Here is a 230686-nt window from a genome sequence, read left to right as displayed (position 1 = left end):
TATTTGTCAACACAGAAGGCTGTTGTTGACCATTATTGACATTGCTTACCATAATTTTTGACCTATACATTACCCAACTTATGCCTTTATATCGGCGGGCACAGCGGATACTTTAGCATAAATAGTTAAAATTAAATATTTACCTGTACAGACTCGACTCCATCCACACGCGCATTTAATACTTTACCTGATTTTTTATTTTTTACACGTACTAATTCGTCTAACGTGCCATCTTCTAGCGCAATTCCGGTTGTTTTGATCCTTAAGCCCCGTAACGAAGCATAGATAGTTACGTTATCGCCTTTGCAAACCATGCAAACTTGGCTCATAACAATAGGTGTACCACCGCGTAAATTTCGCTTACTGCGACTGCCAATAAGTATAGACTCATCTTGTACGTATTGCGTTCTAACAAATTGCTTAGGTTTCATTTCTAGGCGTAAATGTTCGGCACGAATAACTTCACCTCGAGTAAGACTCGTTGTAACAACAACGACTGGCTCAAGTTCTATAATTCTAACGTGAACGTATTGGGTCCAACTATTTATGTCTTGGCACTTAAGTTGTACCGTGACCTGCCGATTAAAAGGAGGCTCTGTTGGTAACTCTTTGTTTAATGGCGACTCACATAACCTATCAGGAATGCGACTATCCAGAGGCAAAGCGCTTATCTGTGGTGTTGTGTTCAAGTCAGGCATGTGTTCACTCACAAAATCAACAGCGATCTGTTGAAGTTGCTCGTTGTTATAGACTTCTGCTTGTAGTTGTGTTGCAAACAACAGGCTAGAAAGAAAATAAAAAACACTGTATCTTCGGCTTTTTTTTAACAAACTCATATTGTTTCGACTATGCTTATTGTTGAAAACAAGGTATAAATATTTTGCGTCAAAAAACAGACGCTTCGTAACCTTATGTAGCTTTAACACAAAGAAGGCAATTATTGTTCCAGCTCTGATTGTTTATCTTTAGGAGATTGAAATGGCAGGCATTTTAGACTCAGTTAACCAGCGAACTCAGTTGGTTGGGCAAAACCGCCTTGAATTACTATTATTCAAACTCAGAGGGCGTCAGCGCTTTGGTATTAACGTGTTTAAAGTAAGAGAGGTTTTGCAATGCCCGCCACTTACGAACATGCCAAAATCAAATGCCTATATTCGCGGTGTTGCGCATATTCGTGGACAAACTATTTCTGTTATTGACTTATCAATGGCTGTCGGTGGTCCTGCAATTGAAAACATAAAAGACAGCTTTATCATCATTGCCGAATACAACCGTTCAGTACAAGGGTTTTTGGTTGGTGGTGTAGAACGTATCGTAAATATGAACTGGGAAAAAATAATGCCACCACCTTCGGGAGCTGGACGTTATTCTTACCTAACAGCAGTCACAGAAATAGAAAACGAACTGGTTGAGATTTTGGATGTTGAAAAGATCCTAAATGAAATCTGCCCAGTGAACACTGAAGTTAGCGCAGATGTTGTTGGTGAAGGTGAGTTCCAGAAAGATTTAGGTGAAAGAATCGTCTTTATTGCTGATGACTCTGCTGTCGCGAGAAATCAAGTAAAACGAGCGCTTGAGCCACTTGGTGTACAAACTGAGCTTGCTAAAAATGGCAAAGAGGCCTTACTAAGACTAAGAGAAATAGCTCAACTTGATTGCCAGAACGATATTACTGAGCGAGTTGGCTTATTAATTTCAGATGTTGAAATGCCAGAAATGGATGGCTATACCTTAACCGCCGAGATAAAGGCCGATCCAAAATTATCACCTTTGCATGTGATCTTACATACTTCTTTAAGTGGTGTATTCAACCAAGCAATGATTGAGAAAGTGGGAGCTGACGATTTTATTGCTAAATTTAACCCAGATGAACTAGCGACTGCTGTAAAAAAATGGGTTCATTGTGATTAATAGTTTATAGGTGGTATTACTTTGGAAAATAAGCATTTACAACAAAGCGAATACGATCAATTTCGCTCTTTTTTAGAGCAACAATGCGGCATTGTGCTTGGCGATAATAAACTTTATTTAGTTAAAAGCCGTCTCGCTCCACTTATGGCGCGTTTTAATGTCGAGTCTTTATCGCAGTTGGTAAGTAAAACACTGAGTCCTCATGAGAGGCAGCTTCGTGCCGCTGTGGTTGATGCAATGACAACCAATGAAACGCTTTGGTTTCGTGACCAGTATCCGTTTGAGTTATTGAAAACGAAATTATTTCCTGAGCTTAAAGATGTGCGTAGACCATTAAAAATATGGTCAGCGGCAAGTTCATCAGGACAAGAGCCGTATTCAATTGCCATGTCGGTTGCCGAGTTTCAGTCAAAAAACCCAGGTGTATTAAAGATGGGGGCGCAAATAATCGGCACTGATATCTCTAATACCATGCTTGATATGTGCAAAAACGCTGAGTATGACTCGCTAGCGCTTGCGCGTGGTTTGTCGATGGAACGCCGTCAAAAGTTCTTTAAAGACAGCGGCAATGGAATGGCTCAAGTCATTGACCCTATACGTAAAATGGTCAGCTTTAGACACCTTAACTTACTGGATTCATACGCTTTAATGGGCAAGTTTGACATTATATTTTGCCGTAACGTGCTCATTTACTTCTCACCAGAGGTAAAAGCTAAAATTATCTCGCAATTTGCTCAAGCCCTAAACCCTAAAGGTTACCTCTTTTTAGGTGCGTCAGAATCAATGGCGGGCTTAAGTGATAGCTTTGAGATGGTTCGTTGTAATCCAGGCATCATCTACCAGAAAAAGTAAACCTTTCTTAGCAACCTAGTTCTTAGGTTGCTAAATTTATCTATTATTCAATATCTTACGCAAATAAAATATCCCCTTCATTATTGGCTTAGCTTTTGCATTAATCACTCTAGAGTCAATTTTTTGGAGATGGTTATGGCTATCAGTTTTGATAAAGCATTTGGTGTTCACCCCCATGCAATGTTGATCCGTTCACAACGCGCTGAGTTATTAGCGACCAATATCGCTAATGCTGATACGCCGGGCTATAAAGCGAAAGACATTGATTTTGCCTCGGCATTAAAAGCGGCAAAAAGCAACCAACAAGGCGGCAATAGCATGGTAAGAACCGATGCTAAACATATTGCCGGAGGCAGTCGTTTTGTTGGCGGTGCAGAAATGTTTCGTACGCCAAATCAATCAGATACAGGCGATGGTAACTCTGTAGATATACAAGTGGAACGAAACTTGTATGTACAGAACTCATTAGAGTATCAGGCAAGCCTGCAATTTATGAGTAGTAAAATTAAAGGCCTTAAAAAAGCCCTCGGTAGTCAAGGAGCTTAATCATGAGTTTATATAATGTTTTTGATATTTCAGGCACGGGTATGAGTGCACAAAATGTGCGCTTAAATACCACAGCAAGTAATATTTCGAATGCAAACACGATTAGCTCTAGCCAAGACCAGACATACCGAGCGCGCCATCCTGTTTTTGCTGCAGAGTTGACCAAAGCGTCAGCATCGCAAAGCAACCCTCAGGGCTCTTCTGTAGGCGTTAAAGTTTTAGGTATTGTAGAGAGCGATAAGCCGCTACAAATTGAATATAACCCGAATCACCCAAGTGCGGATGAAAATGGTTATATCTACAAACCTAACGTTAATGTTGTAGAAGAAATGGCAAATATGATTTCTGCCTCTCGCTCTTACCAAACAAATGTGCAAGTTGCTGATGCAGCTAAGCAAATGTTAAGTAAAACACTGTTGTTAGGACAACGGTAATCGAGGATAAGTTATGAGTAACGACATCAGCTCTGCATCATCATCCTATATGGATAGCTTGCGTTGGAATCAAAGCAATACGCAAACAACTGAGGAAGACAACAACACACTTTCTCAGGAAGATTTCTTTTCGTTGTTAACACAGCAGTTGTCGTTCCAGGATCCGAGTAACCCTGCTGATAACGATCAAATGATCGCGCAGATGACGAACTTTACTATGGCTGAAGGTATTTCAAACTTAAACGAGAAGTTTGACTCACTGACTGCATCAATGACATCAAATTCTGCGTTACAGGCTTCCACTTTGGTTGGTAAGCAAGCGTTATTAGAGTCTGACACCATTGACTTTGACGGTGAAAACCTTGCTAAAGGGTCGGTGGTTGCTGAGACAGCCGTTGAATCTTTAACGCTAAGAATAACAGATTCTTCAGGTCAATTAGTACGAACCATTGAACTAGGTTCTCAGTCTGCGGGCGCACTGCGTTTTGAGTGGGATGGTAAAGATAACGATGGCAATGTGCTCCCTGAAGGCGAGTATGACATCAGTGCTGAAGGCTTTGTAAATGGAGACTACAGCAGTATGCCTATGGCGACCTTTAAGAATATTGAAAGTGTCAATATTAATGGCGCAAGCGGCATTATCGTAAATACAAAAGAGGGTGCGGTTAGGCTAACTGATATAGCTGAAATCGCATAAGTATAAAAGGTTTGGGTTAGCTTAGGCTAAGAGATAGGTTAGAGGTGAGTTATGAGCTTCAATATTGCATTAACAGGCTTAGCAGCCGCACAAAAAGATTTAGACGTAACAGCAAATAATATTGCTAACGTTAACACTACGGGCTTTAAAGAGTCTCGTGCAGAGTTCGCTGATGTATACGCATCATCAGTATTTAGTTCTGGTAAAACAAAAAATGGTGACGGTGTAAGGACAACAATGGTGGCACAACAATTCCACCAAGGTTCACTCTCTTTCACAAATAACTCACTTGATTTAGCAATTACTGGTGAAGGTTATTTCGCAATGGCGAATGACTTAGGTGCACAAGATTTTACTTACACGCGTGCTGGTGCGTTCAAACTTAATAAAGATAACTTTATTGTGGATGCGAGCGGTAATTACTTACAAGGTTTCCCTGTTGATGAAGCAACCGGTGACACAACCTCTGTAAGCTTAAGTACATCTTCTGCGCTACAAATTCCAGATGCATCAGGTTCACCACGTGCAACCACGAATGTCTATTCGTCATTTAACCTTGATTCACGTGCCTCTGCGCCAACTGTGACACCATTCGATCCAGAAACAAGTGCAACTTATAACAGCTCTACATCAACAACGGTGTATGACTCATTAGGTGAACCGCATATTCTACAGTTCTTCTTTGTGAAAACTGATTCTACAGTGACTGGTAATGAAAATGAGTGGGAAGTATACGCTACATTAGATGAAAAGCCATTTGATGCAACAGGTGTTGAGCAAACCACAACACCTTATACACCATTATCAACTTTTCAGTTTGATGCCAGTGGCTTACCACAAAGTACAGATGGTACAGCGAATACTGATACAACATTTAATCCATTAACGTTACCGAGTGGTTTAGGTGCTGCGACAGGCCTTTCTGATTTACTTTCGAATGGTGCAAGTTTCCCTGATGATGTGACTATTAACTGGCGTGATGAAGCGGCAACAGCAAATAAAGTTCCAACTCAATACGCAAGTAACTTTGAAGTAAAAGCATTAGAGCAAGATGGTGCGACTGTAGGTCGTCTATCAGGAATTGATATCGGTTCTGACGGTAAAATTGTTGCGTCATACAGTAATGGAGATACGTCGTTCCTAGGTCAAGTTGCTATGGTGCGCTTCTCTAATTCACAGGGCTTGCAACAAGTTGGTGATACATCTTGGAAGAAGAGTTTAACGTCAGGTGAGCCGATTGCGGGTGAACCAGGTTCAGGTACTCTAGGTTCAATTAACTCATCAGCGCTTGAGCAATCAAACGTTAACTTAACCAATGAACTTGTTGACTTAATTAGTGCTCAGCGTAACTTCCAAGCAAATTCACGTGCGCTTGAGGTTAACTCAACACTACAACAAAACATCCTACAGATCCGTTAATCTTAACGGTTCTAAGCTTAATCCGACACGAAGGCTGCTTCCTCTATTGGCAGCCTTTTTTCATTCTTACTATTCATTTTTCTCTTCTATTTTAGCGTCAATTTTACTTTGGCACTTTTATTGCATTTCCTAATTATCGTATTTTTAGTGAGTCAATGTTATGGACAAAATGGTCTACATTGCCATGTCGGGTGCTAAGCAAAGTTTGCGAGGTCTTGAGCTCAAGGCCAACAATCTTGCTAATGCTAACACCACTGGCTTTAAAGCTGATTTTGCACAAGCTCGCTCTATGCAAGCCTTCGGTGAAGGTCTGCCATCTAGGGTGTTTGCAATGCAAGAACGCCCAGGATCTAATATGGAATCGGGTGGTTTTGTTGAAACTGGCCGTGAGCTTGATATCGCGATGAGCGACCGTGGTTGGTTGAGCGTACAAGATGCATCCGGCAATGAGGCGTACACCAAAACTGGTACATTAAACATTACTCCAGATGGCGCATTGATCACGAGCCATGGCCGTCAAGTAATTGGCGAAGGTGGTCCAATCATTTTGCCATTGCCTATTGAAAAAGTTGAGTTTAGTGAAGATGGCGCTATTCAGGTTCGCCCGCAAGGTGCGCCTGCTAACTTTTTGGAAGTGGTTGATCGCTTAAAAGTGATTGAGGCTGATAACACTCAGCTTGAAAAAGGCAATGACGGTTTATTTCGACCAAAAGAAGACATGTTGGTCAATGACCTTTGTGGTTTTTGTGACATTTCACCAAACGTAAAAGTATTGTCGGGAACGCTTGAAATGTCGAACGTAAACCCAGTGCATGAAATGGTCGATATGATCAGCAATCAACGCCAATTTGAATTACAAGTTAAATTGATGAAAACAGCCGAAGAGCTCGATGAGCGTCAAGATCAGCTGTTACGCATTGTTTAAGATGACTGAGAGGGTAGAGTTATGAATCCTGCATTATGGATCAGTAAAACCGGGCTTGACGCCCAGCAAACCGATATTTCGGTGATCTCAAATAATCTCGCGAATGCCAGCACGGTAGGCTACAAAAAAAGCCGCGCCGTATTTGAAGATTTACTATATCAAAACATTAACCAGCCAGGTGGCCGCTCGTCGCAAGACACTGAAATGCCGTCAGGCTTAATGCTTGGTGCCGGTGCCAAAGTGGTTGCTAACCAAAAGAACTTTTCACAAGGTAATATGCTTACCACTGAAAATTCATTGGACTGGATGATCTCAGGCCCAGGTTTTTTTGAAGTGCAATTACCAGATGGCAATATTGCCTATTCACGTAATGGTCAATTCACGACTGACGAAGATGGTCGCATTGTAACTTCCGGCGCGGGTTTTCCATTACAGCCAGAAATGAACGTACCAGACGATGCACAATCAATTACTGTTTCACAAGACGGTGAAGTATCAGTGCGTATTTCAGGTCAAGCAGAGAACGTGGTCATCGGTCAGCTCACCATTAGTGATTTTATTAATCCATCGGGTCTTGAGCCTATGGGGCAAAACTTATACACAGAAACCGCTGTGAGTGGCGCACCTGTGCAAGGTAATCCTGGTATCGATGGTTTAGGCACTGTGGTTCAAGGTTCCCTTGAAACCTCTAACGTGAATGTAACGGAAGAGCTTGTTAACTTGATTGAAACGCAACGAATTTATGAAATGAATTCAAAAGTGATTTCAGCTGTTGATGAAATGCTTAGTTACATCAATCAGCAACTTTAATGGGTAGGAGGCAGCATGCGTAATATTATCTTAGTCACATCAGCAGCATTGATGCTGGGTGGTTGTATGACAACGCAAAATCATCATGTGGTTCAGGATGACCCTTACTATGCGCCTATGTATCCGGAACCAAGTACTGAACAAGTGGTACCAACAGGTTCGTTGTTTGATAGTTATTCGGCAAATGACTTGTACTCAGATAAAAAGGCATTACGCGCCGGCGATATCATCACTGTTAAATTGCAAGAGTCTACCCAAGCAACTAAAGCGGCAAAAACTGAAACCGACAAAGAAACAGATGCTAGTTTAGACCCTGTTATTGGGCTTGGCGGAAACCCGGTTAACATTGGTGGCGACAGCATTCAGTTTGGTATTGGCTCAGGGGCATCGTTTAAAGGCGATTCAAAGTCTAACCAATCAAATAGCTTATTTGGTGATATTTCTGTCAATGTGATGCGTGTTTTACCGAATGGGAACTTGGTTATTCGTGGTGAAAAATGGCTCACTTTGAATACTGGTGAAGAATTTATTCGCCTAGAAGGTTTAGTTCGTCCTGAAGATGTGCAAGCAGATAACACGGTAACTTCCAATCGTATTGCTAATGCGCGAATTCAATACTCAGGTAAAGGGCAAATTCAAGAAACGCAAAGTGCAGGTTGGCTGTCTCGTTTCTTTAGTAGTTCGCTTTTCCCATTTTAGAGGAATAAAGTCATGAATGGGTTTAAATACATCATCGCTCTTTGCTTAATTAGCCTGCAGTTTTCTGCACAGGCTGAGCGAGTCAAAGATGTATCTATGGTTGAGGGCGTACGCTCTAACCAATTAGTGGGGTATGGTTTGGTTGTCGGTTTGCCTGGCACAGGTGAACAAAGCCGATTTACTCAACAAAGCTTTAAAGCCATGTTGAATGGCTTTGGTATCACCTTACCAGATAGCTTAAAACCTAAAATCAAAAATGTTGCCGCTGTGGCTGTGCATGCAGAGTTACCGGCATTTAGAAAACCGGGTCAAACCATTGATATTACGGTTTCGTCTATTGGTAGTGCGGGTAGTTTACGTGGTGGTACCTTATTACAAACCTTTTTAAAAGGGGTTGATGGCAATACCTATGCGATTGCACAAGGCAGCTTAGTTGTAGGTGGTTTAGGTGCTGAAGGGGCTGATGGTAGCCGTGTAATTATTAACACACCCACAGTGGGTCGTATTCCAAACGGTGCCATTGTAGAGCGTGCTATTAAGAGCCCGTTTATGCAAGGTGACTATATTACCTTTAATTTAAATCGCCCAGATTTCACAACAGCAAAACGCCTAGAGCAAACGATTAATGATTTAGTGGGGCCTGACAGTGCTCAGGCAATTGATGCAGCGTCAGTGCGAGTGTTAGCACCGCGTGATGCATCTCAACGTGTTGCGTATTTATCTACCCTTGAAAACTTAGAGTTTAAGCCTGCAGACACAGCAGCAAAAATTATTGTTAACTCCCGCACAGGTACAATTGTGATTGGCAAAAACGTGAAGCTACAGCCTGCGGCAATAACTCATGGTGGTTTAACGGTTACGATTGCTGAGCAGCAAAACGTGTCACAGCCAAACGCTTTAAGTGATGGTGAAACTACCGTTACCAATCAAAGTATTATTGATGTGAACGAAGATGATTCACGTGCTTTTGTATTTAATCCAGGTGTTAATCTTGATGATCTCGTACGCGCAATCAATGAGGTGGGGGCCGCACCGGGTGATTTAATGGCAATCCTTGAAGCTTTAAAAGAAGCGGGGGCGATAAACGGGCAACTGGTTATCATTTAAATTAAAACGCGCTGTCGAGCGCGTTTTTTGTTTTAGTCATTCTTAAATCGTTCAGCATATAAACATCAGTCAAAATCTTGGCCCTGAAGTTACTCCATTCCTGTATCAGTTATTAGCTACTCATTTATAAAGCTTTTTATTGGCGCAATTTTTGCATTTTAATTTTCATTATTAACTATTGTGTCAAAAAGCTGATGGATACTAATCATCTCGACAAGCAAAACTTTTTTGATTTAGGCAACTTAGACTCGTTACGTCAAAGTGCTCTAAAAAGTGATGCCTCTAGCGATGCGTCAAAAGAGGCGCTGAAAAAAGCGGCGGCACAATTTGAATCTATCTTCACTCAAATGCTGCTGAAAAGCATGCGTAAAGCAAATGAAGCGTTTGAAGATAAAGATAGCCCATTTAATTCAAGCGGCGTTAAGTTTTTTGAAGAGATGCATGACCAACAGTTATCGGTTGAGCTTTCATCAAACGGCTCGCTGGGTCTAGCTGACTTAATTGTTCAACAACTCTCGCCAGATGGTAAACAGTTTACTCCAGGTTCTGTGCTTAGAACGACGGCTGAGTTCGATAGTGATAAGCGCGCAACCGGTGCAACGAGCGACAGTCACAAGATTAAAGCTGAGCCAAACGCTGTTGCAGATACCGCTGCGAACGAGCAAACAGAAAACCGCTTTGAAGATGCTGAGTCTTTCATTAGCTCTGTTTGGGAACATGCTAAAAATGCGGCTGAAAAAATTGGTTTAAATCCAGCTGTGATGGTTGCTCAAGCAGCACTTGAAACGGGCTGGGGTAAACACATCATCAGTAAAGCTGATGGCACAAGTAGTAACAACTTATTCAATATTAAATCGGATAGGAGCTGGCAAGGTGATAAAGCAAGCAAAGTCACGCTTGAGTTTGAACAAGGTGTGCCAGTTAAAAAGCAAGCTAGTTTCCGTTCTTATCAATCGATTAAAGACAGTGTTAATGATTTTGTGGATTTCTTAAATGAAAATCCACGTTATCAAGAAGCACTCAATAATACCGCAGAGCCTGCAGCCTTTTTAGATTCGTTACAAAAAGCAGGCTATGCAACTGATCCAAATTATGCCGATAAAATTAAGCAGGTATTGAAGCGCGTTGAGCTTCAAAGCGTCGCTGCTTCATTGGTACGTTAAGGAGTAGACCCTCATGTCATTTAGCTTATATGACATAGCAAATGCCGGTGTAAGAGCTAACTCTGAGCTTTTACAAACCACCAGTAAAAACATCGCCAACGTTAATACCGAGGGCTATGTGCGTGAGCGTACTGAGTTCACAACCATGATCGATAACCAAGTCGGCCGTGGTGAAACGTATCGCTTACTAAATGAATTTGCACAAAAGCAATTAAATAGAGATACCTCTAATAAGGCATTCTTTGATCAGTTTGTAACTGAAGCAAGCCGTGTCGATAGCTTGTTTTCTGAAGAGTCAAACAGCTTATCAACCAGTATCAACTCGTTTTTTAACAACGTACAAGAAAGCTTAAATCAACCGTCGTCAACAGTAGCTCGTTCACTGGTCATGACGGATGCACAAAACTTAATTGATCAAATGGACAGATTGTCGAGCATTGTGGTTGACCAAAAAGCCGTGGTAAATGAGCAGCTAGAAATCTTCTCTGATGAAGCAAATAACTTAATTCAAAGCATCAGCGAACTAAATACCAAGATTGCATCTGTTCATGGCACTGATCGTGAGTCAGTATCAAGTGGTTTATATAATGAACGTGATAAAGCAATTCGTGACTTATCTGAGCTGATTGATATTGAAACACTCGATGGCAACAACGGCGAAAAACAAGTTTATTTAGGCTCAGGTCAAGCACTTGTCATGCAAAGCGGCACATTTAACCTGTTTTCATTCAGTGGCGACCCTGATCCGAACTTTAAAGAATTAAAACTTGATGTAAACGGTGGCAAAGCCGTGCCGCTTGATGTTGATGTAAGTAAATTGAAAGGCAAAATTGGTGGCTTACTGGCATTTCGTGACGATATTTTAGTGCCAGCGCAAAATCAACTTGGTCAAATGGGCTTAGCGTTAGCCGATGCCTTTAACCAACAAAATAGCTTAGGTATGGACGCTAATGGTGAAATTGGTGGTGATATCTTTGCCATTCCAACGGTAGATGCGTTTGGCTATCAAGCTAATACGGGCACATCAACGATGACGGCAACGGTTGAGCCCGGACTCGGCAGTGAATTGCCTGCTAGTGACTTTGTTGTAACTTATACGAGTGCTTCAACAGTTGAAATCCAGCCTATTGATAATAAAGGTGAGCCGCTAGGTAGTCCTGCTACAGCAAATATCGTGGGGGGGATCATTGATTCTTCAACAATTACACCTGCAGGAAGTGACTCATTTGGTTTACAGCTTAATGTATCGGGTGCTGCGAATACGGGTGACCAATTTATGGTGAAGCTAAATTCACAAGCTGCAACGACCCTCGAGCTTGCAACTGAACGCCCTGAAGATTTAGCGTTAGCATCACCTATTCGAACTGCTACTGATATTAATAACACCAGTGATGCAAGTATTTCTGCTGGTACAGTTTCAGATATTGATAACTCAACGGGTATTACCGTGGGGCCACCTCCTAGCTTGGCGAATGGCGATATCACACTCGTGAAAACGGCAAATGCTAACGAATATCAAATTACGGACGGGAACGGTACATCGACCTTTACCATTACACCACCTGCTGAAAATATTCTTGCCCAAGCTGGCGCGCCTTATGATACCTATGGGTTTGACTTTAACATTGAAGGATCACCTGCAACAGGTGACACCTTCACAGTAGAGTTTAACACTGGTGGTTTTGATGATAACCGTAATGGTTTGCTATTGGCCGATTTACAAAATGGTGAGCTAGTGCGTCAAAATGTTGAAGCAAGTAGTACTGCTGATAATCATAAAACGTTTAATCAAGCCTATTCAGGCATTGTCACTGATATTGGTGTAGTGACTAGTCAAGCCCAAACGAATGGTGCGGCCTTTACAGCATTGGCTGATCAGTCTGAAGCTTGGTATGAATCACTATCAGGTGTAAACCTTGATGAAGAAGCGGCAAACTTACTGCGCTTTCAACAATCGTATGCAGCATCAGCACAGGTCCTTTCAACAGCACGTACTATTTTTGACACCTTATTAAGTGCGGCGAGGTAATTATGCGTATTTCAAATAACATGATGTATAAGAATAACCTTAATTCTATTCTTAACTCACAACAAAATGTAAACAAAGCGCAAGAGCAGGTTAATACCCAAAAGCGTGTATTAACTGCTGCTGACGATCCTTCCGCAACGGCTCGCGCATTACTTTATAACGATCGCATTCAGGGTAATGAACAGTTCACAAAAAACATTACTATGCTGAATAGCCGCCTAACGACAGAAGAAAGTGTGCTGCAAAATATTAAAGGCGCACTTGAGTCTGCGTATACTTTATCTATTCAAGCTGGTAACGGTGCCTATAGTGATATCGACCGTGAAGGTATTGCTGAAGAAGTTAAAGCATTGCAAAGTACGGTACTTGATTTGATGAATGCAAAGACCGAAGACGGTAAATTTATCTTTTCGGGTTACCAAGATAATACTCCGTCATACACCTTTAATAGTACGTCTGGACGCTATGAATATGGTGGCGATCAGGGGCAACACAAAATCAAAGTAGCTGAAGGTGTAGAAATTAAATCAAGTGACAATGGTTTTGATACGTTCGAAAAAGTAAATGCTCGATTAAATGTGGCCTCAAACGACGGCACTGTGTCAAGCGGTATTACAAGCTCAAAAATATATGTTACTGAGCAAGCTGATTTTGATAAGTTTCATCAGGCAAATTACAACGCTGATCCTGCTGCAGCGGCAAATGCCAATACATTAAGCTTTATTACTACCACAGGCACACCTAATACATTTGTTGTGCAGCAAGCTGGTGTAACGATTGATAGTGGCAGCTTTGAAGACGGAAAAATTATTTATAAGGGGATGGAGGTTACCATTGAGCCTGTTGCAAATGGCCAAGTTGATGTTGACCTTGAAGCACCACAAAAAGAGAATGCGTTAAATACTTTGGAAGATCTGATTGCAGGACTAACCAATCCTGATTTAACTCAAGAAGAGTTTGATCAAGTTTTAGCGGATGCCATCGTACAACTCGATAATGCCAAAAATCAGGTTTCACTTGTACAGGCAGGTTTGGGTGGTCGCTTAAATACAGCCAAGAAAATTGAACAATCAAACGGTGACTTAGATATTAGCAATAAAGCAGCCAAAGCTGAGCTTGTTGAGCTTGATATGGCTGAAGCGATTACTGAACTCACCAAACAAGAAACATCACTGCAAGCTGCACAGGCAACATTTGGCCGATTGGCTAACCTCTCATTATTTGATTACTTATAATTTATATAGGTTAAGCTTATTTAATGAGCTTAACCTACAAAACCTTCCTTAAGATTCACACTTTAAAAGTGCTTTTAGTGCTTTCTTTTTAGTATTTATATCTTTAGCAAAACATCGTGATAGCGCCTTTTAAAGTAACAAGAAGCGATGTTTAGTTAAAAAAATAAGATATTTCTCTTTTAAATACAGTGTATTAAATAAAATTTTAAAATTTGTTTAAAAATTTGCTAAAGGATTTTTTTACCGGACCGATAACTTAATTAACCAAGCAACGTAGCAAATAACCGCTACGGCTTAATTAGAGTAAGTTTGAGAGTAAATGATAAGTTTACTTCGGGAGAAATATCATGGCACTTTATGTAAATACAAATGTTAGTTCATTAAACGCTCAAAGACAATTAATGAATTCTGGTAACTCACTTGACACTTCATTCAAGCGTTTATCATCAGGTTTTCGTATCAACAGCGCAGCTGACGATGCGGCTGGTCTACAAATTTCAGACCGTTTAACGTCACAAATTAACGGCCTTAACCAAGGTAACCGTAACGCAAATGATGGTATCTCTTTAGCACAAACAGCTGAGGGTGCTCTTGATGAAGTAACATCAATGTTCCAACGTATTCGTACTCTTTCTCAGCAAGCGTCAAATGGTTCAAACACTGATGAAGACCGTTTAGCGATTCAAGAAGAGATTCGTTCTCTTTCATCAGAAGTTAACCGTGTTGCTGCGGATACAACGTTTGGTGGTCAAAACCTTCTTGATGGTACTTATTCAGCAAGCTTCCAAGTGGGTGCTGATGCAGTACAAACGATTGGTTTTAGCATGCAGTCTGTGGGTAGTTCTTCAAACTCACTAGAAGCAAATGGCGGTTTTACTTTATCTGGTATTGCTAATGTTGCATCTGCGGTAACCTCTAGCAACCTTGAAAGTTCACTAAACGGCTTAAGTGATGTAAATGGTGCAGGTACTGCAGCTGCTGCTGATTATACATTTGCAAGTACATTTACCGCTACTGGTATCTCTGTATCATCACAAGCAAATGCACAAGCAGTATTAGCAGGTATGGATGCACTAATCGCTGTAGTTGATAAAAAGCGTGCAGAGTTAGGTGCGGTACAAAATCGTTTCCAATCTACGATTCGTAACCAATCAAATATCTCTGAAAATCTAAGTGCAGCACAATCTCGAATCAAAGATACAGATTTTGCTCAAGAAACAGCTAACTTAACTAAGATGCAAATCTTACAACAAGCTAGCCAAACAATCTTAAGTCAAGCTAACCAACGTCCTCAAGCAGCATTAAGCTTATTAGGTTAATAGTTGGGGATTTGAGTTAAAGTGAAGCCAAAAATTTGACTCAAAAGAAAAGCGCCTTTGTCTAATGGGGTATTAACAAAGGCGCTAAGATAGGATTATAAAGCGGAGGCGCTCAAAATCCTGACAGTAGTGTTCTAACATTTGTAAGAACATAAAATATAAAGCACAGATTATGCCATAATTTGTGTAATTAAACCCACTCTTAAACTTATCTCTCTTAAGGCTCCTACATGGAGCCTTTTTTCATTCCTTTTTTAACAAAATTAATAGTTGGCCTATTAATTGCTCTATTTACTGCAAGTTAATTAACTAACCAGCAAAGTGGCAGTTTTTTGCCCCAGGCGACTTAGATTTGCCGCTGTAAGGGTCACTTTGTCAAATTCACTTTTAAATAAGTGACTTTACTTTGACAGATAAGAAGAGAGTTTATTATGGCTTTATATGTAAATACTAATGTTAGTGCATTAAACGCACAAAGACAGTTGGATAGAACCGGTGGCGATTTAGATACCTCGTTTAAACGCCTTTCATCAGGTCTACGTATTAACAGTGCGGCTGATGATGCGGCTGGTTTGCAAATTTCTGACCGTTTGCAATCGCAAATCCTAGGTTTAAACCAAGGTAATAGAAACGCTAATGATGGCATTTCACTTGCGCAAACTGCTGAAGGTGCATTAGAAGAAATTACCAACTCATTTCAAAGAATTAGGACTCTATCTCAACAAGCCGCTAATGGTTCAAATACTGATGAAGACCGCTTAGCGATCCAAGAAGAGATCCGTCAGTTGTCTTCAGAGGTTAACCGTATTGCCGCAGATACAACCTTTGGTGGCCAAAACTTATTAGATGGCAGCTATTCTGCTAGTTTCCAAGTGGGTGCTGATGCAGTGCAAACAATTGGCTTTAGTATGCAGTTTGTTGGTGCCAGTACTAATGATATTTCACTTAATGGTGGCTTTACATTATCAGGTATTGCCAATATTGCTTCAGGCGTAACCGGTGCTAACTTAGAGAGTACGCTAGCAGGTTTAAGTGATGTAAATGGTGCAGGAACTGCAACTGCTGCTGATTACACTTATGCTAATGCATTTATTGCGTCAGGTATTTCGGTATCAACACAAGCTAATGCGCAAGCAGTTTTAGCGGGTATGGATGCAATGATCGCAATTGTTGATAAAAAACGTGCTGAGTTAGGTGCAGTGCAAAACCGTTTTCAATCAACAATCCGTAACCAAGCGAATATTTCTGAAAATTTATCAGCTGCAAAATCACGTATTAAAGATGCAGATTTCGCAGCAGAAACAGCAAATCTGACTAAAAATCAGATTCTTCAACAAGCAAGTCAAACAATTTTAGGTCAAGCAAATCAACGACCTCAAGCGGCTTTAAGCTTACTACAAGGTTAAAATTTAATAATTAGTTAAAAAATTTACAAATAAAGCTAAAGCTTTCGCTTTATCGGACGATATATGATTTAGAGAACTATCAATCTAGGACTCTAAGTCGGTTAAGTAGCAGGGTAGGGGTATCCCGCTGTTTAGCTATAAAATGATAAAGCGGAGGCTAATATGGCTTTATATGTAAACACAAATGTGAGTTCTTTGAACGCACAACGCCAGTTAATGAATTCTGGTAATTCACTTGACACTTCATTCAAGCGTTTATCATCAGGTTTTCGTATTAATAGTGCGAAAGATGATGCTGCAGGTATGCAGATTTCAAACCGTTTGACCGGTCAAATCAATGGTTTAAATCAAGGTGTTCGAAATGCTAATGATGGTATTTCACTTGCTCAAACTGCTGAAGGTGCTCTTGACGAAGTAACTTCAATGTTCCAACGTATGCGAACCCTTGCAAGCCAAGCATCTAATGGTTCGAATACTGATGAAGACCGTTTAGCACTTCAAGAAGAGATTCGCTCTCTTTCTGAGGAAGTAAACCGTATTGCTGAAGATACAACATTTGGTGGTCAAAATCTTCTAGATGGTAGTTATGAATCTAGCTTTCAGGTAGGTGCTGATGCGGTTCAAACTATTGGCTTTAGTATGAAATCTGTTGGCGTTACAACCAATTCTCTTGAAGACAACGGTGGCTTCACTCTTTCTGGTATCGCAAACATTGCTTCAGCAGTAACCTCTAGTAATTTAGAAAGCTCACTAAATGGCTTAAGTGATGTTAATGGCGCAGGTACTGCAGCTGCTGCAGATTACACGTTTGCAAGTACATTTACAGCAACGGGTATTTCTGTGTCTACACAAGCTAACGCGCAAGCGGTTATGGCTGGAATGGATGCATTAATCGCTGTTGTTGATAAAAAGCGTGCTGAGCTTGGTGCTGTTCAAAACCGTTTCCAATCAACAATTCGAAACCAATCGAATGTTTCTGAAAACTTATCAGCTGCTCAATCACGTATTAGAGACACTGACTTCGCGGCAGAAACTGCAAACTTAACTAAGATGCAGATCTTACAACAAGCAAGTCAATCAATCTTAAGCCAAGCTAATCAGCGTCCTCAAGTTGCGCTATCTCTTCTTGGTTAATAGATAGGTCTAGTTGTCCACTACACTGAGGAATTTTTTAGTGTAGTGGCTTATACTGTATAGAAGTGATTGTGAGGTGAATGTGATGATAGATATTAATTCTACACAGCGAGCTTCGGATAGCGTAAACCCTGTCAATATGGTTTCAGTAAAGTCAGTTAATGCTGATGAGAAAGAAGCCAAAGGCACAGAACTTGCTAGCAGAAGCCCAGTAAATATCGAAAAGGTTCAAGATACTGAAGGTAAAGACAAGAAGGATATTATCGCCGAGGTAAAAGAAAATCTCGCTAAGGTGAATGAATATATTCCTGTTACTGCACCAAACATGGTTTTTGAATTTGACGAGTTAGGTGATCCACCAATTATCAAAGTAATTGATAAAGAAAGTGAAGAAGTGATCCGTGAAATTCCAACTGAAGAATTTCGTGAGGTCGCTAAAGCTTTAGAGGAGTTTGCCGATAAATTAACTAGTAAAGGTTTATTGTTAAATCGTTCTGCATAACCGTAAGTTTTTGGGAGTACTATTATGCCACTTATCACATCAGCAGGTGTAGGTTCAGGCCTAGACTTAGAAAGTATTATTTCAGCATCTGTATCAGCAGAAAATACTCCGAAAATGGCTGCATTTACTGAGAAAGAAGAGGCTCTTCAAGTTGAATTGTCTTCTCTTGGTGAAGTTAAGTCTGCAATGTCGAAACTGCAAGATACAATTGAGAAACTTGCTGATGAAGACAACTTCAATAAACGTACAGCAAATATCAAACAACCGACAAGTGATGATGGTGATCTCATTTCGGTTACTCCTACTTCAGATATCACCCCAGGTAATTTTAATATTGAGGTAGTCGAACTTGCTCAAGGTAGTCGAGCAACTTCAAATGCTGGTCTATTTACTTCGACAGATGATGTTGTATCTGCCTCAGGTGGAACTTTATCATTTGCTGCTGGTGATAAAAGCTTTGATCTTACCTTAGATGCAGGTGCTACGTTGGCAGATTTACGCGATGCAATTAATGATTCTGATGATAACTTTGGTGTCACTGCGAATATTATAAATACTGGAACTGAGTCTAAACTAGTTTTAACCTCTTCTGTTAGTGGAACGGGGAATGATTTAGTAATAACGAACGATAATGCAGAACTAGATAATGTTTCAACAACTGCAAATGGTGGTGGTGCAGGTGGACTAGCTATTGCGACTGATGACCAAGCAAAAGATGCGGTTATTAAAGTTGATGGTATTGAAATCACTAATGATACGAATACCTTTAAAGATGCTGTGCAAGATATGACAATTGTTGCGAAGCGACAAAGTGTTGACGGTGAAGCAGCCAAGCTATCTGTTGAATTTGATAGAAGTAGTGTTACTAAGTTGGTTGATGAACTAATAACAAACTATAACAACTTGATTGGTCAAATCGGGCTTCAGACACGAATAGGCAAACCTTTAAACGGTGACGCAACTATTCGTTCTTTTGACTCACAGTTAGTAAACACGTTATCTACGCAATTAACTGATGCTGGGCCTTTCTCAAGTATATTTGATATTGGTTTAGGTGTAGACAAAGATGGGTATCTAGAAAAATCTAGCCTAGTTCGCAGTTTGAATGAAGCAATGGACGAGAATTTCGATGATATTGGCAAGGCTTTTGCAGGTGAAAATGGTATTGCAACAAAATTTGAAGAGCTGCTAAGTAATTACGTTGATAAAAACGGAATTATGAAGCAAAGAGAAAATAGTTTAAACCAGCAGCTCGACGAATTAGAAGATGATGTAGCAAACCATGAGTATAGAATGGAGTCTTTAGAAGCTAGATTAAGAGAGCAATATGCAGGTTTAGATGTGTTGTTAGCACAAATGCAATCAACACAAACTTATTTAAGTGCTCAATTATCAAGTCTACCAGGCTTCACTAAGTCTTCTTAATTCACTCCCCTCATAGATTAATAGGTGATATATGTACAACGCCAAAGTTAAAAATTATCAAAAAGAAGCACTTAAAACGCGAGTTGCAGGTGCTGACCGTTACGAAATTATCCAAATGTTGATGGCTGGAGCTGTAGAAAAAATGGTGTTTGCCAAAGTAGCCATAGAAAAGAAGCACATGGAAGCAAAGAGTGAGCATATCTCAAAGGCATCTGCGATCATTGAAGCTCTTCGTGGCTGTTTAGATTTTAATGTTGGTGGTGAGGTGACTGAGAATTTATATTCACTTTATTCTTATATGATCGAACGTTTGGTTGATGCTACCATGAAAAATGACCCTGAAATAATCGACGAAGTCTCAGGACTATTAAAAGAAATAAAATCTGCTTGGGACGCAATTCCATTTGAAGTTAGACAACAAACTCTCTCTGAAGGTGATATGAATGCAACTGCAGGCTAGTAAGCTTCACGATCTTGAGTTGTATATTAAAGAGTTGTCAGATACAGATAATATCGAACGGCAAGTTGAAGCTGCAAAAAAATTAGATGCAGTGCTAAAGCAGTTATTCACAAGTGAGTTAGGTGACTCTGATATTGAAGCTTTATCAGTAATATATGAGCAAATAAATGCTTTAATTACTAAAGTGAGTGAACAAAAGGAACTTACTCGCAATAAGTTGATCGAATTGAAAGCTGGCAATAAACAAGCAAAACTTTACAAGTTGAACAAAGGTTATGAATAATAAAAATGAGTCGCTAAAAGCTCTGTCTGAATTAGAAGAACAATTACTAACGGCTCAAAAAAAAATCGCTCTAGAAACAGACTTTCAGCAGGAAGCAAATTTCAGGTTCAAAAAGAACTTAGATAAATTTGAATCACATTTCCCTAAAATAGCTAAAGCGATTAAAGAATATACTCCACCAGAAAATTTCCATATAAAGGTGACAGAATCCGGCCATGGAAACTTTAAGCCACATAACAGCGATGTATATCTTTATTCAGAAAATCCGCTAGAACAGGCTGAGTCTCAGGTAGATGGGGCTATAAATAAGCCATCGTTTACATTATCTGACTATTCTCGATATAACCCTAAAAGTACAGATGAGCGTATTCACATTCGATATATGAACTATTTGGGTAAACTTCTTTCAGAAAAGAAGGAGCAGAAGGATGATAGAAAGCACTGGTTAAAAGCATTGCCATCACGTTTTCCAAGTGCCATGGTGTTTGGTGTTGGCTTAGGTTATCACCTCCCTATTTTGTTCGAACGCTGTGAGTTTGACTATACGTTTATTCTTGAGCCTGATTTTGAGGTGTTTTTCGCTAGTTTATTTTGTACTGACTGGGCAGAGTTAATTACTACGATAGATGAACAAGGTGGCTGTTTATTTTTATTAGTTGGTGTCGAAAAAGAGTTACTTGTTACTGAGCTTCGCAAAATTACAGAAAGTGTTGGTGCTTTTTCATTGGTAAGAAGCTTTTGCTTCCAGCACACTCCTATGCCAGAAATCAACAAATTGATTAATGAGTTCTTTAGGGAATATTTTCAATTTCAATTTGGTCATGGTTTTTATAATGATGCAGTAACTGGATTAGCGCATTCATATTTTCATGAGTTAAATAAGCAGCTTTATTTTGATGCAAAGAACCTGATTTTTGATAAACATTTTCAGGTACCAGCCATCATAGTAGGGAATGGACCTTCATTGGATGAAGCAAAAGATTTTATTATTGAAAATCAAAATAACTGTATTATTTTTGCCTGCGGGACAGCACTTACTTCATTGCTCAAAATGGGGGTTAAACCGGATTTTCATGTGCTCGTAGAAAGGCCCTATCGGAACTACCAAGTATTGTTTGATATGGCGACTGAAGCTGAATTTAAAGAGCTAAATTTACTCTCAATTAATACAGTTTACCCCGATACTCCAGGCCTTTACGGATGGTCAGGGTTAGCGCTTAAAGGTAATGAAGCTGGTACAGATTTACTACAAACAAATCGCATCCTAAGCGGTTTAAAGCCACTTAGGGAAATAACCTTCTGTAACCCTTTAGTTGCAAATACGGGGCTATCTTATGCCTTACATTTTGGTTTTAATGAAATTTACCTCGCAGGCGTTGATAATGGCATGTCAGAATGCGGTAAGCATCACTCTGAGCTAAGTGTATACGGTGATAATCATAAAGGTAAGCTTAAATTTGTTCCGCAAAAATCTGATGGTGCACATTTAAAAGGTAATTTAGGTGGTGTTGTAAAAACAAATCAGACGTATCGAGTTTCAAATAAGCAACTTGAAGAGATTGTAAGGATTAAGCCAAAAACTGTTTATAATATCGGTCAAGGTGCCTTCATTAAAGGCACTATACCATGTGAGTCTGATATGCTTCTGCCAGTGCCGACGCTAAAAGAGCCAAAAAAAGAGATAGTTGATAAAATCAAAGGTGCCTTCACCACCTTGGGTTTAAAGTCTTTTTCGGAAGAGTCTATTCTAAAAGAGAAAATTTTAAGCATTTTTGAAGAAGTCATAACAATGGCCGAAGAGCCTTGCTGTTCAACAAGTGAGGCTGCGAATGCACTGCGTCGCCAGGAGCGTTATGTTTTTTCATTTAAAGGTACAATGCTTAGTCATGCATTTCATATTTTCAAAGGTTCATTACTTTATTATCACTGCCCGATGGTAACGAACTTGTTTAAATATGAGGAGCAAAAAGGACTGGAAATCTATAATGAAATTAATGAGCTTTGGATCAATTACTTAAAAGAAATGCGCGATCACTTTGCTCTTTATGCGACAAAGAAATGCGATTGGGAGTTTTACTAGTAATAGCACTAAGGTTGAAATTCAACCGGTATTTTTTACCGGTTGATTGTTTTTAAAATGATATCAGTTGCTTTTATAACTACTTTCAAATCCAATGTTGGGAATATAGGTAAGCACATTATACGGCGGCTAATATCGTCAGAATGCTCAAGAGCTGGCTTATTATAGATAGTATTGAGTGTCGGGTAGAAATAGCGTCTTGGAACAATAGATTCTTTTTCTAATGCAGAAATAATATTAAGTAACTCTTTTTCAGTCTGACATAATATTGGGAAATACGAAAAGTTTTGCGTTGTATTCGGTGACCATTCTTGAAAATCAAAAAAACTCTTTAACCTATCATAATATGCTTGCCAAAGAGTGCGTCTTAAGTTGATAATTTCATTAATCTTAGGAAATAAAGCCAGACCCATAGCAGCCTCAAATTCATTCATTTTTGCATTTGTTCCAGGTCCTTTAATTGTGCCATTTGACTGAATCCCAAAATTTATAATTTTTCTGATTTTTGATGCAAGCTCATCATCGTTAGTAAAAAGGGCCCCACCTTCAATTGTATGAAATAACTTAGTAGCATGCAGGCTCGTTACAGAAATGCTCCCAAAATTGAACACAGATTGATTTTGTGTCTTTATACCGAAACAGTGGGCAGCATCATAAATGATAGGAATATTGAAAAGTTCTGATAAATCAGCAAATTTGTTTAGATCACATGGATTTCCATACACATGTACAGGTAAAATTGCTGCTGTATTTTCATTAATCTTCTGCTCAATTAATTGAGGATCTAAATTAAATGTTTTTCGGCAAATATCAGAGAATACTGGCTTTCTTCCTGTGAATTCAATTGCTTGTGATGTCGCAGCAAATGAGAAAGGGGATGTGATTATTTCACCTTCCTTCGCCACCGCTTGAATAGCAACTTCAAGAGCCGATGTTCCACTAGAAACCAAAATAACATTTTTACATCCCAAAAAGGCAGATAACTTTTGTTCTAATTCTTGAACAAGCGGCCCATTATTTGTTAACCAATTTGAATCGTATATTCGATCAATGTATTGATCTAGAATAGCTCTATCTGGAAGAATGGGTTTGTGAACATTGATCATTTTGCGCCTTAATTCTTAAAAAGTTCTGTGAGGTAGTGTATATAATCGTCAGGTAAATGGTGGGCTTTTTCGAGAACTTCATCCGGTGTTAACCAGTTGTTACGCCAAGCAATTTCTTCTAAACAAGCAACTTTAAATCCTTGCATCTTTTCAACTGTTGCAACGAATTGAGATGCTTGCAATAAGCTATCATGCGTGCCTGTATCTAGCCAAGTAAACCCTCGGCCTAGAATTTCTACTTTAAGTTGGTCTTTTTCGAGGAAAGCTTGATTGATTGATGTTATTTCTAACTCTCCTCGAGGCGAAGGCGTTACATTTTTTGCAATATCGACAACTGAATTCGGGTAGAAGTATAAGCCAGTTACAGCATAGTTTGATAACGCGTTTTTAGGCTTTTCAATGATAGAAATAGCTTTATAGTCCTGATCGAATTCGACAACACCAAATCGAGAAGGATCATTAACTTGGTATGCAAACACTGTAGCTTGTTGCTTATTCTCGAGGGCTCTCGCAAGCTTTGGGCTTAATCCTTGTCCCCAGAAAACATTATCTCCTAAAATAAGCGCTACGTTATCATCTCCTATAAAGTCAGCGCCTATTATAAAAGCTTCAGCAACACCTGTTGGTTGTTTTTGTATTTCATATTGAATAGAAATACCATATTGATTGCCATTACCTAATAGTCGCTGAAATAAGGGAAGATCATTTGCTGTTGTTATAATGAGAATATCTCTAATCTTTGCAAGCATTAATACTGAAAGAGGATAATAAATCATAGGCTTATCATATATAGGGATAAGTTGCTTAGATACAGCAAGTGTGCTCGGAAACAACCGAGAACCAGTACCCCCAGCTAAAATTATTCCTTTCATATCTTATTCCTTACAAATCAAATAACTTACCGTCAAGTTTTACATTTTCCAAAAGAGTATTCCAAGTAATCAGTTTTTTGTACCACTCTAGTGTGATGCTTTGATCCGTTTTATAAAGCGACTTATTGTTTAAACGTGTAACTAAATCGATCACTGCTTTTTTGGCATCCCATTTAGGTTGCCAATTTAGTGTCTGAGCCAGTTTTTCGAAGTTAACTTGATAACTTCGGTGGTCAGGGTCTCCATACATTTCAATATCAATAGCCTCTTCGCTATGTTCTAAAAATGTTTGTTGGATGATTAAAGCAAGCTCTTTTAATTGATAATTTTGAGTGTTTGAACCGGCGTTAAATATTTGCCCATTAATTTTCTTTGGATCTGCTTCAAGTAATTTACACATAATATCTGCGGTGTCTTCAACATGAAGCATTGGGCGGAATTGATCTCCATCACGCATTAATGGCAAAACTTTGTTATCAAAGGCACCAAGCACCATACCATTGATTGCTAGATCAAAGCGCATCCTCGGGCTATAGCCATATATGGTTGCCTGACGAATAACTGTAACGCAAAAATGTTCATCGGCGAGAGGGATAATGCGCTGCTCAGCCAGTTCATTTGCTTTTGCATAAGTTGTTAGAGCATTTGTATCTGAGCTCTCATCAACAATATCATTTTGAAATCCGTATATACTGCAACTCGAAGGAAGTATGTATCTTTTTACTCCCATTTCTTTAGCTAAACTGGCACAGCGCACTCTGCTATTACAGTTTATATCTATAGTTGTTTCTTGAAATAACTCCCCACTCGGGTCATTAGAAATAGCCACTAAATCAATAACAGCGTAGACATTTTCTAAGAGATCCTTAGTTATTTTTCGTGCATCTAATTTTAGCTTAACAAGATTAGGATGGTCTTTTAAATGATCACCAAAGAAAAAGCGATCTACAGCGATAACATGATAATTTTCATTGAGTAAAGTGGGCACTAAGGTGCTGCCAATATAGCCTGAGGCGCCTGTAACTAGAATTGATTTCATTTTAGTGCTCCTTGAGCGTTATTCGAAAAAGCGGCTGAGTTAATATAACTTAATGCAGCTTCAAAGCTTTGTTTTGCTAACTTAAATAGAGTTTCATGTCTGTTATCAAAGAACTTATCGCCATTTGAAGATTGCTTGATAAGATTTGTAAAAAGTTCCGGCTCATTTTTTTTCGCAAAATAAATGGCTGCAGCAAAATAAAAATGCATTTTCCCACGGTTGACGATTTCAATATCGCAACCTAAAGAATGTGCATAATCACAAGCCATTAATATATTTTGCAGGCACTCTAATCTACGCTCATTTGATTTAGCGTTTTGGCCAGAGTAACTTTGTTCGTGTTGTCGATAAGCACCCAATGTTTTCATTATTCTGCCGAAGTTACCTTTAGATGCAGTATGAACATGGTAATAAAAATCTTGGATGTAGTTTAAGTTTGTTGGTAACAAGTTCTCCTTAAAAGCAGATGCAATAAACATCTGGCTTGAAGCAACTAAAAACGTACCATATTGAACTAAGTGTGCCATTTCAGCTTTATCAGGAATATATTGTTGATTGTAAAACTGCTCAAAGTAGCTTAAACCTAAATTTGTTGAGTCTTTATCAATCATTGCCATATCGTGATAGCAACAGCTACAATCTGGATTGTTCTCTAGATAATCATATTGGGTTTGTAATTTATTGGCATAAGCAACATCATCGCCATCTAAAAATGCGATATATTTTCCTTGTGCGAGAGTACAAGCCAACTGTTTTGTTGCATCAGAGCCTTTGTTAGTCTGTTGTTGAATAAACTTAACCCTTGGGTTGTTGCTTATAAGCGAATGTATAATATTGGCTGAATTATCAGTAGATGCATCATCAACAATGATCACTTCGAAATTAAAATCAGTATTTTGAGATAAGATACTTATAATACACTCACCGATATAGTCTTCAAAGTTATAGCAACTTATCGCAACAGAAACAGCAATATCGTCCATTATGATTGCTCCCAATTAAACAATTCAGTTTGTTGGTTCGCAACTTCCAAGTCAGTCAGAGAGTCAATTTCAAACCAATTATGGCTGACTTTATGTGCTATAACTGGAAAACCTGTTTCAATTAAAGCTTGAAGTAGACTTGTCATATCAAACTTTGCTATTTCAGAATCATTATATTTAGCTAAATATGCTTTTATGCTTTGCCAACCCTTAGGTGTGATTTTGATTAAACCTAAAAACTGCCCTTCAATATCTGATAATGATAATGGTCGCTTTCCAATTTCTGTAATGTGATTTTTCTCAGATAGCTTAAATGTTTCAGCGTCAGTTAGAGGGTTTTCAAATCGTTGGGACCATTGAGACAACCAGTTGCTATCATATGCTACGACAATATCGCCTGGTACTTGAGACAAACTTATAAGATCGTTTGGGTGATACACGATATCCGAGTATGAAAGGATAACAGGTTCACTTTGAAAATAATCATTAGCTTGTAATAACGAGCTAACCATATTTGTATTTTGCCAATTCTCATTGGTAAATGTCTGCTGAAAAAAGGCTGCTATTTTATCAGCATTGTAACCAAGTACTGCGGCTTGAATTGACACTCCAGCTAGCTTTTGAGCTTGTTGTTGCCAAAATAGAATTGGCTTGTTCTGAACAATTGTCATACATTTTGGTTTTGATTCTGTTTGGTGCTCTAAACGAGAGCCTCTTCCGGCAGCTAAAGTCAGAATTTTCATTGTAGAACCTTAAAAAATAGATTTTTCATGAGGTTTATATTAAATGTGTGGTCGTTATTAGATCTTTCTGGGTGCCACATTATCCCAAGCCATTGATATTTCTTATGTTGCATTGCTTTTATAACACCATCCTCTGCCGAGCTAAGTGTAATATAGTCATCCGTACAATGGTCAAAACCTAAATTATGGTAACTGTTTTGAGAAGTCACTTTATCTGCAAACATAACAGGGTAATGCTTTGCTACATGGCCATTTACCTTTTTTAGCTCTCCGCCTGCTAGCAAGTGCATTGCTTGCATTCCTCTACATACGGCTAATATTGGTAAATGTGTATATTTGGATAAAATGAATGCTTCTAATTGACTACGAGGATCGGTGTCAAAATCTAAAGAGAATTCCCCTCCACCAGTTAAGATAATTCCATCAGGCTTAACTGTTTCGAGTAATTTTTTTGAACTATCTAAGTGATTTGGCAAAATGTGGATGGAGCAGTCAAGCTCTGCTAATAACTCAAACCAAGCGTTATCTAAGCTTGTATGCATTTCATCATATTTAGCCTGATTTAGTTGAGCGACAACTGCGATTTTTATACTCACTGTATCGTCCTCAACTGTTCACTTGCACAAGATATTTCAATCTTATTAGCTTTGCAAAGCTCCTTGAATTTTTCTTCGCCAATACCTATGACTGCGGGAATTCCCATCTCATTTGCCCTGATAGCCATATGGGAGTTACAACCTCCATAAGCAGTGATAAAACCAGCAACACTATGCGAAAAAATCCAGTCATATCCAGGATCCGCGCTTTTTATCATAACTATTTTTCCGGTCAAATCGTGTTCAGTCAAATCACCACTGACAACATCTGATAGGATAGTCTTTTGTGTTATATAGTTAGGTTTAAGCTCAGGAGATTTGAAAAAATCAAAGTCACTTAAACTTGTAATTAATGGAGGTAGGTGGATTTGCTGAGCAAGATTGTACCTCTTTTTTCCTTCTTTTATTGAATTACGTAATAAAGTTTCAAAATCATCAGCGCTAGAGTAAGCATTGTAAATAATATTTATGTTAGCAAAAGATAACTCTTCTCTAGAATAACCGTATTGTGCACCTAAGCTTGCAAAAAGTTCCAAAGCATCACTTAATGACTTTGAAAAGATAAATTTAGCGTACTCTCTACCTTCGATAGCTGAGCGTATAAAGTGAAATAGAGAATCAACACTGTGTGATAAGTTATGTTCTTGAATCGCCTCATTTAGTTGCACATAGCTTTCTTTATCAATATCAAACTCTTCATGCGCGCTCTTTGATTTAACAGTTTGTGTGGAATTAGAAAAGTACTGTGCATCTTGGCTGTCATATCGAGGTGACGTAATTTCGTAAGTACCTGGTCTTAAATGCCCATAATGAGTTAAAAAGCTGTCTAATGGCATCCGATTAAAATCTTCACTCATTTGACCACTTACTGTTGTTAGTGAATTCAAAAAAGTATCAACTTGTTTTTGGCATAAAAGAGACTTATTCACCATAGAGTTAAGTAGTTGCACAGCTATAAATCCAGCCCTTGCAAGACCTGCAAAAGGTAAGGTACCGTAACGCTTGCAGTCTTCTAACAGCCAGTAAATTTGTGCTTCTTTGGAGTCGATACCAGACAATATTTTTTTCTGTCTTTCTTTTAGCTTTTCTATTTTGTGTAGATCTTGTATCCAAAGACCCGATCTTGGATTTATTATTTGATTAGTAAGCGCGAGCAAATGCTCTTTTAAAGTAGATAACTCTTCGTCGGTAAACCCTTTGCTTTTCATACTTAAAAGTCTTTCATGAATGTCAAAGGTATAGCAACTTTGTACAATTTCGAATTCGACTTTATCGTGATTATTTGGTTGTGTTTCAAGTTGCTCTATATAGTGTTCAACGAGTTTATCACATAAGCTATTCGGCAAATTTTTAGGTAGAAATGAATTAAAGCTAACTCTTACATCTATATAAGGTAATCCAAAAAAGTCTATTAGTAGAGGGAAACTACGCAGATTTTTGTAACCATAATTATCTCGTTGATATGCCCACGTTGAATCAGTAACCAGTTCTTTATATAGGCTCAATGATAAAGGTTTAGGTTTTACGCCTATGATCTCTGCAGGGTTCCAATCAGGCATGATCCCAAAAATAGATTTCTTCCCATGAATAATCGGAGAAGGAATTGATAGATTTGTAAAGTGACTTTTAGCTTTCTCTATGACATGCGAGATGTTTATATTATTACTCGTGTTAGGCTTTACAATTAAAGGCCTGACTTGCAGTAACCATAATTGATCGTTTGTATCTATCGCATATTCTAAATCTAAATTTTCGTTTTCAAAAATATTCTCTAGTTCGATAGCTAGTTTAATAATCGGTGAATAGAAAACATCATCATGTATCGTTTCTAGCTTTCTTCTTATATAGTAGGTATCTACAATTTTATTTCCAGATGTAACACTGTCAGTTGCTCCACTTGAATCATTTTCTACAACATAGTAAGGAGCCCCAGAGTCAGCAACTTTACTAAATAATACGCCGCAGTGTTTTATTTTAGGCAAGCTTGGTTGAATTAAAACAATTTCGTGCTCATTTAGGTACGTTTTATAACTTAAAAATACATCAAGAATAGATGATTTTAAGTTGTCTGAAATATTAGTAAAAACACTTAAAAATGCGCCTGCATTCGATTGAGCGTGACTATCTTCAAATGTACATGAACTTCGAATGATCAACTCATTTCCAAGGTGAGCTAAACGAGCCTTCAGTTTAGCATCATCCATATCATTGAATTCAGACCAACTTATCGTTTCTAAAGGTAAAACTCGTGCACTATCAAGTTTATCGCTTAGTGATCGCAAGGTTAGAGCTTTATTTTGGAAATATAACTTAGGCATTTTGTATTCTTTGTATTATTTCATTAAATATAACTTGAGTGTTTAACTTCAAGTCATCTTTAGTTCTATTATCGATTGAAAAGTTGGGTGTTATTGGAAATTGAGCAGCAATATCTTTGCCAACAAGCCCACCATGCTTCTTCTTTGATTGTGTATACAGGCCCTTTTGATCTCTTGTTAGTAAAGTGTCAAAACAAGGCTTTATAAATACTTCAATGTAATTTTCATTATTTTGCTTGTTCCAGTTATGAACATCATGAAAAAGAGAAACTGTTGCAACAATAACTATATGACCTTGATCACTGAGTAATTTAGCTAATTTAGCATATGTTTTTGCAAGTGTGATTCGGTCAGATTCTTCATATGAAAAGTTATCAAATACTTGGCGAAGTGCATCTCCATCCAAAATGATTGGATTTATCTCATTGCTCTCAAGTACTTCTTTCAGTGCAAGAGAAAGAGTTGTTTTGCCTGAACCTGGTAATCCCGTGATCCATATGATCATTCGCCTTTTTCCTTTAAGTAATCTTGTAAATACCACCAATCTGGGTGCTTTTTGCCTGATAAAATATAATCTAGGTTTTCTAATAAGTACTGTTCAGAATGCCCCTCATTGAAGATAATTCCATCTTTACTAGGAGGGACATGTTTGTTGTTTAACAAGATTTTTTCTAGGGTCTCAATTAAGCCATTAATATTATCGACACAATAACCAATTTTTTCTCTGTCTTGGATGTATCGAATATGACCTAAATTATCCTTTAAGGCTTTTTGGTCCGGTGAAAAGAAAATAACGGGTTTACCAGTGGTCAAGAAATAAGAAAATGCAATTGCCGAAGTATCAGAAATCATAACTGCTGATTTAGCAAAGCTCTCAATATAATTTGTTTTGTTATTATCTAAAACACATTTAGGATGATTTTCACACAGTGTTAAGAGTTCTCTAAAGGCTTGAGCCCTCTGGGTTTGAATACCTGATGCAATCAAGTCTAAATCTTCAGGGTGAGGCCTGAAAATTAAGGTCCGCTCAGGAAATGCCTTTAAGATCATAGGAATAAACGTAACAGCTTGGATGATTGAGTATGTGTACTTTGTATCGTTAGCAGTTAGTAATGAAGATAATGTCGGTGCATAAATTATTGCTTCTGATTGGGTTATATTCTTAATTTTTTCGTACTTCAATAAATTTTGATCATGCCTTGGGTACCCACCTGGAATAAGTACAACATTATTTGTTAACTTCTCTTCTAAACAGATCCTTTTATGGAGTTCTAAACTAGGTTGAGATGCAAGGAATATATAATGATTTTCGGCTTGTTTAATACCTTTTGCAGTCTCTTTAGAGAAAAGTAAAAAATCATATGCCATGTGCATCATGGTTAGCTTGGTCGTAGCTTTTGGGCTGCAAGGGTAGAAGTTTGTTGTAATTGCAAGTTTGGGAAAATCACACTGAAGCATAGTCTCTTGACTCATGTATATATAGCGCTCAGCGTTTTCATTAGGGTAGGGGAGCTCATCACTAAATGTGATAACATTATACTGACTTTCAAGTAGTGCTGGTAGATTACCTGTATGTTTTCTAAACCCCCCACCTCTTCCAAGGTAATAAAAACCAATATTATCTTTATCTCCTTGGATAAGGTGAGAAATTCTTTGCTCTCTTTCTGAAAAGAAATCGCTTTCAAGAGCTGAAAACGATTGGTAATCATTTTTCAGAAGCGAAACTGTTAACGATTTGTTCTTTTTTAGCATAGTGTCAAGCAAAACAGCCGCAGAATCATAGACTAGGGGGATTATTTGATTAGCCTTAAAGCCAAGCTCTAATAACTCATCTTTGATTTCACTAATGTATGGCTCAACAGAGACCGCTAATAAGACCTTTGACGTATTTTGTGGGCTCAAATTTTCAAGCGGATAAACGTTAATACCTTTGAATGGTGCTTTAACTTGACGGTCATAAAGTTGAAATGGGAGCTTATGTTCTAAAAATGAGTTCGCCACTTTTTGACCAAATGAGCCTGCGCCAACAATCGCTAAATTCAGTTGCATATTAAATTACCCTTTTCTTGCTACCCAAGCTCGGGTTTTGTATTGTGCTTCAATCACTTCAATAGACGATAATTTGTCTTTTATAAAATTAATAAACTGTGAAAATTTACTTTCGCCAAGCTGAACTCTGATATCATTTACAGATTCCCATACACCAATGTATTCTTCTTTGGTGAAAGTTTTAGTATGGCGACCTTCAAGGTATATTACTTCTTTGAAAAATGGTGAATTCTCAAGTTGTTGAAAAAGAGTATTAGTTATGCCAGAAGCCCCAGACGAAACACGTTTCATATCTGGTCTTAATTCGTTTAAATAGTTTTCTATTTCAACTAAAAGTGGAGAGTTGTCAATGAAACGAGGGTTCCAAAGGGCTACAAATAATCCGTTATCCTTTAATATTCTATTAAACTCAGAAGTTCCTTTCTCAAAATCGACCCAGTGAAAAGATGATGCCATTGTAACTAAGTCAACAGAATTTGAATCTAAAGTAGTATTTTCACCATCGCCACAGATCCATTTTATGCTTTCAATATTATGAGACTCTGCTTGCTCTCTCATTGCATCATTTGGCTCAACTCCGTAAATACTATTAGGCTTTTTAGAGTTTAGCATTCTTGTCCAAATACCTGTTCCTGCACCTACGTCAACTGCGTCAACTTCTGAAGCTGGCTTCATTAATAAGCCAAAAATTGCGTCAAGAACTGTCGTTGAATAGTCAGGTCTTGTTGCATTATATTTTTCTGCTAGATGAGTAAAGTCACCATGTTTCATTTTTTTCTCCTAAAAAGTTACCCAGTTATTAGGTATATTATTCTGTTTTATGGAATTAATAGTTTTAATCACGCAAGCTTTAGAGTTACTTAAGTTAAAAACTTGTAAGTGTTTTAGTTGTTCAATTTGATTAATAATATCTTCACTATTAAGCAGTAACGTTGAAATTGCACTATCTAAGTCATTTAAACTTGCACAAATTACGCCAACTTTATCCCTATCTTTTACATACGAAAGGTGAGCCCATTTTTCTTTTAATTCCTTTTCTTGAGGGGATAAGAAGAGAACTGGTTTTGATGTTGTAAAAGCGTATGTGTAGGCAGTTGATGATGTATCCGAGATCAAAAACTGGCTTTTCGAAAATAACTCTATTTGAGAGATGTTCGGATCTACAAGGGAAACTCTTGGGTGTGATCCTGCTAGTTTTATTAATTTCTTTAATGCAGTTTTCTCGTCGGAATTACTCCCTTCTTTTAGAAGAACTAAATCATCAGGGTGTGGTTGTAAAATTAATTGATGGCTGGGAAGTATTTCTAAAATTCGCATTAGATATTCTTGTGCATCAAGTAGACTAAAACCTTCAGAGGCCTCAAAATTAGGGGTTAGTGACTGTGTTGGAGCATAAATAATTAGTTTTTCTTCTGCTGATATAAGTTTATATTCTTTGAAGCTTTTAATGTTTTGGTCTAGTTTTGGATACCCAAAAGGCAATAGTGTTACCTTATTGCGAAGCTTTCGATTTGACAGTTTCTCTTTAAAAAATGTCATACAGGCTTCAGTCGGAATTGCGATAAAGTGATGTTTAGGGCTGTCAATTTCATCAAAAATAGATTCCCTAAACATCATTGAATCATAAATAGCATGTAGCAATGTTAGGCGCTTTGTAGTCGCTGGGGCGACATTAAAAAATTGCGTCGTGATAACCAGTTCACTTTCAGCCGACAGCATACCTTCTTGACTTGCGATCTTATGTTTTCCTAGTTTAGGGTACTCCCGATCAGTTACTAATTCATAATTGATTGAGTTTATGTCTAAAATTTTTCTAATCGGATTTAGGTGCGATAAAAATAGTGAGCCTCTACTGAGTAAGCGGATACTAATTGAATTGTTATTAAGTGTGCTCACCCTAGTTTGTAATTCATATTGCGAAAACTGGCCGTTGCATTGGGTAAGTTTTTTTATATTTTCAGTAAAGTTTTTTTGTAATGTGGACTCTAAATAGACACAACAGGAATCATAGTAAAGGGGGATAATGTTTGATCTCGCTACACTTACATTGACCAACCTTTCAATGGCGTTTTTTGTGTATACTTGGTTGGAAATTGCTGTAATAAAAAGGGCGCTTGGGTCAAACACTAATTCGCTTGCTTTAGTTACAGGTAATTCCATTAAGTCTTCAGTACGAAATTCGTCTATAAAGCCAACAACTTGAAGCGGAAATTTTTTTAAGCTAATAGCCAGCTTTTCAGCAAAGCTACCTGCGCCAACTATATAGATGAGGTTTTTCATGAGAGGGTGTAGTTCGTTTTCATTTTTAGTTGGCTATTCGCATTTATCGATTGAGTAATTATACAACCAGATGCTATCGAACTATTTTGACCAATATGAACATAGGGCTCAATCACGATACCTGAACCTAAAATGCATCCTGATTCTACGCTGACACTGCCAGAAAGTGATACTGAGGGGCCTGTACTTATGCAGTTTTCAATCTGGCAATCATGTTCAATAACAGTATTTGAGCTAATAAAACTGCCAAACCCGATAGTTGTGTTAGTGCCAACAAAGCAATTTGGCCCAATATAATTACCAGTACCAATATTAACGTTTTCGTCAAAAATTACACTTGGGTGTATGGCGTTAGCTAGAGGAATAGCTAATTCGCATGCGAGTTCAACTACTTTTTTCCGTGCATTAAGGTTTCCGATACTGCAAATAATTGCATTTGCACCATGTTTTCTTAACACACTTTTAATGTCTGCTATTTTACCGAGAACAGGGTAACCCATGTGAAAGCTATCCTGTTTTTCTTCTGTGTCATCAACAAAGCCAACTATGCTGCAATTGTCTTTAGTGTGAAATACACTTAATAATTGGCCTGCTGCTTTTCCCGCACCAACGATAAGTATTTTTTGTTCTTTGCTTTTCTTTATTAAAATATCTTTATGATTAGTAATGAGTTCATTTAATTTTTTGATCTGAAATGACTGTATTACTTCTGTGGTCACAAGTTCATAATCAGAAAAGTCATTAACGTTTAAGTTTAATGACTTTAGCATTTCAAATGCAGGTGATGTGAAATGCTCAGGTTTATCAAGTGACTTTGTTGAAGCTGGAGTATTCTTTCTAAGTTTATAGTCTTCAATATTATCAGATACTTCAGCAAAAGTTGTTCCAACCTCCACATAGTCATTTTCAGAAAATAATAAATTAATATATCCAGCTCCAGATGAAGTAAGCTCGAATATAGCTTTTGAGCCTTCAATTAAAGCGATGGGTTGTCGTGACGAGACAAATTCATCCTGGCTTACAAGTAGCTCTATAACTTTGACGCGTTCATCATTAGCTGCGCTGCGCTCTACTTTTATTTCTGAATTTGCCATTCTTAATGATTCCAATTTAATACCGTGTAAATTATTTTATCTCTATTAGGTAATTGATCTAATTCGATATTCAGTGCACTTGATATGACACTGTCATCAGCGGAAATTGCATTACTTGTAAACTCAATTCCTTTACTGTGCAATTGCGCAATGCACTGAGAAGAAAAGTTAGCAAAATCTGTGCCTTCTTCTACACAAAGAAGTTTTGATGTTTGGTTTAGAGATTTGGCTAATAGTACATCATCAAAAGGGTATAATTGACTTGGGCAAATTATTTCAGCTGCAATTTCATGTTCGAATAATAAATGACTTGCTGCTTTTTCAGCATGGGAAAGCATTCCTCCGTAGCAGAGTAATGTTATTTTTGCAGTACACTTGGGTTTGATTATTATCGTTTTTGAATGACGACAATAAAACCTTTCAAAACCAATTAAAGGTTCTACAGGCTTTGCGTAATCTGATTTATTTTCCAGTATTAAGGTTGGCTTGTTTACTGAGTAAATTCCTTTTAGTGCATCTTCACTCAATAGATAATTTATAGCAAATACATTCAGGTTTGGGATACCTAAAAAGTGTTTTTCAGGGCTTTGACTATGAGTTGCTCCATAGCCTCTTCGACCACCCGTTGGTGTTCTAATTACTAAAGGTAAAGAACCATTCAATTTGAATAACGCGCTAAATTTGCTTGCACTATTTAGTAGTTGGTCAAATGTAAGTGTCAAAAAGTCGGCGAACATAATTTCAACTATAGGTGAAAAGCCCGACATTGCCATACCAATAGCCTTGCCAGTAATTGCTGATTCACTTATAGGTGTATTCCATACTTGTTCAGGGTAACGAGTTGATAGTCCTTCTGTTATTTTAAAAGCCCCACCGTAAGGAGACTCTATATCCTCACCAAAAATAACGCAATTTATATTACTTTTTAGAAGATTATCTAATGTTTTATTGATACGTTTTTTAAGTAGCTCTTGGGGATTAGTAATAGGATGAATCGATGGCTTTTTTAAATGAATGTCATTAGTAAAATAGCTAATAGATGCAACGGGCAGTTGCTCAGAGTGCTCGAAGCTAGCTTTTATTTGATTGGTTATTTCTTCTTCTATTCGTTGCTTGTTTTTCGGTGTCAAAGAGTTTAACCAATTATTTAAAGGGTCTTTTCGCCAGAGGGCTTTTAGTTCTTTTTCGCTTCGAGTGTCGTCACCTTTAGAATGGGAATGGAGCCTTTGAGTATGTACCAGGTGGAAGACTGGAGTATTTGTTCTGACTAAACTTGCTGCTTCTTTTGTTGTTTCTATATGCTTTTCGAGCTCATTTGTTGAGCTCTCAAATATCGCTAAACCAAAACCCTCAGCTCTACGAGTTAGGCTGCCAGTTTGTACTGTGGAAGTAACAGTTGATTGCGAGATATTATTTGATTCACATATTATGTACAAGGGTAACTTGTATACTTGGGCAAGGTTCATTGCTTCATAAATAACACCCTCGCCAAAGGCTCCGTCACCTAAAAAGAGTGTAACAATATTATTATGCTTTTTTTGTTTTTTTGCGTAGGCGATTCCACAAGCTATTGGAGCTGTGCTTCCTAATATACCATTACTAAGAAAGCCATCGATATACAAGTGTTGACTTCCTCCATGGCCACCACAAATCGCAGATTGCTTGCTTGTTAATTCAGCGAAAAATTCACTTAATAGGTTTGGGAAGCAACTTAAAAAATGACCGTGCCCTCTATGGTTTGAAACAATAAAGTCGCCTTTTAAATAGGCATATTCCGCAATGGTCGCACCCACTAACTCTTGGCCAATACATGTATGGATGGTGCCGTTTATTTTCCCTTGATCGAATAATTTCAGAAGATGTTGTTCAGCACTTCTTACTAATAAAGCTGTTGACCACAATGTCTCAGGGATTGAAAATGTGTTTTTCATAATAAAAATTAAGATTATGGTATGCTTATAGCATAGTAAAACATTTATGAATTAGTGCCAAGTTATTGAATATTCTATGGCGAACTCCCAAGGTTTCTAAATTTGATTTTCTATATTTATGCAAACTCAAGCTCAAAAATCGGTTTAGGGCATGTTGTCCGGCAGGATGTATTAGCTCGTGAACTAATAAAAAGGGGGCATTTAGTCAATTTTGTTTATTCAGCCAGAGTTAGTGAAGGCAATAATTCATTTAAAACTTCTGAAGTAAACTATCAAAAAATTGATAGTATCTTTGCGCTTCAAAACATGCCCTTGAATAGTGTATTAATAATAGATGACTATGAACTAACCGAGTCGCAATGGCAGCACTGTTATAAGGTAGCCCCCTCATTAGTATTTTTTGATGATGGTGTCGGTAGACCTCCTAAACCAGTAGATTTGGTAGTCAATATGAGTGAAGAGGCTAACATACAAGCCATAGGTAAAGTTAACCTTAATGGTGCAAAGTTTCGTCTAATAAGAGATGAAATAAAGCAATATAATAGATTACCGTTTTGCCATGATGAAGGTTTAAGCGAGTTAACAGTAACTGTTATGCTTGGAGCAAATGATGTGATGGGCCTTTTACCTGATGTTTGCAACTTATTGAACGAATGTGATCAAATTAAAAATATTAAAATTATAACAGTGCTGAGTAAATCAATAGTTCATGAAAGTTTTTCTCAAAGCAAAGTTAATTTGGATAAAATTCAAGTACTATCAAACTCAAGGTCGTTAGGTAAAGAAATGAAGTCATGTCATTTTGCTATTAGTGCTGCGGGTGGTGCTTTGTACGAGTACTTGTGTCTGGGAGTACCTACCATCGCGTTAATAGTCGCAGATAACCAAGCTAGTGCTCTAAGCAGCAAAAATATGAACGATAGTTGTATCTTGGTCGATGTGCGGAAGACTCTCAACAAATCAATATTAAACGCCGCAGTAAATAGGTTGGTAAAGAATAAGACTGATCGTAAAAACTTTTCTAAATCATCACAACTCTTGTTTGATGGTTTGGGCGCGAAACGAATAGTTAATCATATAGAATTAAATATCTCCTAAATAGAATAGTTCTTTGGACGATATTAATAAGTAACAAATAATCAGAGTAAAGGTGCTAAGTGGCAATAAGTCATAAATTTAAACAAGCAATTGAAATTGATGGTCGCATTATCGGTGCGGACATGTCTCCTTATATTATTGCTGAGTTGTCAGGTAATCATGGAGGTAGTCTAGAGCACGCGCTTAAATTAATTGATATTGCGGCAAAGACAGGGGTTGATGCACTTAAAATCCAGACTTATAAACCAGATACGATCACGTTAAATCATGATGGCCCTGAGTTCATCGTTAAAGAAAAGCTTTGGCAAGGTCGAACGTTATATGATTTGTATCAAGAAGCTCATACGCCTTGGGAGTGGCACGAAGCTCTATTTAATCGCGCCAAAGAAAATAATATAACCCTTTTCTCTTCACCATTTGATAAGACAGCTATTGATTTGCTTGAAGATTTAAATTGTCCAGCCTATAAAATAGCATCCTTCGAATTGACTGATATTGGTTTGATACAATATGCAGCGAGTACGGGGAAGCCTATTATAATGTCCACTGGCATGGCGACCCTTGATGAAATCAAAGAGGCTGTTACTGCTGTTACTGACGCTGGTGGAAACCAGCTGGTTGTATTGCACTGCATAAGCGGTTATCCAACCCCAATCAGCGATTGTAATTTAATGACTTTGTTGGACTTAAAAACACAGCTCGGTGTACCTGTTGGGTTGAGCGATCATAGCTTGGCTGATACTGCAGCAATAACCGCCACAGCTTTGGGGGCATGTGTTATTGAGAAACATTTTAAATTACAGGGTGATACAACTAGTGTTGATGCTGCTTTTTCTTTGGATGAGAAGCAGTTTTCATTATTAGTTCATACAGTAAGAGATACACATTTGTGCTTAGGCAGTCCAAATTATCGTTTAGCAAAAAGCGAACAAGACAACGCGCCTTTCAGACGTTCACTTTATGTTGCTGAAAATGTTCAAAAAGGTGAGTTATTTACAGAGAAAAATGTTCGTTCAGTTCGCCCTGGGTTAGGTTTACATCCTCGTCATCTGCAAGAGCTTATAGGTAAGCCTGCTAACCAAACGTTAACGAAAGGAACACCGATGAAACTAGAGTACATAACACAATGAAAATTGTAGCCTGCTCACAAGCGCGACTTGATTCAACACGGTTACCCGGAAAAGTATTGCTACAAGTTGAGGGGAGGGCGTTACTTGACTACCACATTGGCCGTGTTGCTAAAGCTACAAAATTGGTTGAGCATGTTGTTGCGACCAGCGAGAGTGAAAATGACAATAAGATTGTCGCTTTTTGCGAGCAACGAGGTGTTAAGGTTCTTAGAGGCAGCAAAGATAATGTACTGCTTCGTTTCAACGCAGTGGCAGACGAATTAGCATTAGATAATGAGGACCGTATTATTCGTTTGACGGCTGACTGCCCATTAGTTGATGGCAAATTGATTGATGAGTTAGTTAGTAGTCACTTGGCGCAAGGTGATGACTATACAAGTCTTAATACGGGTAATCTTATTCGTGGATTTGACGCAGAAATTATGTCAGTTGCAGCACTTAGGTATGCAGCTAAACAGGCTACTAAAGACTATGAGCGTGAGCACGTTACACCTTACATCTATCAGCATCCTGAATTATTCAAATGTGGTCACTTTAAAGTGTTGACTAATATCAGTAGTGCTGCGAGGTTATGTATTGATGAACCTGCCGATTTTACAATGTTTGAAGCGCTAGTTGCTGCCTACCCTGATGATCTTCTGTTTGCAAGCAGTCAAGATTTAATGGCTTTTTTTACACAGCACCCAGCTATTGCGCAGCTTAATTTACATGTACATCAAAAGCGCTTAGGTGAATAATATGCACATCGCAAATTATGCTGTTACATTAAAGCAGGTAACCGAACAAGATTGTGAGCGTGTCTGGCAGTGGCGCAACATGCCACATGTGCGTCAGCAAATGACTAACCAACAATCTATCCCATGGGATGATCACCAAATTTGGTTTAAGAATATGTTGGTTGATAATTGCCAACGTCATTTTGTTATTTATTATAAAGAGCAGCCAATTGGCGTGATTAATGTTAAGTCAGAACAGCCGATTGAAAACGCCAACCGCGCTGAAATTGGTATTTATATTAGTGACACTCATTTTTTGAGTAATTTAATTGCCTTTGCGCCTTCGCTTGCATTGATTGATTATCTTTTTAATAAGTTAAATGTTAAAGGATTATATTCAGAAGTAAGGCGAGAAAATACAGCGGCAATCCGCTATAATCAACAACTTGGCTACCAATTGGCAGACCACCCAACAAACCAGGCGTTAGTCAGTATTTCGTTAACTCATGACGACTATTTTCATGCAACGCCTAAACTTAAGTCATTTTTAAACCGAGGTTAATGTGTCACTTAATAAACTGACAGATGCGTTTGTTAGCGTATTAGAAATCGAACAAGACGAAGTATGTGACCAGTTAAGCTATTCAGAGCATCCCAAATGGGACTCTATGAGCCATATGATGCTGGTGGCAGAATTAGAAGCGCAATTTGATATAATGCTTGATACGGATGATATTATTGATATGAGCTCGTTTTTAAAAGCTAAACAAATTCTATCAAAATATGGGGTGTCATTTGACGAATAATAGCAGCCGAGTATTGATCACTGGTGGTAGCAGCGGTATTGGCTTTGCGGTGGCAATGCGACTGCTAGAGGATGGCTCAAAACTATTATTGGTAGCGCGGGACGAACAACGTTTACAAGCAGCGCAGCAAGCGCTTAAAGCGGATTATCCAGATGCAGATGTTGTTGTTTTTGTTGCCGACACGTCTGTTCCTGCTGAAATAAAGAAAATATTTGCTTATTTGCAGCAACAAAAATGCTCATTATCAGGGCTTGTCCATTGCGCGGGAAGTATGCTTGAAGCGCCACTGATGATGGTGCGAGAAGAGCAAATTGATGACCAATACGCTGTCCATTTAAAATCTGCACTAATACTTTGTCAAAGCGCCAGTAAAATGATGCTTAGAGCGAAACAGGGCAGTTTAGTCCTGGTAAGCTCTGTTGTGGCTGAACAAGGAAGCAGTGGGCAAGTTGTTTATGCAAGTATGAAATCAGCGATGAGCGGACTGGTTAAAAGTCTTGCTCAAGAGCTTGGTGCATTTAATATTCGCGTTAACAGTGTAAGCCCTGGAGTAATAGGCACTCCTTTGCTTGCTCACTACGATGATGAAAAAAAGCAGCAACTTGCTGAAAAGTCAGCACTAAAACGCTTAGGAACGGCAAGCGAAGTCGCCAACTTAGTTGGCTTTTTATTAGCTGATGAAAGTCGTTATATTACAGCACAAAATATCGCTGTTGATGGTGGTTTAAGGTTGTAATATGCATGGTGAGTTTTGGCAATTAGATAATAAAAACCCTGATGCAAAGCTTTATTACAAAGACCATTGTATAGATTACAATGAGCTAGAAGCTCAAATTCAGCAGGCCTTAAACTCACTGCCATCTGAGCGATGTTTAATTGCTTTAGTCGCTCAATCAACTCTCGATTTTGTCATTTTTTACTTAGCAGCTCTTAGACAATCTCATGTTGTGTTATTAATTGATGCTGCTCTTGCTGAAAACGACAGAAATGAGCTACTAGAGCACTATCAAGTTAATCTGCTTATTGAAGGAGAAAAGATTCACTCATTAAGTGATTACACACATCAATTAGCTGATGAACTATGTCTGTTACTATCTACCAGTGGTTCAACGGGCTCCCCTAAGTTGGTCAAGTTAAGTAAAGCTAACTTGGCGGCAAACTGCGCTTCAATAAATCAGTTCTTACCGATAATCAAAGATGATGTGGTAATGACCTTTTTACCGTTATCCTATTCGTTTGGTTTGTCTATTTTGCATACCCATTTAGCAGTGGGGGCGAGTATTGTGCTGCAATCAGATAGCCCTATGTCGGCTTACTTTTGGCATAATTTTGAGCACTACGAGGTGACCAGCTTTTATGGTGTGCCATTGAGTTATCAATTACTTAATAGATTGGGCCTTGAAAAAATGCCGCTTGGCAATGTTCGTTACATGGCACAAGCTGGTGGTAAGTTACTTGTACGTGATTGGCAATTATTAAGTGATTACACGCACAACAATGACATTGATTTTTTTGTTATGTATGGTCAAACCGAAGCAACAGCGCGCATAGCCTATTTACCCGCAGAGTATTTTAGTCGTCAAATTGGTTTTATTGGTAAAGAGATCCCCGGTGTTGAGCTACAGCTTCTTGACTCAGAAGGTGAACGAGTTAAGCAGTTTGATAGCCAAGGTGAGCTGTGTGTTCGTGGTGGTAATATATTTGGCGGTTATAGTGAAACACTGGCAGAGCTGAGCTATTTCGAAAATATTTCTTTGCTCCATACCGGCGATATTGCAATACAATCGCCATCTGGTTTATATCAAATCGTCGGGCGCTCTAAGCGCATCTGTAAAATAGCTGGGCGTCGTATTAATCTTGATGAATTGCAATCGTGGCTCGACGCTTTGTGCCAATTTGAAGTGGTCTGTGTTGGTAGTGAAGATGAAATAGTTGTTTATTCAGAGCAACCTATCGAAGCGGAAGTAATAAAACAATTAGCCACTAAGCTTAAGTGCCATAGTCGTTTAATACACACAGTCGTGCTCAAAGCGATCCCAAGACTAAGTAACTCTAAGGTGGATTATCATGCACTTAAGCAATGAGCAACTCCTCGAGTTGCCAATTTATGGCTTAAACAAAACGCAAAAGCAGGCGTTTCTTGCATCGCAATTAAGCTTTTTAGATAACCACCATCTTCAGCACTGTGCCTTGTATCAGCGATTGCAACAAGGCTGTGAGTCAATATCGCCTTTGACAGTACCATTATTTAAAGAGTTTTTGTTAACTAGTATTACAGCCGAGGATCAGCATCGTTTGCTAACCTCGTCAGGCACGCAAGGACTTACCTCTAAAATAACGTTAGATTCTGAAACTGCGCAGTTACAAAGCCGGATTTTAACGAAAACCTTACAGCACTGGCTAGGGAAGCAACGGCTTCCAATGCTTGTGATTGATGCAAAGGCAACCATACAAAAGAAAGCTGGTATGTCCGCTCGTGCAGCTGGTATTCAAGGCATGTTGTTTTTTGGCCGCGATCCACATTTTGCGTTGAACGATGACATGACATTAAATATTGAAGTCATTGAGCAATTTTTTGAGAAGTATAAAGACACCCCGGTTTTTATGTTTGGCTTTACTTTTATTGTTTGGCAGCAGTTTATTCAACAGCTGGTGCGAATGGGGAAACGTTATTCGTTTACAAAAGGCATGCTACTCCATGGTGGTGGCTGGAAAAAAATGCAGCAATCAGCGGTAAGCAATGATGTTTTTAAGCAGCAAATAGCGCAATCTCTTGGTGCTATTAGCGTACATGATTATTACGGTATGGTTGAACAAACTGGCACCATTTATATTGAGTGTGAACATGGTCATTTACACGCACCTGTTTGGTCAGATATAACTGTTGTTGATTCAGCCACAGCTGAGCCTCTTGGTAATAATCAAGCGGGCGTGATCCTTCTTAATTCGGTTTTGCCAAAGAGTTACCCTGGTCATCGATTGTTGACCGAGGATTTAGGAGTGATTCATGGTGAAGATGATTGTGCTTGTGGTCGCTTAGGTAAATATTTTTCAGTGCTTGGCCGTTTGGCGAAGTCACAGGTGAGGGGTTGCAGTGATACCTTTAGTTGATGATCCTCAAGTAGAGTTTTTATTTAGTAACCCGGCTAACTTGAGCTGTTTAGACACCGCATTTAGTGATGATGTCATAAATGAAATAACAGCTTTTTCAACTTTTCTTTTAAAAGCACAGCACTCTAATGCTCATTCGGCGTTGGGCTTTTGGTGCCGTAAAAGTAACATATTGGCAATGAAAAGTGATTTTAAAAGCTTTGCTCACTCATCACCGAAAGGGCTTATCTTTCATATTACCCCAGCAAATGTTGATACCGTTTATTTTTACAGCTTAATCCTTAGTATTCTGTGTGGTAACAGCAACATAGTGCGCATTAGTGATCGAAGTGGGGATGAAGCGTATCAGCTAATTGATTCTCTAAAGCGCTTTTTAAGTCAGCGTCCTCAATCAGTATTACATGCTTTAATTTGTATTGTTTCTTACCCAAGTTCAGCTGAAGAGCTAACACGGTATTTTAGTGAACTATGTGATATGCGGGTAATTTGGGGCGGTGATGACGCAATTGCTAAAATTAACCAGCAATCACCCGTAACAAACCAGATTTGCTTTCCAGATCGCTTCTCCATTGCTGTGTTACATCTTGAAAGTGAAGCTGAAATAGAAGATGCTGCCATACGCTTTACACGTGATTATGTACCTTTCTCACAACAAGCTTGCTCCTCTATAAAAGCGGTTTTGTGGCATAAAACAAGCAAATCTTTACAAGCGTTATTCTGGCAGTCTCTAAAGGATAAAGTGCAGCACACTGATGAAGCATTTTCACAGACAGCTCAATATAATCGTTTCTATAACTTTCAGCGATTATTACTGATGCATCAATTTAGTGTCGACAACACTTATAAATCTGTTGCGGGTTTAATTTGTGAAGCTGCCCCTTTTGATTTAGCTATTTTAGCTGATCACAAAGGCGATGGACTCTTACTAAGCTTTGAACTGGAAAATTTTGATTTTGCGACACATGCAAAATTACAAACTGTTTCTTGTTTTGGTTTAACCACTTCAGAGCTTGAGAAGTTATCTTCCCAAGCGCTTAGAATAACACCTCTCGGTTCAGCGTTAACGTTCAATTACCTGTGGGATGGTGAAAATCTATTAATGGCGTTTTCAAATTAATTGATTATGGGTTTTGAGCACTGTCTGCTTAATATATTCAATGTCTTGTGATGACAAAGATGGATGCAATGGAATTGTCATTGCTTGTTGGTAATACTGCATGCTTTGCGAGAAGTCACACTTATTAAACCCTAGTTCTTGGTAGTAAGGCTGTAAAAAAATAGGTATGTAGTGAAGGTGAGCTTGAACACCTTGCTCTCTTAGCCGTGTTACCATCTGAGCTTGTTGTTGCTGGGTCGTAAAGTTGATTTTCAAGATATATAAGTGATAACTGCTGTAACTCTCTGACTTTTGTTTTAACGGCTCAAGCCCCTGACGAGTAAAGTACTTATCAAAATCTTCAGCTATTTTGTTCCGAACAGAAATAAAGTTATCTAATTGTTTTAACTGGCTAAGCCCTAATGCAGCTTGCAATTCGGTCATTCTATAGTTAAAACCAAGTTCAATTTGTTGATAATACCAAGGGCCGTGACTTGGCTCCGTCATTTCATCAGGGTGGTTTGTAATGCCATGACTACGTAAGCGTTTCATCTTTTTGTCTAGCGCTTCACAGTTGGTAACCGCCATACCCCCTTCAGCAGATGTGATTATCTTGACTGGATGAAAGCTAAACACAGTAATATCTGAATAAACACAGCTGCCAACGGGCTTGTCTTTATACTTGGCGCCAATAGCGTGTGAGGCATCTTCAATAACCTTAAAACCATACTCTTTGGCAAGTGCATTTATTGTTGCCATATCACAAGACTGACCTGCTAAATGAACTGGGATCACGACTTTAGGGAGTCGCTGATTTTGTTTGGCTAATGTTAGTTTTTCTTGAAGCGCTGCAACAGACATATTGCCTGTTTCAAGGTCGATATCAACAAAGTCTACTTCTGCCCCACAATACAGCGCGCAGTTACTCGATGCGACAAAGGAAATTGGTGATGTCCATACGATGTCACCAATACCTACACCCAAAGCTAGGCAAGCAATATGTAAGGCAGAAGTCGCACTGTTGGTTGCACAGGCATAGTTAGCACCGCAATATTCAGCAATGGCACTCTCAAACGCGGGTAATTTAGGGCCTTGTGTTAACCAGTCAGAATTTAAAACATCAATTACGGCATTGATGTCGTCTTGCGAAATACTTTGCTTACCGTAGGGAATTAGCTTATTTGTCATAGTGATTTTTAAAGTAAAGCCTGAACATTGAAGTTTTTAATTTCTTCAATGCTCATATAATCAGGGTTATCGAGTGAGTTATACTCGAAACCTTGGGCAACTTGTTCACCTTTTTCACCAAGTGCATTAACAGTGAAGTCATTACTTCGGCTACTGAATTTAATACCCGGAGCGATAACAAAATGATCGCTATATTCGTACGTTTCAAAGCACAAGTCGGCCGGGCACATGACTTCGTGTAACTTTTCACCAGGGCGAATTCCGATAATCTTAATTGGTAAATCGGGTGCCATGGCTTTGGCAAGATCAGTAATACGAATTGAAGGTATTTTTGGAACGAAAATCTCACCACCCAGCATTCGCTCGAAATTAGTTAGAACAAAGTCAACACCTTGCTGCAGGCTGATCCAAAAGCGAGTCATTTCTTCATGAGTAATTGGTATATGGTCGCGACCTTGGTCGATAAACTTTTGGAAAATAGGCACAACAGAACCACGCGAACATACTACGTTACCGTATCTTACTACTGAAAAGGTAGTGCGATTACCGCCAGCTATATTGTTAGCAGCAACAAATAACTTATCTGATGCAAGTTTAGTCGCACCATACAGGTTGATTGGGTTGGCCGCTTTATCGGTCGATAAAGCAATGACTTTTTCTACGTTATTATCAAGAGCCGCATCAATGACGTTCTCGGCCCCATTAATATTGGTTTTAATACATTCCATTGGGTTATATTCAGCGGCAGGCACTTGCTTTAATGCTGCAGCGTGTATCACATAGTTCACGCCGCGCATTGCTCTGCGCAGTCTGTCTTTATCTCGTACATCTCCGATGAAATAACGCATACACGGTTGGTCAAACTCTTGCTGCATTTCAAATTGTTTTAGCTCGTCTCGCGAAAAAATAATAATTTTCTTAGGTTTATAGCGTTCTAGTAGCGTTTTGACGTATTTTTTACCAAATGAACCGGTACCACCGGTGATTAAAATCGTTTTATTGTCGAACATAGCGTTACCTAAGTTATTTATCATTGGCGTAGTTATTTATAAAAGTGAAATACGCAAAGTGAGAATTTTGACACAATTCTCAGTAATTTAACTATTAAATAATACTCTAGCAAGTCAGATGCCAAGTTAATTTATCTAAACCATGGTACAAAGTGCAAATTTTGGCAAATTAAGCTATAATTTAAGCAATCGGTTTGTCGGAGGCCGCCATGAAAATTCAATCACCCAATACCGGGTTTTTAAACCAAACTAAGCAAACGGGTAATAAGCTTGCTGAGCAATTAGCGTCAGGTAAAAAAGTAAACTCAGCAGCAGATGATGCCGCTGCATTGCAAATTATTGATAGACTAACATCGCAACAAGATGGCTACAGTCAAGCAATTAACAATGCGTACGATGGTATTTCTTACTCGCAAGTAACAGAGTCAAATCTATCTGGTGTAAATGATGCCGTTTCTCGCATTCGAGAGCTGTCTATTCAAGCGGGTAATGGTGCGCTCACAGATAGTGATAGGGCTGCACTCCAAGAAGAAGTGTCGCAATTACAAACGCAAATATCAGAAACATTTGAAAATGCCACATTCGGTGGTAAACCTTTATTTGATGGTGAGCAAGTGTCGTTTCAGGTTGGCCCAGATGCCAATACTACACAATCAGTGACGCCATCTGATGGCAGTATTGCAACAGTTATTGCGGGAATCGATATTTCAACCCAAGCAGGAGCTCAAGCTGCGATTGATATTAGCGACCAAGTAGCTGAAGAAATTAACACGCAAAGAGCTGAGCTAGGCGCTTTTCAAAACACCTTGGCGAGTACGATAAAAGGTTTAGGCAACCAGCGAGAGAGCATTGCTGCGAGCCAAAGCCGAATAGAAGATACTGACTATGCAAAAGCCGTGTCTGATCAAGTAGCTAATGATATTTTATCGCAAGCATCGGTTGCCTTACGTGGTCAGGCTAATCGTTCAGCCGAATCTATATTAGGCTTACTTTAATTCTTTAGTATTAAATTTTAGTGCTAAGTGACTATTTTTTGGCGTTGATGTCAATAAATTGCCGCTTAGCGCTTGCATCCCTCTTAAACTCGCTTACAATTTAGAAATTAACTAACCTCGTGGTAACTGTGGTTCGCCAATAATGATCTTAATTTTAGACAATAATAATAATCGTGCGATAGGTTTACATGCAGCACTTACCTTCATTGGTGAAACTGCACAATTAGTTGATGAGACTTCATTACAGTCTTTTTGTGAAAAACATCAACAGCAAGAATGCATGGTCATTCTTGGTGCTTTACAGCAGCTAAATCACGAGGCTGTGATCAAACAGTTTCCTGCCATTCCGTTTTTATTAATTGGTGAAACACTCAAACCGCTGCTAAGTATTGCTAATGTAGTAGGTTTAATTTGTGAGCCATTTAATCATGATGTAACTACTCAGCTATTGCATGATTGTCAGCAATATCAGCGCATGCTACCGGGTGACCATAAACAAGCGAAATCTAACAAATCATTTGATGGTTTAGTCGGTGAAACAGAAGTTGTAAAAGATGTGCGCTTTTTAATTGAGCAAGTAGCAAAAACCGATGCCAACGTGCTGATCTTAGGTGAGTCAGGCACAGGTAAAGAAGTTGTTGCACGTAACGTTCATTTACTCTCTAAACGCAATACCGGGCCATTTGTGCCGGTAAACTGTGGTGCTATCCCTGGTGAACTACTTGAGAGTGAGCTATTTGGCCATGAAAAGGGCGCGTTTACGGGCGCTATTTCTGCGCGAAAGGGGCGTTTTGAATTAGCGCAAGGCGGTACACTGTTTCTAGATGAAATTGGTGATATGCCTTTGCAAATGCAGGTTAAACTACTGCGTGTGTTGCAAGAACGTAGCTATGAGCGAGTAGGGGGTACAAAGCCTATTCAAGCTGATGTACGCATTATTGCTGCGACTCACCGTAATCTTGAAGAGATGATTGAAAAGGGCGACTTCCGTGAAGACCTTTTTTATCGTTTAAACGTGTTTCCAATTGAAAACCCTTCGCTAAGTGAGCGTGCCGACGACATTCCTCTACTTTTAAAAGAGTTAATGCGTCGTGTGAACGAGCAAAGTGGTACAACGGCAAAATTTACTGAGCGTGCGATTCAAAGCTTAAAAGAGCATGCGTGGCCGGGGAATATTCGTGAGCTTGCTAACTTAGTTGAGCGCATGGTGATCATGTTCCCAGACAAAGTGGTTGATGTACCAGACCTACCAGCTAAATATCGTTATATTGAAGTTGAGGCTTATGAGCCTGAGTACCCTGAAGAGTTGATGGAGCGAGATGCTTTCAACGATATTTTCAGTACCGGCTTTAGTGATTATGATGAGGAAGAGCTTGATACCCCAGCAACAACGGCTGACTCAGGTTTATTACCAGATGAAGGAATTGAGCTCAAAGAATACCTAGCTGAGCTAGAAATCAGCTTAATCAGCCAAGCATTAGAGCGCTACGATTATGTTGTTGCACGTGCAGCAGAAATTTTAGGTGTTCGCCGCACCACACTGGTCGAAAAAATGAAGAAATATAACCTAACGCGCGATTAAGCCGCGTTAGGTTTCTTCCTCGGTTTTATCTCTTTAATATTCACTAATTATCTCAGCTTTTCTAAAACAATCATTACTGTGGTCGTTAACCATGCCACAGGCTTGCATATGCGCATACACAGTGGTTGGCCCTAAAAACTTAAAGCCGCGCTTTTTTAAATCTTTGGCGAATGCTGTAGAGGCTTCAGTAATAGCCGGGTAATCCTCTAATTTATCAAGATTGTTTACCAATGGTTTGCCACCAACAAACTGCCATTGGTAATTTGAGAAACTACCAAACTCTTTTTGAATCTCAATAAACCGTTGCGCGTTATTGATAGTGGCGGTGATTTTAGCGCGATTACGAATAATACCTTCAAACTGCATTAATCGTTCGACGTCGTCTTCGGTCATTTTGGCAACCTCTTCGACAACAAAGTTTTTGAAGGCACTGCGATAGCCATCACGCTTTTTAAGTATGGTATACCAACTCAGTCCCGCTTGTGCTGACTCTAAGGTTATAAATTCAAATAAGCGGTGATCATCATATAGTGGCACCCCCCATTCTTGGTCATGATAGGCCACATAATCTTCTTTGCTGGTATCGAGCCATGGGCAACGACAATGGTGTTCTTTTTGCATTATTCCCTCGCGATTGTCATTTTTTTGTCAGTGTTGTTTTGTCTTTAATTTATTGAAATAAAACAAAAATAAATTTGGTACGGATTGTGCATTTAGCTAGGTAGACACGATTTTTTGAGTATCGATTATGGCCTTAGCAAATGTCCTAAAACCACAATTTATCACAGCCAAACAATATAACCCATGCTTACAACAAGAAGAGTATGTGGGTGAATTGAGTGAGCTGCGCCAACAAGCCAGTTGGTTAGGTCATTTGGTTGATACCATGCCTGCGGGTGTGGTGGTTTTGGATGGCCGAGGTATGATCGCAAAAGCCAATCAAATCGCCATTGATATGCTAGGAGAACCCCTTGAAGGTGAAAAGTGGTTTAGCGTAATTCAACGCTCATTTCGACCACAGCAAGACGATGGACATGAAGTATCACTTAGAGATGGGCGTTTAATAAAGCTTGATATTACTGCGCTTGCTCCAGAGCCTGGGCAGTTAATTTTAATGACAGATTTAACTGAAACCAGGCGCTTACAAAAGCGAGTTGCACATATGCAGCGCTTAAGTGCGCTTGGCAAAATGGTCGCTTCGCTTGCTCACCAAGTCAGAACACCGTTATCAGCGGCCATGCTGTATGCCGCAAATTTAGGCTCAAAGCGATTGCCAGAAAGCTCGCGTGGCAACTTTCATACGAAGCTAATGTCGCGTTTAAAAGATTTAGAAACCCAAGTGAACGATATGCTGTTATTTGCCAAAAGTGGTGAGCAACAAGTGGTCGAAAGCGTTTCAATGCAACAGTTACTTAATGAAGTAAAAGCCGGTGCTGATGCTATGGTTGCACAAAATAACAGTGAACTTAGCGTGAACTTGCCTGAGCCAGATATTGAAATTATGGGTAATAAAACTGCTCTGGCGAGTGCTATTCAAAACCTGATCCACAATAGTATTCAAATTATTGGCTCTGAGGCTGTGGTAACCCTGAGTGCCGAACGTGACGAAACTAGCGAAAACTGTGTTCGTATCAGTGTCAGTGATAATGGCCCAGGTGTTGATTTACGTCATGCCAACAAATTATTCGAACCTTTTTACACTACCAAAAGCCAAGGCACGGGGCTTGGACTTGCAGTTGTAAGTTCAGTCGCCAATGCGCACCAAGGACGGGTTGAAGTGACTAATAATGCTCATGGGGGAGCATGTTTTAGTTTGATCTTGCCAATTAGTGCAGAACCAATCTCAGCGGAGGCAAAATGAATACTAACTCTATTTTAGTCGTTGAAGACGACGCAGGCTTACGAGAAGCACTGATCGATACCCTTGAAATGTCGGGTATTGATTGCGTTGCTGCAGATAGCGCTGAACAAGCGATGATCTTGCTTAAGCAAAATAGCTATTCATTGGTTGTTAGTGATGTGCAAATGGGCGCCATGAGTGGCCTTGACCTATTACGTAGCATTAAACTTAATTATCCTGAGCTGCCGGTATTAATGATGACAGCCTATGCCACCATTGATGATGCTGTAGAAGCAATGCGTTTAGGTGCGATTGATTACATGGCAAAGCCGTTTGCTCCAGAAGTGCTCCTTAATATGGTGAGTCGTTATTTGCCTGAAAAGGAAAAAGAAACCGATGGCCCAATCGTTGCCGATCCATCGAGTATTAAGCTATTAGAGCTCGCGAGCAAAGTTGCCCGCTCAGATGCCAGTGTCATGGTACTCGGCCCAAGTGGCTCAGGTAAAGAAGTGTTGGCTCGTTTTATCCATGATAAATCAAATCGTAGCGATGCCCCCTTTGTGGCTATTAACTGCGCTGCTATTCCTGAAAACATGCTTGAAGCAACCTTATTCGGTTACGAAAAAGGGGCGTTTACCGGCGCTATTCAAGCATGTCCGGGTAAGTTTGAACAAGCTCAAGGTGGCACCATCTTACTTGATGAAATCACTGAGATGGATTTAGGCTTACAAGCAAAATTACTGCGTGTACTTCAAGAGCGCGAAGTAGAGCGCTTAGGCGGTCGTAAAACCATAGAGCTTGATGTTCGCGTACTTGCTACAAGTAACCGAGATTTGAAAGAAGCGGTGAGCGAAAATCTATTTAGGGAAGATTTATATTATCGCTTAAATGTATTCCCGCTAATGTGGAAACCATTAGCCGAGCGTCCTGGTGACATTGTTGTGTTGGCTGAGCATCTAATTGAGCGTCATTGCCTGAAAAGTAAAGAGCCTATAGCTCAACTAAGTGAGGGTGCGAAACAAAAGCTGCTATCGCATGCTTGGCCAGGTAACGTACGAGAACTTGATAACGTTATTCAACGGGCATTGATATTATGCGATGGGAATAGTATTCATCAAGATGATGTCTTTATTGAAGAGTTGCTTACGGCGGATATCAAGCCAGTCGCTACGCCACCACACAACGCTCCGGTATATCAAGAACAGCCTGTTGAAGTTAATCTAGATACCGTACCGCAAGTGAGTGAGCAGGGTAATTATAAAGACGAGCTGAAAGACAAAGAGCATCGTATTATTTTAGAAACCTTAGCGCGCTGTAATGGTAAGCGTAAAGAGGTTGCAGAAACCTTAGGTATCAGTCCGCGCACGTTACGTTATAAACTGGCGCAAATGCGAGACTTGGGTATCGCCTTACCTGCATAAACTCCTTCCAAAAAGTTAGTCAAACAAGCTCGCATTTTTGTGAGCTTGTTTGCTGTCAAAACTCTGACAAGTAAATTTATTCTGTTAAGTTGTTGAAAATGTTGATTTTATTTTGTGGCACGGTTTGTGCTTTATCAGTGCATAAGTAAACTGCATTGTCAGAGAGTATTATGAAAGTTCAAAACAGCGCATTATTTCAAGAAATGCAATCTATGGCTTCAGAAGTTGGTCGTAGTAACTCAATTAATAATTTACCAACACAAACTCAGCCAACTTCATCGGCACAGTTTGGTGATTTACTTACCAATGCACTTGATACAGTGAATGGCTTACAACAAGAAGCAAAACAAAAAGTAACCGCGCTTGAAATGGGCGATCGCAGTGTTTCACTTGCGGACGTAATGATTGCTTCGCAAAAGTCATCAGTTGCCTTTGAAGCGACGGTACAGGTTCGCAATAAACTTGTTGAAGCTTATAAAGAAATCATGAACATGCCTGTGTAACTAGGTAGTGGAGAATTATTGTGGCGCAATCTAATCAATCAACTGATCTAGCCTTAGCAGGCGGCGGTATCGATGCAACCGATACTGACGATCAACAAGAGCAAAAGTCAGGCTACCTAAGTGCCTTAAATGGTGTAGACGTTTTACGCCAGGCTACTTTAGTGATTGCTTTAGCAATCTGTTTGGCTATCGCAATTTTTATTATTATTTGGGCTCGTCAGCCAGATATGCGTCCGCTTGGCAAAATGCCAACGGAAGAGCTTATTCAAACGCTGGACTTTTTAGACGCTCAAAAGATTGATTACGAACTTGATGGTAACGTCATCTCTGTTGAAGAAGGTGAATACCAAAACATCAAATTATTGATGGCTCGTGAAGGCCTAGAGCAAGCGCCAAGCTCAGGTACTGACATCATCATGCAAGACATGGGGTTTGGTGTAAGCCAACGCCTTGAACGTGAACGTTTAAAGCATGGTCGTGAGCAACAGCTTGCACGTACCATCGAAGAGCTAAAAAATGTTACTCGCGCCAAAGTACTTTTAGCTATTCCAAAAGAAAACGTATTTGCTCGTCGTGAAAAACAACCTTCAGCGACGGTAGTACTAACCTTAAAACGCGGCCGTACGCTTGATGGTGAAGAAGTTGACTCAGTAGTTGATATTGTTGCCTCAGCAGTCCAAGGTTTATCGCCAGAGCGTGTTACTGTTACCGATCAAAATGGTCGTTTACTGAATTCAGGTTCACAAAACTCACTTGCTGCTCGCTCTCGTAAAGAGTATGAAATTGAGCGTAAGCGTGAAGAAGAATACTTAAATAAAATCGATAGCATCCTTATTCCAGTTGTAGGTTTAGGTAACTACACAGCGCAAGTCGACTTAAATATGGATTTTAGTGCAGTCGAAGAAACACAAAAACGTTATAACCCAGACTTACCCGCTGTGCGCAGTGAAACCACTTTCGAAGAAAACAACATTGGTGGTCTTGCGGTGGGCATTCCAGGTGCGCTAACGAATCAGCCGCCAGTTAACTCTAATATTCCTGAGGTCGCTGGCCAAGGTAGTGCGGGTTCAGCAACGAACCCAAGTCGTTCGCATAAAGAAGCAACACGTAACTACGAACTTGATACCACAATTTCGCATAAGCGCCAGCAAACCGGTGTTATCCGCCGCATCAGTGTGTCAGTTGCCGTTGATTATGTACCACAAGTAGGTGAAAACGGTGAGACAACTATGGTTCCTCGCTCTGTCGAAGCATTGTCAAATATTCGTCGCTTACTACAAGGTGGTGTTGGGTTTGATATGCAACGCGGTGATGCACTTGAAGTCGTCACAGTGCCATTTGTAAGACAAGATACAGGTGAAGCGATTGAAGTTCCACTTTGGGAGCAAGATTGGTTCATGAAGATGCTACGCTTAGCATTAGGTGCACTGGTTATCATCGTACTTATTGTCTTTGTTGTAAGACCTATGCTGAAACGTCTAATTTACCCAGACGATACACTAGAAGAATATGATGAAGATGCATTAAGTGCAGGTGTAGATATTGGTGATAGCACGCTAGATATGCTAAATAAAGACTTTGACTCTGCTGCTGTAGGATTCTCAAGTGATGGTACACTACAGCTGCCAGACTTACATGGCGATGAAGATTTACTCAAAGCAGTTCGTGCATTGGTTGCAAATGAACCAGAACTGTCTTCTCAAGTAGTGAAAGCGTGGTTAACAGAAGATGACTGATCAAGAACAAAAACAATTACCACCGGCGTTTGATGTTGATAAATTAGACGGTGTTGATAAGGCGGCAATCTTATTGCTGAGCTTATCAGAAGAAGATGCTGCGCAAATCCTTAAGCACTTAGAGCCAAAGCAAGTGCAAAAAGTGGGTATGGCAATGGCTGCGCTAGATGATTTATCGCAAGCGAAAATTAGCGCAGTCCATAATTTGTTTATTGAGCAAATTCAAAGCTTCAGTACCATTGGCTTCCAGTCTGAAGACTTTATCAAAAAAGCCCTTACAGCAGCGCTTGGTGAAGACAAGGCAGCCAGCCTTATTGACCAAATTGTTATGGGCTCAGGGGCGAAAGGTCTTGATTCATTGAAGTGGATGGACTCAAAGCAAGTGGCGAATATCATTCGCAACGAGCACCCGCAAATTCAAACCATTGTTTTATCTTATTTAGAGCCAGAACAATCAGCGGAAATCTTGTCGCAATTCCCAGAAAAAGTGCGTTTAGATTTAACCATGCGTATTGCAAACCTTGAAGAAGTTCAACCAGCAGCATTGCAAGAGTTGAATGAAATCATGGAGAAACAGTTCGCAGGTCAAGCTGGTGCGCAAGCTGCGAAAATGGGTGGCTTGAAAGCAGCCGCTGATATCATGAACTACCTAGATACCAATGTTGAAGGTCAGTTAATGGATTCAATCCGTGAACACGATGAAGAGATGTCACAGCAAATCCAAGACCTTATGTTTGTCTTTGAGAACTTAATGGATGTTGAAGACCGTGGTATTCAAGCAATTCTTCGTGAAGTACAGCAAGATGTATTAATGAAAGCAATTAAAGGTACTGACGAAGCATTAAAAGAGAAGATTTTGGGCAATATGTCAAAACGTGCCGCTGAATTACTCGCTGATGATCTTGAGGCAATGGGCCCTGTTCGTATTAGCGAAGTAGAAGCGGCACAGAAAGAAATTCTTTCTACGGCACGACGTTTAGCTGACTCAGGCGAAATTATGCTTGGTGGCGGTGGTGGTGAGGAGTTCCTGTAAGCCATGAGTAAGTCTTCATTTCATACAGGACGCCCAGTACATGCCAGTGAAGCAGCCGATGAACTATTGGAAAACTGGCCAATTCCTGAGGTTACGCAAGATACAACAAAACTCGCTGGACGCTCAACGGCGTATGGCACGCCTTTAGCTGACTTATATCGTAAAGAGCAGCAAAAGCAGCAGGCCGAAGAGCAGCCAGAAGAGCCTGAAATTCCGTCATTGACCATGGCTGAACTTGAAAAAATCCGTCAAGATGCCTATGAAGAAGGGCTAAAGCAAGGTCATGAACAAGGCTATATAGATGGTTTTGAAAAAGGCGCGCATGAGGGGAAAGAAGCTGGTTTTAAAGAAGGTGTTGAGCTTGGTAAGGAGCAAGGCCAAGAAGAAATTAAGCCTATTTTAGAAGAGCAGCTGACCAACTTAAGAAGCTTACTTGATAGTCTTTCTCAACCATTATCTAAAGTCGATGAAAGTGCCGAAAAGCAGTTAGTGCAATTAGCTGTTATGTTAACTGAAGTCTTAGTTTACCAAGAAATCAAAACCTCACCAGAAGTCATTTTACATGCTTTGAAGCAAGCCATTGATGCGTTAGGTGAAGAGCAAGTGAAAGTACGTATTCACTTACATCCTGATGATATTGCTTTAATTACCGAAAGTTATGGCGAACAAACTATCGCAGATAACCATTGGCAGTTAGTGGCAGAGCCGACTTTAGAGCGCGGTGGCTGCGAAATTAAAACCCCGCAATCATCCCTCGATATGACGATAAAAACTCGCGTCAAAGAAACGTTGGAAAACTTTTTGCATAGCAGTGGTATCTAACACTTTTTAGGCTCATCATGAGTGCTCAATCAATGACTCTTAGCGAACGCTTACAGCGCTATGAAAAACATATCAAGGCTCCAAAACCGGCTGTTGCCGGTATTCTGACGCGTGTTGTTGGTTTAACGCTAGAAGCAAAAGGGCTTAGAGCACCTGTTGGTAGTCAATGTAAAATTGAAACCATTAACGGCTTTGTTGATGCTGAAGTTGTTGGCTTTAATGACCAAACACTGTACTTAATGCCAAATGATCACATCTCTGGCGTACTACCAGGTGCGCGAGTTATCCCAAAAGTAAACGAAACAGGATTGCCTGTAGGCATGAGTTTACTTGGCCGCGTAGTGGATGGCCTTGGTCGGCCACTTGATGGCTTAGGTGCAATTAATGCTGAGCATCACTTAAAGTTTGCGCAAAACGCAATTAACCCGCTGGCAAGACGACCAATCAGTCAACCTATGGATGTAGGTGTACGAGCCATCAACTCCGTTATTACCGTGGGTCAAGGCCAGCGCATGGGTCTGTTTGCAGGCTCTGGTGTTGGTAAATCAGTGCTACTAGGTATGATGACTCGTGGTTCTGAAGCAGATGTAATCGTGGTTGGCCTTGTGGGTGAACGTGGTCGTGAGGTAAAAGAGTTTATTGAAGAAATTTTAGGAGTCGAAGGGCGTAAGCGCTCAGTGGTGGTTGCAGCCCCTGCGGATGCGTCACCATTAATGCGTTTAAAAGGCTGTGAAAGTGCAGTGACCATTGCGGAATACTTTCGCGATCAAGGTCTTAACGTGTTGTTATTACTTGACTCTGTTACCCGTTATGCCATGGCACAACGTGAAATTGCCTTAGCGGTTGGTGAGCCTCCGGCTACGAAAGGTTATCCGCCTTCAGTATTTGCTAAATTACCTGCGCTGGTGGAGCGTGCCGGTAATGGTGGTGAAGGGCAAGGTGCCATTACAGCGTTTTTTACTGTACTTAGTGAGGGCGATGATATGCAAGATCCAATTGCTGACTCTGCCCGTGCTATTTTAGATGGCCACATTGTTTTATCTCGAGATTTAGCCGACAGTGGTCACTATCCGGCTATTGATATTGAAAAGTCGATTTCTCGTGTAATGCCGCAGGTTGTATCTGAAGCGCATATGCAACAAGCGCGTGTGCTCAAGCAAGTGTATTCAATGTATCAACAAAACAAAGATATGATCACCTTAGGGGCGTACCAAAAAGGCACCGATCCTATGCTCGACCAAGCAATTAATATGATGCCGCGAGTCAATCAATTCCTTCAACAAGGTATGAAAGATGTGATCAGTTATGATGAAGGTCTGCAAGGTCTCGCGCAGTTATTAGGGCAAGGTTAATGGCTAAAAGTAAACTTGATTTATTGTTAAAGCTTGAGAGCGATAAAGAAGAGTCTTTACGCATGGATTATTTAAAAGCACAGCAGCACTTACAAAGTAATCAACAAAAACTGCAAGGGCTTAATAACTTTCGTTTAGAGTATTCTCAGCAGTTACATTTGAAAGGACGCTCTGGTTTGTCTAGTGCTGGCTTCAGCCAATATCATGCTTTTATTGCAAAAATTGAAGAAGCGATACGCCAGCAAGCAAGTACAGTGAATACCGCAAAACAAGTTGTGACACAGCGAAAAGCACTGTGGTTAAAGCAACAAGTAAAAGCAAAAGCAGTAGCGAAGTTAATCGAAAAGCAAGCTGAAAAACAAGCGATGCAAGTGGCAAAAGCAGAACAAAAAATGCTGGATGAATTTGCTGCAAATCAGTTTTATCAGCGTCAACTTAAAAATGCACTTCTTTAAAATACTTCTTTTTTAGGCATGTTAATTGCATTTACCTAACCAGTAGCATTAATTTTGGCACTTGCGGCGGCAAATTGCCTCATTACTTTAGATGACTAGGTTTAGGTGAATTATGGCGATCAGTGATATCAATTTGCAGGTTAAAACTGAGCAAGGTACTGGTTTTTCAGGCAAAGACTCAGAGTCTAACAACAAAGCATCGGGCTTAAGTTTTTTAACTTCACTGACAGAAGCAAGTGAAGCGGCAAACGCGCAAGCAAAAAGTGATGCAGATGCTGACTCAGTTGATGAACCTAAAGCTATCAGTACTTCTGAAGAACCTAAATCAGATGCAAAACCAGGCGATGAGAATACAGCGACTGATGCTAAAGCTGCAACTACTCCCACATCTACAGATCAGCAGCCTAAAATAAATCCAGATGTTCGTAATGAAGCTGTAACTAAAGAGCAAAGCGATGAGCTTGCACTTGTAGAAGGTGAAGATAACTCACTGCTTTCGCAAATTAATGCGGCTCAAGCTATGAGTACACGTGTTAATAAATTGATTGAAAATAATGACTTTAGCTCGGTAGTTGTTGATAAAAAACCAACCCCAATCGATACCATTACACCTGTAATACCTTCACCTATGACAGACGTTGCGCAAACCGATGATTCAAAAGTCGCAGAAGAAGATGACAACTCAATCGCAAGTTTATTACATAAGTCTAAAGTTGCGACAGCGGTAGATAGTCAACTAAAAGCGATTGGTGATTTACCGCCAAAAGATAGCGTGACTCCTATTGTTGATGGCCCATTAACAGACAAAGAAAAGCAGGGGGTTTCAGCTGTTAATACACCGGATACAAAACCTCAGGTAGCTAACTTTGCCAGTGCAATACAAGCAACGGACAGTAAAGAAACCACTGTTGATTTAGACGCTGTAAAAACAGCTGATGGAAATGAACTCAGCGCGAATGATAAAAGCAAAGCTGTTTTAAACAAGATGCTCAGCGATGCAAATAATAGCGTTCAAACTGATGCAAAAGCGGCAGAAGTGACGACAAAGCAAGCGCATGGCAACGTTGATAAGCCAGCAGTAAATCTAGCTACTGAGCAGTTAGCTCCGAAGAGCGTTGAAGCAAGCGCGGCAAAAGCATCAGATAAACCAGTAACTGATAAGTCAATCGTTAACCTGCTTGCCAAACTACAAAGTGGCGACGGGCAGGCTTTAAGTGAGTTCGTTAAAGGTTTGTCGCTAACCTCTGATCAACAAAAGCAACTTGAACAACAAATCAATCAACTAAAAGTTGACAATAAACTCGGCGCTGATGAGCTGGCAACAATCAAGTCGCTATTGACTGATGTGATGAGTAGTAAGCCTGCACAGAGCCCTGTATCACAATTTGCTGTAGAGCAAGGCATTGCTGATGAAAGTCTGACAAAACAAGATGCTAAATTAGCTGATAATAAAGCGCTTGATACTAAACTGCCGACTAGCATCGAAAAGCAAATCACTGCACTGACGAAAGATGAGCAGCAAGCACTGTTAAATAAAGTGAATACTCAACTGCAAACGTTAACGCCGGGTACTGCTCAGTACGAAAAACTTTCTGCGGCACAAACTGTGCTCAAAGAGGCTATTAATGCTCCTGCAATAGTCAACACAGCGATGCCGATAACCGCCGCCACAGTCAATGCTGAAAATAATAATACAAAACAAAACAATACTGCGCAGGTTACAGCCGATGTTACAAAGGCTGCAACTAGTGAAGAAGTAACTTTAGAGCTTGATACAAAAATTAATACCGAACGTACACAAGAAGCTGTGTCTTCGCGTGTAGCTCAGTTATTTACTCAGTTAACGACTCAAGCCAATGCAGCAACACAACCGGGTGCCTATGAGGTGGCTCATCAGCAATATGAGCAAGCAATTGATGCACAAACAATGCAGACTCAAGCAACGACACAAACTCAGGCTCATTCTAAATCGGTGAGCATTGACCCTGGTGTAATGCAAGCGATCAATATTATAAAGAGTGACGCCGCAAAGATGCTTCAAGAGCGAGTTAGTGCGTTACTCAATATAAATAACAAAGAAGCGGAAATTCGCTTAGATCCACCAGAAATGGGCAGTATGCAAATTCGTATACGTAGCGATGCTGAACAAGCGCAAATTAATTTTGTTGTTCAAAATCAGCAGGCTAAAGAAGCTTTAGAGCAATCAATGCCACGTTTGCGAGAAATGCTTGCGCAGCAAGGTATTGAACTTGGTGAAAGTAGTATTCAGCAAGGTAACCCTGAGCAACAACAAGAGCAGTCTGGGCAAGGGCAGCTTGCAGGAAATCAACAAGCTGAGGAGCAACAACCAGAAGTAACAGCGCAAAGCGCAGAAACTTCTCGACAACAATCTTCATCATCAATAGATTACTATGCATAAGTCCTGCTATTATAAGAAATAAAATAGTTACAGTGTGATAAACAACTTGCTGTAACTTTGAGGGAAGTAACAATGGCCGAAGAAGCAAATTTAGAAATAGAAGATACGGGTAAAGGCAAAAAGAAGCTGATTATCATTATTGCAGCTGTAGTGTTGATTGTTGGCGCCGCCGCAGGTTACTTTTTATTTATGGGTGATGATGCCCCTGAAGAGAGCCTAGCAGATGAAACCACAGTGACTGAGGCTGCTGCACCATCGAGCTCCGCACAGATTGGTTCGGCTCTATATGTCGCAATGCCACGCCCATTTGTATTTAATGTACCCGGTGCGAGTCGCGACCGTATTGTACAAATAAAAGTTCAGCTACTTGTTCGCGGTGAAGTGAACGAAGAAACTGCCAAAAAGCATATTCCACTTATCGAAAGTACCTTACTTGGCGTTCTTTCAACAACGACCGCAGATGAATTAGGTACCAGTGAAGGTAAAGAGTCAGTGCGTGTTGCTGCACTTGAAAAAGTACAATCAGCATTAAGTGATGTTGAAGGTAGCAAAGTGATAGAGCGGGTATTATTCACCGGCTTTGTGATGCAATAAGGGGTCAGCGTGAGCGATTTATTATCTCAAGACGAAATTGATGCGCTTTTACACGGCGTTGATGAAGTCGAAGAGGAAGATATTCACGAAGGTGATGACTTAGACAGTAATACCTTACAGTATGACTTCTCATCACAAGATCGTATTGTCCGTGGTCGTATGCCGACCTTGGAGATCGTGAATGAACGTTTTGCCCGTCATATGCGAATTAGCCTATTTAACATGATGCGCCGCACAGCTGAGGTGTCAATCAACGGCGTGCAAATGATTAAATTTGGCGAATATATCCATACCTTATTCGTGCCAACTAGTTTGAACATGGTACGTTTTCGTCCGTTGAAGGGCACTGGCTTAATTACCATGGAGGCCCGATTAGTATTCATTTTAGTGGATAACTTTTTTGGTGGTGATGGCCGCTATCATGCAAAAATAGAAGGCCGTGAATTTACGCCAACAGAACGCCGTATTGTTCAAATGCTCCTTAAAATTATCTTCGAAGATTATAAAGAAGCATGGGCGCCGGTAATGGATGTATCTTTTGAGTACCTTGACTCAGAAGTTAACCCAGCAATGGCGAACATCGTAAGTCCAACTGAAGTGGTTGTTATTAGCTCCTTCCATATTGAGCTAGATGGTGGTGGTGGTGATTTCCATATCGCATTACCGTATTCAATGCTTGAGCCTATTCGCGAATTGCTCGATGCCGGTGTGCAATCAGACACCGAAGACACCGACTTACGTTGGAGTAAAGCATTACGTGATGAGATCATGGATGTAGAAGTCGACCTATCGACTCAATTGCTTGAGGTTGATTTAACGCTACAACAGATCATGGAGCTTAAAGCTGGCGATATTATCCCGGTTGAAATGCCAGAGCATATCACCGTATTTGTAGAAGAACTGCCGACCTTTAGAGCGAAAATGGGCCGCTCACGTGACAATGTGGCACTACAAATTAGCGAAAAAATTAAACGCCCTGAATCAGTTAAGTCAGAACTACATGTGTTCACAAAAGGTGGCAAAAAACTGGATTCAGATGCAGAATTAGCAGAACTAGAAGAAGATCTACATCTATCTGAAGGTGTAGATTTAGACTGGTAGTCGATTTATAAGGTTAAACATAATGAGTGATGATCAAGATACAATGGACGAATGGGCCGCGGCACTAGCCGAAGCTGAAGAGGCTGAGGGTGGCTCAGGCGATGCTGCTGTGGCAGAGCTTGATGAATTAAAAGATGAAAGACATGAGCTATCGGGCGACGAAAAACGAAAACTTGATACCATCTTGGACATTCCGGTTACCATTTCTATGGAAGTGGGCCGTTCAAAAATCAACATTCGTAACTTATTACAACTTAACCAAGGTTCGGTGGTAGAACTAGACCGAGTCGCTGGTGAGCCGCTTGATGTATTGGTTAACGGCACGCTGATTGCCCATGGTGAGGTGGTCGTTGTAAACGATAAGTTCGGTATTCGTTTAACTGACGTTATTAGCCAAGTTGAGCGTATTAAAAAGTTACGATGAGTGCTTTAGTTGCTTTAACAAGTGCGTCGAGCACTGCATTTCCTACGGCATCACCGACGGCAGATTTACTGTCTATGGTGATGTCTTTGCTTTTAGTGCTGGTGGTTATTATTGCTTTGGCTTTTTTGGTTAAAAAACTAAATCCAAATCTTGCTAATAGTGATGAATTTAAAGTAGTGCGCAGTTTGCCTTTAGGTTCTCGTGAGCGTTTGATGGTCATTGAAATTGATAACGCACAGCACTTAATTGGTGTGACTCCGCACAGTATTAACTACCTGCATAAACTAGAAACACCATTACAAGAAAAAGAACTGCCAGAACTAGCCAAGAAATTTGGAAAGTTACTGAACCCACAATCACCTTCAAATAAAAAGAATTAACGCTATGATCAAGTGGATACTTATTTTAGCAAGTGTGTTGTTTTTGCCGTCGGTTAACGCTGAAGGCATAGAAGCACTGACCATTACCACCAACCCTGATGGCTCTCAAGATTACTCAGTGACGCTACAAGTATTAGCGATCATGACGGCACTGAGTTTTATTCCAGCAGCGGTCATTATGATGACTTCATTTACACGGATTATTGTGGTTCTGGCGATATTACGCCAAGCAATAGGCTTACAACAAACACCATCGAATCAAATTTTGTTAGGCATGTCGCTGTTTTTAAGTATTTTTATTATGGCGCCAATTTATCAGCAAGTGAATGAGCGCGCTATTGAGCCGTACTTGAATGAACAAGTTACCTCAGTTCAAGCATTAGAACTTGCCAAAGAGCCAATGAAAGCGTTTATGCTCTCGCAAGTTCGTATAAAAGATTTAGAGACCTTTGCGAAAATAGCTGGTTATGAGCAATTAGATTCGCCAGAAGACACGCCGCTGATTGTATTGATCCCAGCGTTTGTTACCAGCGAATTGCAAACGGCCTTTATCATTGGTTTTATGTTCTTTATCCCATTTTTGATAGTTGATTTAGTGGTGGCCTCCGTATTAATGGCCATGGGTATGATGATGCTTTCGCCGATGATTGTATCTTTGCCGTTTAAGATCATGCTGTTTGTGTTGGTGGATGGCTGGAGCCTTGTGATGGGCACGCTGGCGAAGAGCTTTGGGCTCGGGGTGTAACAATGCAATTCAAGGCACATAATTAGGTAGGAGAGACAAAATGGAACCCGAAATTTTTGTCGATATACTCAGTGACGCGCTATTTTTAGTTATAAAGTTAGTGTCTGCAATCGTAGTACCTGGCTTATTAGTCGGTCTAGTCGTGGCAGTTTTCCAAGCGGCAACATCAATCAATGAGCAAACCTTAAGCTTTTTACCTCGTTTGCTAATTACCATAAGCGCACTTATTATAGGTGGTCACTGGTTCACGCAAGAGCTTATGGACTATTTTACCCGTTTAGTGATGTCGATACCGGAGATAGCAGGTTAAATGGAATTTCCATTTGCGGTCATTATTCAATGGCTCAGCGACTTTTTGCTGCCATTAGTGCGTATTAGCTCAATGATAATGATTATGGCAGGCCTTGGTGCGAAGAATGTACCAAGCCGAATTAAGCTTGGTTTAGCTGTAGTTGTAACCTTTGTTGCTGTGCCTATGCTGCCCCCTGCGACTTTCAACAATCTTTTTTCGTTTGAGATGATTCTTGTGGTCATTCAGCAAATGCTTATTGGTGTGGCGATTGGGTTTGCATCTGTTTTATTGCTAAATACTTTTGTTCTTGCAGGGCAAATACTCGCGATGCAAACAGGTCTTGGTTTTGCGTCCGTAGTTGATCCATCGAATGGTCTGAGTGTACCCGCTGTGGGACAATTTTATCTAATCTTGGCGACCTTGCTTTTCTTTGTGTTCAATGGCCACTTAATGATGATTCAAATGGTCATTCATAGCTTTGAAGTGCTACCAATTGATGGCAATTGGTGGGCGGTTGATCATTACTGGGATATCGTTACTTGGGGTGGTTGGATGTTCACCACAGCCTTGGTGCTTGCTTTAGCTCCACTGACAGCCATGCTTGTTATTAACATGTCGTTTGGTGTAATGACCCGAGCGGCACCGCAGTTAAATATTTTCTCAATTGGCTTTCCGTTTACCTTAGTAGCTGGTCTTGTGATTATTTGGGCAACATTAGGCAACTTTATGACTCAATTTGAGTTTCAGTGGTTAAAAATGGTTGAGTTAATGTGCAGCCTTGTTGGTTGTACACCTTAGGAGCGCGCCATGGCTGAAGATTCTGGTCAAGAAAAAACCGAAGAACCCACGCAGAAAAAAATTGATGATGCCAAGAAGAAAGGTCAGGTTGCCCGCTCAAAAGAGCTAGGTACCATGTTTGTGCTTATTTTTTCTGCAGTTTCACTCTTGTTGTATGGCCCTGAAATTGGTAAAGGTCTTTATAATATAATGGGACGTTTATTAAGCCTTAACCGTAATGAAACCTACGACACCACTAAGATGTTTTCAGTGTGGGGAATTGTTGCGGATGCATTGTTATTCCCTATGGCAATGTTTGTGTTGATCATCGTCATAGCCGCTTTTGTTGGCAATACTTTACTGGGAGGTTATAACTTTAGTTGGCAAGCGGCAGCCCCAAAAGCAAGTAAGATGTCGCCAGCTAAAGGTATTAAGCGTATGCTTGGCCCTCAAGCAGGAGTAGAGCTAGTTAAGTCTATTTTAAAATTTGTAGTGGTTGCAGGCTTTGCTGTGTTCTTAATTAATACTTTCTTTGATGAAATACTGCACCTAAGCATTGAAAGCGCGCCCGGAAATTTTATCCATGCACTCGAAATACTATCTTGGATGTTCTTGGGGTTAACTTGTACGTTAATCATTATTGCTGCAATAGATTCTCCTTATCAAAGTCACAAACACCATAAACAGTTAAAAATGACCTTACAAGAGGTAAAAGACGAATTTAAAAACTCTGAGGGTGATCCGCAAATAAAAGCGCGTATTCGCCGTACTCAGCGTGAAATGTCGCAAAGGCGTATGATGCAAGACGTGCCTGATGCAGATGTGATCGTAACTAACCCGACCCATTATTCTGTAGCACTAAAATACGATACAGCTAAAGCGGGTGCGCCTATTGTTCTTGCCAAAGGCGTGGACGAGCTTGCTATGCAAATTCGTAAAGTGGGCAAGGGGAATGACGTGCCAATTGTTGAATCACCCATGCTTACTCGTGCGCTGTATCACACCACCGATGTTGGTCATCAAATACCTGATCAGCTATTCACTGCCGTTGCACAAGTGTTAGCTTATGTCTTCCAGTTAAAACGCTTCCAAAAAGGGCGCGGTAAACGTCCTGTACCACTCAATAAAAAGCTCCCAATACCCGATGCCTACAAATACTAAACAGTAAATTTATAACTTGGAATAGTTATTGCAAATTCCGTGTAGTGTCAATTTTTTGAAATTGTTGAATTATGGAATTTAAAGCGGTATTACAACAACTTAACAGAGATAAAAAAGAATATGCGAAGGGTATCGGCACGCCGTTAATGGTACTTGCTGCGCTGGGTATGGTGATTTTACCCCTGCCGCCATTTCTTTTAGATATTCTATTTTCGTTTAATATCGCGTTAGCACTGGTGGTGTTACTGGTTACAGTTTACACCATGAAACCCCTTGAATTTGGTATGTTCCCTGCGGTTCTACTGATTGCAACCATCATGCGCTTAGCGCTGAATGTCGCCAGTACCCGTGTAGTATTACTCGAAGGTCATAACGGCGGTGATGCAGCCGGTAAAGTTATCGAGGCCTTTGGTTCGGTGGTTATCGGCGGTAACTATGCAGTTGGTTTAGTGGTCTTCCTGATTTTAATCATTATTAACTTTGTGGTTATCACCAAAGGTGCAGGTCGTATTTCTGAAGTATCAGCTCGCTTTACTCTTGATGCAATGCCGGGTAAACAAATGGCGATTGATGCTGATTTAAACGCTGGTTTTATCAGTGCAGAGCAAGCCCGTGAACGCCGTGAAGAGGTTACCCGCGAAGCCGATTTCTATGGTTCAATGGATGGTGCGAGTAAGTTCGTAAAAGGTGATGCAATAGCGGGTATCGTTATTCTAGTGATTAACATCGTTGGTGGTTTATTTGTTGGTATGATCCAACATGATTTATCGTTCAGCCGTGCGATGGAAGTGTACACCTTGCTAACCATTGGTGATGGTCTAGTTGCACAACTGCCTTCATTGTTACTGTCAATCGGTACTGCAATCGTTGTTACCCGTCAAAATGAATCGCACAACATGGGCGACCAAGTTAAGACTCAGCTAGGTAACGAAAAGTCTTTGTATATCGCATCAGGTATTTTGATCATCATGGGTCTAGTGCCAGGTATGCCGCATATTGCATTTTTAAGCTTAGGTGGATTACTGGGTTACCTTGCTTACTTCACGCAACAACAAAAAGCCAAAGCAGAAGCCGAAAAAGCAGAGCAAGAAGCAAATGGAGGTGCACCAGGAACAGGTGTTGCTAATAAACAAGAGCAAAAAGAACTGGGTTGGGATGATGTTCAACAGGTTGACGTTATTGGTTTAGAAGTGGGTTATCGCTTAATTCCACTTGTTGACCAATCTCAAGGTGGTGAACTATTAAATCGTATCAAAGGTGTGCGTAAGAAATTGTCTCAGGAACTTGGTTTCTTGGTACCTCCTGTGCATATCCGCGATAACTTAGAGCTTGACCCAAATGCTTATAGAATCACTATGATGGGGGTTTCAAGCGGTGAGGGTGAGCTTAAGCATGGTGATGAGTTAGCGATTAATCCAGGCCAAGTATTTGGTCCAATCAAAGGGGTTGCCACAAAAGACCCTGCATTCGGATTAGATGCGGTTTGGATCAAACCAGATCAAAAAGATGAAGCACAATCACTTGGCTACACAGTCGTTGATTCAGCAACTGTGGTTGCAACTCATATTAGTCAGTTACTTACTAATAGCGCAGCTTTACTGCTTGGTCATGAAGAAGTGCAAAACTTATTAGATATGTTAGCGAAGAGTCATCCACGTTTAGTTGAAGGACTGGTTCCTGACGTATTACCACTCACTACTATCGTAAAAGTGCTACAAAACCTACTCAATGAAGGGGTGGCAATTCGCGATATGCGCTCGATTGTTCAAACTCTTGTTGAGTATGGCCCACGTAGCCAAGACCCAGATGTACTAACGGCTGCAGTGAGAATTTCACTACGCAGACTGATTGTTCAAGACGCTGTTGGTATGTCTTCTGAGATCCCTGTCATAACCTTGGCGCCTGAGTTGGAACAGATGTTGCATCAGTCACTTCAGAATGCAGGTGACGAAGGTGCCGGAATAGAGCCAGGCCTTGCAGAGCGACTTCAACAATCATTGAATGAAGCGCACCAAAACCAAGAAATGGCCGGCGAACCTTCGATACTGTTAACGTCAGGAATGTTACGGACTGTGCTATCTCGCTTCGTTAAGTACACCATCCCAGGTTTAAGGGTGATGTCTTACCAAGAGGTACCAGACGAAAGACAGATTAAGATTGTCAGCTCAGTAGGCCAACAATAGGATAGTAAAGGGGTTGAACCATGAAAATTAAACGTTTTTTTGCTAAAGATATGCGCACTGCACTGAAAGAAGTGAAAGATGAGTTAGGTGTTGATGCGGTTATTATGTCGAACAAAAAGCTTGCTAACGGCGTTGAAATCGTTGCAGCTGTTGATTACGACAAAGCAGCCCCGAAAGCCGAAGCTAAACCAGCAGTGGCACAATCAGCACCTGCACCACAGCATAACTTTGTTAAACCTGAGCCAATGCGTGCTAAACCTGAGCCGCAAGCGAAAGTTGCTGATAGCCTACAAGCGTTACTTGAGCGTCAAGCCCCACGCCCTCGTTCGCCAGAGCTTGCGTCAATGTTTAGTCAATCTGGTATTGATACGAGTGAACACTATCAACCAAAAGAGCCAAGCTTTGAGCAGCAACAGCCTGAATATAAGCAAGCTCCTCGTTATCAATCGCAGGCAGCACCTCGTGTACAAACTCAAGCACATAGCTTAGGTTTTGATGACGATTTAGATTCTGGTTTTGATGATTTAGATTCACCAGCCGAGCACAAAAACTCAGCACCTGCGAATCAATCAGAAATGACGACCATGCGGGAAGAAATGAATGCGATTCGTCAATTACTTGAACACCAAGTATCTGGCTTAATGCAACAAGATATGGCTCGCCGCGATCCGACTCGTGCATGTATGATTGACCGCTTAGCGGGTATGGGCATTGAACGTGATGTTGCTGAGCAAATGGCCTGTTTCATTCCTGACGACGTATCACGTCAACAAGCGTGGCAAGCATTACTGCAAATGGTTGAAAACCAAATGCATACAACGAATAACGAAATCCTACGTCAAGGTGGTGTATTCGCATTAGTGGGCCCAACGGGTGTTGGTAAAACAACGACTGTTGCGAAATTAGCTGCACTGGGTGCACAAAAATATGGTGCTGATAAAGTGGCGTTGATCACCACTGATACATATAGAATTGGTGCCTACGAACAATTGGCTACTTATGGTCGTATTATTGGCTGTGGTGTTAAGCAGGTAAAAGATGCGAATGAATTAGCTGAAGTGCTATACCATTTACGTAATAAGCGTCTAGTATTAATAGATACAGCGGGTATGAGCCAACGTGATTTACGTTTAACTGAGCAATTAAACACCCTAATGCGTAATCAGCGTGTTGATATTCGTAGTTATTTAGTATTAAGTGCGACAGCACAGATAAATGTGTTGCAAGAAACCGTAAGACACTTTAAAAAGGTTCATCTAAGTGGCTGTATCTTCACTAAATTGGATGAATCTTTAAGTTTAGGTGAGATTATTAGTATAGCGATTCAAAATCGCCTGCCAATAGGGTATCTTACTAACGGTCAGCGTGTTCCTGAAGATATTCGCGTAGCGAATGCTGAAAAACTAGTGAAAAAAGCTGAACAATTGTATTTAAAACGAGCAAAAGCACAACATTCACGACGTCAAGCAGTAGCGTCGAACACAGTAGGGATGTATGATTAACACAGTATTAGATCAAGCAAGCGGCCTGCGCAAAATGAATCAAAATAATAATAGTGGCGTTAAAGTTATCGCTGTGACTGGCGGTAAAGGTGGAGTGGGTAAAACCAATGTTTCACTCAACACCGCAATCGCATTAGGGCAGCAAGGAAATCGTGTATTAGTACTAGATGCCGATTTAGGTTTGGCAAACTGTGACGTGATGCTTGGCCTTCGTGTTGAACGTAACTTATCTCATGTTTTGTCAGGCGAGTGTGAGCTTGACGAAATTCTCGTTGAAGGTCCTGCAGGTATAAAAATTGTACCAGCGACGTCTGGTTCGCAAAGCATGGTGGAATTAACACCATCTGAGCATGCAGGTCTTATTCGCGCTTTTAGCGAGTTAAACACCGAGTTTGATATTTTAATTGTCGATACCGCCGCAGGTATTTCTGACATGGTATTAAGCTTTTCTCGTGCAGCCCAAGATGTTGTTGTGGTTGTATGTGATGAACCTACCTCAATTACCGATGCTTATGCGCTTATTAAAGTGCTTAGCCGTGAGCATGGCGTATATAAATTTAAAATTGTTGCTAATATGGTGCGCAGTTTGCGTGAAGGGCAAGAATTATTTGCTAAACTTTCAAAAGTAACGGATCGCTTTTTAGACGTTTCAATGGAGTTGGTAGCTACCATTCCTTATGACGAGAACATGCGTAAATCTACGCGACGCCAAAAGGTGATTGTTGAATTATTTCCAAACTCACCAGCTGCGGTGGCGTTTAAAACATTAGCAACAAAAGCAGTTAAGTGGCCGATCCCTAATCAACCTTCTGGCCATTTAGAATTTTTCATTGAAAAACTAGTAAACGGCTAACTATGACAACATCGGTGAATAAAGCGATGGGATATCAATCAGCACAAAACTTAAATGCGATTGTTGAAAAACATGCCTCTTTAGTTAAAAAAGTGGCGTGCCATCTAATTGCTCGTTTACCTGCCAGTGTCCAACTCGATGATTTAATTCAATCAGGCATGATAGGCCTAATTGAAGCATCAAAAAACTTTGATGCTAGCAAAGGGGCTAGTTTCGAAACTTTCGCTGGAATTCGTATTCGTGGTGCGATGTTAGACGAAATTCGTAGAGGTGACTGGGCACCACGCTCAGTTCACCGAAATGCTCGCCTTGTGGCTGAAACCATTTCCGAATTAGAAAGCACGCTAAATCGTGAACCTAAAGATACAGAAGTCGCTGAAAAACTTGATATAACGCTCGATGAGTACCATCATATTCTACATGATGTAAATTCTAGTAAAGTATTAGGTATAGAGGACTTAGGCGTTGATGAAGACGTGATTACACCTGTAGGTCAGGATTTAGGACTAGACAAACCGTTTAATAACGTTAAAAATGAGCGGTTTAACCAGTCTCTATTAACGGCTATCCAATCGTTACCAGAAAGAGATGCACTTGTTTTGTCTTTGTACTACAACGACGAAATGAACTTAAAAGAAATAGGACACATACTCGATGTTAGTGAATCGCGTGTGAGTCAGATACATGGTCAGGCGATGATTAAGCTCAAAGCAAAAATCAATGACTGGATTAATTAGTAGTAAGTAAATATAGGTTCAAACCTCACCGGAGGATGTTTTGGATAAAAACATGAAAATTCTTGTTGTTGATGATTTTTCTACAATGAGACGTATCATTAAAAATCTATTAAGGGATTTAGGTTTTACCAATGTGCAGGAAGCTGACGATGGGTCAACAGCATTGCCAATGCTACAAAATCAAGAATTTGATTTTGTTGTAACAGATTGGAACATGCCAGGTATGCAAGGCATTGATTTGTTAAGAGCAATTCGTGCTGATGATAGCCTTAAGCATATTCCTGTATTAATGGTGACAGCTGAAGCGAAAAAAGAACAAATTGTTGCTGCTGCTCAAGCGGGTGTTAATGGCTATATCGTTAAACCATTCACTGCTGCGACACTTAAAACCAAATTGGAAAAAGTGTTTGAACGTTTAGGTTAATCTAAGGGGAGAGGCTTATGTCAGCACTAGCTGCGCCTCAAATAAGTTTAGAGCAAGCTCGTCAACTTGTTGAGTTTCTTGAAAATGGTGAACAAGAAAAAGCTGATCAGCTGATACTTGAAACAGCATCAAAAGAACAATCAGAGCTGTTTGCTGAAATCGGTAAACTGACGCGACAATTACATGAAGCGCTAAAAAACTTTGATCTAGATACTCGTCTTTCAGATTTAACTACCGATGCGATCCCAGACGCTAAGCAGCGCTTAAATTATGTTATGGAAATGACAGAAAGCGCCGCTAACAAAACCATGGATGCAGTTGAAGCTAGTTTACCTATAGCGCAACAACTTGCAGATGAAATAGCGACGATTAAACCAACGTGGGATCGTTTAATGAGCCGAGAAATAGAGCTCGGTGAGTTTAAAAAGCTATGTCATAGCTTAGATAATTTTATGAATAACTCGCATACTAAAACCGATGAGCTACAGGGCTTGATGACCAATGTGCTGATGGCACAGGACTATCAAGATTTGACGGGGCAAGTAATCCGTCGCGTCATTGAGTTAGTGCGAGAAGTAGAAGACAGTTTAATTAATCTCTTAACTGTGTTTGGCAGTCAAGAAGATGGTCATCAACAACAAGAAAAACAGGCCATAGAAAAAGCACCTGCGACAAGTGATACACTAGCAGGTCCTGAAGGGCCGATTATTGATAAAGACTCTCGTGATGATGTTGTCTCAGGACAAGATGAAGTCGATGATCTATTATCAAGTCTGGGCTTCTAAGAGGAGAGTAGCTGCATGAGCTTTGAAGTCGATGAAGATATTTTACAGGATTTCCTTGTTGAGGCAGGAGAAATCTTAGAGCTTTTGTCAGAGCAATTAGTTGAGCTTGAGAACAATCCCGAAGACAAAGATCTCTTAAACGCCATTTTTAGAGGCTTCCACACTGTCAAAGGCGGTGCAGGCTTTTTAAGCATGACTGAACTTGTTGATGCGTGTCACGGTGCAGAGAATGTTTTCGATTTATTACGCCAAGGTGTTCGCAGTGTCACTCCTGAGCTTATGGATGTTATTTTACAAGCTCTGGATACCATCAACGAAATGTTCGCAACGATTCAAAATCGTGAGCAACCAGAGCCTGCAGATCCTGCGCTTCTAGACGTTCTTCATAAATTAAGCCAACCACCTACAGCGGAAGAGCTTGCAGGTGAAGATGTATCAGTAGCAGACGATGTAGCAGTTGCACCTGAAGAACCTGCTGTTGAAGAGGCTGTTGTTGATGCACCTGAAGTAACAGCTAACACGGCAGCAGACAATATTGATGAAGATGATCCATTTGCGTTTGATATGTTGTTTGATGGCGGCGGTCTTGCTGATAGTAAGGCAGAACCACAGAATATTGATGAAATTACTGAAGATGAGTTTGAAAGCCTCCTCGATGAATTACATGGTAAAGGTCAAGGGCCAGCAGCGGCTGCTCCTGAAGCTATTAGCAGTGATAGTGATGATATCACCGATGATGAATTCGACAGTTTATTAGACGAATTACATGGTGTTGGTAATTTTGGTGAAGTAAAACAAGAAAATATAGCCAAACCTGAAACAGTAAAACCTGCACAACCAACTCCTCAAGCACCAGCAGTAGATACTACAAGCAGTGACTCAGACGATGAAATTAGCGATGACGAGTTTGAGGCGTTGCTTGATGAATTACATGGTAAAGGTACAGCTCCACAGTCTTTAGAAACGGCTGCGCCAGAAAAAGCGCCTGAACCACCTAAAGCTGAACCTGCAAAACCGGCACAGCCTGCAGCATCAAAACCGGCACCTACTCCTAAGCCTGCCGCAGCTGCACCTAAACCGGCTCCAGCTCCTGCAAAAGCACCAGCTGCTTCTGCTGCACCGAAAAAAGCGCCACCACCACAAGCTGAAACAACGGTTCGTGTTGATACCAAGCGCTTGGACGAAATCATGAACATGGTGGGTGAGCTGGTATTAGTACGCAACCGTTTGGTTAGCCTTGCAAATAACAGTAACAGCGAATCAATGGGTAAAGCCATCTCTAATTTAGATGTGGTAACTGCAGACCTGCAAGGTGCGGTGATGAAAACCCGCATGCAGCCAATTAAGAAAGTATTTGGCCGCTTCCCACGCGTTGTGCGTGACTTAGCTCGCAGCTTGAAAAAAGACATTAACCTGCAGCTGGTTGGTGAAGAAACCGATTTAGATAAAAACTTAGTAGAAGCGCTTGCCGATCCGCTCGTGCATTTAGTTCGTAACTCGGTTGACCATGGTATTGAAATGCCAGATGTGCGTGAAGCCGCGGGTAAACCACGTACCGGTACAGTCACTCTTTCTGCTTCGCAAGAAGGCGATCATATCTTATTGACCATTCGTGATGATGGTGCAGGTATGGATGCTGAGAAGTTGAAAAAAATTGCTATCAGCAAAGGTGTGATTGATCACGACCAAGCAAGCCGCTTGTCGGATACCGAAGCTTACAACTTAATTTTTGCGCCTGGTTTCTCAACCAAAGAAGAGATATCTGATATTTCAGGCCGCGGCGTCGGCATGGATGTAGTAAAAACAAAAATCACCCAGTTAAATGGCTCTGTCAATATTCAGTCAGAGCTGGGTGTAGGTACTGTATTAGAAATCAAGGTGCCATTAACACTGGCTATTTTACCGACTCTTATGGTTATTGTTGGCGAGCAAACATTTGCTTTACCACTTGCTGGTGTGAGTGAAATTTTCCATCTTGATTTAACTAAAACTAATGTCGTTGATGGTCAACTGACAATAATTGTGCGTGAAAAAGCGATCCCGCTTTTCTATTTACAACATTGGTTAGTAAAAGGTGCCAACCGCCAAGAGCGTAAAGCTGAAGGTCACGTAGTTATTGTGCAAATCGGTACTAAACAAGTGGGCTTTGTGGTTGACTCGTTAATTGGCCAGGAAGAAGTTGTTATCAAACCTTTAGATGCCTTATTGCAAGGTACGCCAGGCATGGCTGGTGCGACAATTACTTCTGATGGTGGGATTGCATTGATCCTCGACGTACCTAGCATGCTTAAACACTACGTTGGCTAATAATAAATAATAAAGTGCAGCGTTTAACTGCACTTTAAGTGATATAAAACAAGAGAGTGCCAATGGCAGTCAAAGTATTAGTTGTTGATGATTCAAGCTTTTTTCGCCGCAGAGTCAGCGAAATTTTAGAGCAAGACAGCAATATTCAAGTAATTGGTTTTGCCGTAAACGGTCGTGAAGCGGTCGATAAAGCCCGTGAATTAAAACCTGATGTAATTACTATGGATGTTGAAATGCCGGTTCTTGATGGCATTAGTGCCGTGAAAGAAATAATGGCAGCAACACCGACTCCTATTTTAATGTTCTCATCACTCACCCGTGATGGCGCAACAGCAACCCTAGATGCATTGGATGCTGGGGCCCTTGATTTTTTACCGAAAAAGTTCGAAGACATTGCACGCAATAATGAAGATGCAATCGCGCTTTTACAAAATAAAGTAAAAGAAATTGGTCGCCGTCGCATTTCTCGTTTCTCGCGCCCAGCACCTATTTCGAGATCAACTCCGACTCCTACACTAAGAAGTAGTGGCGCTACAAGCAGTAACGGTATTGTCCAGCCTGATCGCAGTTTTAGCCGTCCTGCTGCTGCAAGTTCGCCGGCTGCATCGTCATCGAATACGAGTAATATTCGCGCTTCGGGCAAGAAATATCAATTGGTTGCTATCGGTACATCAACCGGTGGACCTGTGGCACTGCAAACAATTTTGACTCAGCTGCCAGCTAATTTCCCACATCCTATTTTGCTTATTCAGCATATGCCAGCTGCGTTTACGCCAGCTTTTGCTGCAAGGCTAAATGGCTTATGCAAAATCAATGTTAAAGAAGCGCAAAATGGTGACCGTTTAGTGCCTGGCACCGCTTACTTAGCGCCAGGTGGCCAACAAATGCTAATAGAGGGGCGTGGTGGTTCTCGCACTCTGCGAGTATTTGAAGACGATAGTCCGCGTATTACTTACAAGCCGAGTGTTGATGTGACTTTTGCAAGTGCTGCAAAAACCTTCGGCGGTGATGTGCTAGCTGTAGTATTAACGGGCATGGGCGCAGATGGCCGTGATGGTGCGCGTATGCTTAAGCAAGTCGGTGCGACTATTTGGGCGCAAGATGAAAAAACCAGTGTGGTGTATGGTATGCCACAAGCTGTTGCTAATGCCGGCTTGGCGAGTGAAAGCTTAGCGCTTGCAGATGTTGCGAATCGTTTAACGCGTGAGACTGGTTGTGGATAAACTGTCTTTCCTTGGCTTAATTGTCGCAGTAAGTGCCATCGCCTTTGGTTATGCATTAGAGGGCGGGGTTGTTTCTGCACTGTTTAATGGTCCTGCGCTTATCATCGTGCTTGGTGGTACGCTTGGGGCTGTCATGCTTCAGACCCCAGCAAGTGTTTTTACTAAAACACTTAAGATCAGTCATTGGGTGTTTTTTCCGCCGTATCACGATATTGATGCAGCCATCGAGCAAGTAAAGCGTTGGTCACATAAAGCACGTCAAGAAGGTTACTTAGCCCTTGAGTCGGAAGCGCTGTCGCACTCAGACCCGTATGCGGCAAAGGGCTTGAGTCTACTTGTTGATGGGATTGATGAGCAAAAGCTTAGAGATACGCTTGAAATTGATTTAATGCTTGAACGCGAACGCTTACTCGAGGTAAGTCGAGTTTATGAAGCTATGGGCGGTTATAGCCCTACAATCGGTATTTTAGGTGCAGTACTCGGTTTGATTCAGGCTATGCAATTTATAACGGATCCTGAAAAACTGGGTGCCGGTGTTGCTACAGCGTTTATTGCCACGATTTATGGTGTTGGCCTAGCGAACTTATTATTCTTGCCAATGGCGAATAAACTTAAGCAGCAAGTGGAACAAAAAATGCTGTATCATGAACTACTTGCTGAAGGCATTATTGCTATTTCGCAAGGTGAAAGCCCACTAAATATCGAACTAAAACTTGAGGCGTACCGTGTAGAGCGCCCAAGCTTAGTTGACGAGTAATTTATTATGATGCGCCGTCGTCTGCGTCATAACACGTCAAAAAACCAACATACTGAACGCTGGCTTGTCTCTTATGCCGATTATATGACCATCATGTTTGCTTTTTTTGTGGTCATGTATGCGATCGCAATTAGTAAAAATGAAGATTTTCAAATTCTCTCAGATTCACTAGAGCAGGTGTTTGAAAAGTCTGCTCGTCAGCAACAACAGGTTGGCACTGGGGTTAACGGCACAGGCATACTAACTGACAGAGTCAGCCCTGAGAACGACATTCTATACGGTGAGAGCATTCGTAAAGATGAGCAAGGCCCTGAATTACTCGATGGGCAAAGCGAAACCAGCAATATTGAGAAAAAACATCTCGGCAAGCCTCTCGACAGCTTACTTACTAAATTACAGTCTGCGCTCATTGATGAAATTCGTGATGGCGAAGCAAGTTTAGAGCTTCATCAAGATTGGCTCATCATTGAATTAAGCTCTGGTATGTTGTTTTCATCGGGCAGTGCTGTTGCACAGCAGCGTGCAAAACAAGTTGTTAGTTTAGTGAAAGATATTATTGCACCAGTTGATAATTACATTCGTGTGCGTGGTTATACCGATAACGAAGGTATTCGTAACGAGATGTTTCGCTCTAACTGGGAGCTATCTGTAGCGAGGGCGACATCTGTCCTAGTTGAGCTTGAGAGTTTAGGTATTAACCCTGCGCGTATGGCTATTGAAGGTTACGGGCAATATTCACCTTTCGCAAGTAATGACACTGAGCAAGGACGCGCAGAAAACCGCAAAGTGGTTGTTGCGTTGTCTAAATATGGTTTACCACCACAAGAGCCAGAAAACGCAGAACAAGAGTCACAAAACCAACCGCAACAGACGACAGAAATTGAGTTGCCAAGCGATGATAACAGCATTAAAGTGATTCAATTACCACATGGTGGAATTAGGATTACCACGCGCAATGAACAATAATAAGGTGTGATGTGAAAGTTTGGACCGTAGCGAATCAAAAAGGTGGGGTAGGGAAAACAACAACAGCCGTTAGCCTTGCTGGTATTCTCGCTTTACAAGGAAAACGCGTGTTACTTATTGACACCGATCCGCATGCATCATTGACTTATTATTTTGGTATAGATTCAGAAGACTTAGAAGTCAGCGTGTATGATATTTTCGCGCGTGGTAACAGCATGGCCAGTGAAGAAATTTTGCAGGCTCTATGTCCATCAACACTTGAAAACCTAGATATCTTACCTGCGACGATGGCAATCGCGACGCTTGATAGAAGCATGGGCAATAAAAATGGCATGGGCTTAATACTAAAAAAAGCGCTTGCCAAAATTAGCGACCATTATGACTATGCAATTATTGATTGCCCGCCTGTTTTAGGTGTTTTGATGGTCAATGCTCTTGCAGCTAGTGAGCGAATTTTAGTACCAGTACAAACAGAATTTTTGGCCTTAAAAGGGCTTGATCGTATGATGCGCACCATGGAGCTGATGCAAACATCGCAAGCAAAACAGTACCAATATACAATTATTCCTACAATGTACGATAAACGTACTAAAGCATCACTTGAAGCTTACAAGACTCTGCAGGATAATTACAAAGATAAAGTATGGTCAGGCGTGGTTCCTGTCGATACAAAGTTTAGAGATGCTAGTTTAGCACAGCAAGTGCCGATTCAATTTTGCCCGCGTTCGCGTGGCGTTTTTGCCTATCGCGCCCTGCTTGATTACTTAGTTGCACAAGGTTAAAGATGAGTAAGCATTTATTTGCCAATGAAAAAGTGATGACCCAATATTTGGGCGCTTTGTTGTGTGAAGATGAGCCTACAGACCAAAATCTTGAGCCAGTCGCAAAGCTGCTGGAGCAGGTTAAAGAGCCTGAAACTAAGACAGAAGAAAAGCTGACAGACGTTCAGCCTACTCCAGAACCTGTTTTACCACCCCCAGAACCGACTAAAGAGCTTGAGAAAACCGAGAACCAAGCTAATATCAAAGATATAGTCGCAGAACCTAAAGCTGAACTGGTTGCAAAAACCTCGTCTGATCGTCAAGAAGACTATTTTGATGGTGAATTTCAGGCATTATTCTTTGAGGTTGCAGGGTTAACCCTTGCTGTACCGTTAAAAGCATTAGGGGGAATTCATCAGCTGGCAGAGGTTAACCAATTATTTGGTAAACCAAAATGGTTTAAAGGTGTCATGCTAAACCGTGAAGAAAAACTAAATGTTGTTGATACTGCACGTTGGGTTATGCCAGAAAAGTATGATGAAAAATTAGAACAATCATTAGATTATCAGTATTTAATCACCTTAGGTGACAGTCAATGGGGATTATTGGCTGAAAAGCTCGTAAATAATATTACGCTTCGTAAAGAAGATGTAAAATGGCGAGCAAAATCAGGTAAGCGGCCTTGGCTTGCAGGTGTTATCAAAGAGAAAATGTGCGCCTTGATTGACGTTGAAAATTTAAATCAATTGCTAGAGCAGGGCTTAGACAGCCGTGAGCAGTAACTATTTTTACGGAGTAATAGCATGAGTGAAGAAAGACTACTGTCAGCAAATAAAAACGCTGATAGCAACGATGAAGTGTTACAGTGGGTAACCTTTAAACTTGAAGAAGAAACGTACGGCATTAACGTAATGCAAGTACAAGAAGTACTTCGCTATACCGAAATTGCTCCTGTGCCAGGTGCGCCTTCTTATGTGTTAGGTATTATTAACTTACGTGGTAATGTTGTTACTGTTATCGACACGCGTGCACGTTTTGGTTTAATGGGTGCTGAGGTCACTGATAACTCTCGTATCGTTATCATTGAAGCTGAAAAGCAAGTGATTGGTATTTTAGTCGATAGTGTTGCTGAAGTGGTTTACCTACGTAGCTCTGAAATTGACAGTGCGCCAAATATTGGCACAGAAGAAAGTGCTAAGTTTATCCAAGGTGTATCTAACCGTGATGGTGAGTTACTGATCTTGGTTGATCTTAATAAGTTATTAAATGACGATGAGTGGGACGAGCTAAGCGCACTATAAGCGTTTGGAAATTATATGCTGTTATACTCTTTGTTTGGTGCCTCAATCTTACTTGTATTAGTGTGTTTGGGGCTTATTTTTGTCAATAACAATAAGCAAGCGGCGGCGATTCAAGCTAAGCAAAAACAGTTACAAGAAGCTCAACAGCAATTGAGTATTTTACGTAGCGAAGTGGCTGAAATGCGAGCTGGCATGCTAAGTATTGGCAAACGTGTTGTTGCTGTTGAAGAAAAAAGTAAAGAGCTTGAACAGCTACAAGATGCACAAAAATATGATGATCCGAATGCGAAAATTTATTCGCGAGCGGTTAAAATGGTTGAGCTAGGCGCTGATTTAGAAGAAATAATTCGTGAATGCGAATTACCCAGAGCCGAAGCTGAGCTACTCATGTCACTTCATAAACAAAAAGGCGCCGAATAGGCGCTTTTTTATTTGAGCTAAGCTTTGATGTTGAGCTTACCTTGAAAGTCTTGCCATCCCGGTGGAAACTTACCACGTAATACGTACGAAAAAGCAATTAATTCGGCAATAACATAATAGAGCTCTTTCGGGATTTCTTCACCTAACTCAAGATGCGATAAGGTTTGAGCTAAGTCCGCATCTTGATGTATCAAAATGCCTTTTTGCTCAGCAAGTTTGACGATTTCTTCAGCCAATTCACCAAAGCCTTTACTGGTTACTCGTGGCGAGCTACCCGCTTCGTAGAGTAAGCCAATTGCTGATTTATGCACCGCTTGTTCACTCATAAAAATTACACCTTAATGTTAATAATCGCATGGGATTTATAAAAAGCTTGGTGGTTTGATGTCCCTTGTTGCAAGTTTAACTCACCTACATTTAAACCATGGCCTGCTAATTTATGACGCAGTGTTTCTAAATGCGGATGAGCAAGTGCTGTCACTTCTTGTGAAGAAGCGAGCAATTGGCAATCAACTGCTTTATCCATCACCTCTGCGGTAATTTGTAACTTGCCAAGCTGTGCATAATCAAAATTCAATCGCACAAACCAGACATTCTTAGCTTCGAGTTTATTTTTACTTGGCTTTTTATATTGTCCTAAGCTGATTTCTGTTTGCCCTGTTTCAGGAGGTAACTTCATAGGTAAGAAAAACTGCGCGAAAGCACTGTTATCTTGTTGCTGATTGATGGGCGTTGTTTGCACCTGAGCTAGAGTGTTTTTCAGTTGCGAGGCTTCAGCCGCCATGGCTTGCATCGCAGGCTGCTGTAGTTGCTCGAGTAATTTATTGCCGTTAACGGCTTTAAAGTTGGGCACTAACACTTGCAGTAAGGCATCAAGACCAGTTTGATTATTAAAACTAAGGTTGGTTGGTGCTTGATTAATAATTGGCGCGGCAAGTGAAGCCACTGCTAATTGTTCTAACCCTTGGCTGAAGCTTGCCTGCTGAGTTTGACTAGGCAGTGCTGTTGGCCTGAGGATACTTAAAAGCTCTCGTTCAATCGTTGTAGGGTGCATGTTTTGACTCGAGATCATGCGATTAAATGCTTGATTAACGAGCCTGTTTAAATCTACCGAAGGCGATGTGTTTTGCTCACTCAGGGCTACAAGTTTCTCTGTTAATTGCACTGGCAGAGGCATACTTGCTAACGGTTTACTTTCCGGGAGCGGTAATAGCTTAGCAATCAGCGTGGCTTCGATTGGCCTTATCGGCAATAATGGCTGACTCAAGTTCGGCTCTTTTGTTGCTAAGAAGGGGGCGTGTAATTGAGTTTGCTGTTGAACAACTTTTTGTAACCCTACGGTTTGCTCATTGGGTGCTCGAGTCACGAAGTTATGCTGTTTAGTTTGCTCACTCATCTTTTTCAGTACTGAATTAGCGAGGCTACTTTTAACTGGGGCAAGCTGTTCAGATGCTGCTTTGTCAGAGTTTAGTGTATTAACAGAACTGTTAATTGACTTGTTGTCTGCAGGTGCTTTTTGCATAGCATTGTCTATGCTCAATACAGGGTGTTGTGCTTTGCTATGGTTTGTAGCCAACTGAGTCGCTTGATTTTGTGCGCTAACAAGCGGCTCTAAACTGACTTTTATCCGTTGTAGTAACTGTATTAAAGGTGGAGCCTTGTTATAACTCACGGGTAAGCTAACTTGCTTTGCAGGCTGACTTTCGGTTAATGGCTCTGTGTGTTTAGTCGCAGGTAATGGCGTATTTGCTGAAACTGGCCTACTTTCTTTTTGCAGCACTTGAGACGAAGCAAGTTTTGGCGTGCTTTGTTGAGCAGCGGCAAACTTTACTATATTGATTTTATTAGCATTAAAACCTAATTGGCTAATCGTATTTTTGCTTTCAATCAGCTGATGGGTTGACTGGTTAACAGCCGCTTTAGTGGTAGCAGGAAGCTTTTCAAAATAGCGCACTGCATCACTAATACGCGTTTTTAAATCAGCAAAACTGTCTTTTAGCCAAGAGCTAATGGGTGAATGTGAGCTGCTCGATGGTGCTAACAACGTTTTCTTAGGTTCAACTGCTTGGCTTTTTAATGCTTGATTGAATGTCTCTGACAGCGAGTTCTTTAACAGTATTTGTTGCACAGGCGCTTTATTTATAAGTTCAACAGTATTTTTAACTTGCTGGGGGGTTAGTTTTAATGCATGAGGATGAAATTGCCACTGGGCTTGAATTTGCTTAGCTTGTTTTGGCGATATTGTAGGTAGCGGTAAAGTTAATTCATTACTTTGCTTGTTTGCAACGCTTAACTGTACTTGTTGCCCTGCTAATTTCAAATTCATTTCAGGGGTTAGCTTAGCCACCAACTCAGCTACTTTTTGTTGGCTAACACTTTGCTGATGGAGTGAATCCCCAAAGCGATTAATAATGTTTAAATTAAAGCTATTTTGTTGGTTGGTAGCAGGCAGCAAAATGGCTTTAAGCGGTGCTTCAGCTTTTAAAAGAGCAACCAGGCTATTATTAAGAGCAAACTCAGCTTTTAATGCCGGTAGTTGTAGTAAAGGTTTACTTGGCGCAATCTGAGCTGGGTGCGGCATATTTGTATTTGCACTCCCTTGCGTTAGCAAGTTCAGTAGTGCTTGTAATTGCTGGCTTTTGCCAAGAGTAATCGTCAGCGGTGCTGGTGTGATAGTCAGCTGTTTACCATCACTACTTAATTGAATATTGGCCGCTAAAAAGCGCTCAGTTTTGAGGTTTTCTTGCTCTGTTGATAAGCGCAGTGTTTGCCATGAGTTATTGATTAGCACGTCCATTTGCACACTGTGTTTACCAACCACAATATTACGAGCAGTTAGGCTCTGCTCAGCCAGCATTTTCAAGGCATCATTAGGTGATTGCTGTAGTGCACTGCTGATTGCTTTTGGGTCTAGATTAAGCTGAGTGCTGAGAGTCAACTGGCTTTGTTTATTCATTATTTTAGATCAAATATAAGTTAATCGTTTTAAAGCAATATTCGTATTACCCTATCATTATGGTAGACTAACGCCTAATTTTGGGTATAGAGAATCGTCATCTTGTTACACATTAAGGCCGTCACCTGCATCAAGCAAGATCGTTGTTTGTTTGCGGATCTTAATTTCAGCTTGAAATCGGGACAAATTATGCAATTAGCTGGTCCGAATGGGGCTGGTAAAACATCATTATTGCGTATTATCGCGGGTTTCGCTATGGCGGATGAAGGCGATGTTTTGTTCCAAGATCGCTCAATTACAAAATACTATGATGAATATGCACAAGAGTTATTATTCATCGGCCATAAAACTGGGGTAAATACACAGCTTACCGCCCTTGAGAATGTCGCATTTTGGCTAAAAATAAATGGCTACGATAGCAAACAAGACTTGTATCCGATCTTAGCAAAAATAGGCTTGGTAGGTCTTGAAGATGTACCTGTTCGTATGTTGTCAGCAGGGCAACAACGCCGTGTCGCTCTAGTAAGACTGTGGTTAAACAGTGCCAAACTATGGATCCTTGATGAGCCATTTACAGCCCTTGATAAAAGCGGTGTTGCATTTTTACAAGAACGCTTTGTTGAGCACCTAAATGCTGGCGGCGCGATTCTATTAACCACCCACCAAGATTTAACGACACATTTTAGTGACCTTCAAACAGTGACTTTGGAGTATCGCCACTGATGGTAAAACAGCATTCGTATTGGCAATTATTCTCTGCGGTTTTTTCTAAAGATCTTAAATTAGCGTTTCGTCAGCGTGCTGAAATCGTTAACCCTATCTTGTTTTTTCTTATCGTTATTACACTTTTTCCGTTAGCAATTGGCCCTGAACCCGGTCTACTTGCTCGTATGGCGCCGGGCATTATTTGGGTCGCTGCGTTACTCTCGACCATGTTAGGCCTAGATAAGCTATTTCGTGATGATTATCACGACGGAACACTAGAGCAATTAATTGCTTCATCATACCCTTTACCGTTAACTGTCCTTGCAAAAGTGGCAGCGCATTGGGTGATAACGGGGTTGCCTTTAGTGTTAATGACTCCGGTATTTGCTTTGTTATTGAATTTAGAAAGTTCAGCGCTTTTAGCAACCGTTCTGACCTTATTGTTAGGTACGCCATTGCTTAGCTTCATTGGCGCAATTGGCGCTGGACTTACTGTGGGACTACAAAAAGGCGGCATTTTAATGAGTTTGCTTGTTTTGCCTTTGTACATCCCTGTACTAATTTTTGCAACCTCGGCTATTGATACCAGCTCTATGGAGCTTGCCTATAGCGGACAGCTTGCAATCCTTGGTGCCATGCTAATCGTAGCGATTATAGCGGCACCAATTGCCATATCGTCAGCATTGAAAGTGAGTGTAAGTTAATATGTGGAAGTGGTTACATCCCTACGCAAAAGCAGATCGTGCTTACCAATTGTGTAACACCTTACTGCCTTATTTCGCCGTCGTTACGGTGGTTTGTATGATTGTTGGATGGGTCTGGGGGCTTGCTTATGCCCCAGCCGATTACCAACAAAAAGACAGCTACCGAATTATTTTTATCCATGTGCCTTCAGCTATTTTATCTATGGGCGCTTACTCTTCTATGGCGATTGCAGCAGTGATCGCACTAGTATGGCAATTACGTAATGCAGAACTTGCAGTGATTGCAATTGCACCTGTCGGGGCATGTGTGACAGCGATAGCATTAATTACCGGTGCAGCATGGGGTAAACCTATGTGGGGCGCATGGTGGGTGTGGGATGCACGTCTTACCTCTGAGTTAATCCTGTTATTTTTATACCTTGGTGTGTTATCGCTTTATCATGCTTTTGAAGATAAAAAAGCAGCGGGGCGTGCTGCTTGTATCTTAGCCATTGTTGGGGTTATCAACTTACCGATTATTCACTTCTCGGTGGAATGGTGGAATACCTTGCATCAAGGTGCAACCATTACAAAGTTTGATACTAAAGCCATTGATCCAAGCATGTTTTGGCCATTAATGGTTAACATTGTTGCGTTTGCAGGTTTTGTTGGTGTGGTGACGTTAATCCGCCTTAAAAACGAAATTCTACAACGTGAAAAGCATCGCCCTTGGGTGCGTGATATGGTTGAGCGAGGTTAATCATGCAGTTTGATTCTTTTGCAGATTTTATTGCCATGGGTGGCTATGGCTTTTATGTATGGTTGTCTTTTGGTAGCTGTGCATTAATTTTACTCGGTATTTTATTTAGTTCGTTAAACGATACAAAACGTATTTTCTCTTCAGTAAAGCAGCAAGCACAACGTGAAGAGCGCATTAAGAAAGCGAAGCAAGAGGCAGGGCAATGAATCCAAGACGTAAAAAACGTTTATTAGCAGTTGTAGCCATTATTTTTGGTGTGGGTGCAACCATTGGTTTAGTGCTGTATGCACTGCAAGAAAACATCAATTTATTCTATACCCCAAGTGAACTTGTTGATGGTAAAGGACCAAATAAAGAAAAACCGCATATTGGTCAAAAGTTACGTATTGGTGGCATGGTTGTACCTGGCTCAGTTGTTCGTGACGAATCAAGCTTAAAGGTAAGCTTTAAGCTGATTGATAAAGGCCCTATGGTGACAATTAATTATCAAGGGATTTTGCCGGACTTATTCCGTGAAGGCCAAGGGATTGTGGCGCAGGGCGTGTTAGTTAAAGCCAATGAAATTGATGCCTTTGAAGTACTTGCAAAGCATGATGAAGAATACATGCCTGCAGAAGTTGCTGAAGCAGTGAAGGGTATCAAGCACGAAAAACCGACGTATAACTTAGATAACGGCAATTAATATGATCCCAGAACTCGGTTATTTTTCTTTAACACTGGCCATGGTGCTCAGTGTTCTATTGTGTATTTTTCCTATGTGGGGGGCGCATACCGGCAATTTACGTTTAATGCGTGCCGCCCCATCACTGGCAATTGGACAGTTCGTATTTGTGCTTTTGTCTTTTGCGGCACTTGTTTATGCTAGTTTAACCGACGACTTTACTGTTTCGTATGTTGCTTATCATTCAAGTAGCACCTTACCTTGGTACTACAAAATAACCTCGACATGGGGGGGTCATGAAGGGGCGATATTACTTTGGTTAGTGATGCAAGCGGGTTGGACAGCCGTAGTAGCTATACGCTCGCAATCATTACCTTGGGTATTACGTGCTCGTGTACTTGGTGTACTAGGCTTTTTAGGTGTTGGCTTTATGTTATACACCTTGTTAATGTCGAGCCCATTTGAGCGCTTATTACCGTATTTCCCTGTTGAAGGTCGCGATTTAAATCCGTTATTGCAAGACCCAGGTATGATTATTCACCCGCCATTGCTTTATATGGGCTATGTAGGTTTATCTGTGTCATTCTCATTCGCTATTGCAGCGTTACTTACTGGTAAGCTTGATAATACTTGGGCTAAGTGGTCTCGTCCTTGGACTATGACAGCATGGGGCTTTTTAACACTTGGTATTACCATTGGTAGTTGGTGGGCATACTCAGAACTTGGCTGGGGCGGCTGGTGGTTCTGGGATCCCGTTGAAAACGCATCATTAATGCCATGGCTTGTGGCAACCGCATTGCTGCACTCATTATCAACCACCGAAAAGCGTGGTGTATTTAAGTCGTGGACCGTATTACTGGCTATTGCAGCATTCTCGTTAAGCTTACTGGGTACCTTTATTGTTCGCTCGGGTATCATTGTATCTGTGCATGCTTTTGCCTCAGATCCTAACCGCGGTATGTTTATTTTAGCATTCTTAGCCATTGTAGTTGGTGGTGGTTTATCGCTTTATGCACTGCGTGTTTCGCAGGTGAAAAGTGAAGGCCGTTATAAGTTTGCCTCACGTGAAGTTGCGCTTTGGTTAAATAATATTTTCTTAGTTGTGGCAACGCTGATTGTATTATTAGGCACATTATTACCTATGGTCCATAAAGAGCTTGGCTTAGGCAGCATTTCGATTGGTGAGCCGTTCTTCAATAAGATGTTTGCTATTTTACTGGTACCGTTTGCCATTTTAATGGGTATGGGTCCGCTGTTACGCTGGAAACAAAATAAATGGTCAATGTTGCAAAACAAATTTGCACTATCGGCTGTTGTCAGTCTCGTGGCTACGGCAGCGTGGTTATATTCAAGTTACGATGTAATTGCGCCAATTACCTTTATTGCAACTGCGCTAGCGGTATGGATTGTTGTTACTACTCTGGTTGATTTAACGGCAAAAGTAACTATTCACAAAACCTTAGGCGAAGGCTTTAAACGTTTAGGACTAAGCTATTGGGCGATGGTATTAGGTCACGTTGGTTTAGCGTTCGTGATTGCAGGTGTAACGTTAACCTCTGCTTATTCAGTAGAGCGTGATGTATCAATGAAGCCGGGTGACACTGTGGCTTTAAATGAATACCAGTACCGTTTTGATGGTGTTAAGTCTATTCGCGGCGCTAACTATAGCGGCCATGCTGGGGTTGTCACTGTGCTGAAAAATGATAAACAAGTAACCGTTTTACATGCTGAAAAACGCCGTTATGACATTGGCATGCAGTTTATGACAGAAGCAGCTGTTGATGCTGGCTTTACGCGTGACTTATACCTAGCACTGGGTGAGCAATTAAGCCAAGGTGCGTGGTCGTTACGTATTTACCATAAGCCTTATGTTCGTTGGATGTGGCTCGGTGGTATCTTGATTTCACTGGCAGGCTTTTTAGTGCTTGGTGATAAACGCTATCGCCAAAAATCGACTAAGCAGGAGGCATCAGCATGAACCGTAAACTACTCGCACTAGCACCTTTACTGGTTTTCGTTTTACTGTGTGTGTTTTTATATCAAGGCTTGTTTGCTAACCCGCGTGAGCTGCAAACTGGGCGTATTGGGCAGGCTATGCCAGCTTTCAACTTGCCAGACTTGATGGATGAGTCAACGCGTTGGACAGATAGTGATTTAAAAGGTGAAGTTTACTTACTCAATGTGTGGGGCACATGGTGCCCGACCTGTTTAGCTGAGTTGGGCTATTTAACTGAGCTTAGAGAGCAGGGCGTTAAGATTGTTGGCTTATACTACGAGCAAGGCTACGACCCTGACTTTGATGGCCAGTTTGATATTAACGCACTACGCGAAGACGTTACCAGTATGCTTAATCGTGCTGGCGACCCATATCAATTCAATATCTTAGATTTAAAGCGCACATTAGCCCTTGATTTAGGGGTGTCTGGCGCGCCAGAGACCTTCTTAGTTGATAAGCAAGGCACCATTTTGCTGCACCATACCGGCGATATTAATCCGCGTGTGTGGCGAGCCAAATTCGCACCGTTAATGCAGGAGTTACAGTAATGAGACTCGTGATTTTTTTAGCAAGTTTGCTTATCACGTTTAGTGCATTTGCAGAGCAAGACAAATATCAATTTGATGACAAAGAGCAAGCTGTACGCTTCAGTGAGCTTACCAAAGAGCTGCGTTGCCCTAAATGTCAAAACCAAAACATTGCCGACTCAGACGCGGTTGTAGCCAAAGACTTGCGCGACAAAGTGTTAGCGCTGGTAAAAGATGGCAAAACTAAAGATGAAGTCATCGAATATATGATTGACCGTTATGGCTACTTCGTACATTACGATCCACCCGTAACACCCGCAACCTTAGTATTATGGGTATTGCCAGTATTGATTGTGGTACTTGGCTTTGGGTTTATTGTTTTACGCCAACGTAAGGCATCGGTAAAACAAACATGGACAGAGCAAGACGAGGCACTACTTGCAAAGTTAATTGAACAAAATCAACGTCAGGAGCAAAGCTAGATGGCATTAATGTGGGCTTCTTTTGTTTTACTCACGCTGGTTGCATTGCTATTTGTTGTCGTTCCTTTTTTTAAACGCGAACGTATTCAACGCCTTGATCACAATGCAAACTCGGAGTTAATCCGAATTTATCATCAACGTTTAGATGAGCTTAAAACAGACTTAGATAACCAACGTATTGATGCACAAATGCACGACGAATCAGTTATCGAACAAAAACGTCGTTTGCTCAATGAGCTGTCTCCAGAAAAAGCGCTAAATAGTAAAGGTAACAACCGTATTTTTGCCCTTACTGGCGCTGGCTTTTTAATTGTTTTAACGGCTATCTTTTACGGTTACACGGGTAGTCAGCAGCAAATAAAAGGCTGGCATGACGCGATGGCAAACCTTAAGTCGTATGGTGAACGTGCCGTAATGCAAGATGGTGAGCCATTGACACCGAATGAGTTGCAAGCATTTGCTTTAGCATTGCGTACCAAGCTTGATCAAAGTGGTGATGATGAAGTGGCGTGGATGCTGCTAGGTCGTGTTGCGATGTCATTAAATGAATTTGATATGGCGATGCAGTCATTTGATAAAGTGCTAAAAATGAACCCGGATAACAAGCAAGTGCTGATCAGCTACTCGCAAGTTCTGCTAATGGAAGGCAGTGATGCGAATATGTCACGTGCAGCAACGATGTTATCGAGAGTGTTAAAAGCAGAGCCGACTAATATTGATGCAATCTCATTGTTAGCTCTGATTGCTTATGAGCGCAAGGATTGGCTGCAAGCTAAAACTGCGTTTGAAGTACTGCTTGCAAGTATGCAGCAAAATGATCCGCGTTATAGCATGATTGCAGAGCGTATTGCTGAAATTGATGCTCACTTAAATAATCAGCAGCAAGTTACAAATACAGAAATTGCAGAGGCTTCACACAGTGAAATTCGCATCACAGTTGATTTAGACTCAGCTCTAGCAGATTCGCAGCCACAAAACGGCACCTTGTTTGTTTTTGCAAAAGCAGCCAGTGGCCCACAGATGCCATTAGCTGTGGTAAAAATGACGGAATACAGCTTTCCGCTAACAGTGACATTGAGTGATTCGAATGCAATGGTTGAAGGTCTGAATTTATCAAGTGTCGATAAAATTATTTTAACTGCGCGTTTATCAAAAGATGCAACTGTGGTAACTTCTAGCGGCGAGTTGGAAGGCAAGTCGGGTATTTTAGAACGTGCGAACGTTAAAGAGTACGCGTTGCTAATTAATGAGTTAATACCGTAAGGATAGCCGATGTTTAGGCACAGTATATTTTTTATCTTTTTTGTAGTGCTTGCAGGATGCGCACAAATACCCGAAGAAAAAGCGGATGAGCGAGATCCGTTACAGTCGTTTAACCGTCCTATGTATGATTTTAATATGGACGTGCTTGACGCCTATATTCTTCGCCCAGCAGCTGTTGGCTACGTTACAGTAACGCCAACACCGGTAAGACGCAGTGTTGTTAATTTTACCGATAACATCACCGCACCAACGGATATGGTCAATGCTGGTCTGCAGGGTAAGCCTGGTAATATGGGTATTAGCTTAGCGCGCTTTTTAGTGAACTCTACAGTAGGTCTACTCGGTTTTTTTGATGTTGCTTCATCGCTGGGCTTAGAAATTGTCGATGAAGATTTTGGCCAAACTCTTGGTGTATGGGGAGTGGGTGATGGTGCTTACTTGATGATCCCTGGTATGGGACCAAGTACCGCACGAAACCTAACTGGTGATGTTGTTGATAATTTCGTATTACCTGAAATAACACTAACAACACCTCAAACAATATTAGTGTTTGCACTTAAAGCGGTTGAAGCCCGTGCTTCATTAATGCCACAAGAGAGCCTATTAAATGAGTCGCTAGACCCTTATATCTTCATGAAGGATATCTACTTCCAGCGTCAATTATATGAGCTACATGATGGTAATCCGCCACTAGAAAAAGAACCAGATGACTTTGACGAAGACTTCTTAGAGAATCTTTAAAAGTGTTAAATAAAAATGCCAGCAATTGCTGGCATTTTTATATCGTTAAGGGATGGGTATTCATCAGTCCCCAAACACACTCATTTGGTCATTAGACCAACTTAATGCATCATGGTAAGCGTCCGGTACTTCTTCAGGTTTAAGTCCAAGTTGTTGTTGGATTTCTTTCGCTTTTTCCCAATTTGCTTGCTCATAAAATTTTACCAGCTTTAAATACGTTGCTAATAAGCCTTCATCTTTGAGTAGCGCATCTTTAATTTCAATAGTCAGCGGTAACTTGTTCATTACACTTGGCATATCTTCGTCGAGGATTGCATCCATTAACGACATCATACCCGTTAAAAATGCCATACCAGTATCTCGCATTTTGCCGTGGCTGATTGCCAATAATTCAGCAAACCGAGCACGGGTCAATGAAAGGCGAATTAGTTCGGCTGGCTTATCTGCTGCGACTTGCGCTGCAAATAAAAGTGATAAGAAACGTTTAATTTCTTCACTTCCTAATACAATAAGCGCTTGTTTAATTGTGCTGATTTCAGCGCGACGTTTAAAGGCCGCTGAGTTTGAGTAGCGTAGCAACTTATAAGATAAGTTAACGTCACGTTCAAACACTTCAGTGATTTTTCTGAGGTTTAGATCAATACTCGATGTTTCGTATAGAAGCTCGGCAAGAGCCATCTCTGATGGCGGCAAAGTTTTGCTTTGTACCATCTCAGGTTTTGAAAAGAAAAACCCTTGGAAGTAGCTAAAGCCCATTTCTAGGGCAAGCTGATACTTTTCGTATGTTTCAACTTTCTCAGCAAGCAACTTTATGTGTGGATACGGCTTAATAGCCTCGATGATCGCTTTTATTGAGTCTAAATCACAAGTTAGAAAGTCAATCTTAATAATATCGATGTAAGGATAAAAGTGTCGCCATACAGGTTGGTGAATGTAATCATCAAGTGCAAGTATATAGCCTTTTTCTTTTAGATCTTTAACTAATGCCAGTAGGCGTTTACCTGGTTGGATTGTTTCTAATATCTCTACTACCACCTGCTCTTTACCAAGTAAAAGTGGATAACCCTTTTGCAAGGTTTCTAGAGTAAAGTTGATATAAGCAGGTTTGTTATCCGTTAAATCCTCTAAACCAAAATTAAATTGGCTGCCTTCAATAAGTCGTGACGTTGCTTCATCGCCATCAATATCAGGAAAAACGTTGTCTACGCCATCTCGAAATAAAAGCTCGTAGCCAATTAGTTTTTTATCCCTGTCTAAAATAGGTTGGCGTGCAGCGTAAAAATACATAGTCCAAACATGTCCACATCTGTTAATTCATTTACTTCTCGCAATATATTGCATTGTGCCTGAAATAGCATTAGCTAAATGTTCATTTGCGAGGAAAAGTTATTATTTTATTAAGAATTAAAGACTAGGATAATTTGCAGATAAATTCTATAACTTGCGATTAAATATAAGAAAAATGTTAGATAAAAGTTGAAAAATTGAGCTTTGTCATTTATCTGCTTGATTGGAGTTAAGGGGGGTAAGCATGATATAGTCGTGGGTGATATAGGTTTTTACCCCAATAATGTCTTTAAATTAAATAACTTGCGAGTCATTATTCGGATTAAAAGCCAACATTAAACAACTTTTGGAGGCTAATTTGGAAACAGGAATGATAATTTCGTTAGCATTGTACTTCATCGTCATGTTGGGGATTGGGCTATATGCTTATAAGCAATCTACCGACGATGTATCAGGCTATATGCTAGGTGGTCGTAATTTATCACCAAGTGTTGCTGCGCTTTCAGCTGGCGCATCTGACATGAGTGGTTGGCTGCTAATGGGCCTACCAGGTGCAATGTACTTGTTTGGTTTAAGTAAGGTTTGGATTGCCATTGGTCTAGTACTCGGTGCTTGGGCTAACTACTTCTTAGTCGCGCCTCGCTTGCGTGTTTACACAGAAAAGGCGAATGACTCAATCACCATTCCTGATTACTTCGCAAACCGATTTGATGATAATAAGAATATTCTGCGTGTTATTTCTGCGATTGTAATCATTGTTTTCTTTACTTTATATACCTCATCAGGTGTTGTTGCAGGTGGTAAGTTGTTCGAAAACTCATTTAATATGAGCTACGAAATGGGTCTATACATCACAACAGGTGTCGTCGTGTTATATACCTTGTTTGGTGGCTTCTTAGCCGTGAGCCTGACTGACTTTGTACAAGGTTGTATCATGTTTATCTCACTGCTGGCTGTGCCAATTGCGACGTTTATCATGCTTGATCAGCCAGTTATGGATACACTTGCCAATGCACGCTATGACTTATTATTAAGCTCACCAAAAGAATCAGAAATTCATGCACTTAATATGATGGATTGGTTTGCAGGTGGTTCGACTATAGCGATTATTTCAGCAATGGCATGGGGCCTTGGTTATTTTGGTCAGCCACATATTATTGTGCGTTTTATGTCTGTACGTTCAGTGAAAGATATGCCAACCATGCGTCGTGTGGGTATGTCGTGGATGACGCTATCAGCAATAGGTGCTGTGCTAACTGGTCTATTTGGTGCTGCTTATATGCTTGAAAACCAAATGCCTATTGATGATAAAGAAACTATTTTCTTAGTGTTGTCTGAGCTTATCTTCCATCCTTTAATTGCCGGTTTCTTATTGGCAGCAATTTTAGCGGCAATTATGAGTACTATCTCTTCACAGTTGTTAGTGTGTTCAAGCTCTCTAACTGAGGATTTCTACAAAATTTACTTAAACCGTAGTGCATCTCAAAAAGAGCTGGTTTTAGTTGGTCGTATTAGTGTTATCTTAGTTGCCTTATTTGCTATTTACCTAGCTTATGACCGTAATAGCTCTATTTTAGACTTAGTAAGTAATGCATGGGCTGGTTTCGGTGCAGCATTTGGTCCACTGGTGTTACTGAGCCTTTACTGGAAACGCATGAACTTACAAGGGGCTATTAGTGGCATGGTTGTTGGTGCAGCAACAGTGCTGTTTTGGATATACGCGCCAATTACTATTGATGGCCAAGCACTAAGTGCAATCATTTATGAGATTGTCCCTGGCTTTATTTTATCAACAATAGCCATTGTTGTTGTTAGCCTTATGACGGCTGAGCCGAAAAAAGAAATTACAGACTTATTTGATGAAGTTGAATCGTCATTGTAGTTTTTGATTAAACACAAAAAAGGGCAACGGATGTTGCCCTTTTTTTATGATCTAAATTTGCGTTTAGCTTGCCGCTTTTTCTTTTATATCAGCAACGTTATCGTCTGACTTTGCTTTTTTAGGTTTAGCTGGCGCGTCTTTTGCACCTTTAAGTACCGCCATAAATTGGTCTTTTTGTTTTGCCATTTCAAGCGCCAGTGACTCAATTTGTTGCTCGCTTAATGGTACATCAACTTTTTCAAGCATAAGTTCTAATGACTCAGCAATGTCGAGCATTTTGTCATACGCATCAGCTTCTTTCTTAGTAGTAAACGTCATGCGCTCGACTCCGTTTCTTTCTACAACATATTTAACAACAACAGCCATGATTTCTCCTGCATTTAAGCCTGGCATTGCAGCGTAAAATCGCTGCCAAGATTACTGTTTTTATATACAGTAATGCTTCGAGCCTTACTTTGCAAGTAACTTGAGAAAATTTTTATTTAGTAAATTTGACAATACTTTGTGTATTAGCTTTATTTAAAATGTTACCCAAAGTTAAACACAAGCGATGGAGTGAGTGTTGGGTAATCGCTAACTATCAGTCCAAACAAGGGCGTCATGGAGGAAATTATGAAATTACTATCAAGTATTTTACTTGCCGCTACTCTTGCATTACTACCTGCTACACAGGTATCAGCCGAAACACCAACCAAAGCAACACAAGTTAAAATGCAAAAGCTCAGTATAAACAAAGCCAGCATTGAGCAGCTAACTCAATTACCGGGTATTGGTGAATCAAAAGCGAAAGCGATTGTCGAGCATCGCACCAAGCAAGGCTCGTTTAAGTCGCTAGAACAATTAAAAGAAGTAAAAGGAATTGGTGATAAGCTATTCGCTAAACTTGAGGGGAAAATTACACTATAAATAGCAGGTTATCACCTATACAGGGCGTTATTCGCCCTGTTTAAATTCATTGATAGCCTTGTCTAAATGCGCTAACGCGAACATGTTTTCGATAGGTGTTGTGATAAGAGGGTAACTTAAACCTGCTAACAGCAACCAAGGAATAAGCATCCACCCTTCAAAGTAAGCTAAACCTAAAAATAATGGCGCTAAAAAGGCAAGTTTACATACCGATAAAATGATCTTTTTGCTCGGGCTTAAATGAGCTAAAGCAAGAGCAATAATCTGTTGGCGTTGCCTTACTTTAAAGTTTTTTAAAGTAGGGATTTGGCTAGTAAAAAAATAAATCATTATAGCGACTTTTTGCTCACTAATCGGCTAACTAAAACAGCCACAAATACCACTGAAAATGCTGCAAAAATCACTTCCATCCATGCCGGCATGCTCATTGAAGCAAACTGCCAATCGATATTGCCACAATCACCAGTGGCAGCAAAGAAGCTAGGGATCCATTCATGCAAAGGCATAAAACTTGGGAAGTTAGGTTCAAATGCACAGCTAAATGCAAACGGGTCGGTATTGTTTTGCATTGCAATGTGTTCTTTAGCAATAAAGTAACCCCAAATTGCTGAGATACCCCAAGTGGCAAATGCGACTAAGCGAACAACCATACTTTTTGGGTTAATCGCACCAATCACACCCGCTGCAAGTAAGCCTAAAACAGCGGTGCGCTGATAAATACACATGATGCATGGCTCAAGTCCCATGTTGTATTGAAAAAACAATGCTGTGACTTCAAATGCGAGTGAAATAAACGCTAGTAATAACCAAGGTGTTCTTTTAGTTGCTAATTCTGCTAACCAATTCATGAAAGATCCAATTTCAAATTGTTTTCAAGATTATGCTTAGACAGGGCTATGGGTGCAAGTATCTAAGATGAAATTATACGAAAAAGGAGTCGACAGACTCCTTTTCATTAGTCATATCTAGGCAGGCTATTACACACTAACAGCCTGCAAAGACTCACTTTGGTAACAGCCTAATACACGTGTGTACTGAGTGTGTTCTTTCAGCTCTTCAAGCGCTTGCTTAACATGTAAGTCATCAAGGTTTGCTTCGAGGTCAACATAAAACACTTCTTCCCACGGATTTCCTGGTACGGGGCGAGATTCTAGTTTTACTAGGTTAATTTGGTGATGTTTAAAAATCATTAAAGCATCAGCCAATGAACCTGCTTGTTGTTTAGTCGCCATGATTAAACTGGTTTTGGTCGGAATTTGTTTCGATACTTGTAGCGGCTTACGGGCGACAACAATAAAGCGGCTGTGGTTTTCGCTTTGGTTTGCAAGGCCTGACTTAATTACTTCTAAACCAACATTTTTGCCAGCTTGAGCTGAGCCGATAGCGGCGCTATTTGCTGTTTCAACCGCAGATTGCAATGCGTGGAAGGTTGAATCACAGGTTTCATGTTGAATGTCACCTAGGCCTTGAATGAAACGGCTACATTGAGCAAAAGGTTGTGGATGAGCAAAAATTTTATTGATATGAGATAGCTCAGTACCTGGCATTGCTAATAAACAGTGCTCAACGCTATGGGTTACTTCACCTACAATTGATACTTGTGCGTGTTGTAATAAGTCGAATACTTCATTGATGCTTCCTGAGCTGGTGTTTTCAATTGGCAGTAAGCCAAAATCAGCCTGTCCACTTTCAACTTTACCAGTGATCTGTTCAAAGCTAGAGCAACCCATTTCAATCACTTTGCCAGGGCGGCGGCTAAAATATTTATGGCAGGCTAGTTGGCTATATGAGCCTTGCCCACCCAAATACGCAACACGATGGCTTTCGCTCATAGCTTCTGGGTTGAGGTTCTTTTGCAGCATGGCTTGCTGGTTTAAAACTGAGTCTTCAAGAATAGTTTGAAACACATTATTAATGTAGTAAGCGTCAAGACCTAATGACTTACCATAACTGATTAGTTTTTCCAGTAGTGCTTGTTCGCGAGCTTCATCACGAATTGGTTTGTTATTGGCTATTTTATATTCGACTACGCTGTGGCTTATACGGCGTCTTTTAGCCAGTAACACAAGTAAGTCGGAGTCGATTTCATTTATATCGTGTCGTAACGCATTTAATGTATCAATGCTCATGTTGGTTTCCTCATTCCAAAACAGTGCACAAACAAAAAAGCCTCCCAAGAGGGAGGCTTTAGCTATTCGGTGAAATTATCTCGCAAACAGTTAAGCCTCCTCTATCTAAAGAAGCTAAAAAAAGAAAAATAAGTGCGAGAGATAATTTGTTTCATTGGACTAATGTAAAAATACTTCTATGTAAAGTCAACTGCATAAACATGCTATTTTGGACAAAGCAAAAGATTCCTCAGAAATTTCATTAATCTTCATAAAAAATTTATAAATCTAAAAATGAATCTGGTATATTTGTTTTTGCATAATAAATAATAACAATTATTAATAAGGTAGTCCTGTGGTGTATCGACGACCGCCATCCCGGTTTGGGGTGAATTCATTAAGTATGAAATTGTCGCTGTTAATCTCTGCTATTTGTTTAATTGCAGGTATTTGCGCTGCAGCTTTAATGCTTAAATCAGAAGAAAAACAGCTTGTTTTTGAAGAGCACGAACTTTTAAAGCATTCGAGTGAACGCTTGAGTCGTCAATTCAATCGCTTAATTAACACCAAAATAAATATTGCAGAGCAAGCTAACAATGTCGTTAGTAGTCAGCTACTGCATAATGAGTCACATCTACAAAATAACCGCAGCGCAGATATAAAGTTTGCAGTTGATGGCAGTATTCGCAGCACTTCTGAGGATGGTTTATCAGCTTCATTTATTCCACAAGACCAGTACTCTAATTTTTATAAGCAGCTGATTAACGATTCTGAGTCGCTATGGAAAATTGTCTCACCAACGCTTATCCAAGACTTTTTTAATTTTTATTTAATCACTAAAGATAACTTTATACGTATTGCTCCACCTAATTGGGCGCTCAATGTACCGGGCGATTTTGACTTTACCAAAGGCGAGACATTTAATTACGCACAAGCTGCAACAAACCCGAGCCGAGAAGCTGTATGGTCAAAGGTGTATTACGATACTATTTGGCATAAGTGGGTAGTAAGCGTGCTTGTGCCAATCTATCTTGATAACGAATTTTTTGGTGTCACTGGTAGTGATATTGCTCTTGAAACCTTATTGGCACAGCTGCCTATTGGCGATCGTGAGCAACATTTATTAGTGTTTGATGCGAAAGGTCAGCTTTTAGCTCATCCTGATTTAGATAAAACAACGCTTGAGCAATATGGCCGTGAAGGTAAAAAGTTACTGACTGAAGATTTTGTTAATCCTGATCTACAAAAATTAGTGTCTGAAACCATTCGCTTAAAATTACCAGAGTCTGCAAATTCATTTGTACAAGATGGTGAAACCCATATTATCAATATCCGCAAAGTCGAGAACCTTAATTGGTATATTGGTATTTATAAAAAGCGCTCGTCGGCACTTTCTGCGCTTGAAGAGCTAAAAGTAAAGTTCTTTGGCTTGTTTATCCTGTACGCTATTTTAGTTGCTTTGTTATTGCATCAAGCACTTTATCAATTAGTACTGCGTCGTATTCACTCTTTGGTAAATGCGGTTGTTAGTTTTGGCAAAGGGCAATTTCAAACTGAATTTCCTAAAGTGAACAAAGACGAAATAGGCACGCTTAATGGCTCTTTTAGAGACATGGCAATAGAAATTCGTAAATTAATCGATGGTTTAAATCAGCGCATTAGCGAAAAAGAAATAGCTGAAAAAGCAGCGAACCGATTATCCAAAGCAGTTGCCTTCTCAGGTACAGGCGTTGTGATCACTAATCAAGACTTTGAAATCAAATACGTGAACCCGAAAATGGTTGAGATGACGGGTTTCGAGGAACGCCACTTTATTGGCTCACCATTGATGAATATTATCTCTCAAGAAATGGCGATTTTAGTTGACGATATTGATATCGACCTACGTAGCCGTAACTATTGGCGAGGAGATACTTTATTACAGGGTAATGAGCGTCAATCTGTATGGGTTTCATTGAGTATTTCTCCAATCCGCGAAGAAGGGGGGGAAATCACCAGTTACGTGGCTTCAGCTCAAGATATTTCGTTTGTGAAAGAAAGTCAGCGAAAAATGGAACAGCTTGCCTATTTTGATACATTAACAGGGCTTGCAAACCGAACTTTCTTTAGAATGCAGCTACGCAAGTCTATGGCACTTGCTGAACGTGGTCATTATGCATTTGCTTTATTTTACTTTGACTTAGATGAATTTAAACGTATCAACGATACGCTAGGTCACGATGCGGGCGATCAGTTATTGGTTGAAGTTGCTAATCGTTTGAAAAAGCGTTTACGCACCGAAGATACCATTGCACGTTTAGGTGGTGATGAGTTCGCAGTCCTGTTAAGTGGTATTGAGCATCAAACTCACGCCATGGAAGTGGCGAATACCATTCAACGTACTCTTAATGAGCCTATCAAACTAGGTAACAATGAAGTGATAATTAGTGCCAGTATTGGTATCACGATGGCACCATTTGATAGCCAAGAGGAAGATCAGCTACTGAAGCATGCTGACCTTGCTATGTATGAAGCAAAAGCGAAAGGGCGTAATACTTACCACTTTTATAGCCAAGAGCTTAATGCTGCTGCCAATGAACGCTTGTTTATTGAAAATGAGTTACGTACAGGTATTCGTGAGGGGCAGTTCCAGGTTTACTATCAGCCACAAGTAGATTGTCGCAGGAATCAAGTTGTTGGCTATGAAGCACTCATACGGTGGTTCCATCCAAATGAAGGCATGATACCGCCAACTAAATTCATTCCTATTGCTGAAGCTACAGGTTTGATTGTTGAGCTTGGAGCGTGGATATTGCAAGAAGCGTGTGAGTTTGCTGCACGTTTAGCAAGCCAAGACTTAAAAAATAATATTTCAATCAACTTATCAGCACGTCAATTTAAAGATGCTAATTTGGTGTCGACGCTTGATAAAATCATCAAGCAAACAGGTGTTGAACCAAAACGCATTCACTTAGAATTGACTGAAAGTATGTTAATGGGACATGTTGAGGCGGCGATCTTACAACTGCATCAACTAAAAGCACTTGGCGTTTCAATTTCAATTGATGATTTTGGTACCGGATACTCGTCACTGAGTTATTTGAAACGCTTCCCAGTCGATATTTTAAAAGTTGACCGCTCTTTTGTGAAAGATATCCCTGAAGACAGTAATGATATGGAGATCACTGCTGCGATTATCGCAATGGCACAAAAACTTAAGCTTAACGTTGTTGCTGAAGGGGTCGAAACTAAAGAGCAAATTGAGTTTTTACAAAATAATAACTGCTTTGTTGTGCAAGGGTATTACTTCAGTCCGCCTGTGAGTGAGGCTGAATTACCTAAGTTATATGAGCATTTACAGTCACTAGATTTAATCAAGAATGATTAATAAAGTAGGGGGGATGTTAACCCCCTGCTATTTTTACTTTGAATTTCAGCGCTTCGAGAATCGCTTTTAGCTTATCTCTGTCATCACCTTGAACTTCGATGATACCCTCTTTTACTGCACCGCCTTGACCCATCTTACTTTTAATGGTTTTGGCTAATTTTTTTAAGTCATGTTGTTGGCTATCAATACCAACCACTAACATCACACCTTTACCTTTGCGTCCTTTTGTTTGGCGTTCGATTCGTAAAAAACCATCTTTAAACATTTTACTTTGTGCAGGTTTGCTTTCTTTGGGTTGTTCAATGCGCCCTGTAGAAGTTGAGTAAACTAGATTATTTTCGCTCATAGTGGATCTCGTTGTAGAAGCTTAGATAAATGATAACAAATTTAATCCTAAGTGTTTTATTTTTTGGCTTATTTGTTCTAAGCAGTTATATTTAGATAAGTCTTCGGAAAGATTTGTTAAATAGGAGTTTATTATGAGTTTGACGCGCAGTACATCTGCTGATGGCGCTATTTTAACCGTACAGATAAAAGGAAAGTTTGATTTTAATTTGGTGCAATCTTTTCGTCAGGCATACGCCGACTTAAACAGCAATATCAATAAAGTCGTTATTGACCTTAGAGAAACTGATTATATGGACAGTTCAGCATTAGGTATGTTGCTCAATATGAAAAAAAACCTAACGGGCAAAGTTGATACAATACAAATAAGTAACTGTCAGCCTCAATTAAAGAAAATCTTACAAATATCTCGTTTTGATAAAAAATTTGATATCGATTGATGCTTAATATATTGGTAGTCGATGATTTAGAGCTAAATCGTCGTTTATTAACTGTGATGTTAGAGCAACAAGGCTACCGAGTTTTCACTGCCGAAAATGGACTTGTTGCTTTAAGTCTTCTTGATGAACAAAAGATAGACATCGTACTGCTTGATGTCATTATGCCAGTAATGGACGGCTTTGAAACAGCTGCAATTATAAAAGAGCGCTACAGCCAAGTTTACTTACCTATTATTTTTATAACCTCTTTAGAAGACGAAGCAAGTTTTGAACGCTGCTTAGCGGTCGGTGGGGATGACTTTTTACACAAGCCATTCCAAGAGGTAATCTTAAATGCGAAAATTAAAGCACACAGCCGCATTCGCAACCTAAGTCAAAAAGCAAGAGAGCAGAATTTACAACTTGAGTACCATCAAAATCAAGTTGAACGTGAGCATGAAATTGTCGAGCACATTTTTAATAACGCGCTTGAAAACCAACAGTCATTCCCTACCCATTTAGATTTTCATTTATCGCCTGCCGCTATGTTTAATGGCGACATGTTCTTGGTTGGGCAAAGTCCAATTGGCAGCTTGTATTGTATGCTAGGAGACTTTACTGGTCATGGCTTAGCTGCTGCTGTTGGTGCATTACCGGCATCTAGAGTCTTTTATACGATGGTAAGTAAGGGCATGTCGGTAAGTGACATTGCAGCTGAGATTAACTCAGTATTGGCGAAGTTATTACCTGGGCATATGTTTTGTGCGGCAACTATTCTAGAGCTTAGCAATACAGGTAAAAGTGTTTCTGCATGGTTAGGTGGTCTGCCAGACACCTATATCATCGATCAGCAGGGAAATATAATTCGTACATTAGAATCTCAACATATGGCGTTGGGAATTTTAGAGGATGATGAATTTGAACGCGCTTTGATCCATACAGAGGTTGAAACTACATCACGAATCGTTATGGCGACTGACGGAATTATTGAAACGATTAATCCAAGAGAAGTTTATTTTGGAGAAAAACGGTTTAAAGATGTGCTTGCCTCTAGAGATAACATTTCCTGTCATCAAGTGCTCGAAAGAGTTAAGCGTTTTGCACAAGGTAACGAGCAGCAAGACGATTTAAGTTTAGTGTTGTTAAATTGTTTGCCGGTGCCTGAACCTGAACAAATGGTAGAACCTTATTCTGAATTGCCATTTAACTTCTCTTTAAGCTTAAATTCAAAGCAGATTAAAAGCACTGATCCTGTTTTAGAGGTTGTTAATGTAATCAGTCGGGTACCAGGTTTAAACGCTCACCGAGCCAATATTTTTCTTATCTTATCTGAGGCTTATAATAATGCGCTTGATCATGGTGTTTTAGGACTAGACTCTGATGTGAAAAATCATGACGATGGTTTTTTAATTTATTATCAACAACGAGAAAAAGCATTAGCTAATTTAACCGATGCATTAATTATCATTGATATCCGCTATAGCCCTGAAGAGTATGCTTTGTATTTTACAATTTGTGACTCGGGACATGGATTTAACAAACAAGATTCTGAGCAACAAAACTTAGTGCGAGAGCATGGCAGAGGTTTATGTTTGCTGAGCGAAATTGCGACTGGCGTCACATTTAATAGTGCTGGCAATCAGGTCGAAATTTATTATCAATTAACAGCAAGCAGTACTAGCTCACAGTAAAATCGCATGTTATCATCTCGGCATTATAGATGTTTGGATGGCTAAATGATTTCTAACTACTTATCGACTGCTCAACTTGATTTACCAGAAAGCTTGGTTGTTGATCAATTATCAAACCTTGAACATTACCTTGCACAGTCAGCTTTACCTGCAGTGCGCTGGGAATACCAAATTCCTGAGCTAGGCGAGGGGGGTGCGTGTAGTTTATTTGGTTACTTACAAGATGAACCATTCAAATTAAACGACTATGTTGCAGAGGATGCTACCAATACTGAAAAGCTGGCCAAGCTTCAGCAAATCATCGATTTTGTCGTTGCCCAGACTCACGTTGATTGGTTTGGTATTTACCAAGCGACCAATACTGAAGAAGGTTCTCAGTTATTAAAGCTGGTTTATCATGGTGCACCGAGCCGTCCATTATTCCCGCTAACTGAAGCGTTTGCTAAAGGCAGTAACAATGTTCAAGTTGCGCTTTCTAAGCAAGGGCGTGTGATCAATAACGTAGCCGATTACCTTGCACAAGGTGGAGAGTATTATACTTGCGACCCTAAAGTGAAAGCAGAGACCTGTCTACCGCTGTTATCAGACAAAAATGAATGCTTAGGTATTATAGATGCGGAAGCATTTAATAATGATTTCTTTGATCAGCAAACCCTTGCATTACTTGTGGCTTGTTGTATTAAAATTCCTCAACTCTTGGTCTAATTTAACTAGTAATCAGGCTGGGTTTTTATGTTAAGCTAGTGGCAACGCTAACCCCTATAAAAAGAGATAGTCAATGTTCTCAGAATTAAAACCATTACCAACAGATCCTATTCTTGGCCTAATGGCGGCCTTTAAACAAGATACAAACCCAAAGAAAATCGATTTGGGTGTAGGTGTTTATAAGGATGAGCAAGGCAATACGCCTGTATTAAAAGCGGTTAAAAAAGCGGAAGCGTTTCGTTTAGAAAACGAAACCAGTAAATCGTACATTGGCTTGGCAGGTAACCTAGATTACTGCCAAAAAATGGAAAACTTATTACTGGGTGAGCATCCAGCACTTTTAGCTAATCGTGTTCGCACTGCACAAGCACCAGGTGGTACAGGTGCATTGCGTGTTGCAGCTGAATTCATCAAGCGTTGCAACAAAGATGCGACTGTATGGGTAACTACGCCAACGTGGGCAAACCACATCAGCTTATTTGAAGCGGCGGGCTTAACAGTAAAAGAATACCCTTACTATGATTACGAAAATAAAGACCTTTTATTTGATGACATGATTAATACCCTTAAGCAAGTGCCTAAAGGTGATGTTGTGTTATTCCACGCATGTTGTCACAACCCAAGCGGTATGGATTTAAATGCTGAGCAATGGAGCACAGTTGCTGATCTTGCTGTTGAAGTTGGTTTCACGCCACTGGTTGATATTGCTTACCAAGGTTTTGGTTCAAGCCTTGAAGAAGACGCAGCGGGTCTTCGTAAATTAGCAGCAGCGGTAGATGAGCTAATCATCTGTTCTTCTTGTTCGAAAAACTTCGGTCTATACCGCGAGCGTATCGGTGCATGTTCAATCATCGCTAAAGATGCAGCAACTGCTGATATCTCAAACTCTGTATTATTAAGCGTTGTACGTAGTATCTATTCAATGCCACCTGCCCATGGTGCTGATATTGTTAGCACGATTTTAGGTAGCACTGAGCTGACGCAAATGTGGCATGACGAGCTTGATGAAATGCGTAATCGCATTAATGGTTTGCGTACTTTAATCAAAGAAAGCTTAGCTGCGAAAGGCATTGAGCAAGACTTCTCATTTATTGACCGTCAAAATGGTATGTTCTCATTCCTAGGTATTAATAAAGAGCAAATCGAGCGCTTACAAAAAGAGTACTCAATCTACATTGTTGGTTCTAGCCGTGTAAACGTTGCTGGTATCAGTGATGCAAACATTGATTACTTTGCAAATGCAGTAGCAGACGTTTGTAAGTAACCTGCTTTATAGCGATAAAAAAACCGCAGTAGCTGCGGTTTTTTTATGCCTGTAACATGTGTTACTACGAGTAGGTATTAATGCAGCCAGCGAATGGCGTCATTGATCATACTGTTGTAGCTATCAAGTGGCGCACCAATACTCGCGATTAAGATGGTATCAGCCCGATCGCCTCGGTTGATGTGGCCAGCGAAACGCTCATCATTGAAATCGTCAGAGCCAGTGCCAAATGGTTGCTCGTCAGAAGGCACAATGAATACCGTCATCGGGCCAAAATCAGACTCAAATACCAAGTGCAGACCTTTTTTGCCTTGAAAGTCACAAAACATTAAATAGGTTACTTTACCTGGTAGCTCATCTAAATGTCCGCCAATGGTGGCAAACTTTTCGTTTACCGAAGCAAGATCTATTGCCTCATGTTTATCTAGCGAGCCAATTTCATGGTAAAGGTGCGCAAAGGCATGCTCACCCACACTGTATAACGTATGTTGTTTGTTACTGACAAAGAACACACTAATTGCCACTAAAAATGACGCTGCAGCGGCTAAATACAGTCGATTAAAGGCAAAGCGTGACTTAGCCTCAACAATGGTGTCTAGCGGTTGCTCAGCGCTTTCTGCTTCAGAACTATATGTATTATCAATAATTCGCTGTGCTAAATTTTCAGGCACGGGGATGTTAAGTGCTTTGCTTAGTTCATCGTCAAAGGCACGTACATCATCAATAAACGCCTGTTTATCTGTGTCCTGCTCGGCAAACGCTTTAAGTTCCTTATCAATAGTGCTTGGCTCGGCGAGGATGCGGCGGCGAAACTCGAGTTCATCCATTAATTTGATGCTCCTCTAAGTTGGTCATCATCACTGCTTAAAGCCTCTTTAAGCTGGTTTCTGGCACGAAAAAGTCGTGTCATGACAGTATTTTTATTTAAATCGAGGATCTCGGCGATTTCATCGCCAGAGCAACCCATTACCACTTGCAGCAGCAATGGTTCTCGATATTCTTGTGATAACTTTCCTATTTGTCGTTGAATCACTGTTTGTTCCATTTCAGCATCAAGGGTTGAACTTTGTTCATCTACAAGGGTGTCGTTTTCAACATCGGCGTAATCAAATTGTTTACGTTCAAAACGGCGTGCATTCTCGCGGCGCAAAATAGTCAACAGCCAAGGTTTAACTGCTTGTTGGTCTTGCAGTGAATCCAAGGCACGCCAAGCCCTCAGGAAGGTTTCCTGCACTAAGTCCTCAGCAATGTTCTGATCACGACACAACCAATACGCAAAGCGAAAAAGCTCACTGTGGTAGACATGAACCAGCGCTTCATATCGCTTTTGTTTTTCTGTCATAGTAACTAAGACCTGCCTATCAGAAAAAAACTTTCTGAGATTATTATTTTTTTCTTAAAAAAACGGCTAACTCAAGATTAGCCGTTTATTTTCAACTATTTAGGTTAATAGTTAATCATAAAGATTCTTTAATTCAGTGTCATTACTTGTTGATTTAGTTTGCTTTGCGGCTTGGCTTAGCAAGCTGACGATTAAACTTAAATCAACCTGTTCATCTGCTGAACTATAAAGTTTAGTGCGTAATTTAGCAATTTCATCATTAAGTTGTGTGTTTTTCAGTGATGCTAGTAAACACTCGATGGCCGCAGCATTTTTACCAGTCTGTTGTTTTGCGTAGTGGTTCAATGCGTTATAAAACCCAGAGTTATTGTTTTGTTTTGCAAACTGCTTAAGCTCATTTAACGATGCTGATGAACCACTGGTAGGTAATGGCTCAGCTGTCGGTTGCTGAGGACGCTTTTTAAAGTAAAGCACTAAGGTGATTAGCCAAAGTCCATAGCCGACCACTGCCACGATAATAAGCCACACAGGGGTCGTTACTTTTGTGACCGTTTGCATATTAGTTGGCGTATCACCCAGCTCATTAGAGCTTGCGGTTTGCGGCTCTGCGATAGCAGGAGCTGTTGGTGTGAGTGGGTTTGTACTTGGCACAACTGTTAATGTACGAGCAGGTATGGTTGCGTAGCTAATACGATTGATTTTAGTATTAAACCAAGGCAGCTTTATTTCAGGCAATGTGTAAGTGCCCGGTGTTTGCGGTAATAAAGCATAAGAAGCTGTTTGCTGAGAAATAACACGGCCATCACGTACCAGATGGTTACTCTCTTTTTCATCAGGGTAGCTTCTAAAGCCTTGCACCTGTGGCATATCGATATCAGGAAGTTGCTCTTTAGTAACCCCCAATGCAGTTAAAGTAATGGTGCGAGTGATAGGGGTGCCAACTTCAACGGTGTCGTCTTTTGGTTGCCATTGCTCATCAAGGTTAACCAGTTCGCTTGGTAGCCATGCACCTGTGTAGTTATCTGGGATTGGCTTGATTTCAACATCAACATCTTCGCCCATCGCTGAGACAGCCATTTGGCGATAGTTTTGACGAATACGGCCATTGAACACAGGTGCCGTAATAGTATTTACGCCACTTTTTTGTGGCTGCACTAAGTACTCACGGGTGATCACTAAATAGCGTTTGCCATCAATTAACTCATAGTCTTCAGATTGTTTGTTAATTGGGGTTAGCTCAGCGTTTTCCATTTCTGGCGTAGTTAAGTTGCCATCCAGCAATTCTTTGTTGTTGTCTAAATACAATTTAACCGTATAAACACCGGCTTCTTGCACGTATAAGCTAGTTGGCTTGATGCTTGTTTTAATGAAGGCTTCTTTATTTTGTTCTGAGGTTTGACTGCGCTTAGCTACCGTAAGCTCAATCGGTTTTGAACTGACACCGGCAACAGTAAAGGCAGGGATGGTATAAGTGCCTTCTTTGCGGGTCATCAGCTTTACAGACCAGTTAGTTTGCTTACTGATTTCACCATTAATAATATTAGTACGTGAGCTGACACTGGTTGGCCCAACAACAAAGTCTTTTAATAGCACCGAAGTGTCTGGTTGTTCGCTGTTAATAGAGTCGTCTGCTGAGATGGTTAAAACAAAAAACTCACCAGCAAGGACAGGGTTTTTATCAACACTTGCCTGTAGCTGGGTGGCAGCCCAAAGCGGCGCTGCCGCGATTAGCAATAAACAACATAATAATCGCATTACCATGATTTTTCGGCTCCTCGTGGACGACGTTGGTAGTTTCGTTTTTGTGCTTCTAATTGCATTTTATTTCTTAATAAGATCGCTGGATCATCGGGAACTTTACGCAGCAGCTGGTTAAGTTGCTGGGCTTTTTCTTTCTCTTCATTGGTCAGTTCAGCAGCTTGTGCTTGCATAGCCTGTTGCTCTGCTTGCTGTTTAGCTTGTTCATCGCTTTGCGATGGCTGTGGCTGGGCCTCTTGTTGCTCGGGAGCTTGCTCTGGCTGTTGTTCTCCTGATTGTGACGACGTGTCTGCTTGTGATTCCATTTCAGGTTTGTTTTGCTGGTCACTATTAGACTCGCTTTGCTCACCTTTTTGATCTGATTGCTCACCTTGCTCTGACGGTTGTTGACCATCTTGCTGCTCACTCTGCTCTGAGTTTTCACCTTGCTGTGAATTTTCACCCTGTTGCTTTTGCTGGTTATCTTGCTGGCCATCAGAGTTTTGTTGATCGTTGTTTTGCTGTTGATCTTGTTGCTGTTGTTGCTCTTGCTGCTGCAATAGCTGTTCAACGAGGGCTTGGTTTTCTTTTGCCTCAGTGAAGTCATTTTTAAGCTGTTGGGCTTGCTTATACGCTTCTATGGCTTGTTCTAGCTCTCCCGCCTTAGCAAGGGCATTTCCGTAGTTGTAAAAACCCGTCGCAGATTTATCTTCACTAAACACATCCATGGCCGCTTGGTAATTACCTTGCTGATAAAGAGCTGCGCCTTTAAGTTGTGTGTTTTGTGCTTGGGCGGCTTGTTCAAATTGATTTTGCTGATAGGCATCAAGAGCACGTTGGTCTTGGTTTTTAAATACATCTGGTAACTCAGCAGCGTAAACCTGTTGCTGAGGTAGAAGCATAACAAACAAAAAGCCAAACACTAAGCTGCTATGGCGAATTAAAAAGAGCGCTAACGGCAATAAAATAATCAGGCCGTAAATACCGGCATCAACTCGCCATAATGCTTGGCTTTGTTTCTCATCTTTGAGTATTTCTGCATTGGCGGTGGGGGCAAATGTTTGAATATCCTGATTACTGGTTTGATACAGTGCAAATTTGCCACCGCTGTTGCGCGCAAGCGAGCTTAAACGGCTAACATTAAGCGTCGGAATCACAATCTGTCCTTGCATATCTTTTAAAAAGCCACCTTCTGGTAGCTTAATCGGCGCACCTTGCTCTGTGCCGACGCCATAGACATTTAAACGATAACTAGACTGAGCGGTAAAGCGGCTAATATCTTCTTGATCTAGGCTATCAACCCCATCGGTGACTAAAATAATATCACCATCTAAATAGCCAGCTTGTTTAAGTAAATCGTCTGCTTTTTCTAGGCCTTCAATAACATTCGAACCTTTGCTAGGCATGATATCAGGGCTTAGGCTTGGGATAAGGTTAGCCAACGTGCTAGCGTCATTAGTTAGCGGTGAAATAGTAAATGCAGAGCCTGCATAAGCCACTAATGCCGTATCACCTTCTTTGAAAAGCTCAATCATATCAAGTGCTTTAAATCTAGCCTGCACTAATCGGCTTGGTGCGATGTCGGTACTGAACATGGAGTACGACATATCCATCACAATGACCCGCGCATTCTTTGCTTGAAACACCGGAACTTGTTTCTTTTCAAAGCTTGGACCTGCTGCAAAAACGATGGCTAAAAGAGTAAATACAGCAACTAGCCAAAGCGGTTGGCTTTGTTTTTTATGATTGTCGCTCATTACAAACTGCGCCAAATGGGGCGCAATTAAATCAGCAGGGGCGCTTTTTTTGTTGCGTACCAACAGCACACTAAAAATAATCAGCGCGGGAATTAATAACCAAAGTAGGGCAGGGCGAATAAATTCAAAATCCATACTAGCTCTCCTGCTTAAATTGGCGAATAAAACTGACGAGCATTGCTAAGCTTATTAAGCCCAGCGCCACAAGCAGTGGAATATAAAACAATGAAATTTGTGGGCGGAACGTTTGCTCATCGCTACTGATAGGCTCAAGTTTATCGAGCTCTTGGTAAATTTGCTGTAAACCAGCCACATCTTTTGCTCTAAAGTATAAGCCGCCAGTTTGCTCGGCAATGCGTTTTAGTAGGTTTTCATCTAAGTTACCACCACTCATACCACCCATATTAAACAGGCTAAAGCCACGTTTACTATCTGAGCCAACACCTATGGTATACACTTTAATGCCTTCTTCGCGGGCTAACAGTAGCGCATCTTCAGGATCAAGGTTACCGGCAGTGTTTTGACCATCGGTTAATAGCACTACGATACGGTTACTTTCATCTTTATTAGCAAAACGTTTTACGGATAAACCTAACGCATCACCAATGGCGGTTGCTCTACCTACTAGGCCAATTTGCGCTTCGCTGAGCATTTGGCTCACCGTTTTAACATCACGGGTAAGGGGGGTTTGTAAAAATGCGGTATCCCCAAATAAGATAAGACCAAGGCGGTCACCTTGACGCTGCTCGATAAAATCACTGAGTACAGCTTTTACCATAGTGAGCCTATCTACATATTGATTATTTCGATACTCCATATCTTGCTCTGTCATTGAGCCAGATAAGTCCACCGCAAGCATAATATCGCGTCCTTCATTAGGCAGCGTGATTGGTTCATCAAGCCAAGTTGGGTTTGCAATAGCGACAACCAAAGAGACCCAAATAGCCCATTCGAGAAACGAAACTTTGCGGCTATGTTGTTGTACTGCTTGATTATTTAAGCCGAGCTTAGCAAAGCCAGGAATACGTAAACGTAACTGCCCTTGTTGTTTTAAGGGCATGAAGCGGCTCAATAACCAAGGCAGTGGTAAAAGTAGAAAACACCATGGCCAACTAAACTCAAACATTAATTGGCTCCTTGAGTTTAAAGTTGCTGATAGCACTGCGCAATTTAGCCCCAAGCTCAGCATTATTACTATGCTGTTGATAAAGCGGCATAAGTTCATCGTAACTAAAGTTGTCGCCACTGAGTTTAGATAAACTTTCTGACCACTTAGCCAAAGGCTGAGAGGCAAGTTGGCTGTTGTAATAATGGCGAGTTAAGCGTTTTAAAATAATGTGCAGCTCTTGTGTATCCTCATCGCTGAGGGTTTTGCTTAATTTAATAGCTTGTTTTTTGGCTTTTTTAAACTGCTGGTTTTTATATAAAAGCACTAAGCCGATAATTAATAACGAACCAACTAAGGCGATGATCAGCCACCAAATTGGAGCAAGTGGCCACCATGCAACCTCGGTCGGTGCAATGACCTCATGTAAGCCATCTAGCGGATTTTTTTGCATTGTTACTTTCTCACTAATTGCAGCTCAAGTGGAGTGGCTGCACTGAATGAAATTAAACTAAGCCCAGATTTTTGTAAGCGCTTTAATCTATTAGAAAACGACTCTTCGGCAGACTTAGCAAAGCGCTCGCGAAATTGCTTATCCATTAACGGTAACGCAAGCTCTTGGCCATTCGCCGACACGGTCACAGTTTGTTTAAAAGCAGGTAGCTGGTGCTCGAACGGATCGCTTATATGACAGCCAATCAATTCACAGTGCCTGCTCAGCATTTCAAGTTGTTTGAAGCTGGCTTCATCAAGGGCACTAAAATCCGAGACGATATAAACCAAGCTCCCTGGTTTTGCTAAATGATTAAGGCGTTTAAGGTTTTCGCTAAATAAGCTGGTGGCTGTTTGGTCGATATTAGTCAGAGCTTGGCTGTGAATATCACATAAGTTGTGACACAGCTTTAACACGGCTTTTTCTCGAGAGGTCGGTTTTAATTCGTGATGACCTTGCTGATTAAACACCAAACCACCGATGCGATCACCTCGTTGACACGCCGACCAAGCAACCAGTGCGCTGATGTGCGCTGCTTGCACTGACTTCAACAGTAACTTTGAGCCAAACAGCATCGAGTTAGAAAAGTCGGTAAAGACAAAAACAGGGCGTTCTTTTTCTTCTTGAAACAGCTTAGTGTGGGTTTCGCCAGTCCGTGCAGTAACACGCCAGTCGATAGAACGTATGTCATCACCGGCTTGGTAATGACGCACCTCGGCAAACTCCATTCCGCGGCCTTTATGGGGCGCAAGGTATTGCCCAGCTAAGCTGTTTTTGATTTTTACTTTGGGCGCAAGTTCTAGCAAACGAGCTTTGGCTTTGTAATACATCAACTCTTTGAGTGATAAATTGACGCCTTGACTATGACTCGCTGCTAACCACGCCGCTGTATCAAATTGGCTCGACATAGCTTATGGCACTGCCACCAATTCTAAAATACGGCTGATCACATCGTCTTTACTGATGCCATCGGCCTGTGCTTCGTAACTTAAGATAATACGGTGACGCAATACATTATGCAGCACTGCTTGAATATCATCTGGGGCAACAAAGTCACGGCCTTCTAGCCAAGCATGCGCGCGGGCACACTTATCAAGGGCAATGGTTGCACGTGGGCTTGCGCCATATTCAATCCAGCGGCCAAGTTGTTCATCAAGCTCTGCTGCTTCACGAGTGGCAACAATTAACTGTACTAGGTATTTCTCAAGCGGCTCAGCTAAATACAAACCTAATATCGCTTTACGGGCAGCAAATAGCTCACTTTGACTAATTTGCTGTGTCGTTGCTTGCTTGTCAGAAATAGCCTCGCCACGGGTTAGGCGTAGGATATCTAATTCGTGTTCAGCACCCGGGTAATCAATGCTCAAATGCAATAAGAAGCGGTCAAGCTGAGCTTCTGGTAGTGGGTAAGTGCCTTCTTGTTCTAGCGGGTTTTGGGTTGCCATAACCATAAATAGATCAGACAGTGGATAGGTGTTTTTACCTACTGTTACTTGGCGTTCAGCCATGGCTTCTAGTAGGGCTGATTGCACTTTAGCAGGAGCACGGTTTATTTCATCTGCCAAGATTAGGTTATGAAATAAAGGGCCTTTTTCAAATACGAACTCACTGGTTTGCTGGCGATAAATATCGGTACCAGTTACATCTGCAGGTAATAAGTCTGGGGTAAATTGTACACGTTGGAAACTGCCTTCAACGCCTTTTGCTAAGGCATTGACAGCACGCGTTTTCGCAAGACCCGGAGGGCCTTCAACTAATAAGTGGCCATCTGCCAAAATTACGATTAACAGTGCTTGAGTTAATTGTGGTTGGCCGATAATTTGCGTGTCTAGATATGATTTTAATTGTGAAAATGCGTTAACTGCCATAATAAAAAGACTGTCCTAAAAGCGTGAGTCAAAAATTGTTTTTGTTATGCGCCAATGCGTTATATTCAGTACCGATAAATTATTTGCGCGGTACCGTGGTGGGGCGCTATTAACAAGTTATAAGGATTCAAAAGTTATAACACAAGTGTTAGACACAAAATCCCCAAATAGTTCGTTATTTTTTAAGGATTTTTAGCCTACCATATAAATACGGTGTTTTTTTGTAAATAGGCCGAAAAAAGCCTATGGTTGAAAACTTACTATTGGCATTCGTACACGGGTTGTTTTAGAATCAGGAAAAACAAACAGGTCAGACCTGTCAGCGGGAGAGCATAAATGTCTGAGCAAAATATACTTAAAACAGCAAAAGGCGATCGTATCGCTATCGTTAGCGGCCTGCGAACGCCATTCGCAAAGCAAGCCACAGCATTCCATCATGTACCAGCCCTTGATATGGGTAAGTTAGTTGTCAACGAAATGCTTGAACGACTTAACTTTGATAAATCTGAAATTGACCAACTTGTATTTGGACAAGTAGTGCAAATGCCAGAAGCGCCAAATATTGCCCGTGAAATCGTATTAGGTACGGGTATGCCTGTTTCTGTTGATGCTTATTCTGTTTCGCGTGCGTGTGCAACAAGTTTCCAAGCCATTGCTAACGTAGCCGAGTCAATTATGGCAGGCTCAGTGCAAGTAGGTATCGCTGGTGGTGCTGACTCATCGTCTGTATTACCTATTGGTGTTAGTAAAAAATTAGCGGGCAGCCTTGTTGATTTAAACAAAGCACGTACGCTTGGTCAGCGATTAAAGATTTTCTCTAAATTACGTTTAAAAGATTTACTTCCGGTTCCGCCTGCGGTCGCTGAGTACTCTACTGGTTTATCTATGGGTCAAACAGCAGAGCAAATGGCGAAAACGCACAACATCAGCCGTGAAGATCAAGATGCCTTAGCACATCGTTCGCACACCCTTGCAAGTCAGGCGTGGGCTGATGGTAAACTGAAAGATGAAGTAATGACTGCCCATGTTGCACCTTATAAGAGCTTTATTGAGCAAGACAATAACATTCGTCATAACTCAACCGTTGAAGGCTACGCGAAGTTAAAACCAGTGTTTGACCGCCAACATGGTTCAGTGACTGCAGCTAACGCAACGCCATTAACTGATGGGGCGGCTGCGGTATTAATGATGAGTGAGAGTAAAGCCAAAGCATTGGGTTACGACATTCTAGGTTATGTACGCAGTTTTGCTTTCTCAGCAATTGGTGTACATGAAGATATGCTAATGGGTCCGGCGCACTCAACGCCAATTGCCTTAGATAGAGCAGGTATCACATTAGCTGATTTAGATTTAATCGAAATGCATGAAGCATTTGCAGCGCAAACACTGGCTAATATGAAGATGTTTGCGTCAGATAAATTTGCACAAGAAAAGCTAGGTCGCAGCAAAGCGATCGGCGAAATTAACATGGACAAGTTCAATGTATTAGGTGGCTCACTTGCATACGGTCACCCATTTGCGGCAACAGGTGCGCGCCTGATCACGCAAAGCTTACATGAACTTAATCGTCGCGGTGGCGGCTTAGCGCTTACGACTGCGTGTGCAGCGGGTGGCTTAGGCGCAGCCTTTGTATTGGAGAGTGCGTAATGACAGATTCAGTATTTAGTTTATCAGTGGCTGATGACGGCGTAGCCGTTGTAACCATTGATGTGCCGGGTGAAAAAATGAACACCCTGCGCAGCAGTTTTGCAGAAGATTTAAAAACCTTACTCAAAGACGCACAAGCGCAAGCAGTAAAAGGCATGGTATTTATCAGTGGTAAAAGCGATAACTTTATCGCCGGTGCTGATATTAAAATGCTTGATAGCGCCAATAGCCGTGAAGATGCATTAGCGTTAAGCGAAATGTGTCAGCAAGCATTTTTTGATATGAAAAAGCTGCCTTTCCCAACAGTAAGTGCTATTCATGGTGCTGCATTGGGCGGCGGTTTAGAGTTTGCTTTAGCGTGTGATTATCGCGTGTGTTCAGATAGCGATATCACTAAGCTTGGTTTGCCAGAAGTACAGTTAGGCTTATTACCTGGTGGTGGCGGTACTCAACGTTTACCAAAATTAGTTGGCCTGCAAAAAGCACTTGAGTGGATGCTTACAGGTAAGCAAGTGCGTGCTAAGCAAGCGAAGAAAACAGGCTTAGTAAATGACTGTGTACCACATAGCGTATTGCTAGATGTTGCTAAAGAGTTTGCTCTGAAAGGTAAGGCGAAGGTTACTAAACCTAAGTTAGATCGTTTAAGCCAATTACTTGAGTCGAACCCATTTGGCCGCAATATTATTTTCAAAAAAGCACAAGAAAACGTGCTGAAGAAAACAGGTGGTCATTACCCAGCACCTTTAGCCATTATTAAAGCGGTTCGTGCAAGTGTTGAACTTGATCAGTTAAAAGCATACAAAACTGAAGCTGAAGGTTTTGCCACGCTGGTAATGAGTGATGAGTCAAAAGCATTACGCGGTATTTTCTTTGCAACCACTGAAATGAAAAAAGAGTGGCGTAATGATGATGCACCAGCGATCGCTAAAGCGGCAGTATTAGGTGGCGGTCTCATGGGCGCGGGTATCGCTCATGTTAGTGCCGTGAAAGCGGGTGTTCCAGTGCGCATTAAAGATGTGGCTGAAAAGGGCATCAGCAATGCAATGAACTACAGCTATAAGATTTTAGATAAAAAGCAAAAGCGTCGTATTTTATCTAAAGCTGATCTACAGCAAACCATGAACCGCATTACCGGTACTACCGATTACAGCGGCTTTAAACACATTGATATCGTTATTGAAGCGGTGTTTGAAGATCTTGCTTTAAAGCAAGGTATGGTGGCTGATGTAGAACGTGAATGCCAAGACAACACGATTTTTGCAAGTAATACCTCATCATTACCAATTGCACAAATTGCTGCTGATGCAGCACGCCCAGAAAATGTAATTGGTCTGCATTACTTCTCACCTGTTGAGAAAATGCCACTTGTTGAGATCATTCCACACGCTGGTACCTCTGAAGAAACCATCGCTCGTGTCGTTAACTTTGCCCGTAAACAAGGTAAAACACCAATTGTGGTTAAAGATATGGCTGGTTTCTATGTAAACCGTATCTTAGCGCCTTATGTCAATGAAGCGGCTAATTTACTGCTTGCAGGTGAGCCAATTGAAAAGATTGATCAAGCATTGGTTGAGTTTGGTTTCCCTGTTGGGCCTTTAGCGTTACTTGATGAAGTCGGGATTGATATCGGTTCTAAAATTGCGCCAATCCTTGAAAAAGAATTGGGCGAGCGCTTTAAAGCACCTGACGCCTTTAATCGCTTAATCGACTCTAAGCGTTTAGGTCGTAAGACTGGCCGTGGTTTTTATCTTTACGACAAGAAAGATAAAAAAGTGGATGAGTCAGTTTATGAGCTACTTGGTGTTACGCCATCACCTCGTTTAAACAAGAGCGAAATTGCTAAACGTTGTGTTGCGCAAATGCTTAACGAAGCGGTGCGCTGTTTAGATGATGGCATTATTGCAAGCCCGCGTGACGGTGATATTGGTGCTATTTTTGGTATCGGTTTCCCACCATTCTTAGGCGGTCCATTTAGCTATATGGATAAACTGGGTGCAGCACAAGTGAGCTCAGAAATGGCGACTTTTGCTAACTACAACCCAATTTTCACACCTTGCGATACGTTAAAAGCAATGGCTGAAAAGGGTGGTCGTTTTTACCAAGCAGAAAGCGAAGAGCCGGCTGTAGCTGAAGCTAAGCCTGTCGATCCGGTTGAAGTAACCAAAGAAGTGGTTGAAGACGAGCAAGCGTCAGAAGATGCTGATACAGAAACGACTAAAAGCTAATTCTTTAAATTAGTTAATTTTAAAAGCCCTGCTCATTGAGCGGGGCTTTTTTATTGGTTCGAACTTGGTTAGAAGTTGAGCGGATTAAATCTTGACTATAGGTTATTATCTATATAGATTTAAATCTATGATCAAGGAAGACTCATATGTGGTTAGTTGAAACAACCGACAGGTTCGATAATTGGTTTGACGCCTTAGATGACACAGACCGAACTAATGTACTTGCGTGTTTATTGGTTCTTCAGGAGCGAGGTCCTATGCTAGCAAGACCTTATGCAGATACAGTGTATGGTTCTTGTTTTAGTAATATGAAGGAGTTAAGGATTCAAAGTAAAGGGATTCCGATACGTGCTTTTTTTGCTTTTGATCCTAACCGAAAAGCGATTGTTCTCTGTGCGGGTAATAAAAACTCAAATGAAAAAAGGTTTATGAGCAAATGATCCCGATAGCTGATAGTGAATATTCGGCTCACCTAGATAAGTTAGAAAAGAGGTAAATATAATGGCTAGAACACTGGAAAAGTTATTGGCGAATGAAAAACCAGAAGTGGTAGCCAAAGCTAAGAAAGCGGCGTCAGATATGCTTCTTAATATTCATTTAGCAGAGCTTCGTGAACATATGAAACTAACACAAGGTGAGATGGCAAAAGAGCTTGGCGTCAAGCAGCCAACGATATCTGACATGGAGAAACCAGGTCGTGACGTTAGATTATCATCATTAAAGCGCTATGTTGAAGCTGCTGGGGGTACCTTAAGACTTGATGTTGAGCTCCCGGACGGGAGTCATTTTGGCTTTGAAGTATAACTAAGTTAAGTCTAAAAAATGTGGGCTTTTCTTCTATATTGGCCATAAGTGGTATTTAACTCACGAAATCAGTTTGTTATAACTAGGTTTATTTACAAAGCGATTAATCACCATGACTCTCACCACTGCGCGATTAACATTAAGGCTGTTAAATGCCGATGACTGGCCGCTGTTTTATACTTTGCATAATGATGCTCAAGTGATAGAGAAGTGCTTCGATAAGCCCTCAGAGGCGCAACTACGAGCAAAGTTTAATGAGCGTTTAAAGCCTTGGCAGCCAAATTCGAATTCACCACTTTGTTTAGTTATTGTTGAAACCAGTACGGGTAAAGAGGTGGGTGTGACGGGGTTTACTTCATCAACAGTGCCAGATAGTCAAGAAGTTGGTTATTTGCTACTGCCTAACTTTCATGGTCGTGGCTATGCCACAGAGTCTTTGCAAGCGGTGCTTGATTACGCCAAATCAGAGCATGCTGTGCGTGAATTTAAAGCGGTTGTCACCGAGGGTAATATCGGTTCAGAAAAAGTACTTGAGAAATGTGGTTTTCAGTTAGTCGATAAGCAACTAGATGCGTATGCTATTGGCGGTGTTTTGTATACCGATCATCATTTTCATTTAAGTTGCACTGATCACAGAGCGTGATCAGTGCGCAATTTTACAGATGAAGCTCAATTGCTTTTCTGTCTTTTTCTGGCATATTCGCAACCACTAAATCAAACGAATTATCAATCATTCGTTCAATCTCTCCCTGTGGTACGGTGCCATCTAAAATAACCGTATTCCATAAACGTTTGTTCATGTGATAACCCGGGATCACCGACGGGAAAATATCACGCAGTGCTTGGGCTTCATCTGGATCGCATTTCAGATTTAGCCACCATACAAGGTTTCCCTCATCGTCAGTTTGACCTTCTTTGCCCTCGGCAAGGGTAGCAAACATTTTATGATTCACCTTGTAAACGTCGACATCTTGGCCAAATGGTTGGGTGATCATCACCAATGGCTTTTTCATTAAATACTCGTGTACTGTGTGTTGATTCATGATCCAATCCTTGAAGTCATTTTTCGTAGTTATAAACATAGCAGCTTTTTCGTAGTTTGGAGACAACTATCGTTATAATTTGCTGAAAAATAATATAAATAAAGGCTCTGAGATTAAACTGTAAATTTTTATTGAACAAAAGCTATTACGTGGTAAATTTCTGTCATCAAAAAACGATAGGAATACACCCATGCCTAAGGCAAGTGAAGTTAAAAAAGGCGCCGCTATCGAGCATAACGGCCGTGTTTTAGTAGTTAAAGATATTCAACGTTCTGTACCACAAGGTCGTGCTGGTGGCAGTTTATACCGCATGCGTTTATACGATGTGGTAACAGGCGGTAAAGTTGATGAAACATTTAAAGACAGCGATATGTTAAAGCTTGCTGATCTCATTCGTCGCGAAGCAATGTTCTCTTACATTGATGGTGAAGAGTATGTTTTCATGGATAATGAAGACTACACGCCATATAACCTTAATAAAGAAGCGATCAGCGAAGAGATTTTATTCGTTAATGAAGAAACTCAAGGCCTTCACGTGATTGTGATTGATGGCTCACCAGTTGGCTTAGATTTACCATCAAGTGTTGAGCTTGTTGTTGAAGAAACAGACCCTTCAATCAAAGGCGCTTCAGCAAGTGCACGTTCAAAGCCAGCACGTTTAACAACGGGTTTAACGATTCAAGTTCCTGAGCATATTTCAACAGGTGACCGTATTCGTATCAACACCGTTGAACAAAAATTTATGGGACGCGCAGAAAAATAACTCTGTGGTCCATTAGAGAACCGGCTTTTTGCCGGTTTTTTGCTTTATTAGTAACTCGCTCATTACAAAATTCATTGAAAAAGGAACGAAAAACGCGCATTATTATTGGCTTACGAAAACAATAATAATTATCAGTAGTAGATTAATGTTGAACCACGGATTGGAAAACAGAGAATACATCAAACTCCCTGAAGGCGTTGATATCGCCATTACTCCCGCTGGCGTTGTTGCCAGAAGCTATGCCTACATTATCGATTTTATTATCCGTAGTTTGGTTCTACTTGCTGTTGGTACTGTATTGGCCTTCTTTGGTGATGCAGGGCAGGGGCTTATCTTAATTGCTTACTTTTTAATTTCATGGGGATATAACATCCTGTTTGAAATGGAAAATGGCCAAACGCCGGGTAAAAAACGCCTTAAAATCCGTGTTGTGCAAGACAATGGCTTACCAGCGAGCTTTTCGCAAATTGTAGTGCGTAACTTACTACGTCCAGCCGATATGCTACCTATAGGCTATTTCTTAGGCCTTGTGGTTATGTTGTTTAACAACCGTTTTAAACGCATTGGTGATTGGGCTGCAGGCACTATGGTTATTTACGACGATGAGTTAGCTATGCGCCCAGAATTATCACAAGGAGAAGTGCATATTCCTACCATTAGCTTAACCACCGAAGAGCAATTAGCGGTGCTTGCTTTTGCAGAGCGTCATGATGAACTATCTGATGCAAGGCGCCGTGAGTTGGCAGCTATTTTAGCTACTCCTTTTTCTGCCGCAGAGCATGAGATTGAGGCGCAGCTTGTTAGTTACGCACGCCATTTTGCAGGTCAAGTTCAACACGATAACGATTACCCGCAGCAGGAGGGTAAGCAATGAAGCAAACTCAATTTGTAAAATCAAATAGTGTCAGTTGGGATGAGTTTGAAGCGCTTTGCGAGCAAAATAGTGCAAAGTCTTTACCTGTTAATTTCCCTAACTTGTATCGCAAAGTCTGTAATGATTTAGCCATTGCGCAAAGTCGTCAATACAGCCCAGTGTTGATTGAGCAAATAAACAGGCTGGTGCAATTAGGACAAAAGCGCCTTTATTTATCTCGAAGCAATCAATTTTCTGAAATATGGCATGTGGCCCGCACGGCATTTCCACGTGCACTGTATGAAAATCGTTTAATGCTTGGCATTAACTTATTGGCATTTTGGGGATTGGCCTTAATTGCTTTTATTTGGGTGACAATTGACCCTGATGCCGCGTATACATTTTTAGGGCAAGGCACCGTCCTTAATATCGAACAAATGTATAACCCCAGTGGTAGCGTTCAAACGGCTGAGCGCGGCGCATCACAAGATCTGATGATGTTCGGGGTCTATATTTACAATAATATTGGCATTGCATTTCAGATGTTTGCAGGTGGTGTTCTGTTCTGTGTTGGCGCTGCTTTTTTCTTGTTGTTCAATAGTTTTTATTTTGGTGCCGTTGCAGCTCACATTGTCAATGTTGGATTTGAAGGGCCGTTCTTTTCGTTTGTAATAACCCATGGCTCGTTTGAGTTAACCGCTATCATCATTGCCTCAGCGGCCGGGTGTCAAATAGGTTATGGCTTGTTAAACCCTGGACAGTATACCCGCGCATATGCGATGAAACAGGCTGCACAAAAAGCACTTCCACTGATTGTTGGCGCATTTTTAATGTTAGTCATTGCCGCTTTTATCGAAGCATTTTGGTCACCCCGTGATATTGCTAACGAAATTAAATATTTAGTTGGCAGCGGTTGTTGGGCTTATGTCATTTTTCGCTTGTACAGGGGAATGCGCTATGGAGCTTAATCGTCTTAGCTTCAATCCTCGCAAGCGCAGTGCTTACGAAACCTTTGATTTAACAGTGTTGCTAGTTAAGCAGCATGCTGTCGCATTGGTCTCTTTGTATTTGATGATGGCCGTGCCCGTATTTTTAATTGTTGGTTTTCTAGTAAACTGGGGCATAGGCGGCTTTGTTGTTTGGTGGCTTAAACCTGTATTTGAGCGACCATTACTTGATTACATGTCAAAAGCGGTTTTCAATCAGCCAGCCAGCATAATGAGTAGCTTAAAGTTACTCAAGCAGTTAAAAATGACTGATATGCTTGCGCATTTAACCGTTTTTAGGCTCAGCCCTAATAGAGCATTTTTAGCCCCCGTAGAGCAACTTGAACGACTATCAGGTGAACGCAAAACCAAACGTAAGCAGGTGTTGTTTGCTTCAACTAAGCCTAAGCAGACATTGTGGATGCTGTTTTGTGTACATTTTGAGTTTATCTTATTGATGGGAATATCTGCACTGACAATTGCACTTGTGCCCCATTCATTCTCTGCACAAGAAGCCATGTACCAAATTTTTGAAGCGCCAATCTGGGTTGAGATAGCGTTTAACTTTATTTATATCTTCAGTATTTCATTAGTGGCGCCGCTTTTTGTTACTGGCGGTTTCCTTGCTTATTTACACCGCCGAGTTGAACTAGAGGGCTGGGATATCGAGCTGGCATTTAAAAATATTCGCACCCGTCTTGCAGGCGTAGTCAGTGCTGTAGCACTTCTTCTGCTGACAACATTTACGCTGCAACCATCAACAAGCTATGCAGAGCAAATCGATAAGCAAGCGGTAAAAGAGCAAGTTACTGCTCTTTATAATGAGCCTAATGTCATCGAAACCGAGACTACGTGGGTGCCAAATATCGAAGCAAAAGCGAGTTCATCAGATAGTGACTGGTCTTGGCTTATCGATGTATTTACTGCCATTGGTGAAGTGTTTGGCGTGTTAGTTTGGGTATTGGTCGGCTTATTAGTTATTTGGCTAGTGTATTACCTGATGCAAAAACGTGGCTTTTTTGCCAACTTAAGCTTGCCTGAGCGCAGTAAAGTGAATGAACAGCCAGTGATCCCAACCTTATTTGCAGAAATTAAAAGTAAGGATTTACCTACTGATTTAATTGCTGCTGCAAAGCAGTGTTTTGAGCAAGGGCAGCACCGCTTGGCGCTGGCGTATTTGCTTCATCATGCGCTGAGTTGGGCGCAGCAACGACATGAAGTGCGCTTACACCGCTCGATGACTGAGCGCGAATGTAAACGTGCAATTGATGCTAGGGTGCCAAATCAAGGGCAAGCAATTTTTGCTCGCTTATTTTCTGCGTGGGTCACGGTCGCTTGGGGCCATAAAACCCCTGATATCGACTTTATCGAGCTGATTGAGCAAATTACAGCTATGACAGCAGAGACTAAGGAACAAGCCCATGAAGCTTAAGGTTGTGCTTATTGCGGCGCTCGTATTGTTTAGCCTATTTGCTATTGCGGGTATTGCCTCTTTAGATTGGCAGAAAAAAGAAATAGAGATTGGCTTTCATAGTGATGTCGCAAAAGATAACTTTACGATGGCTCAACGGCTACTTAAAGCCAATGGTATCGATTGGAATAAAAACAAGCGCTTGGCAGAGCAAGCTCAAAGTGATGAGTTAAACATAGACCCACAAAGTATCTTAATTTTAGATGAGGCAGTGCTTGCTGATTCTTACCTGTTAGATGTACAGCTGGCTGATTGGGTCGCTGAAGGCGGACGCTTGATTTATGTATTAAACAGGCAACGTGATGAGCTGGCAATTGATAGCACCGTATTTTTTAGTCAGCTTAGTATTAATATAGAAAGCCAAGAAGATGTGTTTGAATATGATTTTGCAATGCTCAAAGAGGGGCATAAAAATAGTACGCTCTCAATTGATGAAAACACTCAGCTTGACCTTGAGCTAAGCCGTGCCTTTTTTATTGAAAACTGCCCCGGTGTGAATACCAATAATGATAACGGCGACACCCTAATGTGTGACTTTGCGTTTGGTCAAGGTCGGGTCATTGTGATGCCATCGCTGTTACCTTTTACTAATTACCGACTTCGCCACCTTGATCATGGCAGCTTATTACTTTGGTTAAGTAAAGGGGCTAAAAAAGTAACCTATGTCCCTTACCTGACTTACCCAAATTGGTTTGCCAAATTATGGCACTGGAGCTGGCAATGTGTGGTGACGTTGCTGTTATTAATTGTGCTTGCAGTATGGCACATCAGTAGTCGCATCGGCCGCTCTTATGCTCCTGACTTCGATGTAAAAACCAGCTTTAATCAGCATATTCGAGCAGTAGCAAACTTTTATTCTGAGCATGGTCACGAAGCCGTGTTATTTACTGCTCTAGAAAAAGATTTTTACGCCAAAGTTGAGTCGCGAGTACCTAATTTTAAAATGCTCAGTGCTGAAAAACAGGCGCAGATCATCGCTAATTTAACTCATTTTGAAAAACAACAGGTGGCTGAGTTGCTTGCTAGCAAGTTGCCTGAGTCCAAAGAACAACGAACAGAATATATAAAACGATTTAAACAATTAAGGAATGCCTTATGAGCACGGAATTAGACACTAATCGCATGAGCTTAGTTGAGGCAGCTGATGCAGTAAAACAAGTAAAGCATAACATTTCGCGTGTGTTAGTTGGTCAAGATGCCATTGTTGAAGATGTGCTTACGGTGCTCTTTGCGGGTGGTCATGTGTTACTTGAAGGGGTTCCAGGGCTTGGTAAAACGCTACTGGTTAGAGCCTTAGCAAAAAGCTTAAATGTAGACTTTTCGCGAGTGCAGTTTACACCGGATTTAATGCCTTCAGATGTTGTTGGCCATAGTTTGTATGATATGAAATCAGGTGAATTTAATATCAAAAAAGGCCCAGCATTTACTAATATTTTACTGGCTGATGAAATCAACCGTGCACCCGCAAAAACGCAATCAGCCCTTCTTGAGGTGATGCAAGAGCAACAAATCACCATTGATGGGGAGTCATTATCTATTGATTCACCGTTTATGGTATTAGCCACTCAAAACCCATTAGATCAAGAGGGGACGTATCCGCTGCCAGAGGCTGAATTAGACCGCTTTATGATGAAAGTTGAGCTTGGTTTTCCTTCTCATGAATCGGAAGTTGAGCTTTTAAAACTGAATACACAAATTGTGTCTAATGAAACCAAAGTAGAGCAGCTGCCAGCAGTATTAGATGCTAAGCGTATTGCGGAAATTAAACAGCTTTGTGCAGATATCTTAGTCGACGAACAAATACTTAATTATGCCGTTGATATCGTGCGTAGTTCACGAACTTGGCAGGGCGTGTTGCACGGTGCAGGGTTACGTGCCTCAATTAATATTATTAAAGCCGCAAAAGTAATGGCATTAATGAATGGTCGTGACTTTGTAACCCCAGATGACGTGAAGTCAGTGTCAGTGAATATTTTAAGGCACCGATTAATTTTATCGGCTGATCTGGAGCTGGAAGGGGTGTCATTTGATGAAGTGATCAATGCCATTTTAGCCAGTGTTGAAGCGCCGCGCTCATGAATCGCATCAAGCATAGACCTGCAAAACGCTTAGTACAATTAACAGCCTTGTTGCTGTTATTGTTGTTTGTCTGTGCCATTGCATCGGTTGACAGCTTAGTGTTAACGGCCTTGCTCCTAGTGCCTTTATTGCTCGCATTTTTCGATTATATGGCGGCAAAGTCAGAGCCTTTACTTGAAGTAAGCGCACAAACGAACCTCAACATGGCTTTGTATCGACGCCAACCCTTGCAGATAGTGATTAAAAACAAAGCGAAGCATGCGACCATGCTAGATGTCAGTGTTCATTTGAGCAATGCAATTGAGCTGCAAAAGCCACAGCAAACGGTGTTTATTGATGCAATGCAACAAGCAAAGCAGAGCTTTACATTACGCGCTCACAAGCGAGGCGATGCGCAGATCAGTGCCATTGAACTTAGGGTTGGGTCGCCATTTGGGCTTTGGCAAACAAACTGGCTAGCTGCGCAAGCGATTCAACTAAAAGTGTATCCCGATTTTAGCCGTGTGACTTCAAAGCAGCATTTAAATGGCGTAGTGAATAAGCCTATTTCAGGCTTAAAGCTCACTAAAAAGCGCGGTGATGGTATCGAATTTCAGCAATTACGCGAATATCGCCAAGGTGATAGTGTTAGACAAATAGACTGGCAGGCGACTAGTAAGCGTCGAAAACTCATTTCTCGAGAGTATCAAGAAGAGCAAAACCAACATGTTATAGTGATGCTCGATGCCTCTAAAAAAATGGCCATCGAAGCCAATGAAGGTAGCCACTTTGATCATGCTTTAAATGCATTGTTACTGCTGTCGCACACAGTTTTAAAGCAAGGTGATTGGTTTAGCATGCAAAGCTTTAACCAAAATCTGCGTTGGTTACCTGATGTAAAAGGTGCACAGAATGTATCACGGGTAATGAATCACTTTTATGATCTATACCCAGATCAGAGCAGCAGTGACTATTTAGTGGCTGTGAACCAATTAATTGCTAAACGCAGTAAACGTTCTTTAGTGTTATTAGTTACCACCCTTGATGAGCAAAGCATTGATGAGTTAATGCCTGCAATTAAGCTATTACAAAAACACCACTTAGTGGCACTTATTAATATTAATAACCGTGCTATAAATGAAGTACTCGATGAGCCTATAGAAAAGTACGAAGATGCAACCAGCTATTGTGCAGCTTTAGCACTGTTAAATTCACATAAAGCCAATATGGCAAAGCTGAAAAAACAAGGGGTGATAGCCATAGACTGTAACCCTGAGCAGCTACTACCGCATGTGCTTAACACCTATTTAAATGTGAAGCACTCCGGGGCATTGTAATACTAGCTAGCAATAAAAAAGGCATTGAACTCAATGCCTTTTTCAATAAATAACGAAACGATTATTTTTGATTATCAATAGCTTCGTTGATTTTGTATTGGAAATAAATAGCATAAAAGAAAAATGTCAGTATGCCACTTAAATGCACTGGTTCGTTACTGCCTTCATTGATTAGCTCTTTAAGTGAGGCACGTAACGAGAAAATGAATACCAGACCAACAATTAAAGAAATAATAGAAGCAATAGCAGACAAGACTTCAGAAATATCGGTGAATGCCAAAACAAAGTTGATTGCGTAAATAGCAATATAGCCATAAATTAAGTTTTGGTTAACTTGATGTTTAGCAAGCGCGTTTGCTTTGTTTGCGCGGCTTACTAGCCAGTAAATTGAGTAAATACCCAATGTAAAAAGGCTCAAAAAGAACACGCCCCAAGCAGAGAAGCGGTCAAAGTTTAAAATAGGTTTATTACCACCATTATTTTGCTGAGTAAGCTCAGCTTCTGGTGCTTCATAGATGTTAGCTGATTCTTCAGACATAACGATTCCTCATAATTATTTTTTATATTCCTTTGTGCTGATAGCACGCATCGATAATAACAGTGAGGTTGCTTTTTGTACATCATTTCAACAGCCTAGAAAGTAAAGCTTTGTAACATAAAGGCCAGTATAAATAAGCCTTATAGAGGTTATAGCATGAGTGAAGTTTTAAAGCTTGCGGAAATTATGTACACTGCCGCTGATTTTTATGAGGTGCTGTGTGTTATTTATCTTTTTGAGTTGTGTATTTATTTTGGTGATGTATTTAGAGTCTCTGTCTAAAGGAATGCCGGTAAAGCGCTGGATGCTGTTAGGCGGTGTGCTTGGGCCTGTTGCTTGGTGTTTATTTAACATGCACTACCGCCGCGCATTTGTGCGTCACGTTGGCCATCAATCGTGTGGCTGGCGACCTTAAGCTTTTGCTGTTTTTAGTAGGCTAGGCGCAGATTTATCGAGTTGCTTTTGTAAGAAGGCGGTAAATTCTGGCTGTGATAGTGGCTTTGAGTAATAGTAACCTTGTACCGTCTGACATTTTAACTGCTCTAACATCATGACTTGTTCGGCTTGTTCAACGCCTTCTGCAACCACATGTAAATCAAGGTTATGAGCAATGGTTACAATCGAGTCGACCATATTCCGGCCACGTTCTGTTTGCATGTCGTCAATAAAGGCTTTATCAACTTTCAAAGTATTAAGCGGGAACTGTTTTAGATAAGCTAACGATGAGTAGCCTGTACCAAAGTCATCCATTGCAAGGTGAATACCTCGGGCACTGAGTGAGCGCATGACAGAAATAGCTTCGTTTGGGTCGTCCATAACCGTACCTTCGGTGATCTCAAGTTCAAGGAAGTAAGAGGGCAGTTCATTCTTTTGCAAAATCACATCAATACGGGTGGTTAAATCGGGCAAGCTGAACTGTTTAGCGGATAAATTCACTGCAACACGACCGTTGAATAACCCTTGGTCAATCCACGCCTTTACATCGCGGCATGCTTTGTTTAAAACAACTTCACCAATTTCGATAATTTGCCCAGTTTCTTCAGCAATAGGAATAAACACACCTGGACTAATTACACCTTTTTTCGGGGTAATGAAGCGTACCAAGGCTTCCATACCATCTAGTTTACCTGTACGAATATTCATTTTTGGCTGGTAGTACACTTCAAAGTGGTCTTCTTTTAGACCGTAACGCATTAAGTTTTCGATTTGTAAGCGTTTAACCGCTTCACGGTTCATTGTGTCGTTGAAAAACAGATAGCTATTACCTTTTTTCTTAGCGTGATACATGGCTGTATCCGCATTTTTAAGTAATAACTCGGGGGTATTACCATCTTCAGGAAACAGCACAATACCGACACTTGAGGTGATCACCAGTTCATGGCCTGCCATATTAAAAGGTGTAGCAATTGCGGCTAAAAAGAGTTTAGCCATGCGAGTGATAGTATGAATATCGTTGGTGCCCGACATTACGAGCGCAAACTCATCCCCGCCAAGACGGTAAAACACATCTTTTTCGCGGGTTAACTTATTCAAGCGCATCGCAAGCTTAGACAATAAGCTATCACCAAGTTGGTGACCTAGAGAGTCGTTAATCTTCTTAAAGTTATCTAGGTCAAACACTAACAAAGCGTGATGATTATCTTGCTTAGCGAGCTTTTTCAGGTTGGTGAAAAACAAGTTTCGGTTAGGTAAGCCCGTTGTACGGTCACGGTTTGATAAGTTATGTAATTGTGACTCTGCTTTTTTACGCTCAGTTTCATCTGAAAAAACAACTACGTAGTTACATATTTGGTTGTGCTCATTTTTGATTTCATCAATTGAAATTTCAATTGGTAACAGCTGTCTTTTCGCATTGCGAAGTTTTACCTCTTGCTGCCAGTGTTCTGTCGCTTTTACAGTGGCTTTAATTTCATCTACATAGCTTTGGTCATAGCCATTTAAGGTAAAATCTTTCTTTAAGTATTGCTCTCGTGTACCACCAAATAGTGTTAAAAAACTTGGGTTTAAGTCAACCAATTTGAAGTTTTTATCGTAAATAGCAATGGCGTCAGTTAGCGACTCAACGCATTTAGCGAATAGGTTTAAACGTGCTTCTGTTGATTTCAGCTGAGAAATATCTCTTACAGTGCCAGTCATACGCAAAGGGTTGAGGTTTGCGTCTTTTTCGATGATCTTGCCGCGATCTAGTACCCAGTGCCAACGACCAAAGCTGTCTTTAATGCGGTAACTCGCTTCAAAAAAAGCGGTATGCTCGGCGAAGTGTTTTTTAAGAGCTGTTTCGACGTGTTGTAAGTCGTGTGGGTGAATTAATTCGCGATTAGGGGGAAAGCCGCTGCTACTATTTGTATCTGAAGTGTATTTATCATTAATTCGTAGCACCTCGCCGGTTTTAATATTCCAGTCCCAGAGGGTGTCACCACTACCTTCTACGGTACTTTTTAAACGATGTTCTGAGATACGAAGTTGCTGTCGAGAGCGTTTTAGTTTAAAAATTATGAATAATAAGTATGGCAATAACAGCATCATGATAGCACTTGGAATAAGCAACAATGTGCTCTGTTCAAGCTCTATGGGGCTGGCGGATGCAGAAAAAATCCCAGCCATACTTATTGTTAAAAAAGCAGAAATCATTTTTATTATTTTTGTCATTAATGCATTACTTTAATTCGCAACAATTAATCTAATCTAAGCTCACGTTCGAGTCAAAGAGAATGCGAAGAAAGGGTTGTTTTTGGCTGTTTTTTGGCCTTTGGCTCACTTAAAAGTTCTATTCTTGGCCTGTTTTCACTAAAGGTTTCGGTAATATACTGCTGCATTTGAGCAAGGCTTAACTTATCAAGTGCCTCTAAAAGCTGCCGTTGCATATTAAATTCAGTATCGCGATTACCGATTGCCAACCATAAACGTTGCGAGCGTAAGCGTAAATTTTTATCTTTTTCAGCAATATGTGTGACAAGACCCGCTTTGGTATCTAACCATTGCTGTTCAGAAATGCTGTTTACTTGTGATACATAATTATTAATAAATTGCTGGTGACGCTGAAGTATCTCATCAGCACTGTGCTTAGGTGACTGCACATAAAATGCGATACCCGCACGGGTATTAAACGGAGCATAGCCTGCACCAACTAAATAGCCGAGTTGTTGCTTTGTTCTTAGCTCATTAAAGTAATCTTGATTTATTAAATGGTTAAGTACCATCATTTGCACTTTTTCGCTGGTGTCATCCGTTTGTGCTTGATAGTACAGTACCATTGCATGATCGCTGCAATTTAACATGAAGCGCTGTTGATCTACTTCGGTTATATCGTTTAGTGGTCGCGTTAAATCAATAATTGTGGTGCTGCCAGCTAAGTGCTCAGTCACTTGTTTTTGGAACTTAAGCGCATCAGAGCGTTGCCAGTTACCATGTAAAAAAGACTCAACGTGCAAGGCTTTAAAAAACTCATTTCTAAAGCAATTAAACTGATGGAAACTCGTATCCTTTAAAGCCTGCGCTAAGGCATTCGGCTCTGGGTTCCATGGCATAATTTGCGCACCCAAAATACTAAATAGCTCGCTAACAGGTTTGTTTTGATTGCTGTTTCGCCAATGTCTAACTAGCTGCTTTTTGTACTCAGCAAAGCGTTTTGCGCAGATTTCAACATTAAAGAGTGCTTCAAGTAACTCATTAACTAGCTCCAACTGACTCGATGAAAGACCGGCAGTGTGTAGAGTTAACCCGCCTTGGTGAGAGGTTAAGTGATAACTAAGGCCAGCAAGCTCAGCCGGATAAAACTGCTCAGCTACACTGTCCATAAACAAGTCTGCAAATAAGCGGGTAAGGGCCATGTGCTTAACATCTTTAATCGCAAAGGTTGAGTCCATCGCTAAGTAAAAATGCCCTTTTGCCACTCTGAAAGTCGCATCTTGTTTAAACCAAAAATCAAAGCCCTCTCTTTTGACTAAAAGCTCTGGTGATTTAGTTGGCTTTTCTAAAGGCAATAACTCAACTTCTTTGGTGAGGTATGGGTTAGCACTTGGTAAGCACATCTGTGGTAATGGCGTGTTTATTTCGCTTAGCGCTTCTAACCAACTTGTTGAAATGTCCTCTACTTTATAAGGGGTGTTGTACCAAGCTGTAGTGTGCTCAGGCTCAACACCTGGATGAATGAGTACCAAGCGCATGTTATCAGGTGTTAGCCATTGCATGGCAATTTCATGAGCGCAGCGGTTAAAGCCTTCCATTAAATAATCGCCTTGCACATAATTGGCTTCATCGTAATGCTGCATATTAATGCTTAAGTTACTCACCCAATCAATTAAACGTGCTTTTTCTTGGTTATCAAAGGCAATTTGCAAGAGGTTCTTTTTGTCTTGATAAAGACGCGGCAATTTATCGCAGTTTTGGTTAATTAAGCAGATATACTCAAACACCATTTCGACGATATCTTCATAGTATTCAATACCTTCATCAGTCAACGCCATACTGATATTAAAATCTTTGAAGTTACTGCCATTAATGCCACCACCTGCTGAGAGGGCATTGATCCAGCCTTGCTCTTTTAGAATAGAGTACAGCGATCCTTTGCCTTCGTAGCCAAGTAAGTGAGCGATAAAACTAACGGTTTTGTGACGATAAAAGTCATCTATATTTGGCATCGCAAAGCTAATAATGAGCTTTTGCATATGTTTATGTGGCTCAATGTGTAACACCTTACCTAAGTCTTGTTTACGGTAAAGTGGCTGCTCTATAATCTCTTTACTTTTTGGCTGACCTTTTATTTCGCTAAATAACTGTTTTACCCAGGTGGTCATGGTCGCAATATCTTCATTGCTGCAGACCACCAGTGTCATCCACTGAGCCTGATAATGACTATCGAAGAAAGCACGAAGCTCATCACTGATGCAGCCCTCACGATCCGCGAGGGTTTGCTGGTTACCAACCGAAAACTTTGCAAAAGGGTGTGCTGGGTTCACCGTTTCTTTGTGAGCCTGATAAATTCGTCGGCCATCATCTTTTATTTTTAGTTTGAATTCTGCGTCTATGGCATTGCGTTCTTTTGTAGTCTCTTTAGGATTTAGTAGTGGTGCGATAAAAAAACGACTGAACTGTGCTAGTGCTTCAGCAAACTGCTGGCTGTTTATATCAAAGAAGTAGCAAGTGTGCTCAGTGCCAGTCCAGGCGTTGGTGTTGCCACCAGATTGTGATACAAAATTAGAAAAACCGCCCGATTCTGGGTACAAATCAGTGCCTAAAAAAAGCATGTGCTCTAAAAAGTGCGCAAGGCCTTGTCTGTCAAGAGGATCGTCGAAATGGCCTGCGTTAATTGCCATAGAAGCCGCTGATTTTGTTGACTCTAAGTCTTGCACTAAAAGTACTTTTAGACCATTGTCCAGTGTTAGGGGTTGATATGTTCTGTTATCATTGCGGCTGATATTCAAAAGATGCTCCTGAAAGAGTGCGTTAATGTCCTAACAACAGATGATATTTTCAGGAAAGCTAAAAAAGACAGAGCTACGAAAATCTACCTGAATATCATAAGCGGATGTTTAATGTATCTAGTGATGATATTCTAATATAGCGAACAATCAAGCAAACTGGCTACTGTTTTATATTCTTTAATCGGTTGATTTTTTATGAAAACAATCTTAATCATGCGCCATGGCGAAGCAACGCCAATGCAAGCAGATGATGCAGCAAGACAACTGACCGAGACCGGTCACCAAGAAGCTAGTCGAATGGGGCAATGGTTAGCAACACATCATAAACCGGATGCTCTGTTGGTAAGTCCTTACATTCGTGCTCAACAAACAGCTGCCGATGCTACGCAACATATTTCGTTACAATTTAATGAAACCTGTAACGACATTACCCCTGATGGTGTGCCGCAAGTTGCTGCTGATTACCTCGAAACCTTGATTGCTATGCATCCAGACTGCAATACTTGGTTGGTCGTTGCTCATATGCCTATTGTTAGCTATTTAGTTGATCAGTTAAGTCCAGGCCATATGCCTATTTTCAATACCGGGGCGATTGCTGTTATCGAATATGATGAACACAAACAGCGCAGTCACTACCTTAGTATTCACTCGCCAAATAACGTCGAAATCTAACAGTGGATTTGCTAAATTAGCGCCACTGTTAATTTTTTAAGCTATTACTATGACAATCGAACGTTTACAAACCGGTGCGCGTATGAGCCGCATCGTTAAGCATCACGGCACAGTATACCTATGCGGCCAAGTTTGTGCTGATGCCGAAAAAGATATCACCGAACAAACTCAAACCATGCTAGATAAGGTCGAAGCGCTACTTATTGAAGCAGGTAGTAGCAAAGAGCACATGCTAAGCGCCACAATTTACCTGAAGAGCATGGAGTACTTTGCACAGATGAATGCAGTTTGGGATGCTTGGGTACCACAAGGTCATGCGCCTGCTCGCGCTTGTGTTGAGGCAAAAATGGCGCGTGACGCACTACTTGTAGAGATTTCTGTCGTTGCAGCAGTTAAGTAACGAGCAGCGTATCGCGCAGCTGATTGCTCGCTTTAATGAGCAATCAGGCCGCGCAGTGACTGAACTACCAAGTTGGCATTTTTGTGACAATGAGCAAGATGCTAATGAATGCGCATTACTGGTTTTAAATGGCGTAAAACAAGCCACAACCCCTTCACTTTATTGGTTTAAAGCCAATAATGAAACCCTTCCTGAAGTTGGTGATTTAGCTATTTTTACCAATTGGCAGGGACAGCCCCTCGGCATTATTGAAACCGTCTCTGTAACTATTACCCCATATAATCAAATAAGCGCCGATTACGCCGCATTAGAAGGTGAGGGCGACAAAAGCCTTGAGTACTGGCAGCATGTGCATTGGGATTATTATCAGCGAGAGCTCGCAGGTACAGGCTATCAATGTCACCCTGAGATGCCGTTGGTGTGTGAGCAGTTTAGGTTAGTTTTCAAGGAGTCAGAATGAATACGAATCCAGTGGTTCTTATTACCGGAGGCGGCCGCGGTATAGGGGCAGCGACAGCAAAACTGTTTGCGAGACATGGTTATGATGTGTGTATTAACTATAAGTCAGATCACGCAAGTGCAGAGCCGGTCGCTGATGAGATAAAAGCGCTTGGCGTGAATGCCTATTTGTTGCAAGCTGATATAGCCGATGAGCAGCAAGTACTCGCCATGTTCGCTAAATTAGATACTCAGGTTTCTCGGTTAGATGTGTTAGTTAATAACGCAGCGATGATGATGCCACAAATGCCGTTATTAGAGATGGATGCTAAGCGTATCAACGCTATTTTAAGCTGTAATGTTACTGGCGCCTTTCTGTGCGCGCGCGAAGCAATAAAGCGTATGGACAAAGGCAGTATTGTGAATGTTTCATCGGGTGCTTCACGCACAGGTTCACCAAATGAATATTTAGATTATGCCGCATCAAAAGGAGCGCTTGATACCTTCACGATAGGCCTTGCTAAAGAAGTCGCGAGTAAAGGTATTCGGGTTAATGGGGTAAGACCAGGCCTTATTTATACCGATATGCACCGCGATGGCGGTGAAGCAAACCGAGTTGATAGGTTAAAATCTAAGTTGCCGCTAGGGCGTGGTGGTGAAGCAGAAGAGGTCGCCTCAGCGATTTACTTTTTGGCAAGTGAGCAAGCCTCATTCACAACAGGCAGTTTTATCGATGTATCGGGTGGGCTTTAAGTTAAAAAGCTTTACGCACACGATTGCGGCCTTGCTGCTTTGCTTCATACAACGCTCTATCAGCATCAGCTACAATGCTCTCAAGTTTTTCAGCTCTTTGTGCTTGAGTAACTCCGAAACTTGCCGTCACCTCTAATGATTGACTATTTACGGTAAATAAATTTAACTCAATGTCTTTTCTAATTTTTTCAGCTAACTGGCTCGCAACCGATAGACTTGTGTTAGGCATAAAAATAATAAATTCTTCACCTCCCCAACGGCTAGCAACATCTTGCTCTCCTAAGTTGCTTCTGAGTATTTTTGCTACCTCTTTAATAACCTTATCTCCGGTATTATGGCCATACAGATCATTAATGTTCTTAAAATGATCAATATCAACCATGATTAAAGCGAGGCTATTCTCTTTTTCGGTATGTTCTTCAAACCAGTGGTTTATTTTGTCTCTATTCGCTAGTTTTGTGAGTGGATCTATGTTTATTCTTGCCTCAATACTTTTACGTTGATAAGCAAATGCAGCATAAATAAACAATAATAAGAAAAACAAAATTGCAGCCAATTGAGCGCTGTGACTGAAAAATGCATAGTTAATTTCTGCTTGCCTTTTAGCCATAGGCGATATTAAAAAAACTCGCCAATCTAGCTGGGGCAAGTTGAATTGCGTAACAACATGATCATCCTGTTCTATTTGGATAATGATACTGCTCAAATTCTCCATGTTGGCCAGCTCTTGTGCCGCATTTTTGAACCAACTAAGTTCATTTAAGTTAACAATATCAGTAAACTGTGCTTGAAAGTCTCGATGAGAAGAAAGCACCACCTCGTCAACATTATTGACAAAAAGTAAGTCGTAGCCATGTGTAGCTTTATATTGTTGAAAAGCTTCCCAAAATGACTGAAGACTTTTACCTACACCTATAAAGCCTAAAAAGTCGCCTTGCTCAGAATAAACTTTGATATCTACGTATAAATGTACGTTCTCGCGGTTTCCTAAGATAGCAACGGTATCGCCTTGCATTGCTTTTACTTTTGGATACCACTCGATATTCTCTTTTTGTAAATCAATCGTTGTGCCATCAGAATTAAATTGCATTTGTTGTTGCTCACTTGCTAAAAAAACGAGCATATTTAAATTTTCCTGAAGCTGTTCTAAGTGGTTTAGAATGACGGCTTGGTCTAGTTCACTATCAGTAAGTAAGTTACTTAAGCTTCCTGTGCTCGCTAAGGCTTGAGCAGTATGAACAGGCTTGTAGAGTTCTTCGACAACCAATGAAAAAACAGGGGCAATAGACTGTTGTTGTAAGCGACTTTGTTCAGCCACTATATTACTTATAGTGAGATAAGATGCGTAACCTATGACGAAAATGATGCAAATTAAAATGCTATATAAGTTTCGTTGATGCCGTAAAATCGTTTTCACTGAAAGCCTTTCTAAAGTGGTGCTTATAAATTTGTGATTAGTTAAAAGACGATGTTGTGCAATTATAAGTCAAGTTCATTATAGCGAATATATTAAATACTGCTTTTTCAATATTTTTAGTAATGACTTCTAGCTAGAGTAATATGTTTAACCAAGCACTAAAGCTCACTACACTCAATACAGTTGAAAGCACGACGCTACTTGCCAGTGTCGCTTGGTGTTGCTTAATTTGATTGGCGATTAGATAAGCGTTGACCCCTAAAGGAGAGGCGCTTAAAAGTACTAACACGTTCAGTAATGATTGCTCTAGGTTGAATACGCTGCCTGCAAAAAAGTAGACCCCGCACGGTAACACTAAAAGCTTGATGATGGTTGCAATGAGTGATGCTTGTAAGTTGTCGGCCACTTTATAAAACGCAAGGTTCGCCCCTAATACAAATAACGCACAGGCAATGGCAGGTTTCGCAAGTAGACTCAGGCCATTTGCAAAATCATCAAAAAGTGTAAAGCCAAGTAGGTTAACAGCCAAGCCGCTACTGATGCTTAACACGACTGGATTGAGCAGCATGTTTTTAGCAAATGCTCGCCAAGAGAATGTTTGCTGCGATTTAGCGCTGAGCAAAAAGGTGAGGGTAAACAAAAGTGCGCTATGAAAAGTGATGATCATAAATACAATACCGACCATCTGTTGCCCAAGTGCTGCAATAATAATAGGCAAACCTACCAGTACCGTATTTGAGTAACTACTGCCAAGGGCAAATACAGCATGACGTGACGGCGCAGATTGCTTGCTAATGAGGTAGCGGTCAATAACATAGCCGAGGGCGTAAATGGCCAATACCGGGATGTAAAAACTCAAAAAGCCTGCAATAGATACACTATTTTGTAAATCGGCTTGGGCCATATTTAAAAATAGAAAAGCAGGCACGCTAATGTAAAAAGTAAACTTACTTAACCCTGCAATATGCTCTTTCGATAAAAACGTGCTTCGCGAGCTGATGTAACCACTTAACACGATAAAAATCAGTGGAAAGATAATCGAAAAAATATGCACTTTAGGCCTTATGACAAGAAGACGTTAGCGTCTGAACTCATCACTTTGTGGAAGATTAATTAAAATAAGTACAGCACCTTTACCACCAAATTCAAGAGGCGCTTGGTGCATAGCAATCACATCAGGGTGTTGAACTAAATATTGCGGTACCTTGTGTTTAAGTATGCGCTCACCAATGCCATGCACAACACAAGCGCAATAGTAATGCTGTTTTTTACACTCATGAATTAAACCCGCCAACTCATCTTTGGCTAATTCTTTATTTAAGCCATGTAAATCAAGGGTTAACTCAGGTGGGTAATCTCCACGGCGAAGTTGCTTTGCTAAAAAGCTATCGTGACCTGGTTTGACATAACTTACGGTGCCATGAGTGTCGATGTCTGGTACATATTCATCAGAAAAGAAAAATTCTGCCTGATGTTGCTTTTTTTGCTGGGAAAATTGCTTCGCTTGTGACACTTTAGGCTTATTGGTGAATCGAATAGTGTCTTGTTTAAATGCTTTGGCACCACTGATACTCTGACGAAATAAGTCAATATCGTCAGTGCTAATGTGGTTGTTGGCGTGGGGATCTTTTTTCATGGCGGCAGTCTAAACAAAAAAACGCTAAAAATCGAGTAAAAACCAACTGAAAAGACGGTACAATACGCGTCAGAACAGACTTTGAAAGTTAAGGAACATACATGAACCATTTCCAGATAGAAGACGCAATTTTAGACGAGGCAATTGCAGAACTTTCAACGTTGCATGATTGGTTACGTTGGACAACCAGTCAATTTGCCAGCAGTGGTATTTTCTTTGGGCACGGCACAGATAATGCGTGGGATGAAGCAGTTAGCTTACTATTACCTGCATTAAGTTTGCCAATCGATGCGCCAAAAGAGCTAATGCATGCGCGTTTAACCAGCACCGAGAAAAACCGCTTAGCTGAACTAATTGCAGAGCGTATTAATGATTGTACGCCAGTACCGTACCTAACCAACACTGCGTGGTTTGCAGGTATGCCGTTTTATGTTGATGAGCGCGTGTTAATTCCACGTTCGCCATTTGCTGAGCTAATTAACAATCGCTTTGCACCTTGGTTAGAAGAGCCAAGCTCAGTAACGCGCATTCTTGATTTATGCACCGGCTCTGCATGTATTGCTATTGCACTTGCGCAAGCATTTGAAGATGCACAGGTTGATGCGGTTGATATTTCATATGAAGCGCTCGAAGTTGCTGATATTAATATTAGCGATTACATGCTAAATGACCGTGTACTGCCAATTCAGTCAGACGTGTTTAGCGGTGTCCCGGGTCAAAAATATGACCTGATCGTAGCTAATCCACCGTATGTTGATGCTGAAGATATGGCTGATTTACCTCGTGAATTCCATCACGAGCCAGAGCTTGGTTTAGCATCGGGTCATGATGGTCTTGATGTTACTCGCACCATCCTAGCTGAAGCCGCAGAGCATCTAACTGATAACGGTTTGTTATTTGTCGAAGTTGGTAACTCTATGGTACATATGGAAGAGCTGTACCCGGGCGCTCCGTTTGAGTGGGTTGAATTTGAACAAGGTGGTCTTGGCGTGTTTGTGATCAGCAAACAACAGCTTGTTAACTATTTCGCAGATTAACAGCAGGTTTTAAAAGCCGAGCCTGAGGGCTCGGTCTCAGTAGTCATTAGGAATGAGGAAAATTAATGGCAGGTAATAGCATCGGGCAACTATTTAAAGTGTCCACCTTTGGTGAGAGCCACGGCGTTGCATTAGGCGGCGTTGTTGATGGCACACCAGCAGGTCTTGAAATTAGCGAGGCCGATTTACAAATAGATTTAGACCGTCGCAAGCCGGGGCAAAGTCGTTATACAACACAGCGCCGCGAAAGTGACGAAGTAAAAATTCTTTCAGGTGTGTTCGAAGGTAAAACCACTGGTACTAGCATTGGTTTACTGATTGAAAACACCGATCAACGTTCAAAAGATTACGGCAAAATTGCCGATGTATTTCGCCCAGGTCATGGTGATTATACCTATTGGCATAAGTACGGTATCCGTGATTACCGAGGTGGTGGTCGCTCTTCTGCCCGTGAAACGGCGATTCGTGTAGCGGCGGGTGCAATTGCAAAAAAATACCTAAAACAATTTCACGATATTGAAGTGCGTGCTTGTTTGAGCCAGCTTGGGCCAATTAAAGCTGAAGATTACAACTGGGATGAAGTGGAAAACAATGCATTTTTCTTTCCAGACACCAGCAAGCTAGAAGCGCTTGATGAGTACATGCGCGACCTAAAAAAACAAGGTGATTCGGTAGGCGCTAAAGTTAAAGTGGTTGCTAAAAATGTACCTGTTGGTCTTGGTGAGCCAGTATTTGATCGCCTAGATGCAGAGCTTGCACACTCATTAATGAGCATTAATGCAGTAAAAGGCGTTGAGATTGGTGATGGCTTTGATGTGGTAGAGCAAAAGGGCTCTGAACACCGTGATGAGTTAACTCCTGATGGTTTTACATCAAATCATGCGGGTGGTGTACTTGCAGGTATCTCGACAGGGCAAGACATCATTGCCTCTATCGCACTTAAGCCAACTTCAAGCATTACCATACCGGGTAATAGCATTAATACCAGCAACGAAGCGGTAGAGATGATCACTAAAGGACGTCATGATCCATGTGTAGGTATTCGTGCAATTCCTATTGCTGAGGCGATGATGGCGATTACTTTAATGGATCACTTATTGCGCCAACGTGGTCAAAATCCACATGTAAACCACGAACATGGACCAATAAAAGGTTCGATTTAAGCGCAGTCTTAAATAAAGAAAACGCAGTTAATGAGCGCGATGATTATCATCGCGCTTTTTTATGCCTGTTAGAATTTTAATAAGGGGAGTAGGCTGTGTTTGCTATCCGTCCACATTGCCAGCTCGCTATGTGGGTAGCGTTTAATAGGCGACAAATCACTGATAGATACACGATTTAAAAAAGCCTGATTATCAGTTAGCACCACCCAGTCTGAGCCTATGTCTGATGGGCTATGGCCTTGATAGCTAAACTTTAACATAGCCTTATTAAAGTGTTGGCTATGTGCCTGTAATACAGGCAGTAAGTCGATATGATTATTTGAAATATGCACAATCAATACGCCATTTTCATTGAGCCTTTGCCAATAAAGTGACATTGCTTCTTGGGTTAGTAAATGCGCAGGAATTACATCACTTGAAAATGCATCAATAATCAAGACATCAAATACTTCGTCCGCATTATTTTTTAGCGCAATACGACCATCCCCTAAGCTGACTGTGAGCTTAGCTTCACTGTTTTCTAAATATGAGAAATAGCGCTTTGCCATCTCGACCACAGCTGGGTTTAACTCAAAAAAGTGAATACTATCCTGTTGGTCTGCAAACCGCGCTAAAACGCCTGCACCCAAACCAATGACGCCAATGTTTAGTGCGCTGTGTTGCTTTAATATGGCAAGTGATTTAGCGACACCAGTATGCTGATGGTAATAACTTTGCTCAAACTGTTGGTTTGGATTTAGTGGCTCTGAGCCATGAATCGTGGTGCCGTCAATTAAGCGCCTTTCTTTTATTAATTGTGTGTTTATATCTTTTACCGCTAAATAACCATAAAAGTTGCGGCTAGTAGCAACGTTATATTGGTTAAAGTTTACCGCTAAAAAACAATAGCATGCTAACCAAGTAACTGAGCTGGTTGCGAGAGTGAATTTGAGCTGGTTTGTCTTTGTTTTAGCTTTTATTTGGAAGTAAGACACAAAACTAAAAATAACCGCTAAAGTAAGTACATACTCGTCAATCTGAACAAATAGCAATGGGGCAATGAGCGTACTGAAAAGCGACCCTAACACACCGCCAAGGGCGATATAAAAATAAAAAACGGTAAATTGCTCGTTTTCAGGGGCTTTGTTTCTAAGCTCTCCATGACAAATCATGCAGCTTGTTATTAGAATCAGACTGTAAATTAAAAGCTGGGCTAGGGCATTGAATAAGCTGCCAAAATAAAACATCAGCAGACCTGCAAAAGCCGAAAATATAAACGCATATGCCCACACATTACGCTGATAATTTGCTTTGTTAGCAAACGTATAACTAAAAGTGAGCAAGTAAATTACAAGAGGTAACGACCAAAGTAATGGCATGGGTGGAATATTAGTGCTGATCATATGCGTGGTAGATACCAACATGGCTGAGCTTAAGGCACTTAATAACAGCCATTGACCTTTACCTTTTAAGAGCGTGATAGGCCTAGTTTGAATCGACGCTCTTGATAAATCGGGTGCTTTTTTTAGTAAAAATATTACTAGAAGTGCTAATAACAAGCAGTAGCTGATGAGTCCAAATAGCCAGTAAGTAGTTTGCTGCTCTAAAGAAAATAGTAATTCATAAACGAGTGGGTAGCTTATTAACGCCAGTAAAGAACCCAAGTTTGAGATGGAATACCAATGGTAAGGCACCTGTGCTGAAGCAGTTTGCACATACCATCTTTGTAAAAGAACGCTGGTAGCGCTCAGTAGAATAAATATTGGACCAATTTCTATAAATAAATTAACAAACACCGCAAGCGCAGGTGGCCAATTTGTGAGATTTGGGACTGCAAATTCTGTCACAACAATGAGTGTGGCAAAGGTGACTAAAACTATATGGGAGACTACCTGCAACTTAATATGAAAGCGAACCATGTTATGCGCATAGAAATAGCCAATAAGTAACATGACTTGATAAAACACTAAACTCGCTGACCAGATAGAGGCACCACCCCCAAATTGCGGTAGAAGTTGCTTTGAAAGCATCGGCTGAATTTGAAAAATTAAAAAAGCACTGATGAAAATAGTAAGCGTTGATAAATATTTATACATTATTTTTATTACCTATATTGAGATAGCAAAAACAATCTAATAGCCAGAGTAAAGTGACAATGGAGTAACCCTTGAGTTTCTCTTAAGAAAACCTTAATCTTTGATTCGTAAATATTTATTGGAGAAGTAAGTGGCGCGTTATCGAATCGGTAAATTTGCAATTGATGAGAGTCGATGTTTAATTTCATCGCAAGATTATGAGCAAATAGTCGAGCCAAAGGTCATGGATGTATTACATACTCTTTATTTAAATAAAGGTGAAGTTGTAAGCCAAGAAGTAATCTTTGCAAAAGTGTGGCCTAATGCTACCTACAACCCAAGTTCGGTTCAGCGCTGTATCGCATTGCTACGAAAAGCACTCCAAGAAGATGCTAAAAATCCACAGTTTATAATCACACACCCTAAGCGTGGTTATAGCCTTGAAAAAGCAACACAGGGGCAAAGCAAAAAACTAAAAGCGCAACATCTTAGGTTGCTGTTTGTTTTACTAGCAAGCCTTATCGCTATTGCGTGGCAACTAGTGCCTAAGCAACAAGATAATGCTCACTTTACTCAGTTGATGCCACTCACTTCGAGTGAACTAAATGAAGCAAATTTGTCACTTTCACATAGTGGTAAGTACCTCGCTTTTGTTAGAGGTAAGAAAGGAAGTCAGCAGATTTGGATTAAAGAGCTTGCGACAGAGCGAGAAGTGAGGCTGACTAAGGACGCAGCAAGCTATTATGCTTTGGGGTGGTCGACCTCAGATAATGCGATTGCGTTTGCGAAAAGCACAGAGCAGAAACAATATCTAAACACGATAAGCATTGATTTATCAAATTTTCAGCCATTAGAACAAGCGACGGTGAGTGTTCTTAATGACACCGTTGTAACCAGTCACCACATCGATTGGCATGCTGATAAGCTGCTCTATTACATAGAAAAAGATAAACTAAACAACGATACTCGACTCGTTTCACTTAACTTAGAATCTAAACAAAAGACACACTTATTAGTCGCTACACAGCAAGATTGGTTACTCGTTAATGCGTTATCGAAAGATGGCCGTAAAGTCGCAATGGGTATTGAAGCGGGGCAAAACAAATACCGTATTGATGTACTCGACCTTGCCAGTAAAAAAATACAAACTATTGCCATCATAGAAAACGGTATTCAAGGGTTAAGTTGGCACCCGAACAATCAAGCGCTATTGATTAGCCAACGAAATCAGCTTGTTAATCTAGAGCTTGATGGTGAGCTTCAGTTAATTTCATTTAATAATTATCAAATAATTCGTGATGCCCAGTACACGCCAGACTCTGAAGCTATTTTGATGGAGCTAGTGAATGTTGATGTAGATATTGTTAGCCAAACACGTGCTAACCCTGACACTCTAACCAAACTCGTTGATACCTCATCAATCGACTTTTTACCTGTATTTTCGCCAGACTCAACGAAATTTGTTTTTGAGTCTCATCGTTTTGGATTAAAACAATTGTTTTTATACGATAATGGCAAGCAAACGCGCATTTTTGCTAACCCTGATAATCATGAGTTATTTGGCATTGTTTGGAGCCTGGACGCACGGCAGGTTTACACCGCAAGTAAAGATACATTGTTCAAAATTGATTTAAGCAGTGGTACTTATGAAACAATTCCTCACGGCAATCATTCTTTCTATTTGAGAGAAATGTATCACAATGAAGACGCGATTTTAGTTTCATATCGAGCAGAGGATGGACAGACATTTCACCCTGCAAAATTCGATTTAACAAGCCTAACTTTGACACCATTTACAGGCTCAGGGAAACGTTTAAGCTGCTATGGCATGGATTTAGATGAGCAAGACCAAATCTATTTTTCAAATAGCAACGAAGTGTTTCGAGTTAATAGCCGAGGAGATATTGAGACTGTTTGGCAGGCAGCTAACAATGATATTATTGGTATATCTGTAAGTAATCAGCAATTAGCGGTCACAATGGAGCATGCTGATACTATTAATTTCCAGCGTATTGATTTGGCAACCTCTGCAACAGAAAGTTGGCAATTAACTCAACCTAAGCAACATATGCTGATCAATAGTGCCCATGATTTAACAGAGTTTTTATACCTTACTGAGCCTAATAGAACTCGTAAGTTAGTAAAACTTCTATAGCTTGATATGTTTTTATGTCTTAATCAAATCTACAAGCTGCTTAAGCTGTTCATGACTGAGAGGGTTGTGGGCATGATTACCGTAAAGTAGGACGATATCAATAACAGGCAGTGTCGGAAGGGAGTTGTCGCTCAGCTCTTCCACACCTGATTGCATGCTTATTCGTGCCATACTGCCGATTGCTAGTCCCTGTTCAATCAAGCCATGTAACGCTCCCGCTGAGCCACAACAGGCAATAATATTAAAACGACGCTCGGTTTTTAATAGACCCTCAATACTGGCTTGGTGAAACTTACAGTCTCGTTGAAACAAGGCGATTGGAAGTGGGGTTGAATCGTTAATCTCAAAAGCAGGGCTTTTCACCCAGACACCTTGGCTTGATTGCAATAAGTAGCCTTCTTCGCTGTCTGGCGAGCGAGTGGCAATCACCAAATCGAGCATACCTTGGTCTAGTTTGGCTCTAAGCTCAGTGCTTGGGGCGCAGCTTATTTGTAAATCCAATGCATTAAACTGTTGGTGTAAGGCATCAACAAGCTCTGGTAGTAAAGAGTGGGCATAGTCGTCAGGACAACCAATGCGCACACGTAAATTGCCAGTGCCTGCTTTTAATTGCTTAAAGGCTTCATCATGAAGCGCTATCAATTGCTTTGCATAACTTGCTAGCTGGTGGCCTTGATGGGTTAGCACCAGTTGACGGCCTTGCTTTTCAAATAGCGGACTTGCGAGGTCTTGTTCCAGCTTTTTCATTTGCATACTTACTGCAGATTGGGTTCTGCAAATTTGTGCTGCAGCGCGGGTGAAACTACCTGTATCAACAAAGGCGCAAAAAGTCCTGAGGGCATCAATATCCATAATGTATCAGCATTTCTTATAGTTAACATAAAAACAATTGGCGAGTAATTACCCAATTGCTGTTTTATAGTGGGTCTAATCTAAACGTTAAAGGAAGCACAATGCAATTATTTATTGGCAATAAAAACTACTCAACTTGGTCATTGCGGGCGTGGTATTTACTAAGTAAATTCAATATCTCTTTTACAGAACAACAATTAGTTTTAGATACGCCTGAGTTTTATGAAGCATTAAAAAGTAAGTTTCCCGTGCAAAAAGTGCCGGCCCTTATTGATGCTGAGTTAATCGTGTGGGATTCACTCGCTATTTGTGAATACATCAATGATGCTTATCTAAATGGTGCTGCTTGGCCTAGTGAAATAGCCCAAAGAGCAAAAGCACGCAGTTTAGCTGCCGAGATGCACTCTGGTTTTGCTGCACTTCGTAATGAAATGCCAATGAATATTCGCGCTAAAAGGCATGTTGAATTATCAGAACAAGCTAAAAAAGATATTGCCCGTATCGATGAGATATTTTCTACTCAGCAGCAAAGGTATCCTAATGCGTGGTTATTTGGTGAGTTCTCTATTGTTGATGCGATGTTTGCACCTGTGGTACTGCGCTTTAAAACGTATCAGGTTACGCTTTCGCGTGCTGCACAAGCTTATTGTCAGCATGTATTTGCGTGTCCAGTCATGCAAACCTGGATTCGAGAAGCGTTAAAAGAAACCGATATAGTCAAGTCTGATGAGGCCGGCGAGAATGCTTGGTAAAAAAATAAAGAGTATTTTATTAATACTTTGTAACCAATCCCTGCTTTTTAATGGCTAATTTGAGGTATTTCTATACAAAATGACTAGTTTAATTAATGAACTATCATTCTATAATAGGGGAATAGCTCTTTATTTGAACATTCCTCTGTTACTCATTTCATTAGGCACGTATTTATGGGCGCATTTGCTGCAAAGTTATTAAACAAAGATCTGACAATAAAGCGCTTTGCTTGCCAGTTTAATTCATTGCAGGTCGAGCAAATATTTTTACAAAGCAAATTTAAACAGGATAAAAAAATTGCCCAATTCTTGTGTTGCACCATCGCGCTTCTCACTATTTTTATAACCTTTTTTGATAAAATGATCATCCAATCATTTTTTTGGCCAAATATTGCTTTGACTGGTCGTAGCATTATTGTCTCAGTTTGTATCTTTAGTGCTGTTGTTCTTGCTTACATTCAAACTCTAAGGCAGTTTAAGCTTGCAATTTCTTTGTTTATGGTTTTTTTATCAATCAGCATGCAATCAATGGCTTATACTTTTGACCGCGCCTATGTTTTACATCTGTTTTTTGACGTCATTATTCTTATTACGTTTTACTTTTCGGCGTTACTGCCTTTCAAATTGTCGGCATTTTTCGGGTGGGCTTACAGCTTAATAGCTTTATCTGTGATCTTTTTTACAAAAGAAATTAATAGCCATACCTCGTATATGGTTATTTTGGCACATGTTGCAGCGAACTTAACGGGTATGATTATGTCAGCCCATCAGCACCTAATGCGCCGCGAACTTTTTGTTCGAAATACGCAACTAGGTCAATTAGCGCAAGAAATGCAGAGCCAAGCATTTAAAGATGCACTGACTCAATTACCGAATAGAAGAGCCTTTGATAATAGTTATGAAGACTATCAACGGATAACTAAGCAACAGCAGCAAAAAATGAAGCAAGTGTGCGTTATTTTGGCTGATATAGATTATTTTAAACAGGTCAATGATAACCATGGTCATGAAGTTGGCGATGGCATACTTGAGCTTTTTTCTACTTTCTTAACTCAGTCATTACGCACTTCCGATGATGTTTATCGTTTTGGTGGTGAAGAATTTGTTATTGTTTTACCGCTTTGCTCGGTGTCTGATGCTGCAAAAATAATCGAAAATATGATCACCAAGCTTAATACTGAACCATTTGAAGTTGGAGAGCTTTCATTATTAATTAGAGCTAGCTTTGGTTTAACAGTAATGCGAGAGGAGCAGCAAAAATCAGTGATAGCTAGAGCTGATGCTGCACTCTACGAAGCAAAAGGTAGTGGTAGAAATCAGTTAGTAGTAAAAATTTAACGAGTCTAGATTATTTGGTTTATGTGTAAGTTTAGCAAAATGTATTAGATTTATTTATATCTGGATAATTATTTAGAGCTAGCAGGGAGTCGCACATTGTTTTCACAGAATGAAAGAAGATTTAAAATTTCAATACGCGTAAGTGTGTTATTAATATTTGCACTAGCGAGCTTGCTAACTGGAATCGTGGCGATCAGTCTGCACTATTATTTCAGTGAAAAATTAGTCCTTCAAACCAAAACCGAACAATTCAAATCAACCAGCCAACAAATAGCTGACCACATCACTCGAATTAATCAGCGGGTAGATAATACATTAAGTGTTATGATCCACGATAACAGACTGTTTTCAGGGAACTTTGATGAAAATAATTCTTTGCGAAATATTCTAATAGAAGTATTAAACAAACACCCAGACTTTCATTCATTATTGTTAGGGTATGCTAATGGTGACTTCATCGAAGTTGTGAATTTACGTGGTCATGCTCAATTACCTAAACCTAACGATCTTAGAGCTGAAGATAGATGGCTTATTTTTAAGGTGTTAGGGCAGGGTGAGTCTCGTCATCAAACTACATATTATTTAGATGAAAACCTATCATTAAATAGGAAATACAAACAAACTCCAGATTACGACCCTCGAAAGCGGTTATGGTTTAACGATGCAAAAGTTGGCACAGTTACCAAAACTCGACAGTATATTTTTAATCTACTAAAGATACCTGGTTATACGTACACAATAAAATCTGAACAAACGGGAGGAGTGCTTGCTATTGATGTTGCAAGTTCTAGCTTGAGTGCATTTTTAATTAAACAACAGCAAAAAATGCAGTTTCTAGTTTCTTCCGAAATGTACGTTTATCGTGGAGATGGTGAAATAATCGCTAAAAGTAAAACACAAGGTCATCATCACTCGTTTGATGACTTATCCAAGATAATCAAAACAAATGAGCAAACCATAGGACTCGCTAATGGACAACATCAATTTGGCAAAATGCTAAGTGTGAATGAGGATGGTGTTGAGAAATATATGTTTGTATTGCAGCTGCCACTCAGTAGTGAAATGCAATCTGATGAAATTGATTATTTTGCGGTTCTTGTGGCTAAAAACGATGTACTAGCAATTATTAAAGAAAAGATTCAGATCTCAATATTAGTTACAGGGTTATGTTTGCTTTTGCTGCTGCCTGTCTCTTGGTTTTTTGCCTCTTCAATCGTTAACCCAATACTTAAATTAGTGGGTGAGAATAAAAAAATTCAACAGCGTGACTACAATGAGGTTTCAACGCTTTCGAGTCATATTTTAGAAATTCATTATTTAGCTAGTTCGATGGTTGATATGAGTCGCTCGATTGAGCAACATGAAAACTCACAAAAAGCGTTGATGGAGTCGTTTGTAGAGCTTATAGCGCAAGCCATTGATGATAAATCGCCATATACGGCAGGGCATTGTGAGCGTGTGCCTGAGTTGGGTATTTGGCTTGCTGATGCAGCATCAGGTTCAACAGATGAGGCGTTTTCTGAGTTCAGTTTTAAAACCCCGGATGAGCGACGAGAGTTTCGCTTAGCGGCGTGGCTACATGACTGCGGTAAAATCACTACACCAGAGCATATTGTTGATAAAGGCACTAAGCTCGAAACCATTTATAACCGTATTCATGAGGTACGCACCCGATTTGAAGTGCTACTACGTGATGCAAAAATTACCTACTATGAGCAACTATTAGCGCATCCAGAGCAGCAATCTGTGCTTAAACAAAAGCTTGAGCAACAAACAGAGAAGTTACACGCAGACTTTAGCTTCATTGCCGCTTGTAATGTTGGTGGTGAGTTTATGGATGAAGCGCAGTTGTCTCGTTTACATGAGGTTGCTAGCATCAAGTGGCAGCGTCATTTTGACGCAAGTTTAGGTTTATCGCCCCTTGAAGAAATGCGTATGGCTGATTTGAAAAATCAGCATTTACCTGTTGAAGAGTCACTCCTGAGCGATAAGCCAAGTGATTTAATTCCACACGAAAAAGCCGTTGAGTACCCAGAAAGTTTAGGCATTAACATGGCAATTCCTGAGTATAAATATAACCTTGGTGAAGTGTATAACTTATCTGTGGCACGAGGCACGTTAACAGCGGAGGACCGATTTAAGATCAATGAGCATGTGATCAGCACAATTCGTATGCTAGGTAGTGTGCCATTCCCGAAAGAATTAGCGAAAGTTCCGCGCTATGCTTCTACTCATCACGAAACTTTAAAAGGGACAGGCTATCCGCGAAAATTAACCGCTGAGCAGTTATCAATACCCGAACGTGTGTTAGTACTTGCTGATATCTTCGAGGCATTAACCGCAGCCGATAGACCTTATAAAAAAGCCAAGCCACTGAGTGTTGCCATTGATATTTTAGCCAAGATGGTAGCCGATCAGCATGTTGATGAAGATGTGTTCAAATTGTTTTTAACTTCTGGTATTTACCTAAAGTATGCAAAACGCTATTTAAACCCAGAGCAAATCGATGATGTTGATATCGCAAAATACCTGTAACTGAGGGCGGTTGCTTTTACTTTGGAGTGAAAAGTCCGTACAATTCGCCTCGTTTTTAGTGACGCTTTTAACGAGATGAATTCAAGCCGTATGCATCAGATTGCTGACTTAATCGCTATTTTTGAAAGCACCTTTTATCAAAGCCATAACACGCGTTTGATAAAGGGTGATGATGAGCCTATTTACCTACCTGCTGATGAGCAAACGCCTTATCACCAAATTGTGTTTGCCCACGGTTTTTATGCCAGTGCTTTGCACGAAATAGCCCATTGGCTGGTGGCTGGTGAGGCGCGTCGGTTAAAAGAAGATTATGGCTATTGGTATTGCCCAGATGGTCGTGATAAGCAGCAGCAAGCTGAATTTGAAGCAGTTGAAGTAAAGCCCCAAGCTATAGAGTGGGCGCTCAGTACTGCAGCAGGTTTTGATTTTAATGTATCGGTTGATAATTTAAATGGTGAGCAAACCTGTCGATTCGATTTTCAAGCGCGAGTTCACCAGCAAGTGTTGAGCTTTTTAGCATCTGGCTTTAATCAGCGCACAACAGCACTTCTTAAAGCATTGAGTGATTTCTATAAAACCCCATGGCCACTAACGGCTGCTCAGTTTACGTGGCAGCGCGATTTTCATGGCAACCCAGGAGCTTTATCTGATGCAGTTTAAATTAGGTTTAATTGTAAACCCGGTTGCCGGCTTAGGTGGCAGTGTCGCACTAAAGGGCAGTGATGGCGCAGATACCGCAGCAAAAGCAATGCAACTTGGTGCTGAGCCAAAAGCAAACCTACGCACCCGAGCGGCACTTGAAGTGCTGCTTGCCCATCAAGATGACTTAATCATTTACACTGTAAACGGTGAAATGGGCGAGCAAACGGCAAAGCAACTAGGCTTTCAAAGCCACGTTATTTACCACACAAACGATATCACCACCCCAGATGACACAGAGCAGGCTGCCAAGCTATTAGTTGAGCAAGGTGTCGACCTTATTTTATTTGCGGGTGGCGATGGTACTGCCCGCAATATTTGCCATGCTGTTGGCGATAGCACTCCTGTATTAGGTATTCCTGCAGGCTGCAAAATTCATTCTGGGGTTTATGCTATTACCCCAAAAGCAGCAGGGCGTGTTGTTGAGATGCTAGTTAAAGGTGAACTTGTAAGCCTTGGTGATGCTGATGTGATGGATATCGACGAAGAAGCATTTCGCGAAGGCACGGTAAAAGCTAAGCGCTATGGTGAAATGCAAGTGCCTAGTGAAGTACGTTATGTACAGGCCGTTAAAAATGGCGGTAAAGAAACCGATGAATTAGTGCTTGCCGATATAGCTGCCTATGTTGTTAGTGAAATGGATGAAGACTGCTTATATGTGATGGGCAGTGGTTCTACAGTCGCGGCAATTATGGAAGAAATGGGTCTTGAAAATACCTTGCTAGGTGTAGACTTAGTGGCAGACCAAGAGCTTATTGCGCAGGATTTAACTGCTCAGCAATTACTTGAGCTCACAGAAGGTAAAGAAACCAAATTGGTGATCACCTTAATTGGTGGCCAAGGCCATATCTTTGGCCGAGGTAATCAGCAATTAAGCCCTGCACTTATTCGTGCTATTGGCCGCGACAACATTATTGTGGTGGCCACTAAAACTAAATTACAGGCCTTGAATGGCCGACCACTGATTGCCGATACGGGTGATAGTGAGTTAGACGATGAATTAAGTGGTTATATTCGCGTAACCACCGGTTTCAATGACCATATTATGTATGCAGTGGGTCATCAAGATGGGCTGCACCCAGAGGAGAAGTAACAATGAGTTTAGTAAGTTATATTGATGCAGCGCAGCAATATTTTGATGATTTAGTCGATAAAGCAACTGACGACGAGCTATTTGCTGGTGGCTATTTACGTGGTCACTTTGACTTAGCAGTAGGCTATGCACAAGTAGAAGAATTAAACTTATCGATTGATGAGTTAAACAATCAAGTTGAATCTAGCCTCGTTAAAGCTTACCGCAACGGTGAGCTAAACGAAGAAGATAAAGAGCTTGTTGTGCGCCTATGGGATGAAGTGAAAGCACTTGCAGCTTAATCTAATTAAATAAAACTCTGTAAAGCGACCTGTGTCGCTTTTTTTACATTATCACTTTACCTTTATCAGGTAATTTCATTAACTTAAAATTTACCTTAGTAGTTAGATACGTTAAGGTTAACGAGATATTTTTCCAGGGAATTTGAAAATGAATAACAATAATGATGTGCAGGCACCAAGTGGTGCAATCGCACGTTTTCTAAATACCATAGAAAGGGTGGGTAATAAGCTGCCTGATCCGGCGATTATATTCTTAGTCGCCATGCTACTTATTTGGTTTTTATCTTGGCTTTTCTCGGGCACTACATTTGATGCAATCGACCCGCGTACTGGCGAAGCCATCGTTGTAAATAACCTATTAGCAGGGGACTCCCTTGCCACCTTCTTCTCTTCGATGGTTAAAACCTTCACTGGCTTTGCGCCGCTTGGTGTGGTGCTGGTTGCTATGTTAGGTGTTGGTGTTGCTGAGCATTCTGGCTTTATCAATACCGGCCTTAAATTAATGTTAAAAGTAACGCCTAAGCAGCTTTTAACACCGTCTATTATTTTAGTGGCGATTGTCAGCCATACCGCAACTGATGCCGGTTATGTGTTAGTGATCCCACTTGCTGGGGTTATTTTCTATGCGATGGGGCGTCACCCGCTAGCTGGTATTGCAGCTGCCTTTGCTGGGGTAAGTGGTGGCTTTAGCGCAAACTTTATTCCATCAGGTATTGACCCGTTACTGCAAAGCTTTACCCAAAGTGCCGCGCAAATTATTGACCCAGATATGGCGATTAACCCGCTCAACAACTGGTTTTTCACCTCAGCTTCGAGCCTGTTTATTATCTTATTAGGCTGGTATATCACAGATAAAATCATCGAGCCACGTTTACAAAATACGCCACTTGATGGAGATACTGAAGACTTACCTGCCTTTGATGAAGCACGCAGTGATGAAAAACGTGCGTTCTATATTGCAAGCACAGTGATGATTGCAGGCCTTGCTCTACTTTGGTTTGTCTCAGCGCCAGCCGACTCTGCAATGCGAAGCAGTGATGGCTCATTAACTAATTTCCGTTCACCGTTAATGCAATCAATTGTGCCACTTATCTTCTTACTGTTTTGGATCCCTGGTGCCGTCTACGGTTTTGCCGTGGGTACCTTCAAAAGCTCTAAAGATATGATCGATGCAATGAGCAAAGCGATGAGCGGTATGGCTTACTATATTGTTATGGCGTTCTTCTGTGCGTTATTTATTGCTGCATTTAGTAAATCAAACCTAGGTGCATTACTTGCAATTGAAGGGGCGCAATTATTAAAAGCAATGGCTCTGCCAAGTTCAGTCACGGTGGTCGGTATTATCTTCTTAACGGCGTTCGTGAACCTATTTGTTGGCTCAAGCTCGGCAAAATGGGCGCTATTAGGGCCAATCTTTGTACCCATGCTGATGCAACTGGGTATTTCACCTGATTTAACACAAGCTGCGTACCGTGTAGGTGACTCAAGCTCGAATATCATCACGCCACTAATGCCATACTTCCCACTGGTTGTTGTGTACTGCCAAAAGTATGTTAAAGGCACCGGTATCGGCACCTTAATCGCGATGATGTTACCGTACTCAATCGCCTTCTTAATCGGTTGGAGTATCTTCTTACTCGCGTACTGGGGCTTAGGCATACCACTAGGTCTTCAATCAAGCTACGCATACCCAGCCATTGGCTCATAATGACAAAGCCTCAGCAATCCAGCGTGAGGCTTTAAAAACTGAAGTCTGACGGCTGACAGCTTTACTACAGACACAAAAAAACCTTGTCACTCTCATGACAAGGTTTTTTATTGCTTAAAGCTTAAGCTTCAATTAGTTCGCAGTGAAGCTCACTGGACGACGCTCTTTACGAGGGCCACCACGTTTTTCACCACGGTCTTTGAAGTTACGCTTCTTATCACCACGATCACCACTTGGGCGCTCAGAGCGAGGAGCCGCAGGACCTTGGTCTTGCGTTAGCGTCATATTCATCGGACGTTTACAGATAAATACCTTTTGGAAGTGATCAAGCACATCTTTTGGCATGTTCTGTGGTAACTGTACCGTACTGTGATTGTCATGTAAGCGAATATCACCAATGAACTTGCTTGAGATATCAGCTTCGTTAGCAATCGCACCAACGATATTTTTAACTTGTACACCGTGCTCACGACCTACTTCGATACGGTAAGTATCCATAGGACCCATGTTACGGCTGTTGCGCTCACGCGGCTCACGAGGTTTACGCTCGCGTCCTTGGCGGTCGCCACGATCACCACGGTCATTGCGACGACGCTCGTTGCGCTCGCCACGCGGTTGAACTTTAACTTCTTCAACCTTGATTGGTGATTGTTGCTGCGCTAAACAAAGTAATGCACCTGCTAAGTCTTCAGCACTTAATTCAAGTTTTTCTGCCATATCAGCAGCAACTTGATTAAAGAAAGTGATGTCTTTGTTTTCAAGCGCAATTGTAAGCTTGTCTTGAAGCGCTTTAATGCGCTTTTCTTCAACAACTTTAGCTGTTGGTAAATCAACTTGTGCGATATCAGATTTCGTATGACGAATGATATTTTTAAGTAAATAACGCTCGTTATGTTTTACGAAAAGAATCGCTTTACCTTGACGACCCGCACGACCAGTACGGCCAATACGGTGAACGTAGGCTTCTGAATCTTGTGGAATATCGTAGTTAATTACTAAGCTTAAACGGTCTACATCAAGACCACGTGCAGCAACGTCTGTTGCGATAACGATATCAACTAGGCCGTTTTTCAAACGATCTACTGTACGTTCACGTGCTTGTTGGTTCATGTCACCATTAAGTGGTGCCGCAGAGAAACCTTCGCGCTCAAGTAATTCAGCTAACTGTACCGTGTCGTTACGTGTACGTACGAAAACAATTGCACCATCGTATTGTTCTGCTTCTAAGAAGCGAACGATAGCTTTGTTTTTGTGTACGTGTGCATTCCAAAATACTTGCTCAACCGTTGATACAGTTGAGTTACGCGCAGAGATATGAACTTGCTCAGGCTCATTCATGTACTTGCTGCTGATATTTTGAATTTGCTTAGGCATGGTCGCAGAGAAAAGACATGTTTGCTTTTCACGTGGCGTTTTCTCCATGATGCTTTCTACATCATCAATGAAGCCCATGCGTAACATTTCGTCTGCTTCATCAAGAACAAGGGCTTGTAAGCTCTCAAACTTGATTGTGCCACGGTTAATGTGGTCAATTAAGCGACCTGGCGTTGCAACAATGATTTGCGCGCCACGACGAAGTGCACTTAGTTGGATGCTATAGCTTTGGCCACCATAAAGGGCTAAAACTTCAACACCACGAGTATGCTTAGCATATTGTTCGAATGCCTCAGCTACTTGGATCGCAAGTTCACGCGTAGGCGTTAAAACAAGGATCTGTGGCTGCTTCACAGACGGGTCAATATTATTTAGTAACGGCAGTGCAAATGCTGCTGTTTTACCTGTACCCGTTTGCGCTAGTCCCAGTACGTCCTTTCTTTCTAGCAATAACGGTATACATTGAGCTTGGATTTCAGATGGAGTCTTGTAACCCAACTCTTCAACTGCTTTAAGGATTGCAGGAGAAAGATTTAGAGATTCAAACGTGACTGGTTCTGACATTAATACGCCTCAACGAATTTAAAGAGGCGCGCATTGTATAGGAAATACAAGGCAATTGCTTGTATAAATTACAACTAATTTGTATGTGGTTGATGTTGGTCATAATTTAATCAGTTTAAAATTACCAAAATCAACCACGTTTACAATTTATTGATATAACCCTAAATTTTCTTTAGCGTATGCTTCGAATTCAGTAAAGCCACCAATGTGGGCTTGGTCAATAAAAATCTGTGGTACGGTTGGGCAAGGTTTGCCTGCAGACTGTTCTAAATCTGCTTTGCTGATGCCTTCTTTAATGATGTCGATATAACGGTATTTAAAATCGTCACGCTCATTTGCTAGTTTTTCAGCAACGTCTTTTGCACGAACACAGTATGGGCAGCCTTCGCGGCCAAAAATTACAGTTAACATATCGCTCTCCTCGATGGTTTATCTGGTTATAATCTTAACGGATTAAATGAATAAAAACAGCGCATAAAATCGATTGCACTATTCTGTTTTTTCTCACTAAAAGCGATTGAGCTAATCAAGTGTGCGCATCCTAAGGCCAAGTTCTGTTGAGTAACCCATAGAATGCGCAGTAATTGCCAACTGCTCATTAATAACATAATAAGTTGGGTAGGCACTGATTTTATAATCTTGACCTGTACTTTTACTGCCAAGTAACACCGGCATTGTTAATTCGAGTGAATCAGTAAACTGTTTAACTTCAGCAATGTTTTGGTAATCGAGGGCAATTGCTATGGCATTTAACTTACCTTGCTGATGAGCCTTTTCTAAATTTGGCATACTGTAACGACAAATTGAGCACCAAGGCGCAAAGAAATACACCACTGTTTGCTTTCCTTGTAATTGTGCAATGGTCATCCGCTCTGTTGGGTCTTTTAGCGTGGCTAAATTAAAATAGGGGGCAGGAGTTTTATCAGTTGAGAGTAAATTACGTTGCTGAAATGCGGTCACGGCATACACAACGACTGCCATTAACACGACATTTTTTAGCACACGGATAAATTTTTTTAAAAAAGTTGGATTTTTTTTCATTGTTATTTTGTACGTTGTTAGCCCTTTAAAATCAACTTATTCAGACCAGTTTGAGAGCACTTAACTTTCATTTAATTTTAAAAAATTACAATTTTTTTTGCTAAAAATCTTGAAAAGATTTTACCCGCCCATAAATAGTTTAGTGAGGACGCCTGATGGGTCCCAAACAAACTAAAGTAATTGAAATATATAGTATTAATTTAACGTTGTTAGCACTGGTTCAATAGAAGAGTACTAACAAAATATCGCTTAAATATGAGGATATAATTATGCGTACAGTAGACTTATCACCACTTTATCGTTCATTCATCGGTTTCGATCATTTAGCATCATTAATGGATGCGGCAGCTCGCACAGACAAGCAGCCAAGTTTTCCTCCGTACAACATCGAAGCACTCGATAAAGACAAATATCGTATCACTATGGCTGTAGCAGGTTTTAGTGACAGTGAATTGACCATTGAGTCAGAAAACAACACATTGAAAGTCAGCGGTACTAAAGCTGATAAACAAGATAATGCTGAGCGTAAGTTTATCCATCAAGGCATTGCAGAGCGTAACTTTGAACGTAAGTTCCAATTAGGTGACCACGTTAAAGTACTTGGTGCAGACCTTGAAAACGGCTTACTAAGTATCGATTTAGAGCGTGAAATTCCAGAAGCTCTGAAACCACGTAAAATCGAAATCGGTAACGGTAAATTACTCGAAAACAAGTAATTTCCAACAGCATTGTTTCCCCTAGTTAGTTTTGCCGCCTCATTTGAGGCGGCTTTTTTCGTTATGTTTAGCAACTAATTCCGCTTGCAGCGTCTTTAAAGCCGCAATTTTATCTTCGGCTTCATTAAGCTTATCTTCTGACAATCCCGCTTGCTTACCACGTTCTAAAAGGGATTCGAGAGTAGCAATTTTACTTTCTGCGGCATCAATAAAGCGAAGTTCTAATTCAGTTTGTTGTGTTTGATGGTATGCCTGATACGCTTTATGGTCATTAAGATCACCTGTAAACCGCTTCGTCTGCTGGGGCTGCTTTGCAATGGGTGGAAAGTAATCGGGGGTTGTGATTGCCGCATTTGTATCGGCCTCATCGATTGTTTCACTGGCAATTAAAGTTGGCTTTACGTGCATACTGGTCATTGCTTGTTGATTACGAACATCTTTTTTCTCAACCTCAACGGGCAGCAGTGCTTTTTCAGCAGGCACTAAAGCAATATGTTTTGATTGCAAATGCATAATAACCGCAGCACTAAAAAGCACACAAAGTGCTAAAGCTAGCCATTTCATAACTTAATCCCATGCGCTTTTTGCCACGCTAACCAACTCTGTTGGTAGTTAATTATGGCTTTTTCAACCGCGATGGCCTTTTTGGCTTGATAGCGGACCGTTTCGTCATTTGCGTCAAAGTAGCCAAACGCATGATCATAGCTCATTACTACCACCCAAAAACCATTCGGTGAGCGTATTACCTCACTTAACTGTTGAGGCTTTTGTGTGAATGCTAATTGTACTGCCCAATTTCGTTTATGCTCTCGGGTTAAGTAGTTATTATATTGAGCGTAAATATCGGGCTGATTTAATTGCTTTAGTGCGTGTTGTATTGAGCTTGTTTCAGCTTGCTTTTTAAATGCTAAAGCCGCTTCTCTATCGGTAAATTCGCCGCCATGGGCCTTAACCGATTTTAGATAATGAAATCTTTCTTTGTGTTGTTGGTAATATTGCTGGATTTCAGCGTCAGTAACCTTGTTCTCTAAGCGAGTTAACACAGGGCTCTCTACATGCATAATACCTTTTACCCCTAACCAGCTTTGAATCGAAGGCCTTAGGATATCGCCCTTGGCTATAGAATAAAGATGGGGTAGCGAAATTTGCTGTGTTTGTATGACCGCATCAGCTTGCTTTAAATGCAAAAGAAATTGTCGATGTTTTAAAACTTCGGTTTTGAACAGTTCGCTATCTCCTTGATGCAAACGAAAGCGAGTCTGCATAGAAAGAGGTGCAATAAATTCGTACAGCGTCATTGGGTTTTCAAACAAATCGAGTTTAATAGCATTGAACTGTTTGATTTGGGCATCACTGTACTGACCATCCAGAGGATATAGCCCTAAGTTGGTTTTCAGCCAGTGTTTATCAAATGGTTCAAGCCCAGTTGTAGCTGGTTTACCGGTGAGATTTAACTGATGAATAAACAGATTATCTAAGTAGCGCATTACATGGTAATGAGTTGAAAAGCCAACACTCGCTTGGCGCTCTACAAGCTCAGGCATGTTTTTCTGTGCGTACTTAAGTAAAAATTGATTTTCGTAAAGGCGTTCACGTGTTTGCTGTTTGCTAATATCAGGGCTTTGTTCTTTGTAGACCTGCCACATGAGATCAATTTCAGATTCTGTGTATTGATTAAACGCAGCAACTGCTAGGTTGCTAAAAAGCAAACCTAGCAGTGCTGTCAAAATGTAAAGCCCACGCATTATCGAGCAACCATGGCATGATTAAGTAGGTGAACCACCATTGCAATTGCATGGGGAACCACTTGTTTTGCAGTATCGAGTCGGTCGTAATGATCTTTTGAATTTAACACGATCCCACCTTGTGCATACGAAAATGCACCGCCTTGGGTTAACAAAGGGCGTACATCAGTTGATTGTGTATCTAATGCAGCAAAGGTTGCCATGGCTTGTGAAACGAGTGCTGGATCGTTGAGGTTTTCTTGGTCGTAGTAGTCATTCACCCAGCTTTCCCAGCTTGAGTGATTTAGATCGGAGGTTGTCCAAGTATGATGAGGTTGGAGTAAATCGGTGGTGTGAAATACAAAACCTAAAATCTGTGGATTACCGCTTTGTAAGTAACTTTGATACCAGTATTGCCCTAAGTTATCGATAGGTTGGAATGGCATTTCCTCAAAGTCATCATACATGCTGTAACTTGATTGACTATCTATACGGTAATGGGCTTCAGTAACGCCATAGCTATTATATTTTGAAGAGTCAGCATTGAACCAGCCTGTTTCACCACCTTTACCATCATCAAGGTAATCACCTTTGAGCCACGTTGCGGCAAGATTATCAACAGCTCCCCATACTGTTAGTTTTTGATAGTTGTAGCCGCCAAAGTCGTTGCCATGTTGATCAGCACCTTGGGTGTGATTTTGAAAGTGCCAATAACTGGTGTATTTCACAATACTTTCTGCAGCACCCCAAACTGGTGCTTGTACGCAAGAACCTGTAATAGCACCACAAAAAAACGTGTCCTCAAAATCATCGACGTCATAGGCTGCTTGCCCAAGTAGCTCGCCAAGCTGAGCGACAGTCATATTATTTTGCTGAGCATAGCTGACTAACGCAGCGTATTGTGTTGTGCTTGGGTGTTGTTGCATGTAGTTAACGGCATCAATCACGATACGTTTGTGGGTTTCTTGACTAAACGCATGTACGTTACTGCTGCATGCAACTAAAAACGCTGCGCTAATAAGTGTTTTTTTCATTGTGTCCTCAAAGTGTTATTTAATATGCAGCGCTATTAAAAAAGAGCGTGATTACACTAGAGTGACAAAATAATTAAACATTTAATTAACAAGTTTACCCAATATGGTACTTTGTCATTACAGTTTTTCTAAATTATCCAAGCACCAATTAGCACGTTTAAGAGTTGCTTGCTGAACAGATTCATCTTGCTTATACCAGTTGTTATAAATCATACCGATACGAGGGTTTTGTGATAGCTGCTGTTCATGTTCTAACATAAAATGCCAATATAGGCTGTTGAATGGGCAAGCATCCTCAGTGGTTTTTTCTTTAATGTTGTAGCTACAGTGTTTGCAATAATCACTCATTTTGTTGATGTAATTTCCACTGGCAGCATAAGGTTTAGTGGCAATTAATCCCCCGTCAGCAAATTGGCTCATTCCCCGAGTGTTGGGCATTTCTACCCATTCTATGGCATCGATATAAATACCTAAATACCATTCATCTACTTCACTAGGCTTAATAGCGGTTAATAAGCAAAAGTTACCCGTGATCATCAAACGTTGTATGTGGTGTGCATAAGCCGTTTGCAGGCTTTGTGTAATGGCATGGTGCATACAATTCATGTTTGTTTTGCCGTGCCAAAAATAGTCGGGTAGGGCACGCTTTGCATTTAAGGCATTTTTGCTGGCGTAATCAGGCATATTTTGCCAATAAATACCACGTACATACTCGCGCCAACCGAGAATTTGCCGAATAAAACCTTCAACTTGAGCAATATCAATAGGTTGCTTATCAAAGCTAGTTAACACTTGTTCGATGACCTGCATCGGGTGCAGCATTTTCGTATTAAGAGCAAACGATAAACGGCTGTGATACAAAGACCATTGGTACTGGGACTGGCATGTCATGGCATCTTGAAACTGACCAAAATGCACCAGTAAATGGTCGCAAAAAAAATCAAGTAACTGCTTTGCTTCAGCGCGCGTGGTTGGCCAAATTAAGGTATCGCTGCACTCACCAAAGGTATTTATTTTGTGCTTTTCTATCCGTTTAAGGATGTGGCTAACATCGTGACCGAAGCACAAAGGTTCGGGAATTTCTTTAAGATCGCTTGGTTTTAACTTGTTTCTATTTTGCTGATCAAAATTCCATTTGCCTCCACGAGGTTGGTTATCATCGTCCATTAAAATATTAAAACGTTTGCGCATAGCACGATAAAAAAACTCCATTTTTACCGGTTTATTTGGCTTAAAGTGCTGGTCAATATCGTTAAAAGGTAACAAGAAGTGTTCCGAATCAACTGCATTGACATTAAATTCGCTCTGCTGTGAAAAATCTGCAAGTTGCTTTTTAAGGCGGTATTCGTCTGGATATTGATACTCAATATTTTGGCATTGATACTGCTTCGCTAAGCGGGTGAGCAATTCAGGTAGCGTGGCATCATCTTCTGTATTATCAAGTGTTAAATGCAGGCAGTTCAAGTTGGCATTTTTGAGTGCTGTAGCAAAGTTTTCCATTGCAGCAAAAAAAGCGGTCACTTTTTGCAAATGATGCTTTACATAGTCTGTTTCTTGTTTCAATTCGGCAATCACGTACAGCGTGTCTGGTTGTGATTTATTTTTAAACCAGCTATGACTTGCATTGAGTTGATCGCCAAAGATAAATCTCAGGGTGGCATATTGCACTTCTAAAAACCTTAGTGGATCATAATTGAATTAACTACGAAACAAACTAGGAGATAGATCGATAAAGTTAGTGTATAAATAAGGTATAACTATGGAAGGCAAAAAATGAAATCTAACACTATTAATACTCATATTATTTGGGCTACATGTTTATTTATAAGCACTGCGGCGAGTGCATCAGTGTATCAGTGCGAAAAAAATGGTGTGGTTGAGTTTAGTCAGTTGCCATGTGGGGAAGATGCTAAATTAATAACAATAAAAGAGCAAAACCCTTTCCTATCCAATGCTGTACAAGGAGAAAGTACTGAGTCAGTATATTCTCAAACGACTGGTCAAGTTGATAGCTATATCAGGACCAAACAAATAGCAGCAGAAATAGCTGAGCATAATAATAAAATAGATACCTTTAAGCTTCGTATGAATAATGAAATTGCAGCATTAAATAATCAGTCCGATGCGCAGTTACAAAACTTAGTTGGTGCAAAAAAACAAGCCGCTATTGCAAAGCAAATGAGTGCTGTATCTGAGCGTTATGCTGTTCTTATTGACAATGAACAGCGTAGTATTGACAGACTAATCGCCGAAAATAACAGAATAAACAATAGTTTCAATGAACTATCAAATAACGATGAGGTTGATAGCTTTATTCGTAGCAAACAAATCATGCAACAAATCTCTGAGCATGAAAATAAGATCGATACTTATAACGAACAACTAAACCAACAGATTAGCCTACTAGAAAAGCAAGTTAGTCATAGACCAAATAACTTAGCTGACGCAAATAGTGATCAAGCTTTAGTTGATAAAATGAGTGCGTTGACAAGCCGCTTCAATACACTTATCTCTGTTGAGCAAAGGCAAATTGATAGACTTCGAAATGAACTGAGTCAATTGTGAGCTTTATAAACCAAGCGTCTTGTTTTAATAGAAACCACGGTAGAGTGTGAAAATAAGTAACTTTTCACAATATTAGAAAAAATACGAATAGCCAGCTCCCAAGCTTGTTGCTGATGGCTATTGTAGGTCTTGATAAAGAGTAGACGAGTCTCAATAAAAGCCTCACAAAGAATATCAATATCTTTTGACGCTACGTTTAAAAAGCTCAGGTTATTCGCTAAATAATGAATAAACGGCGTGACTTGCTGTAAGTCATCAAGGTGACTTACTACTTTGTTGAGCGCACAGTAAAGAATATAGCTACGCTTAGTTATGCTGTCTTGCTCAGGCACTGTCATGGTTAACTGACGAGCATTAAGACTGCGATGATATGCGCTTGTAAACTGATGGAAATCTGGTTTTAGCAATTCAATATCTTGTAGTAACAGTCTTTTTTGAAATGAAGATAGACTCATAGTAAATCGCTTAATAGCCAAGGCTATAGGTTATTCTTATTATATGACTAAATATAGACGAGAATTTTCAGTTATGGGAAATTTTATGACAAGGTTGTCATAAAATTTTTAGGCAAAAAATAGTCTAACTAATTCATGTAGGAAGGTTGCTAATTGAGCGCTACATGCTTATAATAGCCGCCATTGAATTGAGGTGTTTAGCACTCGATTAAACGATATTAAGTTACTTTTAATATCTATTGGCGCGGGATGGAGCAGCCTGGTAGCTCGTCGGGCTCATAACCCGAAGGTCGTCGGTTCAAATCCGGCTCCCGCAACCAAATACATGCTAAGGCATTGTAAGTGTACTTAGTATGCACAGTAATTTTTACTGTATGAAGTCGCGCATTCTGGTAATGCGCGTTTTGCGTTTAGGCTATCTAGTTTAATTTAGTCAGGTGACTGACTCGCAACCAAGCTTGGCCCTAGGCCACACAGTTTTATGCTTTAGGTGTGACGCCCCGCTTGGTTCGGGGCGTTGTTGTATCTGCTTGGCGGTGATTTTAAATCATTATTAAACTCAGTATTTCAGGGCTATATGCCCTTTTTTTGTTTGTATGGAGGATTTTCGTGACAAAACTTGAGCAAGATTTAGTAGCCATGCTCTCACCGGCCGTTGAAATGTTAGGCTTTGAGTTACATGGTCTTGAGTTTGTGCAAGCTGGTCGCCACTCTACATTACGTGTTTATATCGATCACGATGCAGGGATTACGGTTGACAATTGTGCCGACGTTAGTCGTCAAGTTAGCGCAATTTTAGACGTCGAAGACCCAATTACAAATGAATATGATTTGGAAGTTTCGTCTCCTGGTGTTGATCGTCCATTATTCAAACAAGATCACTACGAGAAGGCGCAAGGAGAAGAAGTACGCGTGCGTACTAAGCTTCCGCAAGATGGTCGTCGTAACTTTAAAGGCGATTTAGTATCAGTTAGCAGTGATATGATCACACTTTCAGCAGATGGCACTGAGCATATGATTATGATCAGTAACATTGAACGTGCGAACATCATCGCAAAGTTTTAATTCGAGTGCGAAGGAATAGGGCAAGCGAGGCATAACCCATGGCAAAAGAAATATTATTGGTTGCTGAAGCCGTCTCCAATGAGAAAGCGGTTCCAAAAGAAAAGATTTTTGAAGCGTTAGAGTTCGCATTAGCGACTGCGACAAAGAAAAAACACGATGGCGAAATTGAAGTTCGCGTATCAATCGATCGTAAAACAGGTGATTACGACACATTCCGTCGTTGGAAGATTGCTGAAGTTCTTGAAGATGGTTCTTTAGAAAACCCTTACAGCGAAATCACACTTGAAGCGGCACAGGTTGAAGACGAAAGCCTACAATTAGGCGATTACGTTGAAGAACAAATTGAGTCAATCAAGTTTGACCGTATTACAACACAAATGGCTAAGCAAGTTATCGTACAAAAAGTACGTGAAGCTGAGCGTGCATTAGTGGTTGAAGAATACAAAGATCAACAAGGCGAATTAGTAACAGGTGTTGTTAAAAAAGCAACCCGTGATGCTATCGTACTTGACCTAGGTAACAATGCTGAAGCGGTTATCTACCGTGATGATATGTTACCGCGTGAAAACTTCCGCCCGGGTGACCGTATCCGTGGTCTTCTTTATGAAGTTAAGCCTGAAGCTCGTGGCGCGCAGTTATTTGTAACGCGTTCTAAGCCAGAAATGCTAATGGAACTTTTCCGCATTGAGGTGCCAGAGATTGGCGAAGAGATGATTGAACTACGTGCAGCTGCACGTGATCCAGGCTCTCGTGCAAAAATCGCGGTAAAATCTAACGACAAACGTATCGACCCAGTAGGTGCGTGTGTTGGTATGCGTGGTGCACGTGTACAAGCAGTTTCAACTGAGCTTGGTGGTGAGCGTGTTGATATCGTTCTTTACGATGACAACCCAGCGCAATTCGTTATCAATGCAATGGCGCCAGCAGAAGTTGCGTCAATCGTAATGGACGAAGATACACACTCAATGGATATCGCTGTTGAAGCCGATAACCTAGCACAAGCAATCGGTCGTAATGGTCAAAACGTTCGTCTTGCTAGCCAGTTAACTGGTTGGGAATTAAACGTAATGACCGTTGATGACATGCGTGCGAAGAACGAAGCTGAATCAGATAAGCTAATCAACTTATTCACTGAATACCTAGATATTGATGATGAGTTTGCAACTTTACTTATCAACGAAGGTTTCTCAACACTTGAAGAAGTGGCTTACGTACCAGCATCAGAATTCTTAGAAATTGACGGTTTAGATGAAGAAACAGTTGATATCTTACGTTCACGTGCAAAAGACGCATTAACAACGAAAGCGCTTAAAACAGAAGAAAGCCTAGAAGGTGCAGAACCTGCAGAAGACCTACTAGCACTTGAAGGTTTAGAGCGTCACCTTGCATTTGTTATGGCAAGTAAAGGTGTAGTAACACTTGAAGACTTAGCTGAGCAAGGCATTGATGAGTTAGTAGACATCACTGAACTTTCAGAAGAAGAAGCTGGCAAACTAATTATGGCTGCGCGTAACATTTGTTGGTTCGCAGACGAGTAATTTATTAACGGAGGTATTACACACTATGGCAGAAGTAAATGTTGAAAAACTAGCCGGAGATATTGGTACAACTGTTGATAAATTACTACAGCAGCTAGAACAAGCCGGTATTTCTAAAAAAGCAGGTGATATGGTAACTGAGTCTGAAAAGTCGACGTTATTAGATCACTTGAGCAAGCAGCACGGCGGCACGGGCTCAGAAGGCCCAGCTCGCATGACTTTGCAACGTAAAAGCAAAAGTACGCTAAGCGTAACTGGCTCTACAGGTAAAGCGAAGTCTGTGCAAGTTGAAGTACGTAAAACACGTACTTACGTTAAGAAAAGCGCCATTGAGCAACAGCAAGAAGAAGAGCGTTTAGCTGCAGAAGAAGCTGCACGTAAAGCAGCAGAGCTTAAAGCCCAGCAAGAAGCTGAAGAGCTTAAAGCGAAACAAGAGGCAGAGCGCAAAGCGAAAGAAGAAGCTGAGCGTAAAGCCAAAGAAGAGGCTAAACGTAAAGCTGAAGCTGAGCGTAAAGCGAAACAGAAGCAGATGACCCCAGAGCAAAGTGCTAAGTCTGAACAAGATCGCGCCGAAGCTGAGCGTCTGCAAAAAGAAGCAGAAGAGGCCGCATTGAGAAAAGCTGAAGAAGAAGCGAAACGTCAAGCAGAAGAGGCAAGAAAGCTAGCTGAAGAAAATGAAGCTCGCTGGAAAAAGGAAGAAGAAGAGCGTAAGCAGCGTGAAGAAAACGCTGATCACCACCTTACGACTTCTACTTACGCACGTGAAGCAGAAGATGAATCTGATGCACGTGAAGAGCAAAGCGCTCGTCGTAAGAAAAAGAAAAAAGGACCTCAAAAAGAGAAACAGCCTACTGGTCCTAAAGGCAAGAAAGGTAAGCTGAAAGCACCAACGTCTTTACAACATGGTTTCCAAAAACCAACAGCAGACGTGAAAAACGAAGTTCGTATCAGTGAAACAATCACTGTTGCTGAGCTTGCATCACGTATGGCTGTAAAAGGTGCTGAAGTTGTTAAAACGATGATGAAGATGGGTGACATGGTTACCATCAACCAAGTGATCGACCAAGAAACAGCACAACTTGTAGCTGAAGAAATGGGTCACAAGGTTATCATCGTTAAAGAAAACGAATTAGAAGAGAAAGTACTAAGCGACCGTAGCGAAGAAGGTAAAGCAATTCCTCGTGCACCGGTTGTAACAGTAATGGGTCACGTTGACCACGGTAAAACGTCAACACTTGACTACATTCGTTCAGCAAAAGTTGCTTCAGGTGAGGCAGGTGGTATTACACAGCACATTGGTGCATACCACGTTGAAACAAATGGTCACATGATCACGTTCTTAGATACTCCGGGCCACGCCGCGTTTACATCAATGCGTGCACGTGGTGCTAAAGCAACGGATATCGTAATCCTAGTCGTTGCTGCGGATGATGGTGTAATGCCACAAACTAAAGAAGCGGTTCAGCACGCCCGTGCTGCAGGCGTTCCTTTAATCATCGCAGTAAACAAGATGGATAAAGAAGGCATCGACCCAGATCGCGTTAAGAACGAACTAGCACAATTAGACGTTATCCCAGAAGAGTGGGGTGGTGACACGCAATTCGTTCATATCTCAGCAAAAACAGGTTTAGGTATTGATGACCTACTTGAAGCAGTACTAATGCAAGCTGAAATCCTAGAGCTAACTGCACCAGCTGAAGGTATGGCTGCAGGTGTTGTAATTGAATCACGTCTTGATAAAGGCCGTGGTCCAGTTGCGTCAATCCTAGTTCAGTCTGGTACGCTTAACCAAGGTGATATCGTACTGTGTGGTCTTGAATATGGCCGTGTTCGTGCGATGAAAGATGAGAACGGTAAAGACATCAAGTCTGCGGGTCCGTCTATCCCCGTTGAGATTTTAGGTCTATCTGGTATCCCAGCTGCTGGTGATGAAGCAACAGTAGTTAAAGATGAGCGTAAAGCGCGTGAAGTTGCACTTTACCGTCAAGGTAAGTTCCGTGAAGTGAAGCTTGCTCGTCAACAAAAAGCGAAGCTTGAAAACATGTTTACGAACATGGCTGAAGGCGATGTATCAGAAGTTAACATCGTTCTTAAAGCTGACGTACAAGGTTCAATTGAAGCAATCGCTGATTCATTAACTAAGCTTTCTACTGATGAAGTTAAAGTGAAGATTGTTGGTTCAGGTGTAGGTGGTATCACTGAAACTGATGCAACGCTTGCAGCGGCGTCAAACGCAATCGTTGTTGGCTTTAACGTACGTGCTGATGCATCAGCTCGTAAAGTAATTGAGTCAGAAAACCTAGACTTACGTTACTACAGCGTAATCTATAGCCTGATTGAAGAAGTTAAACAAGCGATGTCAGGTATGCTTGCACCAGAATTCAAGCAAGAGATCATTGGTCTTGCTGAAGTTCGTGACGTGTTCAAGTCACCGAAGATTGGTGCAATCGCAGGCTGTATGGTTACTGAAGGTATCGTTAAGCGTAGCGCGCCTATCCGTGTACTTCGTGATAACGTGGTTATCTATGAAGGTGAACTTGAGTCACTACGTCGCTTTAAAGATGACGTTCAAGAAGTTCGTAACGGTATGGAATGTGGTATCGGCGTTAAGAACTACAACGATGTTAAAGTTGGCGACCAAATCGAGGTATTCGAGACGGTTGAAGTACAACGTTCACTTTAATTTCGTTTAAGTCACTATTTTAAATGGGGGCCTAGCCCCCATTTGTGTATTCGTAATTAAATTAACTTATTCTTTAACATCAATAAGTTATTATTTTAGAGTGAAATGAAATGAGAGAATTTTCTCGCACTGATCGTGTTGCACAGCAAATTCAAAAAGAGATTGCTGTTATTCTTCAACGCGAAATCAAAGATCCACGCTTAGGCATGGTGACAGTGTCTGCGGTTGAGGTATCTCGCGATTTATCTTACGCAAAAGTATTTATCACAGTGTTTAATACTGACGATGAAGATAAAGCCAAGCAAAGCGCTAAAATCTTAAATGAAGCAACGGGTTATATTCGTTCTTTATTAGGTAAACGCATTCGTGCGCGCATCATGCCTGAGTTACGTTTTGTGATCGATAACTCGCTTATGGAAGGTATGCGTATTTCAAACTTGGTTGACTCAGTTATTCGTGAAGACAATGCCAAGCATGTAGACGAAGATGACAGCGAAGAAGGCACTAAAGACTAATGGCTAGACGCAGTAAAGGTCGTGCTATTGACGGCATCTTATTACTTAATAAGCCGCAAGGTATTTCATCAAACAAAGCATTGCAGCAAGCAAAGGGAATTTACTTTGCACAAAAAGCAGGCCACACCGGTGCGCTTGATCCGCTCGCGACGGGTATGCTGCCTATTTGTTTTGGTGAAGCGACTAAGTTTACCCAGTTCTTGCTTGATACTGACAAAACCTATGTTGTACGCGCCAAACTTGGTGAGCGAACCACGACCTCTGATTCAGATGGTGAAGTGGTTGAAACGCGTGACGTATCGGTCACCCGTGAACAATTAGCTGAGCAAATTGCCAGTTTCTTAGGTGAGTCGGATCAATACCCTTCGATGTACTCTGCGCTAAAATACCAAGGCCAGCCTTTGTATAAATATGCTCGCGAAGGTATCGAAGTGCCGCGTAAGTGTCGAAAAATTAATGTATTTAGTTTAACGCTTGATGAGTTTGATGAAGCTAATAACGAAGTACAAATGACGGCACACGTGTCTAAAGGCACTTATATTCGTACTATTGTTGACGACTTAGGTGAAAAGCTTGGCTGTGGTGCGCATGTCATCATGTTACATCGCAGTGCTGTTGGCCACTATCCAAGTGAAAAAATGGTTACTCTTGAGCAACTTGAAGAAAAGCTACAGCAGGCAAAAGCAGACGATGTTGCGCCTTCAAGCTACCTCGATGAGCTACTACTGCCAATGGATACTGCTTTGGTTGATTTACCTGTGATTGAGATCACTCAAGAGCAGGGAGTGGCATTTAGTCATGGTCAAACAGTGGTGATTGGTAAGCCTGTACCAGATGGTGTGGTAAAGGTAATGGCTGATGGGGTGTTCATTGGTACTGGTGAGCGTCATAAAGACGGTCATTTAAAATCAAAGCGCGGCTTATCAAATCAACTGCCTGAGTAAAGATTACCTTGTAGTTATGAGCAAAGCTGGGTAGAATACGCCCCGCTCAATCGTTTTGGCTGAATTAGTGATCGGCTAAAACACAATTTAAATTAATTTTTGGAGTTACTATGTCACTAAGCAATCAAGAAAAAGTTGAAATCATCGCTAAATTTGCACGCGCTGAAGGCGACACTGGTTCACCTGAAGTACAAGTTGCACTTCTAACTTTCGATATCAACAAGCTTCAAGGTCACTTTGCTAGCCACAAGCACGACTTCCACTCACGTCGTGGTCTTCTTCGCAAAGTAAGCCAACGCCGTAAACTGCTTGACTACCTTAAAGGTAAAGACATTGCACGTTACACTGCGTTAATCCAAGAGCTTGGCCTACGTCGCTAAGAACTAGATTACGAGAAAAGGGGCTATTTAGCCCCTTTTTTTGTGCGCGCATGAAAGGTATACTAGCGCACACCTAGGTAGTGGATACTGCTTAGATATTAAAAAACATCATTGCCAATTGTAGTACTTAATCGTGTTTTCATAAGCACAATTAAGTACTGTAATTGGTACTTTGATGGACTATTTTTTACCAATTCGGAGCATAGCTCTGAGTTGCTTTTACATTTAAAGGACATTTTTAAGTGCAAGCAATTATTAAAGAATTTCAACTAGGTCAACACACTGTGACCCTAGAAACAGGTGCTATCGCTCGTCAAGCTGACGGCGCAGTACTAGCAAGCATTGGCGATACTTCAGTATTAGTTACTGTTGTTGGTAAGCGTGATGCACAACCAGGCCAAGACTTCTTCCCACTAACAGTTAACTACCAAGAGCGTATGTACGCTGCGGGTCGTATCCCTGGTGGTTTCCTTAAGCGTGAAGGTCGTCCTAACGATGGCGAAACACTTATCGCTCGTCTAATCGACCGTCCAATCCGTCCACTTTTCCCAGACGGCTTCGTAAACGAAGTACAAGTAATCGCGACAGTTGTTTCTGTTAACCCAGAAATCCAACCTGACATGGTTGCTATGATCGGTACTTCAGCAGCACTTGCTATCTCTGGTATCCCATTCAATGGTCCTATCGGTGCATCACGTGTTGGTTTCATCAACGGTGAATACGTACTTAACCCAACACTCGCTGAGCTTGAAGAAAGCCAATTAGACCTAGTTGTTGCTGGTACTGATAACGCAGTACTTATGGTTGAATCAGAAGCTGAAACACTATCTGAAGACGTAATGTTAGGTGCGGTTGTTTATGGTCATGAGCAATCTCAAGCTATCATCAACGCAATCAACGAGTTCAAAGCTGAAGCGGGTAAACCAGCTTGGGATTGGACTGCACCAGAGAAAAACGTAACACTTGCTGAGAAAATCTCTGCAATTGCTGCTGATAAAGTAGGTGAAGCATACCGCATCACTGACAAAGTAGCGCGTAAAGAAGCACTAGGTGCAGCGAAAGAAGAAGTGGTTGCTACATTAACAGCTGAACTTGCTGAAGGCGAAGAGCTAGATACGCAAGAAGTTGGTAAACTATTTGGTTCTTTAGAAAAAGAAATCGTTCGTGGCCGTATCATCGCTGGTGAAAAACGTATCGATGGTCGTGAACCAGATATGGTTCGTGCACTAGACGTAATGACGGGTGTTTTACCACGTACTCACGGTTCTGCAATCTTCACGCGTGGTGAGACGCAAGCACTTGTAACTGCAACGCTTGGTACTGAGCGTGATTCACAGTTAATCGACGACTTAACAGGTACTAACAAGCATCACTTCATGCTTCACTACAACTTCCCTCCGTTCTGCGTAGGTGAAACAGGTTTTGTAGGCTCTCCTAAGCGTCGTGAAATTGGTCACGGTAACCTAGCTAAGCGTGGTATCGCTGCGGTACTACCTACACTTACTGACTTCCCATACTCAATCCGTGTTGTTTCAGAAATCACTGAATCAAACGGTTCATCGTCTATGGCATCAGTATGTGGTACATCACTAGCACTTATGAATGCAGGTGTACCAATCAAAGCATCTGTTGCTGGTATCGCGATGGGTCTAGTTAAAGAAGGCGACGATTTCGTTGTTCTTTCAGATATCTTAGGTGATGAAGATCACTTAGGTGACATGGACTTTAAAGTAGCAGGTACTTCAAACGGTATCACTGCACTACAAATGGATATCAAGATCGAAGGTATCACTAAAGAAATCATGCAAATCGCCCTTAAACAAGCGAAAGCAGCACGTCTACACATCTTAGGTGTTATGGACGAAGCGATTGCAGCACCTTCTGAAGAGCTATCTCAATTCGCACCACGCATCTACACTATGCAAATCCCTGCGAAGAAAATTGCTGAAGTTATCGGTAAAGGTGGCGCAACTATCCGTCAACTTACTGAAGAAACGGGCACAACGATTGAAATCGAAGATGACGGTACAATCAAGATCGCTGCAACTGACGGCATCAGCGCAAACGATGCAATCAAGCGTATCGAGCAATTAACTGCTGAACTAGAAGTAGGTACTATCTACACTGGTAAAGTTGTACGTATCGTTGATTTTGGTGCGTTCGTTAATATCCTTCCGGGTAAAGATGGTCTAGTGCACATTTCACAAATCAGCACAGAGCGTGTTAACAACGTAACTGACCACCTAAGCGAAGGCCAAGAAGTTAAAGTTAAAGTTCTTGAAGTAGATCGCCAAGGTCGTGTACGTCTAAGCATCAAAGAAGCAATGGAACCAGCTGCTGAAGAAAAAGCAGAAGAGTCTAAAGACGCTTAATGATGATTACATAACCAGTTATTTACTGGATATAAGAAAAAGGGGCTGTTTAGCCTCTTTTTTTATGCTTTAATGAAACCTATCCGCTTCGCCTTTGTCTACAGAGAATTCAGGTATTAAGGAATTTAATGATTTTTAAACACTTAGCATTGACCGCTGTGGCTATTTTTTCTTTAAGTGCATGTCAAACAACTTCACAACCTGAGTCAGTCCCTATTGTTAATGTGCCTTTTACCGCACCATTAGCGCCTGATTTTCGTAACGAAATTACGATTGCTCGCTATTCTGAATTACTAAACCGTGCTGATTTAAGTGCCGAGCAACAAGCCAAACTTTATTATGATCGCGGTGTATTATTTGACAGCTTAGGTATGTCGACCTTGGCGCGTATTGACTTTAACCGTGCGATTAAGCTCAAACCAGACCTAGCTGAGGTGTATAACTTCTTAGGCATTCATCACACACTAATGCAGCAGTATGAACAAGCTTATGAGTTTTTTGATTCGGCACTTGAGCTTAACGAGCAGCATGAGTATGCCTATTTAAATCGTGGTATTGCCCTTTACTATGGTGACCGCCCATCACTTGCACAAGATGATTTACAGCAGTTTTTAAATCGTTCACCAAGCAATCCTTATCGTGTGCTATGGCTTTATTTAGCTCAATCAGAAGCTGATAAAGCGCAGGCCTTAGTTGATTTAAAAGCTAACTCGCAGGGTGTTGATGAGTCGCAATGGGGTTACCAACTATTGGCACTTTATTTAGGTGACATTAGTGAGTTTGAGTTTTTATCTGGCATTATTGAAGGTGTGACTTCAGAGCAAGAGTATGCGCACCGCTTATGCGAAGCTTATTTCTACCTAGCTAAAATGCATCAAGCGGCGGGTGATAACTACCTTGCTGCCGATTACTTTAGACTTGCACTTGCCACCAATGTGCATGAGTTTGTTGAATACAAATATGCCCGTTTAGAGCTTGAGTTAATGGCTGGTGAAAACGCAAGCTAAGGTTTCTTTTACTGTTATTCTATTACTGAGCTTGGGTTTTGTTTCAAGCTCAATATCTCGTTTTATTCCTGCTTACGCTTTTTACGCAAATACTACTCCTTCACAAGCAACAGCTATCTATTATTTGGCACCCAGTGCCATTAATTTGCAGCATTTAGTGCTGAGTAACTCACAGCTTCGCCAGTTAGCTACGTTTAATGATAGTAATGCTGCGTATCAGCTTGCGCTCAGATTTTTGCAGCAACATGATTACACCGCAGCAAAATTATGGTGGCAGCCTTACTTTGCTGAATTCACTTCAGCTCAGCAACAAACCTTAGCGGAGCAGCTAGTCAGAGCAAACCAGTGGCTCGATATAAGTTACCTAGGTAAAGCTGGCAAGTTACCTGACGGAGATGCCAAGCAAGCGTGGCTGTTGCAGCAACAAATGCCGCCAGCTCAAATTGACCCAGCTTATGCGCAGCAACAGCAATTAGCCTTATCAACATCAAGTGTACAGGCAAGCAGTCAGTGCCAATTTAATGTTTTAATGATGACAGATCATTACAAAGGCATTGATACTTTAAAGCAGTATAAGCAGCAATATAGTAAAGCGCCTGAGCCTGCAAAAGGCAGCTTTTGTTTTACTGAGGTTGTTTATGTTGCCGATAAGTTTAGCTGTGATGGCAACGATGGGGCGCTTGAATGTAACTGGCAAAATGCGGCTGAGTATTCATGGCCTGAAGGTTTTGACTTTATTGTGATGATGTCAAAGCAAGGGGCTGCTAATGTGCTTGGCGGGATTATGCATATTAATTCATCGCAATCTTACGCGGTATTTCTACATGAGCTAATGCATTTTAATGGTTTTGAAGATGAATATGTTTTAGCAGAGCAAAAACAACAGTGGCTGTGTAATCAACAGGGGCTAGTTGCGCCAAATCTATTTATTGCAAATGAGGTTTCTCCGCCAAAAGGGTGGCAAAAAAGTATCGCTTGTAGCAACAAAAAAGCCTATAAACCAAGCCCTAATTGGTCAATAATGCAATACCAAACTATGAGCCTGTCTGAGCAATACCGAGAGCTTTGGCAAAAACAAATTAACCAGCCCTTAACAAAGCCGATTCGGTTTTCTGAATATTTTGCCTTTTTAGGCTTAAAGCCAGTGTTTACAACAGCTTCCAAAGAGCATAAATTTTCTGACTAATCGTCTATTTATTGCTATTTTAGTATGCAAAGTGGTTAAATGTTGTGCGAATAGGTGTGTCTCCTATAGACAAAATAGCACCTGATCAGTATAACTATACGCATTGTAAGCTTTTTTTAAGCCAACTTTTAACCATCCAAATGAACAGTACGCAACTAATTAAAACTAGAGCGGTATTGATATTCTTATGACACTAAAAGGCTCCTAATTATGACTTTGCTCTGGATACCCCTGTTATCCTTAATCGGCAGTGTTATTTCATCCTGCACTTCAAAACTAACACGTAACCAAAGCACTGCTTTGACCATGTTAGCGCCTTTGATTGCCCTTGGAATTGTATTTTCGTATACCCCTGCAGTCTTTTCTGGCGAAACAATTCGCTACACTGCTGAGTGGATCCCTCTTTTAAACATGCAAGTCTCGTTTCGACTTGATGGTTTAACGTTACTCTTTCTATATATGATCTTGGGTATCGGTACCCTGGTGATTTTTTATGCGCGTTATTACTTGAGTAGTAGCGACTCAATGCCAAAGCTATACTGCTATTTAATGCTATTTATGACCGCAATGGTCGGCATCGTGATGTCGAATAATGTGATCCAGCTGTGGTTTTTCTGGGAGCTCACCAGTATTAGCTCGTTCTTATTGATTAGCTATTGGTGGCATAAGTCAGAAGCTCGCAAAGGCGCACGCATGGCACTTGCTATTACCGGTGCCGGTGGTCTTGCGTTACTAGCAGGTTTATTACTGATTGGTGATATTGTTGGTAGCTATAATCTTGATGTGATTTTAGCAAGCAAAGCACTTATTCAATCTCATGCACTTTATGAAGCTGCGCTGGTATTAGTGCTTTTAGGTGCATTTACTAAATCTGCACAATTTCCATTTCATTTTTGGTTACCCCATGCGATGGCGGCACCGACACCAGTCAGTGCCTACTTGCACTCTGCAACCATGGTTAAAGCAGGTATCTTTTTATTAGCGCGTTTTTATCCAGCGCTATCAGGCACAGATACTTGGTTTATCTTAGTGGCAATGACGGGTCTGGCGACTTTATTGGTTGGCGCTTACATCGCGTTATTTAAGCATGATTTAAAAGGCTTGCTGGCTTATTCAACAATCAGCCATCTAGGTTTAATTACATTACTCTTAGGCTTAGATACTGAGCTTGCTACAGTGGCTGCTATCTTCCACATCATTAACCACGCAACCTTTAAAGCGTCGTTATTTATGGCAACGGGTATCATTGACCATGAAACTGGCACCCGTGATATGCGTAAACTTAATGGTATGTGGCGCTTTATGCCGTATACCGCCACACTTGCTATGGTGGCAGCGGCAGCCATGGCGGGCGTGCCACTGTTAAATGGTTTCTTGTCGAAAGAAATGTTCTTTGCCGAAACTCTACATCAACAAGTGCTTGGCTCTATGTCGTGGTTAATACCAGTGTTAGCGACGATTGCTGGTGCACTCTCTGTTGCGTATTCAGCACGCTTTATTCACGACGTGTTTTTCAATGGCGACCCAATCGATTTGCCAAAACAGCCTCATGAGCCACCGCGCTATATGCGTGTACCAATCGAAATTTTGGTTGTGCTATGTTTACTCGTTGGTATGTTCCCGCACTTTGCAGTAAGCGATATTTTAGCTGCGGCGTCTTATGCTGTGCTTGGTGATGCTGCCCCTGATTATAAGTTATCAGTATGGCATGGCTTTAACTTACCACTGTTGATGAGCTTTATTGCAACAAGCGTGGGTGTGATGATTTATGTGCAGCGTAAGCATCTGTTCCATTTCCAAGCGTCATTACCAACTCTTAATGCTAAAAAAGGCTTTGAGCGTGGCTTATATAGCTTAATTAAGTGGTCACAAGAAAAGATTAAACGTATCGAAAATGGCTCGTTACAGCGCTATGCCTTTGTAATGATTGCGGTGGTGCTCATGTGTGCGGGCTGGCCTTTATTTGAAATGCGCCAGTTAGCAGGAGCAAGCGAGTTAACGCCAATCGATTTCCACAATGCTATTGGTGCTGGCTTACTAATAATAGGTGCGTTGGCAACGGTTATTTGGCACCGCTCACGAATGATATCTTTGATTATGATTTCAATCGTAGGCCTGATGGTGTCTGTTGCATTTACTCGATTCTCTGCGCCAGATTTAGCGCTAACCCAGTTAACGGTTGAAGTTGTTACCGTAATGCTACTAATGCTTGCACTGTTCTTTTTACCGCAGCGTACTCCGAAAGAATCAAGCTCACTGCGTATTCTGCGTGATTTAGGTATTTCATCGGCAATTGGTGTGGTCGTGGCGAGTATTTGTTATGCACTGCTGACAAGACCACTTGAGTCAATTTCTGACTTCTTTGTTGCTAATGCAAAAACTGGCGGTGGTGGTACTAACGTTGTAAACGTTATCCTCGTTGACTTCAGGGGTTTTGATACCCTAGGTGAGATTACCGTATTGGGTATTGCTGCGTTAGGTATTTATAAGCTTCTTATTAACTTGCCGCTGTTTATGCCAGCAAGTGATAGTGAAGGGCGCCCATGGGCAAGAGAGCGTTACCCAATTCTACTGTCGAGTATTTCACAAAGCTTGTTACCACTTGCATTACTTGTGTCTGCGTATATTTTCTTACGTGGTCATAACTTACCAGGTGGAGGCTTTATTGCCGGACTGGTTACCGCGATTGCATTTATTTTGCAATATATGGCTAATGGTTCGCATTGGATTGCAGACAGATTTGACGTGAATTATCGTAAGATTATTGCGTCAGGTATTGCTATTGCATTATTTACAGGTATTGGAAGTTGGTTCTTTGAACGTCCATTCCTAACAACCTGGTTTGATTATTTTGATATTCCGCTAGTCGGCAAGACAGAACTTGCTAGTGCTATCGTATTTGATTTAGGTGTGTATTTAACTGTTGTAGGTGCAACGCTGATGATTTTAGCAAGTTTAGGTAAATTAACTGCTGATACACCCAAGCAAGAGGTAAATATTTAATGGAAGTATTGTACGCATCATGCGTCGGCGTGCTGGTTGCATGCGGAATTTACTTAATATTGCGGGCTCGTACCTTCCCAGTGGTACTCGGCCTTACTATGTTGTCGTATGCAGTTAACCTGTTTTTATTCTCTTCAGGTCGTTTAACTATTAACAAAGCCGCTGTACTTGGTACAGGTAGTGAGTATGCCGATCCACTCCCTCAAGCATTGGTTTTAACCGCCATTGTAATTGGCTTTGCGATGACCGCTTTTGTGGTTATTTTAGCGATTCGTGGCCGTGCTGACTTGGGTAATGACCATGTTGATGGCCATCTTGTTAAATCATCGAAGGAGCAAAAATGATTCAGCATTTAGCTTCTTTACCGATTTTAATTCCGATGTTGGCAGGCGTTATTTTACTCATGCCGCCATGTGGAAAAAACTTACATATCCGCCGTGTTTCGTCGGTTATTTTGTCGATTGTTACACTCTTGGTCAGTGCTTATTTATTATTTCACGTAAATAGTACTGCACCGCTTGTTTACGCAATTGGTGATTGGTCTGCACCATTTGGTATTGTGCTGGTTGCCGATAGGCTAGCAACGCTACTAGTGCTACTTACCAGTTTCCTTGGTGCGGTCGTAGTGCTTTATAGCTGTGCAGGTGATGATAAAAAAGGGAGCTTTTTCCATCCGTTAGTGCACTTTTTAGTGTTAGGTGTAAATGGTGCCTTTTTAACGGGCGATGTATTTAACCTGTTCGTATTTTTTGAAGTGCTGTTGATTGCTTCGTATTCATTATTGATGCATGCCGGCAATAAACATAGCACCCGAGCTGCACTGCAATACGTCATTTTAAACCTGATTGGTTCAAGCGTATTTTTGATTGCGCTGGGTGTACTTTATGGTGTGCTAGGCACATTGAACATTGCTGATTTAGCGCAAAAAGTACCACAGCTGACGGGTGATGATGTTTACCTTGCTAAAATTGGTGGCTTGCTGTTAATCGTGGTATTTGCGTTAAAAGGCGCGTTATTACCGTTACATTTATGGCTACCGAATACCTACGCCAGTGCAATGCCATTAGTTGCTGCATTATTCGCGATTATGACCAAGGTCGGTGTGTATGCCATGTTGCGCGTGTATACCGTAATATTTGGTGATAATGCTGGTGAGCTTGCTCATATGGCACAGCCTTGGTTATGGGGCTTAGCACTAGCGACCATCGTAATGGGTGGTATTGGTGTATTAGCGAGTCAAGATTTTAGAAAGCTTATTGCGAATCTGGTGGTTGTATCTGTCGGTACTTTAGTGGCACTGGTTGCGATTCAAAATGTTGCTGCAACCGCGGCATTACTATACTACTTAGTGCATTCAACCATTATTTGCGCAGCACTATTCTTAATTGCTGATTTAATTGCTCAACAGCGCGGTAAAGTTGCTGACCGGTTAGTCGCAGGGCGCGCCGTTGCACAGCCATATTTACTTGGTACTTGTTTTGTCGTGGCTGCGCTTGCTGTTGTTGGTATGCCACCGTTATCTGGCTTTGTAGGCAAGGTATGGATTTTAAAGAGCACGCTAGATAGCGAAAAAGCCATGTTGTTTTGGCCAATCTACCTAGTGTCTAGTTTAGCGTTATTAGTGGCGGTTTCACGAGCCGGTACCAGCTTATTTTGGGATCACACCCATAAAGACAGTGAAGCAATTGAAGGCACCAAAGCACACCCTGTTAAAGTGATAGCTGTAGTTGCATTACTTGCGTGTTCACCATTAATGGTTGTATTTGCAGGACCGATTTCAGACTATATGTTAGCAACATCAGAGCAGTTGTTTGATATCAACACTAGCATCAACGCTGTATTACAAGGAGGCCAATAATGCGTTTAGAAGCTCGCTTTCGTTGGTTGCCAACACCATTTCGCAGTGTTTTATTATTCATTGTATGGTTGTTGTTAAATAATAGTGTGTCGCCAGGACACCTGTTTTTAGCTGCATTTTTTGCTATTACTATTCCGTGGATCACATTCCCATTTCGCGATCCACAGCCGCTTATTGTAAGGCCAGGTCTTGCGTTTAGGCACTTATTGTTAGTGCTGTACGATATTGTTACTGCTAACTTACAAGTTGCTCTGTTGATCCTTGGACCAACGAAAAAGTTACGCCCAGGTTTTATCAAAGTACCATTGGATTTAAGCCATGAAATGCCAATCACTATTTTGGCCAGCACAGTATCTTTAACACCAGGTACAGTGAGCGCAGAGGTTTATCCTATTCCTGAGTCACTCGAAGAGGGCGAAGAAATTCAGCAGCGCTACTTATTGATCCATGTACTCGATTTAGCTGATGAACAAGCGTTAATTAATACTATTAAGCAGCGCTACGAAGCACCGCTTAAGGAGATTTTTCGATGCTAGATACCGTTTTTCTAATTGTTTTTGCAATGATAGCCATATCTTTATTGTTAAACCTATGGCGTTTAATTGTTGGGCCGTCGGTACCTGATCGTATATTGGCTTTAGATACTATGTTCATAAATACCATTGCTTTAATTATTCTGTATGGCATGAGCATGGGCACCGATTTATATTTTGAAGCCGCATTATTAATCGCCATGCTTGGCTTTGTGAGCACTGTAGCGGTATGTAAATACCTGCTGCGTGGCGATATTATTGAATAAGGTAGCAAATGATGAGTGAATGGATTGTATCAATCTTATTATTAATTGGTGGTTGCTTTATTCTTATAGGTTCAATCGGACTTGTGAAAATGCCTGACTTTTTTATGCGTTTGCACGGTCCAACTAAAGCGACAACGCTTGGCATGGCATCACTGCTAATTGCTGCCATGGTGTATTTTAGCTACACCCACGATGGCATCAGTGTGAAAGAAATTTTGATTTCAATTTTCTTACTGATCACCGCACCTATTAGCGGCTATATGCTGATCAAATCAGCCATCCACCACAAGCTTCGTGCTAAAGATGGCACCAAGGGCCTCGATAACATCGAAGAAGATTAATACTAGCTCGCAACAATAGTTAAGCGAGTTGGTGTGATATCTGAGTAACCAGAACAATGTGATCTACGACAGTGGCTTTTATTGCGCTCGTAGATCGCATAAAATGCCCCGTCATTTAGTACAGTAGGTAAATAGAGCATTATGCGAGTAGCACTTGGAGTAGAGTACAACGGCGCGCGTTACAGTGGTTGGCAACGTCAATCACACGTCAATAGCGTACAACAAGAAGTAGAAACGGCGTTGTCGCGTATTTGTAATCATCCAGTCGAAATTGTTTGTGCAGGCCGCACCGATGCGGGTGTACATGGCACTGGGCAGGTGATCCATTTTGATACTCACGCTGAGCGTGAAATGGTCGCGTTTACGATGGGTATGAATACCTTACTGCCAAAAGATATTGCTATTCGCTTTGCCAAGCCTGTAAGCGAAGACTTTCACGCTCGTTTTAGTGCCACAGCGCGTCGTTATCGCTATGTGATTTATAATTACACCTATCGCGGCGCTATCATGAGTGAAGGGGTGACCCATTTTCATCACCCATTAGACGAAACTAAAATGCAAGAAGCCTGTCAGTATTTAATAGGTGAGCATGACTTTACTTCGTTTAGAGCACTACACTGCCAAGCAAATACAGCAAATCGTACTATTCACCATTTATCGGTAAAACGCCAAGGTGATTATGTGATCATTGATATCAAAGCCAATGCGTTTTTACATCACATGGTACGAAACATTACCGGGTGTTTGATGGACATAGGTTTACATAAGCATGAACCTGTGTGGTTAAAAGAATTACTTGATTTAAAAGAGCGCGCTAAGGCAAGTGCAACAGCAAAAGCCGCTGGCCTTTACTTAGTTGACGTGGATTACCCTGAACATTTTGGCATTCCTAAAACACCATTAGGGCCTTTGTTTTTACCTGATTCAGACAGTTAGACTTTAGTAGACTACTACTAAGACCAGTTTTTTATATCGTCTGCGGGTAATTCATGTTTTAATTGAAAAAATCTGTCTGTTTATTTGTTATCAGAAACACAAGCGAGTGTTTTCAATTAAACAGACTGCGACACAGAACAGCATTAAGAGAGTTGCAAATGAGTTGGTTAGAAAAAATCTTACCTAAAACGACTAAATCATCAGGTCGTAAAGAAATCCCAGAAGGGGTTTGGGCTAAGTGTACAGACTGTGATTCAATTTTATATAAAGCAGAATTAGAAAAAGCACTCAACGTGTGTCCTAAGTGTGATCACCACATGCGTTTAAGTGGCCGTAAACGTCTTGAAAACTTTTTAGATGATGCTGATCGCCAAGAAATTGGTGCAGAGCACGAACCAAAAGACGTATTAAAGTTTAAAGATTCTAAAAAATATTCTGACCGTATTACCCAAGCACAAAAAGCAAGCGGCGAAAAAGACGCACTTGTAGCAATGAAAGGCCGCCTAAAAGGTATTCCTGTTGCTGCTGTTGCTTTTGAGTTCTCGTTTATGGGTGGTTCAATGGCGTCAGTAGTAGGTGCTCGTTTTGTTGAAGCTGTAGATCAATGTTTAGAGCACGACATGCCACTTATTTGTTTCTCTGCATCAGGCGGCGCACGTATGCAAGAAGCTCTTATGTCATTAATGCAAATGGCTAAAACAAGTGCTGCACTTGCAAAAATGAGCGAAAAAGGCTTACCGTTTATTTCAGTATTAACTGATCCAACAATGGGTGGTGTATCTGCATCACTGGCAATGCTTGGTGATGTAAACGTTGCTGAACCTAAAGCGCTTATCGGTTTTGCGGGTCCTCGCGTAATTGAGCAAACAGTTCGTGAAACGCTTCCTGAAGGTTTCCAACGCAGTGAATTCTTGCTAGAGCATGGTGCAATCGACATGATTGTAGACCGCCGTGAAATGCGTGACACCCTTGCACGTATCTTAGCGAAATTTATGAACTTGCCTTCTACTGAACAAGAGCATAGAGTAGCGTAAATTTCAGCTTAACTGATTAAACGCTATGACAGAAATCCTTCCTAGCCAATCATCAAGCCTTGATGATTGGCTTTGTTATTTAGAAAGTGTCCATCCTGCTAATATCGAAATGGGTTTAGAGCGCGTAGAGCGCGTGGCAAACCAAGTTGGCTTACTCGATACATCAAGCAAAATAATCCTCATTGCAGGCACCAACGGTAAAGGGACTACAGCCCGTTGCCTAGAAAGTTTATTACTTGCACAGGGTTACAGTGTGGGTACTTATGCTTCGCCGCATCTTATTCGTTATAACGAGCGCGTACGCATTAATGGCCAAGAGCTTGACGATCAATTCCATGTTGATGCTTTCGATATGCTTGAAAAAGGCCGTAGTGACACGCAGCTTACTTATTTTGAGTACGGTACCTTAGGTGCACTGGCTATTTTCAAACGTCACGCCGTTGATTATGTGCTGCTAGAAGTGGGGCTGGGTGGCCGTTTTGATGCGACTAATATCGTGAATCCGCATGCTTGTGTGATCACCACCATAGATTTAGACCATAAAGAATACCTAGGTGATACTCGAGAACTTGTTGGTTACGATAAAGCCGGTATTTTCCGTACCAACACACCAGCTATTGTTGGCGATTTAGCGATTCCGCATACAGTGACTGATTATGGTAATGAAATTAACGCTGATATGGTGTTATCAGGCCGTGACTTCATATTCACAGAAGACAGTGAAGGCTTTAACTGGCAGTACCAAGGTAAAGATTGGCGCTTAGCTAAGCCTGCTATCCCTTGTCAAAATGCAGCAACCGCGTTGACCTTACTTGCAAAGCTTGAGCTACTACCAAGCGAGCAACAAGTGCGTGATTGCTTAGCGAATCTGACTGTAGAAGGGCGCTTTCAGCAGTTAAGTGAGCAGCCGCTTATTTTTACCGATGTTGCGCATAACCCTGAGTCAGCTCGATATTTGGCACGCAAATTAAGCGTGTATAAAGATCAAGGGTTTAAAATTCATGCATTAGTCGCTATGCTTGCAGATAAAGATAAGGTGGCTGCTATGTCAGCCGTGGCAAATGTTGTTGACCAGTGGTCGTTAGCAAGTTTAGATTGTTTTCGCGGCGATAAAGTTGAGAATCTTGCTAAAGCACTAGCCGAAACCACATCAACAGCGCCTAGTACGCACTATGAGAGTGTTGAAACTGCGCTAGATACGTTATTACCAAATGTTGATGAAAACACGTTAGTGATTGTGTTCGGTTCGTTTATAACTGTGGCTGCAGCCATCAATTACTTTAAAAAATAGAGAGGAAATCGGTGAACGCAGGGTTTATTAATCGCTTAGTAGGCACCACGATTGTGGTTGTGGCGGCTATTGTCTTCATTCCAAACATTTTGGATGGTGAGAAGGTTCATTATAAAGAAGGCTTTAAAGCTATTCCTGAACGCCCTGAGTTCACTACGATAGACTTGCAAGAGGTGATTGATAATAAAGTCGCCTCTGCTGAGCAACCTTCGCAAATCCCGGTTGAAGATACGCAAGCAAACGACGCTGATCTTGTCGCAAATGAAACCCAGCAAATTGATACTGCGCCGCAAATGGTTGAAGCTTCTATCGATGAGCCGGTAATTAACAAAGCTGAGCCAAAAGTTGCAGTGCAAGAGCCTGCCAAGCCAGTCGCTAAAACCCCTGAGCCAACCCGTAAGCCAGAAGAAAACCTCACACAAATGGCTTATGTTATTCAACTGGGTAGTTTTTCTCACGCACCTAATGTGAAATCACTGCAAGAAAAATTAAAAGCGAATGGTTTCAAAACCTTTACGCGTCCAATCAAAACCCCGAACGGCACACTGACAAAAGTCTTTGTAGGTCCTTCACTTAGCAAGAAAGAGTTAGAAAGTAAGCTTCCTGAGTTAAAGCAGTTAACCAAGTTAAACGGCAAAGTTACTCAGTTTGAAATTACAAAATGATCTGGTATTTTGAGTATACCTCTTATAGAATGCGCCCCAAATTAACGACTAGTTGGTTCTTATGATCTGGGTTGATTACGCCATACTTGGCATTATTGCACTATCCACTATCATCGGCTTAATACGTGGCTTTGTAAAAGAAGCAATGTCATTAGCTGTATGGGCTGGCGCATTTATCATCTCTAGTTTGTTTTACCAATATTTAGCATCCTTCCTAACAAGTATTTCAGAACCCCTTTTAAGAAATGCAGCCGCAATAGCCATATTATTCTTTGCGACACTCCTGTTGGGTGGGTTACTAAACTATATTTTAGGTGAACTTGTACAACGTACTGGTTTATCTGGCACAGACCGTGTTTTCGGCATAGTGTTTGGTGCTCTTCGTGGCGTGTTGGTCGTAAGCGCGTTACTCTTCTTTCTTGATGCTTTTACCGGTGCACCTAATACGCATTGGTGGGGCAACTCTATTTTGATTCCAGAATTTGGCTTTGTTGTTGAGTGGTTCTTCTCGTACCTCGAAAACAACTCGAGCTTTTTAAATTCTGTAAACCGTTAATCGGCGAGGATAAATTTAATGTGTGGTATCGTTGGCATAGTCGGAACTTCTCCTGTTAATCAGGCGTTATATGACGGCTTAACTGTTTTGCAACACCGCGGTCAAGATGCAGCTGGCATCATTACCATTGAAAACAACACGTTTAGCTTACGTAAAGCCAATGGCCTTGTAAAAGATGTATTTCATACCCGTCATATGAAACGTCTGCAAGGTACAATTGGTATTGGCCATGTTCGCTACCCGACAGCTGGTTCTTCTAGCTCGTCTGAAGCGCAACCTTTCTATGTTAACTCGCCATTTGGTATCGCACTTGCGCACAATGGTAACTTAACAAACGCAGAAGCATTAAAGCAGCAATTATTTTCAGAAGCTCGCCGTCATGTTAATACAACATCTGACTCTGAAATTTTACTTAACATCGTGGCACATGAGTTAAGCAAATCAAATAAGCTAAAACTTGATGCTGAAGATATCTTCACTGCGATTACTGAAGTGAATAATAAAGTAACCGGTGGTTACGCAACGATTGCAATGATCATTGGTCACGGTATTGTTGCGTTTCGTGATCCGAACGGTATTCGCCCATTAGTATTTGGTAAGCGTGAAACTGCAAATGGTACTGAGTACATGTTTGCATCAGAAAGCGTTGCTTTAAAAACAGATGGCTTTGAGTTTGTACGTGACGTTGCACCAGGTGAAGCAATTTACGTAACTGAAGATGGTCAACTTTTCTCACAAGCGTGTGCTGAAAAAGCAACTTACTCGCCGTGTATCTTTGAGTTTGTTTACTTTGCACGCCCAGATTCAACAATTGACCGTATGTCTGTTTATGCAACACGTGTAAACATGGGTACTAAGTTAGGTGAGAAAATCGCACGTGAATGGGCTGACAAAGACATCGACGTGGTTATTCCAATTCCAGAAACATCATGTGACGTAGCACTTGAGATTGCATCAGCGCTTAACCTGCCATACCGCCAAGGTTTTGTTAAAAACCGCTACATTGGCCGCACGTTTATCATGCCAGGTCAAGAAATGCGTAAGAAGTCAGTTCGTCAAAAACTGAATGCCATTGACCGTGAGTTCAAAGGTAAAAACGTATTACTTGTTGATGACTCAATTGTTCGTGGTACAACGTCAGCGCAAATCGTTGAGATGGCTCGTGAGTCAGGTGCGAAGAACGTTTACTTCGCATCAGCAGCGCCAGAGATTCGTTTTCCGAACGTTTACGGTATTGATATGCCATCGGCAGCTGAGCTAATTGCTCATGGCCGTGAAGTTGAAGATATCAACGCCAGCATTGGTGCAGATGGTCTTATCTATCAATCGCTAGATGACTTAATCTCAGCAGTAAGCCAAGAAAACCCAGAAATCACCCGTTTTGAAACATCAGTATTCGATGGTCAATACATCACCGGTGATATCGACCAAGATTACCTAAACCACATTGACCGTTTACGTAATGATTCAGCGAAATCAACCCGTGAAAACGCCATGTCAGCGAGTTTAGAGTTGCACAATCAAGAAGAGAACAGTGCTGATTAATCAGCCTTGATTTGATTGGTATAAAAAAGGAGCTTCACAGCTCCTTTTTTGTTTATGGAAAGAAAGGAAAATAACAATGAACTCAAGTAAACATAGGGTGGACAATTCCGTTAGTCCATAAAATAGCTGTGGCAGCTAAAATAATTACCAATAAAATCAGCCCGCACGTGACTACTGAACTGGCATAGATAAAACCTCGTTCTTCAGGAATGTGCATTAAAATTGGCACCCCTGTGTAGAGTAAGTAAACTGAGTAGGCTAGTGCTACAAGACCTACACACACCACAAACCATAGCTCAGGTAAGAATGCCGCAAATGAAGACATAAATACTGGCGTGGCTGTATACGCAGCAAGTTCTAGGGTTTGTGTAAAGGTGGGTTTTGCACCAAAGGTCACTGCCATCCAATGAGCTAAGTATGCAAGTGCAAACACGCCCGCAATTAGTGCAAAGTACATCGCAACCGCGATAAGTAATGCACTATCATGGGTTAAATATACTGCTTCACCTGCGCCAATACTCCAGCCCAAATAAACTGATGAATAGTAGCCCATGAGTGAAGGGATACAAGCAATTAATAAAATGTGCGATAAGCTATAGCGCAAGCTTTCGTGACGGTTATCAATTGTCTGCCATTCTTCGAGTGGGTGAGCGTATAAGCCCCATAAGTGGTTTAGAATCATAATTATTGCCCCTGTAAAAAAGGAATATGAGCTGCTTTATTTTTGTACAGCTTTGATTAAGTTATGGTTCAGTAATTAAATCTTGTCAAGAAGCTGAAATAATCGATATAGCCGATTAAATGTAACTCTTTAGTGCATATAGAAAATTACTTTGCACTGATGTGGGTCATGGAATGCGGGCTAATTTATGTGATAAAATCGAATTAAGATTTTTGATGAGAAGTTATTCAGTGCCTTATTCTGATTTATTAGCGCCCATTCATTCTTTTTTAAAGTGCGAAACGCCTGATGAGTGGATTGCTGCGGCAACCAAAAAAGAAAACTTAGATGTGGTTTTAATTGATCACCTAATTTGTGAATTAAAAGCAGCTCAGTCTGCGATGTTTTTAATTCGTAAGTATGCAGTTGATAAAGAAAGTAGTGATGCGTTGCTTGAGTGGTTAAAACCCTTTGAAACGCTTGTTTATAAGCGTGAAGGGGATTGGCGAGAGCTTGCAGATAAAAACAAGCTGACTAAATCAATGATCCCAAAATCGAATTCACCTTATGGGCAAGACCTTATCGATAAAATGGTGATGCTTATAAAAGAAGAGCTCCATCACTTTTATCAAGTGCTTGAGATCATGGATGAATACGGCATTGAATATAAAAGCATTACCCCATGTCGTTATGCCAAAGGAATGCTGCGCCATGTAAAAACTTACGAGCCTGATGCTTTGGTAGATAAATTAATTATCGGTGCTTACATCGAAGCCCGCTCATGCGAGCGTTTTGCTAAATTAGCCCCGCATGTTGATAAGCGATTAGGTGACTTTTATATTTCACTACTGCGCTCTGAAGCGCGTCATTACCAAGACTATTTAACTCTTGCACAAGAAATCAGTGAGTTTGATATCACTGAGCGTGTGGAATTTTTTGGTCAGCTTGAAGCTGAGCTTATATCAACTCCTGACGAAGACTTTAAATTTCATAGTGGTGTGCCAGCTTAGGTAAGCTTTTTTGAGTACCTATGTATTACAAGTAAGCTCAGTTCCTTAAAATTTGAATTCTTATTACCGCAACTAGCGCAGGTTTCTGCTTAATAATTGAGTTAATTGACGAGTTTGCTCGTCAGTAAACTCATAGCTTTGAAGAATTTCTTCTAGTTCACCTGAAGCAACAATCGCTTTTAGACCTAAATGTAAGCTACGTTGAAATTGCTTTGCTTGGGGATGATGTTTGTCGCTGATCACGTGTAAATTTTGCGTAGCTAAAGCCGGGGTAATATATTCAACTTCTACTTGCTTTGCTTGTTGTAACCGCTCGCTGTTGCTGAGCCAATACAAAGCGACTTCTTTTGTGCCTGCAACTAAATCAACGCGGCCATGTTTTAGTAGTAATAAGCTATCAATTAAGCTATCAGTGGTTGTTACAGTAAGCTCTGGGTGTTGTTCAAACTCTGGGCTAACTGCATAGTCTTCTCCTTTACTAATCGTATAGGGTTTTAGTGAATATAGTGAGCCAGTAAAAGTTATCTCGCTGCCTGCGCGTTTAAAAAGTACTGTGTGAGCTGTCGCAAGAGGTTGTGAATAAATAAAGCTTCGCGTTCTTAACTCAGTATAATAAGCTCCGAGTACTGCCACACGTCTATGTCGTTTTGCCAGTTTTAATGCTCGAGCCCATTGAGTATATTCGATAGAGGCTTTTTGATTTTGTGTTTTCAGTGCTGCGATGATCACTTCATGAAGCCAGCCAGGCTTGTGTTGTTCACCAATAAAATAGGGTGGGAATGGTTCAGTGACCAATTGCCAAGTTTGGCAGTGGACTGAAAAGCTGAACAGTAAACAGCAACAGAAAAGGCTTAATCGGTTCATAAACAGAGAAGGTATTTAACATTACTGTTTACAGCATAGTTAAAAATACGCTTATTTAAAGGGCGTATGGACTAGTTTTTGTTTTTCAGGAGTAGCTCTTAAGTATGAACCTTGTTCATACCAGTCACCCAGTACAGTGCGGGTTAGCGTTTTACCATTTATATTATAGTGATGTACATTGGGGCGGTGGGTATGACCGTGGATCATATTAGCAACCTGATGCTTTTCAAACATGGCTAGTACTGCATCTTCAGTTACATCTAAAATCTCTAACGCTTTGCCAGCTTGGCTTTGTTTTGATTTTTCGCGGGCGTTACGGGCAATCCTTTTGCGATACCAAAGCGGCATAGCAAGCATTAATTTTGGCCACCACCAACCACGGCTTTTTTTACGAAACTTCTGATATTCAATATCTTGAGTGCACATTTCATCACCGTGCAAGATAACTGTTGGAGTACCGTATAAATCAATAACAACTTGTTCAGGTAGTAAAGTCATACTTGCGCTTTTTGCATAGTCTTCTCGCATAATGAAATCGCGATTACCATGGATAAAAAACACCTCAGTACCACTTTCACTGACTTGGCTTAAACGTGCGGCAACACTCTTTGAAAGGTCAGTTTGATAGTCATCACCGACCCATACTTCAAAAAAATCACCCAAAATATACAGCGCATCAACGTCATCATTAATAATCTTGTTATCAAGAAAATCAAAAAATGCCGCAGTGATGTCTGGGCGGTTTTCTGTTAAATGGAGATCGGCAATAAAATAACTTTGTTTCATGGTTACTCGCAAAAAAGCGGGCAACAGGCCCGCTCAAAAAGACTAAACGATTAAATTAGCTAACCGTTACTTTTTCGATGATAACATCTTCAAGAGGTACGTCTTGGTGGAAACCAGCGCTGCCAGTAGCAACACCTTTGATTTTGTTTACCACGTCCATACCTTCAACAACTTCTGCGAACACGCAGTAGCCCCAGCCTTGTGATGTTTCACTGCTGAAGTTTAAGAAGTCATTGTCGTTAACGTTAATGAAGAACTGCGCAGTTGCTGAATGTGGATCCGGCGTACGTGCCATTGCTAATGTGCCCACTTTATTTGCAAGGCCGTTGTTTGCTTCATTTTCGATAGGGTTGTTTACTTCTTTTTGAACTATACCCGGCTCAAAACCACCGCCTTGTACCATAAAACCATCGATTACACGGTGGAAGATAGTACCGTTGTAAAAGCCAGCGCTGGCATACTCTAAGAAGTTTTTAACTGTGTTTGGTGCATCGCTTTCGTGCATCTTGATAGTGATGTCACCAAAGTTTGTGTGTAGTACAACCATGAGGTTTCCTATATCAGGTTTAATAATGGGGCTATTTTATAGTAGTTGTGTTTGATTAACAAAGAGCTTGTTTAAAACGATTAACAAACTGCTTATTCAATTGATAAAGCGCTAGAGCAGCGGCTTTGCAAGTGTTACCATAGAGAATCTCGAAACACCGTTAAGGACATTTTATAAATGGTACAAATTTACAACACACTTACGCGACAAAAAGAGCAGTTTAAACCCCTTGTTGATGGCAAAATCGACATGTACGTGTGTGGTATCACCATTTATGATTACTGTCACATTGGTCACGCTCGTACTTTCGTTGGTTTTGACGTGATTGTGCGTTACCTACGCCACATAGGTTACGATTTAAAATACGTTCGTAACATCACTGATGTTGATGACAAAATCATTAAGCGTGCTAACGAAAATGGTGAGTCAATTAATGACTTAACGACTCGTATGACTAAAGCCATGCATGAAGATTTCGACAGCTTAAATATGCTGCGTCCGGATGTTGAGCCTACAGTAACAAACCATATGGATGAAATCATCGCGATGGTTGAGCGTCTAATTGCTAAAGGCCATGCGTATGTTGCTGCAGATGGTGATGTATTGTTTGACGTATCAACCTTTGAGCAATACGGTGCTTTATCACAACAAGACCTAACCATGCTACAGGCTGGTTCACGTGTTGAAGTTGCACAAGATAAGCAAGATCCACTTGATTTCGTGCTTTGGAAAAAAGCCAAGCCAGAAGAGCCGTCATGGTCTTCACCATGGGGTGAGGGTCGTCCTGGTTGGCATATCGAATGTTCAGCAATGAGCTCTAAGCACTTAGGCGAACATTTTGATATTCACGGTGGTGGTTCAGATTTACAGTTCCCGCACCATGAAAACGAAATTGCTCAGTCATGCTGTGCAAATAACGGCAAGTACGTGAATACGTGGATCCACACAGGGATGGTACAGGTTAATAAAGAGAAGATGTCTAAGTCATTAAACAACTTCTTTACCGTACGTGACGTATTAAAAGAGTACGATGCTGAATCAGTTCGTTATTTCTTAATATCAGGTCATTACCGTAGCCAGCTTAACTATTCGCAAGAAAACCTTGAGCAAGCACGTTCGTCACTTGAACGTATTTACACTGCACTGCGCGGGGTAACGCCAATCGAATGCGATTTAGCTAGCAATGAATATGTGGCTAAATTCAGAAAAGCGATGGATGATGACTTCAACACACCAGAAGCACTACCCGTGTTGTTTGAACTAGCAAAAGAGCTAAACCGTGTTAAAGACAGCGATGCAGAGCAAGCTGGTAAGCTCGCTTATGTACTACGCAGTGTTGCAGAGGTATTAGGGGTAGCACAACAAGATCCAGAAGCCTTTTTACAAGGTGGCCAAGCTGATGATGAAGTAGCACACATCGAAGCGTTAATAGCAAAACGTAATGAAGCCCGCGCAAACAAAGATTGGGCGGCAGCTGATGAAGCCCGCGATGCATTGAATGCACTTGGTGTGGTACTCGAAGATTCTGCTGGTAAAACAACGTGGCGTAAAGCCTAAGTATCCATCGAAAGATAACTCATTAAAAAAGGTTGCCAACGAGGCAACCTTTTTTGTTTTTAACTCGATACAGCTATTGACCTCAACTTTACTTGAGGTTTTACCTTGTCATCTCTTCGTATTAACAAGGACAGACATTGAATATTTTATTTGCCATGATCCCCGCCTTTTTATGGGGCACCACCTATGCCGTGACCAAATATGCCACACCTGATTGGCCGCCACTTTTATTAGGCGCATTGCGTGCACTACCTGCAGGGTTGTTACTTTTATTACTTAAACCTAGTTTGCCAACCCGTTCGCAGTGGCCAAGTTTGTTAACGCTAGGTGCTGTGAATATCGCGTTGTTTTTTGCCTTTATTTTTATCATGGCAGTAAACCTTCCTGCTGCCATTGCAGGGGTAGGGATGGTGTCTGTGCCGGTTGTAGCTTTGTTATATGTTTGGCTTACTAAAGGGCAGCGACCTGCAAAAATTCAAGCATTCTGCGCTATGGCGCTGGTGGTATTGGCTTGGCTGTTGTTTGATCCAGCACACGTGGCATTAAATGTATTGGGAGTGGCCGCTTTATTTGGGGCATTACTGACTATTGTGATTGGTAGCACCTTAGTACAGAGTTTGTCGGTGCATATTCATTGGTGGGTTGTGCTTACCTGGCAGTTAATCATTGGCGGCACTATTTTATTATTGGCTGCGTTTATTGATGGCAGTTTACTTCATCCAGAGCAATACCAAGTGATATTTGAGCCTATCTCAGCGCTGCAATATTCGGCATTATTTTGGTTAATCGTGCCCAATACTGCCATCGCTTATATTCTGTATGTTTGGTTATTAGGACGCATGACTGTAGCTGAGTTTTCATTCGGAACGATAGCTAACCCAATTGCGGGAATCGTATGCGCTGTTTTACTCATAAACGAACAATATCAAGACTGGCAATACCTATTAATGTTTTTGATGATTGTGTTTTCAGTGCTCCCCCAGATGTTAAAGCTCAGGCTGTTCAAACTACAAAAAACTTAAAATCAAAAAAGGCTGCCAATTGGCAGCCTTTTGCAATAATTTAGCTCTTCTTAGCTGTGGTACTTTTCACACGCTTCAAGGGTGTTTTCGATTAAGCTTGCCACAGTCATTGGACCAACACCACCTGGTACTGGTGTAATGAAATGTGCTTTTTGTTCAGCGATATCGTATTCAACATCACCAACAAGCTTGCCAGATTCAAGGCGGTTAATACCTACATCGATTACAATAGCACCTTCTTTAACCCAATCACCCGGAATAAACTCAGGTTTACCCACCGCTACAACTAACAAATCAGCGCGGCGAACATGCGTTTCTAAATCTTGAGTAAACTTATGACAAACCGTTGTTGTACAGCCTGCAAGTAAAAGCTCAAGTGACATAGGACGACCAACAATGTTTGATGCACCAACAACAACTGCGTGCATACCTTTGTAGCGAACACCGGTAGAGTCGAGTAGGGTGATAATCCCCTTCGGCGTACAAGGACGAAGTGCCGGCATACGCTGAGCTAAACGACCAATGTTATAAGGGTGGAAACCATCAACATCTTTATGTGGTGTGATGCGTTCAAGAATTTTTTCAGCATCAAGACCTTGTGGTAAAGGTAACTGTACTAAGATACCGTCTACTTCTTTGTCTTCGTTTAGTTGATCTATTAATGCAAGTAAGTCTTGCTCAGTTGTGTCGCCAGGTAAATCGTAAGACTTAGATACAAAGCCGACTTCTTCACATGCTTTACGTTTAGAACCAACATACACTTGGCTAGCTGGATCTTGACCAACTAACACAACTGCTAGTCCTGGAGCGCGTAATCCATTCGCTACACGCTCTGCAACTCGCTCTGCTACATTGCTGCGTACTTGTTTAGCTATTGCCTTACCATCGATGATGTTTGCCGTCATGGGTGACCTTTAATTGGGGTTAGTTAACTTGATACTGATACATCTAAATATGATTATCCAATAAAGGGGGCGTGGATACACAAATCATGTTTGTTTGATCATATTTATTTATGCTGCGTATTTTCGCAGAAAAGCATCATAGCGCCAAGATGCAATCTTATATAAAGCGCTACTTTATAAAAAAGAGTTCAAATTTTAGCTTATATTTGCAATATTTAACCATTATGAACTAAAAGTGACCGATTGAATTATTTTCTTAAAAAAATGTTTGACCTGACTCGGTCAAATCACTATTATGCACCCCGTTGTTAACGAGGTCACTCGCAAACAACAGTAAGCATCGGCGATTAGCGCAGTTTGGTAGCGCACTTGGTTTGGGTCCAAGGGGTCGCAGGTTCAAATCCTGCATCGCCGACCACTTCTTCTTTAAGAAGCGGCGCTTACAGGCAAACTTATGAAGTTTTCGATGCGCCCGTAGCTCAGCTGGATAGAGCAACGCCCTTCTAAGGCGTTGGTCGAAGGTTCGAATCCTTCCGGGTGCGCCATTTGAAAATATGTAAATGCCGTGGTGATTGTAGCTCAGTTGGTAGAGCCCCGGATTGTGATTCCGGTTGTCGTGGGTTCGAGCCCCATCAGTCACCCCAATTTACTCTAAGATATCGGCGATTAGCGCAGTTTGGTAGCGCACTTGGTTTGGGTCCAAGGGGTCGCAGGTTCAAATCCTGCATCGCCGACCACTTTTAGAAAGTTCAAGGTCAAAAAACGATTGGTTTGGGTATATCCAATTCAGTCGAAGGTGCAAATTTTGCATCGCCGACCACTTTTAATAAGCGGTATTTATTTTCAAAACTTCTCTCAGTATCGGCGATTAGCGCAGTTTGGTAGCGCACTTGGTTTGGGTCCAAGGGGTCGCAGGTTCAAATCCTGCATCGCCGACCACTTTTAAAGAATTATGGTCAAAGAACGATTGGTTTGGGTATATCCAATTCAGTCTCAGGTTCAAATCCTGCATCGCCGACCACTTCTAAATTTCTAAATACATCCTTTAATTCAGCTTAATTCTCCTTTGTTATTTTGTTGCGTTCGTTTTTTACGCATTTAAACGCTGATTGCTGCTATATACGCCAAATAATTGCCCCCCAGACTCGACTATCATAAATATTAGGTTATAATGCCGCGTCTATTGTTTAACATAGTGCCCATAGGGGCAAAGCAGCAATGGTATCTCATGGTTACAATGCGCCGTTTTAAGTTGAAATTTTCAGCGTTAAAACTTGCTATCACTCATGGAGATCACCTTGTTTGTAAGGAAGGCGAACAGTCGCCAAAATTGAAGATTGAGGTAAATCATGCAAGTTTCTGTTGAGACGACTCAAGGCCTTGAGCGCCGTCTGACCATCACCGTTCCTGCAGAGAACGTTGAGACTGAAGTAAAAAAACGCTTACAACAACTGTCTAAAACCCAGCGTATCGATGGTTTCCGTCCTGGTAAAGTACCAGCGTCTATCATCAACAAGCGTTACGGTGCTGCAGTACGTCAAGAAGTTGCTGGCGAATTAATGCAACGCAACTACATCGAAGCAATCGTTTCTGAAAAAATTAACCCAGCTGGTTCACCTACTTTCGCTCCTAAAGCGTTAGAAGCTGGTAAAGATTTAGAATTCGATGCAACTTTCGAAGTTTACCCAGAAGTTGAAATCCAAGGTTTAGATAAAATCGCTGTTGAAAAGCCAGCTGTATCTGTAACTGACGAAGACCTAGCTAACATGCTAGAAACTCTACGTAAGCAACACGCTTCTTGGGCTGAAGTTGACGCAGCTGCTGGCGAGAACGATCGTGTAACTATCGACTTCGTTGGTTCTATCGAAGGCGAAGAGTTCGAAGGCGGTAAAGCTGAAGACTTCCCACTAGAACTTGGTCAAGGTCGTATGATCCCAGGTTTCGAAGACAACATCGTTGGCAAAAAAGCGGGCGAAGAAGTTGTTGCTGAAGTAACTTTCCCTGAAGAGTACCACGCTGAAAACCTTAAAGGTAAAGCAGCTACTTTCGCAATCACTGTTAAGAAAGTTGAAACTCAAGAGCTTCCTGAGCTTAACGACGAGTTCGCAACTAAATTCGGTGTAGCTGAAGGCGGTGTTGACGCTCTTAAAGAAGAAGTTAAAAAGAACATGACACGTGAGCTTGACCAAGCAGTTAAAGCTAACGTTAAAGATCAAGCTATCAAAGGTCTTTTAGCTAACAACGAAATCGAAGTGCCAAAAGCGCTAGTAGATCAAGAAATTGATGCACTACGTCAGCAAGCTGCACAACGTTTCGGTGGCGACGCTAAAAACATGCCTGAGCTTCCAGCTGAATTATTCCACGAGCAAGCTGTAACTCGCGTTAAGACTGGCCTATTACTAGGTGAAGTAATTAAAGCGAACGAGCTTAAAGTTGACGACGCTAAAGTTGAAGAGTTAATCGCAACTGTAGCTTCTGCATACGAAGATCCAACTGAAGTAGTAGAGTACTACAAAGCAAACGATCAGCTTATGCAGCAAATGCGCAACGTAGCGATGGAAGAGCAAGCAGTTGAAGCTATCCTAGCTAAAGCAAACGTGACTGACGTTGAAAAAGCATTCGACGACATCATGAATCCACAGCAAGGTGCTTAATAAGTCATTGACTTAAGCTCTCGCTAGCGATTAAATGGCTCGTGTTACCCTGTATTTATACAGCGTACTCGGGCCATTTTAGTTTGTGGTATCAGTTTCAAAAAAACCAACAATACTGATGTTATTTCAGAACTTTTTTCGACGAGGATTGAATTTGTTCTGATAAGTTCCTATATAGTTATAAAGATTGAATAGACAGCTTAATTTACATTAGTATAAATGTGCTTTCCTTATAGTAAGGATGAGTCGCAGCGGATAAGGAATTAAATAAGAATGAATAGCGGTATGATAGACCCTCTAAACGCACTAGTCCCTATGGTTGTCGAACAAACAGCTAAAGGTGAGCGCTCATATGATATTTACTCACGTCTTTTAAAAGAGCGCATTATTTTCTTAACTGGCCAAGTAGAAGATAACATGGCTAATTTGATTCTTGCGCAAATGCTGTTTTTAGAATCAGAAAACCCAGAAAAAGATATTTATCTTTATATCAATTCGCCAGGCGGTTCTGTGACTGCGGGTATGGCAATTTACGATACAATGAATTTTATCAAACCTGATGTAAGCACAATTTGTGTTGGCCAAGCGGCAAGCATGGGTGCATTTTTGCTATCAGGTGGTGCTAAAGGTAAGCGTTTTTGTTTACCTAACTCACGTGTAATGATCCACCAACCATTAGGTGGTTTCCAAGGTCAGGCATCTGACTTTGAAATTCATGCCCGTGAAATCTTATCAATTAAAGATAAGCTAAACCGTTTAATGGCTGAACATACTGGCCAGCCACTCGATGTGGTTTCTCGTGATACCGATCGCGACAACTTCATGAGCGCAAGCGAAGCGGTTGAATACGGCCTAGTTGATTCAGTATTTTCAAGCCGCGAATCGAAGTAATCTGAATAGCTAATAATAACGTATTGTTAGCTATCACCCTTTACTATGCGAAAACTAATATTCTTTGATATAGTTAAACATAGTGAATTAGCAGTGGCCTAGTGCTACTGCCAACGTAATAAATGAGGTAGCTGAATGTCTGACACTCCTACAGACGGCGACAAAAGTAATAAATTGTTATACTGCTCTTTCTGCGGCAAAAGCCAGCACGAAGTTCGCAAACTAATTGCTGGCCCTTCAGTATATATTTGTGATGAATGTGTTGAGCTGTGTAACGATATTATCAGGGAAGAAATCAAAGACATTGCGCCGAAGCATAATGCGTCTGATAAACTGCCTGTGCCGAAAGAAATTCGTGATCACTTAGATGATTACGTGATTGGCCAAGACCACGCGAAAAAAGTGCTGTCGGTTGCGGTATACAATCACTATAAACGTTTACGCAATCAAACAATCAATGCAGATATTGAGCTTGGTAAGAGTAATATTCTATTAATCGGTCCTACAGGTAGTGGTAAAACATTACTTGCTGAAACAATGGCTCGTTTACTTGATGTACCATTCACGATGGCCGATGCAACGACGCTAACTGAAGCAGGTTATGTAGGTGAAGACGTTGAAAACATCATTCAAAAGCTGCTGCAAAAATGTGATTACGACGTAGAAAAAGCACAACGTGGTATTGTTTACATCGATGAAATCGACAAGATTTCTCGTAAGTCTGACAATCCATCGATCACCCGTGACGTATCGGGCGAAGGTGTACAACAAGCCTTACTTAAGCTAATTGAAGGGACGGTTGCATCTGTGCCACCACAAGGCGGCCGTAAGCATCCACAGCAAGAATTCTTGCAAGTTGATACATCTAAGATCCTATTTATCTGTGGCGGTGCGTTTGCTGGCCTAGATAAAGTGATTGAACAACGCAGCCATAAAAATACCGGTATTGGTTTTGGTGCTGAAGTTAAGCAATCATCAGGTAGCCGTAGCTTAAGTGAAACATTTAAAGATGTTGAACCAGAAGATTTAGTGAAATACGGTTTAATCCCTGAGTTCATCGGTCGTCTTCCGGTTGTTGCGACACTTACAGAGCTAGATGAAGCAGCGCTTATTCAAATTCTTAGCGAACCAAAAAATGCATTAACTAAACAGTTCTCTGCATTGTTTGCGATGGAAGATGTTGAGCTTGAGTTCCGCGAAGATGCACTTAGCGCAATTGCTCATAAAGCAATGGAGCGTAAGACTGGTGCTCGTGGCTTACGTTCAATCGTTGAAGGCGTATTACTTGATACTATGTATGAATTACCTTCGATGGATGATGTTAGCAAAGTGGTTATTGATGAAACCGTTATTAAAGGTGAGTCAGACCCAATTTTGATTTACCAAAGCGGTAACCAAGACAAAGCTGCATCAGAATAAAGCTGTAATAGTTTAAAAGTTAAGCAGTTGAACACGAAAAAGGAGCCAAAGGCTCCTTTTTTTATAAATATGTTGAACTTTCCCTTACATATCCCCATATACTTGAGTAATCTTTAAAATAAATGAAGTGCGAAGAGAATATAATGACGCTTGAGAGAACAGATCGAGTCGAAATCCCCGTGTTGGCACTGCGCGATGTAGTGGTTTATCCACACATGGTGATCCCGCTATTTGTTGGTCGTGAAAAATCAATAAAATGCCTAGAAGCGGCGATGGACAAGGACAAACAAATTTTCCTAGTGGCGCAAAAAGACGCCTCTGTTGATGATCCGCAGCAAGATGATATCTACCGTGTTGGCACCATTGCCACAGTACTTCAGTTATTAAAGTTACCTGATGGCACTGTTAAAGTGCTTGTTGAAGGCACACAACGTGCGAGCGTTGAAACGTTTTTAGATAACGATGATTTCTTTGTGGCTGAAGCACAGTTCATCGAATCAGGCCATATCGACGAGCAAGAACAAGATATCTTTATTCGCAGCGCAATTAGCCAATTTGAAGGCTATGTAAAGCTTAATAAGAAGATCCCACCTGAAGTACTTACTTCTGTGTCTGGCATCGATGAAGCTGCACGCCTTGCTGATACCATGGCAGCACACATGCCGCTTAAGGTACCTGAAAAGCAAAAAGTACTTGAGATTGCCGATGTGACTGAGCGTCTTGAATACTTAATGGCACTAATGGAAGGCGAGATTGACTTACTGCAAGTTGAGAAAAAAATCCGTACCCGCGTGAAAAAGCAGATGGAAAAGTCGCAGCGTGAGTATTACCTCAACGAGCAAATGAAAGCGATTCAAAAAGAGCTTGGCGAACTTGATGATGTACCCGATGAATTCGAAGCAATTAAAAAACGCATCGAAGAATCAGGTATGCCTAAAGAAGCGCAAGAGAAAGCAAACGCTGAGTTATCTAAATTAAAAATGATGTCGCCGATGTCGGCGGAAGCAACCGTCGTGCGCTCGTACATTGATACGTTAATCAATGTACCTTGGAAAAAACGCTCTAAGGTGAAAAAAGACTTAGCTGGCGCACAAAAGATTTTAGATAGTGATCATTACGGCTTAGATAAAGTTAAAGAGCGTATTATTGAGTATCTAGCGGTGCAGCAGCGCACTAATAAGCTTAAAGGCCCAATTTTATGCTTAGTTGGTCCTCCTGGTGTAGGTAAGACTTCACTTGGTCAGTCAATCGCACGTTCTACAGGTCGTAAATATGTGCGTATGGCATTAGGTGGCGTTCGTGATGAAGCGGAAATCCGTGGTCACCGCCGTACTTACATTGGTTCTATGCCTGGTAAGTTAATCCAGAATATGACTAAAGTTGGTGTAAAGAACCCACTATTCTTACTTGATGAAATCGATAAGATGTCATCAGATATGCGTGGCGACCCAGCATCAGCACTACTTGAAGTACTTGATCCTGAGCAAAACAGCCATTTTGCCGATCACTACTTAGAAGTTGATTACGACTTATCAGATGTGATGTTCGTGGCAACATCAAATAGCTTTAATATCCCAGGTCCGTTATTAGACCGTATGGAAGTGATTCGTTTATCGGGTTACACCGAAGATGAGAAGCTAAACATTGCTAAACAACACTTGATTCCAAAACAAGTAAAGCGCAATGGTTTAAAAGAGCATGAAGTTGAAATTGCTGACAGCGCAATTATTGGCATTATCCGCTACTACACACGTGAAGCGGGCGTTCGTAACTTAGAACGTGAAGTGTCAAAACTATGCCGTAAAGCAGTTAAAAACATCCTGCTTGATAAAGACACTAAAAAGGTCCTTATCGACGATAACAACCTTGAAGAGTTCTTAGGCGTACAACGCTTTGATTATGGTAAAGCTGAAGACGGTGACCGTATTGGCCAAGTAACGGGTCTTGCGTGGACCGAAGTAGGTGGTGATCTACTGACTATTGAATCTGCAGCTGTACCAGGTAAAGGCAAGCTAACTTACACAGGTTCGCTTGGTGATGTAATGCAAGAGTCAATTCAGGCAGCGATGACGGTTGTTCGTAATCGTGCTGAAAAACTTCGCATTAATAGCGACTTCTATGAGAAACGTGACATTCATGTTCACGTACCAGAAGGTGCAACACCAAAAGATGGCCCAAGTGCTGGTATTGCCATGGTAACTGGTTTGGTATCGAGCTTGACGGGTAATCCAGTGCGCTCAGATGTAGCAATGACAGGTGAAATCACATTACGTGGTGAAGTATTACCAATTGGTGGCTTAAAAGAAAAGCTACTGGCAGCGCATCGTGGTGGAATTAAAACCGTTATTATTCCAAAAATTAACGAACGTGACTTAAAAGAGATCCCAGACAACGTATTAGAGGGCCTTGAAATTCACCCAGTTACATGGATTGATGACGTTTTAAAACTGGCTTTGAAGCACCCAGTAGAGAGTTTTTCTGTCGAAACTGAAAAAAACCAGTAAAAAACCGCAAAAAAGTGCATTTAGGGGCTTTTCAAATACAAAGGGTATGATAAGTTAAGCACTAGTTTTCAAGCCTAGGCCTTATGTGGCCTAGGGTTGAGAAAAATATAATAAACTGAGCATAAACTTAATTTGCTCATAAATTTTCAAAACAGTGATGTTATTTTTTATAAAAACAATCGCTCTTGATAATAACAATGAAAGAGGATGATATTGTGAATAAATCTCAATTAATCGATCAAATCGCAGCTGACGCTGACATTTCTAAAGCGGCTGCAGGTCGTGCACTAGATTCATTCATCGAGGCTGTTTCAGGTGCTCTTAAAGATGGCGATTCAGTAGCGCTAGTTGGCTTTGGTACTTTCTCTGTACGTGAGCGTGCAGCGCGTTCAGGTCGTAATCCGCAAACTGGTGAGACTATCCAGATTGCAGCAGCAAACATTCCTTCTTTCAAAGCAGGTAAAGCGCTGAAAGACGCAGTAAACTAATCATTAAAGATTAGTTGGTGAGAGATACCTAATCACACTTAAATTGAATTTAGGTAACTTATCACCAGTTACTTCAAGTGAAAAAGCGTATCTGGTAAGATACGCTTTTTTTACATGAGCAGGGTTAATTTGTACCTGATCAGAATAGAGATAGATAAATGCTTGAGAAAATCAGAGAAGGTTCGCAGGGACCTGCAGCCAAAATTATATTAGGCGCGGTGATTTTATCTTTTGCTTTAGCTGGGATCGGTGGTTATTTAGGACAAACCACAGAGCAACCCGTTGCAGAAGTAAATGGAGTTAAAATTAGCCAAACCGAATTCAGCCGTGCATACCAAAACGAACGTAACCGTTTAGAACAACAATTTGGCGAATACTTCGCACAAATCGCTGCTGATCCAAATTACATGGCACAAATTCGCCAAGGCGTAATCGACCGTTTAGTACAACAAGAATTGCAAACTCAACTAGCGGCAGAATTAGGTCTTCGTGTAAGCGACGAAAGTGTTCGTAAAGCAATTTTAGAAATGCCTTACTTCCAAGTAGGCGGCCAGTTTAGCAACGACCGCTACTTACAAGTTATTCGTCAAATGAATTTCCAACCAGATGCTTTCCGTGAATATTTACGTGAAGACATGACACGCAGCCAATTAGTGGGTGCAGTAGCTGGTACTGATTTCATCTTAGAAAATGAATTAAACAAAAGCGTTGCTCTACAACAGCAAACGCGCAGTATTGATTACTTAGTTGTTGCTAAAGAATCATTACAAGCTGGTATCGAAGTAACAGAGCAAGAAATTGCTGATTACTATGAGTTGAATCAACCGCAATTCTTAGCACCAGAGCAAGTGTCTGTAAGCTACATTGACTTAAATGCAGCGAGCTTAACGCTTGATTCAAGTGTTTCAGAAGAAGATATCAAAGCTTACTATGATCAAAACAGTGCCCAATATGTTGAGCCTGAAAAACGTCGTGTATCGCACATCTTAATTGATAACAGCGAAGACGATGATGCAGCAAAAGCGAAAGCTGAAGAGCTACTAACGCAGTTACAAAACGGTGCTGATTTTGCTGAGCTAGCTGAGTCATCTTCTGCTGATGTAGTGAGTGCAGAAATGGGCGGTGATCTAGACTGGATTGAACGTGACATGATGGACCCTGCGTTTGAAGATGCAACTTATGCTCTTGAAAACAAAGGCGACATTTCTGACGTTGTAGAATCAGAGTTTGGTTATCACATCATCAAACTTACTGATATTCAAACACAGCAAGTTAAACCATATGCTGACGTAAAAGATGAGCTTCGTGCTGAACTTGAGCGTACTAAGAAAATTAATGCGTTCTATGAAAAGCAAACTCAAATGGGTGAGCTTGCGTTCGAAATTTCAGATACTTTAATTGATGCAGCAGAAGCAGCAGGCGTTGAAGTGCAGAAAACAGAACTTGTGACTCGCAATGCATTACCTGAGCCGCTAAACAACCCACAAGTTGTTACTGCTATTTTCTCACCTGAAGTGTTAGAAGATCGCATGAACTCAGAAGTAATTGAAGTAGGTGATGAACATGCTGTTGTTGTTCGTGTAAACGATCACAAAGCTGCGACTACGAAAGCACTAGCAGATGTGTCTGAGCAAATTAAGGCGACGTTAGTTTCACAAAAAGCATCGGAGCTTGCTAAAGAAAAAGCACGCACTCTATACGCTGAGATCGAAGCTGGTAAGAGCCTAAACGAAGTTGCACAAGCTGAAGGCCTAACAGTACGCCAAGAAGCTGCACTTGCTCGTCAAGCTTACACAGTGTCACCAGCTATTGTTCAACAAGCTTTCAAAATGGCTCACCCACAAGGTGCACCAGAGGTTGAAGTTGTTGACCTAAACAATGGCGATGCGGCAATTGTTGCGCTAAAAGCAGTTAATCCAGCGACTGAAGTTGAGATTAATGAGCAACAAAAGCAAAACATCACGATGGCTCAAGTGAATAAAAACTACATGGTATTTATTGCAGCACTAAAAGCACAAGCTGAAGTGCAAGTACCAAAAGCGACTCAAGCTGCTGAATAATTAGCAAACTGAGTTAAATAAAAGGCGCCTACTGGCGCCTTTTTTGTTAACGTTAAAGGTAATGCAAGTTATAAGGAGCTTTTATGGAGTACAGTCTAATAGAGCAGCTACCAAGCGCAGAAGAATACTGTGATATGCGCCTTAAAGCTGGCTTATCAGCACGTTCATTAGCGGCTGCAAAGGCGGGGTTACCAAACTCTCTTTATGCTATTTGTATTCGTAAAAACGATGAGTTGATTGGCATGGGCCGCGTTATTGGTGATGGCGGCTGTAATTTTGAAGTGGTTGATATTGCTGTATCACCTGAATATCAAGGGCAAGGGTTAGGGCGTGTCATTATGGAACATGTTGACCGCTACATCGAATCTGCCGCTTATGAAGGTAGTTACGTCACTATGGTCGCTGACAAACCTGGCTTTTACGAAAAGCTTGGCTACAAGTTTGTCGCACCACAAAGCCAAGGGATGTATAAAAAGTTTTGATATGAGTAAAGCTGCAAGGGGAGTGATCGAATCACTCAGTAGGAGGCGTTTTAACGCCGAATCAAACTGACAGCTTACGGCTGATAGCTGACAGCTCACTATCAGCAGTTCAACAACTTCTGCGTTACCACCGATTGGGGGTCTTGGAAAATCGCTTCGGTTTGGCCGTATTCAACAATCTCACCGTGATCAAGTACCACAAGTTGGTCGCTAATATGACGCACCAAACTTAGGTGATGCGTAATAAGTACATAGCTAAGGCCTGTGTCTTTTTGTAGACGTAGCAATAAGTTTACCGTTTGTGCGCGTACAGACGGGTCAAGGGACGATAACGCTTCATCGAGCACGACAACCTTAGGGTCTAAAATTAAAGCCCGTGCAAGCGCTATACGTTGTAATTGACCACTACTAAACATATGCGGGTAATAGTGCTGGTGATCTAAAAGCAAGCCCACTTTTGCGAGGGTTTGCTTTATTTTATCTTCACGCTCTTCTTTGTTTAAATCAGTGTTGTACTGTAAACAGTCATTGAGCATATCGCCAATGGTTAAACCTGGATTCAAAGACGCTTCAGAGTCTTGGAAAATCAACCTAATATGGCGACAGTCGTTATCACGCAAGCCATCATTTTCGATGATATTGCCATCAAGTAGAATTTGCCCTTTATCTGCGTTATCAGCCCCAGCAAGCAATTTGGCGAGAGTACTTTTACCTGAGCCAGTTTCGCCAATAATGGCGATCGTCTCGCCTTGCCCTAAGCAAAACGAAATATCTTTTAATACAGTAAAGCTTCTACGTGAAAATAAACCGGCACGTAAATTAAAACTCTTTGATAATGCTTGAACTTTGAGTAGGGGCTGCATTATTTCATCGCCTTAATTAATGGGAAATGACAGGCGTAACTCTGGCTATGATGCTTGGTCAATTTCGGGGTAACGACACACTCTTTTTGTGCTTGTGGGCAACGTGGGCCTAAGCGGCAGCCAATAGGTAAATGTTGTAAAGTTGGAATGGTGCCTTTTAAAGCATAAAACGGCTCTTTGTGAGCAAGCCCTTGCTCATAATCAGGCAAACTTTTTAACAGTGCTTGGGTATAAGGATGTCGCGGCTGGCTAAAAATTTTGTTAGTCGGCCCAGCTTCAACCATCTGACCGCAGTATAAAACATGCATGCCATGAGACCACTCTACAATTTCCTCAAGCTCGTGAGAGATCATCAAAATCGACATGTTCTTTAGCTGGTTTAAGCTTTTTAGCAGTCTAAATACCTGCGCACGCGTGGTGCTCTCAAGAGCGGTAGTTGGCTCATCGGCAATCAATAGTTTTGGGGTACGCGCAATGGCCATGGCAATCATCACTTTTTGACAAATACCTTCAGAGAGCTCATGAGGGTAGCTGTCGAGCACCTTCTTATGGTCTTTAATACCAACCTTGTGGATTAACGCTTTTACTCTGTCTTTTCGTTGTCTGTTTCGTTTTAAGAAAAAACCACTGGTTGCTTGTTCAGGTAAGGTCTCGGCAATTTGGTCGAATATCTTGGCAGTTGGATCTAGGCAGCGGCTTGGATCTTGGTAGATCATAGCAATGTCTTGACCTACGAGTTTACGGCGTTGCTCGTTAGATAAGCGCATTAAATCCACGCCACGCCAATGCATGCGGTCTGCAGTGATATGCCAACGTTTGTTTAAAACTCCAACAATGGCTTTTGCAATTAAGCTTTTACCTGAGCCAGACTCACCAACCAAAGCATGTACTTCGCCTTCTTTTAAGGTCATGCTGACTCTATCCACCGCACGAATCACGGTATCTGAAGTGCGTAACTCTATAGTGAGGTTACGAATATCGAGTAATTGCATAATTAGTCGGCCTTACGTTCTTTAAGCACTTGGCGTAAACCGTCACCTACTAAATTGGTAGACAGCACTGCTAAAAATAATAATACGCCTGGTAAGCCAACAGTCCAAGGGGCAAGGTAAATTAAACCTAGATTTTCAGCCAAAATAGCGCCCCATTCTGTGGTGGGGGGCTGGGCGCCCAATTTTAAAAAGCCAAGTGCCGAGATATCTAAAATCGCAGTAGAAAGCGCCATGGTAAAAATAACCACAATATGCTCGTAAATGTTCGGAAAAATACCACGAGCAAGAATATGCCAATTGGATGCGCCATCAAGCTTGAATGCTGTAATGTAATCTTTGTTCAGCTCTTCGACAATTAAGTTACGCACCGAGTGAATAAACTGAGGCAATAAGGCTAATATAATCGCCCAAACTGTATTCATTAGACCAGGGCCAAGAATCGCAATAATAATGATGGCCAGTAATAATGATGGAATTGATAAGGTAATATCAAGCAAGTGATTTAAAAAGCTTGAGCGAATACCTTTGCTAATTCCTGCAAAGGTGCCCACTAACACACCTATCACTGTGGTGATCAAAGCTGCGACAACCGATAAACCAAAGGTGTAAGTTGCACCATTCATTAAACGTGACAATACATCTCGGCCTAAATCGTCGGTGCCTAATAAAAAGCGTACGTCACCTGCATCATGCCACGATGGCGGTAATAGCAGTGCATCGCTGTGTTGCTGGTTCACGCCATAAGGTGCAAGGAGTGGTGCAGACACTGCCAGTAACACTAAAGCAATAAACAACCATAAGCCTACAAGGGCAGGGTGATTGGTTTTAAATTTCTTCCAAAATCGCGCTAACGGCGATTTATTCGACTCTTCAGAGAATAAATTAAACTTTGCCATGTGCTTGGTTCCGCGATAATGGGTCGAATAAGGTATAAGTGAGCTCAGCAATAATGGTAGCTAAAATAACGAACATAGAAACAGCGAGTAAGCCACCTTGAATTGCAGGGTAGTCACGCTGATAAATACTATCGATAAGCCAACGACCAATGCCCGGCCATGAGAAAATAACCTCGGTGATCATCGCAAGGGTGATCAAGGTACTAAACTGTAGACCTATTTGTTTAATCACCGGTAGCAGCGCATTACGCAGAGCGTGGTGAATAATCAGCTGCGCACGGTTTAAGCCCTTTGCGCGCGCTGTTTTAATATAACTTTGATCGAGTACTTTCAGCATTGAATCACGGGTAAAGCGAACTAGTACTGTGGTCGGATACATAGCAAGTACTATGGTAGGTAGTGTTAAATGATGGATTGCATCTAAAAATGCCATGCCATCATAGGGGAAATCAGCTAAAAAGATATCAATGAGTATAAAGCCGGTAACTGGTTCTATTTCGTAAAGAAGGCCCATGCGGCCCGACATAGGAAACCAGCCTAGTTGCAGTGAAAACACCATAATTAGTAACAATGCTAACCAAAAAACGGGCATTGAATAGCCAAAAAGTGTGCCGGAATTTATCAGTTTATCAGGCCAACGTTTGTAGTAGGCAGCGGCCAAAATACCACTTGGTACGCCAACTATGACGGATACAATGAGCGCATAAAGACTCAATTCGAGTGTTGCTGGAAATAAGTCTTTTATATGTTGAAATACACTCTCACCAGATGCAAAAGAAATTCCCCAATCCCCCTGAATAATGCGTTCTAAAAAGGCAAAGTATTGCACCACGTAGTTGTCGGTAAAGTGAAACTTTTCCTCTAACACACTGGTTTGCGAGAACGTACTATTAGTAATACCGCTTAAGTTAGTTAGCGCATCACCCGGGAACATAAAGCTCAATGAAAAGGTAAAAATACTCAGCGTCAGCATCATAAACATTAACAACGCTAGACGACGAAGAATATAATCAAGGATCATTATTCTTTCCTCGCGTTAGCTAGTGAAATGCCGCCGAATGGGCTTAAATTTATACCTTTTACGTCACTACTTGCTGCTTGAAAGCGCATACCATGGGCTATCGGCAAAATAGGCAGCTCTTGCACTATGATCCGCTGTGCCTGATTGTAGTATTGTTTTCGTTTTTCAAGATCTGTGGTGTCGAGGGCTTGAGTAAGTAATAAATCAAATTCAGGATGACACCAATTGGCAGGGTTTTTACCACTAAATGTTGCGGTGCAACTTAACAATGGGCTCATAAAATTATCAGGATCTGGCGTATCAGCAGCCCAACCAAGTAACACACTATCGTGTCTATGCTCACCAACGCGTTGTAAAAAGGTGTTCCACTCATACTCGACGATATTAACGTTTACACCAATCTTGCGTAAATCACTTTGCATCAGCTCAGCCATTTTACGGGCGTTTGGATTATAAATACGGCTTACCGGCATAGCCCAAATATTCATATCAAAGCCATTTTTGTAGCCAGCTTCTGCGAGCAAGGTTTTGGCAAGAGCTGGGTTAAATTCAGGCATGGCTTTTTGCACTTCAAATGCCCACGAAGCCGGAGGCAGTAATGACTGCGCTTTAATGCCGTTACCGTAATACACCGCTTGCATGATTTTATCGACATCAATGGCGCTTGCGAGTGCTTGGCGTACACGTACATCATCAAAAGGCGGTCGCTCAGTATTAAAGGCCCAGTAACCAATATTTAAGTTTTGCTCTTTTTGAACTTTTATGTCTTCACGTTGCGATAAAATACTTAGCTGCGCGCTGCTTGGGTGTGCAGTCACATCACACTCTTTGGTGAGCATTTTCGCAACGCGTGTGGTGCCGTTTGGCGTAATGTCATATACCAATTGCTCAAGTACTACAGGGTGTTTCCAGTAGTCAGGGTTACGGTAATAGCGAATTAAACGGTCGCGACGATATTCTTTATATACATAAGGGCCAGTACCCACAGGGTATTGGTCAAATAAGTTTTCTTGGTTTCGCGCTTTAAGCTGCATGGCGTATTCTTCCGATAACACCACGGCAAAATCGGTTGCAAGGTTTGCTAAAAAGCTGCTTTCAGCATTATAAAGCTCAAACCGTACTTGGTAATCAGAAACACGCACAATGCGACGAATAAGCTGATCAATACCCACACTTTGAAAATAAGGGTAACTGGCATCACCGACAAAGTGATAAGGGTTATAAACGTCGAATAAGCGGCTGAAAGTAAAAATTACATCATCAGCGTTAAAATCACGGCTTGGGGTAAAGTATTTTGTGGTATGAAATTTAACCCCTTTACGCAGGGTAAAGGTAATTGCTTTGCCGTCTGGGCTAATTTTCCAATCAGTTGCCAGCTCTGCTTTAAACTCGGCAGACACCGGATCAATACTTAACAGGCGATCATAAAGCTGATTGGCGATAATATCGATAGTCGAACCTGTCGTTGTCACTTGTGGATTAAACGACACAGGGTTTGCTTCAGCGCAATAGACTAAGCCCTGGTTTTTTTGTTCTGTGGTTTTTTCTTCGTTATCTAGGCAGCCTACTAAGCACACCAAAGACAAAGCAAGTAACGGTTTAAACACCTGATTAGCCTCTAACTATTGCTGCTGATCTAATAAATTGTATTTTTTCAAATAGCCACGTAATTGATGATACGTTAATTCTAAATGTTCTGCAGTTTTCTTTTGGTTAAATTGGCTATGTTCAAGTGCTTTTTTAATGACATCAATTTCAAAGTCGTTAGACAGCTGCTTTAAATTACAAGGAAATTGAATGTCGGGCTTATTGAGTGTCACAACGTCTTGATTTTGTGTTGTGGCGATAGGCGCAGCTTCGACATTTGCAACTGGGGCACTGCTAACGGCAGCTTTTACGCGCTGTTTAGGTCTAAATTTACTCGCAAATGGGTCTAAAATAATCTGGTGAACGGGAATATGTTCGTTACCATGACGATAGAGGCTACGTTCAACCACATTCTTTAACTCACGAATATTACCTGGCCACTCATAAGATTGTAGCGTTTCGATGGCGCTACGCGTAAAGCCACTAAATAGCTCCCACTCAAGGTCGCGGGCCATGTTAATTGCAAATTGTTCTGCCAGTAACATGATATCTTCTTGGCGTTCACGCAGTGGGGGTAGGGTAATCACATCAAAAGCGAGGCGGTCGAGTAAGTCGCTTCTAAATTCGCCTTGCTCAGCAAGGGTTGGTAAGTCTTCATTAGTCGCACAGACTAAACGGGTATCGACTTTAACGGTTTGCTTACCACCAACGCGTTCAAACTCGCCGTATTCAATAACGCGTAGTAGTTTTTCTTGTACCATCGCCGAGGTGTTGGCTAATTCATCAAGGAATAGCGTACCGCCATTAGCACGCTCAAAGCGGCCTTCGTGGCGTTTACTGGCACCAGTGAATGCGCCACTTTCATGACCAAATAATTCACTTTCGAGCAGGTTTTCGTTAAGCGCTGCACAGTTAAGCTTTATATAGTTTTGATCCCAACGCTTAGATAAGAAGTGCAAACGGGCAGCAATGAGTTCTTTACCCGTACCGCGCTCACCAATAATAAGGACCGGCTTTTCTAAACTAGCTAGTTGCGAAACTTGATCAAGTACACTTAAAAAACTGTCAGATTGGCCGAGTAAATTATCCTGTTGGCGAAATTGGCTCATATTCCCTAACTCTTAGTCATTTTTACTAAGATCTAGTGTATTTCATTATCTATTAGAACTAAAGAAATTTATAAATTTAGTTTAACTGTTTGAATATATTAAGTTATTCTAAGTTTATAAAAGTTGGCAAGCATATTGATACTAGATATACCAACTGATTAAGTTAAAACACCAAAGAGGTAAATGTTATGGGAATTTTTTCACGTTTTGCAGACATCGTTAATTCTAATATCAATGCCATCTTAGATAAAGCAGAAGACCCAGAAAAAATGGTTCGCCTGATCATCCAAGAGATGGAAGATACATTAGTAGAAGTTCGCTCTACATCAGCGAAAACACTTGCTGAGAAAAAAGAGCTAGTACGTCGCGTTGAAACTTTAAAAGTTCAAGTTGCAGACTGGCAAGAAAAAGCTGAATTAGCACTAAGTAAAGACCGTGATGATTTAGCGCGTGCAGCACTGATTGAAAAGCAAAAGTCAGCAGATGCAGTCGCAGCGGTTGAAACTGAGCTTGAGCATGTAGAGTCTCACATCGAGAAACTACAGCAAGAAGTGAGCACGTTACAAGAGAAGCTAGCTGATGCAAAAGCGCGTCAAAAAGCAATCATCTTACGTCAACGCTCTGCTGAGTCACGTCTTGAAGTTAAAAAAGCACTCGACAGCTCTAAAGTTGAAGACGCTTTAAACCGCTTCGAACGTTACGAAACTAAGATCGATGGTCTAGAATCACAAATAGAGTCTTATGATCTTGGTAAAAAATCATTAGCTGACGAAATTGCTGGTCTTCAGCAAGACGAAAAGATTGATGATGAGCTCGCTGAGCTTAAGAAAAAACTAGCAGATAAAAAATAATAAATGGGGGCATGTCCCCCAATGCTTAAACACATAACGGATTGACAGGAGAGTACCATGTTCGACGCAGAAGTTTTGATGGCACCGATTATTGTTTTTATGGTGGTTGTTGCCCCACTTTGGCTAATTTTACATTACCGTAGTAAAAAACAAGTGAGCCAAGGTTTAAGTGAACACGAGCACCGCCAATTATTAGAGCTTGCACAAAAAGCAGATAAAATGGCAGAGCGTGTTGAAACATTAGAAGCCTTACTTGATCAAGAGGCTCCGCAGTGGAGACGTAAAGTATGAGTATCAAACGCGAACTATATAAAGATCCTGAACGTGGCAAGTTAGGTGGTGTATGTGCAGGTATCAGTGATTACTTTAACATGGAGCTTTGGCTGGTACGTATCTTAGTTGTTTCGGCAGCGTTATTATCAGGTGGTCAATTTATTGTTGTTGCTTACATTGCTGCTTGGTTTATTTTAGATAAAAAACCGACAGAAAAAACAGAGAAAAGCACAGACAGCATTCACCAAGACCCGCTTGAAGTAAAATTTAAAGTATGGCAAAAAGGGGAACCACCTCGCCGTGCATTGCAAGACTTAAAAGATCGTCTTGCTCGAGTTGATGGTCGTTTACAAGAGATGGAACGCTATGTCACATCAACAGAATTTACGGTTAGCCGTGAAATCAACAAACTTTAAAGGATATATACGCACCTTGTTTGCATCGTGATACCCAGCGCAAATAAGGTGCTAGACACTTTATGAGCCAATCATTTGCAAAGAACACCTTTAATTCGTTAAAAAATAAAGCGGAAAAAGCCCTTCACCGTAGTTTAGATCAACACGTGAAGTTAGCCGTTACAGGCTTAAGTGGCAGCGGCAAAACCGCTTTTATTACCGCCTTGGTTAAACATTTAACCAGTCAAGCTGACGAAAAAAACTTACCTTTTTTTGATGTGATGCGCGAAAAGCGTCATATCGCTACAAAAATTGTGCCGCAGCAAGCACTGACAATACCGACATTTGAATACACAAATGCATTATCAGCGTTATTACCTGTTGAAGGTGAGCCAGCTTGGCCTGCCTCTACCGAGCGTATAAATACGCTACGTTTAGCTATTAAGTACCAAAGTAATTCGGGGCTACGCGGTCACTTTGCACCGCAATCAACACTCTATTTAGACATTATTGATTACCCAGGTGAATGGCTACTTGATTTGCCAATGCTAGAGCAATCATTTGCTGATTGGTGTGAGTCACAATACTCACTCTTGCAGCAAACCGCACGCAACGAAAAAGCGAAGCCATTTTTAACCGCCCTTGCTGAACTTGATCTATCAGCCAGTGTTGATGAGAGCAAACTTGCTGATGTCGCTGCGCTTTATCAGCAGTTATTAGTGGGCCTTAAAAAAGACACCAAACTTGCCATGCTGCAACCTGGTCGCATGCTGATGCCAGGCGAGCTTAAAGGAGCGCCGCTACTGCAGTTTTTTCCGGTTGCGAATGTGCCTGACGACATAATCGAAGGGTCGAATCTAGCGCATCTTAAAAAGCGCTATAAAGCCTATGTAAAAGAGGTTGTAAAACCTTTTTACGAGCAGCATTTTCGTCATTTTGACCGACAAATTGTGCTAGTGGATGTGCTCAGTGCTTTGAATGAAGGCAGCGAAACCCTGCATGAGCAAAGCCGTGTTATTAACCAATTGTTGGCCCATTTTAATTATGGTGAAGCAAGCTTCTTTAAACGTTTGTTTAAACCAAACATCGACAAGCTACTGTTTGCGGCCAATAAGTCAGATCATATTAGTGCGCAATATCATAAAGATTTAGCGCTATTGCTTGATTCAATCGTGCATGACCAAACGAATCATTTAAAGTTCGAAGGCGTGCAAATCGAAACCATGGCAATGTCATCTATCTGCGCTACAGAGCCGCGCCAAGTGGCTGAAAAAGGCCAACAGTTAGCTTGTATTTATGGCAAGCCTTTAGGCGAACAAGAATGGCTAACGTATTTACCACCGCAACCACCGTCACGCCTGCTCAACAAACAAGAGTGGCCAAAACAGGGCTTTGAGTTCTTATCGTTTTCGCCACTGCCATGCCCTGATAAACGGTTAAAACATATTCGTTTAGATCATGTCATGCAGTACCTGATAGGAGATAAACTAACATGAGTGAGCAACCAAAGGAGATTAACTTTCAGGCAGGTCGCCGTATTTCAACCTCTGCAAGTAATGAAGCGCCAGCGAAGGAGTTAACTGTTGCTAAAGTGATAGAAAACGCCGAATTTATCGACACTGAAGAAGATCAGCAAGATAGCATTGAGCTTGAGCCTGTGTATAAAAAGTCGAAATGGCAAACCCTAAAAGGAGTGTTTGTTGTTAGCTTTTTAGTTTTAGTGTTACTTGAGTTTGCAATGTCATTGTTTGTGACTTTTCAGCAATCAATTATTTTAGGTTCGGTGTATTTAACGGCTGTTCTCAGTGGTGTGCTACTGATTGCCCGTGTTATTTGGCGCGAGTACCGCATGCTAAGAAGTTTAAAGCGTAATCAATTGCATCGTACCGAGGCCGACCGCTTACTCAATAGCGAGCAAGTAGGAGAAGCACTGCCGTGGCTTGAAAAGCTTAATAAACATCAAACGCTTACAGGGTTTGAAGAGTTTAAGCAACAAATAGCAAGTCACCATACCGATAAAGAAATCATGACCTTATACGCCGATAGCTTATTGGTCAGCCAAGATCAGCAAGCGAAAAAACTGATTAACCGTTTTGCCACTGAGTCTGGCTTATTGGTTGCGCTAAGCCCGTTGGCTTTAGTCGATATGATGGCGGTGCTATGGCGTGGCACTAAGCTCATTGAGCAAATTGGCCGTATTTACGGTATTGGTTTTGGTTATGCAAGCCGTATTAAATTGTACCGCTTATTAGTGAAGCAAGTGTTGTTTGTTGGTAGTGCAGAGTTAGTTTCAGATTTAGCTGCAACGGCACTAAGCGCTGAATTACTGGGAAAATTGTCGGGCCGTGCAGCGCAAGGGCTAAGTGCCGGTATTTTTACCGCGCGTATAGGGTATAAAGCGATGGAGCTTAGTCGCCCATTACCTCGCTTAGAGCATAAGCGCAGCTTGCTAAAAGAAACCGCCAATAGTATTGCCCGTAAAATTGCCTCACGTACGAGCGACAAAGAGACCGAAAATACAAAATGACAACTTTTGTGTACAGTTAATAAAAACAGCTGAGTGATATTTAGCCATCTGAGCATCCGGCATGCTTGTGCATTGTGGGTATCTACGTTTTATTTATGAGTATGAAGTACTGATAATAAAAACGAGAACACACAATGACTAAGCATCACTTACATACACAATGTATTCATGGTCCAGAAAAACCAAATGACCCACATGGCGCACTGAGTGCGCCACTTTATCAAACCTCTACCTTCTCTTTTGCTAATGCAGCCCAAGGTGCAGCCCGATTTGCCGGTGAAGAGCAGGGCTTTATTTATACCCGTTTGGGTAATCCGACAACCCAAGAGCTAGAACAAAAAGTGGCTCAATTAGAAAACTGTGAAGCAGCGGCTGCTACAGCAACGGGTATGGGTGCGGTGTCTGCGTCTGTGCTTAGCTTTTTACAACAAGGTGACCACCTAGTCGCATCAAGCGCGTTATACGGCTGTACTTTTGCATTTTTTGCTCACATGTTGCCGCGCTTTGGTATCGAAGTTACTTTTGTTGATATGACCAACGAGGCTGAACTTCGCGGCGCGGTTAAAGCCAATTCAAAAATGATTTTTGCTGAAACGCCAATTAATCCGACCATGGCGGTGCTTGATCTAAGTTTAATTGCTGATGTTGCCAAGCAGCATCAACTGATAAGCGTTATCGACAATACTTTCTTAACCCCTCTGCTCCAGCAACCTACCTCGTTTGGCATTGATATTGTGGTACATAGCGCAACTAAATACCTAAATGGCCATGGTGATGTGGTGGCAGGACTTGTGTGCGGCACAGAGGAGCATATCAACCTGATAAAAATGACGGTGCTAAAAGATATTGGTGCAACGATTAGTCCTCATGATGCATGGTTAATTAATCGCGGTTTAAAAACCCTTGCTGTACGCATGGAGCGCCACTGTGCAAGTGCCCAAGTAGTTGCTGAATATTTAGAGCAGCATCCTTTAGTTAGCAAAGTTTATTACCCAGGGCTTAAATCACATCCGGGTCATCAATTTATTGGTTCACAAATGAAAGGCGCTGGTGGTGTTATTGCCTTTGAAATAAAAGGCAGCCTTGAAGATGGCGAAACATTTATAAATAACACCCAACTTTGTACCCTTGCTGTGAGTTTAGGGGATGCTGAAACCCTCATTCAGCATCCTGCATCGATGACACATTCGCCTTATACACCTGAAGAAAGAGCAGCAGCAGGGATCAGTGATGGCTTAATTCGATTATCAGTTGGTCTTGAGGATGTTAACGATATTATTAACGATCTTAAAACTGCATTTACATTCATTGGTTAGGTTGTAATTTTAAGTTTACGTTTGTGGTTGCTTTTATCCCTTTAAAAATGTGGTGTGTAAACTTTTCGATCTTCAGTGTAATTTTAACTTTACGTTAGGGCTGTTTCTGCAAACCTTAGAAACAGCCTTAACTATTAAAATTTCGCTTACTTTTACATAGTATCGGCTTAACAAGTTAATGAGATTCTGATCAATGCTGATCAAGATTTAACGAAGAAGGTTATTATGGCTAAAGCAAGTAATTACACCTCCAAGCAACCTGATGAAAATGGGGTTATCCATTGGAGCGAAGAAGAAAATAAAATATGGTCTGAGCTAGTTGCTCGCCAACTCGCTTGCATAGAAGGTAAAGCCTGTGATGAATATTTAGCAGGTCTTAAGAAAATTAATTTACCAACAGATCGTATTCCACAACTCAGTGAACTTAACGAAGTGCTACTCGAAACAACGGGCTGGCAAGTTGCGCCTGTTCCGGCACTGATCGATTTTGATGAGTTCTTTCGATTATTAGCAAATAAGCAGTTCCCAGTTGCGACCTTTATTCGCAGCCGTGAAGAGTTTGACTACTTACAAGAGCCTGATATCTTCCACGAGATTTTTGGCCATTGTGCCATGCTTACCAACCCAGCATTTGCTGAGTTTACACACAAATATGGTCAGTTAGGTTATGCCGCTGAAAAGAAAGATCGTGTTTATTTAGCTCGCCTTTACTGGTTTACCGTTGAGTTTGGTTTAATGCAAACCGAACAAGGTCTGCGTATTTATGGTGGTGGTATTTTATCAAGCCCAGGCGAAACACAGTATGTGTACTCAGATAAGCCAGAAATCAATGCGATGAACGTGCTTGATGTATTACGTACACCTTATCGTATTGATATTATGCAGCCTGTGTACTACACCATTAACTCAATCAATGACTTATTTGATATTTCACAAATGGATATCATGTCGCTGGTGAGTAAAGCAAAAGAATTAGGGCTACATGAGCCAAAGTTTCCTCCTAAAGAAAAATTAGCAAGTTAAGGATTTATAATGTCTTCATTAAGCACACAAAAGTGTGAAGCGTGTCGTGCGGATGCGCCTAAAGTATCTGATGCTGAATTAGCAGAATTGATCAAAATGATCCCAGATTGGGTTCCTGAAGTGCGCGACGGCATTATGCAATTAGAGCGTGTTTACAAGTTTAAAAACTTCAAGCAAGCACTTGAGTTCACTAATAAAGTGGGCGATATGGCTGAAGAAGAAGGTCACCACCCAGGTCTGTTAACCGAGTGGGGTAAAGTAACTGTTACTTGGTGGAGCCACTCTATCAAAGGGTTACACAAAAATGATTTTATCTGTGCTGCTAAAACAGACGATGTATTCGCTGCACTGTAAATTTTAAGTTCTGCCCAGAACGATAAAAGGCGTAACCTCAGGTTGCGCCTTTTTGCTTTTTTTAGTTCTGATCTCAGCACCCTACTTGAAGGGACTTCATAAAAAGGCTAGCATGAACCTCATATAGGTAAATACTAGGGAAGGTGGTTTATCGTTTATTCCTCTAAGGTTATAGAAAGCACTCAAACCCAGAGCTTTTATTTTTTACGCCATATCATATTATCAGCTTATATTTGCCTTTATCTTTTACTTTTATTAAAGCCACTTGAGGTACAAGCTATGTTTGGTCGATTTAAATTGCATACTGTAGAAATGTCGCCGGAGGTATCAGGTCGAATAACTGATGGGGGTAAGCCATTATCAGGTGTGCAAGTAGCAAGAAGCCTAGCATATGATGGGTACAAAGATGGTAAAGAACAACTAGAGCATACATTTACAAATGAAAATGGTGAGTTTTCGTTTACAAAAATGGTAATCAAATCTCGTAAGCCAGGCAGTATCTTTGGACAGAACATGCCAGTTTTACAAGCGATTTATATTGAGCGCGACGATAAGTTATATCAACTATGGTATACGAGTAAGGTGTGGGAACCAATTAAGCCGTTAAGTGATTTGTTATTAAGATTAAATGCAGATCTACAAAATAAAGAAATACACCATGAAGTTGATACAAGAAGTTTTGGCGGTATGCGCTCTCAAGTCGTTTTATCTATATGCTATTTCCAAGATAGCCTCATAACATCTTTTTATAATAATCAAGAGATATCTACTTATGCAGATATTGATTAATTTTTAATATTAATTTTAATGTAAGGAAACATTATGCACGCAATTTCACCCAGGATGGCATCTAGCTTAGCACTAGCCTCATACTCTATTAAAAATGGCTTATCAAAAGGGGCTCGATTAGCAGTTAACCAAGATATCGATAAACACTTTAGCTTTGACCTATCAAACGGAGTACACAAGGGGACTTCTGGGGGATTTTTCTGGCGTAAAGAAACAGGCTTCGCACTTATTGGTCAAGGAAAGGCTAGTAGTATGATACATAAAAATGATTATGTAGTTGCTTTTAGAGGAACTGATGCCTTAGCTGACTGGGTTACTGATGCAACAGCCCATAGTACGAATAGTGATAATGGGAATGCTGTTCACACTGGTTTTCAGCGTAGTTTTGCTTCTATAAGACCTAGTCTTTTTGATTTTTTTAACCAACCTGGTGTAAGAGACAAAAAAGGTGGGGTTGTTCATTGTGTTGGACATAGCTTGGGTGGAGCCTTAGCGACATTAGCTGCTGACTGGATAAGTACAGAATTTGATAAAACAGTTTACGTATATACCTTTGGTGCTCCGCGAGTTGGCAAAAAAGATTTTGTAATAAATAATCATTCAAGAATTGAAAAGACTTACCGTTGTGTTCATGGAAATGACCCTGTTCCTAAGGTACCTGTTTGGCCTTTTTACCATGCTCCGTTAAATGGACGAGAATATATATTATCACGAGCTCAAGGAATTAGTTTCGCAGCACATGGAATGCCGAATGGGCCTGGATATATAAATACAGCAGATCATAATCGTTGGGAGAATTTAGATGTGCAATCATCAACCTCTATAAGCCAGCGTGTAATACTCAATTATAACCATCGCCTTCAGACTACATACTCAACACATTGGGCTGATAAAATAGCAGCTGCATTAATGACAATATTGGTTGATGGCGGAGCGTCAGGTATCGTCGCTAGTTTACAAGCTACATTAGTTCCTGTTGCCACTGTTTATGATGTTATGGCTCGTACTCTGGCTGATATAGCTAAGATAAAAACAGAGCAAACAGAACCCCTTAGAGGTTTGTTAGCATGTATGCTGGCTTTTGCAGGTAAAGGCGTAAGTATCCCAATAAAATTCACAGAGAGCTTTATTCGTTGGGTATTCAGTGTAACTATTGGGCGTTTGTATAAAGCTGCTAGGCAAGCAATGAAGCAAAACTAGCAACCATTACATAAATAAATATTTATGAAGTTGCTAAAGTAAAAACAGACGATATATTCGCTGCACTGTAAATTTTAAGTTCTGCCCAGAACGATAAAAGGCGTAACCTCAGGTTGCGCCTTTTTGCTTTTTTAGAGTCCAAGAATTAACATTAGGCTCTTATCTATGCGAGAACACTAGAAAAGTAAATAATGAAAAACAAAGCGCTTATTCTGCCATTCCTACTCATTTTACTGCCCTTAATTGATAGCTTGTTTATCCCGCAAACATTTGGCATTCAATGGCACAGCCCTAAGCTGATGTATCAAATAGGTGTAGTACTGATGATTGTAAAGCTCACTATGGTTGCCATTGGGCTTTGGTTATTATTAAAAGCAAAGCGCCTTTATATGGAAGCCAGTAAATCGACCCGTATTGTTAAATTTTCAGTCTTTTTACTCGGCGGCTTACAAGTGGTGATAATGACTGCAATATGCTTTTGGTATTTAGTAGCGGGCACGCAAGCGAAACATTTTATGCTGCAAGACAACATTGCTGTATTTACCGCTGATTATGGCGTATTTGCACCGGTACATCATGAGTTCTCATTTATATGCTTTGATGCCAATGGTTTTTACCACATGCAACCTATAGCCCAGCTACCTTGGCTCGGAGCCTTTACCTTTACTAGCCAAGATTCACGTTTGATCATTCAACATAAAAACCAAAGCGGCGCGAATACTCAAGAAATTTTATTAAAAGGGTTTGGCTGTTTGCAGTGAGAGGTGTTGGCTTTGTGGAAGGTGGTGCAATTATAAGTGGTTTTCAGGAAGCTGAGATTGGCTTAGTACGGCAACAATCATTATAAAACCATCTTCTTTAATAAAATAAGCAGTGTGTTTACCAATAGGAAAGTAAAAACCATTTGGATAAATGTCATTACAGCTACGCCCAATTTCTGGATTTTTTGTAACTTATCTTTTGCAAAGTGTTTTATAAAGTACCCAAGAAGTCTTTACCATCAACTACATTACCTTGAGCTAAGTCTCTTGTTGCGTTTTCAAAGCAATGCTTAATATAGTCGACTTTCATAGCTTCTAATTCTTCATAATCCCTTATAGACATGACCACTACGACGTCCTCGTTGTTTTTACTAATTTTAATAGGCTCACGTTGAGCGTTTAAATGTAGTTCACCAAAATTACGTTTTGCATCATTTGCTGTTAGTGTATTCATGGCTGAGCTCTAAAATAAAGTGATAGGGGAATTCTATTAAAAAGCATTAAATGGTCGAAATAATTAAATCGCGCGATTAGTTTGGGTTCTGTAGTTTTACTAACAAGGCACTGATTATAAGGCACGTAACATATATAAAAGAATTATGAAATTTATATTAGATGACATAGTAATCGAGCATATTGAAAACTCTGATCCTATTTCGATAAAAGTAGGAAAGGTTGGCTGTAGCCATGGTTATATTGACTTAGAAGTAAATATGCTATCTATCTCTCAAGCAAATGAAGCACTTACAACAGGTGGAAGGCCAAAAAGTTTAAAATTTGGTTCAGCCCTCAAAGGATGTAAGTTTAAATTTAGTAAGCAAGAGACAAAATTTTACACAGGTTCAATGCTTTGGTGGTGTTTGCCACTAAGCTTTCGCTGGGAACCTCTTTATTGCTATAAAATAAAAGAGGTTATTAGAATGATTTACTATTTTAAAGCATTATAAGGCGAGTATTTTAAACGCGAATCGTAGCTGTAAACTTAGTTCTGCGTTAGTGTATCTAGTTGGTCATTTCTAAATCATAATTGTGACATAACATATGGAGACAAATTGAACAGTTTAAGGATAGTAAAATACACTTTAGTCATGCTGGTTTTGAATACCGTATTAAGTACCTTTATCACTCTAATAATTGGAAGTGATAACTTAGCTTCACTCTCATTCGGTAAATATTTTACATACCAGTTATTACCATCTTATTTATTGAGCGCAGCTATTTATACCGTTATGGCTAAGCGCAATGTTGTAAAAGCTTGGAATTATGCCCTAAGTGTATATTTACTGAGCTTTATAGTGGAAACAGTAATTGTATCGATACTATTACAAACGTTATTTATCCCACCTTTATGGTTTGTAGAAGTGCCTTTGAGTATAGCCTTTGCGATTGTTGGTACTGTCATCGGAATTAAGGTAGGTACTCTGGATAGCAAGGAAGCCAAAGGGCCCTGAACTTGTTTTTTCTTCTAAAAAGTCAAAAAATTAAGAACTTAATTTAAAGGTGGAATAAAGATGATTAAGAAACTGATAGTTATATTTTTCTTTTTGTTTCTTCCCATAATCGGTATTTTGCTACATGTGTTTACGCAGTTTCTACATCTTTCTCAATGGGAGATTATAAACATCATCGTTTCTGTAATTTTTTCAGTGCTTTTTGTTATGAAGCAGTATTTGTTATCGAAAACGTTAGGAGCATTACTGGTTACTTCAATAGTCTCTAAAAATGCATACTTACTACTTGAATCTTCAGATGAAATTACAACAGCTATTATGCAAGTAGGTTTCGTTATAGTTTATCAAGCTGCACTGGGCTTACTCGCTTTGTACTTTCTTCATAAGAAAACTAATTTGTAAAGTTGTCAGGTCTTGCTTTCTGCTTTATAAGGCAAAAAACAAGACTTGACCCTCATAACAGTAATTTCAATAAAAAAGGAGCTAGGAAAAAGCACCATATTGATGGTTCAACGACATTTACTAGAAAAGATGGAGAATTCAAAATAGAGTTGAACGGGAAAACTTTAACATACGGAAAAAATTAGAGTTATGAATTTAAGCGATTCAGAACAACAAGTTCAAAATTTGTTGAACTTAGGTTCTAAGCAATTTGAAAAGGCAAAGAAAGATATTAAAGCTATCGGGGTTGAGTGTTTGGAATTAGAAGAAGATCAATTTTCAATATATGACGAAGTCCTATTCTATTCTGAAGTTATCGAAGGTGTAGCCTATAAATACTCTAAACAGACTATTTCCGGACGCTCTGAAAAGTTACTTAAACTACAAAAGTTAACACTATTTGAAAATACTGATTTTAAATCTTGGTTTTCAAAATATCATCTAAAGTACCATGAGTACGCCATGTATTTGCTGGTATTAGAGAGCTTAAGAAAGCTAATAGTATCTGACCTTGAGCTCGAAAGTGACTATAAATAATCTTGGTTCGTTTGCCGCTCAAAAGGGTCACCCATCAGAAAACTCCGGCCAAGCAGGCAGCTGTGTTTTTTTGATCTTTAGTTCAAAATCAGATGAACCTGTATGCTTATGTGGGGAATGACCCTATTAATCTGACTGATCCGACAGGAGAGTATGCAGTATGGGGAGCTGCAATCGCAGCGGCTTTAGATGTAGTTACCCAAGGAGTTATGATAGCCGCAGGTCAGCAAGAAAGCTTTGATGGAGGCTCCGTATTAGTCTCTGCTGCTGGTTTTGCTGGAGTTGGGATAGCAAACCAAGTATCTAAGCTTGGTAAAGCTGGACAGGTGCTTGGTAACATAGCTGCTGATGCGTCTATTAGCGCTGGTAGTACAGCGCTTAAAGGTGGAGACGTAACATTGACAGGTGTTGCTATTGATGTTGTTGCGGGGCAAACCGCTGGCAAAGCGGCTGGGAACTATGCTTCAAATAAGGTGGCAAACTCTGCTGGGCAAAAATTAAATGCTTAATCTGCGAATAGACTTCAAAGAATTGCAAATAAACCCGGAGCTAGAAATGCTCAAATAAATAGAGCAAATGCAGCGCAACAAGCTGTCCAAAATGCTCCAATCGAAGCTGGGGCGGCAGCTAGTGTTGCTGGTTCTAATGCTGCATCATCAACAGCGAAGACAATATGCAATTCAAACGGAGGTAAGTGTTAATTTGGAAAAGAAGCTATTAACTTTTGAGCGTCTAATATTGTCGCTCAAGTCTGACAAATTGCAGTTATGCGTATATATCGGATTATATGTAGGGTTGTTTGTTATTTTATATTTAGAAAATGGCATCAGAATAGCCATATTGGGTTCTTTAGTTCCCCTAACTATTGGTGTAAATAGTTTACTAGTGATGGATCTGAAACATATTGCTAGTGATTTTTCATTTAAGAAGTTTTCTAATATAACTTTAGTCACCTTGGTTCTAGTAACAAATGGGCTTATTTTGTGGTTCGCGTGGCCTAACTGGATTTTGGTTTTAATGCCTTGGCTGATACCGCTAGTATTAAAGATTGGAATTGACGGTTATCTTAAATTTAAATCGTAAATTATAATTTTTGAATCCAAAGCCTCGCTAGTCGGAGCTAGGATTCAACCAAACTAGCAATACTTGCTCTCAATCCAAAGCCAGCAGAATCTGGTTTTGTTTTTTTGGTTCAATGAAAACGGTCGTTTGGTGTCAAATTCAATTGGGTGATTTGCTCAGGCGAAAATCCGTGCCGAAGAAGTTGGAAATCTCTCATCTGAAAAAATGAAGGGGTCAAGTCTTGCTTTTTGCCCTTGGTAAGTCTTGCTTTATCACTACAAAGCACGGGTTTACCACCCTGAATTAGGGCGTTTTATGCAGACTGTTCCCATTGGATATAAAGATGAGATGAATATGTATGTGTATGTAGGTAATTGGTGAGGTAGTAGTTTTAGATAGACATGAGCAAAGTGGCAATAATGAGACTTATCACGGTCATGTACAAAGTACTATCACAGATCAGAAAACAAGAAATGCGGCTTCAAAACTACCAAATGTTGTGGTGAACAAAAAAGGGAAATGGAAAGTTAAAAAGAGAAACTAAAATGAATGAAAAGTTTGTGAATACATTATCAATACTGCATAAAACGGCATCTGTTGTTGAGGCAACTAACTTCTTAAATGAAGGAGTTAGTGCAGACATTAAAGCGCAAGGGGGTATTACACCGCTGCACTTTAATGAAAATTATAAAGTCTTGAAACTTCTTATTGATAGAGGAGCTGATGTCGATGCTTCAAGGGATGATGGACAGACTCCACTTCATATACAAAATGATTCTAAAATTGTTCAACTGTTGATCGACAATGGTGCAAACGTTAATGCGTTAAATATGTATGGTGATACTCCTTTGCATTTATCGGAAACTTTGGAAAAAGTGAAGCTTTTAGTATCAAATGGGGCGGATATTAACATTTTGAATGAAGATAATGAGCTACCTGACGATTGTTATGGTGAAGACATGGAAAGTCAAAATATGATTAACTTTCTAGTAAGTATGCGAGATTAATGTGTTCGTTGAATCCAAAGCCTCGCTAGTCGGGGCTAGGATTCAACTATCGAGATCAAATAAACGTTGCTCTCAATCCAAACCCAGCGGAAGCTGGGTTTGTTTTTTTGGTTCAATGAAAATAGTCGATTGGTGCCAAATTCAAAAGAATAAAGGGGTCAGGTCTTGCTTTTTGCTTCCTACAAAGTCAAAAAACAAGCGCAACTCTTAATAATCATTACTACCCTTTATTAGAACAGCCAGCTCTTAAAATATTAAATAGCTGGCAGTCATCTCAAGCCTAACAGTTATTGCTTTACCTGAACTTCTACTTCTTGCCCGGTTTGCAACTGCTCGGCGCCGCGTACTGCGACTTTATCGCCCGCATTTAAAGTGATGTTTGAAGTCGGGGTGACTTCAACCAGTTTGTCTTTACCATTACCGACTTTTACGGGAATTTGCAGGGCTTTGTTGTCGTTGTCGATTTTGACGATATGGGTGCCTTTTTTGCGTAAGATCAGCGCATCGCGATTCACCAGTAGTACATCCCCTTTGCTTTTTAGTGGCACGGCTACATCAACCAGTTGGCCAATTGCCCATGTTTGCTCAGCATCATTTGCTAGTAAAGCACGTACTTCTACGGTTTGTGAACGCGGATCGGTTGATGGGATCACCGCTGTTACGGTGGCTGTTGTCATATCAGGGGCTGATAAGTCGCCAGCTTTAATTGGTAACTCTATGCCTTTGTGTAAAAACTTTAAGTATTTAACAGGTACATACAAACGCACTTCTAAGTTATTAATATCGAGCAGAGTGATCAGTTCATCTGCGCGATTTATTTCGCGACCAGCGCGTTTAAAACGCTCGCTGATCACGCCATCAAATGGAGCGCGAACGGTTGCACGCGAAAGCTGATCGTCTATCACTTTTAATTCAACCTTAGCCAGTGCGATATCAGATAACGCAAGGTCATGCTTATTTTGCATATCATCGACTTGGCTTGCTGCAGCACTGCTGGCTTTGGCGAGTTTTTGTAAACGAGCGAGCTCTTGTTGATATAAGCGTAGGTTTATTTTGGCGCGGTTGAGTATTTCTTGTTGGCGTGCTTTTTCAAGTTCAAGCGGCAAGGTGTCCATACGAACTAGGGTGTCGCCACTTTTAACCAGAGTGCCTGGCTCAACAACATATAATAAACGCCCGCTAACGCCTGCTGTTAGGGTTACATCATTTTTGCCATACAAAGTGCCGCTAACTTCAATTTCGCTTGTCAGCGGAGCTTGTGTTACGGTTTCTACAGTAACTGGCACGACTGCAAAGGCGTTAAATGCGATAAGACTGAATAGCGTACAAAAGCGAGCGGTTAATTTACGAAAAGGTGTGTTCATTGTTTTAATACTCATTGATTCGATACCAAGCTTAAAGGCGTTTTTTCTGGTTGCTGTTTGTTATTAACGGGCGGCAGCTGTCTGCCAAGTTGTAATAAACTTGGCATTAATATCAGGGTGAATAGGGCGCTAATGGCCATGCCGCCGACAATCACAGTGGCAAGGCCACGGTAAATTTCTGATCCTACCCCCGGCATTAGCATCAAAGGCAGCATGCCAAATAAGCTGGTTAAGGTACTTAAGTAAACGGGTCTTGCGCGCAGTAGCACAGCTTGGCGAACGGCGTCTTCTCGACTGAGCCCAGCGGCCATTGCGACACGGGTTTGGTCAACCAATAAAATGGCATTATTTACCACCAGACCCAGCAAGATAATAAAGCCAATCATGGTCAGTAAGTCGAGTGATTGGAAGGTAAATAAGTTAAGTACGAATAGGGCCAGGACACCGCCTGCAATTGCCAATGGCATGACCAGTAAAACTAACGCGCTGTCTTTGGCTGACTTAAACAATGCGGTCATTAGCAAGAATAAAATAAACAGAGCCAAGATAAAGTTGATTGTCATTTCTCGCATGGCCGAATTCATTTTTTGTGCGTTACCCGCCAAAATCGCGCCAGAGCTGTCGGGTAAGCTTGCACGAACTTTCGGCATAACTTGCTCTGAGAGAATAGTTTGCGCTTGTTGCAAGCTCATGTCTGCTGGTGGCGTGACAACAATACTCACGGTACGGCGGCCATTAACACGTCTAAGCTGTGTTGGCCCCACGGTGCGTTCAATATTGGCAAGCTCACCTAAGGTTTGAATACCTGATTGTGGGGTCACAATGGGAAGGGCTTTAAGCTCCTCTGGAGTTTGCCACGGTATGCCACGCAAAATCACGTTCATGCGTTCGTTGCCATCAAAGTATTCATTAACAAATAACCCACCTGTGTAGGCTTGCACTGCCTGAGATACATCACGACGAGTTAGCCCAGCTTGGGTTATACGACGGTCATTGGGTGTGAGCCTAAGCTCTGGCTCTGCCATATCGAGTCGTGGTTGTGGCCTTGCAGTGGCATTCGGCATTGCGTCGGTGACAGCTTGCAGCGCCACATTAGCACCGGCGATTAGCTCGTCCATATTCGGACCCGTTAAATCGATATTGATATTACGACCATCACCGCCATTAGCAACTTGGATCATCGACCCTCGAAAGAAGAATACTTGGGTGTCGGGTAAATCAATGAAGATTTCTTCTCGGGCAACCTTCATTAGTTCTTCAACACGTTGCGGATCGGCAGAATAAATAAAACCGCCAGCATTCGAACCAAAAGCATAAAAGTTAAAATCTTTTATCCCTGGCTCTTTTTCACCTGTGTAATAAGGCATTAAGCGCTTTTTGATGCGCATCAGCAGCTCTTCTTCCATAAACTGCACATTGCCGCCAGGCGGGGTGTTCAAGTTAAAGAAAAAGCCATCGGTTGGTGCGCGCGGCATAAAATCAGTTTTCGGGAGCATGGTCATGGTCGCGACGAGTGAGCCACCCAATAATGACACTATCCATACTATTTGTTTAACGCGGGTATTGGTAAGCGCCATAATGAATTTAGTCAGCTTGTGCCAATATTCACGATAAGGATCCGCTTTGAGCTCTTTGTCTGGCCAAAAGTGGTTAGCTAACGGGATTAGTGTAATTGCGCAAATCATAGAGGCAATTACAGCAATAGATAAGGTGAGCGCCAAGTCAGAGAATAACTGCCCCTCAATACCTGCCATAAATAAAATTGGCAAGAAGATAGCAACGCTGGTGGTGGTTGAGGCAAATAAAGCGCCTGTTACTTGAGCTGCACCTTTTAGCGAGGCTTTTTTACTATCAAAGCCTTCGCTTCTGAGCCTTGCGATATTTTCTTGCACTATGATGGCGGCATCAAGTACTAAGCCAACAGCAAAGGCAAGACCCGCCAGTGAAATAACATTTAAGCTGCGGTCAAAAATATTTAACGTTAAAAACGCAACTAACAAAGAGACAGGAATTGTCGCTGCAATCACAAATGTGGCCTTTAAACCTCTAAAGAACAGCCACAAGATTAAACACGATAGCAGAACACCTAGGCCTAAGTTACTTTTAACCAAGGACAAGGCATTACGAATATGCACAGAGGCATCAAAACTTAATTCAATCGATAAACCATTCTCAGCCAGCGGCCCTTCGTTTAGCTCTTTAATGGCAAGGTTAATTTCGTCGAGTAGGGCAACGGTATTGGCTTCGTTAGCGCGCGAAATACGAATGTAATACGCGGGTTTACCATTTCGACCACTCATCCCTAAACGGTCAGAAAAAGTGCGTTCTACACTTGCGATATCGCCAAGGTAAATGGGTCTATCGCCTGAATAACCAACGCGCATTTGTGCCATGCTTGATAAATCATATTGCCCAGTAAAACGTACGGTATATTGACGACGGCCAACATTTGCAAGGCCACCAGAGGTATCGCGTGAGCTGGCTAATACGTTACTGATTTGGTCAAGGCTGACGCCAAGTGCGGCGGCTTTGTGAGGGTCAAAGGTGATACGTAACTCTTTTGGTCGCTCACTGGCTAAGTCAACGCGGGCAACACCAGGAATACGTGCCAAACGGGGCTCAACAAATTCATCGATTTGTTTTTGGAACTGCGCCATGTCTAAATCAAGGCTGTCGCTATTAAAATCTTTTGGGGTGACCAGTAACGTTGCTGCAGCTTCGCCATTATTACCGCCAGCAAATACCACAGGATCAAATGCATCTAACGGCAGAGGCGGCGCTTGGTTAAGGCTAGTTAACACATCAAGCATGGCCTGTTGCATGTTTTGCCCAACAGCAAAAGTCAACGTGATAGAGCCATTACCACGGTTAATGTAAGTATTAACCTCTAAGGCACCCGGGGTGTTCTTTACTGCGTTCTCGAGCGGCTCAATGATCACCGATTCAATCTCTTCAGGTGCAGCTTGGCGCCAGCCAGAGAAAATAGTGATCTGCGGTTGCTCAATATCTGGTGTGAGCTGAATTGGCAGCTTAAAAATACTCAATATGCCAAACAACATAATCAACACCAAGATGACAATAACACTCGCAGGGTTTTTCAGCGAACTACGTGTCAGATTCATTGTGTGTGTTCCAAAATCAGTTTGTGTGCATTGTAGTGCGATGTAAAAAAAGTGCCAGTGAGGTAAATGA

223 protein-coding genes, 6 tRNA genes and 1 pseudogene (1 of these 230 only partly in view) are annotated in these 230686 nt (G+C 41.0%); 164 read left to right on the top strand and 66 right to left on the bottom strand.

The window, feature by feature from the left end:
• Together flgM and flgA are read right to left on the bottom strand one after the other, a co-directional pair.
• Window positions 1-52 carry the 5' portion of a flagellar biosynthesis anti-sigma factor FlgM gene (gene flgM / locus IMPJCBKJ_RS19860; RefSeq protein ID WP_054553314.1) on the bottom strand. 269 nt of this gene lie to the left of the window's left edge, so 52 of the gene's 321 nt are visible here — the first part of the coding sequence; its start codon is at window positions 50-52; its stop codon lies beyond the left edge, outside the window.
• Between the two features lie 79 nt (window positions 53-131).
• Window positions 132-836, bottom strand: a complete 705-nt coding sequence (gene flgA, locus IMPJCBKJ_RS19855; RefSeq protein ID WP_054553313.1) for a flagellar basal body P-ring formation chaperone FlgA — start codon at window positions 834-836, stop codon at window positions 132-134.
• Between the two features lie 142 nt (window positions 837-978).
• On the opposite strand from flgA, the gene IMPJCBKJ_RS19850 reads away from it, so the two are divergent.
• From IMPJCBKJ_RS19850 to IMPJCBKJ_RS19750, 21 genes are all read left to right on the top strand, one after another.
• The gene (locus IMPJCBKJ_RS19850; RefSeq protein WP_054553312.1) at window positions 979-1911 is read left to right on the top strand and encodes a chemotaxis protein; all 933 of its coding nucleotides are present in this window, start codon (window positions 979-981) and stop codon (window positions 1909-1911) included.
• Between the two features lie 21 nt (window positions 1912-1932).
• Window positions 1933-2763 carry a protein-glutamate O-methyltransferase CheR gene (locus IMPJCBKJ_RS19845; RefSeq protein WP_054553311.1) on the top strand — a complete coding sequence of 277 codons (831 nt, stop codon included), beginning with the start codon at window positions 1933-1935 and terminating at the stop codon, window positions 2761-2763.
• A 135-nt stretch (window positions 2764-2898) separates the two neighbouring features.
• The gene (gene flgB, locus IMPJCBKJ_RS19840) at window positions 2899-3309 is read left to right on the top strand and encodes a flagellar basal body rod protein FlgB (protein WP_166341756.1); all 411 of its coding nucleotides are present in this window, start codon (window positions 2899-2901) and stop codon (window positions 3307-3309) included.
• Between the two features lie 2 nt (window positions 3310-3311).
• The gene (flgC, locus tag IMPJCBKJ_RS19835) at window positions 3312-3743 is read left to right on the top strand and encodes a flagellar basal body rod protein FlgC (RefSeq protein WP_036970207.1); all 432 of its coding nucleotides are present in this window, start codon (window positions 3312-3314) and stop codon (window positions 3741-3743) included.
• 13 nt (window positions 3744-3756) lie between these two features.
• Entirely contained in the window at window positions 3757-4440 is a 684-nt protein-coding gene (locus tag IMPJCBKJ_RS19830) for a flagellar hook assembly protein FlgD (protein ID WP_054553309.1), read from the top strand.
• Between the two features lie 51 nt (window positions 4441-4491).
• On the top strand, window positions 4492-5859 hold the full coding sequence (gene flgE / locus IMPJCBKJ_RS19825; RefSeq protein WP_054553308.1) for a flagellar hook protein FlgE: 1368 nt from the start codon (window positions 4492-4494) through the stop codon (window positions 5857-5859).
• Between the two features lie 160 nt (window positions 5860-6019).
• Entirely contained in the window at window positions 6020-6784 is a 765-nt protein-coding gene (locus IMPJCBKJ_RS19820) for a flagellar basal body rod protein FlgF (protein WP_054553307.1), read from the top strand.
• A gap of 21 nt (window positions 6785-6805) precedes the next feature.
• A complete protein-coding gene (flgG, locus tag IMPJCBKJ_RS19815; RefSeq protein WP_054553306.1) occupies window positions 6806-7594 on the top strand; it encodes a flagellar basal-body rod protein FlgG in 789 nt (262 codons plus the stop codon).
• Window positions 7595-7609: 15 nt separating this feature from the next.
• The gene (gene flgH / locus IMPJCBKJ_RS19810) at window positions 7610-8293 is read left to right on the top strand and encodes a flagellar basal body L-ring protein FlgH (RefSeq protein ID WP_054553305.1); all 684 of its coding nucleotides are present in this window, start codon (window positions 7610-7612) and stop codon (window positions 8291-8293) included.
• A gap of 12 nt (window positions 8294-8305) precedes the next feature.
• Window positions 8306-9400, top strand: coding sequence for a flagellar basal body P-ring protein FlgI (locus IMPJCBKJ_RS19805; protein WP_054553304.1), 1095 nt, complete (start codon window positions 8306-8308; stop codon window positions 9398-9400).
• Window positions 9401-9594: 194 nt separating this feature from the next.
• The gene (gene flgJ, locus IMPJCBKJ_RS19800; RefSeq protein ID WP_054553303.1) at window positions 9595-10563 is read left to right on the top strand and encodes a flagellar assembly peptidoglycan hydrolase FlgJ; all 969 of its coding nucleotides are present in this window, start codon (window positions 9595-9597) and stop codon (window positions 10561-10563) included.
• 13 nt (window positions 10564-10576) lie between these two features.
• Window positions 10577-12592: a flagellar hook-associated protein FlgK gene (gene flgK / locus IMPJCBKJ_RS19795; RefSeq protein WP_166341754.1), complete on the top strand. Its 2016-nt coding sequence runs from the start codon at window positions 10577-10579 to the stop codon at window positions 12590-12592.
• A 2-nt stretch (window positions 12593-12594) separates the two neighbouring features.
• Complete coding sequence (gene flgL, locus IMPJCBKJ_RS19790; protein WP_166341752.1) at window positions 12595-13827, top strand: flagellar hook-associated protein FlgL; 1233 nt, start codon at window positions 12595-12597, stop codon at window positions 13825-13827.
• 347 nt (window positions 13828-14174) lie between these two features.
• The gene (locus IMPJCBKJ_RS19785) at window positions 14175-15146 is read left to right on the top strand and encodes a flagellin (protein ID WP_166341750.1); all 972 of its coding nucleotides are present in this window, start codon (window positions 14175-14177) and stop codon (window positions 15144-15146) included.
• Window positions 15147-15577: 431 nt separating this feature from the next.
• Entirely contained in the window at window positions 15578-16552 is a 975-nt protein-coding gene (locus IMPJCBKJ_RS19780; protein ID WP_166341748.1) for a flagellin, read from the top strand.
• A 162-nt stretch (window positions 16553-16714) separates the two neighbouring features.
• Window positions 16715-17686: a flagellin gene (locus tag IMPJCBKJ_RS19775; RefSeq protein ID WP_166341746.1), complete on the top strand. Its 972-nt coding sequence runs from the start codon at window positions 16715-16717 to the stop codon at window positions 17684-17686.
• Window positions 17687-17771: 85 nt separating this feature from the next.
• Window positions 17772-18188 (top strand): flagellar protein FlaG, encoded by a 417-nt coding sequence (locus IMPJCBKJ_RS19770; protein ID WP_166341744.1) that lies wholly within the window; start codon window positions 17772-17774, stop codon window positions 18186-18188.
• Window positions 18189-18212: 24 nt separating this feature from the next.
• Window positions 18213-19613 carry a flagellar filament capping protein FliD gene (gene fliD / locus IMPJCBKJ_RS19765; RefSeq protein ID WP_166341742.1) on the top strand — a complete coding sequence of 467 codons (1401 nt, stop codon included), beginning with the start codon at window positions 18213-18215 and terminating at the stop codon, window positions 19611-19613.
• 31 nt (window positions 19614-19644) lie between these two features.
• Entirely contained in the window at window positions 19645-20073 is a 429-nt protein-coding gene (fliS, locus tag IMPJCBKJ_RS19760; protein WP_166341740.1) for a flagellar export chaperone FliS, read from the top strand.
• Window positions 20057-20356, top strand: a complete 300-nt coding sequence (locus IMPJCBKJ_RS19755; RefSeq protein WP_166341738.1) for a hypothetical protein — start codon at window positions 20057-20059, stop codon at window positions 20354-20356. Before fliS ends, IMPJCBKJ_RS19755 begins: the two co-directional genes overlap by 17 nt.
• Window positions 20349-22436, top strand: coding sequence for a 6-hydroxymethylpterin diphosphokinase MptE-like protein (locus tag IMPJCBKJ_RS19750; RefSeq protein ID WP_166341736.1), 2088 nt, complete (start codon window positions 20349-20351; stop codon window positions 22434-22436). Before IMPJCBKJ_RS19755 ends, IMPJCBKJ_RS19750 begins: the two co-directional genes overlap by 8 nt.
• 35 nt (window positions 22437-22471) lie before the next feature.
• On the opposite strand, the gene IMPJCBKJ_RS19745 is transcribed toward IMPJCBKJ_RS19750, so the two are convergent.
• From IMPJCBKJ_RS19745 to IMPJCBKJ_RS19685, 13 genes are read right to left on the bottom strand one after another with little or no spacing between them, the layout of a single operon-like run.
• The gene (locus IMPJCBKJ_RS19745) at window positions 22472-23542 is read right to left on the bottom strand and encodes a DegT/DnrJ/EryC1/StrS family aminotransferase (RefSeq protein WP_166341734.1); all 1071 of its coding nucleotides are present in this window, start codon (window positions 23540-23542) and stop codon (window positions 22472-22474) included.
• Between the two features lie 8 nt (window positions 23543-23550).
• On the bottom strand, window positions 23551-24414 hold the full coding sequence (gene rfbA / locus IMPJCBKJ_RS19740; protein ID WP_166341732.1) for a glucose-1-phosphate thymidylyltransferase RfbA: 864 nt from the start codon (window positions 24412-24414) through the stop codon (window positions 23551-23553).
• A 10-nt stretch (window positions 24415-24424) separates the two neighbouring features.
• Window positions 24425-25453: an SDR family oxidoreductase gene (locus tag IMPJCBKJ_RS19735; protein WP_166341730.1), complete on the bottom strand. Its 1029-nt coding sequence runs from the start codon at window positions 25451-25453 to the stop codon at window positions 24425-24427.
• A complete protein-coding gene (locus tag IMPJCBKJ_RS19730) occupies window positions 25450-26436 on the bottom strand; it encodes a glycosyltransferase (RefSeq protein WP_166341728.1) in 987 nt (328 codons plus the stop codon). The genes IMPJCBKJ_RS19735 and IMPJCBKJ_RS19730 overlap by 4 nt, the downstream gene beginning before the upstream one ends.
• The gene (locus tag IMPJCBKJ_RS19725) at window positions 26436-27179 is read right to left on the bottom strand and encodes a phosphocholine cytidylyltransferase family protein (RefSeq protein WP_166341726.1); all 744 of its coding nucleotides are present in this window, start codon (window positions 27177-27179) and stop codon (window positions 26436-26438) included. Before IMPJCBKJ_RS19725 ends, IMPJCBKJ_RS19730 begins: the two co-directional genes overlap by 1 nt.
• The gene (locus tag IMPJCBKJ_RS19720; RefSeq protein ID WP_166341724.1) at window positions 27176-27775 is read right to left on the bottom strand and encodes a gamma-glutamyl-gamma-aminobutyrate hydrolase family protein; all 600 of its coding nucleotides are present in this window, start codon (window positions 27773-27775) and stop codon (window positions 27176-27178) included. Before IMPJCBKJ_RS19720 ends, IMPJCBKJ_RS19725 begins: the two co-directional genes overlap by 4 nt.
• A complete protein-coding gene (locus IMPJCBKJ_RS19715) occupies window positions 27772-30093 on the bottom strand; it encodes a PEP-utilizing enzyme (protein ID WP_166341722.1) in 2322 nt (773 codons plus the stop codon). Before IMPJCBKJ_RS19715 ends, IMPJCBKJ_RS19720 begins: the two co-directional genes overlap by 4 nt.
• Entirely contained in the window at window positions 30086-30598 is a 513-nt protein-coding gene (locus tag IMPJCBKJ_RS19710; RefSeq protein ID WP_166341720.1) for an adenylyl-sulfate kinase, read from the bottom strand. Before IMPJCBKJ_RS19710 ends, IMPJCBKJ_RS19715 begins: the two co-directional genes overlap by 8 nt.
• Window positions 30595-32142: a CDP-glycerol glycerophosphotransferase family protein gene (locus tag IMPJCBKJ_RS19705; RefSeq protein ID WP_166341718.1), complete on the bottom strand. Its 1548-nt coding sequence runs from the start codon at window positions 32140-32142 to the stop codon at window positions 30595-30597. Before IMPJCBKJ_RS19705 ends, IMPJCBKJ_RS19710 begins: the two co-directional genes overlap by 4 nt.
• 6 nt (window positions 32143-32148) lie before the next feature.
• Complete coding sequence (locus tag IMPJCBKJ_RS19700) at window positions 32149-32913, bottom strand: class I SAM-dependent methyltransferase (protein ID WP_166341716.1); 765 nt, start codon at window positions 32911-32913, stop codon at window positions 32149-32151.
• Between the two features lie 9 nt (window positions 32914-32922).
• The gene (locus tag IMPJCBKJ_RS19695) at window positions 32923-34422 is read right to left on the bottom strand and encodes a CDP-glycerol glycerophosphotransferase family protein (RefSeq protein WP_166341714.1); all 1500 of its coding nucleotides are present in this window, start codon (window positions 34420-34422) and stop codon (window positions 32923-32925) included.
• Window positions 34419-35516 (bottom strand): biotin/lipoyl-containing protein, encoded by a 1098-nt coding sequence (locus tag IMPJCBKJ_RS19690; RefSeq protein WP_166341712.1) that lies wholly within the window; start codon window positions 35514-35516, stop codon window positions 34419-34421. Before IMPJCBKJ_RS19690 ends, IMPJCBKJ_RS19695 begins: the two co-directional genes overlap by 4 nt.
• 2 nt (window positions 35517-35518) lie before the next feature.
• Window positions 35519-37447 (bottom strand): alpha-ketoacid dehydrogenase subunit alpha/beta, encoded by a 1929-nt coding sequence (locus IMPJCBKJ_RS19685; protein WP_166341710.1) that lies wholly within the window; start codon window positions 37445-37447, stop codon window positions 35519-35521.
• A 102-nt stretch (window positions 37448-37549) separates the two neighbouring features.
• Between IMPJCBKJ_RS19685 and IMPJCBKJ_RS19680 the strand changes: the two genes are divergently transcribed.
• From IMPJCBKJ_RS19680 to IMPJCBKJ_RS19640, 9 genes are read left to right on the top strand one after another with little or no spacing between them, the layout of a single operon-like run.
• On the top strand, window positions 37550-38545 hold the full coding sequence (locus IMPJCBKJ_RS19680) for a hypothetical protein (protein WP_166341708.1): 996 nt from the start codon (window positions 37550-37552) through the stop codon (window positions 38543-38545).
• Between the two features lie 59 nt (window positions 38546-38604).
• Window positions 38605-39675 (top strand): pseudaminic acid synthase, encoded by a 1071-nt coding sequence (gene pseI, locus IMPJCBKJ_RS19675; RefSeq protein WP_346774176.1) that lies wholly within the window; start codon window positions 38605-38607, stop codon window positions 39673-39675.
• Window positions 39672-40412 carry a glycosyltransferase family protein gene (locus tag IMPJCBKJ_RS19670; protein WP_166341706.1) on the top strand — a complete coding sequence of 247 codons (741 nt, stop codon included), beginning with the start codon at window positions 39672-39674 and terminating at the stop codon, window positions 40410-40412. The genes pseI and IMPJCBKJ_RS19670 overlap by 4 nt, the downstream gene beginning before the upstream one ends.
• 1 nt (window position 40413) lies before the next feature.
• Entirely contained in the window at window positions 40414-40953 is a 540-nt protein-coding gene (gene pseH, locus IMPJCBKJ_RS19665) for a UDP-4-amino-4,6-dideoxy-N-acetyl-beta-L-altrosamine N-acetyltransferase (RefSeq protein WP_166341704.1), read from the top strand.
• Window position 40954: 1 nt separating this feature from the next.
• Window positions 40955-41197 carry an acyl carrier protein gene (locus tag IMPJCBKJ_RS19660; RefSeq protein WP_119853507.1) on the top strand — a complete coding sequence of 81 codons (243 nt, stop codon included), beginning with the start codon at window positions 40955-40957 and terminating at the stop codon, window positions 41195-41197.
• Window positions 41187-41933, top strand: coding sequence for an SDR family NAD(P)-dependent oxidoreductase (locus IMPJCBKJ_RS19655; protein ID WP_166341702.1), 747 nt, complete (start codon window positions 41187-41189; stop codon window positions 41931-41933). The genes IMPJCBKJ_RS19660 and IMPJCBKJ_RS19655 overlap by 11 nt, the downstream gene beginning before the upstream one ends.
• Before the next feature lies 1 nt (window position 41934).
• Window positions 41935-43281: an AMP-binding protein gene (locus IMPJCBKJ_RS19650; RefSeq protein ID WP_166341700.1), complete on the top strand. Its 1347-nt coding sequence runs from the start codon at window positions 41935-41937 to the stop codon at window positions 43279-43281.
• Window positions 43265-44308 carry an acyl-protein synthetase gene (locus IMPJCBKJ_RS19645; protein WP_166341698.1) on the top strand — a complete coding sequence of 348 codons (1044 nt, stop codon included), beginning with the start codon at window positions 43265-43267 and terminating at the stop codon, window positions 44306-44308. The genes IMPJCBKJ_RS19650 and IMPJCBKJ_RS19645 overlap by 17 nt, the downstream gene beginning before the upstream one ends.
• On the top strand, window positions 44292-45425 hold the full coding sequence (locus tag IMPJCBKJ_RS19640) for an acyl-CoA reductase (protein ID WP_166341696.1): 1134 nt from the start codon (window positions 44292-44294) through the stop codon (window positions 45423-45425). Before IMPJCBKJ_RS19645 ends, IMPJCBKJ_RS19640 begins: the two co-directional genes overlap by 17 nt.
• Here the strand turns inward: IMPJCBKJ_RS19640 and pseC are convergent.
• Together pseC and pseB are read right to left on the bottom strand one after the other, a co-directional pair.
• Window positions 45417-46592 (bottom strand): UDP-4-amino-4,6-dideoxy-N-acetyl-beta-L-altrosamine transaminase, encoded by a 1176-nt coding sequence (gene pseC, locus IMPJCBKJ_RS19635; RefSeq protein WP_166341694.1) that lies wholly within the window; start codon window positions 46590-46592, stop codon window positions 45417-45419. The genes IMPJCBKJ_RS19640 and pseC overlap by 9 nt on opposite strands.
• 8 nt (window positions 46593-46600) lie before the next feature.
• Window positions 46601-47602 (bottom strand): UDP-N-acetylglucosamine 4,6-dehydratase (inverting), encoded by a 1002-nt coding sequence (gene pseB / locus IMPJCBKJ_RS19630; protein ID WP_166341692.1) that lies wholly within the window; start codon window positions 47600-47602, stop codon window positions 46601-46603.
• Window positions 47603-47811: 209 nt separating this feature from the next.
• Between pseB and IMPJCBKJ_RS19625 the strand changes: the two genes are divergently transcribed.
• Window positions 47812-48597, top strand: coding sequence for a flagellin (locus tag IMPJCBKJ_RS19625; protein ID WP_166341690.1), 786 nt, complete (start codon window positions 47812-47814; stop codon window positions 48595-48597).
• A gap of 142 nt (window positions 48598-48739) precedes the next feature.
• Complete coding sequence (locus IMPJCBKJ_RS19620; RefSeq protein ID WP_166341688.1) at window positions 48740-50179, top strand: sigma-54 dependent transcriptional regulator; 1440 nt, start codon at window positions 48740-48742, stop codon at window positions 50177-50179.
• 33 nt (window positions 50180-50212) lie between these two features.
• On the opposite strand, the gene IMPJCBKJ_RS19615 is transcribed toward IMPJCBKJ_RS19620, so the two are convergent.
• Window positions 50213-50800 carry a DNA-3-methyladenine glycosylase I gene (locus IMPJCBKJ_RS19615; RefSeq protein WP_138599043.1) on the bottom strand — a complete coding sequence of 196 codons (588 nt, stop codon included), beginning with the start codon at window positions 50798-50800 and terminating at the stop codon, window positions 50213-50215.
• A gap of 127 nt (window positions 50801-50927) precedes the next feature.
• On the opposite strand from IMPJCBKJ_RS19615, the gene IMPJCBKJ_RS19610 reads away from it, so the two are divergent.
• The 31 genes from IMPJCBKJ_RS19610 (at window position 50928) to IMPJCBKJ_RS19460 (ending at window position 81453) form a co-directional block, all read left to right on the top strand.
• Complete coding sequence (locus tag IMPJCBKJ_RS19610) at window positions 50928-52040, top strand: ATP-binding protein (RefSeq protein ID WP_166341686.1); 1113 nt, start codon at window positions 50928-50930, stop codon at window positions 52038-52040.
• Window positions 52037-53440 (top strand): sigma-54 dependent transcriptional regulator, encoded by a 1404-nt coding sequence (locus IMPJCBKJ_RS19605; RefSeq protein ID WP_054553277.1) that lies wholly within the window; start codon window positions 52037-52039, stop codon window positions 53438-53440. Before IMPJCBKJ_RS19610 ends, IMPJCBKJ_RS19605 begins: the two co-directional genes overlap by 4 nt.
• 170 nt (window positions 53441-53610) lie before the next feature.
• Window positions 53611-53943 carry a flagellar hook-basal body complex protein FliE gene (fliE, locus tag IMPJCBKJ_RS19600; protein ID WP_054553276.1) on the top strand — a complete coding sequence of 111 codons (333 nt, stop codon included), beginning with the start codon at window positions 53611-53613 and terminating at the stop codon, window positions 53941-53943.
• A 20-nt stretch (window positions 53944-53963) separates the two neighbouring features.
• The gene (fliF, locus tag IMPJCBKJ_RS19595; RefSeq protein WP_054553275.1) at window positions 53964-55679 is read left to right on the top strand and encodes a flagellar basal-body MS-ring/collar protein FliF; all 1716 of its coding nucleotides are present in this window, start codon (window positions 53964-53966) and stop codon (window positions 55677-55679) included.
• The gene (gene fliG, locus IMPJCBKJ_RS19590) at window positions 55672-56712 is read left to right on the top strand and encodes a flagellar motor switch protein FliG (RefSeq protein WP_054553274.1); all 1041 of its coding nucleotides are present in this window, start codon (window positions 55672-55674) and stop codon (window positions 56710-56712) included. Before fliF ends, fliG begins: the two co-directional genes overlap by 8 nt.
• 3 nt (window positions 56713-56715) lie before the next feature.
• The gene (gene fliH, locus IMPJCBKJ_RS19585; protein ID WP_054553273.1) at window positions 56716-57534 is read left to right on the top strand and encodes a flagellar assembly protein FliH; all 819 of its coding nucleotides are present in this window, start codon (window positions 56716-56718) and stop codon (window positions 57532-57534) included.
• A gap of 17 nt (window positions 57535-57551) precedes the next feature.
• On the top strand, window positions 57552-58886 hold the full coding sequence (gene fliI, locus IMPJCBKJ_RS19580; RefSeq protein ID WP_054553272.1) for a flagellar protein export ATPase FliI: 1335 nt from the start codon (window positions 57552-57554) through the stop codon (window positions 58884-58886).
• A complete protein-coding gene (gene fliJ, locus IMPJCBKJ_RS19575) occupies window positions 58886-59341 on the top strand; it encodes a flagellar export protein FliJ (RefSeq protein ID WP_054553271.1) in 456 nt (151 codons plus the stop codon). The genes fliI and fliJ overlap by 1 nt, the downstream gene beginning before the upstream one ends.
• Before the next feature lie 112 nt (window positions 59342-59453).
• On the top strand, window positions 59454-61760 hold the full coding sequence (locus tag IMPJCBKJ_RS19570; RefSeq protein ID WP_166341684.1) for a flagellar hook-length control protein FliK: 2307 nt from the start codon (window positions 59454-59456) through the stop codon (window positions 61758-61760).
• A 72-nt stretch (window positions 61761-61832) separates the two neighbouring features.
• On the top strand, window positions 61833-62354 hold the full coding sequence (gene fliL, locus IMPJCBKJ_RS19565) for a flagellar basal body-associated protein FliL (RefSeq protein WP_054553269.1): 522 nt from the start codon (window positions 61833-61835) through the stop codon (window positions 62352-62354).
• A gap of 9 nt (window positions 62355-62363) precedes the next feature.
• Complete coding sequence (gene fliM, locus IMPJCBKJ_RS19560; protein ID WP_054553268.1) at window positions 62364-63455, top strand: flagellar motor switch protein FliM; 1092 nt, start codon at window positions 62364-62366, stop codon at window positions 63453-63455.
• A 22-nt stretch (window positions 63456-63477) separates the two neighbouring features.
• Window positions 63478-63879 carry a flagellar motor switch protein FliN gene (fliN, locus tag IMPJCBKJ_RS19555; protein ID WP_054553267.1) on the top strand — a complete coding sequence of 134 codons (402 nt, stop codon included), beginning with the start codon at window positions 63478-63480 and terminating at the stop codon, window positions 63877-63879.
• Complete coding sequence (gene fliO / locus IMPJCBKJ_RS19550) at window positions 63876-64259, top strand: flagellar biosynthetic protein FliO (RefSeq protein WP_166341682.1); 384 nt, start codon at window positions 63876-63878, stop codon at window positions 64257-64259. Before fliN ends, fliO begins: the two co-directional genes overlap by 4 nt.
• A gap of 4 nt (window positions 64260-64263) precedes the next feature.
• Window positions 64264-65004 (top strand): flagellar type III secretion system pore protein FliP, encoded by a 741-nt coding sequence (gene fliP / locus IMPJCBKJ_RS19545; protein ID WP_054553265.1) that lies wholly within the window; start codon window positions 64264-64266, stop codon window positions 65002-65004.
• 40 nt (window positions 65005-65044) lie between these two features.
• Complete coding sequence (gene fliQ, locus IMPJCBKJ_RS19540; RefSeq protein ID WP_054553264.1) at window positions 65045-65314, top strand: flagellar biosynthesis protein FliQ; 270 nt, start codon at window positions 65045-65047, stop codon at window positions 65312-65314.
• A complete protein-coding gene (fliR, locus tag IMPJCBKJ_RS19535; RefSeq protein WP_054553263.1) occupies window positions 65315-66094 on the top strand; it encodes a flagellar biosynthetic protein FliR in 780 nt (259 codons plus the stop codon).
• A 9-nt stretch (window positions 66095-66103) separates the two neighbouring features.
• Window positions 66104-67234 carry a flagellar biosynthesis protein FlhB gene (gene flhB / locus IMPJCBKJ_RS19530; protein WP_054553262.1) on the top strand — a complete coding sequence of 377 codons (1131 nt, stop codon included), beginning with the start codon at window positions 66104-66106 and terminating at the stop codon, window positions 67232-67234.
• Between the two features lie 71 nt (window positions 67235-67305).
• The gene (gene flhA / locus IMPJCBKJ_RS19525; RefSeq protein ID WP_138599036.1) at window positions 67306-69417 is read left to right on the top strand and encodes a flagellar biosynthesis protein FlhA; all 2112 of its coding nucleotides are present in this window, start codon (window positions 67306-67308) and stop codon (window positions 69415-69417) included.
• 20 nt (window positions 69418-69437) lie between these two features.
• Entirely contained in the window at window positions 69438-70919 is a 1482-nt protein-coding gene (flhF, locus tag IMPJCBKJ_RS19520) for a flagellar biosynthesis protein FlhF (RefSeq protein ID WP_166341680.1), read from the top strand.
• Window positions 70912-71772 carry a MinD/ParA family protein gene (locus tag IMPJCBKJ_RS19515; RefSeq protein ID WP_054553259.1) on the top strand — a complete coding sequence of 287 codons (861 nt, stop codon included), beginning with the start codon at window positions 70912-70914 and terminating at the stop codon, window positions 71770-71772. The genes flhF and IMPJCBKJ_RS19515 overlap by 8 nt, the downstream gene beginning before the upstream one ends.
• Before the next feature lie 26 nt (window positions 71773-71798).
• The gene (locus IMPJCBKJ_RS19510) at window positions 71799-72509 is read left to right on the top strand and encodes an RNA polymerase sigma factor FliA (protein WP_054562345.1); all 711 of its coding nucleotides are present in this window, start codon (window positions 71799-71801) and stop codon (window positions 72507-72509) included.
• A 40-nt stretch (window positions 72510-72549) separates the two neighbouring features.
• On the top strand, window positions 72550-72933 hold the full coding sequence (gene cheY, locus IMPJCBKJ_RS19505; protein ID WP_016708035.1) for a chemotaxis response regulator CheY: 384 nt from the start codon (window positions 72550-72552) through the stop codon (window positions 72931-72933).
• Window positions 72934-72950: 17 nt separating this feature from the next.
• The gene (locus IMPJCBKJ_RS19500) at window positions 72951-73718 is read left to right on the top strand and encodes a protein phosphatase CheZ (RefSeq protein ID WP_138599034.1); all 768 of its coding nucleotides are present in this window, start codon (window positions 72951-72953) and stop codon (window positions 73716-73718) included.
• Window positions 73719-73733: 15 nt separating this feature from the next.
• A complete protein-coding gene (locus IMPJCBKJ_RS19495; protein ID WP_166341678.1) occupies window positions 73734-76025 on the top strand; it encodes a chemotaxis protein CheA in 2292 nt (763 codons plus the stop codon).
• A gap of 62 nt (window positions 76026-76087) precedes the next feature.
• Window positions 76088-77248 carry a chemotaxis response regulator protein-glutamate methylesterase gene (locus IMPJCBKJ_RS19490; protein WP_054553256.1) on the top strand — a complete coding sequence of 387 codons (1161 nt, stop codon included), beginning with the start codon at window positions 76088-76090 and terminating at the stop codon, window positions 77246-77248.
• Window positions 77241-78005, top strand: a complete 765-nt coding sequence (locus IMPJCBKJ_RS19485) for a flagellar motor protein (protein WP_054553255.1) — start codon at window positions 77241-77243, stop codon at window positions 78003-78005. The genes IMPJCBKJ_RS19490 and IMPJCBKJ_RS19485 overlap by 8 nt, the downstream gene beginning before the upstream one ends.
• A gap of 6 nt (window positions 78006-78011) precedes the next feature.
• On the top strand, window positions 78012-78971 hold the full coding sequence (locus IMPJCBKJ_RS19480) for a flagellar motor protein MotB (protein WP_138599031.1): 960 nt from the start codon (window positions 78012-78014) through the stop codon (window positions 78969-78971).
• Window positions 78972-78982: 11 nt separating this feature from the next.
• The gene (locus IMPJCBKJ_RS19475) at window positions 78983-79753 is read left to right on the top strand and encodes a ParA family protein (RefSeq protein WP_054553253.1); all 771 of its coding nucleotides are present in this window, start codon (window positions 78983-78985) and stop codon (window positions 79751-79753) included.
• 2 nt (window positions 79754-79755) lie between these two features.
• Window positions 79756-80514, top strand: coding sequence for a chemotaxis protein CheW (locus tag IMPJCBKJ_RS19470; RefSeq protein ID WP_055020708.1), 759 nt, complete (start codon window positions 79756-79758; stop codon window positions 80512-80514).
• Window positions 80515-80535: 21 nt separating this feature from the next.
• Complete coding sequence (locus tag IMPJCBKJ_RS19465) at window positions 80536-81033, top strand: chemotaxis protein CheW (RefSeq protein ID WP_054553251.1); 498 nt, start codon at window positions 80536-80538, stop codon at window positions 81031-81033.
• 15 nt (window positions 81034-81048) lie between these two features.
• Window positions 81049-81453, top strand: coding sequence for a DUF2802 domain-containing protein (locus IMPJCBKJ_RS19460; protein WP_054553250.1), 405 nt, complete (start codon window positions 81049-81051; stop codon window positions 81451-81453).
• A gap of 17 nt (window positions 81454-81470) precedes the next feature.
• Here IMPJCBKJ_RS19460 and IMPJCBKJ_RS19455 read toward each other — a convergent pair whose 3' ends face one another.
• Window positions 81471-81779: an EscU/YscU/HrcU family type III secretion system export apparatus switch protein gene (locus IMPJCBKJ_RS19455; RefSeq protein ID WP_054553249.1), complete on the bottom strand. Its 309-nt coding sequence runs from the start codon at window positions 81777-81779 to the stop codon at window positions 81471-81473.
• Window positions 81780-81784: 5 nt separating this feature from the next.
• Complete coding sequence (locus IMPJCBKJ_RS19450) at window positions 81785-84409, bottom strand: flagellar hook-length control protein FliK (protein WP_240921064.1); 2625 nt, start codon at window positions 84407-84409, stop codon at window positions 81785-81787.
• Window positions 84410-84511: 102 nt separating this feature from the next.
• Between IMPJCBKJ_RS19450 and ccmA the strand changes: the two genes are divergently transcribed.
• From ccmA to IMPJCBKJ_RS19400, 10 genes are read left to right on the top strand one after another with little or no spacing between them, the layout of a single operon-like run.
• The gene (gene ccmA / locus IMPJCBKJ_RS19445; protein ID WP_138599030.1) at window positions 84512-85132 is read left to right on the top strand and encodes a cytochrome c biogenesis heme-transporting ATPase CcmA; all 621 of its coding nucleotides are present in this window, start codon (window positions 84512-84514) and stop codon (window positions 85130-85132) included.
• Window positions 85132-85818: a heme exporter protein CcmB gene (gene ccmB, locus IMPJCBKJ_RS19440; protein ID WP_054553246.1), complete on the top strand. Its 687-nt coding sequence runs from the start codon at window positions 85132-85134 to the stop codon at window positions 85816-85818. Before ccmA ends, ccmB begins: the two co-directional genes overlap by 1 nt.
• Window position 85819: 1 nt before the next feature.
• The gene (locus tag IMPJCBKJ_RS19435; RefSeq protein WP_054553245.1) at window positions 85820-86557 is read left to right on the top strand and encodes a heme ABC transporter permease; all 738 of its coding nucleotides are present in this window, start codon (window positions 85820-85822) and stop codon (window positions 86555-86557) included.
• 2 nt (window positions 86558-86559) lie between these two features.
• Window positions 86560-86763, top strand: coding sequence for a heme exporter protein CcmD (ccmD, locus tag IMPJCBKJ_RS19430; protein ID WP_054553244.1), 204 nt, complete (start codon window positions 86560-86562; stop codon window positions 86761-86763).
• Window positions 86760-87239 (top strand): cytochrome c maturation protein CcmE, encoded by a 480-nt coding sequence (gene ccmE / locus IMPJCBKJ_RS19425; protein ID WP_054553243.1) that lies wholly within the window; start codon window positions 86760-86762, stop codon window positions 87237-87239. The genes ccmD and ccmE overlap by 4 nt, the downstream gene beginning before the upstream one ends.
• A 1-nt stretch (window position 87240) precedes the next feature.
• Window positions 87241-89196, top strand: coding sequence for a heme lyase CcmF/NrfE family subunit (locus tag IMPJCBKJ_RS19420; RefSeq protein WP_166341676.1), 1956 nt, complete (start codon window positions 87241-87243; stop codon window positions 89194-89196).
• Entirely contained in the window at window positions 89193-89762 is a 570-nt protein-coding gene (locus IMPJCBKJ_RS19415; RefSeq protein WP_138599028.1) for a DsbE family thiol:disulfide interchange protein, read from the top strand. Before IMPJCBKJ_RS19420 ends, IMPJCBKJ_RS19415 begins: the two co-directional genes overlap by 4 nt.
• Complete coding sequence (locus tag IMPJCBKJ_RS19410; protein WP_054553240.1) at window positions 89762-90223, top strand: cytochrome c-type biogenesis protein; 462 nt, start codon at window positions 89762-89764, stop codon at window positions 90221-90223. Before IMPJCBKJ_RS19415 ends, IMPJCBKJ_RS19410 begins: the two co-directional genes overlap by 1 nt.
• A complete protein-coding gene (gene ccmI, locus IMPJCBKJ_RS19405) occupies window positions 90224-91486 on the top strand; it encodes a c-type cytochrome biogenesis protein CcmI (RefSeq protein ID WP_054553239.1) in 1263 nt (420 codons plus the stop codon). It begins immediately after the preceding gene.
• 9 nt (window positions 91487-91495) lie between these two features.
• Window positions 91496-92227, top strand: coding sequence for a VacJ family lipoprotein (locus tag IMPJCBKJ_RS19400; RefSeq protein ID WP_054553238.1), 732 nt, complete (start codon window positions 91496-91498; stop codon window positions 92225-92227).
• A 63-nt stretch (window positions 92228-92290) separates the two neighbouring features.
• Here the strand turns inward: IMPJCBKJ_RS19400 and IMPJCBKJ_RS19395 are convergent, their stop codons facing one another.
• Window positions 92291-93514, bottom strand: coding sequence for an HDOD domain-containing protein (locus tag IMPJCBKJ_RS19395; protein WP_166341674.1), 1224 nt, complete (start codon window positions 93512-93514; stop codon window positions 92291-92293).
• A gap of 370 nt (window positions 93515-93884) precedes the next feature.
• Between IMPJCBKJ_RS19395 and putP the strand changes: the two genes are divergently transcribed.
• Window positions 93885-95396 carry a sodium/proline symporter PutP gene (gene putP / locus IMPJCBKJ_RS19390; protein ID WP_166341672.1) on the top strand — a complete coding sequence of 504 codons (1512 nt, stop codon included), beginning with the start codon at window positions 93885-93887 and terminating at the stop codon, window positions 95394-95396.
• 63 nt (window positions 95397-95459) lie between these two features.
• Here putP and IMPJCBKJ_RS19385 read toward each other — a convergent pair whose 3' ends face one another.
• On the bottom strand, window positions 95460-95762 hold the full coding sequence (locus IMPJCBKJ_RS19385; RefSeq protein WP_166341670.1) for a YebG family protein: 303 nt from the start codon (window positions 95760-95762) through the stop codon (window positions 95460-95462).
• Window positions 95763-96008: 246 nt separating this feature from the next.
• Between IMPJCBKJ_RS19385 and IMPJCBKJ_RS19380 the strand changes: the two genes are divergently transcribed.
• Window positions 96009-96302 carry a helix-hairpin-helix domain-containing protein gene (locus IMPJCBKJ_RS19380; RefSeq protein WP_054553235.1) on the top strand — a complete coding sequence of 98 codons (294 nt, stop codon included), beginning with the start codon at window positions 96009-96011 and terminating at the stop codon, window positions 96300-96302.
• A gap of 27 nt (window positions 96303-96329) precedes the next feature.
• Here IMPJCBKJ_RS19380 and IMPJCBKJ_RS19375 read toward each other — a convergent pair whose 3' ends face one another.
• From IMPJCBKJ_RS19375 to IMPJCBKJ_RS19365, 3 genes are all read right to left on the bottom strand, one after another.
• Entirely contained in the window at window positions 96330-96632 is a 303-nt protein-coding gene (locus IMPJCBKJ_RS19375; RefSeq protein WP_054553234.1) for a DUF6170 family protein, read from the bottom strand.
• Window positions 96632-97150, bottom strand: a complete 519-nt coding sequence (gene dsbB, locus IMPJCBKJ_RS19370; RefSeq protein ID WP_138618583.1) for a disulfide bond formation protein DsbB — start codon at window positions 97148-97150, stop codon at window positions 96632-96634. Before dsbB ends, IMPJCBKJ_RS19375 begins: the two co-directional genes overlap by 1 nt.
• Before the next feature lie 129 nt (window positions 97151-97279).
• The gene (locus tag IMPJCBKJ_RS19365) at window positions 97280-98431 is read right to left on the bottom strand and encodes a chorismate mutase (RefSeq protein WP_054553232.1); all 1152 of its coding nucleotides are present in this window, start codon (window positions 98429-98431) and stop codon (window positions 97280-97282) included.
• Between the two features lie 334 nt (window positions 98432-98765).
• Here IMPJCBKJ_RS19365 and IMPJCBKJ_RS19360 point away from each other — a divergent pair, with 334 nt between their 5' ends.
• Window positions 98766-101777: an EAL domain-containing protein gene (locus IMPJCBKJ_RS19360; protein ID WP_138599023.1), complete on the top strand. Its 3012-nt coding sequence runs from the start codon at window positions 98766-98768 to the stop codon at window positions 101775-101777.
• Window positions 101778-101793: 16 nt separating this feature from the next.
• Here the strand turns inward: IMPJCBKJ_RS19360 and IMPJCBKJ_RS19355 are convergent, their stop codons facing one another.
• On the bottom strand, window positions 101794-102123 hold the full coding sequence (locus IMPJCBKJ_RS19355; protein WP_054553231.1) for a translation initiation factor: 330 nt from the start codon (window positions 102121-102123) through the stop codon (window positions 101794-101796).
• Between the two features lie 133 nt (window positions 102124-102256).
• On the opposite strand from IMPJCBKJ_RS19355, the gene IMPJCBKJ_RS19350 reads away from it, so the two are divergent.
• The 4 genes from IMPJCBKJ_RS19350 to IMPJCBKJ_RS19335 all read left to right on the top strand — a co-directional run bounded on the left by IMPJCBKJ_RS19350 (window position 102257) and on the right by IMPJCBKJ_RS19335 (window position 106201).
• The gene (locus IMPJCBKJ_RS19350; RefSeq protein ID WP_054553230.1) at window positions 102257-102562 is read left to right on the top strand and encodes an STAS domain-containing protein; all 306 of its coding nucleotides are present in this window, start codon (window positions 102257-102259) and stop codon (window positions 102560-102562) included.
• Window positions 102562-104232: a fused response regulator/phosphatase gene (locus IMPJCBKJ_RS19345; RefSeq protein ID WP_054553229.1), complete on the top strand. Its 1671-nt coding sequence runs from the start codon at window positions 102562-102564 to the stop codon at window positions 104230-104232. Before IMPJCBKJ_RS19350 ends, IMPJCBKJ_RS19345 begins: the two co-directional genes overlap by 1 nt.
• 45 nt (window positions 104233-104277) lie before the next feature.
• Window positions 104278-104937, top strand: coding sequence for a GAF domain-containing protein (locus tag IMPJCBKJ_RS19340; protein ID WP_166341668.1), 660 nt, complete (start codon window positions 104278-104280; stop codon window positions 104935-104937).
• 73 nt (window positions 104938-105010) lie between these two features.
• Window positions 105011-106201 carry an amino acid aminotransferase gene (locus IMPJCBKJ_RS19335; RefSeq protein WP_054553227.1) on the top strand — a complete coding sequence of 397 codons (1191 nt, stop codon included), beginning with the start codon at window positions 105011-105013 and terminating at the stop codon, window positions 106199-106201.
• Window positions 106202-106278: 77 nt separating this feature from the next.
• Here IMPJCBKJ_RS19335 and IMPJCBKJ_RS19330 read toward each other — a convergent pair whose 3' ends face one another.
• From IMPJCBKJ_RS19330 to IMPJCBKJ_RS19295, 8 genes and pseudogenes are all read right to left on the bottom strand, one after another.
• Window positions 106279-107028 (bottom strand): DUF3379 family protein, encoded by a 750-nt coding sequence (locus IMPJCBKJ_RS19330; protein ID WP_166341666.1) that lies wholly within the window; start codon window positions 107026-107028, stop codon window positions 106279-106281.
• Window positions 107028-107576: pseudogene (locus IMPJCBKJ_RS19325) on the bottom strand (sigma-70 family RNA polymerase sigma factor); the annotation flags it as partial. The pseudogene IMPJCBKJ_RS19325 and the gene IMPJCBKJ_RS19330, both read right to left, overlap by 1 nt.
• A 78-nt stretch (window positions 107577-107654) precedes the next feature.
• Window positions 107655-109304: a BatD family protein gene (locus tag IMPJCBKJ_RS19320; RefSeq protein WP_166341664.1), complete on the bottom strand. Its 1650-nt coding sequence runs from the start codon at window positions 109302-109304 to the stop codon at window positions 107655-107657.
• Window positions 109298-111172: a VWA domain-containing protein gene (locus IMPJCBKJ_RS19315; protein ID WP_166341662.1), complete on the bottom strand. Its 1875-nt coding sequence runs from the start codon at window positions 111170-111172 to the stop codon at window positions 109298-109300. Before IMPJCBKJ_RS19315 ends, IMPJCBKJ_RS19320 begins: the two co-directional genes overlap by 7 nt.
• 1 nt (window position 111173) lies before the next feature.
• Window positions 111174-112163: a VWA domain-containing protein gene (locus IMPJCBKJ_RS19310; RefSeq protein WP_166341660.1), complete on the bottom strand. Its 990-nt coding sequence runs from the start codon at window positions 112161-112163 to the stop codon at window positions 111174-111176.
• Complete coding sequence (locus tag IMPJCBKJ_RS19305) at window positions 112156-112596, bottom strand: DUF4381 domain-containing protein (RefSeq protein ID WP_166341658.1); 441 nt, start codon at window positions 112594-112596, stop codon at window positions 112156-112158. The genes IMPJCBKJ_RS19310 and IMPJCBKJ_RS19305 overlap by 8 nt, the downstream gene beginning before the upstream one ends.
• 2 nt (window positions 112597-112598) lie before the next feature.
• Window positions 112599-113543, bottom strand: a complete 945-nt coding sequence (locus IMPJCBKJ_RS19300; protein ID WP_055020719.1) for a DUF58 domain-containing protein — start codon at window positions 113541-113543, stop codon at window positions 112599-112601.
• Between the two features lie 3 nt (window positions 113544-113546).
• Entirely contained in the window at window positions 113547-114503 is a 957-nt protein-coding gene (locus IMPJCBKJ_RS19295) for a MoxR family ATPase (protein ID WP_166341656.1), read from the bottom strand.
• A gap of 336 nt (window positions 114504-114839) precedes the next feature.
• On the opposite strand from IMPJCBKJ_RS19295, the gene fadI reads away from it, so the two are divergent.
• From fadI to IMPJCBKJ_RS19270, 5 genes are all read left to right on the top strand, one after another.
• Complete coding sequence (fadI, locus tag IMPJCBKJ_RS19290; protein ID WP_166341654.1) at window positions 114840-116150, top strand: acetyl-CoA C-acyltransferase FadI; 1311 nt, start codon at window positions 114840-114842, stop codon at window positions 116148-116150.
• Window positions 116150-118375, top strand: a complete 2226-nt coding sequence (fadJ, locus tag IMPJCBKJ_RS19285; protein ID WP_166341652.1) for a fatty acid oxidation complex subunit alpha FadJ — start codon at window positions 116150-116152, stop codon at window positions 118373-118375. Before fadI ends, fadJ begins: the two co-directional genes overlap by 1 nt.
• A gap of 146 nt (window positions 118376-118521) precedes the next feature.
• Window positions 118522-118815 carry a type II toxin-antitoxin system RelE/ParE family toxin gene (locus tag IMPJCBKJ_RS19280; protein WP_346774175.1) on the top strand — a complete coding sequence of 98 codons (294 nt, stop codon included), beginning with the start codon at window positions 118522-118524 and terminating at the stop codon, window positions 118813-118815.
• Between the two features lie 61 nt (window positions 118816-118876).
• Entirely contained in the window at window positions 118877-119179 is a 303-nt protein-coding gene (locus tag IMPJCBKJ_RS19275) for a helix-turn-helix domain-containing protein (protein ID WP_054553216.1), read from the top strand.
• A gap of 112 nt (window positions 119180-119291) precedes the next feature.
• Window positions 119292-119822, top strand: a complete 531-nt coding sequence (locus IMPJCBKJ_RS19270; protein WP_054553215.1) for a GNAT family N-acetyltransferase — start codon at window positions 119292-119294, stop codon at window positions 119820-119822.
• A gap of 13 nt (window positions 119823-119835) precedes the next feature.
• Here IMPJCBKJ_RS19270 and IMPJCBKJ_RS19265 read toward each other — a convergent pair whose 3' ends face one another.
• Window positions 119836-120222 carry an MmcQ/YjbR family DNA-binding protein gene (locus IMPJCBKJ_RS19265; RefSeq protein ID WP_054553214.1) on the bottom strand — a complete coding sequence of 129 codons (387 nt, stop codon included), beginning with the start codon at window positions 120220-120222 and terminating at the stop codon, window positions 119836-119838.
• A gap of 190 nt (window positions 120223-120412) precedes the next feature.
• Between IMPJCBKJ_RS19265 and yeiP the strand changes: the two genes are divergently transcribed.
• From yeiP to IMPJCBKJ_RS19230, 7 genes are all read left to right on the top strand, one after another.
• Window positions 120413-120985 (top strand): elongation factor P-like protein YeiP, encoded by a 573-nt coding sequence (gene yeiP / locus IMPJCBKJ_RS19260; RefSeq protein WP_054553213.1) that lies wholly within the window; start codon window positions 120413-120415, stop codon window positions 120983-120985.
• Between the two features lie 145 nt (window positions 120986-121130).
• Window positions 121131-121859 carry an RDD family protein gene (locus IMPJCBKJ_RS19255; RefSeq protein ID WP_054553212.1) on the top strand — a complete coding sequence of 243 codons (729 nt, stop codon included), beginning with the start codon at window positions 121131-121133 and terminating at the stop codon, window positions 121857-121859.
• Window positions 121856-122806, top strand: coding sequence for a stage II sporulation protein M (locus tag IMPJCBKJ_RS19250; protein WP_166341650.1), 951 nt, complete (start codon window positions 121856-121858; stop codon window positions 122804-122806). Before IMPJCBKJ_RS19255 ends, IMPJCBKJ_RS19250 begins: the two co-directional genes overlap by 4 nt.
• Entirely contained in the window at window positions 122796-124256 is a 1461-nt protein-coding gene (locus tag IMPJCBKJ_RS19245; protein WP_166341648.1) for a hypothetical protein, read from the top strand. The genes IMPJCBKJ_RS19250 and IMPJCBKJ_RS19245 overlap by 11 nt, the downstream gene beginning before the upstream one ends.
• Window positions 124246-125394, top strand: coding sequence for a hypothetical protein (locus tag IMPJCBKJ_RS19240; RefSeq protein WP_166341646.1), 1149 nt, complete (start codon window positions 124246-124248; stop codon window positions 125392-125394). Before IMPJCBKJ_RS19245 ends, IMPJCBKJ_RS19240 begins: the two co-directional genes overlap by 11 nt.
• Entirely contained in the window at window positions 125391-126374 is a 984-nt protein-coding gene (locus IMPJCBKJ_RS19235; protein ID WP_054553208.1) for a MoxR family ATPase, read from the top strand. Before IMPJCBKJ_RS19240 ends, IMPJCBKJ_RS19235 begins: the two co-directional genes overlap by 4 nt.
• Window positions 126371-127690 carry a DUF58 domain-containing protein gene (locus tag IMPJCBKJ_RS19230; protein WP_166341644.1) on the top strand — a complete coding sequence of 440 codons (1320 nt, stop codon included), beginning with the start codon at window positions 126371-126373 and terminating at the stop codon, window positions 127688-127690. Before IMPJCBKJ_RS19235 ends, IMPJCBKJ_RS19230 begins: the two co-directional genes overlap by 4 nt.
• Before the next feature lie 61 nt (window positions 127691-127751).
• Here IMPJCBKJ_RS19230 and IMPJCBKJ_RS19225 read toward each other — a convergent pair whose 3' ends face one another.
• Window positions 127752-128228, bottom strand: coding sequence for a DUF4234 domain-containing protein (locus IMPJCBKJ_RS19225; RefSeq protein WP_166341642.1), 477 nt, complete (start codon window positions 128226-128228; stop codon window positions 127752-127754).
• 220 nt (window positions 128229-128448) lie between these two features.
• Between IMPJCBKJ_RS19225 and IMPJCBKJ_RS19220 the strand changes: the two genes are divergently transcribed.
• On the top strand, window positions 128449-128643 hold the full coding sequence (locus IMPJCBKJ_RS19220; RefSeq protein ID WP_054553205.1) for a hypothetical protein: 195 nt from the start codon (window positions 128449-128451) through the stop codon (window positions 128641-128643).
• Here the strand turns inward: IMPJCBKJ_RS19220 and IMPJCBKJ_RS19215 are convergent.
• The gene (locus IMPJCBKJ_RS19215; RefSeq protein WP_240921069.1) at window positions 128640-130832 is read right to left on the bottom strand and encodes an EAL domain-containing protein; all 2193 of its coding nucleotides are present in this window, start codon (window positions 130830-130832) and stop codon (window positions 128640-128642) included. The genes IMPJCBKJ_RS19220 and IMPJCBKJ_RS19215 overlap by 4 nt on opposite strands.
• 98 nt (window positions 130833-130930) lie before the next feature.
• Window positions 130931-133651 (bottom strand): insulinase family protein, encoded by a 2721-nt coding sequence (locus IMPJCBKJ_RS19210; RefSeq protein ID WP_166341638.1) that lies wholly within the window; start codon window positions 133649-133651, stop codon window positions 130931-130933.
• A 195-nt stretch (window positions 133652-133846) separates the two neighbouring features.
• On the opposite strand from IMPJCBKJ_RS19210, the gene sixA reads away from it, so the two are divergent.
• Genes sixA through IMPJCBKJ_RS19190 form a run of 4 tightly spaced genes read left to right on the top strand, consistent with a single transcriptional unit; the run spans window position 133847 to window position 135914 of the window.
• The gene (gene sixA, locus IMPJCBKJ_RS19205; protein WP_054553202.1) at window positions 133847-134323 is read left to right on the top strand and encodes a phosphohistidine phosphatase SixA; all 477 of its coding nucleotides are present in this window, start codon (window positions 133847-133849) and stop codon (window positions 134321-134323) included.
• A 49-nt stretch (window positions 134324-134372) separates the two neighbouring features.
• Window positions 134373-134723, top strand: a complete 351-nt coding sequence (locus IMPJCBKJ_RS19200; protein WP_166341636.1) for a RidA family protein — start codon at window positions 134373-134375, stop codon at window positions 134721-134723.
• Complete coding sequence (locus tag IMPJCBKJ_RS19195) at window positions 134707-135183, top strand: ASCH domain-containing protein (RefSeq protein WP_166341634.1); 477 nt, start codon at window positions 134707-134709, stop codon at window positions 135181-135183. The genes IMPJCBKJ_RS19200 and IMPJCBKJ_RS19195 overlap by 17 nt, the downstream gene beginning before the upstream one ends.
• Entirely contained in the window at window positions 135180-135914 is a 735-nt protein-coding gene (locus IMPJCBKJ_RS19190; protein WP_166341632.1) for an SDR family oxidoreductase, read from the top strand. The genes IMPJCBKJ_RS19195 and IMPJCBKJ_RS19190 overlap by 4 nt, the downstream gene beginning before the upstream one ends.
• Before the next feature lies 1 nt (window position 135915).
• On the opposite strand, the gene IMPJCBKJ_RS20890 is transcribed toward IMPJCBKJ_RS19190, so the two are convergent.
• From IMPJCBKJ_RS20890 to smrB, 3 genes are all read right to left on the bottom strand, one after another.
• Window positions 135916-137232 (bottom strand): sensor domain-containing diguanylate cyclase, encoded by a 1317-nt coding sequence (locus IMPJCBKJ_RS20890; RefSeq protein WP_166341630.1) that lies wholly within the window; start codon window positions 137230-137232, stop codon window positions 135916-135918.
• A 232-nt stretch (window positions 137233-137464) separates the two neighbouring features.
• Window positions 137465-138385 carry an AEC family transporter gene (locus IMPJCBKJ_RS19180; RefSeq protein WP_166341628.1) on the bottom strand — a complete coding sequence of 307 codons (921 nt, stop codon included), beginning with the start codon at window positions 138383-138385 and terminating at the stop codon, window positions 137465-137467.
• Between the two features lie 24 nt (window positions 138386-138409).
• A complete protein-coding gene (smrB, locus tag IMPJCBKJ_RS19175) occupies window positions 138410-138967 on the bottom strand; it encodes an endonuclease SmrB (protein ID WP_054553197.1) in 558 nt (185 codons plus the stop codon).
• 101 nt (window positions 138968-139068) lie between these two features.
• On the opposite strand from smrB, the gene prmB reads away from it, so the two are divergent.
• Window positions 139069-140004, top strand: a complete 936-nt coding sequence (gene prmB, locus IMPJCBKJ_RS19170) for a 50S ribosomal protein L3 N(5)-glutamine methyltransferase (RefSeq protein ID WP_054553196.1) — start codon at window positions 139069-139071, stop codon at window positions 140002-140004.
• A gap of 65 nt (window positions 140005-140069) precedes the next feature.
• Complete coding sequence (gene aroC, locus IMPJCBKJ_RS19165; RefSeq protein ID WP_138599002.1) at window positions 140070-141167, top strand: chorismate synthase; 1098 nt, start codon at window positions 140070-140072, stop codon at window positions 141165-141167.
• A gap of 68 nt (window positions 141168-141235) precedes the next feature.
• On the opposite strand, the gene IMPJCBKJ_RS19160 is transcribed toward aroC, so the two are convergent.
• Entirely contained in the window at window positions 141236-143242 is a 2007-nt protein-coding gene (locus IMPJCBKJ_RS19160; RefSeq protein ID WP_138599001.1) for a fused MFS/spermidine synthase, read from the bottom strand.
• A gap of 130 nt (window positions 143243-143372) precedes the next feature.
• On the opposite strand from IMPJCBKJ_RS19160, the gene IMPJCBKJ_RS19155 reads away from it, so the two are divergent.
• Complete coding sequence (locus IMPJCBKJ_RS19155) at window positions 143373-145376, top strand: winged helix-turn-helix domain-containing protein (protein ID WP_166341626.1); 2004 nt, start codon at window positions 143373-143375, stop codon at window positions 145374-145376.
• Window positions 145377-145388: 12 nt separating this feature from the next.
• On the opposite strand, the gene IMPJCBKJ_RS19150 is transcribed toward IMPJCBKJ_RS19155, so the two are convergent.
• A complete protein-coding gene (locus IMPJCBKJ_RS19150; protein ID WP_166341624.1) occupies window positions 145389-146228 on the bottom strand; it encodes a LysR family transcriptional regulator in 840 nt (279 codons plus the stop codon).
• 101 nt (window positions 146229-146329) lie between these two features.
• On the opposite strand from IMPJCBKJ_RS19150, the gene IMPJCBKJ_RS19145 reads away from it, so the two are divergent.
• The 7 genes from IMPJCBKJ_RS19145 to IMPJCBKJ_RS19115 all read left to right on the top strand — a co-directional run bounded on the left by IMPJCBKJ_RS19145 (window position 146330) and on the right by IMPJCBKJ_RS19115 (window position 154634).
• Window positions 146330-146980: a glutathione S-transferase family protein gene (locus IMPJCBKJ_RS19145; protein WP_166341622.1), complete on the top strand. Its 651-nt coding sequence runs from the start codon at window positions 146330-146332 to the stop codon at window positions 146978-146980.
• Between the two features lie 174 nt (window positions 146981-147154).
• Window positions 147155-148318, top strand: coding sequence for a GGDEF domain-containing protein (locus IMPJCBKJ_RS19140; RefSeq protein WP_138598997.1), 1164 nt, complete (start codon window positions 147155-147157; stop codon window positions 148316-148318).
• Between the two features lie 186 nt (window positions 148319-148504).
• Window positions 148505-150853, top strand: coding sequence for an HD domain-containing phosphohydrolase (locus IMPJCBKJ_RS19135; RefSeq protein WP_346774174.1), 2349 nt, complete (start codon window positions 148505-148507; stop codon window positions 150851-150853).
• 90 nt (window positions 150854-150943) lie between these two features.
• Window positions 150944-151513: an elongation factor P hydroxylase gene (locus IMPJCBKJ_RS19130; protein ID WP_166341618.1), complete on the top strand. Its 570-nt coding sequence runs from the start codon at window positions 150944-150946 to the stop codon at window positions 151511-151513.
• Entirely contained in the window at window positions 151503-152645 is a 1143-nt protein-coding gene (locus IMPJCBKJ_RS19125) for an ATP-NAD kinase family protein (RefSeq protein ID WP_166341616.1), read from the top strand. Before IMPJCBKJ_RS19130 ends, IMPJCBKJ_RS19125 begins: the two co-directional genes overlap by 11 nt.
• 2 nt (window positions 152646-152647) lie before the next feature.
• Window positions 152648-152926, top strand: coding sequence for a YfcL family protein (locus IMPJCBKJ_RS19120; RefSeq protein ID WP_054553188.1), 279 nt, complete (start codon window positions 152648-152650; stop codon window positions 152924-152926).
• Between the two features lie 148 nt (window positions 152927-153074).
• Window positions 153075-154634 (top strand): AbgT family transporter, encoded by a 1560-nt coding sequence (locus IMPJCBKJ_RS19115; protein ID WP_166341614.1) that lies wholly within the window; start codon window positions 153075-153077, stop codon window positions 154632-154634.
• 132 nt (window positions 154635-154766) lie between these two features.
• Here IMPJCBKJ_RS19115 and IMPJCBKJ_RS19110 read toward each other — a convergent pair whose 3' ends face one another.
• The 3 genes from IMPJCBKJ_RS19110 to IMPJCBKJ_RS19100 form a co-directional block, all read right to left on the bottom strand.
• Window positions 154767-156572, bottom strand: a complete 1806-nt coding sequence (locus IMPJCBKJ_RS19110) for a DEAD/DEAH box helicase (RefSeq protein ID WP_138619858.1) — start codon at window positions 156570-156572, stop codon at window positions 154767-154769.
• 147 nt (window positions 156573-156719) lie between these two features.
• Window positions 156720-156983, bottom strand: a complete 264-nt coding sequence (locus tag IMPJCBKJ_RS19105; protein WP_054553185.1) for a GrxA family glutaredoxin — start codon at window positions 156981-156983, stop codon at window positions 156720-156722.
• A 111-nt stretch (window positions 156984-157094) separates the two neighbouring features.
• Window positions 157095-157553 (bottom strand): TlpA disulfide reductase family protein, encoded by a 459-nt coding sequence (locus IMPJCBKJ_RS19100; RefSeq protein WP_240921063.1) that lies wholly within the window; start codon window positions 157551-157553, stop codon window positions 157095-157097.
• A gap of 329 nt (window positions 157554-157882) precedes the next feature.
• Here IMPJCBKJ_RS19100 and IMPJCBKJ_RS19095 point away from each other — a divergent pair, with 329 nt between their 5' ends.
• Window positions 157883-158329 carry an Hsp20 family protein gene (locus tag IMPJCBKJ_RS19095; protein ID WP_054562102.1) on the top strand — a complete coding sequence of 149 codons (447 nt, stop codon included), beginning with the start codon at window positions 157883-157885 and terminating at the stop codon, window positions 158327-158329.
• Window positions 158330-158368: 39 nt separating this feature from the next.
• On the opposite strand, the gene IMPJCBKJ_RS19090 is transcribed toward IMPJCBKJ_RS19095, so the two are convergent.
• The 4 genes from IMPJCBKJ_RS19090 to IMPJCBKJ_RS19075 all read right to left on the bottom strand — a co-directional run bounded on the left by IMPJCBKJ_RS19090 (window position 158369) and on the right by IMPJCBKJ_RS19075 (window position 162755).
• Window positions 158369-158893, bottom strand: coding sequence for a hypothetical protein (locus tag IMPJCBKJ_RS19090; protein ID WP_166341610.1), 525 nt, complete (start codon window positions 158891-158893; stop codon window positions 158369-158371).
• Complete coding sequence (locus tag IMPJCBKJ_RS19085; protein ID WP_240921062.1) at window positions 158890-160074, bottom strand: peptidylprolyl isomerase; 1185 nt, start codon at window positions 160072-160074, stop codon at window positions 158890-158892. The genes IMPJCBKJ_RS19090 and IMPJCBKJ_RS19085 overlap by 4 nt, the downstream gene beginning before the upstream one ends.
• Complete coding sequence (locus IMPJCBKJ_RS19080) at window positions 160074-161087, bottom strand: hypothetical protein (protein ID WP_054553181.1); 1014 nt, start codon at window positions 161085-161087, stop codon at window positions 160074-160076. Before IMPJCBKJ_RS19080 ends, IMPJCBKJ_RS19085 begins: the two co-directional genes overlap by 1 nt.
• A gap of 117 nt (window positions 161088-161204) precedes the next feature.
• A complete protein-coding gene (locus IMPJCBKJ_RS19075) occupies window positions 161205-162755 on the bottom strand; it encodes a cryptochrome/photolyase family protein (RefSeq protein ID WP_138598990.1) in 1551 nt (516 codons plus the stop codon).
• A 105-nt stretch (window positions 162756-162860) separates the two neighbouring features.
• Here IMPJCBKJ_RS19075 and IMPJCBKJ_RS19070 point away from each other — a divergent pair, with 105 nt between their 5' ends.
• A complete protein-coding gene (locus tag IMPJCBKJ_RS19070; protein WP_166341608.1) occupies window positions 162861-163652 on the top strand; it encodes a DUF4124 domain-containing protein in 792 nt (263 codons plus the stop codon).
• On the opposite strand, the gene IMPJCBKJ_RS19065 is transcribed toward IMPJCBKJ_RS19070, so the two are convergent.
• On the bottom strand, window positions 163643-164107 hold the full coding sequence (locus IMPJCBKJ_RS19065) for a globin (protein ID WP_166341606.1): 465 nt from the start codon (window positions 164105-164107) through the stop codon (window positions 163643-163645). The genes IMPJCBKJ_RS19070 and IMPJCBKJ_RS19065 overlap by 10 nt on opposite strands.
• A 243-nt stretch (window positions 164108-164350) precedes the next feature.
• Between IMPJCBKJ_RS19065 and IMPJCBKJ_RS19060 the strand changes: the two genes are divergently transcribed.
• From IMPJCBKJ_RS19060 to purF, 22 genes are all read left to right on the top strand, one after another.
• Window positions 164351-164427: transfer RNA gene (locus tag IMPJCBKJ_RS19060), tRNA-Met, on the top strand.
• Between the two features lie 289 nt (window positions 164428-164716).
• Window positions 164717-165172, top strand: a complete 456-nt coding sequence (rimP, locus tag IMPJCBKJ_RS19055; RefSeq protein WP_054553177.1) for a ribosome maturation factor RimP — start codon at window positions 164717-164719, stop codon at window positions 165170-165172.
• A 38-nt stretch (window positions 165173-165210) separates the two neighbouring features.
• A complete protein-coding gene (gene nusA / locus IMPJCBKJ_RS19050; RefSeq protein ID WP_054553176.1) occupies window positions 165211-166710 on the top strand; it encodes a transcription termination factor NusA in 1500 nt (499 codons plus the stop codon).
• Window positions 166711-166735: 25 nt separating this feature from the next.
• Window positions 166736-169393 (top strand): translation initiation factor IF-2, encoded by a 2658-nt coding sequence (infB, locus tag IMPJCBKJ_RS19045; RefSeq protein WP_054553175.1) that lies wholly within the window; start codon window positions 166736-166738, stop codon window positions 169391-169393.
• 110 nt (window positions 169394-169503) lie between these two features.
• Window positions 169504-169908: a 30S ribosome-binding factor RbfA gene (gene rbfA, locus IMPJCBKJ_RS19040; RefSeq protein WP_054553174.1), complete on the top strand. Its 405-nt coding sequence runs from the start codon at window positions 169504-169506 to the stop codon at window positions 169906-169908.
• Complete coding sequence (truB, locus tag IMPJCBKJ_RS19035; RefSeq protein ID WP_054553173.1) at window positions 169908-170852, top strand: tRNA pseudouridine(55) synthase TruB; 945 nt, start codon at window positions 169908-169910, stop codon at window positions 170850-170852. The genes rbfA and truB overlap by 1 nt, the downstream gene beginning before the upstream one ends.
• A 110-nt stretch (window positions 170853-170962) precedes the next feature.
• Window positions 170963-171232 carry a 30S ribosomal protein S15 gene (gene rpsO / locus IMPJCBKJ_RS19030; protein ID WP_054553172.1) on the top strand — a complete coding sequence of 90 codons (270 nt, stop codon included), beginning with the start codon at window positions 170963-170965 and terminating at the stop codon, window positions 171230-171232.
• Window positions 171233-171474: 242 nt separating this feature from the next.
• A complete protein-coding gene (gene pnp / locus IMPJCBKJ_RS19025) occupies window positions 171475-173604 on the top strand; it encodes a polyribonucleotide nucleotidyltransferase (protein ID WP_054562096.1) in 2130 nt (709 codons plus the stop codon).
• A gap of 128 nt (window positions 173605-173732) precedes the next feature.
• Complete coding sequence (nlpI, locus tag IMPJCBKJ_RS19020) at window positions 173733-174611, top strand: lipoprotein NlpI (RefSeq protein WP_166341604.1); 879 nt, start codon at window positions 173733-173735, stop codon at window positions 174609-174611.
• Window positions 174595-175797 carry a hypothetical protein gene (locus IMPJCBKJ_RS19015; protein ID WP_166341602.1) on the top strand — a complete coding sequence of 401 codons (1203 nt, stop codon included), beginning with the start codon at window positions 174595-174597 and terminating at the stop codon, window positions 175795-175797. Before nlpI ends, IMPJCBKJ_RS19015 begins: the two co-directional genes overlap by 17 nt.
• A gap of 210 nt (window positions 175798-176007) precedes the next feature.
• Entirely contained in the window at window positions 176008-178800 is a 2793-nt protein-coding gene (locus tag IMPJCBKJ_RS19010) for a monovalent cation/H+ antiporter subunit A (RefSeq protein ID WP_054553168.1), read from the top strand.
• Window positions 178800-179144 carry a Na+/H+ antiporter subunit C gene (locus IMPJCBKJ_RS19005; RefSeq protein ID WP_054553167.1) on the top strand — a complete coding sequence of 115 codons (345 nt, stop codon included), beginning with the start codon at window positions 178800-178802 and terminating at the stop codon, window positions 179142-179144. Before IMPJCBKJ_RS19010 ends, IMPJCBKJ_RS19005 begins: the two co-directional genes overlap by 1 nt.
• Window positions 179141-180658 carry a monovalent cation/H+ antiporter subunit D gene (locus tag IMPJCBKJ_RS19000; protein ID WP_138598983.1) on the top strand — a complete coding sequence of 506 codons (1518 nt, stop codon included), beginning with the start codon at window positions 179141-179143 and terminating at the stop codon, window positions 180656-180658. Before IMPJCBKJ_RS19005 ends, IMPJCBKJ_RS19000 begins: the two co-directional genes overlap by 4 nt.
• Window positions 180658-181194 (top strand): Na+/H+ antiporter subunit E, encoded by a 537-nt coding sequence (locus tag IMPJCBKJ_RS18995; RefSeq protein ID WP_054553165.1) that lies wholly within the window; start codon window positions 180658-180660, stop codon window positions 181192-181194. Before IMPJCBKJ_RS19000 ends, IMPJCBKJ_RS18995 begins: the two co-directional genes overlap by 1 nt.
• Window positions 181188-181457, top strand: a complete 270-nt coding sequence (locus IMPJCBKJ_RS18990; RefSeq protein ID WP_054553164.1) for a K+/H+ antiporter subunit F — start codon at window positions 181188-181190, stop codon at window positions 181455-181457. Before IMPJCBKJ_RS18995 ends, IMPJCBKJ_RS18990 begins: the two co-directional genes overlap by 7 nt.
• 8 nt (window positions 181458-181465) lie before the next feature.
• Window positions 181466-181798, top strand: coding sequence for a Na+/H+ antiporter subunit G (locus IMPJCBKJ_RS18985; RefSeq protein ID WP_054553163.1), 333 nt, complete (start codon window positions 181466-181468; stop codon window positions 181796-181798).
• A 141-nt stretch (window positions 181799-181939) separates the two neighbouring features.
• Window positions 181940-182734 (top strand): tRNA pseudouridine(38-40) synthase TruA, encoded by a 795-nt coding sequence (gene truA / locus IMPJCBKJ_RS18980; RefSeq protein ID WP_054553162.1) that lies wholly within the window; start codon window positions 181940-181942, stop codon window positions 182732-182734.
• Window positions 182735-182892: 158 nt separating this feature from the next.
• Window positions 182893-183768: an acetyl-CoA carboxylase, carboxyltransferase subunit beta gene (gene accD / locus IMPJCBKJ_RS18975; protein ID WP_055021719.1), complete on the top strand. Its 876-nt coding sequence runs from the start codon at window positions 182893-182895 to the stop codon at window positions 183766-183768.
• Between the two features lie 25 nt (window positions 183769-183793).
• Window positions 183794-185059 (top strand): bifunctional tetrahydrofolate synthase/dihydrofolate synthase, encoded by a 1266-nt coding sequence (gene folC / locus IMPJCBKJ_RS18970; RefSeq protein WP_166341600.1) that lies wholly within the window; start codon window positions 183794-183796, stop codon window positions 185057-185059.
• Between the two features lie 11 nt (window positions 185060-185070).
• Window positions 185071-185724 (top strand): SPOR domain-containing protein, encoded by a 654-nt coding sequence (locus IMPJCBKJ_RS18965; RefSeq protein WP_166341598.1) that lies wholly within the window; start codon window positions 185071-185073, stop codon window positions 185722-185724.
• Window positions 185725-185785: 61 nt separating this feature from the next.
• On the top strand, window positions 185786-186280 hold the full coding sequence (locus IMPJCBKJ_RS18960) for a CvpA family protein (RefSeq protein ID WP_036969851.1): 495 nt from the start codon (window positions 185786-185788) through the stop codon (window positions 186278-186280).
• 18 nt (window positions 186281-186298) lie between these two features.
• A complete protein-coding gene (gene purF / locus IMPJCBKJ_RS18955; protein WP_054553158.1) occupies window positions 186299-187825 on the top strand; it encodes an amidophosphoribosyltransferase in 1527 nt (508 codons plus the stop codon).
• Window positions 187826-187907: 82 nt separating this feature from the next.
• Here purF and IMPJCBKJ_RS18950 read toward each other — a convergent pair whose 3' ends face one another.
• Window positions 187908-188507, bottom strand: a complete 600-nt coding sequence (locus tag IMPJCBKJ_RS18950) for a Yip1 family protein (RefSeq protein WP_054553157.1) — start codon at window positions 188505-188507, stop codon at window positions 187908-187910.
• Between the two features lie 230 nt (window positions 188508-188737).
• On the opposite strand from IMPJCBKJ_RS18950, the gene miaE reads away from it, so the two are divergent.
• Window positions 188738-189496, top strand: a complete 759-nt coding sequence (gene miaE / locus IMPJCBKJ_RS18945; RefSeq protein WP_055021736.1) for a tRNA isopentenyl-2-thiomethyl-A-37 hydroxylase MiaE — start codon at window positions 188738-188740, stop codon at window positions 189494-189496.
• A gap of 72 nt (window positions 189497-189568) precedes the next feature.
• Here miaE and IMPJCBKJ_RS18940 read toward each other — a convergent pair whose 3' ends face one another.
• The 3 genes from IMPJCBKJ_RS18940 to IMPJCBKJ_RS18930 all read right to left on the bottom strand — a co-directional run bounded on the left by IMPJCBKJ_RS18940 (window position 189569) and on the right by IMPJCBKJ_RS18930 (window position 191693).
• Window positions 189569-190291 carry a transporter substrate-binding domain-containing protein gene (locus IMPJCBKJ_RS18940; protein WP_166341596.1) on the bottom strand — a complete coding sequence of 241 codons (723 nt, stop codon included), beginning with the start codon at window positions 190289-190291 and terminating at the stop codon, window positions 189569-189571.
• A gap of 120 nt (window positions 190292-190411) precedes the next feature.
• Window positions 190412-191146, bottom strand: a complete 735-nt coding sequence (locus IMPJCBKJ_RS18935; protein WP_166341594.1) for a UDP-2,3-diacylglucosamine diphosphatase — start codon at window positions 191144-191146, stop codon at window positions 190412-190414.
• Window positions 191147-191201: 55 nt separating this feature from the next.
• A complete protein-coding gene (locus IMPJCBKJ_RS18930; protein ID WP_166341592.1) occupies window positions 191202-191693 on the bottom strand; it encodes a peptidylprolyl isomerase in 492 nt (163 codons plus the stop codon).
• Window positions 191694-191870: 177 nt separating this feature from the next.
• Here IMPJCBKJ_RS18930 and cysS point away from each other — a divergent pair, with 177 nt between their 5' ends.
• Together cysS and IMPJCBKJ_RS18920 are read left to right on the top strand one after the other, a co-directional pair.
• A complete protein-coding gene (gene cysS, locus IMPJCBKJ_RS18925) occupies window positions 191871-193250 on the top strand; it encodes a cysteine--tRNA ligase (protein ID WP_054553153.1) in 1380 nt (459 codons plus the stop codon).
• 137 nt (window positions 193251-193387) lie between these two features.
• A complete protein-coding gene (locus IMPJCBKJ_RS18920; protein ID WP_166341590.1) occupies window positions 193388-194272 on the top strand; it encodes an EamA family transporter in 885 nt (294 codons plus the stop codon).
• A 50-nt stretch (window positions 194273-194322) separates the two neighbouring features.
• Here the strand turns inward: IMPJCBKJ_RS18920 and folD are convergent, their stop codons facing one another.
• Window positions 194323-195177 carry a bifunctional methylenetetrahydrofolate dehydrogenase/methenyltetrahydrofolate cyclohydrolase FolD gene (folD, locus tag IMPJCBKJ_RS18915; RefSeq protein ID WP_054553151.1) on the bottom strand — a complete coding sequence of 285 codons (855 nt, stop codon included), beginning with the start codon at window positions 195175-195177 and terminating at the stop codon, window positions 194323-194325.
• Between the two features lie 341 nt (window positions 195178-195518).
• Between folD and IMPJCBKJ_RS18910 the strand changes: the two genes are divergently transcribed.
• From IMPJCBKJ_RS18910 to IMPJCBKJ_RS18855, 12 genes are all read left to right on the top strand, one after another.
• A tRNA-Pro gene (locus IMPJCBKJ_RS18910) sits at window positions 195519-195595 on the top strand.
• A 50-nt stretch (window positions 195596-195645) separates the two neighbouring features.
• Window positions 195646-195722, top strand: a tRNA-Arg gene (locus IMPJCBKJ_RS18905).
• A gap of 23 nt (window positions 195723-195745) precedes the next feature.
• A tRNA-His gene (locus tag IMPJCBKJ_RS18900) sits at window positions 195746-195821 on the top strand.
• A 16-nt stretch (window positions 195822-195837) separates the two neighbouring features.
• Window positions 195838-195914, top strand: a tRNA-Pro gene (locus tag IMPJCBKJ_RS18895).
• A 125-nt stretch (window positions 195915-196039) separates the two neighbouring features.
• A tRNA-Pro gene (locus tag IMPJCBKJ_RS18890) sits at window positions 196040-196116 on the top strand.
• A gap of 410 nt (window positions 196117-196526) precedes the next feature.
• Window positions 196527-197831 carry a trigger factor gene (gene tig, locus IMPJCBKJ_RS18885; RefSeq protein ID WP_054553149.1) on the top strand — a complete coding sequence of 435 codons (1305 nt, stop codon included), beginning with the start codon at window positions 196527-196529 and terminating at the stop codon, window positions 197829-197831.
• Between the two features lie 273 nt (window positions 197832-198104).
• Complete coding sequence (gene clpP / locus IMPJCBKJ_RS18880) at window positions 198105-198722, top strand: ATP-dependent Clp endopeptidase proteolytic subunit ClpP (RefSeq protein WP_054553148.1); 618 nt, start codon at window positions 198105-198107, stop codon at window positions 198720-198722.
• Between the two features lie 135 nt (window positions 198723-198857).
• Window positions 198858-200141, top strand: a complete 1284-nt coding sequence (gene clpX / locus IMPJCBKJ_RS18875) for an ATP-dependent protease ATP-binding subunit ClpX (RefSeq protein ID WP_054562074.1) — start codon at window positions 198858-198860, stop codon at window positions 200139-200141.
• A gap of 143 nt (window positions 200142-200284) precedes the next feature.
• Window positions 200285-202645: an endopeptidase La gene (gene lon / locus IMPJCBKJ_RS18870; protein ID WP_062566865.1), complete on the top strand. Its 2361-nt coding sequence runs from the start codon at window positions 200285-200287 to the stop codon at window positions 202643-202645.
• Window positions 202646-202842: 197 nt separating this feature from the next.
• Window positions 202843-203133 carry an HU family DNA-binding protein gene (locus IMPJCBKJ_RS18865; RefSeq protein WP_175580427.1) on the top strand — a complete coding sequence of 97 codons (291 nt, stop codon included), beginning with the start codon at window positions 202843-202845 and terminating at the stop codon, window positions 203131-203133.
• 158 nt (window positions 203134-203291) lie between these two features.
• Complete coding sequence (gene ppiD / locus IMPJCBKJ_RS18860; protein ID WP_166341588.1) at window positions 203292-205193, top strand: peptidylprolyl isomerase; 1902 nt, start codon at window positions 203292-203294, stop codon at window positions 205191-205193.
• An 83-nt stretch (window positions 205194-205276) separates the two neighbouring features.
• On the top strand, window positions 205277-205675 hold the full coding sequence (locus tag IMPJCBKJ_RS18855) for a GNAT family N-acetyltransferase (RefSeq protein ID WP_054553144.1): 399 nt from the start codon (window positions 205277-205279) through the stop codon (window positions 205673-205675).
• 101 nt (window positions 205676-205776) lie between these two features.
• On the opposite strand, the gene IMPJCBKJ_RS18850 is transcribed toward IMPJCBKJ_RS18855, so the two are convergent.
• From IMPJCBKJ_RS18850 to pspF, 6 genes are read right to left on the bottom strand one after another with little or no spacing between them, the layout of a single operon-like run.
• A complete protein-coding gene (locus IMPJCBKJ_RS18850; protein ID WP_054553143.1) occupies window positions 205777-206538 on the bottom strand; it encodes an ATP-binding cassette domain-containing protein in 762 nt (253 codons plus the stop codon).
• Window positions 206538-207530, bottom strand: coding sequence for an oligopeptide/dipeptide ABC transporter ATP-binding protein (locus tag IMPJCBKJ_RS18845; RefSeq protein ID WP_054553142.1), 993 nt, complete (start codon window positions 207528-207530; stop codon window positions 206538-206540). The genes IMPJCBKJ_RS18850 and IMPJCBKJ_RS18845 overlap by 1 nt, the downstream gene beginning before the upstream one ends.
• A 2-nt stretch (window positions 207531-207532) precedes the next feature.
• Complete coding sequence (locus IMPJCBKJ_RS18840; protein WP_054553141.1) at window positions 207533-208426, bottom strand: ABC transporter permease subunit; 894 nt, start codon at window positions 208424-208426, stop codon at window positions 207533-207535.
• Window positions 208413-209447 carry an ABC transporter permease subunit gene (locus tag IMPJCBKJ_RS18835; protein ID WP_054553140.1) on the bottom strand — a complete coding sequence of 345 codons (1035 nt, stop codon included), beginning with the start codon at window positions 209445-209447 and terminating at the stop codon, window positions 208413-208415. The genes IMPJCBKJ_RS18840 and IMPJCBKJ_RS18835 overlap by 14 nt, the downstream gene beginning before the upstream one ends.
• On the bottom strand, window positions 209447-211054 hold the full coding sequence (locus IMPJCBKJ_RS18830; RefSeq protein ID WP_166341586.1) for an ABC transporter substrate-binding protein: 1608 nt from the start codon (window positions 211052-211054) through the stop codon (window positions 209447-209449). The genes IMPJCBKJ_RS18835 and IMPJCBKJ_RS18830 overlap by 1 nt, the downstream gene beginning before the upstream one ends.
• Before the next feature lie 15 nt (window positions 211055-211069).
• Complete coding sequence (pspF, locus tag IMPJCBKJ_RS18825) at window positions 211070-212143, bottom strand: phage shock protein operon transcriptional activator (protein WP_054562065.1); 1074 nt, start codon at window positions 212141-212143, stop codon at window positions 211070-211072.
• A 188-nt stretch (window positions 212144-212331) separates the two neighbouring features.
• On the opposite strand from pspF, the gene pspA reads away from it, so the two are divergent.
• The 11 genes from pspA (at window position 212332) to IMPJCBKJ_RS18770 (ending at window position 221632) form a co-directional block, all read left to right on the top strand.
• Entirely contained in the window at window positions 212332-212994 is a 663-nt protein-coding gene (gene pspA / locus IMPJCBKJ_RS18820) for a phage shock protein PspA (protein WP_054553137.1), read from the top strand.
• A 57-nt stretch (window positions 212995-213051) separates the two neighbouring features.
• A complete protein-coding gene (gene pspB, locus IMPJCBKJ_RS18815; protein WP_036969793.1) occupies window positions 213052-213285 on the top strand; it encodes an envelope stress response membrane protein PspB in 234 nt (77 codons plus the stop codon).
• On the top strand, window positions 213282-213683 hold the full coding sequence (pspC, locus tag IMPJCBKJ_RS18810) for an envelope stress response membrane protein PspC (RefSeq protein WP_054553136.1): 402 nt from the start codon (window positions 213282-213284) through the stop codon (window positions 213681-213683). The genes pspB and pspC overlap by 4 nt, the downstream gene beginning before the upstream one ends.
• A 62-nt stretch (window positions 213684-213745) precedes the next feature.
• Window positions 213746-215158 carry a YcjX family protein gene (locus IMPJCBKJ_RS18805; RefSeq protein ID WP_166341584.1) on the top strand — a complete coding sequence of 471 codons (1413 nt, stop codon included), beginning with the start codon at window positions 213746-213748 and terminating at the stop codon, window positions 215156-215158.
• Entirely contained in the window at window positions 215155-216189 is a 1035-nt protein-coding gene (locus tag IMPJCBKJ_RS18800; protein WP_166341582.1) for a TIGR01620 family protein, read from the top strand. The genes IMPJCBKJ_RS18805 and IMPJCBKJ_RS18800 overlap by 4 nt, the downstream gene beginning before the upstream one ends.
• A gap of 134 nt (window positions 216190-216323) precedes the next feature.
• Entirely contained in the window at window positions 216324-217505 is a 1182-nt protein-coding gene (gene megL, locus IMPJCBKJ_RS18795) for a methionine gamma-lyase (protein WP_166341580.1), read from the top strand.
• Window positions 217506-217730: 225 nt separating this feature from the next.
• A complete protein-coding gene (phhA, locus tag IMPJCBKJ_RS18790; protein ID WP_054553132.1) occupies window positions 217731-218528 on the top strand; it encodes a phenylalanine 4-monooxygenase in 798 nt (265 codons plus the stop codon).
• Between the two features lie 9 nt (window positions 218529-218537).
• Window positions 218538-218882 (top strand): 4a-hydroxytetrahydrobiopterin dehydratase, encoded by a 345-nt coding sequence (locus IMPJCBKJ_RS18785; protein WP_036969771.1) that lies wholly within the window; start codon window positions 218538-218540, stop codon window positions 218880-218882.
• 279 nt (window positions 218883-219161) lie between these two features.
• Complete coding sequence (locus IMPJCBKJ_RS18780) at window positions 219162-219671, top strand: DUF6795 domain-containing protein (protein ID WP_166341578.1); 510 nt, start codon at window positions 219162-219164, stop codon at window positions 219669-219671.
• A 33-nt stretch (window positions 219672-219704) separates the two neighbouring features.
• On the top strand, window positions 219705-220871 hold the full coding sequence (locus tag IMPJCBKJ_RS18775) for a lipase family protein (RefSeq protein ID WP_138617113.1): 1167 nt from the start codon (window positions 219705-219707) through the stop codon (window positions 220869-220871).
• A gap of 191 nt (window positions 220872-221062) precedes the next feature.
• Complete coding sequence (locus tag IMPJCBKJ_RS18770) at window positions 221063-221632, top strand: hypothetical protein (protein WP_138617115.1); 570 nt, start codon at window positions 221063-221065, stop codon at window positions 221630-221632.
• 30 nt (window positions 221633-221662) lie between these two features.
• On the opposite strand, the gene IMPJCBKJ_RS20775 is transcribed toward IMPJCBKJ_RS18770, so the two are convergent.
• A complete protein-coding gene (locus tag IMPJCBKJ_RS20775) occupies window positions 221663-221806 on the bottom strand; it encodes a type II toxin-antitoxin system RelE/ParE family toxin (protein WP_166341879.1) in 144 nt (47 codons plus the stop codon).
• A gap of 37 nt (window positions 221807-221843) precedes the next feature.
• Complete coding sequence (locus IMPJCBKJ_RS18760; protein WP_166341576.1) at window positions 221844-222086, bottom strand: type II toxin-antitoxin system Phd/YefM family antitoxin; 243 nt, start codon at window positions 222084-222086, stop codon at window positions 221844-221846.
• 145 nt (window positions 222087-222231) lie between these two features.
• On the opposite strand from IMPJCBKJ_RS18760, the gene IMPJCBKJ_RS18755 reads away from it, so the two are divergent.
• From IMPJCBKJ_RS18755 to IMPJCBKJ_RS18720, 7 genes are all read left to right on the top strand, one after another.
• Entirely contained in the window at window positions 222232-222579 is a 348-nt protein-coding gene (locus IMPJCBKJ_RS18755; RefSeq protein ID WP_166341574.1) for a hypothetical protein, read from the top strand.
• Between the two features lie 105 nt (window positions 222580-222684).
• Window positions 222685-223083 carry a hypothetical protein gene (locus IMPJCBKJ_RS18750; RefSeq protein WP_166341572.1) on the top strand — a complete coding sequence of 133 codons (399 nt, stop codon included), beginning with the start codon at window positions 222685-222687 and terminating at the stop codon, window positions 223081-223083.
• A gap of 60 nt (window positions 223084-223143) precedes the next feature.
• A complete protein-coding gene (locus IMPJCBKJ_RS18745) occupies window positions 223144-223485 on the top strand; it encodes a hypothetical protein (RefSeq protein WP_166341570.1) in 342 nt (113 codons plus the stop codon).
• A 189-nt stretch (window positions 223486-223674) separates the two neighbouring features.
• Window positions 223675-224061: a hypothetical protein gene (locus IMPJCBKJ_RS18740; RefSeq protein ID WP_166341568.1), complete on the top strand. Its 387-nt coding sequence runs from the start codon at window positions 223675-223677 to the stop codon at window positions 224059-224061.
• Window positions 224062-224153: 92 nt separating this feature from the next.
• The gene (locus IMPJCBKJ_RS18735; RefSeq protein WP_166341566.1) at window positions 224154-224570 is read left to right on the top strand and encodes a hypothetical protein; all 417 of its coding nucleotides are present in this window, start codon (window positions 224154-224156) and stop codon (window positions 224568-224570) included.
• Between the two features lie 91 nt (window positions 224571-224661).
• A complete protein-coding gene (locus IMPJCBKJ_RS18730) occupies window positions 224662-225144 on the top strand; it encodes a hypothetical protein (protein WP_166341564.1) in 483 nt (160 codons plus the stop codon).
• Window positions 225145-225668: 524 nt separating this feature from the next.
• A complete protein-coding gene (locus IMPJCBKJ_RS18720; RefSeq protein WP_166341562.1) occupies window positions 225669-226130 on the top strand; it encodes an ankyrin repeat domain-containing protein in 462 nt (153 codons plus the stop codon).
• 287 nt (window positions 226131-226417) lie between these two features.
• Here the strand turns inward: IMPJCBKJ_RS18720 and IMPJCBKJ_RS18715 are convergent, their stop codons facing one another.
• The gene (locus IMPJCBKJ_RS18715; protein WP_166341877.1) at window positions 226418-227494 is read right to left on the bottom strand and encodes an efflux RND transporter periplasmic adaptor subunit; all 1077 of its coding nucleotides are present in this window, start codon (window positions 227492-227494) and stop codon (window positions 226418-226420) included.
• Between the two features lie 11 nt (window positions 227495-227505).
• Window positions 227506-230616, bottom strand: coding sequence for an efflux RND transporter permease subunit (locus IMPJCBKJ_RS18710; protein ID WP_166341560.1), 3111 nt, complete (start codon window positions 230614-230616; stop codon window positions 227506-227508).
• Between the last annotated feature and the right edge of the window lie 70 nt (window positions 230617-230686).

It is taken from the genome of Pseudoalteromonas sp. MB47 (assembly GCF_011319765.1).
In the GTDB taxonomy this organism is placed as follows: domain Bacteria; phylum Pseudomonadota; class Gammaproteobacteria; order Enterobacterales; family Alteromonadaceae; genus Pseudoalteromonas; species Pseudoalteromonas simplex.
Note: the sequence above shows the minus strand (reverse complement) of the source record. Positions and strands in the feature narration are given on the sequence as shown.

Excerpts from the sequence above, each read along its gene's own strand:
- fliO (WP_166341682.1), top strand. The coding sequence starts at position 63,876 with ATGAGTGCTTTAGTTGCTTTAACAAGTGCGTCGAGCACTGCATTTCCT.
- pspB (WP_036969793.1), top strand. The coding sequence starts at position 213,052 with ATGTTCGACGCAGAAGTTTTGATGGCACCGATTATTGTTTTTATGGTG.
- IMPJCBKJ_RS19605 (WP_054553277.1), top strand. The coding sequence starts at position 52,037 with ATGAATACTAACTCTATTTTAGTCGTTGAAGACGACGCAGGCTTACGA.
- IMPJCBKJ_RS19350 (WP_054553230.1), top strand. The coding sequence starts at position 102,257 with ATGAGTTTGACGCGCAGTACATCTGCTGATGGCGCTATTTTAACCGTA.
- prmB (WP_054553196.1), top strand. The coding sequence starts at position 139,069 with ATGAACCATTTCCAGATAGAAGACGCAATTTTAGACGAGGCAATTGCA.
- IMPJCBKJ_RS19305 (WP_166341658.1), bottom strand. The coding sequence starts at position 112,596 with ATGCAAAAAAATCCGCTAGATGGCTTACATGAGGTCATTGCACCGACC.
- IMPJCBKJ_RS19085 (WP_240921062.1), bottom strand. The coding sequence starts at position 160,074 with ATGCGTGGGCTTTACATTTTGACAGCACTGCTAGGTTTGCTTTTTAGC.
- IMPJCBKJ_RS18985 (WP_054553163.1), top strand. The coding sequence starts at position 181,466 with ATGATGAGTGAATGGATTGTATCAATCTTATTATTAATTGGTGGTTGC.
- smrB (WP_054553197.1), bottom strand. The coding sequence starts at position 138,967 with ATGAAAAAAGATCCCCACGCCAACAACCACATTAGCACTGACGATATT.
- fliP (WP_054553265.1), top strand. The coding sequence starts at position 64,264 with ATGATCAAGTGGATACTTATTTTAGCAAGTGTGTTGTTTTTGCCGTCG.
- fliG (WP_054553274.1), top strand. The coding sequence starts at position 55,672 with ATGACTGATCAAGAACAAAAACAATTACCACCGGCGTTTGATGTTGAT.
- nlpI (WP_166341604.1), top strand. The coding sequence starts at position 173,733 with ATGATTTTTAAACACTTAGCATTGACCGCTGTGGCTATTTTTTCTTTA.
- fadI (WP_166341654.1), top strand. The coding sequence starts at position 114,840 with ATGTCTGAGCAAAATATACTTAAAACAGCAAAAGGCGATCGTATCGCT.
- IMPJCBKJ_RS18710 (WP_166341560.1), bottom strand. The coding sequence starts at position 230,616 with ATGAATCTGACACGTAGTTCGCTGAAAAACCCTGCGAGTGTTATTGTC.
- fliH (WP_054553273.1), top strand. The coding sequence starts at position 56,716 with ATGAGTAAGTCTTCATTTCATACAGGACGCCCAGTACATGCCAGTGAA.
- IMPJCBKJ_RS18720 (WP_166341562.1), top strand. The coding sequence starts at position 225,669 with ATGAATGAAAAGTTTGTGAATACATTATCAATACTGCATAAAACGGCA.
- IMPJCBKJ_RS19130 (WP_166341618.1), top strand. The coding sequence starts at position 150,944 with ATGCATCAGATTGCTGACTTAATCGCTATTTTTGAAAGCACCTTTTAT.
- pseC (WP_166341694.1), bottom strand. The coding sequence starts at position 46,592 with ATGACAAATAAGCTAATTCCCTACGGTAAGCAAAGTATTTCGCAAGAC.
- IMPJCBKJ_RS19365 (WP_054553232.1), bottom strand. The coding sequence starts at position 98,431 with ATGAGCATTGATACATTAAATGCGTTACGACACGATATAAATGAAATC.
- IMPJCBKJ_RS18735 (WP_166341566.1), top strand. The coding sequence starts at position 224,154 with ATGAACCTGTATGCTTATGTGGGGAATGACCCTATTAATCTGACTGAT.
- IMPJCBKJ_RS18745 (WP_166341570.1), top strand. The coding sequence starts at position 223,144 with ATGATTAAGAAACTGATAGTTATATTTTTCTTTTTGTTTCTTCCCATA.
- ccmI (WP_054553239.1), top strand. The coding sequence starts at position 90,224 with ATGGCATTAATGTGGGCTTCTTTTGTTTTACTCACGCTGGTTGCATTG.
- IMPJCBKJ_RS19190 (WP_166341632.1), top strand. The coding sequence starts at position 135,180 with ATGAATACGAATCCAGTGGTTCTTATTACCGGAGGCGGCCGCGGTATA.
- IMPJCBKJ_RS19490 (WP_054553256.1), top strand. The coding sequence starts at position 76,088 with ATGGCAGTCAAAGTATTAGTTGTTGATGATTCAAGCTTTTTTCGCCGC.
- nusA (WP_054553176.1), top strand. The coding sequence starts at position 165,211 with ATGGCAAAAGAAATATTATTGGTTGCTGAAGCCGTCTCCAATGAGAAA.
- pspC (WP_054553136.1), top strand. The coding sequence starts at position 213,282 with ATGAGTATCAAACGCGAACTATATAAAGATCCTGAACGTGGCAAGTTA.
- IMPJCBKJ_RS18785 (WP_036969771.1), top strand. The coding sequence starts at position 218,538 with ATGTCTTCATTAAGCACACAAAAGTGTGAAGCGTGTCGTGCGGATGCG.
- IMPJCBKJ_RS19145 (WP_166341622.1), top strand. The coding sequence starts at position 146,330 with ATGCAATTATTTATTGGCAATAAAAACTACTCAACTTGGTCATTGCGG.
- fliQ (WP_054553264.1), top strand. The coding sequence starts at position 65,045 with ATGGAACCCGAAATTTTTGTCGATATACTCAGTGACGCGCTATTTTTA.
- fadJ (WP_166341652.1), top strand. The coding sequence starts at position 116,150 with ATGACAGATTCAGTATTTAGTTTATCAGTGGCTGATGACGGCGTAGCC.
- IMPJCBKJ_RS19090 (WP_166341610.1), bottom strand. The coding sequence starts at position 158,893 with ATGAAATGGCTAGCTTTAGCACTTTGTGTGCTTTTTAGTGCTGCGGTT.
- IMPJCBKJ_RS19695 (WP_166341714.1), bottom strand. The coding sequence starts at position 34,422 with ATGAAAAACCTCATCTATATAGTTGGCGCAGGTAGCTTTGCTGAAAAG.
- yeiP (WP_054553213.1), top strand. The coding sequence starts at position 120,413 with ATGCCTAAGGCAAGTGAAGTTAAAAAAGGCGCCGCTATCGAGCATAAC.
- IMPJCBKJ_RS19685 (WP_166341710.1), bottom strand. The coding sequence starts at position 37,447 with ATGAAAAACACATTTTCAATCCCTGAGACATTGTGGTCAACAGCTTTA.
- IMPJCBKJ_RS19650 (WP_166341700.1), top strand. The coding sequence starts at position 41,935 with ATGCATGGTGAGTTTTGGCAATTAGATAATAAAAACCCTGATGCAAAG.
- IMPJCBKJ_RS19100 (WP_240921063.1), bottom strand. The coding sequence starts at position 157,553 with ATGGCAGTCGTTGTGTATGCCGTGACCGCATTTCAGCAACGTAATTTA.
- IMPJCBKJ_RS19510 (WP_054562345.1), top strand. The coding sequence starts at position 71,799 with ATGGGATATCAATCAGCACAAAACTTAAATGCGATTGTTGAAAAACAT.
- flgH (WP_054553305.1), top strand. The coding sequence starts at position 7,610 with ATGCGTAATATTATCTTAGTCACATCAGCAGCATTGATGCTGGGTGGT.
- fliL (WP_054553269.1), top strand. The coding sequence starts at position 61,833 with ATGGCCGAAGAAGCAAATTTAGAAATAGAAGATACGGGTAAAGGCAAA.
- IMPJCBKJ_RS19775 (WP_166341746.1), top strand. The coding sequence starts at position 16,715 with ATGGCTTTATATGTAAACACAAATGTGAGTTCTTTGAACGCACAACGC.
- IMPJCBKJ_RS19700 (WP_166341716.1), bottom strand. The coding sequence starts at position 32,913 with ATGAAACATGGTGACTTTACTCATCTAGCAGAAAAATATAATGCAACA.
- IMPJCBKJ_RS19295 (WP_166341656.1), bottom strand. The coding sequence starts at position 114,503 with ATGGCAGTTAACGCATTTTCACAATTAAAATCATATCTAGACACGCAA.
- rfbA (WP_166341732.1), bottom strand. The coding sequence starts at position 24,414 with ATGAAAGGAATAATTTTAGCTGGGGGTACTGGTTCTCGGTTGTTTCCG.
- IMPJCBKJ_RS18845 (WP_054553142.1), bottom strand. The coding sequence starts at position 207,530 with ATGCAATTACTCGATATTCGTAACCTCACTATAGAGTTACGCACTTCA.
- flhB (WP_054553262.1), top strand. The coding sequence starts at position 66,104 with ATGGCTGAAGATTCTGGTCAAGAAAAAACCGAAGAACCCACGCAGAAA.
- IMPJCBKJ_RS19245 (WP_166341648.1), top strand. The coding sequence starts at position 122,796 with ATGGAGCTTAATCGTCTTAGCTTCAATCCTCGCAAGCGCAGTGCTTAC.
- IMPJCBKJ_RS19345 (WP_054553229.1), top strand. The coding sequence starts at position 102,562 with ATGCTTAATATATTGGTAGTCGATGATTTAGAGCTAAATCGTCGTTTA.
- flgE (WP_054553308.1), top strand. The coding sequence starts at position 4,492 with ATGAGCTTCAATATTGCATTAACAGGCTTAGCAGCCGCACAAAAAGAT.
- rbfA (WP_054553174.1), top strand. The coding sequence starts at position 169,504 with ATGAGAGAATTTTCTCGCACTGATCGTGTTGCACAGCAAATTCAAAAA.
- ccmD (WP_054553244.1), top strand. The coding sequence starts at position 86,560 with ATGCAGTTTGATTCTTTTGCAGATTTTATTGCCATGGGTGGCTATGGC.
- cysS (WP_054553153.1), top strand. The coding sequence starts at position 191,871 with ATGGTACAAATTTACAACACACTTACGCGACAAAAAGAGCAGTTTAAA.
- IMPJCBKJ_RS19065 (WP_166341606.1), bottom strand. The coding sequence starts at position 164,107 with ATGAGTCTATCTTCATTTCAAAAAAGACTGTTACTACAAGATATTGAA.
- infB (WP_054553175.1), top strand. The coding sequence starts at position 166,736 with ATGGCAGAAGTAAATGTTGAAAAACTAGCCGGAGATATTGGTACAACT.
- dsbB (WP_138618583.1), bottom strand. The coding sequence starts at position 97,150 with ATGAATTGGTTAGCAGAATTAGCAACTAAAAGAACACCTTGGTTATTA.
- IMPJCBKJ_RS19670 (WP_166341706.1), top strand. The coding sequence starts at position 39,672 with ATGAAAATTGTAGCCTGCTCACAAGCGCGACTTGATTCAACACGGTTA.
- IMPJCBKJ_RS19150 (WP_166341624.1), bottom strand. The coding sequence starts at position 146,228 with ATGGATATTGATGCCCTCAGGACTTTTTGCGCCTTTGTTGATACAGGT.
- IMPJCBKJ_RS19690 (WP_166341712.1), bottom strand. The coding sequence starts at position 35,516 with ATGGCAAATTCAGAAATAAAAGTAGAGCGCAGCGCAGCTAATGATGAA.
- flhF (WP_166341680.1), top strand. The coding sequence starts at position 69,438 with ATGAAAATTAAACGTTTTTTTGCTAAAGATATGCGCACTGCACTGAAA.
- IMPJCBKJ_RS19515 (WP_054553259.1), top strand. The coding sequence starts at position 70,912 with ATGATTAACACAGTATTAGATCAAGCAAGCGGCCTGCGCAAAATGAAT.
- IMPJCBKJ_RS19375 (WP_054553234.1), bottom strand. The coding sequence starts at position 96,632 with ATGATTTATTTTTTTACTAGCCAAATCCCTACTTTAAAAAACTTTAAA.
- IMPJCBKJ_RS19780 (WP_166341748.1), top strand. The coding sequence starts at position 15,578 with ATGGCTTTATATGTAAATACTAATGTTAGTGCATTAAACGCACAAAGA.
- IMPJCBKJ_RS19270 (WP_054553215.1), top strand. The coding sequence starts at position 119,292 with ATGACTCTCACCACTGCGCGATTAACATTAAGGCTGTTAAATGCCGAT.
- ccmE (WP_054553243.1), top strand. The coding sequence starts at position 86,760 with ATGAATCCAAGACGTAAAAAACGTTTATTAGCAGTTGTAGCCATTATT.
- phhA (WP_054553132.1), top strand. The coding sequence starts at position 217,731 with ATGGCTAAAGCAAGTAATTACACCTCCAAGCAACCTGATGAAAATGGG.
- flgK (WP_166341754.1), top strand. The coding sequence starts at position 10,577 with ATGTCATTTAGCTTATATGACATAGCAAATGCCGGTGTAAGAGCTAAC.
- rpsO (WP_054553172.1), top strand. The coding sequence starts at position 170,963 with ATGTCACTAAGCAATCAAGAAAAAGTTGAAATCATCGCTAAATTTGCA.
- IMPJCBKJ_RS19470 (WP_055020708.1), top strand. The coding sequence starts at position 79,756 with ATGAGTAAGCATTTATTTGCCAATGAAAAAGTGATGACCCAATATTTG.
- IMPJCBKJ_RS19645 (WP_166341698.1), top strand. The coding sequence starts at position 43,265 with ATGCACTTAAGCAATGAGCAACTCCTCGAGTTGCCAATTTATGGCTTA.
- IMPJCBKJ_RS19465 (WP_054553251.1), top strand. The coding sequence starts at position 80,536 with ATGAGTGAAGAAAGACTACTGTCAGCAAATAAAAACGCTGATAGCAAC.
- IMPJCBKJ_RS19235 (WP_054553208.1), top strand. The coding sequence starts at position 125,391 with ATGAGCACGGAATTAGACACTAATCGCATGAGCTTAGTTGAGGCAGCT.
- pspF (WP_054562065.1), bottom strand. The coding sequence starts at position 212,143 with ATGAGCCAATTTCGCCAACAGGATAATTTACTCGGCCAATCTGACAGT.
- clpX (WP_054562074.1), top strand. The coding sequence starts at position 198,858 with ATGTCTGACACTCCTACAGACGGCGACAAAAGTAATAAATTGTTATAC.
- fliD (WP_166341742.1), top strand. The coding sequence starts at position 18,213 with ATGCCACTTATCACATCAGCAGGTGTAGGTTCAGGCCTAGACTTAGAA.
- IMPJCBKJ_RS19730 (WP_166341728.1), bottom strand. The coding sequence starts at position 26,436 with ATGGACGATATTGCTGTTTCTGTTGCGATAAGTTGCTATAACTTTGAA.
- IMPJCBKJ_RS19755 (WP_166341738.1), top strand. The coding sequence starts at position 20,057 with ATGCAACTGCAGGCTAGTAAGCTTCACGATCTTGAGTTGTATATTAAA.
- IMPJCBKJ_RS18715 (WP_166341877.1), bottom strand. The coding sequence starts at position 227,494 with ATGAACACACCTTTTCGTAAATTAACCGCTCGCTTTTGTACGCTATTC.
- IMPJCBKJ_RS19115 (WP_166341614.1), top strand. The coding sequence starts at position 153,075 with ATGAATAACAATAATGATGTGCAGGCACCAAGTGGTGCAATCGCACGT.
- IMPJCBKJ_RS18930 (WP_166341592.1), bottom strand. The coding sequence starts at position 191,693 with ATGGTTGTACTACACACAAACTTTGGTGACATCACTATCAAGATGCAC.
- IMPJCBKJ_RS18855 (WP_054553144.1), top strand. The coding sequence starts at position 205,277 with ATGGAGTACAGTCTAATAGAGCAGCTACCAAGCGCAGAAGAATACTGT.
- IMPJCBKJ_RS19610 (WP_166341686.1), top strand. The coding sequence starts at position 50,928 with ATGGCCTTAGCAAATGTCCTAAAACCACAATTTATCACAGCCAAACAA.
- IMPJCBKJ_RS19415 (WP_138599028.1), top strand. The coding sequence starts at position 89,193 with ATGAACCGTAAACTACTCGCACTAGCACCTTTACTGGTTTTCGTTTTA.
- IMPJCBKJ_RS19420 (WP_166341676.1), top strand. The coding sequence starts at position 87,241 with ATGATCCCAGAACTCGGTTATTTTTCTTTAACACTGGCCATGGTGCTC.
- IMPJCBKJ_RS19340 (WP_166341668.1), top strand. The coding sequence starts at position 104,278 with ATGATTTCTAACTACTTATCGACTGCTCAACTTGATTTACCAGAAAGC.
- IMPJCBKJ_RS19000 (WP_138598983.1), top strand. The coding sequence starts at position 179,141 with ATGATTCAGCATTTAGCTTCTTTACCGATTTTAATTCCGATGTTGGCA.
- IMPJCBKJ_RS19620 (WP_166341688.1), top strand. The coding sequence starts at position 48,740 with ATGATCTTAATTTTAGACAATAATAATAATCGTGCGATAGGTTTACAT.
- flgB (WP_166341756.1), top strand. The coding sequence starts at position 2,899 with ATGGCTATCAGTTTTGATAAAGCATTTGGTGTTCACCCCCATGCAATG.
- IMPJCBKJ_RS18755 (WP_166341574.1), top strand. The coding sequence starts at position 222,232 with ATGAAATTTATATTAGATGACATAGTAATCGAGCATATTGAAAACTCT.
- IMPJCBKJ_RS19500 (WP_138599034.1), top strand. The coding sequence starts at position 72,951 with ATGTCAGCACTAGCTGCGCCTCAAATAAGTTTAGAGCAAGCTCGTCAA.
- IMPJCBKJ_RS19495 (WP_166341678.1), top strand. The coding sequence starts at position 73,734 with ATGAGCTTTGAAGTCGATGAAGATATTTTACAGGATTTCCTTGTTGAG.
- ppiD (WP_166341588.1), top strand. The coding sequence starts at position 203,292 with ATGCTTGAGAAAATCAGAGAAGGTTCGCAGGGACCTGCAGCCAAAATT.
- purF (WP_054553158.1), top strand. The coding sequence starts at position 186,299 with ATGTGTGGTATCGTTGGCATAGTCGGAACTTCTCCTGTTAATCAGGCG.
- flgL (WP_166341752.1), top strand. The coding sequence starts at position 12,595 with ATGCGTATTTCAAATAACATGATGTATAAGAATAACCTTAATTCTATT.
- IMPJCBKJ_RS19200 (WP_166341636.1), top strand. The coding sequence starts at position 134,373 with ATGACAATCGAACGTTTACAAACCGGTGCGCGTATGAGCCGCATCGTT.
- folC (WP_166341600.1), top strand. The coding sequence starts at position 183,794 with ATGACAGAAATCCTTCCTAGCCAATCATCAAGCCTTGATGATTGGCTT.
- IMPJCBKJ_RS19280 (WP_346774175.1), top strand. The coding sequence starts at position 118,522 with ATGTGGTTAGTTGAAACAACCGACAGGTTCGATAATTGGTTTGACGCC.
- clpP (WP_054553148.1), top strand. The coding sequence starts at position 198,105 with ATGAATAGCGGTATGATAGACCCTCTAAACGCACTAGTCCCTATGGTT.
- fliS (WP_166341740.1), top strand. The coding sequence starts at position 19,645 with ATGTACAACGCCAAAGTTAAAAATTATCAAAAAGAAGCACTTAAAACG.
- IMPJCBKJ_RS19410 (WP_054553240.1), top strand. The coding sequence starts at position 89,762 with ATGAGACTCGTGATTTTTTTAGCAAGTTTGCTTATCACGTTTAGTGCA.
- IMPJCBKJ_RS19710 (WP_166341720.1), bottom strand. The coding sequence starts at position 30,598 with ATGATCATATGGATCACGGGATTACCAGGTTCAGGCAAAACAACTCTT.
- IMPJCBKJ_RS18800 (WP_166341582.1), top strand. The coding sequence starts at position 215,155 with ATGAGTGAGCAACCAAAGGAGATTAACTTTCAGGCAGGTCGCCGTATT.
- IMPJCBKJ_RS19300 (WP_055020719.1), bottom strand. The coding sequence starts at position 113,543 with ATGTCGAGCCAATTTGATACAGCGGCGTGGTTAGCAGCGAGTCATAGT.
- fliJ (WP_054553271.1), top strand. The coding sequence starts at position 58,886 with ATGGCTAAAAGTAAACTTGATTTATTGTTAAAGCTTGAGAGCGATAAA.
- IMPJCBKJ_RS18990 (WP_054553164.1), top strand. The coding sequence starts at position 181,188 with ATGCTAGATACCGTTTTTCTAATTGTTTTTGCAATGATAGCCATATCT.
- IMPJCBKJ_RS19070 (WP_166341608.1), top strand. The coding sequence starts at position 162,861 with ATGAAATCTAACACTATTAATACTCATATTATTTGGGCTACATGTTTA.
- IMPJCBKJ_RS18770 (WP_138617115.1), top strand. The coding sequence starts at position 221,063 with ATGAAAAACAAAGCGCTTATTCTGCCATTCCTACTCATTTTACTGCCC.
- IMPJCBKJ_RS19265 (WP_054553214.1), bottom strand. The coding sequence starts at position 120,222 with ATGAATCAACACACAGTACACGAGTATTTAATGAAAAAGCCATTGGTG.
- IMPJCBKJ_RS18950 (WP_054553157.1), bottom strand. The coding sequence starts at position 188,507 with ATGATTCTAAACCACTTATGGGGCTTATACGCTCACCCACTCGAAGAA.
- IMPJCBKJ_RS19400 (WP_054553238.1), top strand. The coding sequence starts at position 91,496 with ATGTTTAGGCACAGTATATTTTTTATCTTTTTTGTAGTGCTTGCAGGA.
- IMPJCBKJ_RS18995 (WP_054553165.1), top strand. The coding sequence starts at position 180,658 with ATGCGTTTAGAAGCTCGCTTTCGTTGGTTGCCAACACCATTTCGCAGT.
- IMPJCBKJ_RS19450 (WP_240921064.1), bottom strand. The coding sequence starts at position 84,409 with ATGAATAAACAAAGCCAGTTGACTCTCAGCACTCAGCTTAATCTAGAC.
- IMPJCBKJ_RS19455 (WP_054553249.1), bottom strand. The coding sequence starts at position 81,779 with ATGAGTGAACAAGCGGTGCATAAATCAGCAATTGGCTTACTCTACGAA.
- IMPJCBKJ_RS19385 (WP_166341670.1), bottom strand. The coding sequence starts at position 95,762 with ATGGCTGTTGTTGTTAAATATGTTGTAGAAAGAAACGGAGTCGAGCGC.
- IMPJCBKJ_RS19110 (WP_138619858.1), bottom strand. The coding sequence starts at position 156,572 with ATGTCAGAACCAGTCACGTTTGAATCTCTAAATCTTTCTCCTGCAATC.
- IMPJCBKJ_RS19335 (WP_054553227.1), top strand. The coding sequence starts at position 105,011 with ATGTTCTCAGAATTAAAACCATTACCAACAGATCCTATTCTTGGCCTA.
- megL (WP_166341580.1), top strand. The coding sequence starts at position 216,324 with ATGACTAAGCATCACTTACATACACAATGTATTCATGGTCCAGAAAAA.
- fliE (WP_054553276.1), top strand. The coding sequence starts at position 53,611 with ATGAAAGTTCAAAACAGCGCATTATTTCAAGAAATGCAATCTATGGCT.
- IMPJCBKJ_RS18730 (WP_166341564.1), top strand. The coding sequence starts at position 224,662 with ATGCTCCAATCGAAGCTGGGGCGGCAGCTAGTGTTGCTGGTTCTAATG.
- IMPJCBKJ_RS19330 (WP_166341666.1), bottom strand. The coding sequence starts at position 107,028 with ATGGATGAACTCGAGTTTCGCCGCCGCATCCTCGCCGAGCCAAGCACT.
- IMPJCBKJ_RS19705 (WP_166341718.1), bottom strand. The coding sequence starts at position 32,142 with ATGCAACTGAATTTAGCGATTGTTGGCGCAGGCTCATTTGGTCAAAAA.
- IMPJCBKJ_RS19745 (WP_166341734.1), bottom strand. The coding sequence starts at position 23,542 with ATGATCAATGTTCACAAACCCATTCTTCCAGATAGAGCTATTCTAGAT.
- IMPJCBKJ_RS19320 (WP_166341664.1), bottom strand. The coding sequence starts at position 109,304 with ATGGTAATGCGATTATTATGTTGTTTATTGCTAATCGCGGCAGCGCCG.
- IMPJCBKJ_RS19820 (WP_054553307.1), top strand. The coding sequence starts at position 6,020 with ATGGACAAAATGGTCTACATTGCCATGTCGGGTGCTAAGCAAAGTTTG.
- IMPJCBKJ_RS18840 (WP_054553141.1), bottom strand. The coding sequence starts at position 208,426 with ATGGCAAAGTTTAATTTATTCTCTGAAGAGTCGAATAAATCGCCGTTA.
- flhA (WP_138599036.1), top strand. The coding sequence starts at position 67,306 with ATGGAATTTAAAGCGGTATTACAACAACTTAACAGAGATAAAAAAGAA.
- IMPJCBKJ_RS19725 (WP_166341726.1), bottom strand. The coding sequence starts at position 27,179 with ATGAAAATTCTGACTTTAGCTGCCGGAAGAGGCTCTCGTTTAGAGCAC.
- IMPJCBKJ_RS19735 (WP_166341730.1), bottom strand. The coding sequence starts at position 25,453 with ATGAAATCAATTCTAGTTACAGGCGCCTCAGGCTATATTGGCAGCACC.
- IMPJCBKJ_RS19225 (WP_166341642.1), bottom strand. The coding sequence starts at position 128,228 with ATGTCTGAAGAATCAGCTAACATCTATGAAGCACCAGAAGCTGAGCTT.
- IMPJCBKJ_RS19005 (WP_054553167.1), top strand. The coding sequence starts at position 178,800 with ATGGAAGTATTGTACGCATCATGCGTCGGCGTGCTGGTTGCATGCGGA.
- IMPJCBKJ_RS18935 (WP_166341594.1), bottom strand. The coding sequence starts at position 191,146 with ATGAAACAAAGTTATTTTATTGCCGATCTCCATTTAACAGAAAACCGC.
- IMPJCBKJ_RS19275 (WP_054553216.1), top strand. The coding sequence starts at position 118,877 with ATGGCTAGAACACTGGAAAAGTTATTGGCGAATGAAAAACCAGAAGTG.
- tig (WP_054553149.1), top strand. The coding sequence starts at position 196,527 with ATGCAAGTTTCTGTTGAGACGACTCAAGGCCTTGAGCGCCGTCTGACC.
- IMPJCBKJ_RS19460 (WP_054553250.1), top strand. The coding sequence starts at position 81,049 with ATGCTGTTATACTCTTTGTTTGGTGCCTCAATCTTACTTGTATTAGTG.
- pseB (WP_166341692.1), bottom strand. The coding sequence starts at position 47,602 with ATGTTCGACAATAAAACGATTTTAATCACCGGTGGTACCGGTTCATTT.
- IMPJCBKJ_RS19240 (WP_166341646.1), top strand. The coding sequence starts at position 124,246 with ATGAAGCTTAAGGTTGTGCTTATTGCGGCGCTCGTATTGTTTAGCCTA.
- IMPJCBKJ_RS19095 (WP_054562102.1), top strand. The coding sequence starts at position 157,883 with ATGCGTACAGTAGACTTATCACCACTTTATCGTTCATTCATCGGTTTC.
- ccmB (WP_054553246.1), top strand. The coding sequence starts at position 85,132 with ATGGTAAAACAGCATTCGTATTGGCAATTATTCTCTGCGGTTTTTTCT.
- IMPJCBKJ_RS19625 (WP_166341690.1), top strand. The coding sequence starts at position 47,812 with ATGAAAATTCAATCACCCAATACCGGGTTTTTAAACCAAACTAAGCAA.
- truB (WP_054553173.1), top strand. The coding sequence starts at position 169,908 with ATGGCTAGACGCAGTAAAGGTCGTGCTATTGACGGCATCTTATTACTT.
- IMPJCBKJ_RS18960 (WP_036969851.1), top strand. The coding sequence starts at position 185,786 with ATGATCTGGGTTGATTACGCCATACTTGGCATTATTGCACTATCCACT.
- fliR (WP_054553263.1), top strand. The coding sequence starts at position 65,315 with ATGGAATTTCCATTTGCGGTCATTATTCAATGGCTCAGCGACTTTTTG.
- IMPJCBKJ_RS19140 (WP_138598997.1), top strand. The coding sequence starts at position 147,155 with ATGGGCGCATTTGCTGCAAAGTTATTAAACAAAGATCTGACAATAAAG.
- IMPJCBKJ_RS19750 (WP_166341736.1), top strand. The coding sequence starts at position 20,349 with ATGAATAATAAAAATGAGTCGCTAAAAGCTCTGTCTGAATTAGAAGAA.
- IMPJCBKJ_RS19480 (WP_138599031.1), top strand. The coding sequence starts at position 78,012 with ATGATGCGCCGTCGTCTGCGTCATAACACGTCAAAAAACCAACATACT.
- IMPJCBKJ_RS19255 (WP_054553212.1), top strand. The coding sequence starts at position 121,131 with ATGTTGAACCACGGATTGGAAAACAGAGAATACATCAAACTCCCTGAA.
- IMPJCBKJ_RS19250 (WP_166341650.1), top strand. The coding sequence starts at position 121,856 with ATGAAGCAAACTCAATTTGTAAAATCAAATAGTGTCAGTTGGGATGAG.
- IMPJCBKJ_RS19120 (WP_054553188.1), top strand. The coding sequence starts at position 152,648 with ATGAGTTTAGTAAGTTATATTGATGCAGCGCAGCAATATTTTGATGAT.
- IMPJCBKJ_RS19830 (WP_054553309.1), top strand. The coding sequence starts at position 3,757 with ATGAGTAACGACATCAGCTCTGCATCATCATCCTATATGGATAGCTTG.
- IMPJCBKJ_RS18805 (WP_166341584.1), top strand. The coding sequence starts at position 213,746 with ATGAGCCAATCATTTGCAAAGAACACCTTTAATTCGTTAAAAAATAAA.
- pspA (WP_054553137.1), top strand. The coding sequence starts at position 212,332 with ATGGGAATTTTTTCACGTTTTGCAGACATCGTTAATTCTAATATCAAT.
- sixA (WP_054553202.1), top strand. The coding sequence starts at position 133,847 with ATGAAAACAATCTTAATCATGCGCCATGGCGAAGCAACGCCAATGCAA.
- flgA (WP_054553313.1), bottom strand. The coding sequence starts at position 836 with ATGAGTTTGTTAAAAAAAAGCCGAAGATACAGTGTTTTTTATTTTCTT.
- IMPJCBKJ_RS18835 (WP_054553140.1), bottom strand. The coding sequence starts at position 209,447 with ATGATCCTTGATTATATTCTTCGTCGTCTAGCGTTGTTAATGTTTATG.
- flgC (WP_036970207.1), top strand. The coding sequence starts at position 3,312 with ATGAGTTTATATAATGTTTTTGATATTTCAGGCACGGGTATGAGTGCA.
- truA (WP_054553162.1), top strand. The coding sequence starts at position 181,940 with ATGCGAGTAGCACTTGGAGTAGAGTACAACGGCGCGCGTTACAGTGGT.
- putP (WP_166341672.1), top strand. The coding sequence starts at position 93,885 with ATGATAATTTCGTTAGCATTGTACTTCATCGTCATGTTGGGGATTGGG.
- accD (WP_055021719.1), top strand. The coding sequence starts at position 182,893 with ATGAGTTGGTTAGAAAAAATCTTACCTAAAACGACTAAATCATCAGGT.
- IMPJCBKJ_RS19615 (WP_138599043.1), bottom strand. The coding sequence starts at position 50,800 with ATGCAAAAAGAACACCATTGTCGTTGCCCATGGCTCGATACCAGCAAA.
- IMPJCBKJ_RS18740 (WP_166341568.1), top strand. The coding sequence starts at position 223,675 with ATGAATTTAAGCGATTCAGAACAACAAGTTCAAAATTTGTTGAACTTA.
- IMPJCBKJ_RS19435 (WP_054553245.1), top strand. The coding sequence starts at position 85,820 with ATGTGGAAGTGGTTACATCCCTACGCAAAAGCAGATCGTGCTTACCAA.
- IMPJCBKJ_RS19230 (WP_166341644.1), top strand. The coding sequence starts at position 126,371 with ATGAATCGCATCAAGCATAGACCTGCAAAACGCTTAGTACAATTAACA.
- IMPJCBKJ_RS19310 (WP_166341660.1), bottom strand. The coding sequence starts at position 112,163 with ATGTTTGAGTTTAGTTGGCCATGGTGTTTTCTACTTTTACCACTGCCT.
- IMPJCBKJ_RS19785 (WP_166341750.1), top strand. The coding sequence starts at position 14,175 with ATGGCACTTTATGTAAATACAAATGTTAGTTCATTAAACGCTCAAAGA.
- fliI (WP_054553272.1), top strand. The coding sequence starts at position 57,552 with ATGAGTGCTCAATCAATGACTCTTAGCGAACGCTTACAGCGCTATGAA.
- IMPJCBKJ_RS19570 (WP_166341684.1), top strand. The coding sequence starts at position 59,454 with ATGGCGATCAGTGATATCAATTTGCAGGTTAAAACTGAGCAAGGTACT.
- IMPJCBKJ_RS19380 (WP_054553235.1), top strand. The coding sequence starts at position 96,009 with ATGAAATTACTATCAAGTATTTTACTTGCCGCTACTCTTGCATTACTA.
- IMPJCBKJ_RS19215 (WP_240921069.1), bottom strand. The coding sequence starts at position 130,832 with ATGGCTGGGATTTTTTCTGCATCCGCCAGCCCCATAGAGCTTGAACAG.
- IMPJCBKJ_RS19125 (WP_166341616.1), top strand. The coding sequence starts at position 151,503 with ATGCAGTTTAAATTAGGTTTAATTGTAAACCCGGTTGCCGGCTTAGGT.
- flgJ (WP_054553303.1), top strand. The coding sequence starts at position 9,595 with ATGGATACTAATCATCTCGACAAGCAAAACTTTTTTGATTTAGGCAAC.
- IMPJCBKJ_RS18760 (WP_166341576.1), bottom strand. The coding sequence starts at position 222,086 with ATGAATACACTAACAGCAAATGATGCAAAACGTAATTTTGGTGAACTA.
- IMPJCBKJ_RS19805 (WP_054553304.1), top strand. The coding sequence starts at position 8,306 with ATGAATGGGTTTAAATACATCATCGCTCTTTGCTTAATTAGCCTGCAG.
- pseH (WP_166341704.1), top strand. The coding sequence starts at position 40,414 with ATGCACATCGCAAATTATGCTGTTACATTAAAGCAGGTAACCGAACAA.
- IMPJCBKJ_RS19315 (WP_166341662.1), bottom strand. The coding sequence starts at position 111,172 with ATGGATTTTGAATTTATTCGCCCTGCCCTACTTTGGTTATTAATTCCC.
- IMPJCBKJ_RS18865 (WP_175580427.1), top strand. The coding sequence starts at position 202,843 with ATGAAAGAGGATGATATTGTGAATAAATCTCAATTAATCGATCAAATC.
- folD (WP_054553151.1), bottom strand. The coding sequence starts at position 195,177 with ATGACGGCAAACATCATCGATGGTAAGGCAATAGCTAAACAAGTACGC.
- IMPJCBKJ_RS19770 (WP_166341744.1), top strand. The coding sequence starts at position 17,772 with ATGATAGATATTAATTCTACACAGCGAGCTTCGGATAGCGTAAACCCT.
- IMPJCBKJ_RS19160 (WP_138599001.1), bottom strand. The coding sequence starts at position 143,242 with ATGTATAAATATTTATCAACGCTTACTATTTTCATCAGTGCTTTTTTA.
- aroC (WP_138599002.1), top strand. The coding sequence starts at position 140,070 with ATGGCAGGTAATAGCATCGGGCAACTATTTAAAGTGTCCACCTTTGGT.
- IMPJCBKJ_RS19080 (WP_054553181.1), bottom strand. The coding sequence starts at position 161,087 with ATGAAAAAAACACTTATTAGCGCAGCGTTTTTAGTTGCATGCAGCAGT.
- IMPJCBKJ_RS19395 (WP_166341674.1), bottom strand. The coding sequence starts at position 93,514 with ATGTATTTTTACGCTGCACGCCAACCTATTTTAGACAGGGATAAAAAA.
- lon (WP_062566865.1), top strand. The coding sequence starts at position 200,285 with ATGACGCTTGAGAGAACAGATCGAGTCGAAATCCCCGTGTTGGCACTG.
- fliN (WP_054553267.1), top strand. The coding sequence starts at position 63,478 with ATGAGTGATGATCAAGATACAATGGACGAATGGGCCGCGGCACTAGCC.
- IMPJCBKJ_RS18780 (WP_166341578.1), top strand. The coding sequence starts at position 219,162 with ATGTTTGGTCGATTTAAATTGCATACTGTAGAAATGTCGCCGGAGGTA.
- flgG (WP_054553306.1), top strand. The coding sequence starts at position 6,806 with ATGAATCCTGCATTATGGATCAGTAAAACCGGGCTTGACGCCCAGCAA.
- IMPJCBKJ_RS19105 (WP_054553185.1), bottom strand. The coding sequence starts at position 156,983 with ATGTTAACTGTAATTTTTGGCCGCGAAGGCTGCCCATACTGTGTTCGT.
- IMPJCBKJ_RS18850 (WP_054553143.1), bottom strand. The coding sequence starts at position 206,538 with ATGCAGCCCCTACTCAAAGTTCAAGCATTATCAAAGAGTTTTAATTTA.
- IMPJCBKJ_RS18775 (WP_138617113.1), top strand. The coding sequence starts at position 219,705 with ATGCACGCAATTTCACCCAGGATGGCATCTAGCTTAGCACTAGCCTCA.
- IMPJCBKJ_RS19010 (WP_054553168.1), top strand. The coding sequence starts at position 176,008 with ATGACTTTGCTCTGGATACCCCTGTTATCCTTAATCGGCAGTGTTATT.
- IMPJCBKJ_RS19715 (WP_166341722.1), bottom strand. The coding sequence starts at position 30,093 with ATGCCTAAGTTATATTTCCAAAATAAAGCTCTAACCTTGCGATCACTA.
- IMPJCBKJ_RS19355 (WP_054553231.1), bottom strand. The coding sequence starts at position 102,123 with ATGAGCGAAAATAATCTAGTTTACTCAACTTCTACAGGGCGCATTGAA.
- IMPJCBKJ_RS19850 (WP_054553312.1), top strand. The coding sequence starts at position 979 with ATGGCAGGCATTTTAGACTCAGTTAACCAGCGAACTCAGTTGGTTGGG.